The organism is Marivirga aurantiaca (assembly GCF_016679925.1).
Classification (GTDB): Bacteria; Bacteroidota; Bacteroidia; order Cytophagales; family Cyclobacteriaceae; genus Marivirga; species Marivirga aurantiaca.
The window spans coordinates 115,344-346,029 of the sequence record NZ_JAEQBW010000003.1 but is presented as its reverse complement, the minus strand read 5'-3'; the positions used below and the strand labels follow the sequence as shown (position 1 = coordinate 346,029).

Genomic DNA, 230,686 nt, shown 5'->3' with positions numbered 1-230,686 from the left:
TGCCACAGAAAGTACGTGAATTGCTAGGCTTCCGGAGAATTTCCCTTCTAAACCCTTTGATTGGGCTTTATAAACTGAGTCGAAGCATGAAGATTGATTGGCTGTTGAAAGGGCTGATCCTGCCATCCCGGTATAAAAATGAAATTAAGGAACTAGACAGAGCATGATCAATTCTTAAGACTGATTCATAACTATAAAGTTGACAAAGGAATATTAAAGAAATTTGGTTGAGAAGCGGCCAAAACCCTTTTCCCTATTATGTCACCAGCAGTTTAGCTCAGGGCAGGCCCCTGAAGTTTAGCAATCCAGGCTTCTGACGGTTCGAAACCGTCTGATGCCTATCTGCCACCGCAGGCATCAGAAGGCTATAAGCCGTCAGATGCCTTGTCCCTAAACATAGCAATTCCAAACTGTAAACTCTCAATCTTGCAAGTTACTTTCAAAAACCTCAAGCAGTAAAAACTTTTAAAATGAAATAAAGAAATAGTAAATTGTATATCTAATTCTACCACATGTTCAGGTTGTTTGCGAAAATCAGAAATACAAATCTTAATAAGCAGGGGCTGCGAAAATATTTTTTATATGCAGCAGGGGAAATATTTTTAATTGTTATCAGTGTATTAATAGCTATTCAACTGAATAATTTAAACGAAAGCCGAAAAGACAATAAACTAACCATCAATTATAAGAATCTGCTCATTGCTGATTTTCAAAAAGATATTACTCAATTAAAGAAAGCTAAAGTACGGTTTTCCCGTGAATTGGAATTGATTAAATCATATGAGGAACGTTTGAATAGTCCTCTTACAACTTTTGATACTCTTCTGCACATAGCAAAAACAGAGTTTAATCCGAATATCCCTCCCTTTGTACGGTATAACGCCACTACTTTGGAAACCATGAAAGCCACCGGAGATATTGGTTTGCTGAACAAAGATTTACTGAATAAAATCAATGAATTGCAGGATTTGCAGAATGAAGAACAATACTATCAGGAAATTACTTTGCAATCCCATGCGAATTTATTGGAAGCTTATTTACTACACTACCCTATTCATGCAGGCTTGATTAAACAAGGGGTGCTATTCGAACAATCCTGGGAAAAGGTAGATTTCATCGACTTGAGCTTACGGTTCAATGCATTACTAACCATTAAAATGGCCGCTTTGGAAAATGCACTAGTCTATTACTCAAAAATTGAAGTTAAAACAGAGCTATTAATTGATCATTTGCAATAAATGATATCAGGTGGTTCCAAACCGTCTGACGCCTTTCTGCCCCGGCAGACTTCGGAAGGCTATAGCACCATCATAGTTGAAGATAGTAAGAAAGCTTATCGTAAATTTTAATCATTTTTACATGATGAATCATTGAGAACAATCTAAAAGTTTTTCAATTCATTGAATTCACTAAAATTCACCTGCGTGATTATTAACTCCTGATATATTTGAATAATTAAGCCCTTTAGTTATTAACCATATCCCTAATATTAGTTCAATTAATGCAGTTGGAGCATTCAGAATTAAATATTCCAGGGTAATAACTTCTACTACCTGGAATAACAGTAAAATACTGGCAAAAATCGATAAGAAAGTAGCAATAAAGCCCCCTATAGACATCCAATTGGGAATTAGTTTTGATTTGAAGAGGAGATAATAAAGAATTACATTACTTACTCCCAAAACTAAAACCATGAATACATGATTAAAGTAATCACGGGTATATTTGAGCATATTACCAATAATTTCTAGTGTAGCTGTATTATGGTTTAATGTACTTGAATGCCCTTGGCTTAGCGATAAAATAGATAATAAGAATACTGTACCAACTACCATCAATGTAGAAGCAATTATTCTAAAACTAAGAAAACCAATGGCTAAATTTTTATCCACATACGTAATAACCGGATAAAGTAGTAAAGCTATTGCTACATATATTAATGCCAAAACAAACTGATAAACTGCAGCTAAAATCACTTGATTTGAATTTGCTGCTGCTTCTGTTAAATAGGCCGCTGAATCAATAGCAGGTGAGACACTAAAAATCCCAACTAACATACTAAGTAGCATAAGTATCCCTACCAGTCTGATTTTCATTCTTTTCATTTAGGCTATTACTTAAATTGATTATCTCAATACTTTGATACAAATCAACTAAATTCGCCTGAATGAAAATTGTATAAAAGAGACATTCAGCTCTTCTGCGATGCGTTTATGCATTAAGGTTATATAGCACCGGCATCTGTCCTTTCCATTTATTCCATAATTTTTCTTCGACAATAAGAGAGCCCATAAAATGCCCCACATTGATACGGCTTGTTTTTCCCGGATTAAAAATGGCACTTCTTGTAGGGGAAGCGTGCAGTGAATATTCAGAGACCTTATCTTCATCGATCAGGGTGTCAGGCCGCACTACTGCCCACTGAATAGATGGATGGTTTTGGCCAATCATTAACCGTAAATAATCAGAAGCTTCTTCGTTGTCACGATGGGGCGGTAAAAGGGTTCTGATTAATGCGAGCATCATCTTTTGGCTCGATGATACGGGCTCGTTTAAATCTCTGTTGCTGTTACCTGCTGTGTTCATTAAAACAATTTTCAGCGGCATTAGGGGCGTACTTTTTAAATACGCTTCACAAACTAAGCGAACAGCATCTTTAACTAACTTTTTTGGCTCGCCATACATTCCCTTCAAACTGAGGTTGTGCCCCAGACAAGAAGCCACTGCGCTACCGTCTTTCAGGTGATTGGCCATTTCACCGACTGTCATTTCGTGAATGTTTGACTGTATAATCTCAACCTGCTCGTTGTTACCCCACGATTGGGGAATGGAGGAGGAAGCGCGCACAATTACCTTAACATCCCGGCCTAATTCAAGCAGTTGATCAACTAACAGCTTTCCTGTGGCTCCACTGGCTCCTAATACTAATATTTTCATGTTATCGATTTATTTTCTAAACCAAGAGTAGCTATTTGAATTTATATTTAATTAAAAAACTATCAATAGCTTCCAAATATCCTGTCCCAAATGGTTTCTCCGGCCATTCTTGAAATCCCCTTAAATGATTGCCTTCATATTCAACTATATGGCATTTTTCTCCCATTTTCTCTTTAAGTTTATATGCATCAGAGGTGGTAGTAATGGTATCATTTGAAGCTGAAAAAATTAAAATCGGCAGATCATATTTATTAATTAGCTGAGAATATGGCACAGCTGATTCAGGCAGTATAATATCCTTACCTTTTTGCTCTTTGATTCGTTCAACAACCATAGCTGTATTTGTTACGAACCCTTCTCCAATTATAAAATCAATCTGGTTTTCAATGCTGGGATAGGTTAAAGTAGTTATTGTGGTTCCCATGGAAAGTGCCCAAATCCCAATATCAAAGTCCTTAAAGTTTTGTGAGACCTTATTAACTACCGCTTCCAAATCATTGGAAAATTCCGTATAGTATAAGAAGTCTTTATTAATGCTAAAATCTGAACTTTTACCAAACCCTCTGTAATCAAATGTTACAACAGTAAAGCCTGCCTTAGCTAATGTGTAGGAATGGTAAACCAAATACGACATATTACCAGCATCAGGACCAGCTAATATTAATACTGTTTTATTATCTCTGGATTTATCGGGTGAATATATCCAGGTGTTAATTTCAATATTATCTTTGGTTAAGATGGATAACTCCTCATACTCCCAGTTAAGGGAATCGGGTGTAAGAATGTATTCCTTATCCGGATCAATTGCAAAAGATAAATGAGTATTAATTACCAAAATGATAACTACCAATAAACTATTCCTCCATTTAATAACAGGAAGAGCATGAGTACTAATTCTTAAATTCTTCATAGGCAAAGTAAATTAGAGATTTTTAGATTGTATTTCATTTAAGTGATTAGAAAATTAATCTAATTAGTTAAGATTTTCAGGGACAGCCTGTACTATAGGAAGCTGCAGCAGGCTTTGACCAGGTGCTTGGAGGGTTAAAGTCAGGATCAATTTGGATACAGTACAAATTATCATTGTAATGAGCTTTCATTTGAGTTAATATACTATTATTACCATTTGACAGGGTGAGATAATTTAACTGATTGGAATGACACCAAAGAGTTTTAAGGTTAGAATTTTCAATAGCATATAAATTTGTCAACTGATTATTGTCACAATACAAATATTCCAATTCCTTATTTTGCAAAAGATCTATTTTTTTCAACTTATTGAAGCTACAGACGAGAGTTTTTAGTTTAGTATTTTGAGTAATATTTAAAACTGACAACTGATTACTACTGCAATCTACAAAATCTAAATTCACATTTTCTGAAATATCTAAGCTGTTCAATTGATTTAGCTGACATCTTAAGTTGATCAGGTTAATATTTTGATAGACCTCTAAAAGAGTTAATTGATTGGCCTGGCAATACAAATGCTCAAGACCTACGTTTTGCTGAATATTAAGGTGAGTTAGCTTATTATTATTGCAATATAGTCCCTTAAGAGATACGTTTTGCGTAAGATCCAAACTAATTAATTCATTGTTAGAACAGTATATAGTCTCAAGAGCTGTATTGTTAGAAACATCTAAACTAGTTAATTGATTGGCACTACAATTTAGGAATACTAAAGCTGTATTATGGGATATATCAAAACTTGTTAAATTATTGCCCAGAACACTTAGTCGTGTTATATTTTTAAAAGCCTCAATGCCGGATAAACTGCTTATTCCTGCGTCATGACACTTGATAGTTCCATTATAAGACTCCGCTTCACTTAATTGTATCTCTCCATCATTATTTGTATCAATTTTACTTATACCTTCACCACTTATGCTTAGTCCGTGCTCTAAAAGACTTGCTTTGAAGGCTGCATCCGAAAAATTGACTACTGGTTCTGGAAAAACTGCATTACCCTGTAAATCAATATTGTAACTTCCAATATTAGTAACTATTGAAATTTTAGCTGACTTATCTCCACTTGTTTCAGGAGCAAATGTTACTTCAAAATCATAAGATTCTTCAGGTGCTAAACTTTGAATATCTGGGTTCATTTGAAAATCTGATATATCCCCTTCATTTAAAACTATTTCTGAAATAGATAAATTTGCATTTCCAACATTGCTAAGGTTGAAAACCGCTGTTGATGTAGAATTAATTTCAACTTCCCCAAAATCCTTCATCTCCGAATCAATGACCAGAATTCCTACTGGTTCAGGAATAGCAATGCCTGTAAGTTCCATTTCATAATCACCAATATTGGTTTTAATCATAACTGATGCATTTTTGGAGCCCACTATTTCAGGAGCAAATGTCACTTCAACATTATAAGATTCTTCAGGTGCTAAACTTTGAACATCTGGATTTATTTGATAACTATCCATATCATTCCCTTGCAAAACTATTTCTGCAACCGTTATCTGGGCATTACCTGTGTTGGTTAGAGTGAAAACCGCTGTTGATGTAGAATTAATTTCAACTTCCCCAAAATCCTTTACCTCCGGATCAATGACCAGAATTCCCACTGGTTCGGGGAGGGCAACACCTTTAAGTTCAACCTCATAATCACCAATATTGGTGAAAATTGTTAATAACGCAGCTTTCTGACCTTCCTGATCAGGTCTAAAAATTATAGAAAATTCATAAGTGGTATTAGCTTTTACACTTTCCTCTATATCCTCAACTTCTAAGTCAAATTGATTAGCATTAGCACCGGAAATATTAAAGCTTTCCAAAATCAAATCAGCTCCGCCAGTGTTAGTAACACTTAAATTTAATTCCAGCTGTTTCGAAATTTCAATCTCTCCAAAATTAACTTCCTCTGAACTAATAGAAAACTCAGCAACAGGCTCTTCCGATTCTTCCTTACAGGATACAATTGATAATAAAATAAACAGAAGTAGTAATGTACCAATACCTATCTTTATTCTCATATTTCTAGTTTTATGTAAATGTTGTTTAATAATCATTGTTTTCCTTGTTAAAAATATATAATAGAATTTGAGCAAATCCTCAACTACAAAATTGTCTCTTCTGGCTTATTTAAACTTGTATAAAATGGACATTCTGGAATTATACTTCGCTTAATTTCCAGAAGTTCCTTGGACTAAAACCTGTTAATTCTTTAAATTCACGAATAAAATGTGCTTGATCATAATACCCGGTATAATGTGCTACCTCTGTTAAACTTGAGAATTGAGGAAAATTTTTAATAGCAGATTCAAGTCTTATAATCCTTGCGTACATCTTGGGGTTAAAACCTGAAAACTCTTTGAAGCGTCTATTAAATTGTTTATGTGAAAGAAAGGAATTACTGGCCAGATCAATTATTTTTGGATTGCCATTGAACTTTTTAATCTCTTGGACGGCTGTTATCATCCTTTTATCATGTGAATTCTGATTCTTTAGAAGAGATATGAAGTAATCCGAAAGGATCTCAATACGCTCTTCAGTGGTTGAAGCCTGTGCTATTTTCTCATTGAGCATATGTCCATCTTTTCCTAGGAAGGTGGTTAAAGAAATAAACTCCTCATTTAATTCAAAGGCGGAAAGGTTGAACAGTGTTGGGACAGCATATGAATAAAGTGACACACCAATCACATGATAAAATCCATTTACATGCAATTGTAAAGGAGTTTGCGTATGTCCTTGTACAATTGAAAAAAGCAATTCGTCATTCTTTTCGGTCCCACTAAAGGCGAATGTAATCTCTGTTAAAGTATTTGCAATAATGTAGTACAAATCACTGGGTGATTGAGTTTCTACATTCAACGTACCTACCCAAAAATAGCTGATTATCTCTTTCAGTTCATCGCGAGGGGGTATTACTTTATAATTCACAAGTTCGTTTTTAAGATCTATTTTTTTGAATATTCTTCACCAAATAGTTAGGTCTCCACTTATTATGTAGCTAGTTGTTCCGGTATTTCTCATCAGAAGCACATGAGATGAAAGTCATGCAATTGTGTTCATATGTTATTTATTATAGTTTATACGTATTGAATTCAATCAAAATGAATAACTCAAGATTGGAATCTCCAAAGCTGCCATCTTTAAAAATCCTAAGCAAATGCATTCATTTCAAAGCGTTAACAAAACGTTAACTCAGTCAAAAATTCTTTTAACTTTACTATCATTTTCTCTATTTTGTGGTATATCCTCATATAAAAACCAGCCTAAAATTTCGAAATGAAAGAGCTATTACACAATAAAACTACCTTTAATGTGCTTTTTAATAAGATTGAGAATCCCATTCTTTTGGTGAGTACAGATAATAAGGTAATCAAAATGAATAAGGCGGCAGGATTATTATTTATGAATCGCTTCGATCCGGAAAATATTAGTGAAGAAGTTATTTTGCAGAATACGATAGAAGCAGGCATGGCAAATTGGAAAAAGAACCCATCCGAAAATGTGTTTGAAATAGCAATAAAAGATAGCGTTGAAACAACTTTTGAAGTTTTAGAAATTGCAGGATTTAACCATCTTATACTTTTAGGCACGAAAATAAAAAACCAAACCTCACAGGGGGAAACGGAAAAACTGCTTAAGCTCCTTGAAAAAGACACTGACCTGGACGGAGATACATTAGCACGCTTGCTAAATGAGGAGGAAATCGACAAACTAAAATTGATTTCCGAAAACATCAATGATGTAATTTGTTTACATCATCCTTCCAATGGCAGGTATCTTTATGCCAGCCCCTCAGTTGAAAAAATTATGGGTTATACTTCAAAAGATCTTGAAGGTAAGGTGCCGTATGACTTTATACATCCTGATCATTTTTCAATCCTTTCAAATAATTTAGTGAATACCCAACACGGTGAAAATACATTTCCTGAGAAACTTGAACTTTTGTTTAGGAAAAAAGACAATTCATATCAATGGTTTGAAGGCTATAGCACTCCAATTCTCAACAGGAAAGGAGAGGTAATCCTGATGCTAAGTTGTACAAGAAATATTCAGGAACGGAAAATGGCTGAAATGGAAAGGAAGGAACGAGAATTAATACAGCAAAATCTTTTAAGCTCCTCTATTTTATTAGAAAAGAAAAAGGTCCTGATGAAAAAAGTGAAAGATAAGGTTTTAGAGGTGGAACCCATCGCCAGAGAGGAACTAAGAAGTGTATTGAACTATATTAAAGAAACTTTAAAATTTGTAGATGAAATAGAAGATTTTCTTATCAGGTTTGAAAAAATACATCCTGAGTTTTATAATCAAATAACTACCAGGTTTCCTCACTTAACCTGCAATGAGTTACAACACCTGGCATTTATAAAATTAGGAATGGCATCTTCCGAGATTTCAAGGATCAAATCGATAAAAATGGAAAGCCTTAGGGTTAACAGAAACCGGCTTAAGAAAAAATTAGGGCTGGAAAACACTGTTAATTTAACAGAATTCATACAAAGTTTTTGAACTTTATAACTCTTGTTGTTGGGTCTCCTCATGAAAAATAAAGTGACCAGGGGTCAGAAGGCTCCAAGCCATCAGACACCTTTTGAGAAAAATGAACTTTAGAAAGCTTGAGGAAGTCAGGGACTTTTATGAATCTAAATGGGAATAAAATTTTGAGGTTGCTTTAGCTATCAGGCTTCTGACGGTTCCAAACCGTCTGACGCCTTTCTGCCCCGACAAACTTCAGAAGGCTATAAACTATCCTGACCGGCTTTCTGTATATTACAAACTCAAATTGTCATAAATGCTGTCGAGGATGCGCTTGAATTCTTTAAAATCGGATTCAGAAAGGTTTTCCCAGGCTTTCATTCTAATACTCTGCACTTCAGGCAGGCATTCTTCCACTAATTGTTGACCACTTTGGGTGAGGGCAATTTTAAAGCTGCGCCTGTCATCAGGATGGGCTTTGCGGATGATCAGCTCTTTAGTGGAAAGTAGATCAATAATACGTGTCATGGTGGGATGATCTTTGAAAGTAAGATCAGCCAATTCCCGCTGGTTCAACTCTCCCCTATCAAATAATTGCTTGAGCACTGTCCACTGATCTACCGTGATGCTCCAGCCCAATTCACGAAACCGCTGCTTCGCATATTGCTTTACCCGCCTTGCCGTGCGATCCAGCAAAAAGGAATATCTGCTATATTTTTGTGCTTCTTGCATTTAAAATAATTAGTATAACAACAAATGTAAGGGAAATATATGAAATAACCATCCCGAGCACTCGGAACCAACCGAGGATGAATATTTGGACACAAAACGTTCATTCCACAAGAGAATTCTGTTCAGGTTATTCCATGTGGCAACTTAAAATGAACATATACACATGAAATCGGCATTAAAAATTCCGAGCGAATTTTCAACTAAGCGTCTGATAGCTTACCTGCTTCTCAATGCTATTAAGTTAAGGCGAACTTCCTTCTCCCTATGGAGAAGGACGCAAGGTTGAGGTATAAATTAAAACTTAACTTAATAGCATTGACCTGCTTCTGGCAAAAATCTTTATTATGAATTCTCCCGAAAGAATCTCTTTAAGATATAACCTGCAGCGATAAATCAGTATGATTTGATTTCTCCCCTACTCCAGTAGAAATGTTATTCAGCTAAAGCATCTTTTTTTATTTTTACCAATACTCCATGATGCGAGATATCTTACCTTCTTTAAATTCGAAAAGAGTCATTTGAACTTCCCCTTCATTCATTTCATCCCCTGTTTTCTTCACAAATCTTCTTTCGACCACTATAGCATTCAGTCCGACAATTTTATTCTCTATTTTTATATCTGCTATTTTGCCGTTGTACCTACCATTGGACTGGTTGTTTTTATAACCGTTATATAAATCTTCGCGACTGTAATTTCCACCATATTTCGGATGTACATAAATGAAATCCTCTGTAAATAAGCTGAACAAATCATCAATATCTTCAACCTTAGAGCCTGTCTGGAAAATTTTCAGATTAAGATCATAATACTCTTTAAGAATTGCGTTTAAGGAATCTTTATGTGTTAATATCTTTTCCTGTGCATTACTTCTATTGGTCAGAAACAAAAACAGTAAAATTGAAATGAAGGGAATCAGTGTTTTTTTCATTGGGTAGTTAGTTTGTAAAGTTATATTGAAGGTTTGGTATTCTCTTTTTGTAGTTCTATAGCTAATTCAATTGCACTATCTTTTTTATAAGCTTTCTAAGCTTAAATTATTGCTAATTCCATGCTATTAGTAGTTAAACGTAATTTTACATGATTATTTTCAGTTGCCAACTAAAGTTAATTAAGTCCAAAATGGGTTGTTCCAATGATTAAGTTAAACTTTATTTTAATACTGTTCAGAATTGGTAGCTAGTTTATTTCTATTTGTTTTGCTTTTAGTTCTATTAATTCTTTATACCCATGAATAGTTGAAACCGGTAAAAAACTTTTATCAATATAAGCGAACCATGTAGGGATTAGTTTTTGGAATTTTTGGAAAATATTATCGATTACTTTTGGAGCTATTCCGGAGCCTTATACCTCTTCGGGTATGATTATCGAATAAATATTACCTAATATACCTGTAAGGGTATAGATGAATGAAGCGGTATTTTCGCTAACCGAAGTGAGCTTGCAGGTATTTTTCAAGTGGGTAATGTAACTCTCAACGGTGTTGGTCAAATAATATCACATTCCCATCCGGATCGGTTACCATCATACTGGCTGGCCCTGTAGTTGCAGGATCAATTTCATTGTCAATCTTAATTCCTTTGCTTTTTAACTGACTTTGAATTTCCCTAATATCATTAAAGGGCTCAATATTATTTCCATTTTCATCCCAACCTGGATTAAAAGTCAGTATGTTATTTTCAAACATGCCTTCAAATAATCCGATTAAGGAATTTTCGTTTTTCATAATGAGATACTTTTTCTCAATATCTCCTGCCAGAATGGTAAACCCAAGGTTTTCATAGAACTGCTTTGAAGTCTCTATATTTTTGACGCTAAGACTTACTGAAAATGCTCCTAATTTCATGTTTTCTCCTTTACTGGTTAATATTTCACTTGCTGCTATTACATTATTTTCTCTTTGCTCTTTGGAAATATTATTAGGATAAAATCCGAATAATAAAGCGCTTCCAAAACCTAAGGTAATTAATAAAATATTTTTCATCCCGAATTATTTTTGTTTGTCTTTTTTCGCACTTGCAGGCAATGCTTAAGTATCTTTTCAAAGCCATCCTGATTAATAAATTTACAAAAAATGTCTTAAAAGTAGATAATGTAGATTTCTTTTGATGCGGGCAAGCAAAGCATTTAGGTAAGTCGCACCGGATTTTGCTTTGGGTACAATAACCACCGTTCTGACGGTTTGGAACCGTCCTGACCGGTCTCGTCCATGAGTAAGTGATCTATCTCAGGTTGTTATTGATAATTATGATTTATACTGCTTGTTTTACAAAATAGGCTATTTCTTTACTCAACACATCTTCTCTTTTCATTACTTTTAAGTGTCTGCGGTATTTTCCTTTACCTTCAAGATGGCCGTTAGGATCTTTCATAAGATATCCGTTAGAAAACTCAATAGTGATATGGTTTTTGTTGAGAAAGATCCCGCTAAACAATTCATTGTTCAGAGAAAATACTATGCCACCGTACATTATTTTTTCCTTTGCTTCAGGGTAGGTCTCTAAAATAATTTCACGGATGTCAATCAGGGGTTGAGCTTTTTCACTGTCCATTAGATTGATGCCGTTTAGAAAATTTTGAACTTGTTCCTCTTGAGATTTTCTCATCATCTATTTTGTTTGGGTCTTTTAATGCCTAACAATTTACAAAAAATCAAGCATTGTTATATCCACATTGGGGAAAATCCCTGCTGTTGCCGGACAGGCAAGACAAAAAGCCTGAACGACATCTTCCGTTCAGGCTTTTTTTTGAGGGCATTTCACTTTTTAGACTTAGTGCTAGTGGCGTGCTATTTATCCACAACAACTTGAAACTTCACTATTTGAAGTCGCTCCGCAACAAGAAGTTTTTTCTGCTGCTTTGTCAGTTTTTTCGATTTCACTTCCGCAACATTCATTGTCTGTCGTATCGCAACAAGAACCTTCCTCTAATTTGTCAGCATAAAGTGTGATGCTATAAATTCCTGAATCCGATTTTTTAAAATCTTCCAAATCTTCTGTGCTTATATATTTCAAAAGCAAGTCGTCTGGTAATTCAATCAGTCGTTCTTTTTTTATTTGAATGTTTTTGAAACCCACCGACTTTATTATTCCTAAATATGCTCCTTTTTCACTTGCTCCTGCAACGCAGCCTGCATACATTTCCGCAGCTTCCAAAATTCCGTTTGGTAAGGTTCCACTATACACTATGTCGGAAATACTAAAATGTCCACCCACTTTTAACACTCTATTTACTTCTTTAAATGCTTTTTCTTTATCGGGCACAAGGTTCATCACACAATTGCTAATTACAACATCTGCTGTATTTGTGGGAATGCTTTGCATATTTTCAATTTCGCCTAATTGAAATTCTACATTTTTGTAGCCTAATTTTTGAGTGTTTTGTAAGGAACGAATTACCATTTCCGGTGTCATATCAATACCAATTACTTTCCCGCTTTCCCCAACAATTCTACGGGCAATAAACGCATCATTTCCTGCACCTGAACCGAGGTCAATAACGGTATCGCCTTCTTGAATATTGGCTATTTCAGTGGGGAGCCCACAACCCAGTAAAAGGTCTGCCTCCTTTTGATAACCTTCAACATTAGTGTAATCTTCTGTCATAGAAGTGCTCAACTCATCCGTTGTGCAACAACCTGTGTCTGTTGAACAACAGCCTGCCTGAATATTTCCTTTTGCAATGTCTCCGTAGGATTTTTTGATTTCCGATTTAATTTTTTCTGCATTCATTTTTTTACTTTTTTATAAATGGCAACATCGCCATTTGATAGTAACACTTGAACACTTGAAAAAAGACGCAAATTTATGCACACCCACAATTTTCATCTTCGGTATCCATCAGATTTCCATATTTGTCGCTTTGATAGGCACAACAATCTAATATAAGTTCTTTTAATTTTTCCTTTCCACGCTGCACCCTTGATTTTGCACCTGAATAGGAAATGTTTAATTTTTCAGCTAAATCCTTTTGTGAAATGTCCTGAAATTCTGTGAGCAACAACGCATCTCTATAATTTTCGGGCAACTTATTGATCAATGGCTTTATACAACATTCGGCAATTGTTGTGTTTAAAGATTGGGTGTCTTCTTCTGTTAATTTTTCTACTATTTCAGAGTCGTTTACTGTTTGTTTTCTGTTTCGGAAATAGTCGTTGATTGCATTTCTAACTATTCCATACAAATAATGCCTTACATTTTCAGCCTGGTTTATTTTGTCTATGTTGCGAATGATTTTAATAAAGACGTCCTGTAAAATATCGTCTCTGTCAGCCGAATTTCGTGTTTTGTTGAGAATAAACGCTTTCAATTCTTTGTGAAAATCAGTCCATATTGTGGTTACTTCGCTTGTCATATTTTATTCAGATTTACTTTGTCCAATTGCATGACGGTGAGATTTTCAAAAGGACGCAAATGCTTCTGTGGTGTTACTATTAGTATTAATTTGCCAAATTAAACCAATAAAATATCCAATTACTGGTGAGATTCCATATCCCATAAGCATAACAGGGAAATGTCCAATGAATGTGGCAAGTAATAAAATGAAGAAATAGATGCCCAGAGAAATGGATAAGTCATCTTTCTTAGAATAAGAATATATAAATGGAAACATTAATAAAAGCAATGAAATCATTGATGAGAAAAATAAAGCCAATGAAATTTCTTTTGTTAAATTAATGATGTTTTCTACATATCCAACTGGTTCCAGATTATCTAAGTTGTACCAGGAATAGCCAATCATACACAAGCTGAAAAACAAGAATGATATGTTAATAAGTGTGGCTTTATATTTTCTGAACAAGAAAACACAAATTGAAATAGAAAATGCTGACACCAGGGAGGCATCTGGTTGTAATAAAAAAATAATTGTTGTTATAGCGCTAAATGTAATAGCTATGGTACGGTTGGTAATCCTTGAAATTTGTATCAATATTAAAGGTGAAACTATTAAGCCTATGTTTATTTGCAATGAATTGAAATTTATCCAACGATGCACATTCATAATTCCACTGTCGTAAAAAGTACCTAACAGTAAAATTATTGAAACAGCTAAAACAATAAACGGATTAATGTTATTTAGCAGGATTGGCTTCTTTAAAAATAATAGTGCAATGAAAACGCCAAGGCAAACAAAAGTTAAGTTTAATAGCCAAATATTAGTGGGCACATCAAAATATATCATTGTATAAACTCCCAAAATTGTTGCTGGTAAGGGAACAAAAGGAATAAAACGATTAAATGATATTATTCTATCTGCGTTTTTCATTGAATATGTTATTTCCGATTTTATACTAATTCTTATTTGAAATTTTGCAAATTTATGAAAAGTGTATGAGTAAGAACTTTGATGTCGTCAGTTTTCAGTGCTTCTAAAAGTAGGCTTTCACATTCATTTATTTCGCTTGTCTTGTGTCATTTTTTACATCAATTAATTTTAAGGCAGCTTGTGTCGTCTGTTGCATTTACTTTTTATTACCAGCTGTATTTATTCAATTACCGCCTTTGATACATTTATTACACTTATAGAAAAGTGTTTATCTATTTCTAAGGTGTCAAACATATTATTAATTTTATTTTCTAATTCCTCTCGAGTTTTGACTTTTGTTAAAGTGTCAGTTATAAGATTGCTTTCAACCGCATCATTATATAATCGATTTAACATATTTCTTTTAAATATATTGATGCTTTTATAACTTATATTAAGTAAATATTGATGACTCTCATTCTCGATTTGGATTGTATCTACTTTTGGATAAACTTCATCTAGGGTAGAAACTTCCACAATATGCTTTCCCTTAGGTAGCCTATAAATCAACGTATCGTAGTATGATGGGCGTGATAAATCAATTTATCATTTAGCAATATTTTTATAGAAGGAGATTCTTCACCTAAAGAATAGTTATTCAATGAAATTTTTATAGTTATCGTTTGCAAGATAAGTATGAGTTAAAAAGCCATAAGTCAATACACAAAGAACCCAAGTAAGAAGTATCAGGGTTAGATACCCTTTATATTTCTTACTTTTTGATACCTGAAGTTTTCTTTTAAATTTCATTTATCTATAGCGGTTGAATAATCCCCCGCTATAATGATATTTATTTGATGTTTTAGGCTGTTTTCTTTGTGGATTTTTATGTTCTAATCAATTAATAGAGTTACTTCCAGAATTTATTCAGTGGCTGGCACTACTTTTAACTATATCCTCAATTTAGAATTAGAATATCAGTTAACCATATTTAGAAGTCTAAGTACCACCAACACCATTCTCTTGATTTTCTTCAAGCCATTCCTTGTATTCAGCATTAAATTCATTTTGAGAGATTAGCGAATAATCAGGTGTTATATCGTCTTTTTTGTTAATGTCATCAACATGTTTTTGTCCAACCTTCCAAACCCCTTTAAGATGTTTGTAGGTATTAGCAATTTGATTCATATGGTCTGATCTTTTTTCTGCAACTTCATCAAAGCTCAGATTTTCTGAAATAGTTTTTAATTGCTGAATAATAAATCTAGAAATTCGAGAAATATCTTGTAGTCCACGTTGCTTTTCTTCTTCAGTTGTATCTGAATTATCTGCAAAATGCTTGAGACGATTTTTCAGTTCTTTAGCAAATGGAATCATTATTGTCTTTGTCTTTAGGTAAGCATGGCCTATGCTAATTTTTTCCTCTCCAGAAAGGATTGGATAAAATTTTAGACTGTGATCCTTCATAAGGACGAGACTTTTCTCAAGAAGTATTACACCGTCTTCAATAAATTTAGAGACTGCTTGTTGTTCCCCTTTATTTTTAATTTCATTATTGAAAATAATGAAGGCAGGCTCGAAGTTTCCTAATGTATTCGATGAAGTACCAAGCAAGAGTAAAAATGGGTTGTCACCAAACTTTCCTTGTTCAGGTTTGAAGTCGTGTTCTTCCCAATATTCACCGCCAGTTTTACTTTTAGAAAAGCTTATTTCCAGGTCTCTTCGTTCCTTGGATTCGTCATGGTTTTCGCCAACTACATTAAGTTTATCATTGGCTAACTTTTTTAGTTGTACTACCTCTGGATTATTGTTAGCCATGTCCTGAAAAGCTTTAAACTGTATTGCTTTAGGACTATTATTAACCATCTCTTGTAGCTTTCGTTGAGCAATAGCCTCAGGTCGATTATCTACAAATTGAAAAGTAGACTCACTACCACTCTGTATCTGAAAACTAGATGCAGAAACCGATTGGCTTTTATTATCTTGTGCTTTGTCAGCGTGAGTATACATAATTCTTTCTTTTCGGGTTTTGGTAACACCTGCTATGATGAGCGGGGATTATGCCAAAGGCACCCCTATGGGAGAAAGCACCAAGCTTCCATCCGTTCACAGCCACAGCATTCCGATAGCTATCGTAATAAATTTACACATTGTAGCTGACTTTCCAACCACCAGTACACTTCCCTAACTGATGAAACCCCATTCATTCATAGCCCCTATGTAAAAGCATAAGTCCCTAACAGCTAAATTCTTAAATTAGGATTTGCAAGCAAAAATAAAAAGAAAGGAGCAAGGACTTATGAAAACTAAAATTAATAATTTTTCAGGAATGAATATCTATGCCGGACTTTAAAAGAACCGGAACCTAAGAATTATTCTGTTGTTCCAGCCATTTTAAGATCGTTTCGTTCGTTTCCTCTGGAAGTTCCTGCTGAATCCAATGGCCACAATCCAGATTGACTACTTCCACATTGGGTACGAATTCCGGTAATCTTTCAAACTTCGGGATCATGTCTCGGTCGCCATAGATCATGAGCGCAGGCTGGTGGATGATGGGATTTGCATCCGCTAATAAGTGCCAATTGCGGTCAAGATTCCTGTACCAATTTATGCTAGCTGTAAAGCCTGTTGCTTCGAAAGCCGAGACGAAAACAGCTAATTCGCTGTCGCTCATTACAGGCTCACCAAGTGGTTCTTCTGCTTTGGCAAGATTGATCATTAGCATACCAGGCTCTGGTGCTTTTTGGGGAACATTCTTACGGAAAATGTTGCGAAGAAACCGGGCTGTATTCTCATCCAATATTACGTCTGCAACGCCTGGTTGTCGATTGAAGTGGACAAAATAGTGATCGCTGCCAAAAAATTCTTCCATGAACTCAATCCAGGGTTTTTCTCCGCGCAATTGATAAGGTAAGGCCAGAGCGACAACTCCATTTACACGACCCGGATGCAATAAGGTTAATCCCCACACGACATTTGCTCCCCAGTCGTGACCTACAAAAGTGGCATCCTTGTATCCATAATGATCGAGCAGTGCAATAAGATCGCCCGACAAATGTTCAATGTCATAGGCTGTTACTTCTGCCGGACATGATGAGTTACCATAGCCTCGCTGGTTGGGAACTATGACGTGGTAGCCCGCTTCGACAAGTGCGGGTACTTGATAACGCCAGGAAAATGCATTCTCAGGCCAACCATGACAGAGAACAATAGGTTTTCCTGCATTTTGTCGACCTGCTTCAAAGACTTCGAGTGCTACACCATTGACTGAAATCAAAGTAGGCTTTGGAAATTCCGCTTCATTAAGAGTTGACTTAGTTACGTTTGTCATTTTTACGTGTTTTAAAGATTAATTGTGACAAACATATATCCGACAAGTGACAACCTTATGTCAAGAGTCATTAAAAATTAGTTAGTGGTTTTTTCAAATTCTGACTAACGTTTTATTAAAGTGTTAAGATTAAGCCATTTGTACTTAGGCTCCTCATGAAAAATAAATTTCACCTATAAACTGGGTATCCTTGCTTTTATTAGTGTTTCTTTAAATTTAAATCAAAGTACTAAACCTCAGAAAACAGGAATTTCATTTAATATTAAGGTTTAACTTAAATTTCATGCATTTTTAAACCAAATTTTATTCTTCATCTTTTGTCTACTATATAACAAGAAATTACCTGTTTCTTTTGAGCCTTGGTTATCTAAGCTCCAAAAGCCAGCCCTCCGGTCGGTGGCGCACCGACCGGAAGCAGAAAGGTAGCTATTTGAGTGAGATGGTCGGTGCGCCACCGACCATGGAATCATTGTGCTTTAGCCACTTTTAATAATTGCTACTATGTAACAACCTTTTATCTATTTTGAAGTCAGCCCAAAGATTGCGATGACTTTCCCGATGAAAATTCGGGACAGGAATACAAAAGATTGAATTCCGATAGCTATCTGAACAAGACAAAAAGAACACGCAAGTGGGAGTTTTAGCACTGAACTTCATTAAAAGTACAAAGCTTGGATTTAGCACTTCACTTTCATAGAAGCACTTAAGCCCTGCTTGCGTATAGGTACTGTTATGCGTTCGCAATTTTACCATGGTCCATTCTTAGTTACATTAATAAATATACCGTTTTCTAATCTAAAAGCACCACCAAATCCAACGAACCAAAGCCTATTGTCCTGGTCTTTAAAGATTTGAAAAACTCCCGGGCCTTTATTATATTCTGATTTTTGGAATTTGATGAGTTCATTTCCATCATAAGAATATAAATGGTGTTGATTGGAAACAAACCATATATTACCGTCTTTGTCTTCTGCTATGCTTCCTATCCCTTTTCCTGTTTCAATTTTCCCTTTTGTAATATTTTCTCCCTTATTATTGATTAAATGATAGAGTCCATTTTTTGTTGATACCCATAATTCACCATTTTTATCTTCGAATATTTCATTGACAAAATTCGTTTGAATTCCTGCTTTTTTAGAAACATTTATAAGTGAATTATTGGCGTATGAAAACAGACCAGCATTAGAACTAAACCATAGTGTGCCCTTACTATCTTCGAATATACTATGAACCATTTTTGTACTTGAAACACCCAAGGTAGAATCTACTTGTCCTTCCGGAAGCACAAATTCCGTGAACCCCTGACCATTAAAAACACAAACACCGGCTATAGTTCCAATCCATATCCTGCCATTTTTATCAGCAGCAATAGACCAAACATCATTGCTAATTAATCCATCAGATTCATAATAATTTGTCACAGTATTTCCATCAATACTGCTTATTCCATCTGAATGTCCTAACCATATTTTACCATCCTTGCTTTCTGTAATTTTTTTTATTGTTACACCTTTTCCCGACTCACCAATGATTTTATCAATATGAGTTAATGATTTATCTGTAAGTCTAAATGCTCCGTTTTGTGTTCCAAACCAAAAATTCCCTTTGCTGTCTTGAAAAATTGTCCTTACAACCTGGCTTATTTGGTCGTTTACATTTGTGCCTGGAAAAACATTAAAATCACTTTGAGTTAAAGTGTTGTTTTTTTCAATTTCCTTTTGTGAGGCTTTATTTCGTAAATCACCTTTGTTGGTCTGTCCACTGCAGGATTGTAAAAGAATGGGCAGGATAATAATAGATAGGAATACCTTTTTCATCATTGATTTTTTTATACGAGGCATAACGCCTACATAAAACCCGTTTGTTTTACTAGGCTATGAAATACTGAAAGTAGTGATTTATGCTTTCTCCGCAAATAGATACACTTCATTAATTGCAAAAGCGTAGAATAATTAAACACTATACTTGACCAAAGCACAATCTGTGGTTGCCAGCTATGAAAAGCAAGCATAAATTACGGGCTATTTAGCAGTCAATTTGCTACAAGGTGATGAGCAAATGGGTTTTATTATATGTTAGCATTATTTATATTCTTTGAAGCTAGGATAATCATACTCTTCTGCTCTTTTCGTTATTTTTTCATCTAATTTACCTCCTTTGTCGTAGTCGTAAACCGAATATATTTCTTCATCATAACGATGGAAATAAATACTATCTTCTTTTACAATAAAAGTCTTGTATATCAGACTGTAATCCATCTTTGTTCCAATCCTACTTTCGAATGTGAAATAGTTTTTGGTTACAACTATTTTTTGAAAACCATCACATATAATATGGTCATTCCTTTCTATATAGTCATAGTCTCCTTCAGAATTTCCATAGAAAATAACAACTGGTCTGGTTGAATTTAAAGAATCTTTTCTTGAGCAAACAACGATAGCATCCGTATAGCCATCAAGGTTTATATCTGCTTTTTTAACATACTCAAGGTTTAATTCACGGGGAAGAATCTCATAAACTTGTACTTTAGAATTGATCTTGTCGGAAGAGTTCTTGGGAACCTCTGGGACTAAAGTTTTTGGATTTTTAGATAATGGAGGCTTTTCGTTCTGTGTTGTCTGTCCACAGCTAGAAATAATAGCTAAAAACAAATGAAAAACTAATATGATTGCTCTCATTGTACTCTATATTAATGCTAACGCCACTGTATGAAGCTTGGCTATTTTAAATGTACAAAAATTTCAGTTTAATACTATGGCAATTCGCAGGATTGATGGGCTTTCTACAACGGGCAAAGTGTCGTTAAACACTGATCAGCTATGATTTCATACTGAATGTCATCTTCTTTTTTTTCTCTTCGACTTATCTTCATTAATTGATTTAAAATATTCAGCGAATGCATTTCTATAATCTGTAAAATGAAATTTGTTCTGTATTAGTGTGTAGCAGAAGGTTGCTTTATATAATTCAGGAACATACCACGTTTGATCAGATTGATGGAGCTTACTCATCATTTCGATAGGGGCGTAGTGCATAATTGTTCTGATGCCTAATTTACTATAAAATTCAGATACATAATTTGACATATCAGTAGCTCCCATCATTTGGTACTTTTCAAAAGGTAGTTCAACGTACTTCCCGTCTTTAGTTACTATATAAGTGATCTCATCCTCTGTTTTTAAATTTAAGAATTCTACATTGATCAATTCCTTCCATAGTTTATCTACATTAACAGGCGGATCGATGGGTGGGAGTTCAATTCGCTTACTATCAATGTTACTGATAACAGTACGGCTATAGCTCCAAGTGCTATCTTGATTATAAGTAAGCTCAAGGTATGAAGAAAAGTGCCAAGCACTAGCCACTATAAATTTGTATTGAAATATAGCTGAAGTATCTTGCGGAGTATCGAATATTGTTGTGTCAGAATTGGGTTCAAAACTAAACTGTGCTCTTCCTAATAAAGGGACTATAAAAAGTAAGGCAATGAGAATAGTTTTCATAGGTTATTGAATATAACGGTTTGCAGCTACCCGAAGGTACCGATTTCGAAGCACTTCACTGTCAGCCAAGCAGAAACTTTGATAGAAGCATAAAGCTTGATTTAACCACTGAACCGCCACTTTGGAGTCGCTGCTGTCATATGCTAGTTTTTTTATTTCTGTCAATTAGTCGTTGGTCTATTTTTTTTATTAGTTCAAATACGTAGTCGAAATAGTTCGCAGCATTTTCTTTTGCGAAATTCTCAATATGTACTGCCTGCATAAACGGAATTATTTTCTGGTTTACCGTCACAGGTTTAATTTCTGTCGGGTTTGAAAAACTGCCTTGAAACATTGTCGTTTCGTCAGGTATTCCATTTAAAATTTTACTTGAGTCTGCGTGAGAGAAACCGTTTCTCATTAATTCTCGAATTGTGTCGAAAAGAAATGCTTTCTCCTTTTCTGTTACTAAGTCAAGTTTCTTACATTTTTCAATCGAGTTTCCTAATGAAATTGAACTGTATTTTTTATTCGGTCCCGCAAAAGTAGCACCCCAGTCTTCAACAGGTTTTGGTCCAATCCCAGCTTCGTCATAAATTAATGATAGTTTTAAAAGTCTTTCAAGCAAATTATTCGTCAAAGTGATTGAAGCTCTGTGAAATTCGAGAATTAAGCATTTGTTGATTTCAAATACAATTCCTCCTAATTCACTAAATACATAAAATTCAAAATCAAAATATTTGGAACGGCTTTGAAAATTCTTATTCAAATTGCCCATAAATATCTTTTCAAAAAGTCCTTTTTCCATACTTCGATTTCTGTTTATGTATCGGCTTCAAATAGCATATAGCGATCTGGGCTATGGCAAGTACGGGATTTTGAAACTCGTAACTGTCAGCCCGCAATAACTTTAATTAAATACGAGAAACTATGAATTTAAGACATAAACCCGCATTTGCAATACCCGTTGTTGGCACGTATTTTTTGTTTTTTCTTCGGTCATTGAATTTCAGATAATCGAACCTGTCAAAGGTGTAAATCTGAATTTGGTGTTCCGAGAATGCAAAATCCGCCAAGCCCGCCTTAGTCTTTTTTCTTTGGTGGAGGTGGTGGTGGATTTCTCATTGAAGGGACTTGCCCTTTTGGTTTTGGTTCTCCGCCTCCTGGATTATTTCTCGGTATTCCTTGAGGTTTGCTTGGTCTCTCTTGTTTAGCCATTGATATGATATTTATTTAAATAATGATTTGTTTCAATTTCTGTATGTTCAATCAGTTTTTTATATCGCTTGATACTCAATTTGCAATCAAGTTCTTCGATATTCTCCCAATCGGACTGTCGAAGCTCGAAATATTTATCCATTGCCTTATTGTCTTTTATTTGGTCGTAGTGATATTTAGTCCAAAGGCGTTCAAGTTTATTGAAATATCTTGTGTACATCATTCTCAAATTAGAAATCTCCTCAATTTCTTTATCGGAACGGATTATTTGATTCTCAATAAGCAACAAAAGCTGAACAATAGCTATAAGAATAAAAGCAATCCAAACATAATCCTCAAAATATTTCCATCCGAGTATTCCACTCAAAGAGACGATAAGTGTCAAAATTTGAAATACTTTTTTCAAAGTACGTTGAAGTCCGAGATATTTAGTCAGATAAATTTCTCCGTACTTTATGTTAGTCATTTCATACCAAATCTTATTCGTCATCTTTTTTTATATGTGCCACAACGATATGGCTAAAAAACTTTGGCGGATTAATAGCACTTCACTTTCCGCCCTTGATAAAGGTAGCAAAAAGCTATAATATTTCCATTAACTGCATAACCGCCATTGTTTTTAACCTCGTGTTGGCATCTGTTATTTTTTCATTTCTTCAATACATTTATCTAATGTTTTCATGTATTTATCAATCTCATCTATGTACTGCATAATGTCGGAGAAGGAAATGTCTGACGCATCATCATTGTGATGAAGTATCTTATTCCGTTTTACAACTATCATATTTATTCTTTCCTTGCAGCTGTTAAAGTCAGCATTAGTTTCAAGATTTATTCCAATATTTCTAAATAACTTTATAGTTCTAAAAGGGCTTCCCGAAATATGTTCATCTAAATCTTTTTTCTTGATACGGACCTTCAAATTACTGAAGCTGTAGGACTTTTCTTTAATCTCCTTGTCATAGTTCAAATCCCATAGAATGAGGTTATGAGGAATTTTACTTGATTCAATTCTTGTGTTTATATTTTCTATGCAGGAAAATGTTACATCCTTGATAAAGGACTCCAAATAGGCACAGATATTTACTAAAAATGATTTTGTGAAAAAATTTATGTTATCCCCAAAATAGGGATCAGGACTTTCAATAACACTTTTAGTGCTGGTTTTGTCAACTATATCTTTTAGCTTCTCAAGTTGACTACTATAGTCAGAATATATACTTGATTCAGCCATCAATTTCATCCAATTTATTTTCCCACAATTCTCTTCTTTTCAAAATTGATGATTTATTCTGTAATCCACCAGATAAGGTTCTTTGAAGTTCTTCATTAGCACATAATTCTTTAAATTTCTCTCTAATTTCAGATTTATTCAATTCAATAAACTTATCTGATTTTTCAGAGAAACTCCACATCAAAAGGTCATAGTAAACCATACTCTGTCTTTTTCTGTCCTTATTGACATCTATGAAAGCTTCATCTCCAAATACAGTAAGTACCCGTTGAAGTGATGAGTTAAACAACTCCCTTAGCTCAGATATTCTTTCTTCTGATGGGTTTTGATTTTGTTCCATGTATTTATCAAGAAACTTATTTAGCTTGTCTTGATACTCACTTAAGTCTTCTTGAAGAGCAAAAAACCTTAACACCTGTTCTTCTCCTTCCAAACTGTTTTTTTCTCTTTGGCTGTTTTGACCAATTCCAAACTCCTTGATTAAATTTGTTTTAGCTAACTCTGAAAGCAAATCATCTAACTTACCTTGGTATATTGCATGTCTAATTTCTTGATTAGAAAGACTTACAGCACCTTGATTAAGTCTAGAGAAAATTTCCTGAATAAGGAATTTAGGATTTTCTTTCCTAAGAATAATGCACCTTATTGTTGTGCTTTCTAATTCATTTTGATAGTCTCCAATCTCGGAAAACTTTTTCCCTTCGAGTTCTTTGAATGTTGATAGCCCTTCCAATGCAAATTCATCATTGAAAAATTTACTGATTGTTGTAATCCTCTGCACTCCATCAATTACAAGTTGTTTCCCATCATCAGTTTCAGCAAAATAACAGGCAGGAAGCGGTATTCGCATTAAGCAAGATTCAATGAAGCGTGAGGCGCGCTCCCAACCTTCTTTATCCCATTTGTATTTTCTTTGAAAATCAGGATTCAAGATTAACTTCGGAGGTTTAGAGTTGACCCTTCCAACCAATGTTTCAAAAGGGTAATCTATAGGATAGAGGTTTAAGACTTTTGTATCGTTATTTTCCATTTATGCTTGTGGTTTTATAATTCAGGCCAACATCCGGCTAAGTGTACCTCCCGGTACACATATTTGCCTTATATTTTTAATTAACCAACATCCAACGAGTGTAAACGCTTACCAACATTTACACACAGCTTTATGCCGGTTACTGTAATCAAAGTGTTGAACATAAGTGATTCCTGCATCAAACCCTAAATATTCATCGAATAGCATGGCAAAATACCTATATGTAGGTAGTACTTCTTGCACTAAAATGAGGGAAAGTGTCAAAAAAGCAATTTCCCCTGACATCCAAGGGCATCTTACTTTTCAATTAATCTTCTGAAAATGAGGGGGCACTGCAAAGCTATTTCAGGATTAAAAACCCTCCCGGGTAAATTGTTAAGCCTCCCGGCTCAATGTTACCCTTCCCGGGAGAGTTAGCAGGCTTCCCGGGTAAGTTGGAACCTTTCCCGGGTGAATATATACCCGTCCCGGGTGAATTTACAGTACTCCCGGCTCCCGGGAAGCACCAAAGGTGCCCCGGGAAGCCTGAATTTCGCCCGGGAGAGAGTTATAACTAGCATCTAAATGTCTGACATTGTTAACAAACCACCAGAGGCATGCTTTGGTGGTTTTTTGGTGGTTGGAAATATTTAAACCACGGGTTTAAATGAAAAAATTCCCTTCTGTAAGGGAATAGCCCGCACTCAGCTTCAACCGATGTCGGAACGTTGAAAACGTCAGACATCTCAGATTACCACAAAGCCAGTTTAATTCCTTAGCCAACCTTTTTAGTACTTAAATATGTCTGACCTCTTTGAGGTGCCGACATGGAGGATGCATTATTTTTGAAGACATTTGAATAGTCTAATCCCTTGCAATTTGGAAAGTTTTACCCCATCCCTGTAGAAAATAGTGTTTTATAGCCCATTTCCGGTCTGACTACCGTCTGACCTAAGTATCTACTGGCTTTATGTTCAACCGATGTCGGAACGTTGAAAACGTCAGACATCTCAGGTTAGCACAAAGCCAGTTTAATTCCTTAGCCAAACCTCTTTTAGTACTTAAATATGTCTGACCTCTTTGAGGTGCCGACATGATAAATAAACTTAATATTCATATCCTTATTCAATCGGTAAATTGTGGAGTTTTAAAAATGAGAGTTTATCCCAATAGCCACGTTGAAATACAATCTTATCGTTTTTTATCTGAAAAAATCCGCACCCACGTAGTCCGTTTGGGTCTTTCCATTCTAAAATTGCCCATTCACCATCTTCAAATATGTTTTCAGGAATACACGTCATTTCGGCTGTCTCAAATTCTCCTTTAAACATTTCCATGATTGCAGGTTTGCCAACAACGGGGTCGTTTGCTACTTGATGGTTGACTGCATTATCAGCATACAAATCTGAAATTGTTTCTAAATCCGCCTTGTTAAATGCGTCAATCCATTTTAGTAAAACATCTTTTGGTGTCATATCAATTCCATTATATCGTTTTTAGCCTGACCGTTAACGATTGGTATAAACGGTCGTTTTAATGCCGTACATACATTGTTATAGGCTCTTGTTGTTTGTATAGCCATATTCACTCTCGCTACCTTTTAGAATCTAATCTTGGCTTTATTTGCCGCATAATTATAAGACAGACCATTACATGAAAGGAACCGTCTTCATGATGCTTCCATGCCCTGTAGCTTCAAACCCATGACGTCCATACCAATTAGAAAGATTAGCTTGATTTAAGCCACCATGTGATTGAGCATCAAGCCATATTGTTGTTGCAAAACCAATCACTCCAATTGTATGCTCTAAGATTTGAGTGCTATAACCACTACCTCTATAATTCTGATCAACAAATACTTCTGATAGTTCGATGCCCGTCTCTCCATTCCCTCCTGGAATAGCGGTTGCTCCCCTACTATAATTAGCGCGACCTACAACTACTCCCCCAGCTGTAGCGGTAATTTGAGAATAGCCGCCCTCGATGTTGACGGGAGCATTAAAAACAAGAGCTGCCTGAACTGGCGCTTGAGCAACTGCCGCAAGAGCAGGAGCTGCTACTTCTTGTTCTTCTTCGGGTGCGACAACTGGTACAGCTGGAACAGCTGGAACAACATCAGGCACCTCCTGTCTGTACTCTTCAGGAGCATCGCCCATTTGATCTTGCCACCATTGCCAATAGACTTGATCAGTGTACCAACGAGTAAAATCGAATTCAATTTGTTCTCCAGTTCTATGAACGGCATAACCAACTGGTTCTTGTTCATCTTCAAATGCACCCCAATGATTTATCCTTGGATCCCAATAGAACTTCACCTCGCGTTGTACAATTGGAATATTAAAGCTGTTGGGTTTATATGGTGACATCAATTGCTGAACTCCTTCATTTTCGAGATATTTATCGCTTATTTTGGACGAGGTATTAGAATTTTCCTGAAGTGCCTTGGCTCCCATCACATCCGCCTCTTTTTCTAATCCAGCATCATCATTTACATTCACTTTCCCTTTCAATTGCATGGTAGGTTTCACTCGTCCTTGCTTTTGTTGCACCACATGCCAGGCTTCATGAGGTAAATGTTTTTCTTGCCCCGGACTTAAATGAATATCAGTGCCTTGTGCATAGGCATGAGCTTGCAACTGCGCAGGTTTATCAGAATTACGGTGCACCTTTACGTCATCCATTGAATAACCAGAAAGGTTTTCAATCCCAGATTTTAGGTTGTCAGGTAAGCCTGTATTGTTTACTTTCTTTTGGATGGCTTGTCTTTGTTGCAAAGAAGAGTTATCAGCCATTGCCTGCAATTGAGCTGCTTGTTTGGCTTGAGGGCTATTGTTAGCCATTTCTTGTAGCTTTCTTTGAGCAACTGCTTCAGGTCTATTATCTACAAACTGAAAAGTAGACTCACTGCTGCTCTGTATCTGAGAACTAGATGCAGCAACCGATTGGCTTTTATTCTCTTGTGCTTTGTCAGCGTGAGTATTCATAATTCTTTCTTTTCAGGTTTTGGTAACGCTTGCTATGATGAGCACCAAGCTTCCATCCGTTCACAGCCACAGCATTCCGACAGCTATCGGAATAAATTTACACATTGTAGCTGACTTTGCAAATGCCACCAAACTTTCCTAACTGATGAAATTCCATTCATTCATAGCATACAGTGTTATAGGCATTTCTAATTTTAATTTCCTCTGTATTGTGGCTTATTTCATGTGGTCGGGTTGAACTCTGACACCTTCTCCACTTTTGGCGCGATTCCACCATGCTCTAAGTTCATTACTTGACATGGTGTTAGTCCAATCATCATCAACATGATTACCAGGAAAACTAGAGGCCCCTCCAGGATGAAACTTAACCATGGCAGATTTATAAGGAACATCTCGGCTATCTTCTTCGTCCCCTTTGAATCGTTCCATTAAAACTTTAGCATTCTGAGTCATTTTATAATCTATGGTGCCCGCTGGCCCACTCATGACACCTTGATGGTGTGGTCGTAATTGTAGGAAGCTTTCTCTTACTCTTTGAAGAAATGAACTTCCGCCAACTGGTGTAACCGCTGCATCGCATGACCTTAGTATGAATTCACCATGCCAAGTATCAGGAACAATAGTATTTAACATCCTAGCAATTTCATCTGGTTTATAACTTAAACTACCTTCTTGATCTTCTTCATCACCAACTTCATTAGTGTTTCCATGCGCAACCAGGATTATGGTCTCATCATCTTTAATAGTTGGATCACGTTTTGTATAATTTACTATCTGGGTAGCCCCAAATTTCTTAAGACCTTGTTTAAACAGTTTCTTGTCTTCTTCATCAGGGATTTTTTGTACTTGGAGCATACGAGTTAATTGAGTTACTCTACTTGAATTATTTTCGATATTGGGCTTCATCAAAGTTTGTAACTTCCGAAGTTGAGCAGCTTCAGGTCTATTATCTACAAACTGAAAAGTAGACTCACTGCTGCTCTGAATCTGCGAGTTCACGGCAGAAACCGATTGACTTTTATTCTCTTTCGTTTTGTCAGCGTAAGTATTCATAGTTCTTTCTTTTTAGGTTTTGGTAACGCTTGCTATGATGAGCACCAAGCTTCCATCCGTTCACAGCCACAGCATTCCGACAGCCTATCGGAATAAATTTACACATTGTAGCTGACTTTGCAAATGCCACCAAACTTTCCTAACTGATGAAGCCCCATTCATAGCTGATGTTACCTGTAATCATTATTATGAACCTAATACTTTTGATTCTATCTCTTTTCTATAAACCTCAAATAACTTCTTTGCTAAATTAAGACCGAATGGAGGTCTACCTAGTTTTCCATTATATCCGATACAATTATTTCGAGCGTTAAATAATATCTTGTTTTTAGAATATATGATTGTAATGATTTGTGAAAAGGGAGAGGATTTGTTATGAACGCCAATAAAAAAATCTCTATTATTCTTATATATTTCAATACCAAGTTCCTCCGAAATACTTAAAATTTTCTGCCTATTAATTTCTTTTGGAGACTTTGTCTCAATGGATTTGAGCTCCCAAATTTTTGAAAGATTTCTATATAATGATATTAAACCAATAAATAATAATAGCAATGCTACTATATGAATCAAAATTTCATTATTTACTAATCCTGTTCTTTCATAAAGAACTTTTGAGAACCAAATAATTGGGGAAATTAGGATGAGAATAGGAATATTTAAATCGTCTAACCAATCATGTTTTTTGTATACAAGTCGTTCTTTCTGCTTGCTCTCTTTAATGCTAATTTTATCAAGGTAAAGTTCGTACATTGTTTATAGCCTAGTATTACCTGTTAATTTTCCAGTCCAAGCATTCTTTACACTGTCAAACTGGTCTATTGATAGTGTATCACTAAATATTGTTATCCTGTCTTTACTTGCTGTTATTTGATAGCCTACTGAGTCATTCAAATAGTAATAATTTCTTATTAGGACAGTGTCAATTGGTGTTTCATCAATTGGGTCGTAAAAGTCTTTCTCCAATGTAATTTTGCCTTTTTCTGTCCAATATAGCTTACTGAAGTGTATATACCTACCTTTTAATGAGTCTGGTGTCAGCCATACTTTTCTTACGTCCCAACTTGGAGTTTTATCATAGAAATAATCCTCGATGATTGGTTGTCCTAATGTAAGCCGTTTTTCGTTAAATGAAGTTCCGTAATCATAATTTTGAAACGGTAGATAGCCCCAGTTCAGAATCGAATAAAATGCTCCAATTATGCAAATTAAGAAAACGGTACTTATCAAAAGAGCTTTTTTTTTCGGAGTCATGTCTTAAATTACAGGTAACGATTGGGTCAAAAACTGTGGCGGACTAAAAGCCCTATATGTCGGCCATAAATAAAGGTAACAAAATGCGAAAATATCTCACTACCTGCAAAATCGCCATTGTTTTTAACCTCGTGTTGTAAATAGTATTAATCTAAACTTTGCTCTTTGACATCCCATATATATTTCAAATCTTCTTCTGAAAGACTTTCTGAGAAAGTAAATATCGGATTTATATGTTTATCATTTACTCTTATCTCATAGTGAAGGCCTGTAGCGGTTGTACTTCCTGAGCTTCCTACAGTCCCAATGACTTCTCCTATTTTAATTTTATGACCTTCTTTTAAATAAATCGAGTCTAAATGAGCATAAAGAATTTCTATGTCCTGTGAATTTTTAATAATAATATGTTTTCCAAATCCACCAAAATCGTTTTTAATAGCTTCTACTTCTCCATTAATTGTTGATTTAATTTGAATTCCTTTGGGAGAAGGTATGTCTATTCCCGTGTGAAACCGTGTGCTTATTAGAATTGGATGAATCTTTTCACCATAACCAATTATTTGTCTCATATCAGAAATATCGACTGGTATTGAGGAAGGAAAGTTTCCATTCTTGATGTAATTTTGGTATTTCTGAATAAACAAGGTATATGCAGCCTTGTACTCTGAATAATTAAAATCTGGATTGATTTTATTAACTCTAGTTTCTTTGCGTCTTATCAAGTTGTAAATAGAATCATCCTTTCTTGAAAGTTCCATAAGGATTCTTTCAATATTATCTATTTCATGAGATAATTTGTTATACTCCTTAATAAGTGAGTCATTTTCATTTGTCTGACCATTGCAGGAAAGTGAAATGATTAAAAATAATATTATAAAGTATATTCGCATACTTATGCCGTGTAACGCTTGGCTATAAAGCATTACTTTTATTCCTAAAAAATAATTAATCAAAAGTAATGCGTTGTTAGCGGTTCGGGCTTTTAGGAGTATCATAGTATTTTGATTGTCTCTTCTGTTATGTTTAATTAGCAACAGTGGATGTTATACTTGTCATTAACCAATTACCGTTTACCTTCTGAAAAGTTGATGTCCAGGCAAAAGTTGTTAATTCTTCAGTCTGGTCTTTAGTTCTTAACTTAACTCTTTTGCTTACATACATATGCGCCATGGAAACATCGTCAGAAATTTTAATAATGGGTGGGTTTATATCATCCCACTCGATGAATGTAACTGCATCAAAATAATTTTCAAATCTCTTTATAAGATCCTCCTTTTTAGGTGAATTGATTTTTCCATTACTGATTTCTGTGAAATTTTCTACCATGATGGAAACCAATAATTTGGCATCGCGATTGAAATGTGCCGTGCGTTGCAATTCGTGTATTTCAAGCAATTTTTGAATTGCAATAATTTTATCGGGAATATCAAAAACACGTGGGTCAGTCTGATTGATTTTTATGGTATGAAAGTTTAAAATGTACTCACCATTTTTATCCCTGAAAGTTACATTAGTTGGCAGCATAAGCTTGTCAACCTTTTCCCATGTGTTTATAACCATCTGGATAAGCTCAGGATTTTTACTAACTGGATTTGAAATGGTGAAGCCTTGAAACAGATAGGAGTTACTGTCAAAGTATAGATATGCTGTTTTGCTTAGTTCATCAACAACCGAAAGTTTAATAGCCTGCTTCCCCGCAAATTCTTCAATTCCTTCAAACTTATATTCCCGAAATCTTTCCGTCAGATGAGTTGCAAGCCATTGAAGTTCGTGTGAACGCCACATTGATGCTGTGTTTTTGTCAGAAATGGCAACATCTGCTCCTTTTGTCCAATAGATTTTTCCATTAACGATGCCAATATAATCTGGTCTGTTTTCTCGTATCTGTCTGAAAAAAGTTTTGAATCCTTTGGCTGAAAATACTTCAGTTTGGTATTTTCCGTTTGGTCCGGAACAATCGGCAAATGAATAAATGTTATCAATCTTGCTGATATTATTTTGTCCACCAATAGCACTATAATATTTCTCCAGAACGACAAGAGCATTTTCTTGTGCAAACAGAGTTGGAGTCAAAAATGTTATAATAATAAATGTTAATGATTTCATTTAAGTATTTAGATTATCGATGTTGCCTGACCGCTAACAAGCGAACAATAACACAAAAGTTGTCATTATATCCGCTATATTTTTAATTAACCGACATCAAACGCCTGTAAACGCTTACAAACATTTATACACAGCTTTATGCCGGTTACTGTATTCAAATGTTGAACATAAAAGGTTGCCTTATCTAATCCTAATATTTCATCGAATAGCATGGCAAAATACCTATATGTAGGTAGTACTTCTTGCACTAAAATGAGGGAAAGGGGTCTAAAAAGATCAAAAACTTAATTTTATTGCTTTTTATATACGCCAAAAAACACCTCCTGCCAGCTTTTGCCTTTGTCCCGGCTTTGTTCCCACAACTGAGTCACGCTGCCGTCCTCCAATAGCTTCCAGCTGATGCGGCTTTGATCTTGCTTTTCCGGATCGGATTGCATTTGCATCTGCCCGTTTTCGTAGCTTCCATTGAGTTGTAAGCTGCCTCCCTGGTTATCTACCCAACTCTGGTGCCATTGGCCGGCTGTTGCATTATAAAAATTATAACTTGTTCCTTTGTAAGCACCATTTGCCGACTGCCAGTTTTCCTGTAAGCCACAGCCATTTTGTATCAGCCCCACACGGTTATGCCCCAGATATCGGCCATCCCGGCTGTAAACCTCCCACTCTCCCAGCCAAAAATCAAATGCCCGGTAAGATGATCCGCTGCATCTACCCTCCACGCTTACCAGCTCTTCACTGCTTATGTAAGTCTTTACTATTTCCATTTTTACATTTTTTCGGAAATCATTCGGTTTAAGCTCATTCAAGAAATCTCCTCCCGATTGTTTCCTCCATTTTTGAAAGACTTCTTCAATCTGGCTGTACTGTAAGGAATCTTTATAAACAGTTTCTAAAATCAAATCGTATTCAGGATGAGCTGTGAGGCGCATTATTTTGTAGTTTTCAATATCCCCATGTTGCATGGCATATTTTCTGAAGGACGCCCAATTATTTTCATAGAAATACAGTGCCTCCTTTTCACGACCATCTAGTATTTTCACATAATCCAGCACCGCCATTTGTGTAGTGGCAGGAATAGGCTCCGGTAAAGGCAGGCGAAGAATAAGCGGTTTGATTTTTTCAGGATTATTGATCTGTCCTTTATCATTCAAACCCCAAAAGCTATTGGCTACATAGTACAAATGCTGATTGGCAATAAACCCCAAGGTGGGCTCACCCATGGCAGGATGGTTCTTTTCAAGATATTGAAAGCGCTCCACCTGGTCATATTGCGGATTGAACTGTAAATAAGTAATGCGGTGAGGAGTCACTCCATTTTGAATGGTGACTAATCCATTCTTGTAGGTATAGAGTCCATCAATCCCTTTTAAGGAAAGATCTGCCGGTGCAATAATTTCTTGGGTAGTTTGATTAGATAGGTCATAACTAAACAAGCCACCGGCATAATCAGCCAAAAACACTTTTTGCCCCATTTGGGCTATTCCCTGCAAGGACAAAATGCTTTCTGTTGTAATCCATGCTATTAACTTCTTGTTTTCCAGCCGGTAAACTGTGTTTGTTTTACTATCAGAAATCAGCAACTTGTTCTCCGGGGAAAGGATCACATCACCGAAAATATGAGCCTGCTGATCGGCAACGGTAAAGCTATCCAGAAGTATGGCATTTTTTAAATCTGCTTTGTAAAGTTTTGAGCTTTCATACTCCGGATCATCTTCAGCCAGGCCTGCTTCTGCAAAACCTGCTCCCGTAAACCAAAGTATGCTGTCCTGCACTGCCATTCCCGTGATACCCAGAGGAAATTTCTTTTTGAAAAGTGGTTTCAGCATGCCTTCCTCCACTGAAAAAATATTCTTTTGATTAATACTGCTGAACAAAATCCTTCTTTTGAAAGGATCAAAAGCCACACCCTCAATATGAAGCTCTGTGTCAGGAATGACCAGTGCTGTATCGGAGCGCACTTTAGCTTCCGTCATGAATATTTGATAATCTTTGATTCTTTTGAAGTCTTCCGAAGCCAGTAAATTTTCAAAATCAGGCTTATCAATGTCATAATTTTTGGAATCAATGCTTACGACTTTCCTCAACCAATAATTTGCTGAATCGACATGGTTATTGAGTGAATGCGCAATAGCCAAATAATAAATGAGCGTTTGATGCTGCGGTCGTAGCGCATGCGCTTTTTTGATTTCTACCAGCATTTGCGGATAGTCTTCCGCCTTATAAGCTGAGGAAGCTTCCTTGAAATGCGATTGGAAAGTTTGTGCCTGAAGAGATAGGAAACTGAAGATGAATAGTAAAGAAAGAATGCTGCGCATAAGATATTTTTTTTGTTAAAAATGCGAAAAAGAAATCAATAAGCGCTCCCCTATTTTGGGGGAACTTGATTGTGGCTTGCTTAGGGAAATTATGAGAAATGATAGTTTGCCCCGGTCGGTGGCTCAAGAATGCTATTAAGTCAAGCTTTTATTCAAACCTCAACCTTGCATCCTTCTCCAAAGAGAGAAGGAAAATTGTCTTAACTTAATAGCATTGGGTGGCTCACCGACCGAAAGCAGAAAAGATAGCTATTTGAATGAGATGGTCGGTGCGCCACCGACCATGGAATCAGATACTCTTAATCTTTTGTCAACTATATAACTAGCGCTGATGGCCAGTTGCTAAGCCGCCTTTTAGACTCACCCCTGATTCGTCTTCGACAAATCTTCTCCTCTCTCCCAAGGAAAGAGGGGAGAAATCTCGTATGTAGTTAGCCCTCGGTCGGTGGCTCACCGATCGAAAGCAGAAAAGATAGCTATTTGAGAGAGATGGTCGGTGCGCCACCGATTAAACCAAATTTTATTCTTCATCTTTTGTCCCGAGTCCTCGGGACAAAAAGATGCTTCCACGCTGCAATTCCACGCGCTCCCCGCCTTTTTGTCCTCCCGCCCGCTTTCTCGAGCAAACCTTGTCCCGGTGCATCGGGATATTATTTGGTTTTCGAACATTGGAGTATTTATCAAGAGTACCCTATTTAGAGAGTCCCAGGTAGTTAAAAATAATTTTAGCGACTGACTTACTTCCTTTAAGTGATGGATGAAAGCCATCTTCACTTAAAAATGAGAAATCACCGGTTCGGTCAAAGTGTGTTTTCCATTCTTTACCAACCGGGCAGATAATGGCATCCGTTTGTTCCGCAGCAAACTCATAATTACTGATCACTCCCGGAAAGCTGGAATAATATTGTCTGGAAGGCCACACCATAAAAAAGGCAAGCTTACAGTCATTCAGCTCACATAATTCCTTTATTTTTTTACCATAGTTTAGTAACATATCCTTGCCATCCTGCCGGGAAGAGGGTCCTTGCTGAAGGATGATATAGTCATATTTTCCTTTTGCAATTTCCAATTGCAATGTTCCGTCCAGCCAATGATCCTCCAATGCATAATTAGGTTTGGCTAAAGTTTTCACCTTCACTTTAATTTTATTCTCCCTCGCCTCCTGTTTAAAAAGCGCGGGCAAGTCGTTGGCGTAGGTAAGGCTGTTTCCTACAAAAAGAATGTGGATTGGCTGTTCCTTTTCCGGATGATGGAAATCCCCGCCTAACAGTGCAGACAAAAGGATAAATGAAAATCTAAAGAAAATTACCGCCATATTTAACATTGATGTAAAAGAGTGAAATTAAAGAACAATTAGAATCACTCATTTAGGGGGATTTTAATAAAATTATAAAACTTATCTTTACCTATATTACCTGAGTTCGATTTTAAATTTGCGTAAAAACTCATTAGAACGTCATTTCGGAAATTTTCTTTTTACATTTTTTATAAAAAAGAAAATTATCCGTAATCTCAGTGTATATAGTATGAGATACCGCATAAATTAAGACTTTTTAAAAAAGTAAGTCTTAATTTTGCGGCATGACGCTATCATTAATAGTCGAACTCAGGTTAATTTTATAAAAAAATAATTCTGATGATACGTATACTTAAACACCTATCAATCTGCATTTTGCTTTTTATTTCAGCCGTACAGGGCAAAGCCCAGGAAGGACCTGATTCCACCTTACCTTATTCAGAAGTGCCTGAATATGCTGAAAATTATAATGCAGGAACAGTTGCTGCAAGAATGTTGGATGGACTTGGCTTTCGCTTTTATTGGGCAACAGAAGGTTTGCAAAAAGAAGATTTTGATTTTAGAGCCGGGGAAGATTCCCGCTCTGTTGCAGAAACTATAGATCATATTTATATCATGACCATCATGATTTCAAACGCTGTAAATCAGCTTTCTGATGGGCCAGAAGAAGGAATTAGCGTGGAAGAGAAAAGGGCGAGTGTGCTGAAAAATATTCACAAAATCAACAAGAAACTCAAAAACAGTAGTGATGAAGACTTTGAAAGCTTCAATTTGAAATTTGCCAATGGTAACGAACTACCTTTTTGGAACCTCATCAATGGCCCTATTGCAGATTGTATATGGCATTGCGGTCAAATCGTCACTTTAAGACGTATGTCCGGCAATCCTTTTAACCCTGATGTGAGTTTGCTGAATGGTAAATTGAGAAAATAAGTGAAGAATTAAATAGGCTCCTCATGAAAAATAAATTTTACCTATAAACTGGAAATCCTTGCTTTTATTAGTGTTTCTTTAAATTTAAAACTAAGTATAAAACCTCAAAAAACAGTAATTTCGTTTAATAGTGAAGTTTAATCTTAACTTCAAATATTTTTAAATCAAATTTTATTCTTCATCTTTTGTCTTGATACAAAAGATTGAAAAAATCAAGACAAAAAGATGCTTCCACACCACAGTCCCACGCGCTCCCCGCCTTTTTGTCCACCCACGCGCATACTCCGAGCAAACCTTGTCCCGGTGCATCGGGATTTTATTTGGTTCTCGAACATTGAAGCATTTATCAAGAACTCCCTAAATAAAAACAGAAAATGAGATACCTGATATTAGTACTTTGTATTTGTTCATGCTATACAGCGCATAGCCAAAAATACGTAGGTGACAAGGATGAGATAGAAGCTATCCTTCTTAAAAGTAAAGCCTTTTCACAATTCTACGTAGCAGGTGATTTTGAGAGCCTGGCCAATAGCTATACTGTCGATGGAAAAATCATGCCTCCAGGCACTGATATCATTGAAGGACGCGAAGCCATCAAACAGCGATGGTTGCTACCTGAAAATGTAAAAATCCTGCATCACAAAGCTGTTCCGGTTGAAATTGTCATCATGGATGATACCGCCTACGATGCGGGCTATTATGAAGGAACCACACAAAAAGCCGATGGATCAACAGTATCATGGAGTGGTAAATACCTTATCATCTGGAAAAAGGAAGCGGGAGAATGGAAAATGTATTATGATATCTGGAACAACAGAAAACAGTGATTTTTATATTTAGCAAGAGCTTTTTTATAAGACTAATAGAGGTGCCCAAAAACATTCAATAAAGGAATATGTACTCCATAAAAACACTTATCATGGCCTTCCTCCTGCTATTGGCAGTGAAAGAAAGCAATCGGAAAGACCCCATACAACAAGCGAGTTGGTTACTAGGATGCTGGGAAAATAAAACAAGCATAGGCAGTACCTATGAAAGCTGGACTGAAGTAAATGAACTGGAGTTTTCCGGCAAAAGCTATGCTGTAAAAGGAAAGGATACCATGGTATTTGAAACCATTCAGTTGATCCAAAAAGAGGAGGAATTATTTTACATCCCCAGTGTCAAAAAACAAAATGAAGGATTGCCTGTAGCTTTTAAAATGGTGGAAATTTCCGAAAGCTTTATGAAGTTTGAAAACAAGGCGCATGATTTTCCTCAAGCTATTTCTTATACCAGGATTTCCTCTGATTCACTCGTAGCAGAAATTTCCGGTGAAAGAGAGGGTCAGATAAAGAAAGTGTTGTTCCCTATGAAAAGAATCAATTGAACTTTTTCCTCCGGGCAATTCCGGATTATTTCAAATCCTGCTTAGGAGCAATCCGGTAAAAGTCCGATACAATTTTATAATTTCCATCAGCTTGCTTTTCCCACACTACTGAAAAGGTGGAGTGATAAGTAATTTTCCTTTCTCCATATTGAAGTGTTAGCAATGAAAGACCTGTCTGGGTCACATAATCCTCCACACCGGAGTATTCCAGCTTTTCCCAATGCCAATCAACCCCTTCTCCTCTCAGGTTTTCCCAGTAATTTTTTATTTCATCCATACCTGAAAGGGAACCATCCGAGCCATTTACAATGGCATCTTGAGTGTAAAATTCCGCCACTTTATAAAGTTCATTTTTCCTCGCCAGTTCTTGCATAGCCATTCGGACGCTGTCAATTTTGGCAATGGCAGATTTGGATTGCGCTTTGACCGGGGAGCTTGCTAAACTGAGCAAGCCTATTATCATTAGTATATATTTTATTTGTATGCTCGGTTTCATACCTTTTTTCGATTTATACTGTTCAATTGAATCTTCCCTTAAACCAAACTAGTGAAAATAACACTCCGTTCCAAAGCTATAGGTTTCCACCATTGTCGAATGTCGGCACATTGCAAATGTCAGGCATCTTATCATCAAAATTCTCTAAAAATGACTAGCCTCTTTGAGGTAGGAGTAAAAAAATAAGCAGTCTACTAAGGCGTAGACTGCTATAGGCTTTATACTGTTACCAACTTATCAACCCGCAGGAGTAAGTGTAACAGTACCGCCATCACCCCATGTATTACTCCATTCCAAATCAATGGTTCCGTCAGCATTAACAGTACCATTCATTGTAAAAGGATCCCCATATTGATCAGTATCCCCTAAATCATTTAAATCATTGCAAATATCCCTAATCCTTCCTGAAGGTGCTGTGTCGCCATAGCCTTGCGGATAAAGTCCGAAAGACATATCATCAATTGAATAAACACCATCTGTAGCAGTTTGTGTTAATTCAACTGTCGCGTTCAAACCAGCATAAGCCCCGGCAGATCCTCCTGCTCCATCCCCAAATGAACCTGAAGCCACGGAGTTATAAATTCCTGCAAGTACGGAAGGACAGGAGAAATTGATTGCCCAATCAGCATTTTGCAATGGAATCAGGCTTCTTCCATCTTCCATCAGTATTGTAAATGAAAACACCCACCTGTCTCCAGGTGATAAATCAGATTCACTTAATATAACTCCATTGACCGGAACATCTGCCAACAACTCCTGGGTGGTAAAGTTCAATTCTCCCGATTCGTTTACAGGATCAAGTGAAACAACATCAGAGTTTCCCTGGGCTGTAACCAACTGCTTTGTCACCTGTACTTCTTTTATTTGTGCATTATCCGATTCCTGAAAATCCAGCTCTAAAGTCACTTCTGTAGTCTCACCATTCAGATAAGTTGAAGTTCCTGATACGGCAACATTTGCACCTTCCTTAAGCTGGTCGGTTAACACTTCTTCTTCGAAGCAGGAAGTAAGGTTTACCAATCCTACTATTATGAAAATCTTATATATAATATTTCTCATGATTATTCTATTTTAGTTTACATCCCATTTAACCGGATCATTAAAAATATTGACTGCAGGTGCATTACCGGGATTATTGGTTAATTCTGCATTCACATAAGGGAACCTTAAAGGTATCTGACCTCCTGAGATATTATTAATTGCAGGTGTAATATCAGGTATTCCCGTTCTTCTCCACTCGTTATATGCCTCAACACCTCTTGCAAATAATGAGATATAACGCTGTGTCATTAGCTGGTCAAAAGCATTTGCTCCATCATATTCCGCAGGCTGCCCTGCATCAAGATAGTTGCCAACGTTAACTCCATAATAATCAAAAACAGCAGTAACAGCCTCGTTATACAGCTGCTCAGCATTGGCCTGATTCACCCAGCCCCTGATGGCTGCCTCTGCTTCTATAAATTTCACATCATAGTGGGTCATTAACGGCACCGGTGAAGTTTCCTGAACGAATGTGCTGCCTATTCTTGAAACAATTATAGCCCCTGTTCCATCAGTTGGTAAATCATTAGGATTTCCATTGGGAACACCAGAATAATTTCCATTCACATTTGGTCTTAAAAAGGTGGCAATTCTGGGATCGTTCAAATCATTTAAAAGGCTAACAAATGTTTCAGACACCCCATAATCCGTAGATCTGTTAAACTCCTGCTGAAATAGCGGATTGGCATTGGTTTCCAGTCTGCTACCAAACACCAATTCAATATTTTCACCAGCTTCCAACAATGGCGCGTTTCCTGTAAAAATCTCCGAAACACCTTCCTGTGCTGTAGCCTCATCTATTTCAGAAAGACGCATATAGACCCTTAATTTTATTGAATTGGCAAATTTTTCCCATAACAGCATGTCACCACCGGCCAATAAATCTTCGCTTGCAATTACAGCTCCCTCTTCATCTATTTCACTTATGGCCAAATCCAGTTCTTCAATTAAGTCAGTATATATAGCCATCTGATCATCATAGCCTGGTGTAATATTACCTTCTACTCCTTTCAAAGCTTCGGAATAAGGTACATCCCCCCAAAGATCAGCCACCATCTGAAAGTAATAGGCTTTCATAATCCTTGCCTGCGCCCTGTAATTCGGTAATTCAGGGGATTCATCAATAATAATTTGTAAATCATTAATTGCGCCTGCATATAGCTGTCCCCATGCTGTATTAAAAGTGGCATCAGTTACATCATAACGGTCCAATCTTTGATACTGCCCACCGGTTGTTGCCCAATGCTGTATCCAGAAAGAAGTTGCCCTGTTAAGTTCTCCTCCCATATAATAAGTGCCTTGCACTTGCGCAGAAGGCAGCAAGAAGTTGGCAGGTACCTCTGTAGGATTATTCGGATTTTCATTTAAATCAGTGATATCCTCAATACAGGCAGTCAATAAAAGAAACATAGTTCCCATCATGAAAAGCCTCTTTATATTTTTAAATATTGTTGTCATGTTTTCTGTATTTTAAAGTTAAAAAGTGAACTTGAGATTAAAGCCCCAGCTTTTTGTACTTGGAATGGTGGCATATTCATATCCCTGGTTATCAGCAGCCCCAAACATACTTACTTCGGGGTCTATATAAGGATTAGGAGTATTCAGCCACAAATTACGACCTACTACTGATGCATAGACACTACCAAATGGTGTTCTTTCCAGAATAGATTTAGGAAGTGCATAACCCAATGAAACTTCTCTTAATTTGATAAATGAAGCATCCACCAGGCCTAGTTCAGTATCTCCGAAAAGGCTGAAACTACTCCAGAAGGATTCATTGTCTACCACAAAATTATTATTTACATAGGAAGTATCCCCTTCATTACCAATCACTTCATTAACACCATTAAAGACTAATCCAGACTCTCTTCCTAACTCTGTTTCTTTAGCAAATCCATTCACTCTCCAATGTGCGGTAGATGAAGAATAAATAGAACCTCCTTTTCTCATTTCAAATAAAATTGACAAATCTATTCCTTTGAAAGAAAAGTTATTTCTAATGCCTCCTGTCCAGTCCGGAATTACCTTTGCTACGGGATTTTGCTCGGAAGTAAGCTCTGGCAAGCCTGTTTGCGCACTTACAATAATATCACCGGCATCATTCCTTCTCCATGACCTACCGTAAATAACCGGGTAAGGCTGGCCTAAATAAGCTACTGAGGAAACACTGACAAAACCTGCGCGACCTACATTCAATTGCTCTAAATCAGCAAAGAGCTCTTCTACTTTATTGTCAATCTTGGTCCAGTTTGCCTGAATATCCCAACGGAACCCACTATTGGTTCTTACTGGTGTTCCTGTCAATAATAATTCCACTCCTTTGTTAGTCATTAAACCAGCATTTCTGGTTACTGCTGTATAACCTGATGAAGGAGCAATGTTTACATTGAAAATCTGATTGGTGGATTTAGAATCGAAATAGGTAGCATCCAAAGTAAGTCTGTCATCCCAAAAGCCAATTTCAGCTCCTAATTCCCATGAAGTGGTGATTTCAGGTTGTAAATCAGGAGTACCGATTCTATTACCTGCTGTAAAGCCTGTTACTCCATTAAATGGAAAGTTAATACCATTGAAAAGGCCATCAAAAGCAGCTCCTTGTCCGTAAACGGAATTCAGTACATAAGGATTAGCATCATTTCCTACCTGTCCCCAGTTACCTCTTAACTTTAAATAAGTCATGTAATCATTCTCTAAAGCCGGTACTGCTTCTGTAAGAATAACCGAACCCGAGACTGAAGGGTAGAAAAACGAATTATTTCCTTCCGGCAAAGTAGAGGACCAATCATTTCTCGCAGTAAAATCGAGGAAAGCCCAATCTTTATATCCTAAATTGATATTACCATATGCACCAAACAGCCTTCTTTCGGTTAAGTTATTTTGTGCAGTAGGTTGTCCATCAATATTAGAGTAATTGTATAAATCCGGCACTACTATAGCTCCGGCTGATGAAAAAACATTTTTAACGCTTCTTCTATTATCATTTATTCCTAATATCCCTGAAATATTGAAATCCTCACTTACATTTTTGTTTACATTCAAGAAAACATCAGTGTTCAATTGATTATATACGAATTGATCCTCATAGAATCCGCCATCTACATTCCCCACTGTATTAATTGCTATTCTGCCTTTCCTGGCATCAACATACACATCAGTACCCACTCGTGCTATTAATTCAATTCCTTCTGCAAATTCATATCCCAATAAAGCTTTTCCATTTACACGATCCCTCCTTTGAGAAGTCCTGTTTTTATTAACTACCCAATAGGGGTTGTTCCAAAATCCTGACCCGTATTCCAATTGAGAACCATCCGGTGCTTCGTATGTTGTCCATGGACTGATATCCAAATCCACACCTGTATATAGTGCCTGCCACATGAAAGAAGCTTGCGTTTGACCAGCCGGTGGAAGGTTTCCTGATTCTGTTAAAGTATAAGTAGCAGAAACTTCAGATCTAAAATTATTGGCCAATTTTGTACTGGCTTTTATAGATGCTGTTGTTCTGGTTAAATCCGTGCTTGGTACAATCCCTTCTGAAGTTGCATTGGAGAATGACATCCTGTAATGTGTATCCTCTTTACCTCCACTAACAGATATACTATTACTTATAGTAGTACCTGTTTTCAGAAACTGCTCGAGAAATTGATCCTTGGCTGTTAAACTAACTGAATCAGGCTGTCCGTCCCATTCATTATTAGGGTTTCTCACAGTTTGACCATCAAATTCAGGTCCCCATCCTGTAAAGCCTTCAGGATTATACACTCCCCCTGAACCTGATGCATAAGTCCTTTGGAAATCCGGATAACGCAGTACATTGTCGAATGTCACACTTGAATTGATTGAAATGGCCATTTTACCATCCGTTCCTTTTCCTGATTTGGTGGTAATTAAAATTACTCCATTGGCTGCTCTTGAACCATAAAGTGCCGCTGCTGAAGGCCCCTTCAATACAGTCATTGATGCGATATCATCAGGATTAATATCAACTCCGGAATTAGAAAATGATGGACCGGATCTTAAATCGGTTGACTGCCTTTGAGTGTTATCTATTGGCACACCATCAATCACAAATAGGGGTTGGTTCCCATTTGTAAATGATGCCGGGCCTCTTACTACAATCCTGGTGGCACCACCTAATGCTCCTGTTGACTGGCTAATCTGGACTCCCGCAACTTTCCCTTGCAGACTATTCAACAAATTTGTGTTAGCAGCTTTTGTGATTTCTTCAGCATCTAAGTTTTGAGTGGAATAACCTAAAGACTTAGCCTGCCTCTCTACACCAATACCCGTCACAATAACTTCACTCAACTGTTGCACATCAGTTACCATCTGGATATCCACAACGGATCTTGCACCCACATTAACTTCCTGCTTTGTCATTCCGATGAAAGAAAAAACCAATGTACCTCCATCAGAAGGAACTGAGATTTTGTAATTCCCATCTAAATCCGTATTCACACCAGTGCCAGTTCCTTTCAGCAGTACATTTACCCCCGGTAAACCTTCGCCTGTATTGGCATCAGTCACTTTCCCGCTCACTGTGCGATCTTGAGCCCATGCATATAGCACGAACACCAACATAAAACATGTTAGTAGAATCTTTTTCATACTTTCTTTTCTTTAAGTTAAAATTTGATTTACAGAATATTATTCTGCCGCAATTAACTGCACAGAAGAATTATTCAATTCTCAAATGTGGGGATTACTGAAAGCATTTCTACCACGCAATATTTGGTGTATTAATTCCTCAATTATCACCTATTTTGGGGGATTAAATAAAATGGCAGCTATAAGCCATCCGTAGTTGGCCCATTAAGAAAGTGGGAAATTATAGGACTAATGAAACGAAAATCTAATGGGAGTTTTTGATTTTCAGCGCTAAAGGACAAGTAATTGGGGAAATTCTATATCGGGATTTATAGTAGTTACTCATTTTGTGGGATTGGAAAGAAAAAATCCTGTTTAATCTTCCACCCTTCATTTGTCTTCTGCCAAATAAGTGAGAACTTAGTAATAGATTTCGCCACATTTCCATCCGGCCGGGTATACTCTATTGTAGATATTCCAATTTGAGAAGCAAAAGTCAAACTTAAGGGCTGGATTTCTATATTCTCTAATTCCCAGTTATTTGCATTTGAGAATTTTGGCCAGTAAGTTTTCATTTGATCTCCGCTTACATTTGTTCTCGGGCCTATCATTTTAGAATCGGAAGTATAAAATTGAGCTATTTGATCCAGTTGTTTGCTGTTAAACAGCATAGTCATTTCTTTTGTGCGCTTAAGAATCTCTTGTTGAATATGTAAAGAGTCATTTGAGTTTACTTGTGCTTTTAAAGAAAAAGACCCGATAAATATCATCCATAAAAGCATAAAACTACCTTGTTTCATCCTGTATTTAGATATCGTGTATGGCATTTTCTATTAATTTATATGAGACATGAATGTATCAATCAACTTATAATAAACATCCGGCCTGTCCAGCCAACCATAATGCGCACATCGATCTAAAAGCTCTAATTGGGAATTCGGCAAAATCTGATGAGCCGTCTCAGCTACTGCTTCATCCAGTAAATCATTCCTGCCATGGATAATTAACACAGGCTTTTCAAAGGAAGAAAGTGTTTCTTTGGTATCAAAATTAATCTTTCTTAAATCGGCCCACACCCATCCATTTAGTTGGGAATCCCCCTGAGTTAGCCGTTCTGCCAAAACAGGAATATGTTTTCTGTTATACAAGTAAGCCGGAGCCATAAATTCCCCTCTTTTTAATTGGGTAGCGTAAGAAGTGTCTCCCTCATTTAATTGTGATTGATAATGTTGTAGTGAGTCCCATTCCATTTCTGAAAGTTTATCTCTTAAATTTATTAAGGACAACAATGCTAAGTCCATTCCACCAGATGAAGATTGGATCATAGCCTTTACTCTTTCGGGGTGTTTGGTAGCATAGTAGTAGGCCAACATGCCACCAAAAGAATGTCCCAACAAAGTCCATTCCTCCAGTTTTAAATATTTTCTTAAGGCTTCCATATCCTTGACCATCCAATCCATTGTAACGGCTGTATGATCCCTGTTGGATAGGATAGATTGGCCTGTTCCCCTTTGATCGTAAATGATGGTTTGGTAATTTTCTGCCAAATTTTTGGCCATCTCGGCAAAACCATTGCTGTTCATGCCCGGGCCTCCGTTGATAATTAACAAGGGCTCGCCTTTTCCAAAAATTTTGTAATGGAGTTTTGCTCCATTCGCCTCAATAGTGTAGCCTTGAGCAAAACCTAAAGGAATTGAAGCGACTGACAGGATAAGAATATAGATAAATGTTTTTTTGGCCATGGGTAATAAATAATTCTGCAAAGTACTTCCCTTAAGGTTTTTAACTATCCCCCAAATTAGGTGAAATAGGACTACTTAAAAAGTCAGGCTCAATAAAAATTGCACTAAATCAAATGGTCTTTTCTGGCCTTGGAAATAGCTTCAGATTTAGAATTAACATTCAATTTTACATAAATATTTTTGATATGTGATCGTGCCGTTTCCTTACTGATAAAAAGCTCCTCTGAGATTTGCGTATAACTCTTTCCTTCTGCTATTAATTTCAGCACATCCGTTTCTCTAGGTGATAAAGGTGAGTTGGGATTCACATGAAAATTCTGAATCACCATACGGGCAATTTGGGAACTCATGGGAGCCCCGCCTTTACTAATTTCCTCAAGGGCCCGGATGATTTCCAGGTAATTGGCATTCTTAATAATGTAGCCTCCAGCTCCTGCTTTTAGTCCTTCAAACACCAGGTTAGAATCCTCATATACAGTCACTATTACACATTCCGTTTTGGGACTTTTCTCTTTAATTTGACGAATGGCCTCTATTCCATTCATTCCCGGTAATTCCAAATCTACCATGGCAATATCGGGTTTTGTTTTAGAGATTTCCTTTATGGCTTCTTCAGCGTCAGGATAAGTTTGATGCACAAAGAACTGATCTGATCCGTTAATGATGAGTTCAAAGCTGTAGCGCAAATCTTCCTGATCTTCTATGATGATAATTTTCTTCTTGAACATTGGCTTGCCTGATTAAATGTTATTTAATGATAATATTGATGTTAAAGCCTTCTGCGGGTTTGGCTTGAAAATTAAAAATAAAGCCTGAACGCGTAGCTCTTTGCTTCATGTTCTTCAAACCATTCCCTTTGCTTTGCCCTTCATTTATACAACCGTTCCCATCGTCTGAAACAGAAATTTTAGCCTCATTCCCAGGCAAGACTTCTATTTTTAAATCAACATTTTTAGCTTTCGCATGTTTGTATACATTCGTTAAGGCTTCTTTCATAATCAGACTCAAGTCTCTCCCGGCTTTGGCATTCATCACTATATGTTTTGCAGGCGCATTTTTATATGTCCTCAAATTCACATCGCTATTATCGAATAATTGCTCTGCAAAATCCCTTACATTGAAATATACCTCTTCCAGGTTATTATTTTCCTTCTTGAGTGACCAAATCATATCTTTAGTGGAAACAAACAAAGCACTGGCCGCTTTTTCAATTTTATCCACCACTTTGTTCTGTTCCTCTGCCAATCCCCACATCTTTAACACTCCGGATAAGTTAATGATTTTAGCCAGATGATTGCCCATTTCATCATGAAAATCAATGGCCATTTCTTTTCGTAAATCATTTTGGGCCTCTTCCCTCACCTTTGCCCACTGAAGTGTTTTTTGAGTTTTCACATGGGTTCTATAAGCAAAGTAAATAATGATCAACCCTATAAAAATAATGACTGCTACCAAGCGAAACCACGCAGTTCTGTAAAAAGGTGTAGTAACAATAAAACTGAGTTGCGCAGGTTCTCCAATTCTTTCTCCTGAGATGGATCTCCATACTTTAAAATGATATTCTCCCGCAGGCAGCTGTTTGTAAACAGCAAATTTCTCATTAACAGGTTTGCTTAATTCCGGATCATAACCATCCATCTGGTAAACAAAACTTAAGGACTGAGTGCCAAAATGAGCTGTGTTAAAGTGAATTTTCAAGCTGCCATGGCCATACGGAATGGCAATTTCTCCCTTATCATTTACTAACTTCTGAAAATCATCTGTAGAAGAAAAAGACAAAGGCTCCAGACGTTCTATATAAACAGGATAAAATTCTTTGGAATTTTGAGGCGATAAAATATCATAAGGGATGACAATAGCCCCTGCAATTGTACTCACCCAGGCCTCATTAGTCAACGCAATTATGCCATTAGAAAAAGTTTCTGCACCAGCCAACTGAGCAAATTCCCTCAATTGAAAACTTTTAAAATCATTTTCTGTGTTCACAATGTCAACCCCCAGACTACCTCCTACCCAAAGCCTGCCATTTATCTTTCTCAAAAAGTAAATAAAATTACTAGACAACCCATTTTGGTCGGTAAAATGATGGATTATTTTACTCTTAGTGAAATCATACAATACAACACCTCCTGGCGCATAGCCAATGGCGATTGTTTGGTTGTCAATATTCTCAATGGCTGTAATCGGCAAATCATCCACCTTTTTATTGATCTTCAACGCTTTAATTGAATCACCTTCCATTAAATAGAGTCCTCTTTCCGTACCAATCCATAAAGAGTCTCCGGATACAGCCATTGACCAAATAGTGGCATTATCTAATCCCTGTGTGGTATTGAAATTCCTGAAATTATTTCCATCAAATAAATAAAGTCCATTTCTTGAAGTACCAATGGCTAATTCATTTTTGTAATAAACAAGACTGAGAACAGGGGAAGACATATTTGGGTATGTGTCATATTCCCTGGAAAATGGATCCATTTTTACTAATCCCCGACCACTCCCGACCCACACCGAATCCCCATCAGGTAAAAAGCACCTGACAGCATTCCTGTATCGTTCCCCAAAATCTATTGAATCTATTTTCGCTCTTCTATTCCTATTGAATATATGGATTCCTTTATTAGTGCCACCTGCCCAAATTTCATCTCCAACAGTGGCATAACCAAAATAGCTACTCATCGCTCCATCTTCTTCAGATAAATTGATTTTAGATATCAATGGTTTGGAAAAATGATACAATCCATTTAATGCTCCAATCCACAGTCCATCCTTGGTTTTTAATACATCATAAATGGAAAAAGCCAGGTTTTGAGTGATGAGTTTAAATTCTTTATTTTCTTTTACGGTCTGGAAAAGTCCATTAATTGTGGCAAACCAAAAATAGCCTTCCCATTCCTCCAGATCAGTAACCCTGCTACTAAATGGTAAATGATAGGTTGAAATAATTTTAAAGTCATCATCTAACAACAACAGTTTATTCTCATTCTGAATCCACCAGCCCTCACTGGCAAGGTGGATGAAGGAAGGGCTGGTTTGGAAGCCTATATTTTGCATTAATGCTGAAAATGGCATCTGATGAATAACATGCAGCCTATTTTCAATAATTTTCAGTGAAACATAAAGATCCATGTTGAAAAGATGTAGAACATCTCCTTTTTGAATGACTTTAAAGCCAGGTTCCCGGCTGGGTAAGTTTAAGTTATCAAGAATTTCTCCCTTATTATTAATAAGGTTTAAGCTTCCCTTAAAGGAGATTGTCAAAACACCCGCATTCATGGGATACATGTGCTGGATTTGATCGCCCGCATAAGGATGATAATTGGACAAAGGTAATTGCTCAAACACATGCTGTGGGTTAATTTTGAATAATTTTCCGTTTGAAGCTCCCCAAAAAAAGCCTTCAACAGAAGGGGCAATATCTCTTATGATATCATATTTTACACTATCTGATAATGGTTGTAAGTCTTTTCCATCCCATCTGAAAACGCCTCCTCCTTCAGTTCCTACCCAGATGTAACCCCAATCATCTTGCTTTATAGTAGTGATTTGGCTATTTGACAAGCCATCCTCATAATTGATATGCTTTTTTATAAATTCCTGTGAGTAAACCGGTCTCCAGTAGAATAAGCCAAAGGCAAGGAATAGAACAATCAAAAGCTTATTTTTCGGCATCTCTCTTCTCCATTTTTTATTGAATATCGTACAAAACTCTTATAATTCACAACATTCTATATCCCTCATTCTGCGTGATATTAAGAAATAATATCCTCTACTATAATCCTTTTCAATTTTAAATACTCCTCCGTTCTCCTCTTCTCTCTTACAGTTTTAGTGAAGGTAGGTATAAAAAATTTCCCCGACTAAGGGGGATTTCAGCCATAAAAATAGCTTGTATGTTTGTAATGTTTAGGAAACATAAAAGCCCCGTTTAAAAAGTAGAATCTTCTTCAAAACTGTTCACTTCTTTGGGGCTTTTTTATTTTTTCATCTTTCTTTTTTTTAAACAGCATTCATAAACCATTAAATTGTTTCTTCCATATTCCATTGAACAGAATATACAAAATTATTTCTGTAAACTAAATATAAATTCGGTACCTCTCCCTGGTTCAGAGTGTACATTAAATGTTTCTCCCATTAGCTGCAAAGCATTCTTTACAGCGTATAAGCCCACACCATGTCCATTAGCAGAATGTTCTCCTTTTTGAAAAGGAAACATTAAACGCTCTATACTATCTTCATCCATACCAGGCCCATTATCTGAAAAAGAAATCATGTACTTATGGGCAAATTCCTTGATCACAATTTGCACCTTACAAATTCCTTTATCGGAATGGGAAATAGCATTGGTCAGTAAATTCCTGAAAATGGTTTGAAGCAAGGCTTTAGGAGCAGTCACCACAGGCCAAATTTCAGGCAACTGCAACATTAATTTCTTCTCCAATTGATCTGCCTCAACAATTTCCCGTACTAATTGTCCCAGGTAGATTTCGGAGGTAGGTGTCAATACATTGCCTACCGAAGCTTGAGCCAGCATGTCCTCCACAAAATCTTTCATATGATGTACAGTAAACCTTAATTTATCAAGAGTATGATTTTCATGATTTGGAAAATCAAAGTGCAACAGCTCAATAAGTCCCTCAATGGCATTCAGGGGAGATTTAAGATCATGTGCCGTCAGATAAGAAGCTTCCTTTAACATTTTGTTTTCATTTTTGAGTTGTGCCAATTGCCGCACACAATGTCCCTCTTTCTCAGGGCTTTCTCTTAATATATTTTTGTTCAATGGAAAATTTTCTATTTTCATTCTTTCATTTTTTTAAATAAGATTATCAATTTAACTTCTGACTCCATACTCAATTTTATTTTATCACTACAAGATTCAAGTCTACTAATAGATGCAAACTGAAGGTATTCGTTGCAATTAAGGGGTAGACAAAAAGTAGACATCCAAAAAATTCTGCAACCATGGTAAAATTCTCATGGAAACAAGCTTTTTTTAATTACAGAAAAACCGCCTTTTGCCTTAGCTAAAGTGGATAATTAGGTTTGTCTGCTACTCTCCCAACTCAAGTAGAAATATTAATTTCCCTGCTTTAGAACTTTTTTATCATTGGTTGCATCCTAGATTTAATTAAGTTTTTATATTGAATAGGTGAATATGTACGCGGTGCAAAAAGAAACATCATTGGATTTAATAGAATTGGCCCAAAGCGGTGATGGCCATGCGCAAGGTCAATTGGTAAAACTATGGTACCCGCGCATTTACAACTACGCCTATAAATATTTTGGAGATGGAGATTTGGCAAAGGAAGCCGCTCAGCAAACTTTTATTGCAATGCATGGCAATATTCAGAAGCTGAAGGACTGTTCCAAGTTTAAGTGGTGGATATATACTATTGTTGCCAATACTTGCAGACAAGAAAGCAGAAGGGGAAAAAGACATAAATGGCTGAGCTTTGATCAACTGTTACCTAAAAAGGAAGATGAGAACAGTCCGGCATGGGAGATCTCAACACCTCATCTTTCCAATCCTGAAAAAACTTATATGCAAACTGAGTTGGGGGCAATCCTGAAGAAGTGCATCAAAAAGCTGAATTACGATCAGCGTGAGGTACTCATTATGAAAGAATATGAGGGACTTAAGTTCAGGGAGATTGCCGAAATTTTAAAAGTGTCTGAAAACACGGTAAAATCCCGCTTGTATTATGCATTTGCGCAAATGAAAAAATTATTGGAAAAAGAAAATATCACTGAAAAGACTGTTAGCTATGAAGACTGAAGAATGGAAAGGGCAATTGATGGATTATCTCTATGATGAGATGGAAATCGAGGAAAGAAAAATCTTTGAAGCAGAATTGGCAAAGAATCCGGCTTTACGAAAGGAATTGGAAGCACTCCAACACGGACAGGCCATACTGAGCCAATTGAAAGATGAGGATGTAAGTGCACCTCCCTTTTTCAACGTCCATAAAAACGAAATAAAGTTACAACAATCCACTGGTTTAAAGTGGTTTATGGCAGTGGCTGCATCCCTTTTACTTTTGATGGTGGCCGGAAAATTCACCGGGCTGGAAATCAGCAATGCAGATGGCAAATTTCGTATGGCATTTGACCAGGAAAAACAGCTTGATGAAACCATTAGGGAACAGGAAGTGAAGGAATTGATTTCCAATGCACTGGTAAGTTACGAGGAAAAATTGGAGACCAAACGCACTGAAGAAATGGATAGTTTTATAGCCACCAACAGAGCTGAAAACAAGAAGTTGATCAACAACTACCTGAAGGCAATGGAAAATAGCAATGCAGAAATGATGCAAGCTTATTGGGAAGAAAGCAACCAACACCAAAAAGTCTACATGGAAAACCTGCTCACAGATTTTGCAGGCTATATGCAAAAACAACGCAAAGACGACATGGATTACCTGTTTGCTAAAATGGAACTGATGGAATCTGATAAAGATCTGTTTAAGCTGGAAACAGGACAAATTTTAAACACTTTGGCCAGCAACAATGGTCAGGAAACTGCTTATTAAAAATATTAAAAAACACTTAAATACTACAAAAATGAAAAAGTACATCATCATAATAGGCTTACTGTTTACTGCCAATATCTTATTGGCGCAGCAAGTGGATCAGCAAAAAATGGAAAAGGATCTGAAAGTAGCTCAAACCGTATTAAAAAGTCTGGTCAATGAAAACCAAAGAAGCCATTGGAACAATCATACGAATGGAGATGAAGCACAATACATAGAAGGTTTTGGGGTGATCTTAAACTTACCAGCCAACAACATGGTTTTCTACGAATTCAGTCCCGAATTACCTCCAATGCCTGATTTTTCTGAAGCTATTGTAAAAGGAATGGAAGCAGTAGAGAGATTGGAATTAATTATAGAAGAAGAAGAGGAGGAAGAAATAGATAATCAAGAACGGGAAGCAGAAAGGCAAGAGAGAAGAAAGGAATTACAAGAGCGTCAGCAGGAACTTGAGCAAAGAGCACATACTATTGCTAAACGTGCCAGGGCAAAAGTGATGAACACAGACAGCATTAGAGAAGTAAGACAGGAGCAAAAAATTGAAAGTATTAAAAGTTTTTTATTGGATTACGGCCACCTAATAAGCCAGGTAAAAGACGAGGAAAAAATATTGGTAATGGAGAAAGGCAACCATCATAGATTTTATTACAATTCGCAAGGAGTGGACGCCAGGAAGAGAGGGAAACTCTCAGCTGAAATAACTATGAAGGATATCAAAGCCTATCAGTCCGGTAAAATCGACAGAAAAGAAGCGGAAAGCCGAATTACCATAAATTTAGGAAATGAAGACAGTCCATTGGCCAAAGATTTAGCCTTATTGCAAAGCATTCTTCAAAGACTTTACCAATCGGATTTATCGGAAACCTATTATGTACAGTCCCCTATTTTTCATGAGCAAATAGAGGGGATGGGGGTCATCTTTTATATGGATATGGTTTCTTCTATACAAGCCGGAAAAGATTTATGGAGGGTTCCTACTCAACAAAAAGAAAGCCTGAACCAGCAGCAACGGGATGATCTGGTAAAAAAATTGTACCCACAATTTGAGGCTGAGCTGAAAGCCAACATCCTTGAATATGGTAAAAACATCACCAGCTTAAAAGACAATGAACAATTAATCTTCAAAGTGGCCATTACAAAATGTACCGATTGTGGTATTCCTGAAAACCTTGAGCTCCAAATCAATGGTAAGGTCCTAAAAGAGCTGAAATCAGGAAAGTTGGATGAAAAACAAGCTTTACAACAACTGAAAATAACCCAAGGGGAAATGCAATAAGCCATTTACTATAAACCCGCAAGGTTTCGGATAACCTTGCGGGTTTTAAACTAACAGTTGAATCTGACACTTCTGAAAGAATTTCATTTCTTAATTTATGACATTAAACCTTTCTTTCTTCTTTCATATTCTTCTTTATCAATCTCTCCTGATGCATATCTTTCCTTTAGAACATTTAAAGGAGTTTCTCCTTGGGTACGGCTACGTTTCTTTTTTTTATTGATCGCTTTCAAGACAAACCATACGATTAAAATAATGATTATAACGCCTAAAACCACTCCCCAGGTCATCCCCATTCCATTTCGTTCAAAGTTTTCCATAATGATAAAATTAGGTTCAAATAAAAAAGTCAAATCTGTTTAATTCTTATGATGATCACTGTCCATTTTTTGCGGATTCCTCATTTGATGGTCAATCGAATCCTCATCCTGCTTACTCTTCATCATTTGCATCATTTGCTGGCGCATTTCAGGATCCTCATACATCATATTGTGCATTTGATGGTGCATAACTGAATCCCTTTTCATCATATTTCTCATGTTACGCATCATCTGCTGCTTCATTTCAGGGTTATGCTCCATCATCATCTGCATTTGCTCCTGATTATACACATGGCTCATCATTTGCATATTGGACTTCATCCAATCCATTGACTGCTCATTCTGGCTCATCTCATTCATAAAGTCATTAAATAGCCCTCTGTCATTCAAAATTTGCTGGTATACGTTTTTCTTGAGCTGTTCATTTTGCTTCAAATCCACTTGCTGAGCTGAGGCAAAGGTTATATTGCCTATAAGAATAATAGCTATTAAGAGGATTCCTCGAAAAACGGTAAGTGATTGTTGGTGATAACGCTGCATGATAACAATTAGGATTTACATATGTACTTAATCTCCTTTCTTATTATCACGCTGATAAAGAAATTTTGGTTAGCATTTAGGGAAGTATTTTAGGCAAGGCCCAAGCAATCAAAGTCGAGCTATTCATATCCAAACCAGTTCATAACAACACATAAAATCGAGCAAGGGTTAACTTTAGATGATTAGCTTTCGTTCGATAAGGAATTAATTCCTTAGTAAACTGATCTAAAAACTTATGCAAGTAGAACAAGTAAGCTTCCAATTGAAGCCCTATCCAAGAGGTTTTCATCTTATTGAGCAGGAAATTGAAAAGCATATGCCTCAACTAAGGCATTTTAGTGCCGGAATTGTACATATTTTCATCCACCACACTTCTGCGGGTTTAACATTAAACGAAAATGCTGACCCTACTGTAAGAGGTGATTTTGAGCGCCATTTCAATAAAATGGTGCCTGAAAATGCCGCTTATTTTGAGCATACACAGGAAGGGCCGGATGATATGCCCGCACATATAAAGTCATCATTATTAGGAAGTTCAGTAAGTGTGCCGCTTGCCAAAGGCAAGCTACTTACCGGCACCTGGCAGGGCGTTTATCTTTGTGAGCACCGAAATAATGCCTCGGGAAGGAAACTGACCATTACTGTAATGGGGGGATAAGGTTGGGTTACTAAATACAACTGTGAATATACTAATTTTTATAGCAGAAATTAGTAGTATTTCCTGCTAATTCCGGCCCCGGGCTTCAAAATAAAAAAATCAGCAAGCCAGGCGATAATTATCCCGAAGAAGTATCGTAACAAATCTACCCATAAAAACCCTTTCCCTAAAACCAGCCCTCCCAGGGTGGTGTGTCTTAGGCTTATTATCCAATCTGCTTGGTAGAGCTGACTCAATTCAATGAAAAAACTGAAGGCTAAGCCAGCAACAAAAGCCCATGCCAAGCTTTTGTTAATAAAAAAGCAGCGAAAACCGAAATATACCATGGCTGCCCAGAGGAAATCCCCACTGTTATCTGCTATAAAGAACGGAAGCTGATTGGAGAATTTTCTGGAGCAAATGCCCAGAATTATAATTACCAATACTATAACAGCATATTTGATTCTATTCTTCCTTATCATTAAAATCAATTAGTGAGTTCATTAGTATTCTCTCAAACTGAATACTTATATATATATGACAAATATAACATGAAAGCCGCTTACACAAAGTTCCTAATAAAGGATGCAAAGTGGATAATTTTGAATCCGGGATTTTACGAGAGAAAATAAGTTTACATCCTCTCCTTACCCCATGCAAGTACTTTTACTCCTTCTGAATAATGCATTTTATCCGGAGTATTGTTTAACAAGCTTCCAAAGCGGGAATAGTTAATATCACTATTCTCCAATGCTAAACTTTTTAGCGGCCATTCCAAATGATGAATCTCAAATTGATTGATCGCACTGGTCGAATCCTGAAAAAGGGCATATCTTTCAGTCAGCCAATTATCCAATAAACTTTTCTCAGCTATTTCTTCCCCTACCGTAAATTTTACATTCAAGCTGTCATTAAATTCCCGATTGGCAGATTGACAGCGATTGTCACCTCTTTCTATCCTGGAAAAACGATAGGGCAATTCTGAAAATAGTTTGGCTATTTTACAGGACAAACGCTTTCCACCTTCTATACTTAAAAAGTAAACTCCTGTTTTTACACCTGATTTTATATAGGTTCTAATGTTGATTTCCTCAAAATTTGAAATGGGAGCAAAGGCTGGCAAATTTCTAGGACGTATTTTCTCCATTCTGAAAGCCACTATAGAAACCCATGGCTTCCCCTCAAAAAGATCAATTTCTAAATCTCCGGGTACAAATTCTCTTAATTCTTCGTAGTCAACCTGCCAATGAAGAAATATTGCATTGTTCCATTCCTGATAATATTTCCAGCTCCCTTTTGGCAGATTCCATGGCCGGTGTGCCGTAGTATTTAATAAATTGCGAATTTTCATTTCTTTAAATAGAAGGTTTATACTACCCCAAATTTTTGGCTAACCTAAATCCCAGGTCATCAATTTTAAACGAAGTTGGATGGCTACGCCTCCTGTTTGTTGCCATACAACCTCTGGCCTCATCGCACCAGCCTCCACCTCGGAAAATACGGTAGGAACCATACACTGTCTCATCATAAATATCAGAACACCACTCCCACACATTGCCCAACATATCAAATAATCCCCATTCATTGGGTTCTTTTGTTCCTACTTCATGAGTCCTTCCGTCTGAATTTTCTTTATACCAGGCAATCTCATCAATCTCACCATATCTAATTCCTGTTGTACCGGCCTTACAAGCATATTCCCATTCTGCTTCAGTAGGTAAGCGATATCCATTCGCTTTTGGATCAAAGGAAATGTTTTCGTCTTCAGTATTAAAATGATAACAAACTTCTAAACCAGCCTTTTCAGAAAGCAGGTTGCAAAAGCTTATGGCGTCTTTCCAGGATACATTTTCTACAGGATTTTGTTCTCCTTTAATAGAAGCCGGGGACTCTTTGGTAATTTCAAAATACAGCTCCTGACTTACAGGAAATTTAGCCATTAAAAATGGTTTGAGAGCTACTTTCCACTTGTGCTTAATCCGATCATCCCTTAGCTCAATTTCCCCGCCCGGTATTTCTACCATTTGGTCATTTATTGCTTTAAGGAAGGCTATTGGTAAGTCTTTATTCATTAACTGTAGTTTATTGGCTGCTTTATTTGGGTGATTTAATTCAGTTGTACCAGTACTTGTCCAATTGTTTCCATCTCGATCCCTTACTCTATTTGCATTAGTTTATTCATTTCTGCAAACACAAGTTCAATGTCTTTTGAATTTGTTCTCCAATTAACAAAAGAAGCTCTTATTCCATTTTTTCCTTTATAAATAGTGGGAGTCATAAATACTTTTCCTGTTTCATTTAACCCTTTCAAAAAATCAAATACTTTATCCTGGTTTTCGTCCCCCGCTAATGTAAAACAAATATTATTGAGTCGTACAGGTGCCAACAATTCAAATGATTTATGCGCTTCAATATATCCTCCTAACAGCTGTGCCATTTCCACTGAATTTTCCACGATCTCCTGGTAACCTTTTCTCCCGTAGGCTTTCAGCGAAAACCAGGTCGGCAAAGCTTTTAAACGTCTTGAGTTTTCCGGCAAAAAGTTAAGATAATTAAAATTGTCAAATGGGTCACCCAAATAAGGTGCATTGGAATTCTGAAAGGTTTCTACCTGTAAAAGCTTATATTGGTCTTTCACAAGAAAAACCGCACTTTCATAAGGCACATTTAACCATTTATGACAATCTACAGTAATGCTATCTGCATTTTCCCATCCCTTCATTAGGTGTTTATATTTGGGAGAACAAGCGGCAAATGCACCAAATGCTCCATCAATATGCCACCAAAAATTATGTTTTTCCTTAAGTTTTGAGATCGCTTCAAAATCATCAAAATCCACTGTATTGACTGTTCCTCCACTACTGATAAGGATAAATGGCTGCCCATTGAGCTCGTTGATTTGTCTTTCCAAATCCTCAATATCAGTACTTTCACGGTTCCCCTCCATTACCTTTAGCTTATTAATATTATTACTCCCAATCCCCAACATTGAAAGCGATTTTACAGCAGACGAATGAGGTAAAGCACTAAGGATTTTGATATCCCCGGACACACCCTCTTTCGCAAAATCTTTCCCCATTTCCTTCCCTATCCATTGCCTTGCTACAGCAAGACAAGTGAAATTAGACATTGTAGCGCCTGTGACAAACCCACCAAAGAAATCATTTGGCAAGTTGAAAAGATCTAAAAGCAATTTTATCGTTTCAACCTCAATAGTTGCTGAAACATCTCCTTGTCCTTTGGTTGTTTGAGTGTTTTGGTCATACACTGAAGTGAGCCAATCGCCTGCTATGGAAGCCGGAGTTGAACCACCTGTTACAAATCCCCAGTACCTTGGGCCACTGGAGCCCACTATTAGAGATTCAAATTTTTCGTTAAACAATTGTAAGGTGTCAGTTCCGCCTAAACCAACCTCATTAAGACTTTCCTCTTCCTTGATTAGCGATTTTGTTGAAGTGGGGCGGTCACCAATTTGTGCCAGAAATTCAAGTCCCTGAAGTTTTACTGCGTCCAAAAGTTCGGCAAGCTTTGTTAGATCGTCTTGTAATTGTTTGTTCATCTATTCTTAATTTTTGTAGGCCTTATTAACGTAAGTATTTTCGTTTTGTGGTAAGCCTTAAATGTTAAATCCTCTAATAGTCAAATTTTAATCTTTAACAGACTAAATTTAATCCTTCTACAATCAGAAGCAAAACACAGCTTCTTACCTCTATTTCCTCAAGAGCTATAGCTTGAATCATAAGTTCAATATTCACTCCCCTTTTCACCATTCTTCCACTCTTTTTTTTCCGAACAATAACACCCAAAGCATCGTATTTTTAATGAAGAGACATAGGTTTTAAATTCCTTCAATCTATTTTTAACAGACACCTTAAATTCAGCATTTAAAAAGTTGGTGTTGGGCATTTAATTTTTACATAAGGAATTAAAATTCCTCGCACATAAAATCATCTATCATGAAATGAGCATAAATTTTAGAATCCTTAACATACCAACCGAGGATGAATAAAATTTATTGAATTACATAGCCTGCCCCGACTTATCGGGGTGATCACTGACAATAAACTTATACACATGAAAGCTGTTTATATCAAGCGTTATGGATCTGCAGACGAATTAAAAATTGGTGACTTCACTCAACCTAAGGTGAATGAAAAAGATGTACTAGTGAAAATACATGCCTCCGCTGTAAACCCGGTGGACTGGAAATTGCGGCAAGGCAATCTCAAATTTGTTACAAGTTTTAAGTTTCCGATGAAATTAGGGAAAGATTTTGCGGGGGAAGTAGTTGAGACAGGTACAGCAGTCACCCTATTTAAAGCAGGGGATCGGGTATGGGGACAGTTAGGCGGTACAAACGGAGGAGCTTATGCAGAATTTGTAGCAGCACCCGAGAAAAGCATGGGCATAATGCCCAGAAATCTTAGCTATAAAGAGGCTGCTTCCATTCCTTTAGCTGGACTTACGGCATTTCAATCGTTATACAACAAAGCCTCTGTAAAAAAAGGTGATAAAGTGTTAATTAATGGTGCCTCCGGTGGTGTAGGCACTTTAGCTGTGCAAATTGCCGCAGCCCTGGGAGCAGAAGTAACAGGGGTTTGTAGTGGTAAAAATACCGAATTTGTTAAAACCCTGGGTGCTACCCATACCATTAATTATAAGGAGGAAGATTTCAGTAAGAGTGACAAAAAATATGATGTTATTCTGGAATTCGTGGGCAATGTCAGTTTTGGAGAATGCAAGAAAGTGCTTGCTGCCCATGGGACTTACGTTACTGCCAATCCTAAACCTCTAGGTTTCTTGCCCGGATATGTATCCTCCTTTTTTTCTAAAAAGCAACAGAAACTAATTGTGGTGAAACCTTCCATTGAAGAGCTTAACTTCTTAAAAGCATTGGTAGAAGATGGTCAGCTTAAGCCCGTTATCGACAGCACCTACAGTTTAGCTGATATTGCCGAAGCACATCGCTATAGTGAAAAAGGGCACAGTCGAGGGAAAATAGTTATTGAGGTTGTTAAGGAAGGATAATTCAAAAAGAAATTAAACTATTTTACGACTATACAGGATGCTAAAAAAACTTCCACATCTACAGAATCCTTTTCTGCTTCTCTGCTTGGGCTATGTTCTTATTGTTTGATTAGCTTTCTTTGTTCTGTTTCTCCTGATTCAAACTGAATATCCAAATAATACATTCCACTGGATAGGTGATCCACTTTAATAATTTTATTTGTGCCGGTAAAAACAAGCTTTCCAGTGCTGCTGCTTATTTTTATTTGTCTGATTTGATCCTCTGAATCAATTTTAATTATATCCTTTACTGGATTCGGATAAATAAAAGTTGTCATTACTATTTCATTATGGCCAGTTATTGTATTTCCCCTTTCAAGAAACCATGGGTCAGCATCAAAACGATCATATATTGAATTCATATCGGGATCAGCATAAACTACAACAAAAGAGATATCCCCGTTTTCTGTCAATGTAGGTTCTCCAACTCCTGCTGAATTTCCTGCACTTAATACCAATTGTGGGTCTCCCCAACTGTACCAGTCATTATCAATCAATTGCTCTGCCCTAAAAATAGCTAATTTACCATCAGTATGAAATGAGGAATAATAGAGAAACCAATTGTCTGTATGTAAATCCTTATGTAAAAATGGCTGATGTTCTTTTTGAATTGTATTTATGGAGTTTAGGTTTGATGGGGAATTCCATGTAGCTCCATTATCATTACTTTCTGAAAACCAAATATCAATATCTCCTTTCCCCCCTGGCAAATTATCGCTATCAAAAAATAAAATGAGATTGTTATTATCTATCCTTACCAAATGAGGGTTGTCTTCATTGTTCAAAGTGTTGATCGGAAAAGGCATTGGTGCACCAGTACCTGAAGGGTTTTTGGAAGTGTTTTTAATAAGCCAAATATCAGTATTGTTTGTGGCGTTATCATTACTTGTAAAAACCATAAACTCCACCAAAGTGGAGTTAGCCGTAAAAGATGGAGATGGGGCACCTTCACTATAAAATACTCTTGCCATATCTGATAAAGTCCATGAGCTAAATGGATCCATGACTGTATTTCTCTGAGCGTATAGGATATCAGAGTGTAACCATTCAGTGGCACCAATTGGATTGGTTAGTAAATCCATTCCAAAGGTAGGAGCCCCTCTTAAATATTGTGCGCTAAAATCATTAGGCAAATCTCCATTTAATACAAAAGAAAGAAGGTCGATTGGTACATAAGTACAATATAAATTTAAACCATCTTCTGAAATGTGCACCCCGTCTTCCCAGCCTCTAGTGGAAAGTGCTTGCCTGTAAACAGTATCATATTCATGAGGTAGTTCTATCACCGGAGATATTTCTGCTTTTATAGATTCCCAGTTTTGCCCGTAAGAAAACCCATATGAGAGAAGAGTTGTTAATAGTAAGATTATCTTTCGCATTATATTTAATGTTTAGTAATATCAGACTCCCATGGCTCTGACCCTGACATTTCTATGATGGTGCAAAACGGTAGATGACAGTGGACTTCAAATAATCTCCCTTAGAAATCAAACTGCTTATTTATAGTTTCTCCAACAATAACAGATTGTTGATTATCTAAAAGATTAAAATCAATTTTGAAAGAAATAAGAGCAGGTTGCTGGCAGTTCACCTTACTTACTTGTGGCCCTAAGATTTGAAAGCCATTGCTTGGAGACAAATCAGCCATTCTATAAAGTGGCTGAACATCTACAACTGAATTAGTAGCATCCAAAATGCTAACTTCCGCTATTTCTATTTTAAATGACTTTGAGCCGTTATATCCTGTGTTATCATCGAATAATTGATCAAACCCAAACTCATCTTCAAAATATGACCCATATGTAAGGTTCTTGACCCTGTATGTGAACTGACTTCCAAAATCGCAAACACTGGAATTAGAACCACTCTGTTCCCCTACAGAATACAACTCATAGTCACAAACCGGAGGGAAAACACTTATTTCAGCAAAATTTTCCAGCATTTGGTCATCAGCTCCCTGAACAGAAGCCGTAATCTTTACTTTGATTTCAGACCCACATATCTGAATCACATTGATTCTTTCCCCTTGTTCCTTTCTGTTGATATCCGGAGTATAAGTATTTCCCTGCCCACGGCCACTACTGCTGCCTTGGAAACCATAGTTTTCCTCATATTGAAAAGTAACATCATTGGGATCAATTATCTCGCCATTTCCATCAAGCACTTCCCATTGTATTGTATAATGAAATTGATCAACATCAATTGCCTCCAGGTTTCTAATCGTTATTGGACCCTCATACTCGCTTGGCTCATCCTCGAAAAGCTCATCGCATGACGTTACCATAAAACAACAAAGTATTATCGGAATAAATAGCAATTTTTTCATTGAGAGTCAAGTATAAGAACCCATGAAAAATAAGCATAAATAATGAAAAAAAAGCATCTTACAGATTGTAATATTCTAATCTTAAAGTCTCTCGATTTAAATTCAAGTTCCCACCACCTGTAAATTATTCAATTATCAGTTCCATCTGGATATTGCAACGTTCATAAGGAGTTATCTTTCCAACTACCTTTTGAAATCCTAATTTGTGATAAAGATTGATAGCAGGTTTTAACACCGTATTGCTTTCTAAATAGATTTTAGAAGCATTTAACACTTTCGCCTTGTTAATAATGGCTTGACCTATTAGAAACCCTATATTTTTACCTTGTGCTTTCGGTGAAACTGCCATTTTAGCTAATTCAAAATCATATTCACTGTTTTCCATTTTGATTAATGCACATACGCCCACCGGCTCTCCTTTGTATAAAGCAACTAATATATGGCCTCCTCTCTCAAGAATATAACTATCAGGATTATCAAGTGCTTTATAGTCAGATTCTTCCATTTTAAAATAAGCAGAGATCCATTCCTCATTTAAGGATTTAAAGACGGAGCGATATTGGGGCTCATAATCAATAATTTTAACGTCTGCGGATTCTCTTTCTTTTTTGCGCTCTGTTACCCTTTTCAGTAAATTCTTTTGGTTTAAGAGATATTCCCACTCTTCAATTGCATTCCACAAGTCAGAATGAGTTTGTGACAATACTTCTTCAATCACAACATTTACATCTTTATACTGATCTTCTATTTTAGCAGTCATCTCTTTACCTTTATCAGATAATGCAATGATATTTCTCCGCTTATCTGTCTGGTCTTTCTTTTCAACAACGATGCCTTTCCTGATCATTTCTCTCACTATTTTACTCACGGAAGGTTGAGAATGGCCTATTTCTGTTGCAATGGTTGTAATGGTTTTTTCTTCCCCGTGCGAGAGCATATAAAAAACCGGGAACCATTTCGGCTGCAAATCAATACCATAAAGTCTGTAGACATGAAAAGCTTCTTCTGCTATTTGATCACTAAGTCTGCGGAGGCGGCTTCCTAAAGCCACTTTTCCAATTTGATTGTATATATTCATCACTAATTACATAATTGATTATGTAATATAGCTAAAAAATATGAAATGGTACTCTTTACTAAAAAAATCTTCGTGAAATAGTAATCTTACATTTTCTTAAAACTGTAAGATCAAGCCCACTACTGCGTAGTCAATCCAGGTAAAATTGTACACTTCGTCAATATTGGCTCCTCCCTCCAACAAGCGATAACCCGCCTTGGCAGAAATTTCCTCAGTCAATAATATTCTGCCTCCGAGAAATAAATCAAAAGCCCTGCCCGGTCCGCCAGCCAAACCATCTCCTTCAAAATATATACTATAATCAGAAAACTGATATTCTGCAAAAGCATGTAATAATGGAACAAAACCCAGGTCATCTTTACGATCAGAAAGTCCTGCATCATTTTCAAGACTGACGCTGGCATCCCTTATTTTAGCAGTAAAACCTAATCCTACTATCCAATTCTCATTTCTTATAAAGTCTCTGCGGTAGGTAAGCCTGTAGCTGTTAAATTTATAAAATCCATCAATATTTTGTCCTTCCCCAAAAGTTGATTCCTGAAAATTGATATCATAAGGAGCCTTTCCTGTATAATTAAGAGACAGGGGAGCGTAAAGCAGTATCAGGTGGTTTTTATCATAAAAAGTAAATCCTACCCTTGCCCGAAAGGGTATAACAGGTCCTTCCAGTTCAAAATCATCGGTAAAATTAAACAATGTCCCCTGTTCGTTGGGTATGCGTACTTTATTATAATTTTCGAAAGCTAAGCCAGATTCTACATCAATAGTCCATTGAGCTATCGAAGGATATGAAAACACGATTAAAAGAAGTAGAGCAAAACAAGATAGTTTATAATTCATAGGTTCTGTATAAGTGTTTAATTTGATAACGCTTATACAAACTCTTAGGTTAAGCTAAATTGCCAGGAAATGACGCAAATGATATCCTCAGCCACTGCAAAAAAAAGCCGGCTTTCACCGGCTTCTCAATTTCAACATTATCCTCTAATAATTCAGCTATACTTAGCTCACCCATACTTTCACCTCATCGGGTGTTACAGTAGGTAGATCAAGTTTCATTTTTTTCTTTAAGCCACTGATTTCATGATGTAGCTTGGTATGCTTGCTAGCTTTCAGTTGCTCAATAGTTTGAATACCTGCTTCCATAATAACCGGCACCCATTCCTGCGGTACACCAGCTGCTACAAAGTCGGCCGCTGTGGTTACCTTGGCCATTTTCTCAGCCTTCATCTGCGGGAAGAACAACACATCCTGAATAGAATTGCTGTTGGTCATAATCATGGCTAACCTGTCAATCCCTATTCCTAAACCTGCTGTTGGCGGCATACCATATTCCAAAGCACGCAGGAAGTCTTCATCCAATACCATAGCTTCATCATCTCCTCTTTTGCCTAATTCCAACTGTTCTTCAAAACGCTGACGCTGGTCAATAGGATCGTTGAGCTCAGAGAATGCATTACAAATCTCTTTACCATTACAAATGGCTTCAAATCGCTCTACCAGACCTTCTTTAGTCGGATGCTTTTTAGCCAACGGAGACATTTCAATTGGATAATCAGTGATAAAGGTTGGCTGAATCAGCTGGCCTTCACATTTCTCTCCAAAAATTTCATCTATCAATTTGCCTTTACCCATTGATTCATCTACAGGCACATGCAATTGCTTGGCCGTTGCCCTCAACTCCTCTTCATTCATTTCTGAAATATCAACACCTGTAAAATGCTCAATGGCTTCATACATAGTATAACGTTTCCATGGTCTCTGGAAATTGATCATATTTTTACCTACCTGCACTTCTGTGGTTCCGTGAATATCCATGGCTACTTTCTCTACCATTTCCTCCACTAAATCCATCATCCACTGGTAGTCTTTGTAAGCTACATATAATTCAACTTGCGTAAATTCCGGATTATGAAAGCGGGACATTCCTTCATTCCTGAAATCTTTGGCAAATTCAAAAACGCCATCAAAACCACCTACTATTAATCTTTTCAGGTACAATTCATTGGCAATACGCAGATACAAAGTCATGTCCAGCGTATTATGGTGCGTTTTAAAAGGCCTTGCAGCTGCTCCACCATATAATGGTTGTAGAATAGGCGTTTCAACCTCAAGGTAACCTCTGCCGTCAAGAAACTGCCGCATAGAATTCACTAGCTTCGATCGTTTTTTGAAAGTCTCACGCACTTCCGGATTAACTATCAAATCCACATAACGCTGACGATAACGCTGCTCAGCATCTGTAAAAGCATCATATCTTTTAATATTCCCCGCATCATCTTTTACCTCCTTGGTAATAGGCAACGGACGCAAAGATTTAGACAATACAGTCAGCTCTGTTACATGAATAGAAATTTCACCCACCTGTGTAGTGAATACATAACCTTTAACGCCTATGATGTCTCCGATATCAAGGTGCTTTTTAAATACCGTATTGTATAAGTCTTTATTTTCATCAGGGCAGATTTCATCTCTGCTCACATACAACTGGACACGGCCTGTGCTATCCTGAATTTCAGCAAATGAGGCTTTCCCCATGATCCTCTTACTCATTAAGCGACCGGCAATGCTGATGTTTTTATAATCAATTTTATTGGTTTCGTAATTCTTTTTAATGTCTTTGGCACTTACATTGATTTCAAATGTCTCTGCCGGGTAGGGATTGATCCCCATATTTTGTAATTCTTCCCTGCTTTTCCTTCTCTCTAATTCCTGTTCGCTTAATTGCATCTTACTGTGATTTTTATTTTATAGAACCCTTGCTGGAATTCATATTGTTTTGGAAACTGCAAATTTAATATTTTATTATCAATATTCAGGCATGTACACCTCTTCACTATCCACCAAATGCTATTAAGTTAAGTTTTAATTTAAACCTCAACCTTGCATCCTTCTCCGGAGGGAGAAGGAAATTTATCCTAACTTAATAGCATTGACTATACACCTTACTTCTGTTTTCGGGCTTCTTTTCTTCGCTGCAATTCTTCTTTGATCATCAAAAACTCCCTGCTGCTTTGCCCGGCCATGGCAGTGTTTTCCTCTGCTCTTCTAAATAAATAAGGCATTACTGCTTTTACAGGACCATAGGGCACATATTTGGCCACATTATATCCTTTGTCAGCCAGGTTAAAGGAAATATTATCGCTCATACCATATAACTGAGCTGAATAAACCCGCTCATCATTAGGTGCCAATCCGGCTTTTTCCATTTGCACAGTTAAAAAGTAGTTACTGTATTGATTATGGGAACCGGAGCATAAAGCAATATTCTCAATATTTTCTATACAATATTCCAATGCCGTATTATAATCCAGATCAGTTGCTGTTTTAGATGGCTGAATAGGATTGGGATAGCCTTTTCTCTCAGCTCTTTCTGCTTCTTTTTCCATATAAGCACCTCTTACTAATTTCACGCCAAGGTGGTATCCTTCTTTTGTAGCATTTTTATGAGCTTCTTTTAAATTATCCATCATATCCCATCGGTACATTTGAAAGGTATTATAGACAATGACTTTCTCTTTATTGTACTTGCTCATCATGTCATAGACGATTTCATCTACGGTTTTCTGAATCCAGCTTTCTTCTGCATCCACAAATAACCTTACATTTTTTTTGTAAGCAAATTCGCATATGGCTTCAATTCTTTGTTTGCTAGCCTCAAAACTAATGTGCTCCTTATCAGTAAGTTTAACTTTGTTTTGCACTTTTTCAAACACATTGGTCATGGCAATTCCTGTGATTTTAAAAACACAAAAAGGAATATTGGAATCTCCTGCCGACCTTTCTATTGTTCGCAGGATTTCCTGTGTAGTCTCCTCAAACCCTCTGTCTGTATCTGCCCCTTCAATCGAATAATCCAAAATAGAGCCGATATTATATTTAGCCAATTCATCAATCGTGCCCTGGCTGTCATCAATATCCACACCTCCGCAAAACTGATCGTAAATGGTATTACGTATTAATCCCGAAATGGGCAACCTTAAAGCAAAACCCAGTTTGACTGATAACTTACCCAAATTCACCAACCATCTTCTGTTCATAACAGAAAACAACAAATAGGCTTTTCTTAATTGCTTGTCTGATTTTGAAGAGAAAGCAATGGATACATTTTCAAATATGGGATTAGTAGTAACTTCCATGGTAACAGCGGTTAAAAATGCAAATATAGGTAATGAAAAATTAGATTTTTACCATATTTGGCACAGATTTTACAAATACTTTTATAACAAGTTTCAAACTCTATCTTCCTCTAATTTCACAGATAAATTGCTTCAGAAAACTGATAAAAGTAAGTTTAAATAGTAAGAGAAATCATCCTTTTCATCCATTCCAGCTTGATCCTTGTCATTTCTCCCAAGTAACATTAAGCTGCATATTTTATTAAACAGCCTGCTAAGCATTTTGTTAAATCTGTCTAAATTGCAGCGAATTAAAAAATTGATATGGAAATCAAACAGTGGTACGAGGGTGAAAAGCCGTGGATCATAGCAGGTCCATGCAGTGCAGAAACTGAAGAACAAATGATGGAAACAGTGGAAGGGCTGGTGAATCAGGGCATTACCACCATCAGGGCAGGAATATGGAAACCCAGAACCCGCCCCAACAGTTTTGAAGGTGTAGGCAAAAAAGCTTTTCCATGGATTAAGAAAGCCAAAGAAATCTTTAAGGTTCAATTTGCTATTGAAGTAGCTTCCGCTCAGCATGTGGAAATGGCGCTGGAAAATGATATTGATATCTTATGGGTTGGCGCCCGCACCACTGTAAATCCATTCAATGTACAGGAAATAGCCGATGCCCTGAAAAATGCAACCGATAAAACTGTATTTGTAAAAAACCCCATTAATCCCGATTTAAACTTATGGATTGGAGCTTTGGAAAGATTTCATCAGGCCGGCATCACAAAATTAGGAGCCATTCACAGAGGTTTTTCTACTTATCAGGAAAGTATTTACCGCAATATTCCGCTATGGCAAATCCCCATCGACCTGAAATCCAGGTACCCGGAATTGTTATTGATTTGTGACCCAAGCCATATTGCAGGCAAAAGAGACCTTCTATTTGAAATTGCCCAAAAAGCGATGAACCTGAGGTACGATGGCTTGATCATAGAATCCCACAGAGATCCGGCTGCAGCCTGGAGTGATGCTGCTCAACAGCTGACTCCTGCCAACCTGAGAGTGTTGTTGGATAAATTGCAAATTAGGGATTTGACCTTTCCCAGTGAAAAATTTCAAAATGAACTGGATCATTTCAGAGATGAGATTGATGAAACCGATAAGGAATTACTGGAAGTACTGGCAAGAAGATTGGAATTAGTAAAAAAAGTAGGTACTTATAAAAAAGATAAAAACGTGGCTATTTTCCAGTTAGAGCGCTGGAACACTATTTTGCAGAACCGACCTGAGTGGGGCAATCAACTTAACCTAAATCCTGAATTTGTGAAAACCTTATACCAGGCAATACACGATGAGTCTATCAGGATTCAAACGGATATTTACCATGAGGGTGAATAATGGCAGCTATTATAGGCGATTCTCTTAGGTCATTTCCTCTGCTATCCCAAACCTCTCATTTCTATGTCGAAAGAATGATAGGCTGCAAAAGTTTGGAAAGCTAAGGAAAACCATGCAATCTCAATAGCGCAATTAAAAAAACAAGAATTTTATTTTGTTTTAAAAAACTAGTGATTACATTTAAGGCATGTTAAATCTACAAGGACGATTTTATTTTTACTTTTATTTTATCCCGCTTCTGCGAGTCGGCCCTTGTATTACTATGTAATTAAATAATTTAAATCATACACAAGCCCGATTCGAAAGAGTCGGGCTTTTTTTTTGTATTCTCCGAAGCCCAAAAAGCGAAGGAGGATGCCTCTTTTAAAATTGAAACAGAACTTAAAACATCAAAAAATGAAAACGCTAAAAATGAAAGATTGGGGCCTGGGCCTGGGGAAACATGTGGTAATAGCCGGTCCCTGTAGTGTGGAAACAGAAAAACAACTGGACGACCTCTGCAACAGCTTTGAAAGGGAGCCACAAATAGGCATGTTCCGTGGTGGGGTCTGGAAACCTCGTACCCGGCCGGGTAATTTCGAAGGACTTGGTGATACCGCTTTGCCATGGCTACAAGAGGTCAGGAATCGATTGAAAATCCCTGTTTGCATTGAAGTCGCCAATGCGGCCCATGTGGAAGCTGCCCTGAAACATCAGATTGATGTACTATGGATTGGTGCCCGAACAACTGTTAATCCATTCTCTGTACAGGAAATAGCGGACTCCCTCAGAGGTGTTGACATCCCCGTCATGGTTAAAAACCCAATCAATCCGGATTTGGCACTTTGGGTAGGCGCACTGGAAAGAATGCATGATGCCGGCCTCAACAAACTAGCAGCCATCCACAGGGGCTTTGCCGATCCCTATGATAAGATCTACAGAAACAAGCCCAACTGGAACCTGGCCATGCAGTTAAAACTGGAATTACCTGATATTGAGATTATTAATGACCCCAGCCATATCGGTGGCAAATGGGAAATGATCAAGGATATTTCCCAGCGTGCTTTGAACTTCGGGATGGACGGATTGATGATTGAAACACACCCCAATCCTAAGGAAGCATGGAGTGATGCCAGACAGCAGGTAACCCCTGAACAACTCCTGACCATTTTAAAAGAAATCTCATTTAAGGAGAAAATTGATCTGGAAGCTGAAATCCCATCAAACTTAAAAGAAATGCGAAATGCCATAGATCATATTGACCAAAAATTAATAGATTTATTGTCTGATAGGTTTCATGTGATCGACCAGGTGGGAGCTTACAAAAAAGCCCATCAGTTAGCTGTTTACCAGGGTGACCGCTGGAAAAATGTTTTGCAAAACAGAATTGACTTGGGCAAACAAAAAGACATGAGCGAAAAATTTATGAAAAGTTTTTTGGTGGCCATACATGATGAATCCATCAAACGACAGGAAAAACAAATGGCCTTGGAAAAAGAAGTAGCAAAAACTATATGAGTGAACTATATTTTAGCGAGATTAAAGAGATTAAAGCGGTTTTATCAAAAATCAAGCATACACAATTATTCGTATTGGTTGATAACGAAACTGAAAAACATTGCTATTCTTTACTAAAGCCTTATTTAGGGACTCATGTATTAATAAGTGTACCAAATGGGGAAACAAATAAGACTTTGGCAACTTGTACACTTATTTGGGAAATACTTACAAAACATGAAGCGGATAGAAATGCTTTATTAATCAATCTGGGTGGTGGAGTGATTACTGATATGGGTGGGTTTTGTGCCGGAACCTATAAACGCGGGATCAATTTCATCAATATCCCCACAACCTTGCTTTCACAAGTGGATGCCAGCGTTGGTGGGAAAACAGGTGTGGATTTTGAAGGGTACAAAAATCATATTGGCTTATTCTATGAACCTCTATGTGTGATGATAGATACGGTGTTCCATCATACACTGCCCGATAATCAATTGCTTTCAGGCTTTGCAGAAATGCTTAAGCATGGGCTGATCGCTGATATGGATCACTGGAAGGCTCTGAAAGAAGCGGGGTATAGTAACATCAATGTAGAATTGATAAAGCATTCCGTGACGATCAAAGAAAAGGTGGTGAAAGCAGATCCTACAGAAAAGGGATTGAGAAAAATACTTAATTTTGGACATACTATTGGCCATGCCATCGAATCTTATTGTTTAACAAACCAGCAAGAACTATTGCATGGGGAAGCAGTCGCATGGGGAATGGTTGCAGAAGCCTACTTATCCAACAAAAAGGGAATGCTTGGGAAATCGGATCAGGAGGAAATTGAAGAATATATTAGGGCAGCCTATAAAATTCCGGAAATCGAGAAAACCTCATATCCTAAGATTTTGAGGCTTTGCAAACAAGATAAGAAGAATCAAAGTGGTGAGGTATTTATGAGCTTATTGGAGAAGCCGGGAAAAGCAACTTTTAATATTTCAGTGGATGAAGTACTAATCCTGAAAGCCCTTGACCATACCTTAAAACTTAAGTTTTGATTTAAATTTTCTGGCAATGTCCATTTCAGAATCACCTAATTCATTAATCCAATCTATACCGGCACTTGAATTGGATTTAGTTTTAAGGTTTTTTAAAGTGTTTGCCAAAGATTGACAAACTTTTCTGCCATTTTCAGTTTTAAAAAAAACACTTGCTGCGGCTGTTGTGGCAACACCAGCCAGAAACGAGAATAAAGATTTGCTTGAGGTGCTCATAATATATTAGATTGAATTATTTGTAAAATAACGCAATCATTAGAGAATTCGTTTAAACTTAAATAGATTATTTTGAACTATTTTATTAATCAATATAAAAGCTCTGCGAACCATAAGTTTCAGACGATCAATTTACCCAGCTCCAAAAGTGAATCGAACAGGCTTTTGATACTAAGTGCTTTATGTGAGGAGGATTTTGAGATCCATAACTTATCCGAAGCAAGAGACACCCAAACTTTGACGCGCCTTTTACTCCAGCAACAAACCAACAAAACATTTGATGTACTGGATGCCGGAACTGCCATGCGTTTTTTAACTGCTTATTTGGCTGTATCCACTCATCGGCCAGTCATATTAACGGGTACTGAGCGGATGCAACAAAGACCCATAGGCACCTTGGTAAATGCTTTGCGATTAATTGGAGCCGAAATCAATTACCTCAAAAAAGAAGACTATCCTCCCATGGAAATCAAGCCTTTCCAGGTACAAAAATCCGGGCAGATAACAGTTCCGGGTAACATAAGCAGTCAATACATTTCAGCATTATTAATGATAGCCCCCACATTGCCCTCCGGATTGAAAATTGACATTCAACCACCTGTTTACAGTATCCCTTACATTGAAATGACAATCCAACTGATGGAGAAAGCAGGAATTAAGGTAGAAAGAAATGGGTATGCACTCACAATTGTTCCTCAAAAATACAACGCTATTATTCATGAAGTGGAATCAGATTGGTCAGCTGCCAGTTATTGGTTTTCTTTCATTGCCCTATCCCAATTGCAATCAGAAATAAGCCTGAAAGGTTTATTGAAAGATAGTTTTCAGGGTGATCAGGCCATTGTTGATATAATGAAACAACTAGGTGTGACCACACAATTCACTCATGAAGGTGCGCTCGTTAAAAAAGCGAGTAAGCCTTTAAGCAATCATTTAACCCTAGATTTCAAGAAGTGCCCGGATCTTGCACAAACAGTGTTAACTTGTTGTGCGGCATTAAAGGTTGATTTGGAAATTACCGGTCTTGAAAGCCTACGCATTAAAGAAACTGACAGGATTGCCGCTTTACAAATTGAATTAAGAAAATTCAACTGTGATTTAATAGAAACGAATGAAGCACAATGGTCATTAAAAAGCGCAGGATTTCAGACAAAAGACAAAATAGAAATTAATACTTATGAAGATCACAGAATGGCGATGAGTTTTGCCCCTCTGGCATTAATGACCAATCTTGCCATTCAGGATATTGAAGTAGTCAATAAATCTTACCCCGGCTTCTGGAAGGATTTAGAAAGTGTGGGAATGCAGCTCTCTAAGAAATGATTGAAAATAAGGTGCTGCTTTCATTAATCGGCTACCATACCAACTGAACATTTCCCCATCTACCAGGCTAATGGTAGTTTCCGGCAGTTTTTCCATAATAGATTTGATGTGTTTCTCCTTGAAGGGATATGGTTCGGAAGACAACAATAGTAAATCCGGCTGCAAATTGCGGATTTCCTCAATTGTAATTGAGGGATACCTTGCTTTATCTACAACATTAACAAAGCCGCATTTTTGTAGCAAATGATCAATAAAAGTGTCATAGCCCACCCACATCCATGGGTCTTTCCAGATACAATAAGCTACTCTGAAAGGTTTCTCCATCTTCTCCAGCCCATCAAAAGAAGCCTGAATTTTTCCGACAATCTTTTCAGCCTCTTCTTTCTTATCAGTTAGTGCACCAACATCCATCATCATTTGAAAGGAACCAGGCAGATCAGCAATATCAGAAACATATACAGGACATAATTTGTACAATTTCTCAATGATTGTTTTAGTGTTTTCTTCCTTATTGGCAATAATTAAATCCGGCTTAAGCGCTTTGATTTTATCTATGTGGTGGTTCTTGGTACCACCCACTATTGTTTTTCTTTTTCTCCACTCCTGAGGATGTACACAAAATTTTGTTATCCCTACTACTTGCTCATCAAGCCCCAGCTCATATAACAATTCTGTTTGGGAAGGCACCAAACTAATGATTCTTGTAGCGGGGCTGTCAAGATTAATTACATTACCTATTTGATCGATGAGTGGCATTTCAGACATAAAAAAGGCTCCGCCTATAATGACGCAGCCCTATTTAAAATGTTATTGTTAAATTCTTAAATCATAATTCCCATGGTCACCAATTGATTGGATATTTTCAATTGATTGCTATCGAAGGAAGCCTGGTTAATTTCAAATTTCAGCTTACCTCCAACTTCTCTAAAATTGATACAGGAACCTTTTTTGCCAAGTCCGGATTTGTCAGTAATCAACAAAGTAGGCTTACCGGAGAATTTGGTTTGTAAAGATTCAAAATCTCTGCTTTTGCTACCAGAAAGGTAGATTACGTGAGCACTGCTTAATTCCTCCACACTACTTACATTAATAATCTGTGCGCTTTGTCCTTTAATAGGCCTGTTGGAATAAAATTTATTTAATTGCTCATATACATCATCATCACCATATACGGCAATGATAAAATCACCGGATTTAGCAGCATCAGGCCAGTCGATATACTTAATAAAATTAAAAATAAGCATCGAATGAATTTCGTGCATGGGTCTTTGCGCCTTAAGTTCAGGTGTAATCACCAGAACATTCATCGCAATAAAAATTATAACGAGTTGATATATCTTTTTCATAATTATCGCTTTATAAATCCCACAACCATTATATAAACTTAATACAAATTTAAGTATTTAAATACCTTGTTAATGAATTTCCGTCAAACTAGCTCATTCAGCTTATGAATAGGGATTTTGATACTTTAAACGCTCTCTTTATTAAACAAAAACCCCGGCAATTCATACATAGTATAACCTGCCAGGGTAAAAAACTAAACTAAACCAATTATTTCTAAAGTAAAATACCCATACTGGCTAATTGACTTGATACCTTCAAATTATTCCTTTGTATTGATTCTTGATTAATTTCAAATTTCAGTTTACCATTTACTTCCTGAAAATTAATACAACTTCCTTTCTTTCCCAAGCCCGATTTATCAGTGATAATAAGAGTAGGCTTTCCTGCAAATTTTTGATGAATAGCATCAAACTCCTTGCTCGAATTATCTGACAAATAAATAACATGTGCATTGCTAATGGAATTAAAATCTGAAGTACCTATTACTTTTACATCCTGCCCTTTAATTGGTCTCTTCAAATAAAAATTAGTGATTGTGTTGTAAACATCTTCATCACCTACTACTGCGATAACAAATTCGCCTGTTTTTGATTGCTCCGGCCACTCCACATATTTAATAAAATTAAACATTAGCATTGAATGAATTTCGTGTATAGGTCTGTCTGCAGAATTGAGGGTGAACCCAAAAGCCATCAGGACAACTACAATCAAAACTTTACTAATTTTCTTCATCTTTTTATTTTTTTATTACTTTGTACATTACAAAGATAATTGGCTGCAAGGGAACTATTCATCAATTATCAAAGAATTGCTGTCAGAAGTAAGATTTTAGAGCATTAAGAAAGATCGTATTTAAAATTGTGTTTATTCTTAAGATTAATGACGAAATAATACAATAAATTAATTACGTTTTGTACATCTTCGGAATGTACCATTTCCACTGTAGTGTGCATATACTTAAGAGGAAGTGATACTAGTGCAGAAGGAACTCCATCATTAGAGTAGGCAAAAGCATCCGTATCAGTTCCTGTAGCACGACTTGCTGCAGATCTTTGAAATTTAATCTGATTTTTTTCAGCAACTTTAATCAGCATTTTCAATAAATTATTTTGAACTGCCGGCCCGTAAGTAAGAACAGGCCCATTTCCAGCCTTTTGATCACCACTTTCTATTTTATTGTATAAGGGAGAGTGAGTATCATGACACACATCGGTAATAACAGCCACATCAGGTTGAATCCTCTCGGAGATCATTTGTGCCCCTCTCAGGCCAACTTCTTCCTGCACTGCATTCACTATATACAAAGCAAAAGGAAGTTCTTTTTTATTCTCACTGATCATTCTGGCCACTTCAGCAATCATAAAGCCTCCTATCCTATTATCCAACGCCCTGCCAACAATGTATTTTTTATCTTTGAGATACATTAGCTCATCGTCAAAGGTAAGTACACATCCTACATGTACACCCATTTCTTCCACTTCGGCTTTACTGGAGGCTCCGATGTCTACAAAGATGTTTTTTAGTTCTGGCTTTATATCATTTTCTTTATTGCGTACGTGAATGGCCGGCCAACCAAAGATCCCTTTCACAATTCCTTTATCAGTATAGATATTTACTCTTTTGGAAGGGGCAATCTGGTGATCTGACCCACCATTTCTTATGACATAGATATAACCATCATCTGAAATATAATTCACAAACCAGGAAATCTCATCTGCATGTGCTTCGATTACCACTTTATACGGTGCGTCAGGATTGATAATTGCCGCTACAGTACCATAATTATCCTGTATAAATTCATCAGTATAAGGTTTAATATATTCTAACCATAACTTTTGACCTGAGGTCTCAAATCCTGTAGGTGATGCATTGTTCAGATATTTGAAAAGGAAATCTTCTGCTATTTTATCCATTTTTTGTGCTTTTTTAATTGATTCTACTGCGGAATTAATAGAATATACGTTCTTGATATCCCATATATTGCTTTAAATAAAAAGGGGGATATCCGGGTCACAAAAGTACTATTATATTTTAGAAAACCACAGCTTTGCACCTAAGTATGAGGGCTAACAAAAAGGAATAGTCGTTCAGTATCAGATAAGGTTTATACACATTGTATTTACATAGCAGGCACATCATATTTTCTACCCCACATCATTGAAGACTCCAACAACAGCCACTAAAATCTTATAAATTGTTTTTATAGACCTTGCCTTCTTTCATTACAAACTTGACATCTTCCATTGTCTTAATATTTTCAATTGGATTATCATGCACAGCGATTATATCAGCAATTTTACCTCCTTTGATAGAACCCAACTGATCATCCACCTTCAGTAGCCTGGCAGGAGTAATAGTAGCAGATTGTATAGCCTCCATAGGAGGCATACCCACTTCTACCATATAAGCGAATTCCCTACCGTTTTCTCCGTGTTTGTAAACCCCGGCATCGGTACCAAAAGCTATCTTCACACCTTTTTTATAGGCCCTGGCAAAAGTACTCTGGATCTTTGGTCCTATTTCCTTCGCTTTAGGAACTACAAGCTCAGGATAATAATTAGGGATTTCTGCCAATTCGGCAACCGTTTTTCCGGCTGTTATAGTGGGTACATAATAAGTATCATACTGCTTCATAAGCTCCATTGTCTCATCAGACATCAAAGTGCCATGTTCAATGGTTTTAATACCTGCCCTGACAGCCCGTTGCATTCCCTCATCTCCATGGGCATGCGCTGCTGTCAGCATGCCATAATCGTTGGCTGTTTCCACGATTGCTCTAATTTCATCCTCGAAAAATTGTGGGTTTTGGCCACTTTTAGCTACACTTAACACTCCTCCTGTAGCAGTGATTTTTATTACATCAGCACCATTTTTATATCTTTGGCGTACTGCTTTTCTCGCTTCCTCCACGCCATTAATTACTCCTTCATCAGCACCAGGATCACCCATCAAATCTGCTTTATAACCATTGGTAGGATCCGCATGACCGCCAGTAGTAGCAATTGATTTACCAGCAGAAAAGATTCGGGGTCCCTCTACATAACCTTTTCTGATTGCATCCCTTAAGCTGGTATTCACCCCACTTCCTCCCAAATCCCTTACTGTTGTAAAGCCAGCCAATAAAGTCTTTTTTGCATAAACTGTTGATTCAAAAGCTATATCAGCTTCATTTTTAATGAAGTCGTCCATATAATTATCTTTGGAAGTTTCACTTTCCAAATGAACATGCATATCAAACAGACCGGGCATTACAGTCATTTCGGATAAGTCAATCAAGGTTGCAGTATCAGGTACCTTAGAAAATCCTTTTTCCACACTTTGAATAATATCACCTTCTACTACAATGGTCATTTTTTCATTGATTTTACCGCTTTCTACATCAATCAGGTTACCACAATGAATATAGGTATTTTGCGCAGTCAGGGAAAAACCAGAAAGACATAGACATAGTAATAGACAGGAACATAAAAACAATTTGTACATCTTTTGCATAGTGTTTATTTTGATCAATTAAATTTCAGGATTACTTATATAAATTTCCAGTTCTTCATCAGTAAGGACAGGGTCGGCATCATCGTCTTTGGCAGAAACAATTGAATTGGTAATGCTACCCACCAGAGCTTTCTTAAAACCCATTTTTTCGGCTATTAACATACACATTTTAGCCTCTCTTTCATCCAATTTATTATCCACCAACATCATTTTAATATATTCATAAACAAAAATGATACGTTCTTTCTTGCTTACGGGAAGTAAAAATGGATGGTCCTCGGACTCCCTGATAATCTTATCTACTAATTTTTCTGAAATCCCATTTTTTCTTCCCAGTTCATAGAGGTACCTCTTCTCTTCCCTTACGATTTGATTATCAATTTTGGCCAATTGATGTAAATGCACTAAATGTGATTTAATATTTTCAAAACTCAAATCTTTGTGAAAAATGATCATTTCTTATTCTTAATAGAATGGTACAAAAACTATAATAGAGCAATATACAAAGGATTGATAAATAAAGCATAAACCGATTTCAAATTACCTACAACCTATGAGGCAATTACATACCAAAGAAAGGTAATTATTTGATTTTCAATAACTATCAAAAAGTTTTTATGAAATCCGACATCAGACTTTATCTAAACACCCTACTGCTTTCATAACCTTTAGAAGAAGACATGCAATATTGTAATAGGCTAACAAAAAAGAATTTCTCTTTCGAAGTATAGTGGATTTGTTTTTTTTGTTTTTATATTCAATTTGAATGAATTTTCTAGCTCACTTATATCTTTCAGGCAACGATCCGGAATTAGCAATTGGTAATTTTATTGCTGACTTCATTAAAGGTGCCGGCTTCGAAAATTTCCCTCCTAAAATACAACAAGGAATTTTATTACATAGGGCTATTGATGAATTTACTGATAACCACCCTATCGTACTACAAAGCAAGAAAAGATTACAACCTATTTACAGGCATTATTCCGGTGTAATCGTTGATATTTATTATGATCATTTTCTTGCACTGGACTGGGAGAAATTTCATACGAAAAGTCTCAGGGTATATGTGAATGAACAGTACAGTCTATTACAGTCCAATTTCGACAAACTACCCCTTCCAACTCAAAAAATGTTGCCTTTTATGATCCAACATGATTGGTTATACAACTATCAGTATTTGGATGGTATTCAGCGTGTAATGAAAGGAATGGCTTCCCGCACTAAATTCAATTCCAAAATGGAGCAATCGGTGAAGGAACTAAAGTTTTACCATGAAGAATTCAGAGCAGAATTTCATTTATTTTTCCCTGAATTGATCGAATTCTCAAATCAGACTATCAAAAGTTTCAGGGCATAAAAAAAGTGCTACCTTCTTATAAGATAGCACTCTTCATATTTTATTAATTCTTATTTTACTAGGCAGCGCCTATCACCTTTAAGTGACGCGTATGCGATTTCATTGCATCCAACATGCTCGGGAATTCGTTGTAAGCAACATTAAATTGAGCACATGTCTCTCTTACTAATTTATTGATAGCCGGGTAATGCACATGACTTACACGTGGGAAAAGGTGGTGTTCCACTTGAAAATTCAATCCTCCAGTATACCAGTTTAGCACTTTACTTTTAGTGCCGAAATTAGCTGTAGTCCTGATTTGATGAATAGCCCATTCTGTCGGTATAATTTTTTCACCCTGAATGGGTCTGTCATGAAAATCCGTTTCCTGTACAACGTGAGCTAGCTGAAACACTACCCCAATAGTATAACCGGTTACTGCCGTTACTATCAAATAACCCAAAAGAGTAGCTAAGAAGCCATGGATTAAAATAGGTATCACAAAGAATGTGCCTAGATAAGCAATTTTAGTCAACCAGAAAATAGCATGTTCTTTGAAGCTCATATGAGCCAATTCTGTCTCAGCTACTTTACGAGTGAAATATTTTTTAAAATCTTGCCAAAACACCCAAAACGTGTAAGATGTAGCATACAAAGGATAAGCATAGATATGCTGAAACTTATGATACCATCTTCTTTCCTGGTGAGTGGAAACCCTGATAAATGGGCCAATATTAATGTCATCATCCATTCCCTCAATATTGGTAAAAGAGTGGTGATTTTTATTGTGTTTATTTTTCCAGATGAACACTACGCCTCCCATTAGATTGAGGGTAAGTCCCATCATGTAATTCACATGTTTATTATTTGAAAAACTTCCGTGTGCTCCATCGTGCATCACATTGAAGCCGATGGCTGCCAAATTAAGACCAAAAACACCACATAATACGAGAGTTAGCCAAACCGGCATAGACACAAAAACTATTAACGCATAAAGCGATATAAAAGACACTAATAAAATGGTGGCTTTTGTATAGAGTTTGTGGTTTCCCCAGGTGTTGAGGTTATTCGTTTTGAAATAATCATCAACTCGCTTCTTCAATGTGGGGAAGAAGTTGTTATCAGTTACTTTATCTTTTACTAATTGCATATTTTTTTATTGATGTACTTTTACAACGATGCTATTATTATTTAAGTTCTTTTCGACTCTGGTAAAAATAATTAATCTGCAATAATTTCTCAAGAAATACAGTTATAATATTTAATAATTATCGCACAATATTAGGAAGAAAATCCCAATAATCTTTTTAATTAATCAAATACTCTTACATCGCTTATCCCCATATAAATTAAGCCGTGACAATGTCTCATTATAAAACCAACTGCCAACAGGTATAAAAGTATTAATTTTACCTCAAAACCTACAAAACGTCATTTGCCAAATTAGCCAATTCAGACCTTTCTCCTTTCTCCAGGGTTATATGTGCATATAGTTCATGTCCTTTTACTTTGTCAATTAAATAAGATAAACCGTTAGACTGTGAATCCAGATAAGGGGTATCAATTTGATTTACATCCCCTGTAAAAACAATTTTAGTGTTCTCCCCAGCCCTGGTAATAATTGTTTTCACCTCATGCGGGGTGAGGTTTTGAGCTTCATCTACTATAAAGAATATATTCGATAAACTTCTTCCCCTAATGTAGGCCAATGGCTGGATCATCAGCTTTTCCTTATTTACCATATCAGTAATATTAAGGAATTCCCTTTCATGCTCCTGGAATTGATGTTGAATAAATTTTAAATTATCCCACAATGGCTCCATATAAGGATTCAGCTTGGATTTAATGTCTCCCGGTAAAAAACCGATGTCTTTATTGGACAATGGCACTATGGGTCGGGCCAGGTATATTTGTTTAAATTCTTTGCGCAACTCCAAAGCGGATGCAAGGGCAATTAAAGTTTTACCCGTTCCGGCCACTCCTTGCAAAGTAATTAATTTAATATCCGGATTAAGCAAAGCATGTATGGCAAATGCTTGTTCTGCATTTCTGGGTTTCACTCCGTATACAGCTTTCTTCTCTACCTTATCCAACTTACCGGAAAGCGGATTGTAAAAACCAAGAGCTGAGTTCTTATCGCTTTTCAGAATAAAAAAAGTATTGTTCTGAGGTTTTTTATCTCCAAACACTTCCTTCACTTCACAGCTATATTCATCATATAACTTATTGATCACATCGGAAGCGACATTGTCCATCTGTTGTTTGCCCGAATGCAGATCACTTACATTTTTGATCTTCCCCGTTTCATAATCCTCGGCCCGAAGCCCACAACTCTTGGCTTTAAGTCTTAGATTAATATCTTTAGTAACCAAAATCACTGATTTATCAGGAAGTTGCTGCTGAAGTTGCAAAGCACTTCCCAGTATCTTATGATCGGGAATATCTTCCAAAAAGATATCGTCTGACTCTACTTTCTTGCCATTAGGCATGAGCACTTTAAAGTTGCCTTTGCTTTTGCCATTAAGGGAATTCCATTCATTCAATGATTGTCCGTTAGCCAATTTGTCTATCATCCTGATAAACTCTCTCGCCTCAAAATTTTTGGTGTCATTTCCTTTCTTAAACTGGTCAAGCTCTTCCAAAACTGTAATCGGAATTGCTACATCATGTTCTGCGAAATTCATGATCGAATCGTGGGAATAAATAATCACAGAAGTGTCAAGCACAAACACCTTTTTCTCTTTCTTAGCCTTTGCCATAAAATATCACCTTTAGTATCTACACAAATTTTGTAAAAATCAATTTATAAAATTATTTACTCTGTTATACGGAAATTAGTGGTTAAAAAAGGAAAAAATACATAATTCCCAGTAAATCAAAAGGATAAGCATTTAAGATGAAATACTGATTGTAATCACTGAATCAATAGGAAACAAGCATAAAAGTCGCTTACAAAAATTTGCCAACTATAATCATTAAATCCTCCAGATATATCTGATCAATGCTGTCAAAAGTATTAAGTTCGCTACTGTCAATATCCAACACCAAAGCCACTTCACCATTTTTAAAAGCAGGCAAAACTATTTCTGATCTTGAAGCAGAACTACAGGCTATGTGTCCGGGAAAAGCATCCACATCAGGTACTACAATAGTTTTTCCCTCAGCCCATACTGTGCCACAAACCCCTTTCCCTTTTTTAATCCGTGTGCAAGCAATTGGCCCTTGAAACGGACCCAGTACCAATTCATCACCTTTCACCATATAAAAGCCCACCCAAAAGAAATTCATAGCCTCTTTTAAAGCTGCTGAAATATTCGCCAAATTGGCAATTGTATCTTCTTCTCCCTCAACCAATGCCTTGATTTGAGGAATTAAAGCATTGTATTTTTCTTCTTTGCTTGCTGAGTGATCAATTAATAATGATTCGGACATCTTGATTTAGAATTTAAGATTTTAGATAATAGATAAGTATTCAGGTTGTTTTGCAGAATATTAAAAACATCCTCTTCAATAATTTTTTGTTTTACGAGGGAAGCATTTTTTAGTTCCGGCACTTTAATTCCCTCACCGAATTTATTGGGAGAGATGAAAACCCTGGCTTCATCCCACAATTGAGCATCAATGAATTGTTGTAGCGTATTTGCTCCCCCCTCAATCAGTATAGATTGAATTTTAAGTGTTTGCAGAAAATTTAGCATCTCCTGAATAAAGTTTTGCTCATTCAGTTTAACCCATCGGGTATTTGTTTTTTCTTTTTCCTCCTTCATATTAAAAATGAAAGTAGGTACTGAGCCATCAAATACATGTAAATTATTTGGCAATTGGCAATGATGATCAATCACCAAACGGATAGGATCTTTGCCGCCCCATTCGCGTGTATTGAGTTGGGGATTGTCATATTTTACAGTATTCTTTCCCACTAAAATCGCATCGCATTCACTGCGCCATTTATGCACCAACTGCCTGGAGAGCACACTACTTATCCATTTGGCATCAAAGTTGGCCCTGGCTATATATCCATCTGCTGTTTGCGCCCATTTTAATATGATGTAGGGCCTGCCTTTCCCGATAGCAGTAAAAAATGTATGGTTCAGTTGAATACATTCCTTCTCCAATACATCCTGTACTACTTCAATTCCCTCATTTTTTAATATCCTTATACCTTTCCCTGACACTAATGGATTAGGATCCGTGCATCCTATAACAACTTTTTTCACCTTCTTATCTACCAGTAAATGGGCACAAGGAGGCGTTTTACCAAAGTGAGCACAGGGCTCTAAAGTTACATAAACAGTAGATTGAGATAATAAAGCAGGATCTTTTACAGATTGAATAGCCAAAACCTCTGCATGCGGCTCACCAGCTTTCTGATGCCAACCCTCACCTATAATCTTCCCCTCATGCACAATTACACAACCCACCATAGGGTTCGGACTAACAGTTGCCTTGCCATTTTGCGCCAGTTGAAGAGCCCGGCCCATAAATTGTTCATCTTCTTGCCACATAATGGCAAAAGTAACCAAAAAATGAAGAACTTTGTGTAGAACCTGAATGAGATGAACAGTAAAATACGCTTTAAAGAAATAGCCGAGCGGTTAAAGAAATTTGAAAACGAGCAGGAAGCTGAATCACTTAGTTATTGGCTTTTAGAGGATATTGGAAAAATCTCCAAAATGGATGTATTGGTGGAAAAAGAGGTAATCCTCTCAGCTGTGGAAGAAGAACTTTTAAATGAGGCCATTGAAAGACTAAAGAAGCATGAACCTATTCAGCACATTTTAGGCAAGGTAGAATTTTACAATCGACAGTTCCTGGTGAATAAGAATGTATTAATCCCCAGGCAGGAAACAGAAGAATTGGTTGACCTAATATTAAAAGACCATCCTGATTTAGCAGATGAGGTGGTGGTGGATATAGGAACGGGGAGTGGAATAATTCCTATTACTATTGCCAAAGAAAGGCCGGGAGTCAAAATCTATGGGCTGGATATTAGCATAGCAGCACTGGCAACGGCCAAAAGAAATGCAGAACTTAACAGGGCTAAAGTTAATTTCCTCAATATTGATATTTTAGAAGAAAGCCCTGAATTACCTCCTGCAGAAATTTGGGTAAGCAACCCTCCCTATGTACTGGAAAGTGAAAAGATGGCGATGGAGGAAAAAGTCAAAGAGTATGATCCTGCCCAGGCACTTTTTGTGCATGACAATGATCCTCTGGTTTTTTATAAAAGAATTGCTTATTTAGCGAAACAAAACCTGAAATATGGTGCTTATCTATATTTTGAAATAAATGAAAAATTTGGAGAGGAAGTAAAACTTGTAATGGAACTTCATGGTTTTAAAGAACTTGCAGTTATAAAAGATATGCAAGGAAAAAACCGATTTGTAGTCGGGATAAATCAATAAAGAATTTAAAGATAAGAAAAAATGAAAATCCTTCACTCTCCTGTTTAAAGTATACAATCTATTATCAATGTCGTTTAGTTAAGCATTAAACTAAAACCTCAACCTTCCATCCTTCTCCAAAGGAGAAGGAAGTTTGTCTTAACTTAACGACATTGAATCTAACATTTAAAATTAAAAACATGTCAAAAACAGCATTTATCACGGGCGCTACATCAGGTATAGGCCACGCAACAGCCATCCTTCTGGCCAAAAACGGTTTCAAAATAATTGCTACCGGCAGAAGGCAGGAAAGGCTGGATCAGTTAAAGACAGATTTAAAAAATGTCACTGAAGTTCATACCCTTAACTTTGATGTACGTGATCAATCTGCAGTTCTGGATGCTATCAATAATTTACCTAAAGAATGGCGAAAAATAGATGTTTTAATAAATAATGCAGGAAATGCACATGGCCTAGCTTCCATAGAAGATGGAAATCTGGATGACTGGAATGCAATGATTGACATTAATGTGAAGGGCCTGCTTTATGTTTCCCAGCCTATTATCAAAAAAATGATTGAAAATAAAACCGGACATATCATTAATATTGGATCTGTTGCCGGTAAAGAAGCTTATCAGAATGGAAATGTTTATTGTGCTTCAAAACATGCAGTAGACGCCATCAACAACTCAATGCGGATTGATTTGAACAAGTATGGCATCAAAGTTTCGCAAGTAGCTCCCGGTTTGGTAGAAACTGAATTTTCACTTGTCAGGTTCAAAGGAGATCAAGATCGCTCCAAAAAAGTTTACGAAAATTTTGATGCGCTCAAACCTGAAGACATTGCAGATTTGATTCTTTTTATGGTGACTCGACCTGCCCATGTCAATTTAGCTGATGTATTGATTTTCCCTACTGCTCAGGCAACCTCCACGATGGTAAATAAAGGAGGATAAAATTTTAATCAAACCTAATGGCTTTAATGGGTTTCATTCGGCTGGTAAGCCATGTAGGCAAAGTGAGTGTAAGGGAAATAACAACCAATACCAGTAAATTAAGTCCAATAATTACCGGGAAATTCCATTCTATTGGCACATAGCTCATGTAGTAATTTTCCTGATCCAAAGGGATGAATTTGAAATAATCCTGAAGTGCGCAGAAAGACAAACCTATAAAATTACCCCAGAACAACCCTCTTATTGTAAGCCTTAGACCACTATAAAAGAAAATATTCCTGATGAGGCTATTCTTTGCACCAACAGCCTTGAGTATTCCTATCATGGGTACACGTTCCATGATCAATATAAAAATAACTGCTATCATGTTGAATGACGCCACGAATAATATCAAGCCGAGAAACAGTCTCACATTTTGATTGAGCAATTCCAGCCATTCGAAATATTGTCTGTACTTATTGCTAACCCTGGTAACATACTGATCGCTTTCCACCAGGCCAAAAATAGCTTCTTCGGCCATTTCTTCATCATCAGCATCATGCAAAAAAACTTCATAGCCTCCCACCTGATCTTCCTCCCAGTTGTTTAATTTTTGAAGCATCCTGATATCCCCAATAATCAGACGTTCGTCAAACTCTTCCATTCCGGTTTGATAGATGCCCACAATCTCCAATTGTCTAAAGCGTGGTGGGTTTTGCACAAAGTACATCAATACTTTCTCGCCTACCTCAAGCAAAAGCAAATCTGCAATTTTACTACTCACTATTACCTCGGTAGAATATTCCTCCCCATTAAGTTTAGGAAACCTGCCTTTAACCAGGTTTGAAGCAAAAAGGGTGGTATCATAATCCTCACCTATTCCCTTTATTAAAACACCCTCAACAGCTTCATTTGTTTTTAACAACCCTGCCTTAAAAGCAAAAGATTGAACATGACGAACATATGGGTATTGTTCAAAATTATTATAAAAATCAGTATCCGTTGAAGTGGGGGACTCTTCAAAGGAATTGCTTAAAGTATATTTTGTCACTTGCAGATGTCCTGCAAAGCTGTAAACTTTCTCCTTGATGGTATTTTGAAAGCCTCCCATTATCAATAAAGCTATGAGCATAATAGCCAAACCAATTGATATACTGGCAACAGCTATCCGGTGTATGCTACTCGAAAATTGACCTGTTTTCGAATTAATGGTACGTTTTGCTATAAAGTCAGGAAGATTCAAGAATATCCGTTATTTTTGATGTATGATTAAAGCTGCAAATTACAATATCATTGGTAAAGTCATTATGATCTCTTGCCTTATTTTTACACAAGCTTTGTATGGTTGCCATGCACAAACTACTGAAGCCACAAAATCCATTATTCCTGCTGCTCACCAAATCAATGATTACCTGCCCTTGCTAAAGGATAAAAGGGTGGGCCTGGTGGTGAACCAAACTTCCATTGTTGGATCTGTTCATCTGGTAGACACATTAAAAAGCCTGGGCGTAGCAATTAAAACAGTATTTGCTCCAGAGCATGGTTTCCGGGGAGATGCCGATGCCGGAGCCAGCGTTGAATCAGGTTTTGACACCAAAACCAAGCTACCTATCATTTCATTATACGGTACCAATAAAAAAATGCTCCCTCAACAGTTGGAAAATATTGATGTGGTTATTTTTGATATCCAGGATGTAGGCACCAGATTTTATACCTACATCAGTACCATGCACTATGTAATGGAGGCTTGTGCAGAAAACAGTAAAAGATTAATCATATTGGACAGACCCAACCCAAATGGCATGTATGTTGATGGCCCAATACTGGAAATGAAACACCAGTCATTTGTAGGCATGCACCCCATCCCCATTCTACATGGACTTACTGTGGGGGAATTAGCACTGATGATCAATGGTGAAAAATGGTTAAAAAATGAACTGACTTGTGAAGTAACTGTCATTCCTGTAAAAAATTATCAGCATCAAATGCCGTATTCTTTACCTGTTCAGCCTTCCCCTAATTTGCCTAATGATTTAAGTATTGCCCTCTATCCCAGCCTCTGTTTATTTGAAGGGACAGTCATAAGTGTTGGACGTGGAACCGAGTTTCCTTTTCAGCAAATTGGTCACCCTGAATTAAAAAAGTATCCTCATACTTTTACCCCCGTTTCCATGCCGGGAAGTAGTACTCACCCTCCTTACAAAGATGAGAAATGTTATGGGCTATTGTTGGAATCGAAAACTTATGAAAGTGGATTAAGTTTGGTGTACCTTATCGAATTTTATGAAGCCTTTCCAGACAAAACAGCTTTTTTCAATAATTTCTTCGTCAAGTTAGCTGGAACTATGCAGTTACAAAAACAGATAGAATCAGGTTTTACTGAGGAAGAAATTAAGCTCTCATGGCAAAATGAATTGGAAAGTTATAAAGCAATCAGAGAAAAGTACTTGCTTTATGAATAGAGAATCCCAGTTAAGCTATCATCTTTAGAATTCACTATTAGGGAACCGCCTAAAGTCAGCCATTGGCATATTGCAGAACAGCGGCTACTTCAGAATTTGATCTTGGCTCCTCACCTATCCGCAGAGCCCCCAGAACTCTACGGATTTTCAATAATTGAACCTTTGACTCGGGCTTTCTGTATAGTAGAGCTTGCCAAGCTTCAAATATTATTGCTTGATCCGGAATCAACTCAAGTGAATTAATAAAATTAGGGCATAAAAAAAGCCGGACAAGTCCGGCTTTTGTAATGTATATAATAATGGATTAATTCAATACGAATCTGATAGGTATTACCCTTTGAGAACGAACTGCCCGGCCTCTTTGCTTACCAGGAGACCATTTAGGTGAGTTTTTAACAACCTCAACTGCTACTTCGTCACAACCTCCGCCAATACCTTTAACGGCCTGAACGTCAGTTAATGATCCATCTCTCTCAATTACGAACTGAACGTATACCACTCCTTCAATACCCATTCTTTGAGCCTGACGAGGATATTTATCAGATAATTCCCTTCCTACATAGTCGTAGAAAGCCTGGATACCACCTTTAGGCTCAGCTTGTTGTTCAACAATGGTAAATACCTTGTCCACTTCCTCTTCACCCGGATCTTCTTCAAAAATCATCTCTTCAATTTCTGAATCTTCTGTCATTTCCAAATCAAGATCGATATCGATTTCCTCTTCTATCTCTTCTTCATCAGGAATTTCCACGATTTCAGGAAGTTGTTTTTTTGGTGGTGGTGGTGGTGGTTGTTCCGTTGGAGGAATTTCCATAATATCTTCCATGGTGTCATCCAACTGACCTAAATCCATTGCAGGACCATCATCATAAGATTTGTATTCAAAAGCAGCAAAAACCAAAGAAAGTGAAACTACTAATCCCATCATCAGGAAAAGTGTCGATTTCTTGTTTATATCTGCTTTAGGATTCTTTTTTAGTTCCATAATTTACAAATGTTTACAATAGTAAAACTATTACTTCTATAAATAAATTCCAATTTAATAAAAAGCTTTTATTCTTAAAGCATAATTATGCTTTATATATCAAATAAAATATTAACCAACCTGATAAAGCACCTAAAGAGTTAGCGAAAACATCGGCATACTCCACTCCTCTGCCTGGAATGAACGATTGAGCCACCTCAATAGCAATGCCATATATCACGCTAAAAACTATGGCCAATATTTCTGCTTTATATCTAACGAATCTGAAAGTATACTGTTTGGTAAAGCCAATAATTAGTAAAAAAGCAAGGATAGCAAAGACGGAAAAATGAGCTACTTTATCAAAACTAAGAAAGTCCCAAATATTAGTAGCAGGCATGGATTCTCCCGGTGCCAGTCCCAACAGCAAGATTAACAAAATCCAAAGGATCGCAAACAGGTTATACCTGAGAAACATATTTATTCGCCAACAAGCTCTTTATAGTCCTGAGCAGAAAGCAGGGTATCAACAGAACCTTTATCTGACAACTTAATTTTTATCATCCATCCTTTTTCATAAGGATCTTCATTTACAGATTCAGGGCTGTCTTCCAAAGCTTCGTTAAATTCCAATACTGTACCTGAAACAGGCATAAATAAATCTGAAACTGTTTTTACTGCTTCAACAGTTCCAAATACATCTCCTTCTTCAATGGTTTCGTCAATGGTTTCCACTTCCACGTAGACAATGTCCCCTAATTCACGCTGTGCGAAATCTGTAATGCCAATAAAGGCATTATCTCCTTCTACTCTCACCCATTCGTGATCCTTAGTATACTTCAAATTTTCAGGAATATTCATAAATAATTACGTTTTTTGATTACTTGACTGCTTAATTTTTTTCAAAAATACACTCTTTTTTTGGATGCAAAAACTATTATTGCAATCCAAATCTAACTTGTACACCAAAGGAAGTATTTGTGGTTGGAAATGAGTTTTGAACACGTGGTTCATTAAAGCTTCTCTGATAATAAAAATTGAGGTTTAACTTTTCGCTCACAGTATAGTTTACTGTAGGCCTTAGCTGATAATTAATATTTCCATCTACCAATACATTTCTATCATCATCCACTGAGCGTTGTACAACCTCTGTATCTCGAACAGTAACACTCAATTGCATGGTCAAGTCATTCTTTAAGGCCACTGTTCTCCCTTTAATTTTAAATGGAAATTTAAATGAAGGATCTGTAAAACCAATATCTATTACAAAATCATTACTTTTTTGGTCAGTTAACTGAGATGTTTCGGTGCTTAGTGCCAGGTTCCTCTCTTTTTTATATTCTAGTTTCGCTGTAAACCTACCTTTAGTACGTAAATTCACTCCAATCAACGGTGAAAATCGTTCAGAAATCAACACCTGGCCAATATTATAGACGGGTATGAAATTCCCGCTATCTGACTGAATACTTGGAAATGGATAATTCTCAATATTGCTATTTAACGTAAGATTTTGATTTTGCGAATCGTACCTTCCATTACTTATAAAATTACTCACATTGAAGCTCGCATTGTAGGCATGGCTTATCGTTACAGAAGGAAAAATCTTTTTGATTGCTTTTATATTTGACAATCCTTTATAATCGATACGCCAATTGGGCAAAGGGAATTTAGGGAATGGATTTAATGAAACCTGTGATGCATCTGTCTCAGTATAAGCCGCTAAAAAGGCAGGAATCAATACATCCTGTTGATTTAAAAGGTATTCTCCTTTGTTAGGATTTGCCTCAGATAACCTTTTGTGTACTTCCTCCCTGTTTTCCCTAAACTGATCAAATAAAGGTGAATTGTCCTGAGAGGTTTTTACAAAAGAAGTTTTGATCATATTATAACTCACACTATAATTCCCACTTCTGGTAGGCGTAAAACTCGCAAACTCATCCAGTTCCTGGCTATACCTAAATGTTTCTGAATAGTTCTCATTGATTACTCTATTAAAATCAATCTGGACTGTTAAATCATTCATTGGTTCCAACATGGCTTTTACGTCCAACGTTCTTACAATTGATTGTGTAAACAGAGTAGATTGAGATTCTGACTTTGCCAGCCAATTTTTATCTGCTGCAGTTGTCCGAATAGAAGGATCCTGGCTTCCTAGAATGAATGGTAATCCGGGTGCAGTCATAGAAGAATCAAGACCGAACAAATAAGCCCTGTTTCGAAATCCCGGCAATAATGTCCCGCTTCTTTCCGAGTAATTAGCTGTAACATTTTTTAGAGACATCAAAAGGTTTAGGAATCCTTTCACTACACCAGCCCCTGGCTGTGCCCAGGTGCTGTCCACCTCGTTGGCGCGTAATCGCGGAGGATTATTAATACTATTCAAGATTCTTACTTTATTGTAAAGTTTGGTCATATCCAGCCTGGAATTAAGCCCCCATTCACTACTATTTTGGATTATATGGCCTAAAGTATCTATCTGGTTAAGTGATCCTGAGGTCCAGTTAAAATCAACTTTATACCGCGCATCAGCAGTTACCCAATCAGTAAATGGAATTTTGTCCAAAGGAATACTGTAACCTGCCACTATACTTTGATCAAAATTTTTCATTCTGCCCAGGTTACTTAAATTGGTTAAAATGGAATCCCGTTTGGCTTCTGTATTTATTTCGCCCTCCTCTTCATCCACAATGGCAAAAGCACGTGCAGTATAATTTAAATTAATATTTTGTGTCAGATTCCAATTAAGGTTATAAGCCCTCGCCAGAGTAAAGCTCTTTTCAAATTGGGCATCAATTCCTTGTGTGGTCAGCATATCATTTCGTAGCTGCGTTTTAACAAAACTTCTGTCAAGGTCTCCCCTAAAGCTAAATGTACTCGGTAGCGGGTTAATGTTGATATCTCTAATTAATTTCAGATAAGGAGATTTCAGGAATGCTACTGTTTCCAGGGGAGCAATACTGGCATTAGGAAAACCATAATTATATCCGATGGCACCCTTATAATTTCGGGTTTCATAGGTAGCTGTCTGAAGGTTGGATCGGGTTATGTCATTGTACGCATAGGTGAAATCAAAATTAGATATGGCAATAGGCCACACAATTTTTTCAGTATCCTTTCTTTCCTTTCTTACATTGGTAAAATTAATGCTTCTTCTTTCCTCCTGATCAATGACAATTTGCCTATACTCCTCTCTTTCCTCAGCATCATCAAACCCTTCCAATGAAGCAGAAAGCGGGATGTCAGGATCTCGTGGATCATAAAATGGAGTGGCAGTAAAAGTTTGATATCCCAGGTACATCGGGATTTTTATTCCTGACTCTTCTTTGAAGAATTTCCCCAGGCTCACATTACCTGACACATCAAATCCCAATGAACTTTCTCTTGTTCTTTGTGAAATATTTTCTTCAATTCCTCCAAAACCTACTGAAGTATAACGTGTGCTGGCAGTAATATTAGCAAAATCAGCAAGCTTGGTATTAACGGAAGCATTGGCCGCCCAACCTGATGTTTGATCGAATTCTGTTACGCGCATTTCATTCGCCCACATGCATACATCCTTAGGCAAACCACCTCCACCTGCCGGATTCCTCATGCCTATCATGATAGTTTGGAGAGAACTCATATCCGGCCTTCCTCTAACAGTCAATGTGTATTTCCCGAATTCCTCTGTATAGGGCAACAAAACATTTTGGCTTCCCAAAAATCTATTTCTTCTTGATTTAAGTTTATAGAGTTCATCAAATGCCAGGGCAATTTCATTTTCTTCAGGCCAAATTTCACGGGGATCTGTAGCTTGATAAGGCGTTACTTTAAGAGGAAGTTCAATTTCATAGTAGTTATCGTCAAAGTCGGTTCCAAACCTTACAAAAGCAGTAATTTCATCATCATTGGCGTTAGGGCTTTGCGCATGTAAAAACATTTTTAACTTCCCATAATTTACCAGATCAAAATTAACATTCTTAAATGCTGCAACCGCTTTACCATCCTCAAAGTCATCTACGCAAAGTTGAATTGATTGCTCATTTTGTCTTACCTGGTTCGCGACAGATGCTACGTCCTGGTCTCTTTGAATTCCGGGGGGCAAGGTATAAGGAACTTTACCCGGACCATTCTCGGAATTGGATTCAATATTTACTACTGACACTACCAAATTGCTTCTTTTATCTTCAGGTGTTTCAGAAATCCCACTTCTGGCCAAAGAACCATCGTATTTTCTCCATTGGGAACCTACTAACCTAAAATCGGCCATTCTTAGCACAACGGGTTGTTCGAAGTCTGTTAAGATAGTCCTGATAAACCTAATAGTTTTAAATCCTTGAATATCTCCCTGGGTGCGGGTTGGGTTTCTGATGGGTATTCTAAATAAGTACCACTTTATTCCATCTTCATCGGATACTGCCTCATCAACAATCAACGGATTAGAAGACACACTCAGCTGATCCTTCGTCAGGTTTACTTCATATTCATAGAATTCTTCCAGTGTGGAAATGGTTTTGTCATCATTTAAATCCTCAGAATCCGGATAGCGACTACCTGAAGGGTTAAAATCTAAATTTGCAGCGGGTCCCGGTGTATTGCCTTCAGGATTGTTGAAGTTTTTATATCTTTCCAAAAGTGGGGCTTGCCTGGCATCAAAATCATCTCCTAAGAAATACTTGAAGTTATCGGCAGATGGATCGTCCAATATTCTTTGTTTGGCTTCGGCTGACAAGGAGGCATTGCTATTAACTTCGTCAACAAATTCAGAATAAAATGAAGCTTCCTGATCATTCCTTACGCCATCCAAACCGACATCCTGATTTCCCCTGGCACCGGTTTCATTAGAAAAAACATCCGTGATAGGAGCATTTTCCGGCACCCTTGCATATTCAGTAATTTCTATCTCACTTAAATCATCATAATCTGCAGGCAAACCATTTTCATATGATAATTGACCATCTCCCAGTACATCCTCAGAAACGCTTCCCAGGTTAAAGTAAAGTTTACCGCCAGTGGTATTGGGAGCGGCATCCTGGGAACCATCATCCACTACACCCCGAGGGGAATCGATGAAAGGATCCATTAACCAAAATTCTATATATTCTATATTGTTCTTGTCAAAATCCACCTCTGATGTGATGGCCCTGCTAATACCTGCCCAGTTGGATTTTGGGTTTTTCAATTTTCCCTCGGCTGTTAAATCGGAGTTATAATTATAAACTCCCCTTTCTTCCGGAAAGTAAGCCAGGTCGAAAGTTGGCAATAGGTTAACCCCTATATTTCTATCCCTATTTTTATAAATTTCCTGAATCACCACACTTCTGGCATAGTGATTTTCTAGTGCTTCATCAGTTAATTCAGGTACATTGGCACCATTCTTCCTATAAAAAATATTATCCACAGAATACCATGCCAATTTTGCCCTTTTTTTATTTTCTGCAAATTTTCCCGTCCCTACAAATTTCTTGTCCGGTGTAGCGGGGGTAGAAGAGATTTTCCATCCATTAATATCACTTCCTAAATTATTAACAGTGATAGACTGTTCGAAATCATCAATATAAGAAGTACCTTCTCCATCCACTTGGTTGGAAGTACCTGGAACCATTTGTGCAAATTCTCCTCTAAAAGTTAAAATGGAGGGTTCTTTGGTATCTATAAAAGGAATAAAATCAACCATTTTAGTTAAAAATGGCATTTCATCACTATAATTAATATCTATTCCCCATTTGGTATTATTGGTTGGTTCGGAACCTATGCTATACCTGGATACCCCAAGAGGCCGTTGAGTGTGCCGCAAAACAGTAGCTCCAAAATTTATCTTATCACTTAACACATAATCAAAACGAGTACCTACCAGAGTCCTTGATTGGAAATTAAATAAATCTGCTTTTTCAAAAGTAATAGCCAAATCCCTTCCGGAGCTAAGAATCCCCTCATTGAGAATAATCACTCTTCCTAAATTATAATCTACACGATAATCCAGCCCTTCCTGTAGTTGTGTACCACCGGAACTTACCCGTACTGAATTAGGTGATATATTGATACCGGGCAATGCTATCTCGGAAGAAGATCCACTTTGATACTGCCCTTTGATAAAGAATTTATCTTTAGAAGTGAGCTGTTGTGCATCATTTTTTGTAGACTCATACAATGTATTGAAAACATATTTCCCTCTAAAGGTTTGCTCATCAGGACGGAATAATTCACTTAATCTCTGACCGAAAGGCTCTAAAACAGGGAAGATTATTTTACCATCTACCTCATTGATTGTTACACCACTTACATAATCAAAATTTCCATCTGGCTGCGGATCCCCATTTTGGTTCAAACTATCCAAATTAAATAATCTTAAGAGAGGGGTATCACGTAGAGAGCTTTCATGCAAACTTGGATTATCCTGACCTGTTCTGTCATCACGGTAAATGATTCTTAATTCAAAACCTTCCTGTGAAATTTGATTCCCGTTAAGGTTATAAATGTTTTTCATCATTAAATCCCAGCTCGGCACATCAGTATTAATTTTGGAAGGTCTTAAAAGTTTCAAAATTACCACTTCATCATCTGGCCTGTTGCCATAGTTTTCTGCCAATTCTCCCACCTGATACCTGGCTCCATTATAGCTATACTCATAAGCTACTGCAAGCATTTCATCATTTTGCAATTGCCTCCTTAAGGAAATATAGCCCAGTTGCTTATCAATGGTATATTCTGTGGCCTCCAGTTTACGAGCAACATTAATAGCTTCATAATCCACTGTGCGGGAAAGAGAAGGGCTTAAACTTTCAACAGAAGAAAGAAAATTATTATAGTCTTTATTAAAGGGTTGAAGTTGATCCCATAACCTATTCGCATCATTATTTGTAGGAGTACCAGCAGAAACGGATGGGAGCAACAATTCATTTTTATTGACATTATTAGGATTGGCTTCCCCTAAATCCATAAAAGCTGCCACACTTCGCAGGCTATTTGTGTTTTGAGTTCTGTTAATAACAAACACTTCCACTCTTCTGACATCAAGACCTGAAGTAATACGAGGCATTGAACTCAGCCAGTTTTCATAATTATCCCTGAAAAAATGTCCCAAAAAGAAATGTCGGTTTTCATCGTAATCAGACGCTCTTACATCAAATTCCTGTCGTTGAGCACCACCTTCTACGCGAATGGTTTCAGATGTACCTCTTTGGGTAGAGGCCACACTGGTAACAAATAAATGACCAAACTGCAATTGTGTTTTAATACCAAACAAATTCTGTGCACCTGTTATCAAGCTGTTATTAACAGGCATGCTCACGTTTCCAATTTCAATCTTTTTAATAATTTCTTCCTCAAAACCGGTGTATTCCACTTTAAGGTCATTCTGAAAATCAAATGAATTATTGTTGGCAAAATTAGCTGTAACAGCTAGCTTTTCGCCCACTTTACCCACAGCATTCATGTTAATTTGCTGGTCAAATTCAAAACTGGAATAGCGTTGCTGTTGTACCGGAATGTTAGGATTTTCATTTTTGGTGAACCTGCCCCCAAAATCTAGAGTAATAAAACCATTGGGAATAATTTCAACAAAACTACCGCCAAACAGACGATCGAAAGCCGGGCTTACATAAAGTGGCGGAATCAGCTGACGACCACTTACAGCACTTTCGCCATCCAATCCCAGTGATCTTTCTTTCCAATAATCATTTAAAATTTTCTCGTCCTGATACCTGGAGAACTCCTCAAAACTCATAGAGCTGGTAGGCCGGAAATTTACATCTCCTATTTTTTCATAAATGGTGTAATTAAGGCCGGTATCTATTTCAACATCCAGGCTTAAAGCAGCAGGATCGCCTAATTGGAGGGGGCTTTGTCCCTGGTTGCTTGAAAATGGATCACCATATCTATCCTGAAACTGAAATGTGGGCCTTTTGCTTGGCTCGTAATTCTTTACACTATCAGCTTCCGTACTGTCTTTAGGAATGGTGTCTTGTTGCTGTTGGGTGCTTTGTTGAGTCTCCTGAAACAAAAAAGCATTAAAATCGTAATTATTTGCATATAGGGAATTTCCACCGAGATAAAGCCCGACAGGAAGGATAAAAGAACATAAAAAAAGAAGAACAGGAACCCTTTTACTTAACAAAATTTTAACAGATTTAGGCTGACTTTAAGGCTTGCTTGATTAATTCCTCTAATGTAATATTTTCGCCATTTTTCTCCAAAATGTTGTTAATTACTTTTTCGGCAGAAGTTTTAGCAAAGCCCAAATTTAATAATGCAGATAACGCTTCATTGCGCTTGCTATTGTTCGATCGGAAAGATGAGTTGGAAGAATCTGCCACTAATCCCTCTTTTTTATATTTATCTTTTAATTCCAGGATGACACGTTGGGCTGTTTTTGCACCTATTCCTTTAATAGCCTGAATTTGCTTTACATTTTCTGCTACAATGGCCGATTTTATTTCAGCCGGAGCCATAGAAGAAAGCATTCCCAAAGCAATAGAAGGTCCTATTCCTGAGATGCTAATTAAATCAAGAAACATCGATTTTTCCATTTCCTGATGAAAGCCATACAATGTATGCGAATCCTCTTTCACATGGTAATGAGTAAGTACCAAGGCTTGTTTTTGATTTTTAAATGCATCAAAAGCAGAAAGAGGAATATTGACATGATATCCCACGCCACCTACCTCAATAACAAGGTAGGTAGCTTCCAAGGTGATAATTTCGCCTTTAAGAAATGAGATCATAAGTTATTATCAGTATATTGATTTTGTGCATCTGCCACAGAAATAGCCACCATATTCACAATTTCCCTTACTGAACTTCCCAATTGCAATATATGAACAGGTTTATTCATGCCCAATAAAATAGGGCCTATGGCCTCAGCATTCCCCAGTTCCATTAAAAGCTTATAGGCAATATTTCCTGAAGCCAATGTAGGGAATATAAATGTATTTGCCCCTTTTTCGGCCAATTCACTAAATGGATAAGTTTCCTGAAGCAAGTCCGTATTAACCGCTATGTTGGCTTGTATATCACCGTCAATAATCAAATCCGGCCATCTTTTTTTAGCTATTTCCCTTGCTTTTGATGCTTTTTCAGGTATTTCACCTTTGCTAGAACCAAAGTTGGAATAAGAAAGCATTGCCATTCGAGGTTCAATTCCGAAGAACTTGGCCCCTCTGGCTGTCAATCCAATTATTTCCACTAATTCATCAACAGTAGGATTGGTATTTACCGTAGTGTCAGAGAAAATATAAGTACCTTTTTTAGTAGACAAAATGTACATGCCTGCCACTCTTTTACCAGGTTCCGCCCCAATTATTTCCAATGCAGGCCTAATGGTTCTGGGATAATCTTTTGTCAATCCTGAAATCATGGCATCAGCTTCTCCGACTTCTACCATCATACTACCAAAATAATTACGATCCCTCATTAGCTTTTCAGCTTCATAAAGTGTTACTCCCTTTCTTTTCCTCTTTTCGTAAAGCTTTAAGCCATAGTCTTTTCTTTTTTCGGTATTCTCAAAGATGTCTATGATTGGGCTATCACCTATATCCAAATGATGTGTGGCAATTAAATCCAGAATTTTCTCCCTGTTACCCAATAAAATTGGATGGGCAATTCCTTCATCTATTACCATTTGTGCGGCTTTAAGAATCTTGGCATTATCAGCTTCAGCAAAAACCACACGTTTAGGATCCTTTTTGGCTTTGCTCAATATCCTGTTCATCAATTTTTGATCAACACCAATTCTTTTTTGAAGGTCAATTTCATATTGAGCCCAATCAGTGATGTGCGTTTTGGCAACTCCTGATTCCATTGCAGCCCGCGCTACAGCCGGTGAAATAGTGGTAATTAAACGGGGATCCAATGGTTTGGGGATAAGGTAGTCCCTTCCGAAAACAATACTCTGATCGTCATAAGCTTTATTGATCAATTCAGGAACAGGTTGTTTGGCCAGGCTGGCAATTGCGTATGCTGCTGCCAACTTCATTTCTTCATTGATGGCCGTTGCCCTTACATCCAAAGCACCTCTGAAAATATAGGGGAAACCAATTACATTATTTACCTGATTAGGATGGTCGGATCGGCCTGTAGCCATAATAATATCTTCCCTTGCATCCATAGCTTCCTGGTAAGGAATTTCCGGGTCAGGGTTGGCCAAGGCAAATACAATAGGATTGGGTGCCATTGCCAAAATATGTTCTTTGCTTATTACATTTCCGGCCGAAAGCCCTAAAAACACATCTGCACCTTTCATGGCATCCTTAATATCATTCACTCCTTTTCGGTCAGAAGCAAACAAAGCCCTGTTTTCATCCAGGTCGGTTCTATCAGAAGAAATCAACCCTTGCCTGTCAAACATTAAGATGTTTTCTTTTCTCAGACCCAATGACTGATAAAGCTTGGTACATGAAATAGCAGCAGCACCTGCCCCGCTCACTACTAATTGAACATCCTCAATATTTTTACCTACCAATTCCAAAGCATTGATCAAGGCTGCACTAGATATAATGGCTGTTCCGTGCTGATCATCATGCATCACAGGAATATTCATTTTCTTCTTTAATTCCTGCTCTATCACAAAGCATTCAGGTGCTTTAATATCTTCAAGATTGATACCTCCAAATGTGGGTTCAAGTGATTGAATAATATGGATTAACTTTTCCGGATCCGACTCCTGAATTTCAATATCAAAAACATCAATTCCCGCAAACTTCTTAAAAAGAACACCCTTCCCCTCCATCACAGGTTTGGAAGCATCAGGCCCTATATCCCCCAGGCCTAAAACGGCTGTTCCATTGGATATAACACCCACCAAATTACCTTTGGCTGTATATTTATAAGCATTTTCTTTGTCCTTTTCTATTTCTTTACAAGGCTCGGCCACTCCAGGGGAATAGGCAAGGGCCAGGTCGTTTTGTGAACTTAATAATTTGGTTGGAACTACTTCTATTTTTCCGGGTGATCCCTGGCTATGATAATTGAGGGCATCTTCTCTTCGAATTTTTTTCGACATAATATATTTCGTTCAATAATATTTAAATTAAATGATGTTGAGGGGAGTTTCTAAATGAGTTTTGATTTCTTGGATACCCCTCCCAATCATACAAAAGAAATGGAAAGTACAGAATATTAGGAACAAAAATAACAAATCATTCCATATCCCAAGGTATCTTATGAATCAAATTATGTTTTTAAAAGAAGGAGGGCATTCAAAATCTTCTGTTAAACCTTCCAGGAATCGCTTTTACTCAAATTGTCAGATTTATTAATCATTGATGGTATCAGGGATATCAGCAGTGGAAAGTATTGCTTCCAGCTTACGCATAGGTTCCCTTTTATCTTTACCAGGATTATCTAAATATCCTTCTACATAATATAAATCCCCGGATTGCTCATTGGCAAATAAATAGCTGACAAAGGCTCCGCCCCGTGAATTATCAGAGTATTTCCAAAGGCCTTTCGTTTGTAATGCGAAATTTCCATTGAGGTTAACAGTATCAATCACCAAATTCATTTGATCCTGAGTGGTTATATAAAGTGAATCATTGTCTTTATCTGTAATATACTTTCTGCCAAGCTCATTACGCAGGCTTTTCAGGTTGGCAGGATCAAATACCGATTCGTCATTGAATGGCATTTTAACCACCCATATATTCAGTTCTTCCCTTTGATCCAATTTTCTTATCCACGCATGATTTTCATCCTTTACTGCTAAATCAAAACCATACGGAATCACCATATCTAAACCAAGATTGCTAGAAAGGTAGTTCATTACTCCTTTGGAAGTGCTTTTTTTAATCTTCTCCACCATTCGCTCTTCTTCCACTTTATTAAAAAACTGTTGAATCTTTTCTTTATTTTCTTCGATGTTTTTCATCAATTCCTCTTCTGTTCTGCCAAACAAGTAAAGTACTTCCTGTCCCTTAGCATAAACATCCTCTTGATTAAAAGAAAAAATGTCCGGATTATTCTTAATTTGTTCAATAGAATTATCAGTAAAATACTTTTTCAGCCGCTTGCCTTCTGCAGAATTATTGTCCAGCGTAGCTACAAACATTAAATTTTTAGAAGCTTTTAATACACTATTGAACTTACTCGGATCAGTCCTTTTGATATCATACAAAGGCTCATCCTGAGGAATTGCTTCCACATTAGCTCTAAACAAATCCTTTACTTGCTGCCCCAAAGCACCATTCCACTGATCAGGAGCCATTACCAAAATAATTTCTCCGTCTTCACCCCTGGCATTTTGCATAGTGGCTGAACTGTTTGATTCTCCATTGGAATCGCAGGACATTATAGAAACAAGCAATAGTAATGAAATGAATAAACCTTGTATATTATTTGTTAGCTGCACGATATGTTTTTTTTATGATGTAAAAGATTTAAAAATTCATTAACCCACTTTTAGTATTTGACCGGGTTTAATTGAATTTCCTTCCAAATTATTAAGTTTTTTTAACTTTTCAATTGTTAAGTTATCAAACTTTCTGGAGATATCCCATAATGTATCTCCTGGCTGTACCCGATAGGTACCACCCTGAGAGGCTATTTGTTTCTGCTGCAATTTATTCTGATTGGCACCGGCCAGGTTTTTACTAGTCTTATTAGCATAATCATCCCCTACCCAGATAGTCAATGGCTGGCCAATCCTAATCACTGAACCTGACATTTTATTCCAATGGCGGATATCAGACACTTTCACATTATATCTATTCGCTATAGTCCCCAGCACATCTCCGGATTGTACCCGGTAGACTAATTTCTGCCGTCCATAGGTACTGCCAGATTCATTCGTAGCAAATTTTTCAAACTGTTCCTCACCTTTGGAGGCTAAATTCAATATCTCCAATTTATTGGCACTGAGTCTTTCCTTTTCATGCTTAGGGACACGCAAGTGATAAATTTGTTGTTTAGCAGCAATAGCATTTCGCTTTAACTCAGGATTTAAATCTTCCAGGGTTTCTAAACATATATTTGTATGCTCTGCAAAAAGAGGCAAATTCACGAAGCCAGAGATATGGAGAGTATCATATTCAGGAAGATAATGTTTGTCCTCAATGAACATGTTATGCTCTTCCATATAGTTCATACTATACATTACAGCAATGAATTGAGGTACATAGGATCGTGTTTCCCTCAATAAGTAAGGGTAGATTTCCCAAAATGTTTTTTTATAGCCACTTTGCCTGATGGCTTTGCGGATATTGCCCGGTCCTGAATTGTAAGCAGCCAATGCTAAATGCCAATCCTGATTAAAATATTTGTATAAAAAAGTAAGGTACCTGCAAGCCGCTATGGTAGCTTTTTCCATGTCCATTTTTTCATCATAGTACCAGTTTTCAGACAGGCCGTAGTCCACCCTGCCGGTAAGGGGCATAAATTGCCATAGGCCTACTGCTCCTGCACGGGATCTTGCTTTGGGGTTAAGACCTGATTCTACAATGGAAAGATATTTCAATTCATCCGGCAGACCGTAGGCTTTCAGATAATACTCAATCATAGGAAAGTATTTAGTCTGAAGAGCCGCCACTCCTTTGGTATATTCCCTGTTCCTGACAGTGAAATAATCCACAAATGATTTTACTGTATTATTGAAAGTAAGGGGGATTTCGTTTTCAATATGTTTTAATCTCTCCTCAATCAGTACGTAGGGAACATCCGGGACATACTCATATTTGAAGTGGGGCATTTCCGCTTCTACAGTAGTGGAATCGATTCTTTCAAGCAGGATATCAGCCTGAAAAGCAAATGAATAACTATTTGCAAAACATACCAATGCCAGTAATCCCATGATATGTTTTGCCAATGTCTTCATATTTAATTATTTCATCAGGTAATTAGAAAATGCAAACAATTCGTCTTCTTTGAAAACGTCAGTCATAATCTGTAATCCAATGGGTAGGTTATTTTTATCTACTCCATTAGGAATTGAGATAGCCGGAATACCACTTACATTAGCCTGAACGGTAAAAACGTCTGCCAGGTACATTTCAGCCGGATTTTCTGTTTGGGAATTTAGCGGAAATGCTGTAGTTGGTGTAGTGGGCAAAATGATAAAATCATAGTCAGATAAAATTTTGCGCGTTTCATCCCTGATCAACCTTCTTACCTTTTGAGCCTTTGTATAGTAAGCATCATAGTAGCTGGCACTTAATACAAAAGTACCCAGCATGATACGCCTTTTCACTTCATTACCAAAACCCCTGGTACGGGAAAGTTTGTACATGCTTTCCATACTATCTGCTTCAGGAGCCCGGTAACCATATCTCACGCCATCAAAACGTGACAAATTAGAACTGGCCTCAGCGGTAGTCAATATGTAATACGTAGCCAAAAGGTATTCCAAATAAGGAAAAGTTACTTCCGTTACTTCGTGTCCCTCCTCTTTCAGAAAATCTAATTTCTGAATAGTATGTTGCTTAATTTCTTGCTGTAAATCAGTACTCTCTATCGTTTCTTTGATATAGGCTACTTTAACCTTCTTGTCGAATTTCAGTAATTGATCATAATCAGGCACTTCTTTTCTGGAAACTGTACTGTCATTGTCATCAGCACCGGCTATTACTGAGAGTATACTGGCATTATCTTGTATATTATTGGTAAAGATGCCAATACAATCAAAAGAAGAGGCATAAGCTATCAATCCATAGCGGGAAATTCTTGAGTAGGTAGGTTTTAAACCCACTACACCGCAAAAAGCCGCAGGTTGCCGTACAGATCCCCCGGTATCGGTGCCTAAAGCAGCCATACAAAGACCCGCCTGCACTGAAACAGCCGATGCCCCGGATGAACCTCCCGGAACACGGGAGTTGTCGGCAGCATTTAATGTAGGGCCATACGCAGAATTTTCGTTGGAAGATCCCATTGCAAATTCATCGCAGTTTTGCCTCCCAATGATAATAGCATCTTCATCAATTAATCGTTGGACTGCCGTGCCGGTAAATTGAGATTCAAATCCTTCAAGAATTTTACTACCTGAGCTTACCTTTTGATCTTTCAGCACTAAAACATCTTTAATACCCACTACTAGTCCGAATAGCTTGCCCAAAGGTTCGTTATTCCGGATTTTTCGGTCAATCTGCTCTGCCTTTGCCTGAGCCTCCTTATCATAAACATCAAGGAAAACATTCAGGTGATGATTTTCATCAATACGTTTCAGGTAATCAGATACTACCGATTGAAGGGTACTATTTTTTTGCTTCAGATCTTCCTGAAGGGATTTTAAATTCTTATACGGCTCCAATAGTATATTACTCTTTGTGATCTACCTTAGCGCTTTTTCCAGTTTCCTGAATTTCGTCTTTTATTTCTGTGGTAGCATCTTTGAATTCGCGGATACCTTTTCCAAGCCCTCTTGCCAATTCAGGAATTTTTTTCGCGCCAAAAAATATTAAAATTACCAACATGATAAGCAGGATTTCCCATCCGCCTAATCCACCTAAAAATGCAAATACTGTGTTCATTGCTTTAAATTTAATAATGTAAGTGTAAAGTTAATTAATAATCCAATGCTTAACCAATTGCTACAAAAAAAAGCACAAGATTGTTTTCCAGTTTAATACTTATTTAGAAAAATAAGTTCATTCCCTACTTTTTAAAAAGCCAGGCTTCAGGGTTTAATTTCTGGTTATTCTTCCATACTTGAAATTGAATTTCGGACGTTCCCTCATTGTTGGTGTATACTGTCCCGAGAGATTGCTTTGCCACAATTTTGTCCCCTTTTTTCACATTCACGCTTTTCAATTTGGCATATACCGTAAAATATTCTCCATGTTGGACCATTACCACATTATTCATACTTGGCACAAATGCCACATACTTCACTTCTCCATCAAAAACAGCTCTCACTTCCTCATTCTCATTGGTTTGGATATCTATTCCATCATTATTAATAGAAATGTTTTTATAAACAGAGTGCGGATGTGTGCCAAACTTTTGAGAGATAAAACCCGCAGCCACGGGCCAGAAAAGTTTGCTCTGATTACCTGCAAATGAGCTGGAAAGTTCTTTTGCTTCAGGTGTCAAAGCAAATTTTGTGGAAGAAGCGCCCTTAGAACTTTTCTCTATTTCTTTTTTAATCAATTCGGCAATTACCTTTTCCAGGTTCTTGACTGCACTTTTCCTCTCTTCAATTTCTTCTTTTACTTCCTTTTCGCGCTTACTCAACTGAGCCACTACATTACTCTGTTCTGCTTTTAGCCTGTTAAGTTCCCTGTTTCTATTAATTTGCTCCTGTAACAATACGCTTTTATCCAGGCGGATTTGCTCAACAGATTCTTGCTGATCAGTTAATAAAACTTTGATGGCCTCAATTTGCTCCGCCTGATTCCGCCTCACCTTTGCATAATACTCCATATGCTTTAGCCGCATAAACATTTGATAAAAGGAGGCTGAAGCAAATATATAAGAAAGCTTGCTTAATGACTGATTACTTTTTTGTGTGGCATACAACATGGAGGCATATTCCTTTTTCATTTTTTCCAGGTCCTGCTCCAGGGAACTTATAATTCCTCCAATTTCATTCACCTGCTGGTCCAGCAAGCCAATTTCATTGGAAATAGAATTAGTAATGGATTGTTGTGCCTCAATTTTAAAATTCAGGGCGTTAAGCTGACCCAATGTAGCCTTCTTTTTGGAAGTAGTTTGGTTGAGTATTTTCTCAGCCTGCTCAATTTTTTGGATATTTTCTTTTTTTTCCTTTTCCAGTTCGGCACGAGATTTTTGTGCATTGACTTGTTGAGTAGCCAATAAAGCAAAAAAAATAAGTAATAAATATTTTATGTCAATCATATTTACTGGAAACACTAAAAGGGAAAGAGATAGGGTTCGCTCCTATATCCACTTTTGAATGGTTAATCTCAATTGTAGTGGTTGCCGTGCCATTTTTAGCTTTGCTCAAAACAGTTACCAGACTTTTGAAAGGAAAAGCCTGATTGGAAATTTGATTAAAGTTATCAAAAACCATACTCATATCATTGCCATCAGGGAGTTCCTTTACCATTACATTCTTTACTTTACGGATATCTTTATTGGCTATAGTCTGAATAAGAAACCTGTCTCTTCGTTGGTCTATTTTTAATAGATTCCCTTTTTTATCGTATTCATCATCTTTTGTAAATTCAAATACCTGATTGCCCAACAAAATGGATTGTACCATTTGAAAGTCTACCTCGAAATTAAGCATATTGCTTAAGGACTCATAATTATAACGATAAACTTCTTTATTTACCCTATCCAGGAAAACTATAGTATCCTGGTTGATAAAACCTCTTGCTGCTTCTATGCCAAGGATTGGAGAAAGGGACACCCAAATGATGCTGTCTTTCTTCATACGAATTGTTGCACTGGAACTCAGGCTTTTGTCTTCAGAGGCAAACTTAATTTTGGATTTTGTTTGCAAGTATTCAAAGTCAAATCTTTCCAGTCCATACTCTTTCTCAATACTTGAAGTAGGTAATAATTTTTTCCCACATGAAGAAACCAATACTAATATTACTATCGCTACAATTCCACTTATTCTACTCATAATATTTCCTTTCAGCTATTTTTTGATCAATCTGGCTTGAAGTACCACCTATTTCCCTGGCTTTCTCCCACTGATTAATCGCTTTTTCAATTTCACCCGTTTTATAAAGGGCATCTCCGTAATGTTCAATAATCGTACCTGAACCATTTAAACCGGCTGCCTTTTCTAAATATTTTAAGGCGTCAGTATAATTGCCCATTTGAAACAATACCCATCCGTGTGTATCCAGGAATGTAGCATTCTCAGGATTCTCCTTTACCATCCGCTCAGAGAGTTTTTTGGCCAAATCCAACTTTTCCTTTCTTAGAGATAAATAATAAGTGTAATTATTAATAGCAAAATAGTTTTGCGGATTGGCTTCAATAGCTTCTTCATAAGCTTTAAAAGATTTCTCGAAGTCTTTGTTGGCATGATAAGCATCGGCAAGCTGTGCAGCAAAAGTGCTTTTCAGTTTATTGTTACCATACACAATGGCCTTACCTTGCTCCCACATCATAATGGCCCTGGAGTACTGTTTTAATGAAAAGTATGCCGATCCCGAAAATAAATAAATAACCGGCTGGTTAGGAAAGTACTCCATGGCTTCGTTGGCATGCTTGGCAACGCCCTCATAATCTTTCATTTCCATCTGCAATGACAAGACATTTTGCCAAAGCTGAAAGTTATTGCCAGCATTTTTAATGGCCTTTTTATAAAGCAACAGGGCACTATCTTTATCATTTAAAGCAAAATACATATCCGCTGATGCAGCCAAAGCATTAGACTCGTTGGGATGTATATTTAAAAGATAGCCACTTAATTCTTTCAAAAAAGGAGTCATAGACTCATCGGGTAAGCGCCTGATCATAGGCACAAAGTTATTCAGTTTGTTTTTGAGAGAGATTTCCTCAGATTGAAAAGCTTTGGCAAAATAAGGTTTGGCTTTTTCAGGCGTATTGGTTTGCATATAAAGCTGTGCGAGCTCCAACTGAGCCACTGCCTGGTTTTTATTCTCAGATAAGTAAGTATTTAAATAATCAATGGCTTCCTCATTTTTGCCATTGGAAACTAATATTTGAGCAACGGAAACAGCATATTCACCTCTTCTGGGGTATGCTTCCACTAATTTCTTCCCTTCATCTATAGCCTCTTTGAGTTTATTTTGTTTGAGCAGTATTTTTTGCTTTTGGGTGCTTATCTCTTCTAATATCCCTAAACGTCTTTCAATTCTGTCGTAGGTTTTCAAAGCCTTATCAGGTTGCTCATTATAAAGGTAAATAGCAGCTAACTCTATCAGGTAATCATCAGGCACATCATCAGACTGTCGGTACATCTCTTCATAAGTGGCAATGGAGCCAGCGAGGTTTCCCTGATCAGTTTGTATTTCCGCCAACAATTTGGCATAAATATACTGACTCTTATCAGCCATAAGTGCTTTATTGGCATAGAGAGAAGCTTCATCCAATTGACCTGCTTCATGGTATAATTCTGCTATCTTATAATTCACCGCGGCATTGTCAGGCATGATTTGATTTGCCTTGATGAAGCTTTCCAATGCTTTGGCGTTATTGTCGATGGCTATAAAATGCATGCCTTCAGCAATTAAAAATTCCACATTAAAGCGGTCCGTTTTGAGCGGATCTCCTTCAGGCAAAATCACCTCTTCCTCCTGCACAGGGTCAGGTTGCTGCGCCCGGACAGGAGTGAAAGAAAGAAAGAACACGCTAATGAAAAGCATGCTATATAAAAAAAATACTTGTTGTAATATTTTCACTTTTATTCAATCAGCTTATTAAAATCACCAATACTTAAATCCTTTGGGGTTCCCTGGTAAACAACATGGTTCCCCAGCATACTGTTTTTTATTTGTGCTTGTCTTATTTCAGAATTAGTTTGAACAATAGAATTTTCAATTCTGCTATCAGAAACAATGGTACCATCCCCAATAGAAACATGCGGACCAATAATAGAGTTTTTAATCATCACCTTTTTTCCCAAATAAACAGGAGGGATAATCACACTATTTTCCATTTGTGCTGAACCAGCTATTAATTCTTCATTTCTAATAAACTCCAAATACCTTTGATTGGTATAAACAGTTGCATCTTTATTGCCGCAATCCAACCATTCTGTTACTGTACCAGGCTTGAGTTTCACTCCTTTCTCCTTCATATTCTCCAGTGCTACAGTAATCTGGTATTCCCCACCTGCATCCCTGATTTCATTGTCCAACAAATATTGAAGCTCTTTCTTTAAGTCTTCCCCTTTTTTAAAGTAATAAATTCCTATGATAGCCAAATTGGAAACGGGAGTTTGGGGCTTCTCAATAAAATCGGTTATTAAATTATTTTCGTTCACTTTCACCACACCAAAAGCTGAGGGATCATCTACTTTCTGTGTCCAAATAATACCTTCCTCTTCAGTATCCAGTTTAAAATCAGCTTTAAAAAGCGTATCTGCAAAAGCTACTACTGTATTTCCTTCAAGCAAATCTTTGGCACACATGATGGCATGCGCAGTTCCCAAAGCTTCCTCCTGGTAATGAATAGATCCTTTTGCTCCTACTGAAGCAGCAATAGCCAAAAGTTTTTCTTCAATTTCCTGTCCAAAGGAAGATTTAATAATAAATCCTATTTTGTCTACCTGGCTTTCACATACCTTCGCAATATCCTCAACAAGGCGTTGCACAATGGGTTTTCCTGCAATCGGAATCAAAGGTTTTGGAATAGTTAATGTATGTGGCCGCATGCGTTTGCCCATTCCGGCCATTGGGATAATAATGTTCATGATTTAAAATTTTTATATATAGATATAAGATTTTAGAAAAGAGATCTCAGAGGTTAGGTTAAAGACAAGTGAGTTGGATTTATTTCTTAAGATCATAATGCTTTATTTTTTTAATAAAAGGTAAAACGAGTATGTCTACTAATTATCCATCAGAATGTCTAAAACTGTTTAACCTTTTCCTGTACTGCCAAATCCACCCGCACTTCTTTCAGAGTCTTCCAGTACTTCTACTGCTTTCCACGTGATTTGTTCATGTCTGGAAATAACCATTTGGGCTATTCTTTCCCCATTTTCTATGGTAAAAGCCTCTTCAGATAAATTAATCAGTAAAATCTTAATCTCTCCACGATAATCAGAGTCAATAGTTCCCGGGCTGTTCAACACAGTGATGCCATGCTTATAGGCCAAACCGCTTCTCGGACGAATTTGTGCTTCAAAACCCACTGGTAATTCCATGAACAAAGCTGTTGGCAATAACTTGCGTTCCATAGGCCTAAGCACAACAGGCTCTTCCAAATTCGCTCTTAAATCCAAACCGGCTGCACTGATTGTTTGATAGGCCGGTAATTCATGTTTCGATTTATTAATTACTCTTACTTCCATTCTTTTTATTTATACTACTCCAAAAGTATGATTTATAATTTGTCAGAAAAAATCCTTTTTCTTTCATAAAGGAATAACACTCCTATATAGGTTAGGCTCAAAACCAATCCAAGTCCATAGTTCCACCAAATATCTGTTGGCTTAAGCAGAAAATAGAGCGCAATAAATATCCCGGTAAAAACTATATTCCTAACAATTTTTACCATTGGGTATGGGATGTGAAAATACTTTTGCCCACTAATATAACAATAGACCAGCATTACAAAATATGCCAGCACTCCCGCTAAAGCTGATCCTGTATACCCTAATAAAGGCACCAACACCACATTACCAATTACAGTAACGGCAGCTCCCGCCAGACTTATATATATACCATAATAAGTTCTATCGGTTAATTTGAACCAGATACTCATATTTACATACATTCCAAAGAACAACTTTCCCAGTAAAAGAATAGGTACTAAAAACAATGCCTCCCTAAAAGCAGGGCTACTAAGGAATATTTTTCCAATTAATTCAGCATTAAGACTTACCCCCACCCAGATAACGAGGGAGAGTGCCACAAAATAATAAAGAATCTTGGCAAATAGTTCCGGGGCATCTTTATCATCGGCCCGGCTGAAGAAAAAAGGTTCACCTGCATAACGAAATGCCTGAATAGCCAAAGCCATAAAAATGCTAAGTTTAAAAGTGGCGCTGTAAATACCTAAAGCTTCCTTGGCTGTTTTATCTTCATAGAAACCTATAGGAAGTAAATCTTCAAAAATGATTTTATCCAATTGCTCCACCGCTATTCCTGCCATACCCATGAGGAAAATTGGGAACGCATAAACCAGGATAGGTTTCAGTTTTTCCCAGCTCCACATCAACTTGGCCTGCCATAGCTCCTTATAAAGAATAATTACCATGGAAAGGTTGGCCAATAGATTGGCCAAAAACACATAAGAAATATCAAAAGGTTTTTCCGAAGTCCAGCTTACCAAGCCATTTTCTGCCAGGAGTGGCAAGAACCATAAGAATAAGAGATTGAACAATATGTTTAGCACAATACTGCTCATCCTGGTGAATGCAAACTTTTTGGCTTTGGAGGCCAAACGCAGTTTTGCCAAGGGAATCGCCACTATGGCATCTATAAAAAGGATAGCAGCCAAGTATTGAACAATGTAAGGTTCTACAGAAATCTGTGAAAGCCAAATGATTTCAGCGGCAAATAAATATATAAGAATACTGAATACCAAAGAAGTACCCAAAACGGCTGTAAAAGTGATGTTATAGTAGCTTTCCAGCTTATCCCGTGCAGTAAAACGGAAATAAGCCGTTTCCATTCCGTAGGTGTACACTATATTAAGGAAGGCCATATAAGCGTATATTTTCGCTATATCACCAAACTGTGCAGGGAAAAAGACCCCTGTATGCAGGGGTACCAGCAAATAATTCAGTAACCTCCCAAGGATACTGGGCAATCCATACAATCCGGCTTCTCCTGCTAGTTTTTTAAGTGGGTTCATAAAAAAAAGTGCTTCAAAGGATTTAGCCTCTGAAGCACAAATATATTAATTATTGACTCTATCTGTTTTATATGCCAATGTTGTTAATCCTACCAACACAAAATTACTCACCCTTGAATTCTGCAGCCCTTTTTTCCAAAAAGGCTTTGGTCCCTTCTTTGAAATCTTCGGATTTGCAGCAAGAAGCAAAACTGTTGGCTTCTGTTTGATAACCATTTTCACCATCTGCATAATAGGCATTTACACTTTCAATGACCATTCCTATGGCCAAAGGAGCTTTGCTATTGATTTTTTGCAAAATACCCTTTGCTTTGTTGATCAATTCTTCATGATTATCAGCCAGGTGATTGACCAGACCTAAAGACTTGGCTTCCTCTGCAGAAATAAAATCAGCTGTCATCATAAGTTCCAAAGCTTTTGCTTTGCCTATTAACTGGGTCAACCTTTGTGTACCCCCATATCCGGGGATAATACCAAGGTTTACTTCCGGCTGGCCGAACTTGGCATTGGGAGTAGCAATCCGGATATGACATGCCATTGCAAGCTCACATCCTCCACCCAAAGCAAACCCATTGACCGCAGCAATGACAGGTTTATGACATTTTTCGATCATCGAAAAAACTTCCTGACCACTTTCGGCAAATTTTCTGCCATTCATTTCATTGAGCTCAGCAATTTCAGAAATGTCCGCACCGGCTACAAAAGCTTTTTCCCCCTGCCCTGTAATAATCACTGATTTAACCTGATCATTATCATACACTTCCTGAAAAGCTTCGCGCAATTCATCAATAGTGTCTAAATTTAAGGCATTTAGTTTTTCTGCTCTATTAATGGTAATGGTTAAAATACCATTATCATGGTTTAGTTGTAGGTTATTGAAATCTACCATAGATGAATCTTCGTTTCTATTAAGTAACAAATATAGCGCATGCCATCTCAAGTACAAAAGGGAATGATGCTTATTCACTTTTATTAAGTAGAACAAAATAAAATTTGGCAGTATCATCGGGAAAATCACTGCATTCATCTAAGGAATTGTACTTTTTAGATGGAAATAAGCCCTAATCATCGTAAAACAGGCCTATGATGTAAGAATTATATGGTTTTAGAAAGCCGAAAAAATCTATTTGAAATATTAAGCCTGTATATTTGAGACATGGAAAAGTTATACATTTTTATTTTCGTTTTATTCTTAGGGATTGGAAATGCTTTCGGTCAATGTTCAGATAATGGCACGCTAAAAAACAGTGGTGCCGGAGAAATTTTCATCTTCTCTGATTTAATCAATTGCCCAAATGGCGATGTGGTTATTGACGAAGCAGGTGGTGAAGGAATTTTAAGGTTTGCTTCAGACGTGACTTTGAATAGTTTAACCATTAACTTCCAAAACGGAAATAAACCCATAAAAATTGAGATCCCTGTAGGTGTAACTGTGACAATTATTGATGGAGTTACTTTTGGCGGGCAACCAAACAAAGATAAGTTTTTAATTGTTGAAGGAACGCTTGATGTTGGCGGAACTTTGGATTTAGGGGAAATTGAATTTGAAATAGATGGTACTGGAACAATAAATGCTGAGCGAATAGTAGGTGCTTCTGATACTTCATGTACAGATGGTGAAAATGGAGGAACAGGTACTTGCCCAACTATTAATGCCGAGTCCTGTGATGGCAGTGGGTTATGTAATGATTCTGCACTTCCCATAGAACTTAAAACCTTTACTGCTTCAATGTCCAATCACAATGTTCAATTAGATTGGATAACAGCCAAAGAAGAAAACTTTTCCCATTTTGAATTAGAACGCTCTACCGATCAAAAGAATTTTGAGGCATTTGGAATTGTTCAGGGCTTAGGCGAAAGCATGTCAGATGTTTCCTATGCCTTTACAGATAGTGATGCGCCTTATGGTATAGTTTACTACAGATTAAAGGCTGTGGATATTGATGATACATTCGAATACTCCCCTGTAATTAGTATTGAGAACGGGTTCAACGGCCAGTTGAGTGTTTTTCCTAATCCAATTGAAAGTGTGGCTAATATAAAAATCAGAGTGCCTGAGGCCTTTAAAGAGAATTTATCATACCTGGCTTTGTACGACCTGCAAGGAAGTATGGTACAGGAATTCATTGGGTTTGACCCAAGCAAAGACCTGGAAATTAAGCAAGCTTTAAAATCCGGAATGTATTTATTAAAAGTACAGCATAATGGATTGGAAGAAAACATTCGGGTGGTAGTGAAGTAAACTAATTTAGCTGTTATTAAAATGAAAGGCTCTGAAAATTCAGGGCCTTTTTTTGTGCACATTTTGTTCAAAACTTCTAGTGTGGTATATAAATGTCAGTCTTTGTGTTGCAGGTAAAAAACCAATAGCTGGTCCCGACCATAGTTTATTAGGGTGAGGAGAAGTCTATTCATTAATAGATAAAATCATCGAAACGTAACACATCCGGTCGGCCAATTTGCAGCTCATTAAAATTAGTAGGATAATTATTGAACAGACGAAGCTGGGTGGTATCAGGGTAAGTCCCAGGGCTTTTGTAGTAAGTAAAATTCAATTCAATCGTAGGGAAAACAAAACTTTCATTCAGTATACGTACCCCTATTCCGAAAGAGGAAAAAAACTTTTTATGATCAAAAAGCTCATCATAGCTCAACCAATGAAAGTTATTTCTATTGTACAGACTGAATCTACACCCATAAAAATACCAGGAAGTGAAGTAAACAGACTCAAAGGACATAGTAAAACGCTTCTCCCCCAGCGGCCTTCTTTCGCCATCAGTCTGGAACTTGTTATCAATCACCAATGCATTATCCGATCTTCTGTGGATGCCATTTAAATAATTCACATTAATAAATTGTCGGAAAAAAGATTTGCCCGTCATTATCAATGGACTAAAATAATTCAAAGAAGTATTAAATATTCCATCTTCCCATTTATCTCCATTTTTAAAAGCCCCTAAAGCTGTAGTGAAACTTGCATAGCCGATATCTTGAAAATATTCTGCATAGCCTGCTTTTAACTGCCAATAATGCCTGTTATAAAATTCATTATTATCATACCCATAAGTAAATGAAAGTAATTTTCCCTTGGGAATATCCTCCGTACGGCCAAAACCCTTGATCAACCAGCTTTTGGAATAAGTACGGGTGATCAAGGCAGCACTTGCATAATAAATATCGCTATTCATGAAAAAGCGGTTACTATCCTCAGTTACAAAAGGTCTTTCCACATAGGTGGTGCTACTTGCCCTTGTTTGAAGAATCAAATTTGTCCTTTTCCTAAGTTGAAAGGATCTGCCTATCCATAAAGATCCTTCATTTTTTGTGTAAGGAATTTCCAAAAGAGGTATTGATAAAGGCCTGTAAAATTCGGAAACGTGTTGAAGAGAAGCCCCTCCACCATATTTTATTTCAGGAGTAAAGAAGTCCCTCATCAAACTCATCCCTATTTGTTCTCTAAAATAAGTGTTCTCATAAATAAAGGTGCCTCTAATAAAACTGCCCCAAAAGTTGGGTACCCTGTATTGAAAACCATAGCCGTGCTTCGGGTTCTCGTGCTCATCAAAATAATAACTCAGCTGGAAATCACGGGCATAACCCAGAATATTCCGATCATAAATATCAAAATTAAAATCATTCATGGAGGAATAGTTGAGGGCTGCGCCTATGGACACCACATCCTGCGTCACAATTTCTACATCTACAATATCCGGAGTATCCAGCCTGGGGATGAGATAGATTTTGGCATCTCTTATAGTCCTGAGTCGCCTCAAAATACGCTCATTGTCGGCCAATTGGAACGGATCAACCTTTTCTCCGCTTTTAAACAAAGTGTTCTGTTTTATAATACTTTTTCGTGTGGGTACATGTATGTTATTGATGGTTTTAGCATACCAGGAAGTAGCCTTTTTAGTAGTATCCTGAACTGACCCTTCCAATATTGGGATTCCTTTGACTGAAATCTCCCCGATGATTTTCCCTTCGAAAGGTTTAAAAACTTCTTCCCCATTTGAAATAAGTTTTTTATCCGAGATGTCCTGACTGGAACTTTTAAATAGTAAATCAAAAAGCATCCTCGTTACTTCTGTATTTCCTGCCTTGCTTTCTAAAGAATCATAGAATTTATCAGATCTAAAATAAGGGATTGCTTTAATTTGATAGCTTTTTTCTTCCGATAGGAGGATTATTGTGTCTTTTTCCGGCAGGTAAAATGTGTCCTCAAGAATCAATACAAAACCTGATTGCAACCTGACAGAATCTGTGAGTATTTTCTTCTTTACCTTTTGCGCCTCCACTGAGTAATTGAAGCATAGCAATAAAGGAGCTACCAAAAACAACCAGAAAAAATTAGTTAGTTTTAAATTAAAGTCCATTAAAAAGTAAAATTATCAAATATTTATCACAAAATGCTCCTAACCGAGATTTAACGCAGGTTTCTCAAATATGACCAGTGTAAAACGCGTAAACTTAGCGAGATTCGGTTTAGTAAATGGACAAAACATGAGTGACACAATTTAAAATAGTAAATTTTCAAAAATCAAAAATTATTCTCTCAAACAATCGGTAAAATGTTCTGGTTATTTTCACGGAAATCATCAAATTAATGTCATTTCGTCTTTAATTAATTACAAAACACTCTAAAACAAGTCATTTAGTCAGCTTTAAAGGTTTGGTTATCGTTTTGTTATAATAGAAGCAACACCCTAAAATAACAAAGCAATGAATTTAAATGAATACACCATAAAATCTCAGGAAGCGATCCAAAAGGCCGCTGAAATGGCGCAGTCCAACGGGCAGCAAGCTGTTGAGACAGGTCATTTGCTAAAGGCCATCCAACAAACGGATGAAAACGTACTTTCTTTTATTTATAAAAAGTTAAACATTAACAAAGGCTTATTGGAAAACAGGCTGAACGACCTCCTTGAGGGATACCCAAAAGTGAGTGGTTCACAGCCCTATCTTTCCAATGATACACATAAAGCTTTAACGGAATCTAAAAAGTTCTTAAAGGAATTTAAAGATGAATATGTGGCCATTGAGCACCTTTTACTGGGTTTGCTTAAGGCTGGTGACCAACTAAGTTCTATTTTGAAGGATTCCGGCTTTAATGAAAAGGATTTAATCAAAGCAATAAAAGAATTACGTGGAGGAGATACTGTAAAAGACCAAAACGCGGAATCAAAATACCGTTCTCTGGAGCGCTATTCCATTAACCTGAACGAACAGGCCAAGAATGGCAAAATAGATCCTGTTATCGGAAGAGATGAGGAAATCAGGCGTGTATTGCAGATTCTTTCCCGCAGAACAAAAAACAATCCTATTTTATTAGGTGAGCCAGGGGTTGGTAAAACAGCCATCGTGGAAGGGATGGCCCAAAGAATTGTGGATGGCGATGTACCAGAAAACCTGAAAGATAAAATATTAATCTCCCTTGATATGGGACTTTTAGTGGCAGGAGCCAAATACAAAGGTGAATTTGAAGAAAGATTAAAAGCAGTCATCAAAGAAGTAACTGATTCCGAAGGGCAGATTATACTCTTCATAGATGAGTTGCACACGTTGATTGGTGCCGGAGGTGGTGAAGGAGCCATGGATGCAGCTAATCTGTTAAAACCTGCTTTGGCCAGAGGTGAGTTGCATGCAATTGGCGCTACCACCTTGAAAGAATATCAGAAATATATAGAAAAAGATAAGGCGCTTGAAAGAAGATTCCAGGCAGTTATAGTGGATGAGCCATCACAGGATGATGCCATTTCCATATTGCGCGGTATTAAAGATAAATATGAGGTACACCACGGGGTGCGCATTAAAGATGATGCGGTAATTGCTGCAGTGGAACTTTCCAGCAGGTATATATCAGATCGATTTTTACCTGATAAAGCCATTGATTTAATGGATGAGGCTGCTGCCAAAATGAGGATCGAAATTGATTCCTTACCGGAAGAATTGGATGAACTCAACCGTAGAATTATGCAGCTGGAAATTGAGCGTGAAGCCATGAGGCGGGAGAAAAATAAAGACAAGGAATCTGTGATTAACAGAGAATTAGCTGATCTGGATGATAAAAGAAAAGATTTACGCGCCAAATGGGAAAGTGAGAAAGAAGTGATTCAGGGGATTCAGCACCAGAAAGAGCATATTGATAAATTGAAATTTGAAGCAGAACAAGCTGAACGTGCAGGCGATTTTGGCAAAGTAGCTGAAATCCGATACGGAAAACTCACAGAAGCCGAAGCTAAACTCAATGAGTTCCAAATCCAAATGAAAGAGATGCAGTCTTCCAGCCACCCGCTTTTAAAAGAGGAAGTAGGTTCTGAAGAAATTGCAGAAGTAGTGGCTCGCTGGACTGGTATTCCTGTAACTAAAATGCTGCAAAGCGACAGGGATAAACTATTGCAACTGGAAAAGGAATTAGGAAAACGAGTAGCTGGTCAGAGGGAAGCCATCACCGCTTTATCCGATGCGGTACGAAGAAGTCGTGCAGGATTGCAGGATCCAAGAAAACCAATAGGTTCTTTCATATTTATGGGAACCACAGGTGTTGGTAAAACTGAGTTGGCCAAAGCGCTGGCTGAGTATCTGTTTAATGATGAAAATTCCATGGTACGGATAGATATGTCGGAATACCAGGAAAGGCATTCTGTCAGCAGATTGGTAGGAGCGCCTCCGGGCTATGTGGGCTATGATGAAGGCGGACAGTTGACCGAAGCTGTAAGAAGAAAGCCTTACTCGGTCATTCTTTTGGATGAAATAGAAAAAGCACATCCGGACACCTTCAATATTTTATTGCAGGTATTGGATGACGGTAGGCTGACTGACAATAAAGGTAGACTGGCTAATTTCAAGAATACGATTATCATCATGACTACCAATATTGGTTCAACCTTAATTCAGGAACGTTTGAACCCGGCTAATTTTGAAGGAGATGAGTGGAAAAAGGATCAGATTTTATCAGATACCAAAAATGAGGTGTTTGAATTGCTGAAAAAGTCGGTGAAACCCGAATTCCTGAACAGGATTGATGAGATCATCATGTTTGAGCCATTGAATGAAGAAATTTTGAGAGAAATTGTCAGCATCCAATGGAAAGATATTCAGAGGCGATTGAAAGAAAATGGCATTCAGGTTGATGCAACTCCGGATGTACTCGATTATCTGGGAAGAATAGGTTACGATCCGCAATTTGGAGCGAGACCATTAAAAAGGCTGATTCAGAAAACTATACTGAATACGCTTTCCAAGCAGATTCTTTCAGGTGAAATCAGTAATGATAGCACAGTGCTGGTGGAAATGGAAGATGGAGAAATAGCCTTTAAGAATGTTGAAGATATCGAGATAGAGGAATAAGTAAAGCTCTGTGATACACTGTCTCACAGAAAATTTTAAAAGCCGTAGTGAAAGATTTCGCTGCGGCTTTTTGTATTTTTAACTTAATTCTAAGGATTAAGAAATATTGCTAGTGTAAGATGGGATTAGATGCTTTAAAAACAACGGACATAATTGAGGTAATGGAAAACTTTCTTGAAAAAAGAAGACCACCAGAAGAAATAAGAGATAAACTGGACATCTCCTATAAAATAATTGATCAAAGCATCTTTATTTTTGAGATTCGACCACGCTGGAATAAACCGGAAGAACAAATGCATATTGAAATTGCAAAGGCAACTTATGTGAAAAATAAGGATATTTGGAAAGTCTACTGGAAAAGAGCTGACCTAAAATGGCACCCATACGATCCGCCCACCGTAAAAACGCTTCATGAATTTACTGAAACAGTTAATAATGATGAATACGGCTGTTTTTGGGGATAAAAATATATTAAGTTTTTATTGTATCTAATTTTCAACTGAGGTGAATGACGGTTCTTTACTACTATTGTCAAGATGTTTGTCTTAAGTAATTTTCAGGATCAAAAATCGAGATAATAATGATTCGTGAGACACGAACCATGGGAGAGATCAATCATAGAAGAGATTGCTGGAAAAACTACTTAATTAACTTCTTCAACTCCTCCTCAGAAACATTCAACAATCCAACTTTAGGTAAACGTTTAGTAAGCTCTCTCCAGTTTTCGTCTTGCTTATAAATGCTTTGCAACATATCAGATGCTTTATCAATTTTATGATCATTGGCTAATGTGATAGCTGTCCAATACTGCATCTCCAGGTTAGCCGGAAACATTTCCATGGCTTTATTATATTCTTCCATGGCCTGCTTCATCTCATTCTTTTCTACATGTAAATCCCCTTGGTTCATGTGTTCATATGCACGGTAAACCTTCAATAAACGATCCAATTCCTGCACCGGGTCTGCATGATCATCTACTCTTAAATCGAGCAACCTGTCGTTCCAGGGCTCATCTGTAGCTTCCGGTGCTACAATCAATAAGGCAGCAGACTGTTTCCCGCGTATATCTCCTTTTTCATTTTGTGCGGCTTTTAATACCTCCACCATTCTTTCAGCTAAAGGTAAACCTCCATTCTCTTTCCATGCTTTCTCCATGGCAGGCACTACCTTATCATTCAGCATCATATTGGCCTGAACAGAGAAATTTTCTCCATTGGCATGCCCCGCCTCATCAATACAGCTTTTTCCGGTATGAGTGGCTACTCGTCCTTTTGTATCTAAGATAGCCACTTGCCTGAATTCCCTGCCTTCATCATCACTCAATAATATATCCAATGCTTCCTGAGGTGATTTACCTTCTTTCAACAAAGCAAGCCCACGCAATCCAAATGATTTGTTGGTGAAGGATTGTGTAGCCACCACGCCCACCCCGGCTTCTCCCCAGGAAACAGCTGTCCCTACACTAAACCAATGGCTTTGTACAGCAACGGCCATTTCCCCTGTATTGGCATCCCGCGCCACAATGGAATAAGTATGCGCCAATGGATCAGACGGTTTTTGGTTTTGGGCTAAGATCTGTAGAGGTAATATAATTATTAAGAGTAGGATTGTGATGCGAAGCATAGCTGTTCAATTAATGTAAAGTGATCTAAATATAAAGATATTCAGGAGGAAGTCCATGAATGTTTGATCAGTATTTTTTAATATTTATGATGCTGGAATTACGAATAATTTATCCGGAAACCTACTTTCACTTATGACTTAGAATTCGATTTACTTCATTTTTCAGTACCGGCAGCACTTCAGCTTTAAACCATCGATTTTTGGCTTGCCAGATATTGTTCCTTGGAGATGGATGTGGCAGAGGGAAGAATTTTGGAAGGTATTCTTCAAAATTTTGAACTGTTGCAGTCAAGTTACCTTTAGCACTTTTATTCAGGTAGTGCTTTTGTGCATATTGGCCTGCTAAAATAATCAATTCCACTTGACCCATCTCATTCAATAACTTTTGGTGCCACATAGGTGCACATTCCTTTCGGGGTGGTAAATCTCCGTTCTTTCCTGTGCCGGGATAACAAAAGCCTGCAGGAATAAGAGAAATCATGTGAGTGTTATAAAAAATTGATTTACCAACTCCCATCCAGCTTCTTAAATTATCCCCACTTTTGTCGTTCCAGGGGATGCCGGTTTCATGTACTGCACGACCGGGAGCTTGTCCAACTACCACAATTCTTGAAGAAACTCCTGCGGTAAGTACGGGATTTGCTCCGTGAGGCAGGTGATTTTTACAAACATTACAGCCTTTGATTTCCTGCAAAAGCTTATTTATATTATTAGCCATTCAAAAGCAACAGATTCAGATTTCCAGATAAACACATGGGTAGTTAATTCTCTTTGGGTTCGAAAAGTTCAGAAAATGAAAGCTAAGAAATAGCTATCACTTCTCTACCTCCTGCAAGAATTGGTGTATGGCTTGATTATATTGACTGCTGTTATCTTTCATAGTAGCATGACCTGCTCCTTCAATTACCTTAAATTCTGAATTAGGCACTAAGCTTTGGAAGTGTTTTACAGTTTGCGGTCTGGCTTCATCATATTCACCGGTTACAAATAGTACAGGAACTTTAACCTCTTTCAATGCTTCCTTATTATCATAGCTTTTCAAAATGCCTGTCGCAGTAAATTCACTTGGCCCCCACATATTGTTGTAAATAAATTTATTGGAAGGCGCTGGTATGGTATCCCATTCATGTCCGCCATAATCAGTCCTTAAGCCGAAGTTAGCCCAGTAAATAGAATCAGCATATTTGTATTCCTTTGTGTTATAATTACCACTTTCCTCTGCCTGAGCAATCAGGCTTTGAACGGAATCAGGCAAGGAACTGATGAGTGTATCGGCATCGGCTGCCCAAACAGGGGTGCTTACATACGGACTGCTAAAGATAATGCCTTTAACTCCTTCAGGATATTTCTGGTAATATTCCAACTCCAGCGCAGCTCCCCAGGAGTGGCCGAGTAAATAATATTCCTTCAAATTTAAATGTGACTTCAATTCACGCACTTGCTCTACAAATTTATCTACCTTGAGCAAGGCAGTATCTGTATGGTGATCTGACCGGCCACTTCCCAACTGATCGAAAAGGATAATCGGTCGATTTTCACTTAATGGTGTAAGCTCGTAAAAATAACAATGCGTACCTCCAGGGCCACCATGCATTAGAAGTAGCGGTACCTGGTCGCCTTCACCAATAACTTTATACCAGATCTTTCCACCCTCTACCTCCACATATCCCTCTTCGGCTTGAAGCGAAGGATTGGATTGGCAGCTAATGCATAACAGAAAAACAGAAAGTAGTGTGAGGTTTTTAAGGTGATTCATCATTAATTAGAAATTTAAGTTTCAATTTAAAGAGAAAAAATTTAATTGAATGAATTGATGACACTTAGTAAGTTATTATTCTCCACAGATCTTGAGAATAGAGTCGTTAATCTCTGCATGTTTCTCTAGTCGCTGATTTAATGACGGATTATTCTATTTAGGCCAATCATGAAAATATAGTTCCGTTATTAAATATACTCTTAATAAACATATAGTACATTTTCTTTTAAAAATTCTGGCAATATAAAAAACCTCGGAGTTTTATGTTTGCGCATTAAATTGAGGTTAGCTATTGATCTCAACTTTCTCACCAAATTTTATTCTTAATCTTTTGTCTTGATACAAAAGATAGAAAAAATCCCCGCTGTGGCGGGACAGGCAAGACAAAAAGATGCTTCAGCCCTACAGCCAACGCGCTCCCCGCCTTTTTGTCCTCCAGCCCGCTTTCTCGAGCAAAGTTTATGTGGTTTTCGAACATTCGAGTATTTACCAAAAGTAACCTACTTAAAATAAGGATGTATATTCGTTCGGAAGAGATGTCAATTCTCTGATTTTGATATCCTTATAATACACTTCAGCAGCTTCACTTTGCAGTTGAATTTTACCTTTAGTGAGAGGAATAGCTTTTCCATCTTCTACATAGCGGGAATTTTGCAAAACCATGACGACTTCTCCATTTACGATATGGATACTTTTGTCTTCAAAGCAGATCAGGTCTAAAGTGTTCCATTCACCTTCCGGTTTTTCATAATTAGCACTACGCAAGACAAGCCCTGCAATTTCTTCCCCCTCACCCACTGGAATAAAATTTTGACTTACATCAGCCACCGGGTTCATAATATACTCCGGAATGTAAGCTCTAATATCAATTGCAGAATTGGCCTGGCTCCAATAGTCGCCCATGTGGCCTTCCATTATCTGGAATTCCTGGGAAAGCATCCAGCTTCTCCAATATTCTGCCCCCATTGGCCCAACGGAATGGTAGAGAATGCCTGAATCTTTCAATAGCTTTTCTCTAGGCACCCACTTTTTATCCCCCCATTTCACTTTAAGTTGCAAATGATAATTGGCATATTCTTCTTTGCTGATCACGCAACCATAAATCTCTCCGCTTACTTCCAAAACCGGTTCCTCTTCTTCCTTCACGATTGTAAAAACATCATAACCGTCCGGATTTAAGCCAATGGGCTCAATGAGATTTCCTTTTTTATCCTTCGGCTGCTCGCCCTTATACCCGAGTTGGTGTTTATAACTCAAATATTGATCCCACTGTGACAGTTCCGGATCGAGGAGATAAGTCCACACCTTTTCTTCTTTATCCTGGCAGGAGCTTAAAACAGCAAGAGTTAGCGTGATAAATAATAGATTTTTCATGAGGTTGAAGATAGGATATTTTTGGTTCTATGCCCCCTTTAAAAAGGTTAAACCCGCAAGGTTTCCAAAACTTTGCGGGTTTATAAAAATAAAAAATGCTCTCATTACTCCATAATCACCAGCTTCTTGCTCATCATTTTATCTTTGGTAAAGACTTTCACAATGTAAAGTGAATTAGGTTCAAGTAATACCGAAAGTTCTGTAACAGGAGATTGATCTGCTTCGCTTGTATATTCAATTAATTTACGTCCTGAAGCATCAAAAACAACCACATTTACCGGATCGGTGATACCATGTTCTACTGTCAGTTGTTCCTGCTCATAACTTGTGGTGAAGGATGTTTCATTTAATGTTCTTGCAGATGAACCACTTCCCCAGATGCTTGATACATACTCCGGATGATCCACAAAAGGATTTCTGTTTCCCTGATGAGCAAATGCGGCTTCATTTCTTGCAATTTCCTTGGCACTCACCGGATCATTATTATGCCATGAAATCAATAAATCCAATGTCCAGTTTTCAAATACTTTATTGCTTGAGCCATCCAATATAGCATCGCTGTAACTACTATTATTTTCCCATCCTGCTATCACATTTTGATAGCGCGTGGCCATATAAAAAGCTGCCCGGGCAAGGTCTCCTTTAAATTCATCAATAGGTTCAAATACTGTTCCATTGTATCCTGAAACAGAACTTCCCAGTTTACTTCCATTGGATGACACATAACTTGCTGAGGATACTTCACCATACGGATAGCTTGCTCTTTTACTGTTAACATAGCCATCGGTAGCAAAAATATGGTGCACATCAGAATTCATTGGTTCCACGGTACCGCCAAACCAACTTCTCGGAAAGGAGTGTTCCCTATTGTAGCAACTGCCTTCTCCGGAATAATTACCACATTGATCAGAAGATTTTGTATAAGAATAGGAATCACTTCCGCCAGGTTTTTCAGAATATATATCGAGAATAGTACCGTCATTCTCATAGTAGTAATCTAATTCATTGGCCGAATAGAATGTCCAAATAGCATTATAACCTTGTGAATTATGCCCTTTAATGATGTTATGCAATTCTGTTTTCAATGCATAGCCCGAGAGTCCTGAGGCACTATTGTAATAATCACCTCCTCCACCATTGCCCGGATCAGATGAGCCTATAGTGAAATTTACTGTTTCCGAAGAACTAAATGCCCCTCCGGAACCTAATGTATTTCCTTCCGAAGTAAGTGAGTAGGATCCGTTCCCATAAGAACAGCAAATACCATCTCCATAAGAATCATTAATCACAAAACTGTAGTTTCCATCATCAAGGCAAAAAATTTCATTATACGTTGTATTATTACTGTAATTACTTCCGGAATGCAGGGTAGTGCCATTGGCATCTTTAATTACCCAGCTGGTTTCCGAGGCATAATTATCTGCAGTGAGAGTAAGTGCGACATCAGTACAGCCACCTCCGGTATCACCACCTCCTCCACCTGATGAGGTAGCAGGTTCAAAATTGTCGATATAAACTACTTCCGAGCCATCAAAACCTGAGACGTCATAAAATCTAAAACCCACTTCGATGTTTGATGAGGAAGGGGTATATTCAAAAGTCAGCTGTTGCCATTGATTAAGTTGCGAAGGATTTGAATAATTACGGTAGCCATCCACATATAACCTGGCTCGAACACCACCCTCAGTATGATAGACCCATGCAGAAAAAGTGTAAGTCTGCCCCGGGTTAACAGTAATGGTCTGAAGAAAATCCGTATTACTTTGTGTGGGGGTGTTGACAGTAATTCTCGCTGAATAGCTGCCATCTTTCTTAAGAGCACCTTCTTGGTTTAGTGATATACCGGAATCTATAGTGGTCCAGGCTGTCGGATTATTCCCGCTCCAATCCTCAAAAGAGGCATTCAATACCTGGGCATTGGTTGGTAAGAGATAAATAAAATTTAGAAACAGGAAAACAGTTAGGCTGTATAATATTTTCATACGATAAATGGTTTATAGTTAATCGCTTACAAGGTAGAAAAATATTTGGTATTTCTAAATTAGAGAATGATTAAGAAAAGATTAAGCTTCTTTTACCGAATAATTAAATAGGAGAAACTTAATAATACGAAATTAAATTACTTTTTAAGCCTCTATCAACTCAAAGACCCCTGCTTTGATAAGTACAAATTCAGGACATACAACTGTCTTTATTAGGCAGGTTCTAAAATAGTTTATCATCAAGCGTTAAAATCACTTGAAGATAATCCCGGTATAAGATTAGTTAGGATTTAAACTTCCACTGTTTTCCATTTTCCACGTGTAAACAACCACAAAGTAAATAGGCCTACCATAGTTTCAGAAGCAAACACTGCCCAGAAAACTCCTGAATGGTCCCACTTTAAATGAATTGCAAGAAAGTAGGCCAATGGTATTTGAATCAACCAGAAAAACACCACATTGATCTTAGTAGGTGTTTTGGTATCTCCCGCCCCATTAAAAGCCGAGGTAGAAACCATCCACCAGCCGTATACAAAGTAAGAGTAGGAAAGAATCTGCAACCATTCTCCACCAATGGCAATCACTCTCGGGTCTGCCGTAAAAATCCGCATGAGGGATTCATTATAGAAAAAGTAAATGAGGGAAACCCCCACCAGGAAAATCATGTTATAAAAACCTATTTTCCATACAGATGACTCTGCCCTATCAGGGTTTTTTGCTCCCAGATTTTGCCCAACCAAAGTGGCTGCTGCATTGGCCAGTCCAAATGCCGGCATCATGGTAAACATCATTATTCGCAAGGCAATAGTAGCTCCTGCCACGGCTTCGCTCCCTACATCAGCCAAAATACGCATCAGAAAAATCCAGGAAGTCATAGCCACAATCATTTGGCCCACTCCCCCCAAAGAAGTACGGAAAATATTCAGCAAAGCTTTTACATTCAAATATACTTGCGAACGCTTAATCCGGATATGTTTACTCCCTTTAAAAAGTACCCAACACTGAAGCAAAACACCTACTCCTCTACCAATATTAGTGGCAATAGCGGCTCCTTCTATACCCATGGAAGGAAAAGGGCCCCAACCAAATATCAACAGTGGATCTAATATAATGTTAATTCCATTGGAGATAAAAAGTACACGCATAGCAATGGCGGCATCTCCTGCCCCACGGAAAATGGCATTGATCACAAAAAGCAACATAATAACTGCATTGCCCCCCAGCATCCATTGAGTATAGCGGTATCCATTCTGAATTGCCCACTCGTCAGCACCCATCAATGCCAATAATTCTTTGGCAAAGAATATTCCACCTATAGCAAATGGAGCGGATGCCAACAGCGCAAGAAAAATCGATTGGACAGCCGAACTACCTGCATCCTCTGTGCTTTTCTCCCCAATCCTGCGGGCAATAATCGCTGTTACAGCCATAGACAATCCCATGCCTATGGAGTACAACAGGAATAGATAAGTTTCTGTAAGACCTACCGTGGCTACAGCTGAAGCTCCCAATTGCCCCACAAAATAGATGTCCACCACTGCAAAAGTAGACTCCATCACCAGCTCCAGAATCATGGGAATAGCCAATAAAAAGATTGCTCTCCTAAGTCCAATAGTAGTATAATCTGCCTCGGTACCACGAATGGCATTCTTTAGTTCCTGCCAAATGGAGGGACGATAATTAGGGGAGAGTGTATTTGAAATCTTATTTTGCTTCATATAGGCTTTTAAAATAAATTTTAAACTTTTGACACGATTATATCAGGAAGTACTTCCGATTGAACTCCGGAAATTGCCAATAAACGGATGACTTCATCAGCATCTATAAACACCTGATCCGTTTCCACTCTGAGGATTTTATCACAATCCTCCATATCAAAATTGACTTTGTAGTGAGGAAATAAGTTGCAGATTTCACGAATAACTAAATCTGCTTGTTCCGGATCTATCACATTGGTTTTAAATACCTCAACCATATGAGTATTTAAGTTAAATTACTTTTTCGGATGATAAATAAGCAAAATATTTCCGCATTTAAAAGACTGACAGTCAATAAGTTTTAGACCTAACTTTTTTCTTATATTTTTGAATAAAGGTGTGCCCTCCCTCAGAACTATTGGGTTTACAATTAAGCGGTACTCATCAATCAAATCTTCCTTAATAAATGTGGATGCTATATCTGCTCCTGCAAAACTGAAAGCACATTACCTGCTGGGTCTTCAAACCATGCTATATCTGGCCCTCTGCCTTCACTCAAACCTCGGAGCACTCCTTTCTCATCTTGCGGCAAATCTTCCCTATTATATTTAAGAAATGAGATACCTTTAGTTTTTAAGTTTTCAATGGCTGCATCAATATCTTTCACCACAAAATTAAGCACAGTGAATGTAGCCGGCTGATGATCGGGTTTTGGATAAATGAAGGGATGATTCCCTCCCGAAAGCTGCAGGGCAAAGCCCATATCTTCCTCTTCCAGAATTGAAATTCCCAGCATGTCCCTGTAGAAAGTTTTTGCCTTTTGCAGATCGTCTACTGAAAACCCGCTGAATGTTGATTGAAAATTAAACATATCTTTTTCTTTTTGTTTCTGCATATAAAATAAAAGCTATTTGGCATTTTCATCTACTTCAAATAGACCGAATGTATTTCCTTCCGTATCTAAAAAGTAGCCTTGCCAACATTTACCGGGCACTGCAAATTTCGGCAGCGCTATTTCGCCATCCAGTTCCAATATCTTTTTAGTCATGGCATCAAAATCATCCACCTGAATGGAATTTACAAAAGCATTGGTACCACATTCAGGTGGTGGAGTTTTTGTCGGCCTTTGAAGCAATCCTCCAAACATACCTCCTGTATGAATGTTCCAATATTCAATAGGAAGGCCTTTTACTTCTGTAAACTCCCATCCGAACAGTTCTTTATAAAAATGTGCTGTACGTTGGGTATCATCTGCCTGTATTTCAAAATAAAAATGTGTTTCCATGATCATTTCGTTTTAATTATCCCTTTATAATAGGAAGATACTTGTCTTTATTATCGATAATTATCCAAATAAGAATTCCCCAAATTACTAAAGCAACGGGTAAGCCCATTGGATCAACAAAAATATGGGTCAATAAAACACCGACCATCACTGGAAATAATATCAAGACACCTAAGGCCCTGGTTTTAGGGAAAAGAAGTAAAATACCTCCCAATAATTCTGCAAAAGCAATCAGTGGCATTAACCATGCTATCTCCATTAAAGCTTCGTTATCCTTTAGCACATTCTCCGGCAAATCCTCCGGAACAGGTATATAATTAAAAAATTTATTTAACCCGCCATTTATAAACAGCAGTCCTATAAGCAAGGACAACACAAACAATATTTTCTTTTTCATTTTTCTTATTTTGTTGATGACGATACTTGTTCCAATCCATCCAAAGCGGACATGAAACCTTCTTTGAAGACCATTTCAATTATTGTCTACTATTATATAACAAGATTTGATTTTTTCAGCTGATACCACTATTATTTCCTCAAATAACACCCCTGTAGTCCCCTCAAAAGGGACAGTCTCACAGATTTATACCAGCAGAAAATAATAAGCTTATCACAATTTTCTACTATTGCAAATGCCCTGTTATCTCTTTTGAGGTTCAGTTGCAAGACTGCGAATACTTCAGGTCACTTAGCTTTTCATGCTTAACTTTAACTTTCACAGTAGCTTTTTAACCGATGCAGAAACATAGCCCAATTATAGCTGCACCATCTGTAGAAATCTGTGATTTTATTCCAGCCGGAATGCTTAAGTACAACAGTAGTAATACCCTCATTTTCATACAATTCAAAAGAAACAATCGTACCTACCCATTCCGGATCAGATTCCACACACTCCCAAACTACTTTTTCATCTTCTTTAAGCTCGTTCACTTTGACTTTGGTGATATAGCCTTCATCAAAATCAAATTCATTCACAAAGCCCACTTCAGGTTTCACCTTCAGCTTTTGGGTCCATACCTTACTCAGTCCCTCTTCCGAAATGAGTGAATTGTAAACCACTGATGCAGGTGACTTGATATAATTTATTTGTTCAATAGCTACCATATTTCCACTTAAGATTCAAAATTACTTATCAAGGCTGAGCATCCATCTCACACCAAATCGATCAATCACCATAGCGAACAAGGCTCCCCAAAATTGTTCATTTAACTCATCCACCACTTTTCCTCCTTCAGGTAATTTTTTATACAGTTCATTAATTTCTTCTTCAGAACTACAATTCAGATTGATTTGTACAGAATTACCCTGCTTGAGCTCCCCCATTCCACACATATCGGAAGCCATTATTCTAAAATCCCCATTTTCAAGACTGCCATGTAAAATCTGTTCCTGAATATCTTTCGGAAACTGATCTTTCATAGGAGATTCATTAATCGCCATCAACTGAAGGTCTCCTCCAAAAAGCTGTTGGTAAAAAGTCATTGCCTCACGACATGTCCCGTCAAAATGGAAATAAGGTTGCGTTGGATTTTTCATCTTTCTCTATTTATATGTTTAAGACTTAAGTGCTATACCGTAGGAAATCATTTCCTTTATTTTTGCTGTTTTACTATTATTGTTGAACACATACATATCACAAAAACCATATCTGTCCCCTGAATGCATCTGAAAACTGCCATTACACGCTGCTGTTTTGCCATGCGTGACAATGTGGTCGATATTGAGTTCCACGGCAGTATACTCTTTCATGGACTCCAACTCCTTAGCTACCTCTTCTTTTCCTTGCATTACTTTATCACCTACCATTTCCCAAATGATATCATCGGTCAATTGGGAAAGAATGCTTTCCACATTACCTTTTCCAAAAGCAATATTAAGTTCTTTTAACAAGAGCTTTTTTGGGGCATTTTCGCAATCTTCTTTACAAGTTATTTTCATTATCAATAGATTTTAATTATTGAGGACCATCGATTATTAAAAATTTTGTTACTATGACCTCATTTACAAATGTATAAGAGTATATTAAATTTTACGCTGTGCAAATACGTCAATCTATAGGGTGAAATGCGCCAAGTATATGAAAGACAAAACCCAAACCACCAGTGTGGCCGTAAAACCGCATATTCCAATAGGATAAGCATCAAAAGAAGCTATAACCTCATACATAAGTAAAATGGGTAAAAGCTTGATTACGAGTGTAAGAAAATCTATTTTTAAGACATGAAGCATGTATCAATACTTTTGTTAAATGATGTTAATCTCGGCAGTATGGAAAATGCGCGACAGGGATTTCTGGAGGCCAATGAATACTTAAAAGCGCATGGTAAACCTGAGGCTTTCCAGGTGGAACTAGTAGGTCTCACTACTGCTGTAAAGCTTAGTAAAGGTTTATATGCTGTTCGCCCGGATAAATTGATAAGTGAGGTAATACATACTGATATGCTCATTATTCCTCCTGTACAGCATGATGTTGCCCAAGCATTGCAAGAAAACGCAGCATTTATTCCCTGGATAATCTCAAAATATCGAGCGGGTGCGGAAGTGGTGAGCCTTTGTTTAGGAGCTTTCATTTTAGGCAGTACCGGTTTGTTGAATGGCAAAGATTGCGTTACCCACTGGAAAGCTGCTCATCAATTCCAAAAGCTTTTTCCGCAAACCCGATTAATGGCAGATAAATTACTGACTGATGAAGATGGTATTTATACAGGAGGCGGGGCCTTTTCTTCTGCCAACCTGATTTTATACCTTATTGAAAAAAATATAGGACGTGAGGCTGCAGTATTCTGCTCCAAAATATTTCAAGTGGATTTAGGCAGGGATTCCCAATCTCCCTTTATCATTTTTACCGGGCAGAAAGATCATCCTGATGAGGGAGTAAAAACACTTCAAACTTATATTGAGCGCAATTATCAGGAAAAAATTTCCGTTAGCAATCTTTGTAAGCACCATGGAATAGGCCGCAGAACACTGGAGCGCAGATTTAAAAAAGCGACAGGCAATACCGTGGTAGAATATTTGCAAAGAGTAAAGGTTGAGGCTGCTAAAAGAGAGTTGGAAAAGGGTTTCAAAACTGTGGGCGAGGTGATGTTTGATGTGGGTTACTCGGACGACAAATCTTTTAGGAATGTGTTCAGGAAATATTCAGGAATGTCTCCTGTAGATTACAGAATGAGATACGTTAAAGAAGAAATTGAGGTGGTTTGAGGGAACATTAAGGTATTAAGATTAAATTATTTGCTAAAGCAAATTGAACATTAAGAAGTTAAGGAAATTAAGGGATTAAGTCTTTTTGAATTAATCTTTACACTTTATTAATTAAATGAATAAAGATAGTGGTCATTATTCCGGTAGGTTTTTGAAGATTTCGTTGACTAAGGGCCTGAGTGATTTAGTAATGTTATCTGTGTAGAAATTGATCAACAGTCCTTGAGGCTTCTTTAGTAATTTCATATACGTGTATAATTGTGCTTCGTGAACAGGCAAAATATACTCTACTGTTTTGAGTTCCACAACTATAGTGTCTTCTACTAAAAGGTCGAGCCGAAGCTGAGCATCTATGGTCATTCCATCATAATATACCGGCACTATTAATTGTTGGTTTACCCTATAGCCTCTTCTTTCCAGTTCATATTTCATACATTTTTGATATACACTTTCTAATAATCCAGGACCTAGTTCTGTGTGGACTTTAATAGCACAACCAGTAATTTCATACGATAATTGAGTTACATCTTTTTTAGTCACAACTTTAGATGTTGGTTAAGTACTAAAGTAAAATAATTATCATAAACATTAAGGGATTAAGTGAATTAAGTTACTCATTTACATCACTCTAAGCTTATAAAAGTCAAAACACTCTCCTTTCTTAATTACCTTAACTTCTTAATGGTTTACACTGAATGCTCAACTCAAAAAACCTAACAATTCTTGTTTATTCAGAGATTTCAAAAACGAAGCATCTTCCACAATCAATTCACCAGCTAATTGCTTCTTACCAGCTTGCAGCCTCATAATTTTTTCCTCGACCGTATCAGGGCAGATCATTCTGATGACAGTAACATTTTTAACTTGCCCGATGCGATGAACTCTGTCAATCGCTTGATTTTCTACAGCCGGATTCCACCAGGGATCGACCAAATATACGTAATTAGCCTGCTCTAAATTTAAACCTGTACCACCTGCTTTCAAACTGATCAGGAATACTCGAATATTATGCTGCTTTTGAAATTGCTCCACTACCACTTCTCTATTTTTTGTACTGCCAGTTAATTTTACATAGCCAATCCCCTTTTCCTGTAATTCCACTTGAATTAAACTAAGCATGGAAACAAACTGAGAAAAAACTAACATTTTGTGGTGGGGTGCATTATCTTCAATCTGTTCCATTAAAGCCTCTATTTTGGCACTCGGATGCTCCTCTGCAAAAGTACCATCGCTCAGGAGTTTAGTGGAGTTACAAATCTGCCTTAGCTTCGTTAATCCCCGAAGTACATTCATCCTGTTTTTATCCAGTTCTTCTTCATTTTTTGCAGAAATGTACTCTCTGAACTCCTTCTCATATGCATCATAAATGGCTCGTTGCTGCTCCTGCATCTCGCAATATAATATGGTTTCTGTTTTCTCCGGGAGTTCTTTTGCTACCTCCCGCTTGGTTCTTCTTAACAAGAATGGGCGGATTTTTTGCTGGAGATCTTGTGCTCTTTTACTGTCTTTGAATTGATCGATGGGTGCTGAATAAATCTCCTTAAAGTATCTTTTGCTCCCTAATAGGCCGGGGCAGGCAAAAGAAAACTGACTATACAAATCAAAAGTATTATTCTCCACAGGAGTGCCCGTAATGGCAATTTTATTCCTCGATTGGAGCAACTTTACTGCCTTATAACGCTGCGATTCAGGGTTTTTGATCTGTTGAGATTCATCCAAAAAGATATAATTGAAAATATAGCTTTTCAGGAAATTTACGTCCGTCAGCAATGTGGTGTAAGAGGTCAGAATGATGTCAAAATTAGCATAATGGGTTGTTTCCCTGCTTCTTTCCGGTCCCCGAAGAATGAGCACTTTTAGATCAGGAGCAAACTTCTCAATTTCAGCTTTCCAATTGAAAATAAGAGTAGTAGGCACTACCAGTAAGTTAGTATTTTGCCCTCTTTTTTGCTTTTGTAACAGCACAAAAGCAATGATCTGCACGGATTTACCAAGTCCCATATCATCTGCAAGACAACCACCAAAATTAAAATCATCCAGGAAATTTAACCAGTTTAGCCCTTCCTTTTGGTATCCTCTGAGCTTGCCATTTAGCCCGGCAGGTACTTTTACTTTTTGAATTTTTGTAAAATCCTCTGCCTTCTCACGGTATAATGCCAGCTCTCTTTTTACAGAATTATCCAGCATTTCTTCTTCGAAAAGTTCTTCAATCTGGCTAAAGTTCACCTTTTGTAGTGTCAAATGATCATCATCTGAGATATCGGCAGCAATAAAATATTGTTTAAATTTCTCTATCCATTCTTTAGGAATAATGCCCTGCGTGCCATCATCTAACAGCACATAATTGCGCTTGTTCTTAACAGCAAGATGTATCTTTTTCAAACTAGCCTTTTGTTTTCCAAATTTCACATCTACCTCAGCATTAAACCAGTTGATCCCACTTAAAACTTTAATATCAACCTTAATTTTATTAGGATTAAACTTATTATTTCTGATTTCATTAAATCCTAAAACGCGAATTTGATGATTACCCCACTCCTCAAAAGTATTGAGAAACCACTCTTCATCCAGAAAATATCTTTTATGCAAATAGAAATATTCCAAAGGATAATCCAATTGCCCTTCAAAATCAGGATGCTGTTTAATCAGTAAAGAAATTAACTTATCCTCCTCAGCAGCATCTCGCTTTACCAGGAAAATTTTACCCTTCTGATCTGTTCCATAGACCTGGCGTTTGCTACGAACCGAAATTTCCATGTCGCTGTAGCGCATCACGGGAATGATCATTACATGACTACCAAAATCAGACAAGTAAATGATGCGTTCTCTGTCCGTATCAAAACTTCCCCACGCTAGTTGCTGCGGTGTTGCCTGCGGGATGTATTGGTAGTCAATTTTAATTTTGTCCTCAAGTTGATTGAGCAATCCTTCCTTAAAAGCATTAAATTTAGAGGGGTAAACCAGCAAGCTTCCCTTTTGCTCAAACAATTGTTGAAGGGTTCGAATCAATTGCAGGTTCTCTATCAGGCACAATACTTCTTCAATTTTTAAAAAGTAATTATACTGAACAGCTATTTCATTCAAGGAATAAGTGCTTTCTCCAACTTTAACAGAAGCAGAAATTTCATAGGCTGCTTCTGATTTTGAAACCGTAATCACTGGTTCTTCAGGAAGCATGGCTATTTTAACTGGCTGAAGGGCTGATGCTATCACATTTTCAGATTTTTCCGGCTGATGGAAATAAAAAGGATATTGCAGGGGGTTTTCTACGATTGCCTTGAGTGCCGCAAGATCTTCCTCAGCCAGTAAACCTTCAGAACGATTTTGAAACCTACTCAATGCCATGAAAAATTTCATCTTAACAGGATCTGAGCTCTTCCAAAGATATTTTTGAGCATCGAGCAATACCAACGGATTTTTAAGCTTCCCTTTTTCAGTTTTTTGTCCGTGATACAATTCTATGATTAAATGATGGTAGAATTTATGCTGCCTTAGCACGATGAACCGACTTTCAGGATCCTGATTGCTTTCTACAATACTTTCCTGGGGCTGAATCTGTTGCTGCAGTCTGTAAATACTTTCTTTGGTGACAGAAATAATCTCCGGCTTAATCGGCTCAATAAAAAGCCTGCCGGTTTTCAATTCTATCTTAAAGTGCTGATCAAGATTGACCTCTGCTTCCAAGCCAAAATCTAAAGCCGCTGTTCTGAGTTTATTGTCTCTTACTGTTTTGTTAAAGAAAACCTGCAACTCCTTTTGTTTACACAAGGCGTTTAAAACCTGGATTTGATAAGAACACGCTTTACTTCCCTCCGCCCCACAATCACATAAAAGCATCAGTTGATTTGCCTCCAGAAGTACTGAGACAATAATACATAATTCACGGGTAATTTCCAGATCAAAAACAGCCTCGTTCAATTTAATCTCTGCTGGGAAAATTCTTCCCGATTCTACGAAATCAGCACCTTTAATTTCCGGTGGTAACTTTTTCCAGGACAAACTTTCCGGTTCATCCAATTGAATGATCAGTCGGTGCTGAGGGGTGGTGGAATTAGAAGCAGGATCCGTTAATGTCATTTAATGGAAATATAGAGATGGTTTTTAGTGGAATAAAAATAGCTAAGTATTGGCGGAAAGCGAAAAATTGATAGTTTTTTTAGATCATGACTATCATCACAAATAATTAACCACAAGCCAATCATGAATATTAAAATGGCATTCTTCAATAGAAAAAGGCAATAATTAAATTTTACTTCTTTTATTCACTACCATAATTTAAATACAATCGAGGGCGGTTATTTGTGTCATAAAAATAGTTGTTTATTTTCCGGCAGGGTTAAAGCTATTGTATGATGACCACGTTACCCGTTTTCTCCCCGGTTTCTACATACCTAAATGCGTCTGCAATTTCATCCAATGGATATTTTCTATCTATTACGGCTTTAAACCTATTTTCCTCCATCAATTTTTTCATCAATAACACACTACCCTTGATATCTGTTGGCAATGGAAATTTTACTTTTTTACCTCCAAACCATGGAGTAACCAATGCAAGAAAAAGATTCTGAACCCTACCCCCCAGCTCTGAGGATATATATACCCCAAGAGGCTTCAGCAATGGTTTGCATTTTTTGAAAGAGCTTTTGCCCACTGCATCAAACACAAAATCATACTTTTCAGCTGATTGTGTGAAATCCTGTTCCGTGTAATCAACTACTTTATCAGCTCCGATTGATTTTAATAAATCCAGGTTTTTCGTATTGCCCACAGCAGTTATGCTAGCTTCAAAATACTTAAGAAGCTGAACCATTGCAGAGCCAATAGCTCCGGTTGCACCATTTACTAATACTTCACTCCCTTTAGCTATCTTCACTTTATTAATGAAATTATAAGCATAATGAGCACCCTCCAAACTTGCTGCGGCTTGCTCATATGAGGTGTTTTCAGGTATTGTGGCCAATGCCTTGTTTTCAGGAAATACCATGTATTGAGCATGTGACATTACCCCGGTATCATCAAAACCAAAAACCTTATCCCCCGGTGTAAAGGATACCACATTTTTCCCAACAGCCTCAACCATTCCTGCAAAATCAGTTCCGGGAATGGTTTTTTTAGGGTTGAACAAGCCTGTGAAGAAACGCATGATAAATGGCCTTGCCCTCAACATCGCACAATCTGTCCTGTTAACTGTTGATGCAAATACCCTTATCAGTACCTCATTGTCATTAGGATCAGGCTTTTCCACTTCAGTGATATTGAGGACATCCGGTGATCCATACTTTTTATAGACTGCAGCTTTCATGTGTATATGTTTATTTCCATTAGTCACATGGAATTCAATAAATTTTATTCATCCTAGGTTGGTATGTTAAGGATTTTAAAATTTATGCTCATTTCATGTGTAGATAATTTTTTTTTTTAACGGTCACCCCGATTAGTCGGGGCAGGCTATGCCCCAAAGGGATCCCTTCGGGAGAATTCGTAAAATTGATATTCATCCTCGATTGGTCCCGAGTACTCGGGATACTCATTTCATTTTATCTAATCAATATGATAATCCAAAATTTTCAATACCACTGCTTCCTGTATTTCTATTTGTTGACACATCAGTTCCGTAAAAAGACTCTCTCAACTATTTGCAATCTTTCAAATTCTCCCGGCTTGGGGGAGTGCATTGATAATTAATTGAAGTAAGCATTTCCCACTGACAAGCACAGTGCTTTTTCAGGGAATCACAGAACCCTTCGAATAAAACTGCATGTTCATTATTAATACTATCCATATGAACATCAATGGTATTCCATTCCTTACTCCAAAAGTTCAGGACTTTCTGTATTTGTGAAATCTTTGATTTTAACCCTTTCTTACATAAAGAATCCCTTTCTATCATTATTTCTGCAAAATGAAGAAATTCTCTCATTGAGGAGTTAGAAGTTTTATTTAACCTTCTTGCCTCCCTACGGAGTTGATCGATATGGGCAGAATCCATATCTTGCAATGCATCAATATATATTACCTTTAAAGAATCTAAATCCTGAATAAACCCGAGTTTTTTAGATTCTGCTTCAGTTAATTTATGGGCTTTTTCTACATGCATTTTCTCATTGTAGGCCCAACCAGCCAAAGAAAGTGAAATAATACTGGCTATTATCAGGACAATTCTGAATTGTTTATCCCGTTTTTTCTTTTGTTCCTGTCTTAATCTCTCCTGCCTAAGTGCATCCTGATAATTTTGCTGGCTCAGCAATAAGTATTCAATGGCATTTTCAAAATTTCCCGGATAGCGCTTCGCCCATGCTTTCCCCGGCTTTTCCCGCTGGTACCAGTCCAATGCTACCTGGAGTTCAGGGTTCATGAAGTAGCCTTTCTTGTCTTGTCTGAACAAAGCAGCCGAATTGGCTAACCGGATATAAATACCGGCATATTTTTGTTCCTCCTCTACCCAATGCTTTAGGCGTGGCCAGCTTTCCATCAATTCTACATTGCGAAGGGTAATTTTAGAATATTTGTTTACCTGAGAAAAAGGATTGTCGAGCAGGTCATCCAGTGAATCAAGTCGCTCTTCTATATCGTATGTCTCAATTATTTCAATAAGCTCCAGTCCTTCTAAAGTAAAGAGGTCAATCACTTCTATTAGCTGATTGATGGAACATCCGGCCACCTTACTCACATCCTCTACAGCCACTGCCCTTGTCCTTTCGTTTTCTCCCACTTGTGCAATGCTCTTAAAGAGGCACGTACATATTCTTTTCTGAACTTTATTTAGTACAGAATAAAGCTGCTCAGCATCTTTATTAATAGCCCCTTCAAGACCTCCGGCTTTTTTATAGAATTCAATAGTCAATAGTTCATCGGAGGTTTTTACACTACTTAACCACAGATCTACCATGGATTTGAGTAAATATTGCAACTGGTAATTATTGGCCTGATGCTCTTTAAAATCCTGCAATATTGTTTCAATTAAGGCTGATTCAACCCTGATACCGGCACTTTTAAAGGCATGGACAATTATTTTACCAAGGTGGGATGCGTCCATTTTGGGAATCATGTATTGGCTATCATTAATCACCTCAGGAAGGCCGGAGTATTGAGAGGATTCGCTCAGGAAATCTGAAGAAAGTGCCATCACCAGATACACCGGATGGTTGCTACGCCTGATAAATTTTAAAATCAGATTGATAAAAAGGAGTTTATCTTCTTCACTTTCGTAAAGCTCTTCGTAAGCAAATATATCTTCGAAATCATCAATGAAAATAAGCAGGTTATGCTCCTCTTCTAATTTATACTTATCAAAAACATTTAATAGTCCCTGTACATTCTCACGAAGTATTTCATTTAGCTGATCAGCAAAATTAGGCTCTATTTTACCTCCTTTTAGAAAAATCTTTGAATTGGCAAGTGCAATGGCCATGTTTTTCAAAGGGTTGGTACCCGGTCGAAAAACCACATATTTCCATTTATCACCACCCTTTCCTGCAAAACCATCCAGAAGGGTGGGTATAATGGCACAATTGACCAAAGAGGCTTTACCACTACCCGCATCTCCTACAAGGGTGATAAACCTGTTTTCACGCAATCTGGAAAGGATATCATCCGTACGGTATCCATAAGAATAGTAGAAATGGCTGTCCTCCACTTCATAGGGTTTTAAACCTGGAAACGGATTTACATTTGATCCATGGCCCTTACGGTTGCTATTCTCCATTTTTCGGTATGGTTAAGATATTGATTAATTTGGCAGAAAGTATATTCAGCTTTTTCCAGTCAAAATTAGGTTGTCTTCTCAATTCAAGCCACTGCTTCTGCAATACTTCAAAATTTCGCATCCCTTCCATATCAAGCCAGATAAACTTTACAGACAGGTGTGCGGGGATACTTTGCCTCAAACTATTGTTAAGCAATACCCTAAACTCCTCATTTTGAAACCTGGGAATCCATTCAGGAAGAACAAGACTCATCTTGGCATTATAAAAATCCTTACTTACTTTACGCTCCTCAATTTTGACCGGAGTCATAATAATCTTCTTCTGAAAAGCAGTATTATCTTTTTCAAGCTCACGGAAGTATTTAATGAGGTCGTCAATTTTCATTGCCGCACCCTCTTCAGAAACTACCTCATCCTCTAAGCGAGCCAATTCACGGTGATGCTTATCTTTCAGAATAATTACATGTTTGCCGGATTTAACCTGAACCCTTTTATAATTGGCTTTATCACAGCCAGCCAATAAAGCATCCTCAGCTACTAATTTCTGCTCATCATAACCATGTGAAATTATACTCTTAAATAAAACATCATCCTCTCTGCCAAGGATTTGAAAATGGAATTCATCCACTCCGTAGGGTCTCAAAAGTATATGTTCCATCACATGGAAGCCTTCAGTTTTAACATTGGTTTCATTAAACCATTCTACCAGTTTCCCTATTGTTTTTTGTGCGGCTTCAACCGTTTCTACTTCAAATAGCTTTACCGGGAAATCTTTCTTATCCCTATAAAACAATACTATATATTTTGAGTCAGTTTCAGGCATTATATGATAATTGGCCCTATTAGCCCCATTTAAAAACAGGTGTTCCAAAGTTTTTCTTTCCCTGATGAGAAATGTTACTTTACCTTCTATTTCTTCTGTCTGGCGGTAATGGATTTCCTGACCCTTATCCGTTTCTGTCTTGGCATCTGTCACTAATTTACTTCCCGGCTCATGAATATTGATTTTCATGTCGGAGTAGTGACTAATCAAGGATCGTTGACGGTGGTCCCTGATATTCAAAAGAAAACTGATACGCCTTTTAAAGGTCGGTATATTTTCCTGGTCTATGGAATCCTTTAGATAGTCAAATGCCCGGGCCCTTTCCCTGCTTATTTGAATATAGTTTCTTAGAAAACCTGATTTGAGTCGTATTACCTCCTGCTCTACCTCTTCTTTGGGCAAATCTCCAAACAAATTTTTCACCTTTATGCTCAAATCGTCTGAAAAACGTTCCCCAAACCTAGCTAAAAGATGATCAAGTATCCTGTTTTTTCTATCCAGGTGATCATCAAATCCTACTACTAATTGCTGAATTTTCTCATTTGATGGATTTTCCAGGAGTTCTTCCAAATCCGGGAATTCCATTGGCAGTTTTCCATAATAGGTATGAAGGCCATCATCTTCAATAGAGAACAAGTCCTTAATCTTTTGTAGCTGAATCAAATGATTGGCCAGTACCTGGTCAAACATAAGCAGGTAAGCTTTCAGCTGCTTTGCCTTAGCTATTCTTTCTTCACCTGCATCTTCCGGCAAACCATACCGCCCTACTCCGTAAAGACCCGGCAAGGTATTTTGAATAGAAGGGAAATCGGAGATTTGGTTAAAGGCAAACGGCTTCACAACTTTGTCAAATTGCCATTTGAACTTCATATTATTGGCACTTTTATGTTTATCCAGCTTCACTTCAAACAAATGTTGAGCTGTGGATTTTTCATAGTCATAAGAAATGCCTCCTTTGGTGATTTCTATCCCCTCGCTATGGCTGATGTCCAGCTGGGCGAAATAGCCAGGGTCAATTTTAAGAGAGTTACCATAGGTTTTAATCCCATTTTTCTTGATTATCAATTCCTCTACATTTCGAATACCGGGAATTGAGGAAATAATTTCTGCAATTTTAGTCACATAAAACTCATCATTTTTAAGGTACAGCTCAGACGGTATAATAAAGCCATGATCAAAGGAAGGGGTTTCAAAAATCTTCTCCAGGTGCATCCCTTTTTCAGTAAGCTCTTCATAAGTATGAAACTGCACTGCAGGGTTGAAATAATTATTAAGACGGTAGAAGAGTTCGGATAAAACCTCTTCCCCCACAGCATCGGATTTTATATCGATTTTGGCACCAATATTTATTGGTGTTGGAAGTAATATTTGTACATCATCAATATCCTCACACAAATTTCGATTGGCTGAGAAAAGCTTCCTTACCTTTTCCTTTATAATTCCGTAATCTGCTTCTGAAGTTTCATTTGAAACCTGTACTATTACCTTGTATAAACCAGACAAGCCGAGCTTGTTTTCCTCCACTGGCTCAAGCCATGCATTGTTAATCGCACTAATCTTGTCAATCACCAAAATCCTGTAGTCTGTTAAGGTCAGTGGTCCACAGGGAAAAATTTCATTCGGGCCGAAGAGGGCATTTGAATCGGAAACAGATTTGTATTCATCGTTGTAGAACAACAATTTCTCAATACTGATATTAGTACGGTAAGCAACATCAGTGAGTGCATAACAAATTTGCTCCAACAATGTAACTCCAGGATCATGTTCATTAAAATCCGTCCAGATTTTACCGGAAAGCTCTTGCAAGTATTTAATGCCCTCTTTTCGAAGTGCCTTATAATCCAGGCTTGTCAATAGTTCAGGGTCTCTCCTTATAGATTTTGGCTCTAACATGAATAGAAATTAATGATATTTTAAAAAGATGAGATTCATTTCCTGTTAAAAAGCTGGTCATCCCACAAACTGCAGGCATGAAATTGAATATAATAAGGTTTATCCTTCACATTGCTCATTCCATAATGGCTTCGCGTTTTCATTTCGAGTCTATAATTAGATGGCTCTCCCCTCCATCTAAACTTTATCCTGTTCCAATAATTCCCATACCAGGATTGAGTAACTTTTACTTTACTGGAAGAGCTTCCGTAAGCACTAATAGCCATGGCATGGGCCATAGCATATTTACCTCTCCCTTTTCCGGCAGCGGCTTTTGCCACAATTTCAAAAGCATGACAGCCTGTAAGGTTTTCAATAATGGGATGCCATTGTCCGTCAGCAGGAACTCCTCCCCCAGAATAGGCACCTACCCTTGCCTGAGAACGGCTTGTTCCCTTCACATCCAGTCGGGTCCTGGGAAATAAGGTGCCCACACCAATATTCCCGTTTTTTCTAAAAAACAACCTATGCTTATCTTCACCCTCTGTGACACTTAATCCCTTCACTTCTTCTTTCGGATTGATAACAAATTGCCAATCCGGCTTTTTATCTCCTATATTTTCATAGAAACTCATCAAGCGGTTGGAGCTCCCCAAAGGAGACAACTGCAGGCCTTCATCAATGCTCTTGGCAAAACCATCATCAATTTTATTGATGGAAGAATCTATCAGATCCGAAAAATGAACCTCTGTTGGGTTCTTTCCATTTTTGAAGAAATTTTTTAAGGTGGTACGGTTATATATCGGCATAAATAGTCAATTTATCATATGTCAATTTCAACAACAAAGTAATCTTTATCCTCACCTTTTTTATAGGGAGGAAAATCTTCCAATTCCATCTGAGATTCTTCAGTGACTACAAAATCACCTCCCAAACGCATTCTTTCTATGGCTGCCCTTTCCGGGCTTTCATGTATTGTTTTTTCTATAATCTCAATAGCATGTTGTTCCATAGGTGCTAAAATACTCCATGGTGTACTTGCCTGCAATATTTTACCTTCGTCCATGGAATCAGAAAGAGAGTATTCCTCATTATTATAATGTACTATCACTACTGACAGCTTTGTAATAAAGGTGATATAATCCAATGATTCCAAGAAAGTAAGTACCTCTTCATGCTTGATATACCCTCCAAAATTCATTCGGGCAGAGGAGGAGTAAAACCATGGGCAGATGAGTTTTCTCAAGTCTTCGTGCAACTTCTGAATATACTCTCCTTTTTTGTTATTATCAATAAACCTGACTTTACAATTCACTTTTACTTGCTCATATACCGGGTTTACCACTCTGATATTCACAAAAGGAGAACTTATTGAGGTGACATGCTTTTGAATATCACCTAAAGTATTGTAGTCAATTTTAGGCAGGTAAAAATCATTCTGACGTTCAATGGAAGGCACTACCACAACAATAAAATCACCGCCTTTTACTCTTCCTCCACCATCCATGGGCGTAATACATTTCACTCTGTCAATGAAGGGGTACTTCTCCATGATGAGATGTTCATAGTCCCAAGGGGTAACAGCCCTGTTCTTATGCCTTAATCGTTCGCTGACCCTGGCGTAAAACCTGTCGGAATTTTCCTGTGGGATACCTGAAAATGATGCGGTTGGCTGAAAGATACCTGCTATTTCTGATCTAGGATGAACAAACCTCTGAATGGTGCCCGGTAAAATATTCCGGCTCCACTGACTACCGGGCCTGTGGGGCACCCAGGATGCCGACAGCGCCTGTGTATGGATAGATTTCGTTCGTGACAACAAGCCTACATCCCCTGCCACCTTTGCGGAAATCCAGTACTTATCTTCAGGAAGGATACTATTGCCAATAGTAATACCTTCAGGTATGGAAAGTTTGACAATACCTGAAACAGTAAAATTATTAGTACTATCAAAAATCACTTCACTTTTGTTAAAATCCATCCATTGATTGTTGGATAAATACTGCCATTGTACAGTCGGGATTTCTACATCAAAGTTATTCCCCATCCGTTGCTCCAACTGGAAATATAATGTAAGTAGCGTGGGTGGTTTGAGTTCACTTAGACCAATAAAAAGATAGCCATTACTCTCAAATTGTGGTAACAGGGAATGATCATAGGGAATACTGTTTTTAAAAATTGTCCTGGTTCCAAAAGGGTGCAAATGATAAAACTTTTCATCGGCTTCCGGATTACTCCTTCTTGTAGCTGTTTTATCAAATAATATTGTTGATGATGCCTTATAACCCATTTGCATACCACTTAGTTGAGGTGCAAAAGGAGGGTTAGGCAAATCCAGTGCTTTCTTGTTGGACGGCTTAGCCTTTTCAATTACTTCATTGGCAAATAAAGTAGGATACATCTCATGGCCAAATCCTAACCCGGGCTCCACTAACTCTAATTTCAGATAGCCGGACCTGGTAGTATTGTCAAATTCCGGCAATACATCCATTTTGTAATCCGATTTGATTTGTAATGCATCAATATCTACTTGGTCCAGCCTGCTATGCCTGTCCAGAAGATTTAAAGAAGCTTCTCCTTTTCCGGTTTTCCTGGTGCCAAACAAATTGAACGTCTGGAGTTTTCCCTCAGATCGAGGCAAAAACTGATGCCCTGACAAAGCTCTCAAAGAAATTTTAAAGGAGTCATTGTCAATATTTTTATTGTATTTTCTATAATATTCCTTGAATCCATTTTCATTCCTGGGCAGGTTTTGCCACTCCAGGTCCAGAGTGATATCATTTATTTCCTTTTTGAAGAGTTCATCATACCCTATAAGCAAATAAGATCCCTGATTAGGTATGGTACCAAAAGGATAAAACGGGCTGCTTACATCAAGTTTCCCGAGGTTGTTAAAAACCTGTAGTCCTTTAATCTGATCAACCTCCACATTGATTGTGCATTCTTCTATGATCAAATCCCTCATATAAGAATAAGCATACATAGCTTTGTCCGTACTAAGGGTGATTTTCATAAAAGGCCATCCGGAACCAAATTTTTCATAGTCCTCATGTTCTTCATTCAGAGGCAAAATAGCAGGTGCTGCCAAATCCAGTTCAAAAAAGATACTGAGAATCCCATCCGTCCAGGCCTTCTTTGGTGCAATTTTATAATTTTCAATAGGGTGCCAACCATCAGAGGATGAGAGGTGAACATTAAATGAGTTGGAGAATACTTTATGAAAAGCCCCATCAGCACTTAGTTTCTCCTCAATAGAAAAATCTTCAAGAAAAGAAACCAGTGAAGACATTGATTTTAAGTTGAACCTCAGATCCATCCTCACTTTTCTGTTACCTTCCTTGAGCAACAATACCGGAGAAGAAATGGCAAATCCTATTTCGGACATCTGCATGCTTCTCTTGCCCTCTCCCAATGCATATTGCTCTTCCCCAAAGGTTGCGAATGATAAGGGGGAATTATTAACATTACCGGTTGTTATACCTACTTCTTTGTGGTATATATTGGAAGTAAGTTGGTATTTATCTCCTTCTGCTATCATAGGATTTTTCGATAAATACAGCACTTTAATATCTGTTACAGATGCTTTATTTAGAATAAGTTCATGATCAGCGCTGTAGAGATATTCATAACCATCTTCATCCACACCGGCCACAAATAAAGTATTCCTTTCTATCACATGTTTACTGACATGGTCTGCCAACAAAAAATGGAGATGTACTCTATCAGGGATAGCGTCATGAAATTTCTGTTGTAACTTATGATAGTAATAGTAGTCGAGGTGTTTACGCGTAATCTGGTTCAGGTCTCCCTTTACATGTTCAAAAAGCTTCACAAATGTGATAAGCAACGCATTCTGAGGGGCATGAATTCCGCTCTTAAGTGACTTCAGGAGAAGTTGGGGTGCTGCATTTACAACGGAGGTAACGCCTCTTAGGAAATCCTTAAAAAGAAATGTCAATTGCTTTACACTATGGCTGATTTTCTCCCTGATGGTTTCCCCCACCATCTCATAAGCTTCTTCAGGAGATTCATCCGCTTCCCAAATTTTATCCAGCCTGGCGGATGAGTTGAGTTCAGACACCAGTCCCAATTCATTGTAGGCTGCCCTCAGTACCTCAAGTCGTTTATATTTCTTGCTCAGCCTGTATTCAATGGCATTTTGAACCATTGCACCCAATTCATTCTCCTTTCCGGAGGAATATTCAAATGCAATGTTATACCATTCATCAAAGAGTTGGATAAGATTAAAAACCTCATGGTACAACTGATGGAAAAGATTAATGAGTTTACTTTCATCAATTTCATTCTCAAACTCGAAGAGCAGGTCCTTAAACCTCATATCCAGTTTTTCAGGATCAATAATTGCAATTCGGGACAATAACACACTGATGTCACTTCCGGTAAATTGTTGCCAGTTGCCAGCAGGCTTATTTTTTAAATTATAAAATTTTATTGACTCAGAATACTTATAGAGAAATGCGAGGTATTCCGCAAGTCCTCGTTCATCTATTTTCACATAGTCCTGATGCAGAATAGTATTAGTTCTGTCCGACTGTGAAGACCCTTGTGTTCTTTTCAATATTTTTTTCGTTGCCCCACTTTTCATTCCACTACATGCCAGTTACGTTGGTACCTTCTTTCAAATAGAAGGGGTAAACAATATTGGTCCTTACATTAATTTTTCTGATAGTATACTCCATGGTAATATGAACCACTCCCTCAAAAGACTGACTGGTGTCAATTATTACTTCATGAAGCGTTATCCTTGGCTCATAATTTAAGATGGCTGTCCTTATCAGGTCTTTCATCCTGTTTACTGCCAAGCTATCTATATTGTCAAATACAGATGAGATAAGATCGCATCCGAATTTTGGGTTCATGATCCTTTCCCCTGGTGTAGTTGAAATAATGATAAAAAGACTCTGCCGAATATCTTCCTCCTCCTCAGCCATGACACTTTTTTTTGATTTGGCATCAAATGCCGGGGGAAATGCCCAACCGCGACCTAAAAATGAGTTTTCTTCTTCCATATGATTATCCTCCTATCATTACTGTAGGGCATCCAAGTACTATTTGGCCTCCATGAGCTGTGGTATCACCCATTCTTGCTGCAGGTTTGCCTCCTATCATTACTGTTGCCGAACCTTTTACGATGGTATCCGGAGGGCCTACACAAACACAACTATCTCCCATTACGGCTGCAGGCATTTTTCCTATCAAAACTGTTGGCGCTCCCGGCCCCACTACGGGCCCTCCCACATGTGGTATTGGTGGCACTCCCGGTGTTTGCATGGGACACTGGTGCATATCTGTCAATCTTGCTGCTAGTGGCATATTATTAGTTATTTGAAGTCTGAAGACCGAAGTACCATGAAATCGGATCCATTAAAAAACAATTTAGAAGTTTATATTTCATACTTGATTTTATCATTACTAAGATATTACTATTGTAATCGTCTCCTGCTTTTTACTAGTTGATCATCACCATAGCTCCTTTTACTTCCACCTGACCAGAAGCCTTAAGAGCCGCTGATGCCGCTCCTTCTGCCGTTAAGGCTATATTAGCTTTCAGATTTACGTTATTGCCTGTCAGCGATGCATCACCGGTAGATTTAACCGTAACACCGGAAGTGGCTTCTACTGTAAAATTACCTGATGCCTTAAGTTTGATATCTTTCGGGCTATCCAAAAGAATCCCGCTGTCAGACATTTCAATTTTGTTGCTATTTTGATCCTCCATTTTTATCGACTTGGCATCATCGCTCAAAGTCACCTTGTTTCCTCCCGGAGTCTCTATGGTGATTACTTTCTTATCTTCATCAAAAATTAGCTTCATTTTACTTTTGGTCACCATTCCCTTAGTTTTATTCTCGCTATCAGGTGTATAAGCTGGTTTTAGTTTTTTGCCATATACTGAACCTAAAATTACCGGAAACCGCGGATCCTCATTAAGGAATCCCAGTACCACTTCATCTCCCACTTCAGGGTAAAAATAGTTACCGATTCCATTGGATGCATAAAAGTTCGATAACCTGGCCCATATACCCGTACCTGATTCCTCAATCACCGGTACATCCACCAACACTCTGTATTCCCCATCAGGATCCTCATCAATTTGCTTAACAATCCCAATCTGAAGCCCCTGGATGCCCGGAAGCAAACCGGAAGCTGCAGGAGATTCTATTCGGTGGATTTCGGAGAACCATCTTTCATCAAGCCCAAAGCCAATATTTGTAGTCCACACACCTCGTTCAACTGTATGGGATACACTGGAAATATAAGCATCTCCGTTAAAGCGGGCACCAAATCCATTCAATTCCAATAGTGTTCCTAATTCTGCCAATGTACTGCCCGGGATACTTACATATCCTTTAATTTTTGCCAATCTTGATTTTTGAAGTTTGGCATTGGCCCATTCCTTTAGCACGGAGGCGTCTTCCGGAACTGAGGTGCCCATTTTGAAAGTGCTGAGGCCAATAACAGATGCCAATGTTTTTCCTGTGATGTTACTTTGTTCATTTACTGTTGGTTCCACAGACTGCCCGCTTTGAAGTTTTTGCTCTGCGCTGTCCCATGAATTGCATTCCACTGCAGTTAGTTGTGAGCTGGATTCCAGTTCCGCCTGGAAATCGATAATATCCACACCGTAGGTTAATCCCAACGCAGCCTGCCCTGACACTTCAGGTGCAGCAATATTTAATTTCCCGTCCTGGCAAATAACCACAAAGCCGTTGATCTCGGCACGGGAAAGTATGAAATCCCAGTCTGTGCAATCGTATTGAATAATTTTTTTATGAGTAAAAGTGGTAGCAGCAACAGTTTTGTCAATACCTGCTGTTTCCCCTATAATAGAAGTGATGACTTCACTGTCTTTCTTATCTTTAAAATTGCGACTTTTTCTGCCCACCGTCAATTTTACCGCCTCATCAGAGCATTTAATGGTAAGCATTGAACGAACACCATTGGCAGAACTCCTGACTTTGATGCTTTGGGACATAATAATGCCTTTAAAAGCCATAGATTCGGTGGAATGATAGCCCAAATCAATTTGCACCTTACTGCCGGGCACAAAATCCTCTGATTCGCTAATTTCAAAATTCTGATCTGCAGGATTTCCATCTATGATAACAACCTCCGCAGTATTGACACGATTAATTCCTTTCTCTACCTGAATGCTTTGAACCTCATAATAGTCCTTTATGGCTTGTCCCTCGACAAGCACTTTAAAAGTAGGGAGATCTATTTGACTATTTAGTGGTGATGTTGCCATAACCTAACGGGGGAAAAATGATTTTTTGACCTGGTGTTAAATGACCTAAATTGATGATATTATTATACTCGGCCACTTGAATATAATATTTGCAGTCACCATATATCCGGTAGCACAATAATGGAAGGTTGTCCCCAGCCACCACAGTGCGCACGTGGGTCAGGTCCGGAGAACTGGTATTATTGATTTTTGCCTGGGTTTCGGCATCAATGAACTGCTCGAATTCTGCCACTAATTTAGCACGGACAGGTTGTCCGTCAGGCTTAAATAGAAGGTAGTCTACTTTAAGGGATTTCATTACACATGGAAAAACCAGTACTGAATCCCATCTTACTTTCAGGTAGTTTTTGCGATGGATATTTCCATTCACATCAAGGCCCAGCTTCCTTAACTCCCCTACGCTCTCATGCACATCCTCGCAACCGGGAACCAGTCCTGTAGCATCAAGGTAAAATTCAAGTACAAGCTTTTCAAGTCCCTCAGGATCGTTGCCAGGTGCCACTTCTCCATTACTGAGTACTTTGGTTTTAACCGAATTTTGCTTGGGAACATCGATGTCGTATTTCTCAGGGTTCATTTGCAAAGAAAACTCCCCCACCTTACTGGTAAAATCAGGTTTCTCATAGGCTTCGATCACCATCTTTATTCTTTTCCCGTTGGAAGCCATACTTTTATCTTGTTTCTTTTTTCTTCAAATATTCTTCCACTCTCTCCATGCACTCTTTCAGGATTTCCTCCCGATACAATTCCATATCAATTGATCCTGCAATATTGGGCGCATTGGATGCTGCTTCCTCATTGTCGAACCGGGCTTGAATGACAAGCTCATTAACTTTTAAAGGCATAATCTGAGTTTATAAAATTGTAAAAGTTTCATATTTTAAAGTAATGGTTTCCACCACAATACCTGCATCTCCCGAGCCCGTGGAGTTAAATCCACTAATCTCCATTTTTAAAGGTTGAGCACTTTTAAATAACCAGGTAAACATAGGCTCCCCCCTATCATTCAATAATTTTACAGAGATGTCTTTTTTCTTTAATGGTACTGCAAAGTCATTTTTAAAAAAGCTCATACACCAATCTGTCAATTCTGTGTTGGGCTTTAGCAAACCGCGCTTTAATACAAGATCCGAATACTTGGTGCGTCCGGGCAACTCGTGTACTGCTTCGTTTTCTCCACCTTCTTTCACTGAGAGACCACTTTCCAATTCCATAGTGACTCCGGAAACTTCTTTGAATTTTGAGTCGATACTATTATCAATACCATCAATATGCACCGAAAAATAAAAGCCCACCATTGGGTAATACGGCTCAGTACCTGACTGACCTCTGTTTGAACTACTTGGTGCCAATTATAAAAATGGTTTGAGTGAAAAATAAATATGTTCACCAGGTAAATACCTGATGAACAGAATTTTAATTTACTGATTTAGTTGATGAGCTGAAAAAACGGAAGAGAGGTTATACTCTCTTCCATTATCAGTATCTCCTAATTATGGTGTGCTCACCGTTAGCCCTTCATGAGCCAGAACGAGCGTTTCAACAGCTGCATCGCTGCTGGTAGAATTAAGATCAGTACCCTGTACCTGCTTAGGAAATGCATTGGTAAGTGTCCATACAATCTCTGAATCGCCAGCTTCGTTTAATAGCATGATGGTTACGGTTTTACGTTCGATGGTATTCAGCTTTATATCACTGAACCACTCGAAGAATTTCACATCAGTAGTGAAGATGCCCTTTTTCAAGGTCACATCACTTGACTTGATCAATCCCGGCATCTTAATCGTTGAGAAAACGGGGCTGTCACCATGTCTGTATTCAAATACATCGGTTTCAATATCCAACCCTGATACTTCCTGAAACGAGGCCACCATTCCACCATCTACTTCTACTTTAAAGTAGAATTTCGGTAAAGGCCATATATTATCTTGAGCTTCTCCTGCCATTTTATTTCTATTTAAATTCTATTAATGTTTTAACTAATGTGATTATTATGATTTCTGCATTTGCTGCTGAATAGTAATTACAATAAATTCAGCAGGTCTTACCACTGCCAGTTTCACTGAAATATGCATAATACCATCCAATATATCAGTAGGTGTCATGGTTACTCCAAGTCCTACATCCACACTGAAAGCATCTTCTGGCGATGATCCTGCCAAAGCACCTTTTTTCCACTGATCGGTCAGGAAGTTGGTCATCATACCTTTTACTGTAACCCAGGTATTCACAACGTTGGGCTTAAACACATAAGCCTCAGTAGCTGCTTTCAGGGATTGCTCAATCATAATCACTGTCCTTCTCACACTGAGATATCTCCAGTCCATGCTATTGCCATCAAGGGTTCTTGCTCCCCAAACCAATACACCTTTTCCAGGGAAGCTTCTGATAGCATTCACTGCTTTACCATTTAAAGGAAGGTTAAGATCTTCCTGGATGGTATTGGTAATATTTACAGAAGGCTTTACAACAGAGCCTACCGAAACATTGGCAGGAGATTGAAATACACCTACTGAATTATCGACCATAGATATTACACCTGCCATTCCCACACTTGGAGGAAGTACATTTAAGCTGTTTCTGATATCGCCCATAATAGCTTTGTACAATGGACTTACAGCTGAAAGCGTTTGATGTAAAGTCACTACATCTGCATCTGCATTGGACAAAAGGGCTATTTCTGCTTTTATAAGCTCTGCTCTTTTTTCCTTGATCTCTTCATTTTTAAGCATCTCGTCTACTTCCTTAGTCAAAAGACCAGCAAGTCCATCCGCATTGCTCACATTCGTGAAGTTCACATCATCAGCAGAAACAATTGTGGTGTTAAGCCATGGATAATAAGCAGCACCCCACTGTAGGAAATTATTTCCCACACCTTCCCTAAACTGGTTAATGACATCATCTTCAGCCATGGTACGAGGCTTGTCACCATCATATACATCAAGTATAGCTACCCGGCTCCTCATGTCCAGTCCGCAGTGCTGAAGCATCGCTTGCTGTAGAGAATAACAATCAGCCTTTTCCAGAAGTACTGCATCAGGAATCACCAACATGGTTGGTTCAGGCTCCTTAAGAAGTGTTTTAATCCCTCCTTCGTTTTCTTCATCGTTTAATTCTCCGGCTTTGACACCCCCGGTATAATTTCCTACGGAAACGATATAGCAGGTAGAGCCTCCGTTGGCAAAGAAGAGCCTAAGATTGTTGTAGAGGTTGTACTTTGTGGCGCTGTTTACAGTAAGACTGAATTGTTCTTTTTCATCTTCTGCCACTTCAAATGTGACTTTGGGAGCGCCCCCAAAATACTGGTGATATTCACCTAATGAAGTAATCCTAGTGGGTACATTTATAATGGATTTGTTGCCTCTCAAAGCCTTTTCAGTATACCCTACAAAGGCGGGTACAGCAGTTGCAACTGCTACAACTGAGCTTGGGAAAGCACTCTTCTCCTCAATATAAACACCCGGTGTTGCCAATACTTGAGCCATAATTTATGAGTTTGGTTTAGTTAAAAATATATATACATTTCAGAATACGCCCGATACACATCAGCGTCCTTTGCCATCCTTACTTTATTGATGTCCGGCACAGGAAGGTTAATTCTTTTCCTGACATTCCTGTCCGACTCCACTTTTATCATCTCCAGCTCAAGGTAACTACTATACCGCTCCTTTAGCTGTATGGGAGCAGTAGTTTCTATGTAATAAGCCTTATCTCCATTCACCATCATCTTTTCCTCCACAGCTGTTGTTGGCACTATATCCTTGCCTGAGTAAATTTTAAAATCTGAATACTTATAATTATCCCGGTTAATAAGATTGTATCGCCAGGTAGTAGCCCTGGAATTGATGTTCACTTTATATTGGGAGTTAAGAATAGCATTGAAATTATGATTTTCATCTCCGGAAGGATTTATGACTATATCAATCATTCCAATGATTTGTTTGATCCCGCGAGGCTTATAATAATATTCATAAACCTCACCACCGGCAGTTGCTTTCAAATAGCCCGGCTCATCAGAATAATCTTCCCCTATTCCTTCATTCAGTTCTGAACTTTGCCCTTCAAAGAGCACTGTTCCGAACATGTTCTCAATCAGGACAGAAGTATCATCCGCTATCTGCGATTGAATATCAGCAAGGGAAGAAATAAATTGAACACGATCACTTTGACCAAGAAATTCTTCTTTGTGCAGAAGGGTGGGGTCATTAGGGTTATCATTCATATTGGTTAACCAATAGCCGTAGTCATTCAAATCACCAGGAATGTCAGAGTAATTCATCCACATTCTATCCCGGGAAACTATGAAAAAGCGAAACTGTAACCTTTGTTTTAAATTCCTCAGAAGTGACTGACCTACCTTTTCTTCTTTGAAAAGTGCGGTAAAGCCTGTTTCAGATTCTTTTATTATTACTCCGTAAGATTTTAAAATACGTTCTGTAGAATGGCTTGCCAACATACCAAAGCCTCTAAACCTTGTAGACTTATAATATTCATGATGGTAACTTACCGCAAATAATTCTTCGTATTTCAAGGTTTGGGTTTTTGGTTGTTTAATAATTAATCATCAATACCAGTCTCTATTTACTGATCTGGCTTATTTTGCTTCAATATAATTAAAATTATTAAAAAGAATGATATTTTTATATAAAGCTTTTATTTATTTATGGGATTTTTGAAAATAATATAAACTTATCTATATATAAAATATTGATTTTCAAATCATTTGGCAGCTAATAGCCACTATTTGTGCCAACACATGATTTTAAAAGATTAAGAAAATCTAACATTAACCCTCTCGGATCAATCAATTTCACCGTTCACATTCAATCCTTTAATTGCAGGAATTTCATCCTGGATGTTATTCTGACTAAAGGTGAGCATTTTCATTTTATAGACCACAGAAGGAATATATTTGGCTCCCATCATAGAAAAAAGGTTCATTAATTCCTGAGGAGATAAAGACAGTAAATCGAAATGGATTTTTTCAACATTCTGGCTTAGTTCCGGGGTATTTTGAGCTGTAAATAATGGTTTTGCCTGAAAAAAATAGATCACCCCTGAAATAAACCTGAGAGACTCCACATAGTTTTTCGGACTGAAATAGGCGGATATCATCAAAGTCAAATTTACACTTATGGAAGGAGCAAAATCCACGAAAGTACTTCCCATATAATGCTGATTGGCATTGGCTTTCAGTGTAGTCTCTTCTGCTATATTAATGAGTGTGATTACTATTTTGTTGTTACCTTCAATGGCCACAGCACCTCCCTGATCAACAATATTGGAGAGAATCACTTTATCTTCCACTGAATTGAACCGTGACTTGAGATAGTCATTAAGCTCACTGGCAATTACAGGTAGTACGTTATGGATCATAGTTAGCTTTTAAATAAAAAAAGAAGTTGAAACAAGCTTCAAAACCAGACTAATTAGAAATTAATAATTGTTTAACTCCCCAAACCGTAAGGCGAGCCAGATACACACCTACAAATCCTAGCAGGCCTCCAATAAACAAGAGGTCCATTTCCAGTACTTTCTCATCAGCAGACATACTTGCACCAGCAGGCTCCACATGCAGCATGTAGAGAAATAAAAAGCCCACAGGCAAAGCCACAATGAGTGCCACAAAAAAGAATAGGAATTCCCTGGCAATTAAATCTTTCATATGTATATATATTTTTTTAAGTTGTCATATGCCCCAAAGGGATCCCTTCGGGAGAATTCAATAAATTTATTCATCCTCGGTTAGTATGTTAAGGATTCTAAAATTTATGCTCATTCATATTTTTGTTTTTAAGGTAATTTGTCCCTGTAGGAAATATAGTGGGTAGTAATCAAATAAACAACCAGGGCCCCAATCAACAGACCAATAAGAAGTGGAAAAAGAGAGGCCGAGCCACCACTAATCAAAAAAACTGCCATGGCGCCAAGGAAAATAATCACACCGGCAAAAACAGCCCTGTATGTTAAATTCTGAAAGAAAATTTCCCGTACCCTCCAGTCTAAGAGAGAAACAAACAAGCCTATAATAAAAAAGTAAAGAATAATGACCACACCTATACCAATAGACCTTCTATGATTTTGAAAGGAAGCCATGATTGAATAAAGCTGGCCGTTATCATAGCCAATAGGAAAAATTTCCTGTAGCGGATCCACACCAAAATTGGTAGCCACGGCATTCCATATTCCTGACTGCCGGCCATCATATCCCAAAGCCCAAATGGCTGCGCCTTTCATGTCATGGTCCAAGGCCCATTGAAATTTGCTGTCCAGGCTCTGCTGGCTTTCAAACCACACCAGCCTGGTGCTATTCCCCTGGTCTACCAAAAAGTAAGTACTTCCACTTACTGCATCATAAAAAGGCTGATAGTTAATATTATATTCGGACATGACATCATCATAAGTAATATACCTTTCAAACCTTGCTTTGGCATTCCAGCTATTTCCGGCCAATGTCCATTCGGTACCGTAGGAAGGCATCCCCAAAATGGATTTCGCAGGATTCATCCCGTTTCTTATACAATAATCATAGGTATTGACAATACTGGGGCAATCTGTATTGATGGAATGCAAAGGCGAAACAGGGGATGGTGTACCGTTGCACTCCACATAACTGTAATCATATCCCTGAACAATGAAATAATTAATATAGGGATCGAGGGCCTTGAAATCAATCGCATTGTTATTATTGAAGGCAGGCACCTGTAGGGTAATTATGTAGGAATCCCCCATTTTAGATCGCAATTTTTTCACAAAATCGGTATAGTCATTTCTGTTTGCTGCAGGTATTTGCTCGAAATTAAGGTCCAAACCATCTCCGTTTCTTGCTGTAACCAAGACCTTCAGGCTGTCAATCAAGCTATTCCACACATCTTTATCAGAGAAAAACTGCCTGTTTTGTTCTTTTCCGTAGTTGGTGACAGTAAGCAGTACTTTTACTCCGTGATTCTTCGCTGAATCGATCATGGCTGTACTACGCCAATCTTTTATGGCCTCAGGATCATTATAACCGCCATTTAAAGGATTTACATCATAGGAAAAATAAGCAATCATTGATAATAGATTGTACTTATAATCCTTAAACTCATTTTTCATCCAGTAAGGATGCCAGCCAAGCACTACATGGTTTTCATCTATGGCATTAATTTTATCCAGTCGATTATAGTATTTGTTAGCAGCGGAATCCCACACAATTTTGTTAAGATCCTTTGTATTCTTAAACTTCACTTGTTGCTGAGCACCATGAATCGAACGAAATAAATAGGCATAATCATTCACCAACCCACTTTTTGGAATATATCTCTTCTTTTCCCAAATAATGGTATCGGACAAACTTTCTTCCTCGGTAATCTCCTTTTTCTGGGAACTGAACATGCTCCCAACTTTATCGAAATCACGCTTTGACCTTTTTATTTCGCGCTCAACTTTTCTGGTCTTGTTTCTTGCCTGGTTGAGCAGGCTTTTTTGTGCATACACTGACAGGCAGGGAAGCATCAGCAGAAGGATAATTATTAATTTCTTTAACATTGTCTATTTCATTTTCTTCAATTCAGATTCGGGTACTTTCATTTCTGATTTTTTCACCAGATCAAATGCCACCACCCTAAGATATACATATTCCCCTACTACCTCATCTTTATTAACAACTGACAATTTGTAAACACCTCTTTTTCCGGTGTTTAAATCATAAGCCGTGGTATTAAAATCTTTATTCACTTTAGGGCCTGAGAGGTTCATTCTGGCCCGTTTGCTCTGAGAATAGGGGAAGCCACTGAACTGTTTCATAAAGTAGGCCACCAGGGGATCTCCAATTGGTTGTTGTGTTTTTAGATCTATTAAGGTTTCAATTTCGCTTTGATATTCTTTACCAAAACCTACCAAATAGGCCCAATAAGCCGGCACAGAATCACTTACAAACTCAAATTCTATTACCTTCTTACTTTCCATTCTGATGTTTTTTTTCGCACCAATATAATAGGTTCCCTCTATAACCACCCTTGGGATCGTATCATTGATTACCACCCATACTGAGTCTTCCGCAGGTGGATTTACTTTCACCTTTTCCGTCCGTTTCCAGCCCTTCACTTTTTTCAGGTCAATCACTACATTATTCCTCCTAAAGCTCCGGTTCCTCAATTGAAGGATGTAATTACCGGCTCCGGCTTCTGTATCGAGCCTGCTATTTTTCACATCTTCATCTAGGCGATATTCCTTTTCCTCAGCATTAGGCTTTATCAGCCTGTACTTCATTCGCCTGTTATTTTCTTTTTGGAGTGAATAAAGAATAGTATCGCCCTGACCGGCTTCAAAGCTGAAATCCCTCTTTGAAAACAGTCTTACTTTTAGCTTAGTATGAATAAGATTGATAGTGTCCAGGCCCGTAATGACAGTATCCTTGTAGACATAGGTTTCATTTCCTTGTTGCCCGAGGCAATCATAAATAAGCAAGTAAAATACGATGGGGAGTATGGCCTTAATCATGGAGGATTTTATTTGGGGATATAAATTTCGTCTTCTTTTGACTCTTCACGCAATTTCCTCTTTTCCTTTTCCACCCATATGGCCAACTGTTCTTTCACCAACTCTTCATGGGCCTCTTCTATCAAATGCAATGTTCTCTTGTTGTTGATTATCTGCTGCTCTATTTTTTCCTGTTCAACACTGGCCAAAAGTGTAAGTTGATTATTTAATTTCTGATTTCTTAAATTAATGGTCGCTATTTCATCAATTTCATAATCATACTCCACTGTTTTCAGCAAATGATCATACGGACCATAAGGTGAAAGAAGTTTGGTGAGAATGGGTGCAATTTCAATGCAGATCAGCAACATTACCACTGCCCATGACGGACCGGGTGGCAATTCACCAAGCGCCTGCAATTTAGCCATCAGGCCGGAGGCAAATGAAGTCTGAAGTTCTTCTTTATAACTTTCCCTTTCCGCGTTAAGATCAGCAACTATAAGCTGTAATGCCGCAATTTCCTGGTCATTCTCAGCTTTTGCCAATTTATATTCTTCATCGGCTTTTAAATATTTCTTCTCCTTTCGCAGGCATTCCGATCCTACACCTTTTGCCCCGGTTCCACAGCTGCCTTCACACTCACATTTGTACTCTTCGTAATATTTTTCCCTCAGCTCAAATTTCTGTTCTGTGGAAGCCTTTAAATTTTGGATGGCCAGCCTCTGCTTATCAATTTTTTGCTCGTAGAGGGCATCTACATTTTCTAATTTTTGAACCCCGGTATAATGAAGCCTTTCATTGATTTCCTGTTCAAAAATTTTAATCTCAAGCGGTTTCGCTATGATTACAGCCAGAAATACAGCCAGTAGCAAACGGGGGATAACCTGTTTCCACTGGTCGGCTTTGCAATCATTTTTTTTGATGGTGGAGACAATAAAGCGATCCAGGTTAAAAATCAATAACCCCCAGAATATCCCCAGGGCAACAGCTATCCAGATGCTGTTAAAAACAGTAAAAATAGCATAGCCACCTGAAAGGGCCGCCAGCAAGCCTGTAAAGAATACAGTGGCTCCCACTCCTGCATATTTATGACGTTCAGAGGAAGGACATCTTTTTAAAATCTGTTGGTTGGCAGCCGCACAAAACAGGAAAAACCGCATTGACAGCGTGAATTCCCTGATTGGTTCATTTTCCGGCTTATGCTTTTCCATAGTACGATTTTATTGATTCAATTAAGCCTGCCATGCCTGCTTTGCCTGCTTTGCCCGCATAGAAGTTTTTTAACTTCCTGAAAACATTTGCGTTAATTTGTTCCAAATTAAATTTATTATTGGATTTATCAAAGGTAATTTCTTGAATCTGTTCTACTAATAAATTATATTGCTTCAATTCAGCTTCTCTTATTTTGGTAAGATTTTGACTATAAGACACTTGCTTTTCTTTTACCTGCTCAATAATTTCACTGGCGTCCGGAACTCGCTTTAATTCCTGATGCAGTCCAGCTGACAACTTCACCAGTTTGTCGGTAAATAATTTGATAGGAAAAACCAGCAGTTGAATCTTCCTGCTAAATGTTCTGTGAAGTATTTTGGCCCGGATTTCGATCATCATGTTTTCCTGTGGCAGAAATTCATGCTCACCTACCGACTTAGTAATGCCAAAAGGCTTAATGGTCACTTCATTGGAATCTTTTACCTGCCAATTGATTTTTACTTTATTTCCCAAAGCTACTCCATATACATGGGGATAGTTATCTTCTTTCACCAAAGAAGAATATTGCCCGGTCCTTCTATTGGCAAAGCTCAGGTCGTAATCAATTCCGATATTGTCATACACTTTTACCGCAAAAGTCTTGAGTGCAGATTGGCTGGCATTATAGGCTCCTATTTTAAAAATGGTATCGGCTCCGGGTTTGATTTTACGGCTACCTGCTGATGCTACTTCTCCAATTCCTTCAATAATGATCGTTTGTGCATGCTCTACTTCCCAATTCAGGCTTATTTCATCACCTTTTAAAATGATATCATCATTGGCGGAAAAACGGATGCGGATATCATCTTTGTTCTCAAGAAAAGGTTCAGCAACTGCGTCAAGCTTCTTAAATTCCTGCACAAAGTGGTGAGTTAGTGAGGAATCCTCCTCTTTTTCAGGATGTTGATCTAAATCAGCCGTTATTTGCAAAGATTGTTCATAATCTTTTATAGCAAGGTTGGCTTTAAGGGAAGGGTGGCAGGCTATTGAGCCTCCTTTTTTAAGTAAAATCAGGCATTTATTAAAGAGAAAAAGATCGTCCCGTAATCTGGCTTCGTTATCAGCCTCCATGATGAGTGTGACAGCTACGCCCCTTTCCAGCAGGCCTGCCAGTTCCAACAGAAGTGTTTCATCTACAATTCCTTTCAAGGCAAGTTTGATGTCGTGGCGGGCACCGGATAGAAATTGTGTGATCTTCCTCATATTATCTTCAATGAATGTAAATATTTAATAGCTTTATTCATCCAAAACTTCAGTAAAACTATTGGTCAAATTGTTACGCCCTCTTTATGATATTCTTTGTTGATTCCTTTAAGGATATCCTCAGTATATAGTTGATTGCCATTGCGCCTTTTTGCAGCTATAGAACAATATCTTAATACATTTATAATGCTTCCACCTGTGATCTCATGGTCCATGGCAATCTTCTCCAGGTCAACATCCACCAGTTCAAATGTGTCCTCAAAATATTTCTGCCATAGCAATAAACGTTGTTCCAGCCTGGGTTTTGGAAAGTAAACCACTGATTGAAACCTTCTGAGGAAAGCACTATCGAGATTGTCCTTGAAATTGGTAGCCAGTATCACAATGCCATTAAAATCTTCTATCCTCTGTAGCAAATAAGCTACCTGCTGATTAGCAAACTGATCATTGCTGCTTTGAACCTGTGTACGTTTTCCAAAAAGAGAGTCTGCTTCATCAAAAAACAAGATCCAGTTTTTATTCTCCGCCAGGTCAAAAACATTGGCCAGGTTTTTCTCTGTTTCCCCAATGTACTTGGAGACTACAGCCGACAAGTCTATTTGGTAAACATCCATTTGTGATTCCTGCCCCAGCAAAGAAGCCGTCATTGTTTTCCCTGTGCCCGGTGGGCCATGAAACAAGATACGATAGCCTTTTTTCAGGTGTTTGTTCAGCAGATCATGCTGCATGATTTCCTCTCCATGGCTCATCCAAACTTTGGCTTCCTCCAATTCACTTAAAGTATATTCATCAAAAACCGCATCTTCCCAGCTTAATTTGGTTTCCAGTAAACGGGCTGGAAATGCAGATGAATATTGGGGCCGGTAAGCCCTCCCCTGGGACAAGAGGCTCAGGTATTCTTTGCTAATCCCCAGCACACCATTAAATACAGGTTCATTGTCTTTTACACCGGTGAGGCCAAGGATATTATGTGTTTTGAATGGATGGGAATCAGAGAAAAGGTCTAATAATTTAAACCTTTTTTCCAGATCGCCCTCTCCTACAATAAAGGAAACAGTTTCCCCTGTGGGAATAAAGCCATTGCCTTCACTGGTGACTCCACCGAAGACCGTATATCCACGGTCTATATTGGGGTTTTTGACAAAAAAGATGTCATAAATATCCGGAGATACATGGACAGCCAGTGCCATTAACAAAATGATCCTTTCAGTGGTATTGAAATTATTTTCCGCTATGATTTTGGCATAAACAGAATCATCTCCGCTGAGATCAGGAGGTGTAAGCTTTTCAATATCTCCCATTTCAGAGGATTTGAAATAGCTGTTGAGCCGTAAGTCAATCACTTGCCGCAGCCATTCTAGTTCCGTCCGGATCACAGGAATGCTGGATTTATTTTCCTTTTGCAATAATTCTTTTATCATATTGCCCACATTTTTACTTTCTCCACTGTACGTTTAAGCTTTTCTGCATCCAAGATAACTTGATCGTGTTAAATGACCAAGGCAGATAGTCCAATAAAATATCACGGCCACTTTTCTCTACCTGCAATTCCCAATTATGGGGTGTTTCATTCAGGTAACCCTTACGTATGAGGAATCCATCCCGGAGTGCTTCAATGGAGGTACTTTTTAGTTTGTCCCAATTCTGCAAAACCCCTTTCAACAGGCTTTCTGAAATCTCTATTTCTTTCTCGGTTAGTTCAATGGAAAGCGGAATGGGATAGGATAGATCGACTCCACACAGCACTTTCATAAAGGCCAGCTCATGTTCTGGTGTTTCACTTTTTCCACTCACCAGGTATTGCAGCAAATGCACGGCACGAACTGCTGTTTCCTGATCATGAAATACTTTTTTAGAAATCATTCCCAACATATCAAAATACCTTGGCAGGAAAGTGGCTAATATTACAGCACCTGCATTATATACCTCCAGGCGGCCTTCCAGTGGCTCATTAGCTTCCAGTTCAGGAGTTTTCGCTTTCTGTTGGACACTTTTTATTGCACCTGACTCCACTATCTTTTCCAATACTTTTATAAACACTTTTGAAATTCCGGCTGCCGGCCTATAGTTGGTGAAATCAGCTGGCAACTTGCTCATTAATTGCGGCACCAATTCCGCTGAAGCTTTGGTGAAAAATAATTTTGTAAGGGTAAGCTGATCAAAATTTCCCGGACCGGGAGATGAAAATGATTTTACCAATACCTGTACTGCAAGTGCTTCAAATTTTGACTTTGCTATTTTGGGATATCCGGAATGCATAAAATCAATCACTCCTTTTAGCCATGCTTCAATCTGCTCTTCCTGTGTATGATAAATAAATGCAGCCATGCGAAAAATCAAGCCGGTGCCATGATGCAGCATACGTTCAACAGCTATTTTTTCAGTAAGGGCTGTTGTAAGCACAGCTTTCAACTCCAGGGGATTTGATTTTACATGCTCTTCAAATTTCTGCAAAAGCTCATTATAACTCTTAATTTTACTCCTGAATGGCATAGAGCCATGTAACAGATAATAGGCAAGCGACTGGGGAAAATCTTCTTCTGAAGCCAGGCTTTCCTCATGTAATACCAAAAGTTTATCCCCGGATGAATCCGCAGGCTTCATCTGTTGAACAGTCTGCAATACCTCTCTGAAGGTTTTGAATTTAGGCTCCCCTTTAGCAATCATTGTTTCTGCCACTTCCGAAAAATGTGCCATCAATTCCTGGAAATCAATCTTTAAATAATCCGCTATCTGCCTGGAAACTTCCTGGGTAAAAGCAGAGGCGGTAAAGCCTGAGCTTTTGGCTCTAATATATTGGTAGATATGGACATATATTTGAGTGTCTGCTTTAAAAGCAAGACGTGGGAATTTCTCTACCGACAATATTTCCAGCACCCGCGTGTACATCAGCACAAAGCCGGAAACTCCCGGTACAACTGCACTCACAATTCTATTGAACTCGTTTAAGGTGATGTGGCCGAAGATCTCCGTCAGGTAAAAAATCTCCCGTCCGGAATTTTGTACCGCTGCAATAAGCTCATTGAAATGCTCCTTGAGCAAAAACTTGTACAATCTTTGGATTTCTACCTTAAGCGAACTAGGCTTTTGTCTAGTCTTCAGATACCACCAGGGAATACTTTTTTCGGCCAGCATGTATAGAAATGCATCAATATCAGCTGACAAGGAGGATACTGTTTCCTTTTCTTCTTTTAGTGTATGCTTAGGAGACCGCTGATCATGAATGGCCTTTCGTAAAGGCCTGCTTTTAATTACATCTATTTTTTCTTCCAAAATCTGATAGATCAGGTCAGGGCCCAATGCGAATTTTCCTGCAATCTGCGCTATCATAAAAGCAGCAAATTTTTCAGCAGGGTAATGTGATTCCGAACCGGAAACCTCATGAAGCAGCAGGAAATTCATATAGGTTTTCAAATCGCTCTTTTCAAGGGATAATCGCTCTGCCAGCCCTACTGTTTTCAGAAAGTCATCCGCTATTGCTTTAAAGCTGCGGAACTTCTGCTGGTCCATCATCTTCAAAACAGCGTGCAAGGTTTTATCATCCAGCAGGCCTGTAAATGTTGTCCCTGCAAAATCATCTCCCTGTATTTTCCTGACCAACTCCATTAACTCCGGAACGGCTACTTTCATGCCTTTTGTAATCAACGCCCTTAATGCAGCCGTACTTTTAAGTGTACTCCATGCAGGAAATGTGCGGGTTTTGAGGTAATAAAGAATGAGGTCAACAGTGGTATATTCAGAATGGAAGCTTTCCAATATCCCCTCAATATGCCATTGCGCTTTTGTCTCCTTTGTTTTTTTATCTACCGAATAAGACCGAATAAAAGCCTTCAGGATTTCACTTTCCATTGAAGGATAATGAACAATGAGGTTTTGATATACATGTCTTGGCTGCAGCTGATATTGAGCAGAAAGAGCCTCCAATAAAATATACAGGAGTTTATGTCCCGGGTGAAATCCTTTATTTTCTGCCAATAAAGCCAAAAATGTGAGCGTGTATAGTTCACTCTTAAAGGAGGTTTCGCTGCCTTTGAATAAAAGACTTCGTTGTTGAAATTGAACCAGGTCTTCCAGAATAGTTTCCCAAAGTGGCCATTGGGTTTCGTCCAATAGCCGGAGTACCCTCTTCATTTGTGCAATTTTCAATAAAGCGGCCAAACGAAGTAGCGGCTGTTCCTGACCGGACAGCTGAAAAACCACTTCCATGAACTCTGCAGGAGCATGCTTTAATCCGGCACCCAACAGTTGCTTCATTTCATTTTCATTTCTGACTGTGCTCCATCCCGGGAATGTGCCTTCGGTCAGGTAATATAAAATCACCTCAGTAGCTGAATAGTTATCGGATTTTGAGGGTTTCAATCCGGATTTTCGCCACTCAATGACTTGCCGGAGGTTGACAATTGCATATTCTTTTCCTATAAATCTTTTTAAAAATTCACTTTTGAATACATGAGCTTCCTTTTGAAGCAATCCTATTAACTGATGATAGGGAAATTTATAAAGACGGGAAATATTCCTCAAGAGATTATTAACATCCGCTTCAGCTACATGAGAACTTCCCATGAAGATGATTTTCATGATGTATAATTGCAGAAATGCCTCAATTTTTCCAGGTGAATCCTGCAGCACTTTTGTTTGAGTAGCCCATTTTAAAAGATCTTCCATCAACAGCATCCATAGCTCATACTGCCGGGAATCGATCTGTTTTAAAAGCCACTTCAATGTGGCCGGTTTTATCAGAGAAAATAGTCTCCTGGCAATCACCTCATCGAAAACTAAAGGTCGTATTTTTGCAAGGAATTCCGGTTCAAAAGCCAGAATAGTCTCCTCCATAAGGGACTTCACCTCTGCCTCGCTTTTTAAGGAAGACCAGTCCGGCAAATCATCTTTTTCAAGATAAAACAGGAGCAAGTCCGTTGTGGTGTATTGGTCCTGATAAGTTTCCTTAATAGGGGAAGAAGAAGCTTTTGGAATTTTGCTTTGCGCTGCCCATTTCAGGACATCCTTTTGCGTCAGCTTAGCAGATTGGTTGAACCCGATAAGCTGGCTTATGATTTCAGCATTCAGCAAACTGAGCAGTCGCTCTGCCACTTTTTTATCCGACAGGATGAAACGCAACTGCTCCTTAAAAGCCGGTGTAGCCTGAAAAATGGCCTGCTCAAAAACCGGCTTCACATCTGCCTCGCTTTTCAAGGAAGACCAGTCCGGCAAATCATCTTTTTCAAGATAAAACAGGAGCAAGTCCGTGGTTGTGTACTGGTTCTTATAAGCTTCCTTTATTGGGGAAGAAGAAGCTTTTGGAATTTTGGCTTGCCCGGCCCATTTCAGGATATCCTTTTGTGTCAGCTTAGCAGGCTGTTGGAAACCAATAAGCTGGCTTATGATGTCAGCTTTCAGCAAATTGAGCAGTCTCTCTACCACTTTTTTATCCGAGAGAATAACACGCAACTGCTCTTTAAAAGCCGGTGTAGCCTGAAGAATGATCTGCTCTAAAACCGGCTTCAGATCCGCCTCGCTTTTCAAGGAAGACCAGTCCGGCAATCGCTCTTTTTCTAAATAAAACAAGAGCAAGTCCGTTGTCGTATATTGATCCTGCCAGACTTTTTTTATTCCGATTTTCTTTCCTTCAGCATGTGTCAGAATACTTTGGCCGGAAATCCTTCTGTCATCATTCTTTTTAAGCCAGCTTACTATTTTCGGATGTTTCTCCTGAAAAAACGGGCTACTGGATTTGATAGAAAGGCTCTGCATCAGGTTTTCATACACTACAGCTGTACGCTCCTTTTTCAAGCGGGAAAAAACTTCTGCATACATGAGGTCGGTCAGCTGAGTAGAGCTCATGGAGAAATTGCTTTTGGCCAGGGCTTTGAGGAGCACTACATAAATATCTTTAGCCAACGGGTAAAAAGCAGCAGCTGCCCCGGTTTCCATTTCCTTTTCCAACAATTGTAATTCATCAAGCACCTGAAGCACACTGGCTTTTTGAAAAGTAGCCACCTGTACGGTCATCTTTTCAAGATGCTTATTTTCAAATGATGGAAGCAATTCCGACCAGAAGGTAGGATGGATCTGGCTTTGTAAAAAGAGCTGTACTGAGAACTCATTTTTGTTAATAGCCTCCTCTATAAAATACAATAAAATCTCCTGATTCGGGAACTGCTCCTTATAAGCAAGGGAAGTGGTTCCCTCACTGATCAGCTCACTTAAAAGTGCTTTTATCCCTTTCTTCTTTTCAATGCCGGTTTCTTCTTTCCCCAATATCCCTATAATGTGCGCGCCCAACTCGGCATAAGCCTTGTTGTCCAGGCTCTTAAGCAACTCCTGAGGATCCAGTGCAGGTACAGCATTGGCCAAGCTAGCCGCATAAAGTTCATAGAATTGCCCTTTTTCAATTTCCTCTCCTCCAGATTCGGCAATTACTTCAAAAAAGGCAAAATAGAGGTCTCTTCTGATTTTATCGGACAGCTCGGAATCGATTAGCTGGCCATCAGCCCCTGTATCAAACATTTCCTCAAGCCATGCCAGGTAGTTGGTTTCACCAAACAATAGCTGAACCAGCCGGATCAAATGATCGGGCCGGGTTTGGTAGGCTAGCCGGTACCTGACCGTATACAGATTCCATTTATTTCTCAACATTTTTGCCAGCAAAACAGAATGGGTGCTTAGCAAGCCGGATAAAATCTGGTGAAGGTCTTTGGCTGCGGGCAGCAAGCCGGTTTCCAGGAAATGTAAAAACAGGTTCATTGAACTACCGACTGCAGCGGACTGCTGATTAGTCAGTTCCTTTCCAGCGGCTTCCCTTTTTTTAAGTTCTGCCAAAAGCGGGGCAGCATCTTTGATTTGACCGATTCTTTTTATCAGACTTTCATTCTTTAAAAAGCCCGGAATTTGATGATCCAGCAAATCCATCAGGAGCTTTGCCCTGCCTTTAACTTGTCTGTATTCCGACAGGTATTCAAGCCAAAAGGAACGGAAACCGGCAGCATTTAAGAACTGAGCAGTGGCCTCATTGGTACGCAATTCCCTCTCCACCGCTTCTAGTTCCGACAGACTTTGCCTAAGCATTTGAAGCGTGGAGAAAGCTGTTTTCAGGGATTGAAGAGATAAGGCCCCGGCCATTCTGCTGCGAGCAGCCTTTTGGCTGACAAGTTTGAAAAGCTCCGGCACCAGCTTTTTCCTTTCCTTATCCTTCAATTGGCTAAAGATCAGATCCTGCTTCAACAATGAATAGCCCTTGTAGCCTTCGGGCCAGCTTCCGCTTTTGAAATACTGACTTAGCATGATCATTCCTGCGGAGGTGAGAGGCGTGCCCTCCACAGCTGTTTCAGTTTGCATTAATGCGAAGAATTTTTGATAAAGTGCGGGCTGCAACTGATGTTGGATTCTTTTTTGGCCGATAGCGGAGTTCCAGGCCGGTAACATCTGCTTTGCGAAAGCTTGTTGATCAGAAGACATCAACTCCTCTACCAAACGGTTGACTTCAAAGCCCGGCTCATTTTGCAGGGCAGGTGCATAGCCTTTCAGGAAATAGCTGGCAAGCAGGCTGAAACGATCCGAGATATGCAATGGCGCTTTGCTCACATGCGCTTTAAACTCCGGGCTTTTGGTCAGCTTTTTCAGCTCGGCCTCTAAAAGGGAAATGAGCCTACGCTGGTATTCCTTTTTAAAATTTGTATGCTTTAGGGAGCCCAGGTCAAGGTGGATGCTGTTGATTTCTATGAGCTTATCTTCCGGAATATATTTATCGAATAGTTTTTCAATGAATTGAAGGCTTTCCTCATTGCTTTCCTGTATTTCCTTGTTGATAGGGCTTAGGTTCTCCCCTTTTTTGGCGGAGATGATAATGCGCTGTTTTTCAATATGGTGGTTCCGGGACAAGGGTTTTTGGCTGTTTTTATCAGGAAATTTATAATGGGTTTCAAGATAGGCAAAACTGATGAATTTATTGGAGGGGTGTTAGAGGGTTGGTGGGGATGATTAGATTTATTTGACAGAATGCTTGGTCTCCTTTTCAATACAACAATATCCTGCTACATGTTTAACTAAAGAGTCACCATATTTATTAATAACTTTTGAGTTATAAGCAAATGTATTAGAGTCCAATTCACTTCCATCTTCCGAAACAATATCACCACACCATTCACATCTGTATACTGTTCTTTCTTCAATAATATGCTTTAATCTTTGGTCTCTGCTATTTCTCCTTTGCTCAGCTTGAAACCGATTTACTAGGGAACTTTCTTTTCTGTCCTTTAGGTATTTGACATTTCTCTCAATGTATTTCCTGAATTCATCAGTTGTCATTTTATTATGTCTTCCATCATAAGTTGATGACGTCAAATTATAAGTCGAACGTTTACAAAACATTACAAAACTCCCCTTAAACCATCTTGTAACATGTCTAGCATGGTCAGTTATTAAATAATCATCCTTGTAATAGTATCTGTTCTCTAGTATGTGGTATGGATAATATTCACCGGGGGATAGCTCACTTACCTCTTCGCAATTACGTTCGTTGTCTAATGGCTCACCATCTTCACTTTCTTCCTCTTTTTCATAAGCACTAGATGGTTCAAGGTTTCCTGTCTCAAGACGAAAATAATTCCACTCATAGTCATAACCAAAAGATTCAAAAAGTAACCGTTTTGGTTTTACAATATCAATTAGTTGAAAATCTAATTCTATGCAGCCGTCTTCATGAGATAATCTGACATCTTCTAGGTCAAGGCCACCACTTCTTGGAAAGAAGACATGATTTAAGTTATCGAAAGAGCATACCACTTTTAAAACCTTCACTATATCATTAATATCTTCCCAGATTACTCTTTGTGGAATAGAAGTCGGGAAAAGCTTTGTCTGAATTTCGAACCATTGCATTTGGTTTTGCTCATGAAAATCTTCAATAAGTTTTTTCCATTCACGAAGGCTTGAAATAAACTCATCAACTGAAGGACGTTTTTGAGGGTCATTGTCAGTTGATAAAATTAATAAATTGTCTATTGGTGATGTATAGCTTTCAGGGTAAAACTTTTTTAAATCTATAATTGATTCTGTTGAATACTGACCATCAAAACCCTTTTTCCTTTCTGTTAAGAAAATCCAGAACGTTTTAGCTAATGAATAAATGTCGGCCTTTGCGCCATCGGCAATTGATGATTCTCTTCTCATTTCAGGAGCCATTGTCCATTTAGGGCCAATCTCTTCATTGTTTACAGATACTTCTTTCTTGTCTGGATAATGTACTAGTCCGAAATCTACAAGAGAAAATCGCGAATTATAATACAGAATATTCTCAGGTTTTATGTCTCTATGGTATATCTTTCTTTCATGCAACTTTGAAAGTGTTTCAGCAACGTCAAGAATTGCTTTTACCTTGTCTTCTATTGAACCACCTCTAATTTTCTTTTCTATACTTTCCGCTAGTGGCATAATATAAAACGGAATTTCTTGATTTAACTTGTCAGGAAGATGTTTTTCTACAATTGGAATAATCCCTTGAATGGCTGAATTTTTATCAATTACAGTTATCTCGTCAATAAACCGGGTATAGGCTTTTGGCTTAATCTTCTTCAGTAACTTGATTGCATTAATAACACCCTTTGAATTCTGACAAGCCCATACTTCACCATTCCCACCTCCTCCCACATATTGGGTAAGAGTCCAGTCATTAAATTTCTGTCCCTTTCTAAATATTCTTTTCTTACTCATGAAGCGGTTTTATTTAGACTTGAATAGTAGTATTAAATGCTTCTGACAACGTTTCAATAAAGCATGGAAAAACAAGTAATTTATAATTATTTCTTCTACTCTCCAGTTGGCTTATGAAATCAATGGCTTGGTGGAGGAATACATAACATTAAGCATGTGGCTTGGTAGCAGTTTTGGAAATGCTTTCTCGTCTGACTGCACCAAACTTACTTAAATGTACAAAATTTGCTTTTACTGCTTTAGCCGCCATAAGCTATATGCAGTGTTGGGTAGCGTGTATTTCTAATTCTATATTTTTTAATTGTAATCTAAATAAAGATAGGCGGTAAAGCATTTCTGTCACACTATTGTCTCTGATATTTTCAGTTAAAATATATTGATAGATCCTATTTATCTTGTCTTTAGCTTCTTTGTTGTCTATCGAAATCCATAGCTTGTTGAATGTCATTTCCAAGTCTCTCAACCGGCCAGATTGGATGACTATTGAATTTGGACGTCTGTAATCGTTTCCATTGACTAAATGACCTTCAGTATTTAATCCTCCACTTTGTTCAATAAGTTTATTTTCTATTTCCTCTATATGCTTGTAAGTTTTGATAAATAGTGAGTCTCTATTTTCTTGTATTATATTTCCTAAATAAATGTCTGCATACCTCCTTAAATTACCGACTCTGTCTATACTTTCCTTAGAAACAGAATTTTTAAAATGAAACAGTTCTAAGAGAAAAAACAATATTAAGGGAGTTAATAATAATATTGCGTCAGAGGAATTGTAAAAACTAAGTCCTTTGTTTTTATAGGTTGAGATTGTTAAAACAACAACAAATGTCAGAAATAGAACTACTGATGTGTAAAACAGATAATTAGACAATTCCCAAAAACCTGTCCAATAGTTCATTAACACTATTCTGCTAAAAACTAACAAAAATACACCTACTGCCGAAAGAAAAACAAGCCACCGTCTATTGTGATAGTTATCTTCTGATTTTGGCTTTAACATTCCATAAATAGATGTTCCAAGAATGAGAAGAAAAAATAAAAGTACGCCTAGAATTGCGTATTCAGTCGTATTTAAATAAGCGATGGTTGTTAATGCTATTGCTGAAATTATTACAAATAATCCTCTGTATTTCATGGTTGTATTATTATGCCTAACGGTAAATTGTATGAGTAGTGGCAGATTGCGTGGTAGTTTCCAGTTAAACCCCTATGCAGTTTGAGCGGGCTACAAACCTTAAATATAAGCACTTTCCCTGCCATTACTTATACAAAATGTTGTAGCCAGTACTTATTCCTCCGTATTATTTAATTCGTTTATCATCTTAAAATGTATTCCATCAAAAAATTCTATAATTGATAAGCAGTCTTTTGAAATAGAGTCTAATGACTGATTGGTTATAAAGTTTGTATTTTCAAGTTGCTGCATATTTCCGTGTGAAAAATTATCACACACATTGCTTATCATTTGTAGTTTATCCTTTATATTTTCATTGTTTATAGAATCCACAGACATTATTGGTAATGAGCTAAAGTCAATGTAATCTTTAATAAAATCGTCCAAACCTGGAGATTGGCTTCCGTTTCGTGCTCTGGTTAATTTAGCATACTTGAAACTGAAAAATGTTTCTAAAACTCTGCGAATATAATTTGGTAAAAACTTCCTTGCTTCATCATAGTTTTTATCATTAGCATCAATAAAAGAACTTATGCTTTCAATCATATAGTAATAAGGAGTTTGGAAGTTTTGCAAACTCTTAGGTAGACTATCAATATTGCCATTAGAAATGAGATAGCAACTTTTTTCTTTTCTAAATAATGGAAAAATGTATTTCAGAAAGAAGAAATTATGGCTTAGAATGAATAATTGCTTATAATCACAAAATGTATCATAAATTATTGATGCTGTATTATAAATTCTGTTATCATCAAGGCTTGAAATCGGGTCGTCAATAACAATAATCGTTTGGCTGGGATTCTTAGTTTCAATTGTAACTTTGCTCAAAAAATAAGAAAAAGCTAACGCTGTTTTTTCTCCCTCACTTAATGTATTCCTTAATCGTGATTTAATCTGAGATTGAGATTTATATTTTACAAGTATATTATCTTCTTCACTTTCTTCATTTAAATCTATTGTAAAATGATTAATTCCAAGCCTTTTTAAAAATTCTCCGACTTTTTTAGCTTCTATTTTTAACCCCTTAAGTCTTTGAACTTTTTCTTCTTGTAATACTTCAATTTCCTTAACTGTTTTTTTCTTTAAACCACAATTTGAATGATATTTTTCAACTCCATTTAATTTAGTGTCAAGGTTCTTGTATACAATTGATTTATAAATATTCCTAATGCTTGATTCTATAGTATTGGGAGATTTGATCCTTGATAAGAGATTTTCTTTTAATGATTCAACGTAAGCACTCAACTCTTCCATAACTTGGTTATGCACCTTTAAAATATCATCCAATTCACTAAAATCAAGTTTCTGCTGCTTATTGGAATTACTTTTTTTATTAATCAATTCCTCTTTTATTTCATTCAGTAATGTTTCAAGTTCTCCTGTAGAAAATTCGCTTGGACTATGATTGATGAAATCTGTGTATTTGATGTATAGCTTAAAAAGCTTTTCATAATTTGAATTGGTTTCTTTAATTGTATTGATTTGCGCCTCAATTAATGTAATCTGTTCATCAATTTTATCGATGAAAACCTCATACTCCTTATCAAAATATGCAGAAAAAGATTTAACCAAATCATTAAAAGATTCACTTATGTTTGAATCACAAAGAGGACAATTTTTGTTTTGATTTTGACTTATCTTTTTGAATAATTCATTACCGAATTTATACCAAGGTTCTACTTTTCTAATATCATCTTCTTCAACAATTTCTTGAAAATCAGAAATTTTTTGAGTCAATGAGTCTGTTGCTATTTTAGATACGGAATCTTGAAGTACTTTATTGATATCTACCTGAAGAATTTTAATCTCCGAAAATTTTAATTGAGAAAACCTTTGGACATCTTCTTCAAGGCTTTTTTGATTTTTTGATAAATTATGCTCCTTTATTTTTAGAGTTAATTTCTGTTTCAATTGTTCTATTGAATCATTAGGTATCTGGTCTACTGTTGGTATTGTTTTGTCTACGGATAATGTTTTATTCGCAAAATTTTTCCTAAAATCTGAGTTATAATCCTTTTTTACCTGAGCTAACTCATCTTCAGCCTTTTTTGTCTTTTTATTCAGTTCTTTTATAGTTTCTTCCTTTGCCTCAATTTTATCTGTAATTTTCTTTATGTCAGGGTCATTAAGCTCTGTAGAAGATACATTAAACTTTTTAAAATTTCCTTTTGTACCATCGTAAACATGGTCAGAGATGAAGTTTGAGTTAAAAACAAATACATTTCTATTATTTTGGTTATCAGTCGATGGATATGTTAACTTTTGATTATTTCCAGTATTTACTCTAATCTTCCCTGCATCACTATTTTTTAAATCTTGAAACAACTCTTTTTTCTTGTCTTCAGAAAAGTTTGTTTTTGTGGTAATTAAGTTGAAAATATTAGATAATGAAGTCTTTCCAGAACCATTAAAGCCAAATAAGAAGTTGTATTTAGTAAAATCAGGAATATCCGTCCATACGAACGAGTCAAAGCAACTTATTTTCTCAATTTGTTCTATATTCTTAATCATACTTTCAAATTAGTAGGATGTTTCTTTGTATTGGCTACAATAATCGGATATGCGCACCCAACGTTTATTTCCTTTATCTCCATCCCTACAGCCATTTCTAAACGCTTACAATCATTTACAAATGTTTAAAGAAATTCCAGCAAAGAAAATTTGCAGGCATGCTAATGATTGAATTTATTAAACCTTCAAGGTAGGAGTTTATCTTTAAAATAAATCTATATAATTTAATTATTCATCGAAAAAGATGTGCTAATTGAAGTTCTCGGGAGAGGAACCCACCTTTTAGGGTTAGCTGGCATTCTTATGGCTTTTCATAGCAACATAATGTTGGCAGTTCGAATTTTAATAAAATTCGTATGTAGTTATGAAGTTCACAGTTTCATCACTTCTACTGCTTTTCCATAATTCTCCTTTTATTAATCCATTTTCATAGAACGTAAAGGTTGTTTCATCATCTCCAAGTATCGGATTGCCATTTTCATCAAAAGAGAAGGCTTTAGTTACTTCCCAGCTATCATCATTTTGAGAGAATCTAAGAATTGTGATTATTCTCCCATTGCTATCATATTCATACTTCAAATGTTTGTTGTTGCTTGGTAATCCAGAATCCTCAGTCTTTTCTTCAATTAACTTCCCTTTGTTGTTATATGAATAGGTTGTTGTTCTAGAATATTCTGTTGGAGAGGTGGTAAAGATCCTAGTCTCCTTGATTTTGTTTCCGTTTTTATCATAGTCATAAGTTGCCTCATAATTTCGATAAATTATTCGACCGTTAGGTGCTTTCCCTATCTCCTTTATCAACTGGCCCTTTTGGTTATAAGTGTATTCTACAGTGTTGCTAGGGGTATCTTTTTTATCGAATCCTTCTTTGCCAAAAGTATAGTTTACTTCCTTTAAAAGTCTATTTGATTCATCGTATGTATAAAATGATTTTTCATTAATTGGGTCATCTCCAAGAGCTTCTATGTATCCAGCATCTCTTTTACCTAGATTAAGAATCTTCTGAATTTTTGTTTTCTCTATAAGGTTTCCCTTGGAATCATATTTATATTTAGTAGTGTGATCATAGGATACTACATCCCAAAATGTGTAAACATATTTCCTAGCTAACACTCCCTCCTCATCAAATTCCTTTTTAAATAATAGCCTCCCCTCAGATTTTGTAGTATCCTCACTTCTATAATACATCGTTTTAATTCTTTTCAAATTTTCATTTACCAGAACTTGTTCATAATTCTGGGTCGGTTCGGATTGTGAAAAGCAATGAAGTCCGAAAAAAGATAAGATTCCAATTATTAAAATTTTCTTCATTTGTTTCTGTTTATGACTACCAACATTTCGCTGTGTACACCTAAACTTTTAAAAATAATTAAAAACATTGATTACCGATAGATAAATCAGTATTGGGTATATTTTCAGGCATACTATTGGTTGAATTTATTGAACCTTCAAGATAGGAGTTTATCTTTAAAACTGGTCTTTATGATTTAACTATTCATCGAAAAACATGTGCTAATTGAAGTTTTCCAGGAGAAAATTCATTTGAATAGCGGGGTTTATCGGGTGCATACGATAATGTTATTTGGCATTTCTTTTCTAATGGCAGTCAAGGATTCTGTTCTTGGAGTCCAAGTAGTAAATCTTTAAGTAGGCCCCTCATGAAAAATAAATTTCATCTATAAACTAGGTATCCTTGCCTTTATTAGTGTTTATAAAATTTACATCTAAGTACAAAACCTCAAAATAATAGTTTTACTTAATTTCACCTCTTAAAACCATATTTTCTTCTCCTTTCTTTTGTTTTGATACAAAAGAAACAATTCCGATAGCTATCGGAACAAGACAAAAAGATGTCAGCCAGAGGCTGACCAGCCTTTGGCTGGCTTCCACGCTACAATTCAATGCGCACCCCGCCTTTTTGTCGACCCACCCGCTCTGTACGAGCAAAACTTGTCCCGGTAAGTCGGGATTTTATTTGGTTTTCTAACATAGTATTTACCAAGAGTACCCTAAGGTTTTATTAAAGTGTTAAAAATAAGCAATCTGTAATTATTAATTCTGTATTAATCCCTTCAATTTTCCTACCTCCAGCTAGCTCAATGTCGTTTAGTTAAGTTTTATACTAAAACCTCAACCTTTAATCCTTCTCCAAAGTGAGAAGGAAGATTGTCTTAACTTAACGACATTGTCCGTTAGCTTGCGAAGTCAATGGCTTAGATTATTGTACAGTATTTTTTATTCAATCGGTATACAAAAGTCAACAATTGCTTTTTTCTCTGGGTGTTCATTGAAATTATTATGATAAATTTCGAACACATCTCTATCGGCTTTTTTATAACCATGCTCATTCATCCATAAGTATAAGCTTGTCCACGATTTTTCGAATTCTTCAAGTTTAATTTCAAAATTCCCAATGATGTACCTTCCCGCATTAATTTCTGATAATTCAATTTCACCGCCAGTTTCAATTGATTTATCCAAAATAAAACAGGCACTTAACCTAGCTTTTTCTTCTTCCGTAACCTTTAAACTATCATGATAAATAGTCATTAACTTTGCTCGTTCATTCATTAATCCTCTTGGTACAGCCCAGGAGATGAGTTTTTGAAAAGCACCAGCTAGCTCTTGAGATCCAAGACAAGAAATGTACATGAAATTCGCCTTTGACATTTCTTTAATTTCAATTTTTGCATTCATTTTTATCCATTTTTTAAGGTTATCAATGATGCAAATGTATTTATCAAAATCAGGGTATTCTTGTCCATTCTTGCTCTTTAATTGTCGAATTTTGGTAAACCTGTTTGGATTTTGTCTTTTGAATTCTGTAGGACTAATTCCGTAAAATTTTTTGAATGCCTTTGTAAAGGCTGAGTTATCACTGAATCCATAAATGTGGGATATTTCTGATATGCTACATTTCTTATGTAATATATCTAGAGCAGCTTTTTCAATCTTTCTCCTAGTTATAAATCCATTTAGAGTTTCACCTGTTATTGTTTTAAATACTCTGTGGAAATGAAATGGCGAAAAATAAGCAATTTCTGCTACTTTGCTTAAAGATATGTCTGAATCCAAATTCTCATCGATAAATTGGAAAACACGATTTATTCTATTTTTATAATCTACCTGTATTTCATTTTTTAGTACGGTCATTTTAATTCTAACTAATTTTTACTAAAGTGCGAAAAATAAGCAATTTGTCATTATTGTTTTTCATTAATTACTTGAATTTTCTCGCTCTCCCGTTAGCTTGTGAAGTCAATGCTTAGCGATATGGGAGATTGCCTATAACCTTATTGTTTCTTACTAAATTTCCCACCTGCCACTTTCCCATTGAGTCTCTATGCTATGCCTAGAGTCTGCATGCAACCTATCAAGCTCATGCCTGACGGTATCGGGATCTTCTTGACCAATTAAGCCGTTTAAATATCTAGAGCGCGGGGTGAGGACAACATTATCGTCATCATCCCTCTTGAAATTAGGATCGAATCCTGATTTTGGGTCATCGTTACGTTGATCGGGTAAAGGTCCTATGGTATAGTTCGCAGGATGATTCGCTAAAAATTTAAAGTTTGGGCCCCAGCCCTTTATGGTGCTTCTAGCTACCTTGTGGTGAAGTGCAGTTGTTCCTGCACGTTTACCTTTAGTTTGACCAGTCTGTTGTTTCAAGCGCCTTGTTGCTGCGTTCTGCCAGCTTCCACCTCCACCTACTCCAGGCTGTTGGAAACCCGAGCGGTATTCTAATTCAGCTACCCTGTCAAAAACCTGATCTAATCAACATGTCCCTTATCCGTTTTTTAGATATGAGGCACAATGGCTTGGATAAAAAGCGTTTTAATCATTTTTAGGCTTTGTTATAGGTTTTTTTTTAATTATCGTGAAGACGATTTAATATCTGTTGGTTCTGCCATTGAAAACCCGAAATATTATTTTCTACGTGTTATAAGTTGCTAATGGTTCCCTGTTTTGAATAGAGTAATGTTTCCATCTACAAAGGCAGGATCAGGCATTTCTTCTAGACTGACTCCTTATTGCTTTTGCATTTATAGGTTTTTATTTCTTTTTCAAATGCTTCTCTGAATTGAGAAAAGCAAAGGCTTTGGAGAACTATTAGACATGAGATAATACGTCATTTCATTTTAGACCAGACCTTACTTTTATATTTAAATTTAATTATTTTATCTTTAATATTTTGTTGATGATGGATGCTGCATTTTCTATGATTTCTAGTGCTTTTACTTCAGCATCTTCTTGTTGATTTGTCATTTCCCTTACATTGGAAGCTGACAACTCCGACTGAATAATATTATCAAACATTTCCTGTACATCTTCGGCTGTAACATCTTTATGTTTTTTAAAACTACCAATTAAAGTGTATACCCCATCTAAGTACATTTTTTTACCAATTGGCTTTTTGGCTGGCTTGGTAACCCTTGCATGCTTGTTGTATTTTTCATTTATACCTTGTTTTCGTATTACCTCTGACTCTTTAGCTTGTTGGCCACTAAGCTTTTCACCATCGAAATTTTCAATCGCTGTTTCCACTCCGGCCCGATTAAAAAACAAATTAGGTTCTGGAAAATAGGAAGAAAGTCCATTTTGTATTTTCCAATTCCTGAATTCCTCTTCAGCAGAATTCACAACTAGAATAATGGACTGAAGTAAAGCATCATCCGTGTCATCTTCCCTCCAATCATAAGGGCCCGCAACCAAGGTTGGGGTTTTGCTATTTAGTTGATTGTCAATTCGTTCCGCTGCAATATGCTCAGGATCAATTCCTGTTGAATCTCTAGCATCCCGATCTGTCATGGCATAAATTGTTCCTTCGGTTAAGTCTCCTATGGGCAATGCTGCTTTCATGAGCAAACTTCTCGCCTCAAAATAGGGAAATTCATACATGCTATCTCTCGCGTTTCCTGCCGACCAGGTAAATGGAATTACAACCAATCCCATATCCTTTCCAGTTGCGAATACTTTTTCGGCTTCACCTTCGGCATCAGCCATGGTAGGTGCCTGTGGTCCCTTTTTGGAAGTTTTTATATCTGTTGGACCAACATTTACACCGATTACATATTTAGGATTTAGTTTTGTTTCTGCCAACTCTTTATTTTCCATTATCAATTCACTCAGTTGTTGAGCATTGTTTCCAAATGACATTACCACACGAGGTGCTGCAGTTGTTGTTTCTTCTAATTCTAATGGATTCTCAAAAGCTTTTTCCGTATAAAGTGCCCCTCCCACTTCCGTCCTCTTGAGCTGAATTGCTCCTTTCGATTTGGTTTGAAAAGCTAAAGGCTTTTCAGGGGTCTTATTGAAAGAGCTTGCTGATGCTAACTGTATTGCTCTTTCTCCCATCACATCCGCTTCTTTTTCCAAGCCTGCATCATCATTAATATTCACCTTTCCTTTGAGCTGAGTAGTCGGCTTTACACGACCTTGCTTTTGTTGCACTACATGCCAGGCTTCATGGGGTAAATGTTTTTCCTGCCCGGATGCCAAGTGGATATCTGTTCCCTGAGCATAGGCGTGGGCATTTAGCTGGGCCGGTTTATCGGAATTCCGGTGGACTTTTACATCGTCCATGGAATAGCCTGATAGGTTTTCAATGCCTGTTTTTAACTGATCGGGCAAGCCAGTTTTGTTTTCCTTTTTTTGGACAAGTTCCTCCTCTTCTTTTTTCAGCTGAACACTTTGGATTTCGGCCATAGCCTTTAGCTGCGCAATTTTAACAGCCTGCGGACTTTTATCTACAATTTCTCGAAGCTTTTTTTGAGCCACAGCCTCGGGTCTATTGTCCTCAAATTGAAAAGCAGGTTCGCTGACACTATTTTTTTGAGCAATGCTATTTGCTACTGATTGGCTTTTATTCTCCTGTGATTTGTCAGCGTGGGTATTCATTCTTTGGTATTTATGTTTGGTTGATTGGCACTAGTATTTTTTAGTTAGAACAATCATTATTTATCATGTCCTCGATAGTGGGATTGTAGTTATTATGCCTGGCTATAAAATAAACAGATTCACTATTTTCTTTTACAAAATTCGCTAATGCACAAAAATCTGCTAACTGATCATTGGAATCAATTCTTATGTCAGAGGAAGAATTAACACCTACTAAGGCATTAATATCTGTTAAATTAATATTATTAGTGATTAGAAGTTGAGGAACTTCTTCTAAATTTTCTAATCCATTTAAACTGGTTAATGATAGATTATCGAAAAGAAAAAATTGAACACCTACTTTCGTTAATCCATTTAGGGCGTTTAAAGTTTCTAATCCATCGTTGTTGTCAATACTGAAGATCTCTGAAATTTTGGTTAAGTTTTCAAGTCCCGTTAATGAAGAAAGCTGTGGGTTGGCTTCAATTTCTAAAAACTCTACTTCCTGAATATTTTCTAACCCATTTAACGACTTCAAATTCTGGTTGTTCTTAATTATAATCCCATTCACCTGTTCTAAGTTTTGTAAGGAATTTAAATTCTCAACTTCGTATGTATAATTTATTATCAAATTGCCATTAATTGATTTGTATGCCTGAACTATTGGGTCTTCTAAATCTTCCATTGACCTGATTTCTAAGTTCCCTTCCAGATGAGTGACTACTGGTTCCGTTGTATCATCGTTGTTACAAGAAATTAAACTAAAGAAGGATACGAATAAGATAAGTAAGACGAGTTTTTTCATTGTTATTTAAATATACAAAAATTAAATTTTAGTTTTTTTACCATTAATGATAGCTAGCTATAATGAGCGAGATTTTGCTATAGTATCACTTTGAGAGAAAGAACTAAGCTTGCCATCTGCTCAAAACCACTCAGATTTAAATTTACGAATTGCTACGGAATTTCCAACCACTGCCACAGTTTCGCACCTTTAGTAAAACCGCATTCATGTCCTTTGTTTAGACAATAATGGTAAGTCCTCCCAAGGTCTATTTCTAGGTGTTGGCGGTAGTGATTTTTTAACTCCTTACGTCTTGAATTTCTTCAGTTGTATCAAATACCTTCTTGGCAAAAGGGCAAAGCGGTATGATTTTCAAATTGTTTTCCCGAGCATATTCAACTGATCTCATCACTAACTTCTTCCCTAGTCCTTTTCCTGCAAATTTTTCTTCTACCCCTGTATGGTCAATAATAAACTGCGTTTTTCCTGCCCAGGTAAAGGTCATTTCTCCTGCAAATTCATCATGGTAGTAAATCACATAACGTCCTTTTTTACCATTGTCTTCACGTTCTATTTTTATGCTATCAAGCGTTCCTTTGATGCTCAATGCACCTGAAGGACATTTTGCTACTTGATCAATTATTTCCTGAGAAGTGGCATTTTCAGCTGTAATCCAAGGTTTCTCTTTAGGATGGTAAACTTTAGGCAAGGTTTTAACACATATACCAGCATGGATACACTTCTCTGGTTTCCATAAAATAGTGGTTTCTCCGTTTGAATATTCTTTGGTTATCATAGTTATTGTTTTAAAGTTTTTTCAATTTTTGGGTCAGGTACTATCCACATGAGGGCTACAATTAAATAGATCACCAGACTGACTACTGGCTGAAAAAATGATAGGGCGATACCAAATAAATATAGTATAAGTGAAATATTCAATTTTTTATCATTGTCATACACCTTGCCCACCTTAGAATTTTTCCCTTCGTTTTTTACTATAAAATAGACCATAAATTTAAATGCCAGGGCTGCCATAAACAATACCACCCCATACAATATGATTGGGTTTGCTTCAAAATGGTTTTCTCCCATCCAACCAGTAACAAACGGAAAAAGGGAGAGCCAAAACAATAAATTCAAGTTCGCCCATAATATTTTTCCGTTTATTTGATTAACCGCTTGAAGCAAATGATGGTGGTTGTTCCAATAAATCCCTAAATAAACAAAGCTCAATACATAGGTCAGAAAAACAGGGAAAATTGGTTTCAGGGCTTCAAAATCAGCACCTTCTGGCACTTTCATCTCTAAAACCATAATAGTGATGACAATAGCGAGGACCCCGTCACTAAACGCTTCTAATCTTCCTGTTTTCATAATGTAATTAATTTAAAACTTTTTTACAGATTATCCAATGCCGGCACTTTTAGTTTTTCAAGATCCCAATTGGCTCTTTTGGCTCCTGCCTGATAGGCTGTTTCCATAAAATCCAGCAATGCCTTTCTTGGATTTTCTTCTGCTAACAGGCTATTATATTTCAAAATTGCCATAGGACTTCCGTTACTGAGCACCCACTCCGCTGAAGAAGGAGATAAAATTTCCTGATCTAAGCCTTCCGGAGAGGGATAAGTATAGGAATAAAATGCCGGTTCGGTTACATTTTCATCACCCGCCCAGAAACCAAAACTTATGCATTCATGCGAATAAGCATCTTTGTCTGACAGCCGTGCATCATCTCCCATAGGAGGCGCTTCATTGCCGGAGAAACGTGTTACCGCCAAATCCATTGAATGCCAATAGAGGTGTACGGGACAGGTTTTGCCATAAAAACGGCCGCTGAATTCTGTAAAAACATCATCTATCCAAACTAAACTCCGCCATAAATTTTGGGTATACTCCTTATCATAATGGTGGTATTCGGTAATCTCTCCGAAAGACTTATCGATACCCAAATCATAAGGGACATCCACAATAGAAACCGGAATAATCAGCTTCTGCATTATAGCTATCAACTTTTTATAAAAATCTGCCACCGTAAGGCTTTTGTGCAAAGGGAAACTTTCCAGTTCCCCTTTACTTGTATTTACTTCCAATTTATGCTGAATGACATTTAAAGTAATGCTGAATTTATCGAGACCTGAATTGTAGGGAATAGAACCTGTTGTTAGCCCTTGAGTACTCACGTATTCGGTCACGTACCACCAGTGATTTTTTCTTGGTGTCATTTTCAAACGAATTTTACCCATCACCTGCAGGAACAAATGAAGGGTCATTTTCTTATCTTCATTTCCTTTATAATTCAGCTTGGGTAAGTTTAATAATTTATCCATGATTATAATTTTAAAATTGTGATTCCATGTCGTTTAGTCAAGACAACCATCCTTCTCCAATCGGAAAAGGATTAAGGCCTAAAATAAAGCTTAACTAAACGACATTATATTGTGATTACGCTATTCCTCTAAATATCCGAATTTTCCATTATTGAAGTCGTTAAACGCTTCCATCAATTCTTCCCTGGTATTCATTACGAATGGGCCGTGTGCTGCAATAGGTTCGTTAATGGGTTCTCCACTCAAAACCAAAACCACTGCCTTATCACTTGCCTCAATCTCAAATTTTTCGCCATCATTGGCCATCAATGCCATATGGTTTGTGGGTGCTTCCTCTTTACCATTGATTACAATGCTTCCTTCCAAAACAAGCAAGGTGGTATTGTAATGGGCAGGAAACTCAAAAACAGCCTTTCCGCCTTTATTCAATTTAGCATTCAGCATATGGATAGGCGTAAAAGTTGAAGCGGGACCTTTGATGCCCTTATATTCGCCAGCAATCACTTCTATATTCCCTGCATTCTTCTCCAATTCATAGCGTTTGATATCCTCATATTTGATAGCCTGATATTTCGGTGCGCTCATTTTATCCTTTTTGGGCAAGTTGACCCAAAGCTGCACCATTTGAAAATCACCTCCTTTTTTGCTCCATTCTTCTTCGTGGTATTCTTTGTGAAGGACACCGCTGGCAGCCGTCATCCATTGAACATCACCTTCGCCAATAACTCCACCGCCTCCACTGCTGTCGTGATGTTGGACCTTGCCTTTGTAAGCAATAGTCACCGTTTCGAATCCTCTATGCGGATGCACTCCTACTCCTTTTGGCTTGTCAGCTGGCGGAAAATTATGGGTTGAATTATAATCCAACATGATAAATGGATTCATGCGTTGCATATCCATTCTATACCCACTTGGGATAAAATTGTGCACCCGAAAACCATCTCCAACAAGGTGTGGTTCTCTGGGACTTGCTATAATTTCTACTGTTCTTGTTTTCATAATATTGTGTATTTATCATGAAATTAGTCACAATGCATCTTCCATGCATTGATGTATGATAAGAACTTAAGTTTTGAAGTTTTTTTGTGCCAACTCTTTACGTACACGGCTTAAAGTTTCCGGGGTAATGCCCAAATAGGAAGCAATCATCGTCTGTGGCACTCGTAATAAAAGGTCCGGATACATTTTAATGAATTGTAGGTATCTGTCCTCAGCAGCTGCACTCAACAAGAGGTTAATCCTATTTTGTAAATGTCTGATGTGATTATGAAGTAATCGATTATTGAAATCTGTAAATGCTGGAATTTTTTCTGAGAGCAGGCGAATGAAATCTTCATCTATCATGACCACCTTACTGTCCTCCAACGCCTGAATGTAATAAACGGAGGGTTGATTGAAAACAGAACTTTCCCTATCCGTAGCAAACCAATTTTCAGGTGCAAATGAAAGAATGTGTTCCTTTCCTTTTTCATTAATCGAATATTGCCTTAAGAGTCCCTCTTCAACAAAAAAGGCATGCTTACAGTATTCGTTTTTACGAAGTAGAAATTGACCCTTTTTAAAAATTTTAGTGACACAGTTCTCAAGCAAAGACGAAATTTCTTCTTCGGCTACTTCAAGGTTTGAAGTCAGATAGGTTTTAAAGTTGGAGCCGTTCATATTTGTTCAGAATGTTGTTTTTCCATTACCCTCAACATTGGACAATGTCATATTTGATACTATTTGTAAACTATCACTATCAGATGGTCGATATTCCAACGCTTCACAAATAGCTTCTAATGTAGTGAATAGAATTGCTTTAGCTTTTCTGTCCTTTAACTTCCGAAACCATTTGCCTTTTTAGGTTATTAATTAGGCTTCTCATGAAAAATAAATTTTCATTTAAAAACCATATTAGATTATTTCAATCAGTAGATACAGGAACTAGATTCGCCTATGAAACCTTGAAAAATTAAAAGTTTTACTGAATATTGAGGTTTTCAATTAAATTTCACACCTCTTAAAACCATATTTTCTTCTCCTTTCTTTTGTTTTGATACAAAAGAAACAAAAAATTAAGACAAAAAGATGCTTCCACGCTGCAATTCAACGCGCTCCCCGCCTTTTTGTCGGCCAGCCCGCCCGATTACAGCGAAGATCATTTGGTTTTTGAACATCGAGATATTTAACAAGACAACCCTAATTACTTTCGTTTTTTTTTATTGATAAGCATTTTTCACCATCCGTTTTACCACCACTCGATGAAAAGGTTTTATAACGCTCATATAAATCTTCCCCATTAAGTTATTGTACTGCACTAAGGTGATAACTTGAATATTATACAAGGGTGCATTGGTGTTTACAACAATTGCTTTAAAGTTTAAATGTGAATCGTCAGCACCCAACACTATTTCATGATCGGCAATAGAAAATATTCTGAAAGAACCGATATATCCACCGACAGAAAACCGCTCATTATAATCGGCAGGCATTTCAGTCTTTAGCCCAAACAATTTCACTATTTTGTTTCTTAAATTAAATAGCCATTTTATCCAATTAGGCGGATTGTTAAAAATAAGGTGCGCGATTTCTTTCAGATTATTCTCTTGGTTTGTAGTGGAAAATGTGTCAAAAAAATCAATTTGATCAAGCAATCTTCTTTCCAGATACTCATTGGGTGTAGCTTCTTCCTTTACTTTACTCATCCTATAATTTTTTCTAATTGAAACAATTTTTCTAACTGGACTTGATTGAGTTTCTGAGGAATTAATTTTAACAATTTATTTCTGATAGCTATTGCAACAGGATTTTCCCAATGCGAGATTTTACCTATCTGCCAACTTTGCTTCACAACCTGGTGAGCCTTGGGCATTCTTATTTTTTGATATGTTTTAAAGGCATCTAAAACATTTTGTTTTGATAAACAATCCGCTAAGATGTAGGCATCTTCTATAGATTGACAAGCCCCCTGCCCCATATTGGGAGTAGTAGCATGTGCCGCATCGCCAATCAGGCAAGAAAATTCATCATGCCAATTGCTTATTGGTTTTAAATCCTGCATTATCGTGGTATGTAATGTATGGGCAGGTGTGGCTTTAATAATTTCCTGAACAATAGGCGGATATTTTTGAAAATAGGAGCTCAAGTGATCTTCTGAAAACTCCTTTTCGCTTTGTTTAAACGATTTCACCGCGTACCAATAAATTTGATCGTGGCTAAACTGAACAAAAGCAAATCTATCTCCCCTGCCCCATGCTTCATTCAGTTCATTTTTATAAATCGATGGCAATTCAAATTGAGTAACTCCTCTCCAGCAAATCTGACGCATGCTCCTGATTTTACCAGTTGGAAACAAGTTTGCCCGTACTTTGGAATGAATGCCATCTGCACCAATTAACAAAGTAGAGTTTACTGATTTTCCATTTTCGAAATCCAGTTGGTAAGCCTCATTTTGTTGGGTAATATTTTTTAATTGGTGATCAAGGCAAATCTCTGTGTGCTTCAAATTGTCCAATAAAACCTGCTGTAGCTTGCCTCTGTGTATGGCCAGGCTTTGTAGATTGTATTTGTTTTTAAAATAATTCAGGTCGACTTTCGAAATAAGCTGTAACTTTTGATTTGTAATGTTCAATGCATTTAACGGAATCCCCTGGGACTTCAGTTGTTCGTCCAATCCCAAACGTTTATAAACCTGCATAGCATTACTGGCTAAAATAATTCCGGCTCCCACTGCCTTTAAATTTTTTGCCTGTTCGTAAATCTTAGGTTGAAATCCTCTTTTCTCAAGAGCTATAGCTGCGGTTAAGCCAGCTATTCCGGCTCCAATAATTTCTACTTTCATTTTTTATCAGATTTATAGTACAAACGTACTACTTTCAACTGAATAGTACAAGTGTACTACAAAATAATTAGTACATTTGTGCTAATAAAACATCTAACAGTTTTAGCGATGAGTAAAAGAAAAGAAGAAATATTACAATGTGCTTTACGCTTGTTTAATGAAATGGGCGTTTCACAAGTCTCTTTAAGGACTATATCTGCGGATTTGGGAATAAGCTTAGGTAATCTGACTTATCATTTCAAAAAGCGAGAAGAAATTATTGAAGCTCTTTACCTGGAATTAGTAAGTAAATTGGACGAAGCTATTGGTGAAAAACTGGATTTAAAAAGTCAATTTGAGTTGCTATTTGAAATTCCCAATGCAACTATTTCACGCTTTTATGAATACCGGTTTCTTATGCTTGATTTTGTTTTTATCACTCGAAACCATGCTATGATTAACAATCATTATCAAAAACTGTTAGAAGAGCGTGAAAAGCAATTTGAGAGGCTATTGAATAATTTGATTGGCGCCAAACTTATAAGAGAAGAAATTATGGAGAATGAATATAAATATTTGTTCAAAAATTTACGAATTGTCGGTGACTTTTGGCTTTCGGCCACTTCCATTGACAAGAATGGCGCGATAGGAAAAAAAGATATTCCTGAAGGTTCCCGATTGTTGGAATATATGATATTTCCCTATTTATCAGATGAAGGACGCTCCATATATTTAGAATGGAACAGATAGAGGTTTTGGAGGGGAGGATCTTAAATTTTGATCTTGCATGTTTTGGCTTATGGGCTCCGTGGTGGTTGAATAAGCACTGGCTTATGGGGTCTTTATTTGTTTTGGTATTGGCTTCTCTGTTCCGCCTGATCATTCTCGTTCTGCATTAGCAACACTTAATTTACTTTGTTGCATTTCCATTTCTCCCCGCCACATATCTAAAAAGGATTGTCCTTTTGAAGCAGGTCCGTACATCTTGAAATGCTTTGTGTCTACCTGGCTTCTTCTACTATCCCTCATTATTGTGAGCCATTGTTGTTGAAGAACCACTAAATCTGCTATTGCACCATTGAGCCTTATTTTTTCTGCTTTTTCCCAGAACCATTTTTCCTTTAACTCCTTTCTTAACTGACTTAATTCATCATCTATTTGTTGTCCGTTTTTCCCAAGTTTTTGAGTTGCCACCACGACAGCTTGTTCACCGAACTCACCATCCCTATTATAATTTTCAAGAGTTACTTGATCAGCACCATCAACAGCAACTATTCCAGCATAATGCTCATTCCATCCAAATCCTGGGCTTTTAGCACCAAAGGCTTTAATTTCAAAAGCGTCCCCGGCCGTTAGCCTCATGTTGGCTAAAGCTTGATCGAGCTGTTGATGGCGCTCTGCACTAATTTCTCCTTGGTCATTTTCAGCTAATGACGTACTGAATATTTCCACAAAACCAGCATGGGCTTTAGTAATATTCTTATAGTACAGGTCACATCTAGTCTCCAAATCTCTAGCCCAATGGACTCCTTTATCTTCAACTGGTGTCGCCTCTACTTGCAGTAATCTACTTCTGCTTCCTTGTTGAGGGTGATTATTGACTACAACGACTATTCCAGTCGGAGTCAGTCTAAAGTCTCCATTTGCAGCCTCCAAATCAGTATTGGATTGATCAAGAGTACCTGCTGCAAGAAAAAACACAGTATGCTGGGAACCGCCATCAGCATTAATTGCCAGGTTTCCTGCTTCAGAAACATTTAGCTTACTAGATAAAGGAGGTCCTTCGACATATTTCATTACGAAATGTTCTTGCCCAAGATCTCCTTCTTCAATAAACCGAGGTTTTATAGCTTTAAATGCTTCCCTTACATCCTCCCAGTTTTGAGACTCGTCCAAATCAATTGCCTTATATAATTGGGCAACTGAAGATGGTATAGATGATTTAAAATGATCTTTTTCAACTTGTTTAAATTGCAATGCCTTCGCCCCCATCACATCTGCTTCTTTCTCCAAACCCTCATCATCATTAATATTTACCTTTCCTTTGAGCTGAGTGGTCGGCTTTACCCTTCCTTGTTTTTGCTGCACTACATGCCAGGCTTCGTGGGGCAAGTGTTTCTCCTGGCCGGAAGCCAGATGGATATCTGTTCCCTGTGCGTAAGCATGGGCATTTAGCTGAGCCGGTTTATCGGAATTGCGGTGGACTTTCACATCATCCATAGAATAATCTGAAAGGTTCTCAATTCCTGTTTTTAACTGATCGGGTAATCCGGTTTTGTTTTCCTTCTTTTGTACAAGCTCCTCTTCTTCCTTCTTCAGCTGAATATCTTCGGAACCAACCTTACCCAAAAGTTGCGCAGTTTGCCTGGCTTGTGGACTGTTATTGGCTATTTGTTGAAGCTTTCTTTGTGCCACAGCTTCAGGTCTTTTGTCTACAAATTGAAAAGCAGGCTCACCTCCACCCTTTTTTTGAGCAATGGTATTTACTACTGATTGATTTTTATTCTGTTGCTTTTTGTTAGCGTGGGTATTCATGTTTTGGTCTACAGGTTTATTTTTTACTAAATTTCATCCTCTTTAACATACTGCAAGTTTTCTTAGCCTTTAGTATGAGCTTTCTTTTTTCTGTTCATTAGTTTTACTATGAATGGTCTCAAAAATACCGGTGGATACTTATATCCTTTTTTTGCTAGTCTTTTACCCATGTCAGGATATTCATCCGAAGCTGCAGGTGTTGTTCCCAAACCATCCACATATCTGTTATACATGCAAAATGCAGCAGCAATCAAGATGGCATCATGTATATCTTCATCGCTGGCTCCCATTGTTTTTGCCGTTTCTATATCTTGTTCTGTTACCGCTTTTCCACTTTGTTGAACTTTTGCGGCTATCCTTAACAGTGCTTTTAATTTTTCAGTTACCGGGGCACTCTCTATATCATCAATTAAACAACTTACTGTTTTACCTTCATCTCCTAAATGTGCATTTGCGGAAGCCGAATGAGATTGGTGGCAAAATTCACAATCATTTAATTTTGATACATAAGAGGCTATGAGCTCCCTTTCAGCTGGTGTCAGTCCGGAAGGACCATGAAGTAAAGTATGTGCTAAGTTTGACAATGCTTTCCCGGTCGATCCCTTATAGAACAACAATTCAACAATTCCCGGTTGGTTTACTCCTGTTTTAATATAAGCCATATCTTTTTCTTTTAAGTAATGCTAAAAGTCCAGTCTAGCCGTTGATGGGCGCTAAAGACCTAACAGAAAGATAATAAAATTTCAATTAACAGCTAACTGCTTGCTGATAACCTATGTGGTGGATAGTCACTTTTCAATACCTCTACATTCAGGAATAAAAATATTCCCAGACGCACAAAATGCAGAGTAATAATTTTATTGAAAAATCTTCAGCGTTTAATACACCACTTATTAGCTTAGACAGACTTTTTGCTGCTGTTAGACAAGACCTTCCACATTATTCCAATTATTCCAACAGTGATAACGTCAATCTTTTTAATTTTGTCATTCTTCTTTTGTTCATCCTGTGCTTAGAGAACTTGTTGTGACTCTTGCTCCTTCTGAAACCATATAATCATCATGTATACTATACAGTTGAACAGGCTTTATGTGGGACTCTGAAAACATAGGGTTTGGTGCAAATTTGGTAGCACTTTCTGTCTTCAACTGCGTTATACCAGAACTCAATGAACAAAACTATATTCTCATTCCTAAAACCAAGGAATACACTATCTGTGGTTGAATACTACAGGTCTATTTATGCTTTTTATGCTTTCATACTTAGAAGAAATTTCTCAAGTTCAGCAAGTTTTATTCGATCAAAGCCGTATTTCATATCATATTTCCGCGTAGATTCATTTCTCCTCCAGTTATTTAAATTCTTTGCTGCCTTGGAATTTTTAAGTACTTCCGTCAATATGACATCATCCGTTATATTTTGCTTCTCGATACTTGCGGGGCTTTTTTTAAGCATATCATAGAGCTTCTCTATATTTTCTATTGCATCCCATGGAGCATCCTTATTTACTGCTTCTAGTTTGGGAATAGGTTTTGTAAGATCTTCCCAAACCATGAGAAAGTTGATACTAATCTTTGGATAACCAGCAGATACAACTTGCTTGTTGGCTTCTTCTATTAGCGGAATGACACTAGAAAGGCCTGAATAAATCCCACTGGCAATCCGCTTTTCTTGAGCTTCTGCTGCATACTTATCTTCTAATTCTGGTTCCCCTGTCAATTTTTTTGCCTTTACAACAAAGGAATCCATTTCTTTCATTAAAGTGCCAAGAATGGATTTCAACAAATCGATTTCCTCATTTCTACGCTCTAGCTGTCCTTTTTCTCTTCGCTTCTCGTCCGTGTCATCTTCTTTAGTTTGTTTTTTTTCAAATTCCTTTACTTCTAATTCCAGACTCGATAATTGAGCCTCTTCTTTCTCAGCCTTCTCTTTTTTGGTAACATAATCTTGCGCTCTTTCCCAATCCTTGCTTTTGAGGATGGCCTCGGCTACTACTTTTTCTTTCACTCTTGTTTTGATAGCATGAATTACAGCATCTGCCTCTGCACCTTCATAGTATACTTGACCAATCAAGCTTGTTAGATCGTCAATAAGTTCTTTTCTAATATCCTCATCTTGCTGAGCGAGAACAGCACTTGACTTAACATTTTCTTTGCCGGGAGTTGTGAGATAAAGTTTCAAATAACTCTGAAAATCCCTTTCAGTGGTAAGTTCATACTCCCGATCTTCCAATTTCGACATGTCTTTGGCATGACTATCTCCTACTTTCCACAAGCCTGATTTGCTGGCAGCTTCTTTGTTAGCAGCATTGTGCATTGCCAGTGAACGCTCGCAAGAAACACCTTTATCACTTTCTAATTTATCAGCTTTTATGCCTCTATTTTCCGCCACAAAAGGAGCCAGCTGCGGCAATAGTTGATCTATTTCTTTTATCACAATATCATCCTCCTTTTTCTTCCAACTGTCAAAGGTTTTAGCAAGAACATTTGTATAGTACTTCTTTCTTTCTTTGTCAAGTTCATTTCCATCAGAGCCTTCTTTTAAATTACTGCAATAGATGGTGAGCTGATTTTTCCATTCTACAGCTGTCATGTAGGTGTCATCCTTTTGAATTTGACTCTTTAAGAAATTCAAAGAGTGTAGAATTCTTAGTTCAAATGGATCGGCTATTTCTCTACTATCTGTAAAAAAAGATATCATCGGCTCTTTCCCCATCCTAAACTGGGCCTCTGTCCAATAGTTTTTACTTCCTAAAACATCCTTTCCGAAATTTTGCTCATCTTTCCGGAGCTTATCCGATTCTGTATGGTTTTCTCCAACTACATTTAGTTTGTTTGGTATAAGCTTGGTTTGAATAGGCGCACTGGCAACAGCTCCTGAAACTTCATTTTGAAACTTTAATTGCGTAGGTAAACTCGCTTGTTGTAAAGCCTTCGCCCCCATCACATCAGCTTCTTTCTCCAAACCTTCATCATCATTGATATTCACCTTTCCTTTGAGCTGAGTGGTCGGCTTTACACGACCTTGCTTTTGCTGCACTACATGCCAGGCTTCATGAGGCAAATGTTTTTCCTGGCCAGACGCCAAGTGGATATCTGTTCCCTGTGCGTAGGCATGGGCATTTAGCTGGGCAGGTTTATCGGAATTGCGGTGGACTTTTACATCGTCCATGGAATAACCTGAAAGATTTTCAATTCCTGTTTTTAAGTTGTCCGGTAATCCGGTTTTGTTTTCCTTTTTTTGGACAAGTTCCTCCTCTTCTTTCTTCTTTAGCTGAATATTCTTGGAACCTGCTAAAACCTGAAGGTGTGCAGTTTGTCTGGCTTGAGAGCTATTATTAGCCACCTCTTGCAGCTTTCTTTGTGCCACAGCTTCGGGTCTATTGTCCTCAAATTGAAAAGCGGGTTCATGTTTGCCCTGTTTTTGTGCGACTGCGTGAGGCACCCGGGTTTGTCTGTTGGCAGATAAGTTGTTATCAGAGGTTGGCTCAGCCTGGGCTTTCATAGGGGATTTTGTTTGGTTTTATCTTACAGTGACTAAGATCAAGTAAAATACAATAAATTCAACGAAACAACATACTTTTATTTTCCTTTTATTACGCCTTTGCTATTTGAAGTTAAATGAATCCTCCCAAAATTGAGCTGACAGGCATCATTTTATAGAACTCTCAGATCATCATTCTCACCTAATTGAGCGGACTAAATTCAGAAAATATGTGCTTGCTTTCAGTCAGTTCAGCAATGGGTACATATTCACAAACTTCAGCATATTTTTCCCAAATCTTCAAAACTGTTTCGTTGGAGTGGGCCAAATCCATGGCCTCTTTTGATTTCCAGCCAAATACTTCTATCACTGTTCCGTCCAAAGATTTCATCAGTACCGGCTTTCGTGCCGAAACCAGGTTTTCCTTGTCAAGGGTTTGCCAATGGATATTCATCAGCTCCATTAATTGAGATTCTTTTCCGGGGAAGGGTCTGTAGCCCACAATTACTATCTTTTCCATACTTATTAAAATTTACAGGCCAATGGACATAATCAAAATGTTCATTGGTAAATCATTCCCTCTACGCAACCCGTAGAATCTTTTCCATCTTACGACCTTTTGCCAATTCATCCACTAACTTATCCAGATACCTTACCTTTTGCGTTAACGGGTTCTCAATTTCTTCTACACGATAGCCACATATCACTCCTGTAATGAGCTGAGCATTTGGATTTAATTTTGCTTTTTGAAAGAATGTTTCAAAGGTTACTTTCTCATTAATGAGTTCTTGTAATTTCCTTTCATCAAAACCGGTCAGCCACTCTATCACCTGATGCAATTCTTCTTTCGTTCTGCCTTTTTTCTCCACTTTTGTGACATAATGCGGATATACAGAAGAGAATGTCATTTTTGCCATTCGTTCATCGTGTTCGGGTGTTGTTTGCATACCTTAGGTTTTAATACTAATTTCTCAAATTATTTTGTTATTTCTAAACGTCCTTTTTATTAATGAAATTTTTGTGGCCTCTTTGTATTTTTTTCTAGTATATAACAAGCTTTCATTTCCCCAACTGACACCCCTGTAGTCCCCTCGAGCGCCAAAGGCATCCCTATGGGAGGGACAGTCTCACAGATTTATTCCAGTAGGGAATAATAAGTTTATCACTATTTTCTTCTGTAGCAAAATCTAGTTATCTCCTTTGAAGTTCAGCCCAAAGACTACGAAAACTTGATTTTAATAGTCCTCTTTTTAGGTTCTTTTAATTGATTTTTTTAACCTGAGAGTAGAATCACAGACTATAACTTATTACATAATCCGTAGTTCGCTACGCTAAAACTACGGATAGGCTTAGGCTTTTAATCAACGTAAACAGAAATGCTTAATTCAACTTCTTTATCTATTAATGTTTTGTCCGCCCAACTTCCTTCGTAAGCAATATTCCAGTCAAGTCGGTTAAAAGTAAATTGGGCGGTGAAATGCTTTTCATTTTGCCGGGCTACAAATTCAATGTTCCTGGTAATTTCCCTTATGCTCAGGTTCCCTGAAATTTTCAGGCTATCTGTTTCTAAGCTTTCAACACTGGTGATTTCCAAAATCGATACGGGATAAAAGGCTACATTGAAAAAATCATCGCTCTTTAAATGGTTAATCAGGTTTTTGAGGGCTATTTTTTCATGGACAGGCATATCAGTAACGTCCATAGTTTCCATATCTACAATAAATTTCCCTCCTGCTATTTCATTGTTCGTTGTCAGAAAATAGCCATCTATGAGCGAAATTTTTCCGGTTCGACTTTTTGCACCCCGCATTTCGGTGGCTATCCAATCGATTTTTGATTTAGTAGTATTTATGCTCAATGTATCTGCTCCAAAACCTCTGGTAAGTTCAGCTGCAGGCTGGGCCACCACTTTTTGGGCATCTGATTGATGTTTGCCCATACACGATATAGTCAATATTGACCAAAGAACCATGCAAAATACCCTATTCATAATTAGGGATGTTTTTGCCTAAGATGATGTTCCGCTCAATTGTCAGGATTCCGTTTTCCTCTTTTGGCTTCATAATTCCGGAACCGCCCCGACCTCTTGATTTTTCCCGATTTTCCCTGCTCAATATCGGATCATCATCAAAAAGATAGTCGTCAAGATAATACTCGTTTTTACCGGGCTCTTTTACGATGATGTGAATGTGCTCAGGTTCGCTTCCACCCGGGTAAGCCGCAGGTCTGAAAGTGTAAAATGTATACTTTCCGTCTTTTTCTGTTTTGACCCATCCACGGATAAATCCATGCCGTTTTGCCCAGCCTTTTTCATTGCCTTTTTTCTCATAAATCCCTTCTCTATTGGTGTGGTAGATGTAGAGAACAACATTTTCAGCAGCTGTTTCACCATCTTTTTCAAAAACTGTTCCGGTAATCTTCAGTTTCGGTTCGTTGTTTTTAAATTCAGGCAGCGTGTCAGTAGCTGTGAGTTTTTTATCACCATACTCATCAATTGCTTCGCAACCTTCACAAGGTCCGCCTACAATCTTTGAACTTTGAGCATTACAAGCTGTCAGTCCCAATACAAACAGAAGACAGCATACTTGAAAAGTTTTAATGATAGATTTCATCTTATTTATTGTTTTGATGTTGAGGACAAATTTACAGAGGGCAAAATCTCTATGAAAAATCAATTAGCTGAGCCGATGAGTTTATATGGTATCCTGATGAGTTATTTTAGGCTTTTCGTAAAAATGATCTTGTAATAAACTTCTTTATTGGTTTTGATAAACAGTTAATGAAATTTTATAACAACTCCCCCAGCCTTCGGCTGGCAGGCTCCTGATTCGTCTTAGTCAAATCAGTCCCTCATTCTTAAAACAAGTTTTTTTGAAATTTTTATTTCAATCTACACCCTCTCTTAATCCACCTTTCAAAAAGTGGGAGAGATCTCGTATTGATTAATGTTTTTCTTTGGAATTATATGGCGATGTTTTAAAGTGCTTTTTGAAATTTGCAGCATACGTTCTGCTTAACCTCACGGTATCACCATTTTTTAAGAGCAAATCGTAATCACCATTGAGGCGGGACTTGAATGATTGTACTTTGGCCACGTTAACCATTGTGGATTTATGCACCCGAATGAAGATGTTGCTGTCCAATTGCTGACAAATAGATTTTAAGGTTTCAGAATGCAAGTGTTTTTTATTTTCCAGATGAATAAAAACATAGGGGCTTGCCGAAGTGATTTGCAGGATATCTTCCACACAGACGATAGTATTGTCTTTTCCATTGTTAATGATCATCTTATTCAATACAGCGTTTTCCTGCACACTTGCTGATATTGTTGAATCCTTTTGAAAAAATTTATAGCTCAATACAAAACCGGCATAAATGATTACCAATTTATAGAAGTCGTGAGCAAGCGTATAGGAAAAGAATTTATACAGGCCGTATCTCCCTTCAAAAAATAAACCTGAGAACCCAAAAGCAATGAACGGGACAAGGAGAAAATGAATAACAATTGGCGCTGCAATGTAAAGTGTGATCTTCCGCAAGCTCTCTAAATTTTCGCGTTCGAGCCTGTGATGCAGAATAGTCAGTATAGGGATAAACAGCAACCAAATGGTTTTAAACAATAGCGACTCACTGAAGTAAAAGGCATAACCACTTCTGTAGGATTCTGCCAAATCCTGTAAAATCGTAAGTCCGCCTATAAAAAGAAATGCCACCGAAAGACCAATCAACATTTTATTGGTGTTAGCCTTTATTTCCGGTACAGAGCCTTGAACGATTGAGTGTGCCATGATTATTCCTCCTTTCTGACTATCCATTTGTTTTTTAAAACTCTACTAGACTTAATATATAACTTTCTTCAAGACCTTTAACAATCTTATCCCTTTCTTCTTTTAATTTCCAACTAGAGATTTCGCTTAAGGCTGTTCTAATTTCCAGTACTTATGTTAATTGTAGTTCAATATTATCGTGTTCTTTTATAATTTCTATAATTCGGTCAAAATCTTTTAGCTCCGTTTTACTCTTTTTACTATTGTGCCACTTTAAAATGCACTTTTCGTCTACATCGTGAACTCCAAATCCACCAAATAAAACATCATTGAATGCATTAAGATTCTTTCCTATCTTCCAATTCAACCCAAAGGTCATTTCCCGTTCCACTTCTCTGTAGAAACCAGTTAGATTTGAAAATTTACTCCCATTTATCTCAATAACTCGCATTTTAGTAAAATCTAATGAATGTTTTCAATTTTCAAATTTTAGTAGTTCAAGATACGGATTTCCAGTTAAACAAAGCATAACTCCAAATGCAACTTCAGTTTTATAACCTTGTAGTTTCAAATCAACGATTTTTTGTCGAAACGTTTCACCTCGCTCACAAAGTAATTTGTATTCAATCATCATGTGTCGAAAAGCATATTGCTGTCGTGTTGGTATATTCTGTCCAAAAAGCTCAATTTCGAAATCATCAATTCTAAACTTTGCAATCACTGCATTAAATTCATGGTGATCTGATTCATTTATCTTAAAGTCCTTATACACATGAAATCTCTCCTTGATTTTTTCCGTAAATTCATTGCTGTTCCGGTAATAACAGATTATATCAAGGTCACTATTTTCGATGTCAATATTAATCGGGATGGTGCCTACCAGCAAGGGGCCAAATTCTTGAAGATTTGCCAATATTTCATTTTCTGTCAATGTATTAAAAGCACGTTTTTGCTTATCATTGCCATTTTTTAAATAATCAATCTTTGTGAAATCTATATCCATTCTTGTTTCTCTCTGCAAGTACGAAGTAGCCCTATACAAAGATAGTAAAAAGGGACTAAGCTGCCATTTAACATATTAGCCCCCATTAATTAGGCTCCTCATGAAAAATAAATTTCACCTATAAATTGGCTATCCTTGTTTTTATTAGTGTTTCTTTAAATTTTAAGCCTAAGTGGAAAACCTCATAAAACAGTAATTTTATTTAATATTGAGGTTTGCTTGCTCTTTGGCTAGTATATATTTATTTGAAACGTAAAAAGGTTCGGGCTTGTACTCGGACCGCCATTACGCTGAAACATTGTATGGTCGTTCTTTTTTTAATTTGGGGAATGAATACCGATTTTATTCCCTTCCGAATCAAGAAATATAGCAAAATATCCACTTTCATCTGCGTGAGGTGTTTTGGGAATCATGATTTTTCCACCGTTTTTCTCCACTTTATCAAGTATTACCTGAAGGTTATCTCCGCCATTTAGATAAAGGGTTACACCATCAGCCGAAGGTTTATAACCATCCGCCTGGATTATCACTCCTGTTACTATTTGTCCTTCATATGGCAATACTCCCATTTGCATTTCCGGAAAATCCATTTTTTCAATTTTAATGTCCAAAATTATCTGATAAAAATCGATAGCCCTGGAAATTTCGGTTGCCGGAATTTCAAATATTGAAACATAACTTTTCATATTATTTACTTTTTGAGTTGGGTTTGAATTGCTTTGTTTAGTTGTAGTGTTATTGCAAGACCAGCACCCAATTGCAAAAATCACTATCATACCGATTATTGTTCTTTTCATTTTTACATCTTGTATGTTTAAGGTGTAAAGTTATTCTCTCCGTAAACACATAAATAGTAAAAATGCGACAACTTAGTCTTTCCCATAGAAAAGGGAAGAAAGGGCCAAAGTATCATCCGCTAAGAAATATTTAGGCGTAGTCCCTGTAAATTCCTTAAAGTCTTTGATAAAGTGGTTTTGGTCGTAGTACTCGCTTTCGTAAGCAATTTGGGTAAATGTTTCTGTCTTCTGGTTTAGCAATAGTTTTAAGGCGGTTTGTAGCCGGATCACTTTGCCCAATTGTTTCGGACTAATGCCGATATGCTTCAGAAAATTCCTTTCAAGTTGCCTGCGTTTTGACAAATTTTCTTTCAGGATCGTATGGATTGGCATACTCCCATTTGTTGAAAGTAGTGTGTCAATGGTTGATTTTACGATATTATCTATTGTAGCCTTATCCCTGAGTTTGTTTAGCAGAAATTTTTCAATCACTTTAATTCGTTCTTGTGTGCCAGTTTCGTGAATGATTGCTTGCTCCAATTCATTGGCTGTTGACTGCCCAAAAAGCTCAGCTATGGGTGTTTCTTTGTTTGCCAAATTTTTGATTGGTGTATTAACAAAATTTGCGAAACCATAAGGATAAAACCGAATAGCAAAAGTGTTGACATACCCCACTGGCTGAATGTAAAATGGTTCAATAGTTTGGCCGAGAACCATTGCACGAGGTTGTATTATAAAATCTGTTTCCGAAGTAAAGCGCTTGATGTTATCCCCCAATATAAACGCCATTTCAATACAGCCATCAGGAACAATTCGTTGCTTTTCTGAATTGCTTTCGGCCGGCACTTCCAGGGTCCAAAAGCATTTGACCAATGATTGTAAGTCGAAATGCGGTATATATGTTTGATAGTTCATTTGTGATGGTTTTCAGTGCTGCTGTATAATGGTCAAGGCCATGATGAATTGGCTATACAGGGGATTCATGGCAACGCTTGGTTTAAAAACTTTGTCTGCTGCAAAACATCTCACTTTCATCCTTTTATAAAAGTAATAAAAAACATGAATGTTTCAATTACCTGTAGAACCGCCACTCATTGAGTGTTGTCAGTTTCCTTTCTCCGCCATTTTCTTTTTCAATTGGTTGATCCTGGCTTGGTAGCTATCTGATTCTTCCATACTCCGTTCTGATGGTATTTCACCGGCCCTCGCCAATGCTGAAATAGCTTTGGTAAATTCATTATTACTTTCATATGCTTTGGAGAGTTCACTTAACGCTAAAGTTGATTTTGGACGATATTCAACCCAACGTTCAATGACTTCAATTGCTTCTATGGTTTTGCCTTCTCTTAGTAAAGAGGGTCCTATTCTGCTTAAACTATTTCCGCTATTCCAGCGCTCTGCCTTTGGCAATATTTCAAATCCATATTCCATTGAAAGTTTTTGAAAATAATTGTCTATATTTTTCATTGCATTTCCTGACTCTTCAATGATTTCAGCATATTTGGCAAACCATTTTACTTTAGGGAATATTAGCCCAAGTGCTTCTTCCAAAGCAGGAAGGGCAACATCATAGTGCCCTTCATCGGGAAATATTTTCGAGATAAAGTAAAAATCATCAGAACGATAGGGAGAGAGTCGTCTTTCTAATTCTTCCAAATTTTCTTTTATCATTGGTGAATTGCCATTACCATCTGAGTCAGCAGATGTAACATATAGCCATCCTATTTTTTTCTGATTATTCTCAAAATCTTTAATAATAACATCAACCAGACTTTCTCCTTCACTATATCCCATGCCCAGGATGTCACCGGAGGCGATAGCAATATGCGCATCAAATAAGCCTGGTTCCTTAGCAAAGGCGTGTAAAGCGTAAATTGATGTTCCGGAAAGTCCCATTACAATTTTAAAATCGTTTGCTCTAAATTTATTTTTCAAATAGGGAAAAAGTTCTTGATTTAAGTGCGTGGTGAATGGGTCGGTATTTCCTCCAAATGGCAGTTGTTTCCAATCTTTTGGCCAGAAGTCGCTACCATTGGTATAAAGTTTTGGGACTTTTGGTCCATCAACTAAACTTACCACGATGGTTTCAGGCATTCTCTCAACTGAACTTAAATGCTTAATGACTCCCGAAACCATCAGAAAAAACTCATCTTCCAAGAGTAGGAGCACCGGGTAAGTATGGTGGATTGACGTTTCGTGAAAGCTTTCAGGAAGGAATATATTGATGGTTCTATCTTCATTCAGAATTTTCGAGTGAATTACGTCTTGTCTGGCAAAAGTTAATGGAGTTGATTCAACTTTATTGGCATCCTGCTGCGCTTGAGCAAGGTTATAATTGAAAAGTAATATTACAATGTAAAGGATAGGGTTTGTTTTCATGGTTTTTGTGATGAATGTCAACAGATAGCAAGTATATTTTAGTGGCATAGCCATTTAATATACTATTGTACAACGATTATTGAATTTTAAAATATTCTATTTGATACTCTTTTTCATTTACCCAAAGACTTAGAATTATCGAATTCTTATTATTATCGATTATTTTGTATTCATATTTATCTCCTGATTTGCTTAGGGAGCTTTTGAAGGGATCATTACTTTCTATAAAAGTTAATTCAAATCGACAGTCATCCAGCCAGTTCAATTCTAATTTAGAATAGGTTCTTCCTAATTTCATTCTTTCAAGATATTCGTTCTCAGTAAATGTCACAAATGTTGTATCTCTCTTATTAATTTCTTGATCAGGGGTTAAATAATAAAAATCTCCTGTATGAACTTCGCTGCAATTTAGTTGACTTTCTGGAAGATGTTCTTTTAGCACAGGTTGTTTTGGCTGATCTTTAATCATTAATTCATATGCATATTTACAATTTTTAACTAGTCTTCCTTGAATCCGTTGTCCCATTTCATTAGCGTCAATCTCAGAAATTGATTTAACATGATGGTCTTCTAATATTAATTCTAAGTTTTTAGCGATTAATATTTCAAAGCAGTGGCTAATGTTGTCCATAGATTCAATTTTTTCATTTTCCATGCATTTACATAATTGTGTAGATATCTTGTCGTAGACGTCCTGACCCATGCAAACTTGACTGAAAAAATAGAATAGGATAAAAATTAATGTTCGGTTCATTATTTCTGAATGTTAAAACGGTTTCGGCTATGCGCAGTGCGGTATTTCAAAGCGCTTTCCTCTCTGCCCACACCAAACTTACTTAAAAGTACTGAATTTTCACTTACCGCTTTATTCGCCATAAGCTATATGCAATGTTAGTGTGCTATTACTTATCTCCTACTAGTCCAATTGTCTTGTCCACGTTCCTTGATATTCCATTTCAAGGTGCTCATAGGTTTTTTGCTTATCTTTTAAAGCGTCAGTTACAAATTTCTTTTTAATTTGGTTTTGTCTTAGGTTGTATTCGTACACCGTGTCAACTCTTATCATTGATATTGCCGGGTCTGAATTAAAGTCAATTACTTGCTCTTCCTGAATATAGAAGTATGAATTATTTTCAGGATTAAGAATAGACTCAGATTTTTGTATGAATACAGATTGAACAAAGTCCGTTTGGCTTAATAGATAGTATGTATATGTGAATCCATATTCTCCACAGCTCATCGAGTCAATTGCAAGTCCAACATTTGCTAACGAATATCTTTTAATTTTTCCCCAACAGTCGCCTGCACCATATTCATTGGTGCTATCAATTTCCGCACTTCCCAATTCAAATGTCCCTATTACTGGAAGCTCTATTGTCTCTGAATTATTCTTTTGAAATGACGATAGTTCAAGAGATTTATCTATCGATTTATTTTCTATTGTTTGATTAGAACTCTTACCACCCTTATTCTTACTTTCATTTTGAAAGTTGCAGAAAGCAAACAGAAAAAATATGGATATAAAACAGATACTCTTCATATTATGATTTTTAAATGCACTCTAAGATTAAGCAAAAAAACAGCAGTTCCAAATAACCTTGGTGGCTACCAGCTGGCGATCGAATGTAAGCATACATTACGGGTTCACTTTGCACTGACTTGGCTGCAAGGTGCGAAGTAAATGGGTTTTATATGAGGTTGTAGCCAGTTTATTTTATTTACAGTTTTCAATTATCAATTTTTCTACCTCGTCTCCATATTGCTGGCTAAATCCTAATTCCACGGCTTTCTTTAAGTCTTCGCATCCTTTTATATTATTTTCCATATCAAAGTAAACTATTGCACGATTTTTATAAGCATATGAATTTGACGAGAGTAATTTCAGAGAATGATTTATGTCTTTTAATGCTTGTTTATTATTACCAGCCTTGTGGTAAGCGAAGCCTCGATTATTATAGTTATAGGCCTCCACAGGGTCCAGTTCTTTATTTTTTTGAATTAGTTGAATTACTTTATTAAACTCTTTAATTGCTTGTTCATATTTTTCTTGTTCAATGAATAAGAATCCTCTTTGCTCGTAAGCGAAAGATTGAATCGAGTCAATTTCGATAGCTTTATTGTATCCCTTTAAAGCTAATTCTTGTTTTCCAAGTTTGCTATTTGTAGTGGAATGAAGCACTATGATTGAATAGTCGTTTGGGTAAAATTTGAGAAGTCCATCGTATTCATTTAGAGCCTTTTCATATTGTCCCGTCATATATAAGAAACCAGCTTTAGATTTAAGGAGTTTAAAGTTTTCTTGGTCATGTAAAGTTGCAATTTCGAAATCATCAAGTACTTGTTTCGCATTGTAGTCTCCTGTCAGCTTTGACATTATTGCCCTGTAACCATATGCTTCATAATAGTCTGGATTGATTTCAATTGCTTTGTTAACAGCTTTTATTCCTTCTTCTTGTCTACCGCTATTAAATAGCGCTCGACCTTTCATAGTCCAAGTAACATAATCTAAGCTGTCTTTAGCTATTAATTTATCAGTGTAAGTCAATGCTTTATTATATTCTTTATTGTTAAAGTATTCCACAACTTTATCAATTTCATTTTCTGTCTCTCTATCAAGTTGTCCACATGCTTGCTGGAAAATTGCAAGTAGTAATAAAAGTGTATAGAATTTTCTTGTCATTTTGTTCTAAATTGGCCACAATGCTTACTGTATAAATCGTGGCTATTTTAAAGTTACTAAATTTCGGTTTACCACCGAGTCAATCCACAGGATTGATTGGCTTTCAACAAAGAGCTAAGTAACAAAAAAACTTACTGACCAGCCATTGTTTCACAGAATGTTCAATGCGTATTATGGTCCACAGCATCTCATGAAGAAATTACCTTTAGAGGTTTGAGGAAAACGATAAGATTGTTTTCAGGCTTCCCATCACAATTCTCCGCATCATCATAATCTGTCCAAACATAAGCGGAAGGCTCATCTTTGCTATTAATGCTTAAAGCTATTTTCGGTTCGATTTGTCCTTTTGTAGCAGGCTTTATTTGTTCACTTAAGTCAATGACTGCAAAACCAAGCAGATCCTGTAATTCATAATTGACAATATAATCACCTAATATTTGCCTGTTATCTACTTTTAAATGAGCTGATGGACGATACTGGGTTCCCCCGTCATTTTCGCACCAAAATTCCATTTTAAATTCAAAATTCGCAGTAGTATCTAATAACAGGTAACTTCTTGACACATCAAATATTTTAATATTTACATTCTGTTGAAAAGTCTTGCCATGGAGAGTCCTGTTGTCATTTATCAAGTAATCTTGTGGTATCGATATGTCAATCAGGGCATTATAACCATCACCCGTTTCTTCATAGCCAGCTATGTAAGCTAGTCCTATTGAGTTAGGCTCCAGATTAACTTGTCCAAAACAAGCATGGGATAGTAATATTAAGAGAACTAGATATTTCATTTTATTTCTGGTTTTTCAATCAAATTACTGCTTAAAAAGTGTAAACCATGTCCCTTTAACTTTGTAAACGATGTCTCTTTATCGTGCCTAATTCGCTCTAACTATTCACAGTGTCCCGAAGGGCATTGCGTATAGGCTTTGTGTCGTTATTTTCTAATTGAGGTATTAAAGATATAACTGCTATCGTCACCCTATAAGTTGCACTTAAACAGATGTACCTTACTCCTTAATACCTGTTAAAGTAATCCGCTTAATCCACTCAGGAGGTAGTCATAAGTAATAGGAAACCTATAAATGTTATTGTCATTGCTTGACTGTGAATTGAGATTTTGCATTTTAGATAAATCAACTGAATTCAATTCTCCCCTTCGTCCACAGACTTGAAGATATACAATCTTTGGTCGGTAATTATCTCCCCCGATCGGGTTTGGAAATTCAATTGGAGCATTAAATCCATTGGTTTGTGCGAGTTTGGTTCGAAGTACTTCATAGTCGTACACTTGGGATATTTTATCCCAATCAGCGTCAAGTTCTTCCCAGTTTACATTTTTGACATCGATATCATAAAACTTGGTAAGGAAAATGTAATGTGGAGCTTGGGATTGTTCGTTGTAATGGTAAAATAACACTAAGTCAATTGTTTCCCCATTGAGACTGAGGTTGTATGTATAGGTTAAAGACTCGTAAACAGTTTTAGATTTTAGAAAATTTGGTAAAATATTTTTATCGTTGTTAAGTTGAACCATTAGTTCTTTTTTCGTATCAGCGTCCTTGATTAGGTCGAAAAAGGCCTGTGTATACTCAATTTCTCTCTTTGAAGTATCCGATTCTGTTATTCCCGTTCCCGTTAAAACATGTTGTAAATCCAATGGTATTTTGAAGAAAACTGATGTAGTCAACAGTACACAGATTATAATAAAAAGAACCACAATGGCCCACATCAAGAGTTTAACAGGTATTAGAAAAGCGGCTGGGGCCACTTTAGTTAGTTGAGCAAAGACAAGCAGTAGGATCATCATTGCTATTAGAATGAAAAAACCCCAAAGAGCGATTCTCCAATCAATTCCAATAGAAACTATTAAAGCTACAACTGCAATAATCCCTGCTACGCCTAAAGCATACTTAGTAGCGGGTACTGCTTTGGTTCCTTCTCTAATTATCTTAAATAAGTCGAAATCCATATGTTATTATAATTTATTTTTACTTACTAGTCTCATAAACTCTGTCGAACGTGTGACTAAGTGCACCTCCTGGAGCACATACTTCCTTTCTATTTTCCAGACCCGACAACACACGCTTGTAAATGCTTACAAGCATTTCCTCTGTCATCAAGCTTATTTAAGCCCTTCAACATACTTCCTTTCCATAATATATCCTAACTTTTGATCGAAAGCCACAGCAAAATACTTATAAGTAGGTAGTGGTTCTGAAATAAGCCAACATCAAATTTGGAAAGTTGAAGCAGCTCAAGGCTGCCTCTGAGTTGTTTCTCACAAATAGTAATATTGTATTTTCTAAGGATAAAACCTGTCTCATTCCGGAAAGCATCTTCAATAAACCCTTCTGTTTTACGTTAAAATATTGCCCGCTTTCCATGCTATCCTATTGAACTCATGTGAGCTATATAAGTGACTTTTCGGAAGGCTCAAATATGCCATTTCCGCTGTAGGAAGGCACTATTTTGTTTCTGAAAAAAAGATGCTGTGGTTTTAGGAAAAAGATGCCGTGGTTTTTACCTTTCCCAAAGCAAGATGCCTGGGAAAGGTAATTTGAGGATAAAAAATTTATACTTTTTTTTTAATAGGTGAGGGGTTGTTTTTTATATGGGAGTTAAAAGGTTTGAACAAACGCTCGTTTTAATGTCGCTTATCTGTTGGCATAGGCTTTTTTTAATCACTTGAATAGTTAGTGTTATATTTCAAATTTACATCTGCTCATACCAATGAATTTCTAGTGGCTCCAAGACCCGTGTGGAGTGCTTGATCATCAGGAAAACCGTGATAGCTGATTCCTCCGCTGTTCAGGTCTGCTTGCAATTGGATTTGAAAGCGTTGAATTCTGTTGTTCCTAATGGAATTGCCTATGGGGCCGTTCGAATCCGCAATGAGTAATAGTGCCACTTGTCCATTTTGAGATGCTCTAGCTGCTCGTACAATGTCTTGCATACGATTTGTTATTTCTGTATTCATCAGTGCCAGCGCATTTACTTTGGGAATAGTCCATGCTGATTTATTGGCAGTTGGGTTGGCAATGAAATGTAAATCACCGTGCGCAGCACCATAGGTAATGGCTAAATTGATTATCGGTGGTGTTTGCTGCGCCACTATGAATTGTTTAACTTGGTCAAATAAGTTATGTACCTCCTTGATCCGCTCAGAAGTGGGTGGATTCATGGCGTTTATCATCTGAGTGGCATTAGTTAGTATTTGAAGTTGAGCAGCAATTTGCCAACCTTGTAGTAAACCTTGATTTGCAATACCATTTACCTCCGATTGCAAGTATGAATTGTATCGAGTCAGGGATTGTTGGGGAGTGGATATTCTTCCAGGAGGCACTACTTCAGAAATTGATTTGACCATTTGAACAAGGGATACATTGTTTGAAGAAATTGATTTCGATTCTTCAGAATTAGTTGTTGCCCCGTTAAAAGATAGTGCTTTCGCCCCCATCACATCAGCTTCTTTCTCCAACCCAGCATCATCATTAACATTTACCTTTCCTTTGAGCTGAGTGGTCGGCTTAACACGTCCCTGCTTTTGCTGCACAACATGCCAGGCTTCATGAGGCAAGTGTTTTTCTTGCCCAGAAGCTAAATGAATATCCGTTCCTTTGGCATAAGCATGAGCATTCAACTGAGCAGGCTTATCAGAATTGTAATGCACTTTGACATCATCCATGGAGTAGCCCGAAAGACTTTCGACACCAGACTTTAAATTATCAGGTAAACCAGTGTTGTTTTCTTTTTTCTGAATGGGATGCTGTTGTTGTGCAGAATAATGATCCGCCATTGCCTGTAAAGCTCTCAACTGCATGGTTTGAGGACTATTATCCGCTACCTCCTGCAGTTTCCTTTGCGCAATTGCTTCAGGTCGATTGTCCACAAACTGAAAGGTAGACTCACTACTGCCCTGCATCTGAGAAACCGAAGCAGATACCGGTTGGCTTTTATTCTCTTGTATTTTGTCAGCGTGAGTATTCATAATCTTTTCTTTTCAGGTTTTGGAATATTGCATAGAACGCTGTGCGTAGGCTCATCGAAGTGAATCACTGTCCCCGTAGCAAAATAGCTAGAACCACTGAAATAACCTAACCCACAAAGCCCCTATTGAGGTATACATTGTTGTGTGTAGGTTATTTATTAATTTTAGTTACCCATTCTAAAGCAAAGTCATTGACTTCATCCAAGTGGTCAATCCATTCTTTTTTACCTGATTCATCGGTCTTGGTCTCCATAAAAAAATGGTCGCAGTTTGGAAATACTTTATAGGTCAAATTGTCTTTTCCTTTCCTCAAGAACTCGAGTTTTGCGTAGTCCATATTCAAAATACTATGGTGGTCATTTCCTCCAGCGATGTAAAGAATCGGGAGGTCAAGCTTCAGCATATTTTCAAGTGGGGAGGTCAAGGAGAAACTACTCCACTTGTAATAAGTTTCTCCAAACCATTCTTTTGTTGTGGATTTTGGATCATTGTATATTTTTTCAAATTCGACATATAAAGAATCGATGTTCGACTGTGCTTCTTCATTTGATTTTTCACCATTTAAGGCGGACAGCCTTTCCATAAGGATAAAGTCATACAAATGATTGAGTGAATTGCCCATCATAGAGATGACATGGGTAACGTTCTTGTTCTTTACTGCTACGGCCGGTGCCACTTGCGAACCTTCTGAATGTCCCCAAACAATGACTGTAGAGCTATCTACATTCAGTTTTTTTAATGCATCGTTCATGACCTTGTCAGCGGAATTTGCTCTCCAATCCAGACTGTACTTCTCACGATATCCTTCCTTCATAGGATATTGCTTTCTGCCTGATGGCGCTATTCTGATACTGTCAACAAGAGGCGTATTAGGTTTGCTAATAAGAACAATATGATAATCATTACTCATTGAATTAACATTCAAAGTGATGCTACTAGAATATCTCCCATTTGGGTTTAGCCAATACAAGGGGAAATTCCTGGAACCTTCTAGATAGACAATTAAAGGCTTATGGTCACTAATTTTATTTTTGTAAATGTGGTATTTAATTTCGCCAAGACTACTGTCATAGATGCTTTCGGTTTCCCAATTATTAGTGACGCTCTCATGTTGCCCATAGGCAGTTTTTGAGAGAACTAACACTAGAATAAGAAAATAAAAAGTTCTTTTCATAAATGTTGATTTTGGTTCAACTTACACACAACGGCCCTGGCTATGGCAAGTGCAGGATTTCGAAGCCGCTTTCTTGTTCGCCTTACGTAAATTTATTCAGTTGCAATATCTTCATTTTTAAGCATTCAGCCCGCATTTGCTATAGGCTTTGTTGTAAAGCGTTTCTTATTCAGTTTTAGATTTCTTAATTATTTCTTTCAGAGTTTTAATCCTCTTTTTGATCTTCATTTCGTGATATTCTATCTTTTTCGATTTTCTAATCAGTCTATAATTGTATATTAAATTCCGGGTTATTTTTATAATCAGAGTGGTAGAAGCTCCAAGGAAACCATAAAAGAATAAGTCGTTACTTACTTTGTCAATAAACAAAAGTGAGACTGCAAATATTAATCCGAAGAAGAAATAATTAAACGTGTCTTCAATTAACTTTAAAAGTTCTCCCTTGTCATTTTCCGAAATCTTTTTCAGAGATTTCAATTCATCTTTATGATGGTTGATTAAAAATTCTATATTTCTCAAAGACCATCGTTTCGTTTTTGTGATACTATATTTTAATCCGGAAAAAAAGAGCTTTTTTAGTAAGTCATAAAGAATATTTAGGACTAACGAGACTAAAAGAACTGAAGTCAATGAGTTTTCTCTTATGAAACTATTAAGCCAACTTAAAATGTTTTCCAAAGTCTAATTAGTTTTGTTATTAAGTTCTGCATAAATGTCCTACAACGTTAAGTATCTTTATTGGCGGTTTTCGAAGTACTTTCCTCTCTGCTCGCACCAATGTTATTTAAATGTACTGAATTTTCTTTAACCACTTCGCCAGCCATAGCTACATGTAGTGTTAGCTATATTTTATTATTTGCTATTCTCTGCAATTCTTTGGCTTTATCAATGATTTTTAATCCTTCAGTTAGGTTTAGGTCAATATGTGGTTGCGATAATATGCCTTTAGATACATCATCCTCCCCTTGATATTCCTTAATGATTGCTCTTATTGGTGATTCATTTCTGAAATAAAATCTCTCCTGTTTTAAAGTTTTTATATTTCCAATACTCGGATGTGCTTGTCGCCATGACTCAACAAATGCAAAGATTAACTTATCATCCCAGAAGTAGTATTCTATTTTTTCATAATCAAAATCATACGAATATTCGTATTCAATTAATCTAAGGTTTCCATTTTCAAAATAGAACTTAGTTGGTGCTTCAGGATAATGAAATAATGTATCTGTTTTATAAATAAGTTCTTCATAACCTTCTGGCCCAGAAGATTCGATTAAAATTGATTTTAAGCTTTTTAATGGGGCTATGATTTGAGGATTATTTTCAGGATAAGAACTGTATTCATTTCGTGAGATGTTTTTAATAAAAAATTTATAGTACAAGTCTAAATTTTCCTTCTGAGAAGTAATGTATGAATACTTTGATCTAATAAATTGAATCTGTCCATCAACTTCTTTTTCATTTTGAGATACATAGTAATTCAGTGAGAGCTCTTGGCAGTAACCTTCAAAACTGATTAAAGAAATAAGTATTAAAAATATTCTTACCATGATTGCTTTATCATAGCTAACCGACTATCGCTATTGTTGATATATATTATTATCAAACTACTCATTTGATATTTTCTATCTTTACTAACCGACAATAAACAACTGTAAACATTTACACACTGTTTTCGTCCGGCTTTTGTAATCAAAGTGCTGAACATAAACCATTCCCTCAACAAATCCTAAGTATTTATCGAAAGCCACAGCAAAATACCTATAAGTAGGTAGTAATTCCGAAATGAGGTGTTAGCGGGTTTTTGGCGCAAATTAAAAACCGAGACTGTGGTTGTTTACTAAATCCTTATCGTACCCTTTCTATACAGATCCAAGGCTTGATTTAAAATGAATTGAATGGTGGCTAGGGGTAAATCTTGGTGCGGGTTTACTCTGAAAATTTTCATCCTTGAGCGTGTGCCTGTTTCCAATTCCAGGTGGTCAAGGTGTTTCCCCTCCACCATTAACAGATAAGGTTCATTGGTTTTTTTATCGATCCATAAATAACAAAACATCTTTTTCTTATAACAGAAGCAGGGCATCCCCCACTTCCGTGTTTCTGTAACTTGGCTATCCTGCTCAAGAATAATAGTGCGTAATGCCAGCAGGCATGCCCTGTTGGGTTCTTCTTTGTTGAGGTAATAACTATCGAGGTCGTTATGCATATTTCCCAATTTACTTAACTGCTATAAAAAAGTCAATTTCAGCATCTTTCGGATTCCGGGCCTTTTCACCAAAAGCTTCAAAGTCTGCCGTATACACTCTTTCTAAATTTAGCTCAAATATTTTAGACCATTCATTCACTATCAACCCTTTTGTGAGATCACCCTTAGCTGTTATTTTAACATAATTACCTCCGCTAAACGACTTTCCTACCATTCCATCGGGAATAATATCCAACTGACTTACCCGGCAAGCCAGCATGGCTGTGTAAGGCTGCGTATGGTCTCCCTCATAATCTGTATATAAGGAATATACAGTATTATCAATTTTATTTGGAATAGCATCCAAAATATTTTCACTCATAAACCTGTCCCACAATTGAGCAATATCTTTTGCTGCCTGCTCATTCTCATTAGTGGTTCTTACCGCAATTCCAATGACCTGAAAGGGTTCAATTTTTACATTTTCCATTTTACTATATTTTTTGATTCATAGCAAAGGTAAAATGGTCTTATGTCAGAGGTATGTCAGGGGTGTTTTAATAATTGCTTACTTTCTTTAAAAAAAAAATCCCCCTTAATCCCCCTTTCCAATGCTATTAAGTTAAGTTTTACTTTAAACCTCAACCTTTATCCTTCTCCGAAGAGAGAAGGAAATTTGTCTTAACTTAATAGCATTGAGTCCTCCTTTGAAGGAAAGGGGAGAAATCTCGTGAGAATCTATGTAACCCTCAAAACAAGTACAAAGATTATTTGAAATTGATTACTCCTAATATTCCCTTCTCTTTTGTGAAGAGAAGGGTGGTCCCGAGTACTCGGGATCGGGATGAGTCAAAAAAACTGAGGCTTCAGACAAACACATAAGTTTCAAGTTATTTCTTTTGAAGTTCAGCTCAAAGACTGCTAAGGCCTGATTAAAAAGATATTAGCCTTTGGTTGAAATTTCCTCAATGCTATTAAGTTAAGCTTTAATTTAAACCTCAACCTTTATCCTTCTCCAAAGAGAGAAGGAAATTTGTCTTAACTTAATAGCATTGAGTCCCCCTTTGAAGGAAAGGGGGAGAGATCTCGTGCCAATTTTAATTTCTCTTTCAAATTAAATGGTAAAGAATTAAATATTTAAATTGATTGTCTTGAGTAATAGGAAAAATTCCCGCTGTTGTAGCACAGGCAAGACAAAAAATTACTCCAACACCTCTAAAACAGGTTCGCCTGTGGCTCCATTGGGCAATTTGGTTTCCAAAAGAAATGAGAGTGTAACAGCTATATCATCAATGCTTTGTCTTTTGTAGGATTCACCACTTTTAATACCTGCCCCAAACCAGATCAAAGGCACGTGGCTGTCATAAGCATAGCCGCTACCATGGGTGGTGGCTATACTTGTTTGATGAAACCAACCCGGTTCCAGCACCAACAATACATCTCCTGATCTTTTAAAATGGTAGCCCATCTGCAATGCGGAGGCTATGCCCTCAGTAAATTCAATTTGTTGCATATCGGAAGCGGAATAAGCTTTGGCCACACCTTCCAATTTCAATGATTGATCTACCACAAACTGGCGAATTTCATCCAGTTTGATTTTCTTTTTTGCTATTAAATCATGGTCGAGAAAAAATTGCTCATTGCTATAATATTCCAGCCAATCTCCATTTCCATATTTTTCAGTCAAAGCCGTTTGAATGGATTCCTTATAGTTTTTACTGCTATAGTATCCTGCCGGCATTTTTTTGGAGGTCATATAGGAAGGCACTTCCGCACAGCCGTGGTCAGAGGTGACAAATATCAAATATTCATCTTTCCCAACAGTTTCATCCAGGTAATTCAACAGACGGGCTATATCCTGGTCCAGCTTTAGGTAGGTATCCTGCACCTCTACCGATCTGGGGCCAAAGCCATGCCCGATATAATCGGTGGAAGAATAGCTCAAAGCCAGGAAGTCAGTAATACTATCTTGCCCCATTTGCTCCCCTTCAATGGCTGCAATGGCTAAATCTGTACTGATAGTATTTCCGAAAGGGGTGCTGGGCAATAATTTAAAATTTCCGTTTTTCTCCCTTAACTCTTTCAAATCATAAGGGAATACAGCTTTTTCTTTCCCTTTTACTACAGTTTCGTATGCTTTATCATCTGCTGTCGACTGGGTATATTTTTCAGCCTCCATGGATAGCGTCCAGGCACTATCCAGGTATTTATCGCTTAGTTTGCGCGCATTGAAATCCTGAACCCATTGTGGCAATGCTGCAATATCATAATAAGAGCTGCTGATAAAATCGCCTGTACTGCTATCATACCAGAAAGCTCCTGTAGGATTATGACCTGCTGGCAAAATTGATCCACGATCCTTTATCGCTACTCCTACCACTTTGGATCGGAAGTTAGTGGCAAAGCTCAATTCATCTGTAATAGTACTGCTCAACATCCTGTGAGGAGACATTAAGCCCTGACGTGATTCGGAGCCAACCGTTTGAACAGCCGTATCCCCAGCGCAATAAACTGTTTTTTTCAATTCTCTATCATACCAGTCGTTACCAATAATACCATGCGTGGCAGGCGTGGTACCTGTATAAACAGAGGCATGTCCCGGGCCTGTATAAGTGGGAATATAATTGAAGTGAGTGTTTTTATTGTAGAATCCATCAGCTACCAATCTTTTGAATCCATCTTCTGAGAAATGTTCGGCATAGCGTGTCAGGTAATCCGGACGGAACTGATCAATGACAATTCCTACTACTAGTTTGGGTTTGTTTCCGTTTCTTTTTAGGGGGGTATTTTCATTGGAATTTTGAACACATGCAAAAGGAATGCATATTATTACTAATAAAAATTTCGCTAATTTCTTCATGTTTTCAATGCTTGGTTAATGGTACTATAGACTGTAATCCTGATGCAATTTAATGGAATCTAAATACATTGGTCAAAAAGAGGTGTTAATTCAGTGTGAAATAATATTGTAAAGCTGATCGGATTTTCAAATTTGAGTAAAAATCAACTGGAATGTTCCCGAAATTGCTGCATCAGGGAACCCTATATCGATAAAAATTATGTCGGTTGGTCGCTATAGGCTATTCCTGATTAATAAATTTTACTTAAAATTAAGGTTTAACTTAAATCTCAAGCACTTTAAAACCAAATTTTTATTCTTCTTTTTGTCCCGATACTCGGGAACAAAACAATGCTTCTACGCTTATCCCAACGCTGGCCCGCTGTTTTGTCCTCCCTCCCGCTCTCTCCGAGCAAAACTTATCCCGGTGTATCGGGATTTTATTAGTTCTCAAACTTTGAAGTATTTATCGAGAGCCCGCTAAAGTAATTCCAAGCCCTTCCCCTACTTCCCCTTTTGCGGAACTGCAATGCTTTTAATCACAAACAGTTTTCAGGTACTCTTCATTCGTCAATCCTTCCCTGAATAATAAGGTGCCATTTTGGTCAAAATAAGCCAATACCTGGTAATCAATTTCGGATATACTGCGCTCGGCCATCCATATGATTTCTTCTTTTGTGAAATAAGCTTCCAGTGAATTGAAAATAAAAGGAATCAATGTTTCCCCCAGCTGATCTATCAAGCCATAACCGGAATTTATCCTGAGGATATAGTAGCTTTTTAATTTAAAAACCACTTTTTCAATATCTACTATCCCGTTAATGATCACCTCTTTTGTATAAATATTGATAAGCTTCAAATCGTCATCCTTGCTTACAATAGCCATGGAATCATTTACATATTCTATGGTATTAAATTCATTCGTTAAAATTTCCTTTCCTTCTGCATTGATCAATCCACTAAGCCCATCTTTCCTGTATATAAAAATGGAATCTTTCAGAAAAGGCTGAATTTTGGCCACGGAAATATAAGGGATCAACTTCTGATTGGAGACAATAAGAGCACCAAATTTCTTGTTCTTCAGTAGAGGAATAAGTCCCTCTTGCAGATTACCTATCGCATCCAAATTTTCCACTAGCTTTACCCCTGCGCTATCCAATAAAAGCCTCTTATTATCCCTGGTAATTTGCAGCAGGCCTGATGTAAGCACACCAATATTGAGTTGGGAACCTTCGTGGATCAGCTTGCCATAGCCATTATATATTTTATGGTATCCTTTGTCATTTATAATGTCCACAAAACGAATTTGCTCTATATCTTCCTCTAGTGCCTCATTGTGGGAATTGAGTAATTTGAAGATTTCATTATCGGCAAGTTTTGTATTTTTCCCCTCATGAAAAATTAGTTCCTTCTCATCAGCTGTTGTTCCAAAAGTAATCCAGCTATTGAATAGCCTCACAGAATCAAACCGGAAATCCGGGAAAATCAGATTTCCCATATCTGAAACAGCCCATTTTCCCTCTGCTTTCAGGGCTATGATGTTGTTACGGGAATGTACTTTATCGAATTTCCGGTTGTAAAGGGGAGCGAAATTGTTATCCAAAAATTCATATTGGCCATTCTTGAAAATAGTCCATCCCTGTGCCACCCTATCTATTTCAGCTTCCTGAAGAGGAATAACAGGTTTTAAGCTGGCATCAAGCACTGTCTGATAGTTGTTGGAAGTCAGCCAAAGCATTCCATCCTCTAGTATTTCATAATCAGTATAGAGCAAAGCCAAGCTTTTCAAATCATTCCTTCCTTCTTTTCTCAAGTCAGAAATGGTAGTCACAGCCATTTTTTTATCTTGCCGAAAGAAATAGACATCATTGATTTTCCAGATGGAGTCTACCGTATTTTTCAAAATCTCTTCTCCTAATAGCGAAATCAGTTGCCAGCCATTATTTTCCTTTTTAGCAAAAGAGTAATCATCTATCGCTATAAAATCCAGTGCTGACTGAGACAGTTGTTTGTCTTGTGAAATATGTAAAAGCTGCTTTTTATATTGATCCGGATATTTGGCTTTAAAGAAGCCGGACCCCAGGTAAACAATATCATTGACAGGTCCTTCCATAAAGACCTCTCCATTCTTTAAATACCATGTATCTCCTTTTTTGCCTGATGTCCTGATCAGCACCTCCTTAATCCATCTGCAGGAATCTGTGATTACACCCGGCAATTCAAAGCCTAATAATTTCTTATTGCTGATGTCATAAAAGTGATAGGTATTATTCTTCACATGCACCATCAACTCCGGATTAAAAGCTTTGTCAGACATATGGTTGAGCAAGGTGGTGGCAATTTTGGCTGCTTCCGTTTTAGGATATTGTTCTTTAAATGCCTCAAAGATGGATTGATTAGCCCCTGCACTTGTTATTTTTAGCAGTTCCCATGCAGCCTCATCGGCATAAACCGACTGCGGTCTTTCCCGTAGGTAATCCTTAAACCTTTCTACTGTTTTGCTTTGCGTTTTTTGCTCGTAATACAAGGTTTCAAAGGCATCCTTTGCCTCTTTGGCTTGTTTAGCCTCCGGATATTTTCTGAAAAATTCCTGCATCGCAACGGGCGTTTTTTCCGCAAGGGCATTCTGGTAGGCCACTTCATTTCTCAATTCTATGGCCTCTTCTATTTGAATACTTCCTGGATATTTCTCAATAAAATCATTATAACCAACTTCTGAGTTCAATTCCAGGGAAGCAAGAAAAGCCAGGCTATCGATTTTATCCGAGAGCTGTTCAATTTTCAAGCTGTCCATTCCTTTTCGATGATACTTTTTCAATTTTTTCTCATCTATTAATTGATAACCTTCACGCGCTCGCTTAATATGGAAATGTGCAGAATCTATAGCTTCATAGGATAGTTGCGGATGAATATAATAATGAGCCAAAATGAAATTATTGGCCGGATCAGCGGGATCTTTGGAAGTGGTTCTTTCCAGTACCTTTATTACTTTTCCCAATTGACCTTTTTCCAGATGTTTCATGGTGCGCAAAGCAGATTGGGCATGGCAAAAAGAGCCTCCACACACAAGGAGAAAAAACAATAAAACTACTCTTCTTTGCATAATTGATGAATGGAAAGCCTAAAGTTATAAAACTTTTAATGTTTAAAGAATAGAAAGAATCTTTCTGCTGAATAATAGAAAAATCATTGCTCATTTTTTTTTAAGTTTGAAATATGATTGAAGATAATTACAAGCATCAGGGAATGCGCAGGGGGCTGGTACGAAAGCTAAGGGAAAAGGGAATATATGATGAGCGAGTTCTGGATGCTATTGGAAAAATTCCCAGACATGTTTTCTTCGATCAGGCTTTTCTTGAACATGCCTACCAGGACAAGGCATTTCCTATTGGGCATGGACAAACTATTTCCCAGCCATACACTGTCGCATTTCAAACGCAATTGCTGGAATTGAAACCCACCGACAGAGTGTTGGAAATTGGCACCGGCTCAGGCTATCAGGCATGTGTGCTTTTAGCATTGGGAGCAAAAGTTTACACTATAGAATACCAGAAAATGCTTTACGAGCGTACAAGGGTTTTCTTACCGGATTTGGGCTATAAACCCCATTTTTTCTATGGAGATGGCTCCAAAGGATTGCCTGCCCATGGCCCCTACAACAAGATCATAGTAACAGCAGGCGCACCAACGGTTCCCACCGAATTGTTAAATCAATTAACCGAAGGAGGAATTTTAGTAATACCCGTGGGAGATAACAAAGTACAGAAAATGATGCGTTTGCGAAAAACAGCAGAAAAAAAGATTGAAAAGGAGGTATTTGATAATTTTAGCTTTGTGCCTTTACTGGGCGAGCAGGGGTGGAAGTAATGACTTAAACCATATCAAGTCATAAAAATATTAAGAAATTTAAAAGTGTAAAAATCTGAAAATCAAATAACTGAAAATAATATTTAAAAAACTCACAATTAATTTCCCTTCTTAGTTTGCAAGATTAAAAATCTGTACTACATTTGCATTCCCAAACAACGAAAGAGTTGTAAAGGAAAAACAAATAACATAATGGGGATATAGCTCAGTTGGTTTAGAGCACCTGCCTTACAAGCAGGGGGTCGTAGGTTCGAATCCTACTATCCCCACCACAGACAAAGCCTTTCGATTGATTTCGGGAGGCTTTTTTAGTTATAGCTCTTTACTCTCATCAGTTAATCTTCATAAGATTGCTCACAGTAAGCCTATTAGAACATGCTTATCAAATTCACTAACCAGGAGATATAGTTGATGTCCGAACTCAAACTGAATTAATTTTCCCTGAAAATTTCTATCTTGAAAGCTCATACCATAAGTATATGTGAGAATGCAGCAATCAGAAATAGAGAACGCAATAACAAATATTAGTGCAATCTACTGCCCTCTTTCCAGGGAATGCCAAATTGACCTTGGATCTTGTTCTACTGTTTTTTCCCTTGATAAAAATGCCCATCTATTAAAAGAGGGACAATATTCTGAAAAAATTTACTACCTGATCAGGGGTACTGCCAGAGCCTATTACCTGAAGGACGGAAAGGATATTTCAGATTGGTTCGCTTTTGAAAACGAGTTTTTATGTTCTATTAATAGCTTTTTTCTCAACAGCCCGAGCCCACATTACATCGAACTACTTGAACCCACTACGTCTATAGAACTCTCCAAAAAAGATTTCTTATGGCTATGCGATAAACACCATGATTTTGAAAGGCTTGCAAGAATTGTAGTCACCAAAACTATGTTACAACTTCAGCAACGAATTGTAGCGATGCAATTTGAAACTGCCCGGCAGAAGTATGAGAATTTACTTATCGCCCGGCCTGACATTACTCAAAGGGTGCCTCTAAGCCATATTGCCTCCTACTTAGGAATAGCTCTCGAAACATTAAGCAGGATTCGCAAACCAAAAAACCGAATTTGACTTAGGTCAAATGGATTCCCGAATTGATAGCAGACATTTGAAAAAAAATTAAATGAGAAAAATACACTATCTCTCCGGCCTTACCTTCTCCGTATTTATTTTATTGCATTTGTTCAATCACTTATTTGGCTTTTTAGGAGCCGATAAACACATAGAGTTGATGAATACCTTAAGGCTCTTCTATAGAAATCCAATTGCAGAAATTATTTTCTTAGCAGCTAGTTTATCCCTGATAGTTACAGGGATAAAATTATTCAGGAAGAGACGAAAACTAGCCGTCTCTTTTTTTGAAAAATTACACCTTTGGTCAGGCTTATATTTGGCTTTTTTCCTGCTCAATCATATAGGAGCTGTGTTGGGTGCCAGGTTTTTTCTACAGCTCGATACCAACTTCTATTTTGGTGCTGCAGGACTCAACACTTTTCCTTTCAATATTTTTTTCATCCCTTACTATTCACTCGCTATAATTTCCTTTTTTGCACACATATCTTCCATACACCAAAGTAAAATGAAGCAAAATGTTTTTGGGATAACTCCTGTAAACCAATCCAGAACGATTCTTATTTTTGGCATTGTTTTAAGCGGCATCATTTTACTAAGCCTTACCAATAATTTCAAAGGAATTCACATACCTGAAGAATACGATTTATTCAAACTATTATCAATAAAATGGTAATTCCAATGGCAGTAAATTGTGCAGCGGATTACTTTCACTGAAATGAAGCTCAATAAATTATAAACCTTTAATTCTCAAACCAAACTATTCCTCAAACTTGTATATTTACTGCTGTTTATTCAATAAATCTGAGTTCGATTGTTACAGAATGCCGTCATACTAAATATTAATGAGATGACGTCCTAGTGTAGTTTTACAAACTCAGATTATAAATTAAATTATCCTTTGCTTTTATACCGCTTATTTACATAAATTCGTTTTCAGCATAAACACCAGGCAACTTTGAAGCGCATTAAGAAATTTTTCATCTATACTTTTTTCATCTTTATTACTGTTTTTGCGTCAGTTTCCACTTATTTATATTTTAATCAGGATAAACTGGTCAATCAAATTATTGTGACCATTAACAAGAACCTGCAGACACCCATTGAAGTCACTAAAATTGATTTGAACTGGTGGACCGATTTCCCCAATATTTCATTGCGCTTCCAGAATGTAACCATTCAGGAATCTATTAAAGGAAGTAAATTTCCTTTGGCTAAACTGGAACAACTCTCTCTATCATTTGATCTTATCTCCCTTTACAAGCAAAATTATCAATTCGATAAAATAATTTTAAAAAATGGCGAAGTAACCATTAGAACCACTAAAGAAGGAATCACCAACTATCAAATACTCAAAGAGAGTTCGGATTCATCGGAAGAAAACCAACAATTTAACTTCAACATTAAGGACATCAACATTGATAACGTGGCTATTAACTATGTTGATCATTCCATCAATCAGTCTTATTTGTTAGTGGGGCATAAAGTAAGTGCGCAACTGGTGAAGAAAAAAGATGTTTACAAAATAACGGCAAAAGGTGATCTCACTTCAAAGGCCATCAAGATTGATGAATTCAGTTATTTTGAAAACAAAAAACTAAAACTGGATGCCTCTCTGGATTATAATGAAGCTGAAAAGAAAGTAATCATTAAGCCTTCCAAAGTATTGGTAGCCTCCAATAATTTTGAAATATCCGGTGTTTATCAATTGGAAGATAGCTATATGAACCTCAACATAGCAGGAATAGACACCGATTTTAACACATTGCTTTCCCTGTTACCTGAGCAATACAGTAAACCCCTATCAGCCTATCAAAGCACCGGAGAAGCTGATTTTAAAGGAACCATTATTGGTAAGCTAACACGAAAGGAGAACCCAGCCGTCAACCTGGAATTCAATGTGCAAGAAGCTTCACTCTTCCATCCGGAATACAAGACGAGGATTAGCCACCTAAATTTGAATGGCCAATTTAGTAACGGAAAATACCAATCTTTCGAAACCAGTAGGCTGGCACTTAATAATATGGCAGGGGTAATCCAGGATAAACCTTTCACGGCCGATCTTACCTTAAGCAATTTCAACAATTATTTTCTTACTCTCTCCACCGAAGGAGTATTGAGCACCCAGGATTTATTCACTTTCCTCCCCAACAAAGACAAAATGAAAGACCTGGCAGGTGAAATTGAATTCAACATCAAGCTTTCCGGCTATATTGATGACTTTAAGAAAGCCTCCACAGCTCATAAAATCAGTAATTCCGGTGAAATACTGCTTAAAAATGTAGGGGGCATTTATTTGGATTATCCTTTACCTCTCAAAAACATCTCAGGCAGGCTTTTATTCAATAAGAATGACATCGCCATAAACTCTCTAAGCGGAATTATTGGCGAATCGGACATTACAATGAATGGTTTCTTCCTCAATATTTTCCCCTACCTGTTACAAGAGAATCAATCGCTGCTTGTAGAAGCAAGTACCAAAAGCAGAAATATTAATTTAAATGAATTACTTTCCGGCCTCTCAAATGAAGAAAACACATTGGAGAAACAAGAGAAGTCGTTCAAGTTTTCCATTAGCCCTTATTTAAGATTTGACCTGGAAACAAAGGTGAGTCAATTGACTTTTAAAAGATTCTCTGCCAGAAATATAAGCGGTAAAATAAATGTGCTGCATCAGGAATTAAAAGCTCAAAATCTGAACTTGAAAAGTAGCGGAGGGGAAATGGTTCTTAATGGAACTATTAATACTGTGGCGGAAGATCAAGTCAAAATTAACACTGTTGCCTCTTTTAAAAAGATCAATATTGATAGTATTTTCTATTCATTCGACAACTTTAACCAGGATTTTTTGGCAGACAGGCATCTGAAAGGAAAAATTGATGCAAAAGTGAGTGCCTTTATTTTACTGGACAAATCCCTCAATTTTAAACCGGAAGATTTCACCGCAGACATTAATGCCACCATCATTAATGGACAACTCAACAATTTCGCTCCAATGCTTAGCCTTTCGGATTATGTGAATGAAAAAGAGCTTTCCAACCTAAGTTTTGGTGAATTGACCAATACCATCCGGATTGAAAACAAAACAATTTATTTACCGGAAATGGTCATAAAATCCAATATATCGGAAATTGTGCTGCAAGGAACCCACACATTTGACCAACAAATCAACTACCGATTGCTCGTGCCACTCAAAAATTTCAAAAAGCAAGACAAAGATGAAGCATTCGGTGCCATTGAAAAAACAGATGATTATACTAAATTACACCTTAAGATTGTGGGTACCACTGATGATTTTAAAGTCAACTGGGATGGACAACGCTCGCTCAAATCAGTAGCGGAACGTATTCAGGAGGAAGGCAAAACCATTAAAAAGATAATTAGCGGGGAAAAACCACAGGAAAAAAAGAAAAAAGAAGTTGAACTTAATGAAGATGAATATTTTGATTGGTAATAGAAAAAGCACTTCCCTCCTATTTATAGCTCATTTACTATTTTTCATGAGCAGTTGTGGCCCTGAGAAAATCAACCATAGCCTCAAGGAAATATCCTCAGGAACTGACGCCCTTCTGATAGGGCTTCAACCATTGAACGATAGCATTGTGTGGGCAAGTGGCACCAATGCCACCATTCTTAGAAGTAATGACAGCGGGGAGAGCTGGGAGAAATTCCAGTATGAAGAAGCTGACACTTTGCAGTTTAGGGATATCCATCCTTTGAGTGCCAAAGAAGCCATTGTTCTCAGTTCGGGTGAAGGGAAAGCCAGTCAGATCTTCTACTTTCATGAAGATATGGGTTGGCAAAAAACATTTCAGATGGATGCTTCTGAAGGTTTTCTGGATGCTATTCAGTTATGGGAAAACGGGCAGGGATTGGCTTATGGAGACGCTATTGATTCCCTGGCTTACATTCTTAAAACCACTGATTTCGGCAAAAGCTGGATAAGAATACCTACAGCACCAAAATCCGGATCAGGTGAAGGAGGATTTGCTTCCAGTGGCAGTAACATTGCATTGGGAGAAAATGGAAAAGCATGGATTGGCACAGGTGCCGGAGGGAGTGCCAGGGTTTTTCATAGCACCGACTATGGCAGAAGTTGGGAAGTATTTGAAACACCAATGATCAAAGGAGATGCAGCCGGAATTACCTCTATAAAACATCACAATGACAAAATCTGGATAGCAGGAGGAGATTTGGCCATTTCGGATGAGCTATTGGAAAATATCTATTTCTCAGAAGACAACGGCCAAAACTGGCAAGCAATGAATGAACACCAAATCAAAGGTTCTTTTTATGGTTTGGCAGTCAGCAATTTCAAAGGCAATGATTTAATCATTGCATGTGGCCCCAATGGAGTAGAACTTTGGAACGGTGCTGAAAACAAATGGCTAATTATTAGTGACAAAAACATCTGGACTGCTACTTTTCTTGATAATCAAACAGCCCTCATGGCAGGTAAAAATGGAACAATCATCAAGGTGAAATTTGAATAAGCTCAGGAAAGGTGTGGCAAAAGTTCTTCTAAGGCATTTTTCCTCGATCCCTTAATTAAAATTGTACTTCCGGGTTTTAAAGGGTGCTCTTTTAAATAGGCTATTAAATCCGCTTTATTCTCGAAAAACTGGCCAAAAGTGTCCGTTTTTTTAGCCGCCTGTATCATTTTGCCAATATAAAACCTTTTACTTATTCCCAGGTCAACTGCTATCTCACCAATTTTTTCATGTTCCAATTGTGTTGACTCCCCCAACTCCATCATATCGCCCAAAATCACTACAGATTCTGTATTTTCAGCTGAAGAAAGGCTTTTAATAGCCAATTCCATGGAATCCGGGTTGGCATTATAAGCATCGAGAATAATATTGTACTTATCGTTTTTAATTAACTGTGAACGCATATCCTTAGGCTGAAAATCTGAAACTGCTTTTTCAGCTGCTTTTTTTGGCACCTCAAAGAAATGCGCCACACATAAGGCTGCAGCTACATTGACAAAGTTATACTGCCCCACTAATTGCGTGCTTATTTTATCATGGAAATTCGTTTCCATTTCCAGAAATATACTCCCAGGCAAAGGTTTGGCCGCATAGAAATCATCTTCATTAGGATAGGTAACTGCGTTGTCAAAACGCTTCAGCATATTCTTGAGTACTGCATCTTCCGTATTGATAAAAGGAATCCCATTGTTCTTCTTCAGGAAATCAAAAAGCTCACTTTTGGCCAAAACAATATTTTCAAACCCACCAAATTCGCCTATATGTGCTTTACCAATATTGGTAATTAGTCCGTGAGTTGGCCTGGCTATTTCACAATAAGAGGCTATTTCTCCCACATGATTCGCTCCCATTTCTATGATAGCCATTTCGTAGGAGCTATCAATTGATAACAAGCTAAGAGGAACCCCTATATGGTTGTTCAAATTACCAAGAGTAGCAAAAGTTTTGTATTTGGCAGAAAGAGCTACCTGCATTAATTCCTTGGTAGTGGTTTTCCCATTAGAGCCTGTAATACCAATAATAGGGATTTTTAGTTGGTCTCTATGGTAGGAAGCCAGTTCCTGTAAACTTGTCAAGGCATCCCTCACCAGTATAAAACTCTTATCTTCCTGATAATACGCTGACTCGTCAAGGACTACTGCAATGGCTCCTTCTTCAATAGCCTTTTCAGCAAATAAGTTACCATTGAAATGAGGGCCTTTTAAAGCGAAAAACAAATTTCCCTTTTGCAATTTACGCGTGTCAGTGCAAATGCCGGTGCTTTCAAGGTATAATTGATATAATTGATCAATATTGGCCATAGCAAAACGTTTACACAAATCTAAAAAATAGTTAAAGCTTCCAATTGTTTTGGTCATAAAAATTCCAATGATAATTGTCAGCTATTCATCCCGCCATAAAATACGCAGGATTAAAAGTGGAAGTTAACAACATGAGCATTTTCAATTTGCATGAAAATGAAAGGTCGGTAAATCCAATGAAACACGTTCCCGTCCAGTATACATTTCTTAATTAATAACGCTTGAGTGATTGGCCACTTGTATCTAAAAAAAAGCAAAGTCATAAGAAATTTTAACTTCCTATATGATTTTTTATCCTCTCCCGTTAAATAAAGGTTTAAAGAAATGTAAATTTGAAACATGCGAATTCTACTTACCTCATTATTCTTGATTTCCTTCCTTCATTACACTTTTTCTCAATGGGAATTTCAGGATTTCAACAACACGTCCCTAAACGATATCAATAATGAGGAAAAGTTATTCCCATGGGCTGGCGGGCTAAATGGGGTACAATACAGCCAAATGGATTTGGATAATGATGGCACAGTGGACATCATAGCTTTTGACCGTTCCAGCGGTAGAATAATGTGCTTTCTTAAGAAAAACAACACCTACCAATATGCTCCTGAATATGAGCCATTTTTCCCTAATGAAATATCCAATTTCCTCATTATAAAAGATTACGATCAGGATGGTAAATCAGACATCTTTACAGCCGGTAACCTGGGCATTACTGTATTTAGAAATATTAGCACAGGAAAAATCCCATCATGGGAAAAAGCCACTGACTTTATCACCTATGAAAGTTTAAGTGGCAATAATGTAAACCTCCAGGTGAACTTTAATGATTACCCACATATAGCCGATATTGATGAAGATGGGGATTTAGATATCTTTAATTTTAATTTTTCAGGACTTGAGAGTAAAATTATCTTTTACAAAAATGAAAGTGTGGAACAAAGTGGAAAAGCCAGCATTGACAATTTCCGAGCAGTAGATAATTTTTGGGGCGAAGTGGAAGATTGCGATTGCGGGGTATTTGCCTTTGGTGAAGAGGAATGCAATAGCACCCTGGGAAAAACGGAAGCACACGAGGCTGCCAGACATGCCGGAGGGAAAAGCATTCTCATCTATGATTTTAATGAAGATGGCACTTTCGAACTTATCACCAGCCATGAGGAATGTAAAGAACTTTATGCGTTTACAGATAGTCCCCAAGCAGGAATATTCCCCACCTATAGTAGCTTTCATAGTGATTTTCCTAATGATCAAAATCCTGCTACTTTTAATTTTTATCCCAACGCAATGCTGTTAGACCTTAATGGAGATGACCAAAAAGAAATTATTGTTAGTCCCAATATTGAATCTAATTTTGGTAGTCCGGTGAATTTCTCCCATTCCAACTGGCTCTATGAATCATCGACTAATGGCTATACGCTAACCACAAAATCTTTCTTGCAGGAAGATATGATAGATTGGGGGTTTCAGGCCAGTCCGGCCTTTTATGATATTGATGCAGACGGTGATTTGGATTTATTCGTAGCATACACAAATTTGGATGAAACTGAAACACTTTTTAGTGCCATTGCTCACTATGAAAACATAGGAGATTCACATAACCCGGAATTTGAATTTATAACGGACAACTTCCTGAACATTAAATCATTGGGAATGGCCAATATACTAATGCAATGGAAAGATATTGATGGGGACGGACTAAAAGACCTTTCTTTACAAGGCACCATCAGCAATAGCAATCAACTTTTCTTTGTTTACAACAATAATGGCGATTTTAACCTTGGGCAGAGGCAGCAAATCACCGATATCTCCATTGGCTTTGGTTTTTCTGTCCATCTGGCAGATGTTGTGGGTTCCGGATCAGTAGATTTGCTACTTGGAAAATCCTCCGGTGGCTTAAGGTTGTTTGAAAATATCGGTTCAGGTAGAAATCCTGTCTTTACGCAAATCGAAAATGAATATCTTGGCATAGGAGATGATTTCTTCCAGTCATCCTTAAAAGTATATGTGGAAGATCTTGACAATGATGGCGAAGATGATTTAATCGCTTCTGATTTGAGTGGCGACATCAGGATTTTCCCTAATGTGAGAAATAATGAAGGCAGCTTTGATTCCCTAACCCTTTATAATAAGCTGGACCAATCCTATAAATCTGTAAACTTGGGAAAGCGTAACAATCTCACAATAGCTAAATTATTCAATGATGATTTCCCCTCTATTATTCTGGGTAGTGTATCCGGGGGTTTGCGTATCATCAGGAATGTAGAAGAGTTCCCTGTTACTCCTCCTGAAGGCAATAAGGTTTTTATAGTTTACCCAAACCCTAATAGTTCAGGTATCTTCCAAATCAACACCAACGAAAATGTGACCATTTCCATTAGCACAATAAGTGGCCAGCGAATTTTACAGGAATTTTTGTTTGAAGTCAATGCAGGAAATGTTATCAATCTCTCCAATTTGGCAAGCGGCATGTATGTGGTAAATGCCCACTTTGCTGATGGCACTAAAGTAGTCCGTAAAGTGGTGATGGAATAACCTATAAAGCATAAGCCAAAAAAAGACCCTGCGGAGTAACACAGGGTCTTTTAAAAATAAAATGATACTATTTGATTAATTTCTGCCACCAAAAATAAATGCTCCAATTCGGATGCCCATATAGCTATTTTTGATATCAAAAGTTGTTTCATTACCATTATTATCAACACCTTGCGCTTCAGAAGAAGGAATGATGTTATAATCCAGGTTGATGTTAAAATGACCTAAATCAAAACCAAGGCGTGGATAAAACCCAATTTTGGATTCAGCTGAAGCACCTGCTGCGTTACCATTTGCTGCAACGGATGCCAGGGAAAACAAGCCTACACCAACACCTGCATAAGGTCTGAATTTTCCATTAGAGAAATAATATTTTCCATTAACCGTATAAGAAGTTGTTCCTGAAATACTCGCCTCAGTATCGCCAACTACACGACCCATTAAAGCAGCTTCCATTCTTAACCCAACGGCAATTTCATCACTTATTCTATAGGCTGGTTCAAAATCAAAAAGGATTCCACCCCCGCCAGTAGGTATAGTATAACCAAGTCCAAGATATAATTGGAAAGGTTTAAATTCTTGAGCTTTCACAGTACTTACTGCTGCTACAAATACTAAAATTAATAGGACTTTCTTCATAGTTTTTTTATTTAATTAATAATAAGACAAAACTATTATAAATATTCAAAGAGCGAGATGAATGATAATTTATTTTCACATTATGTAAGAAAAAGTAAAAATATGAATTTTTATAGATTTGTAAAAACCTATTCAGGGAGGTAAAAGACTTGAATAACAACTAATTAGCACTTCAATGTTTTTATTTTATATGGTGAAATCACATCAAACAGCATTAAAAGGTACATAGTAAATAAAAATAAAACTTTATACCTACGTATTTAAACTCGATCAATCCATAGACATTACATATGAATATTACAATATTCTCTTTAATCAAGGGGAACCAACAAAACAGGAATAGTTGATTTTTGAACAATTTCGTCCGATACACTCCCAATAAATACCTTATAAAGAAAATTATGCTCTTGATGACCGATTATAATCATGTCAATTTCTAATTTTTCAGACTCTTCAATAACCATTTCTATAGTGGGCCCTTGTATCAGCAATCCCTCCGCCTCAACTCCTCTTGCATTGAGCTCATTGGCATATTTCTGAAGGAGTTGATGTTCTTTCCTTAAATCCTCGGCCCGGCTGTCTCTTATGTACTGAGGACCGGGTTCGTAACCTACAAAATCCGGATCAGGGGCAGCAACATGCAATAACCATATTTTAGCATCAAAAGAATTAGCAAAAAGAAAGGCTTGCTCTATTAAAAGATGTTCATTGCCATTAAAATCAATAGATAGAAGTATATTTTTCATATCTTTTTCTTTAACCCTTAGTTAGCATACGCAAAATATCAAAACTATTACCGGAATCACTAAAATTTATGTACTCACCAGTTTCATGAATGAGGCAGTTTAAATGCAGAAAGGCTACAGTACTCAATTTGATTGAGAAGCTTAATTCACGCTGAAATCATCAGCATCTAAGTAAGCCGGAAACTTCTCCCTGAAATGTATTAGTTCAGCCTTAGACAAGGATACCGTTTCCACTTCCTCCTTATCATTTGCGAAAAAGAGGGACTCTCCTTTAGGATTATAGATAGCAGAGTGCCCATTATATAAAACCCCATTCCCATCTTCTCCAATCCTGTTCACTCCGGCACAATAACTTAAATTCTCTATGGCGCGGGCCTGCAATAGAATGTCCCATGCATTTACCCTTGCTGCAGGCCAATTGGCTACAAAAAGCATTAAATCATATTCCATTTCGCCATGATGTGCTTTGTTACGGCTCCAAACAGGAAAACGTAAATCATAACAGACCAAAGGCTTAATCTTCCAACCTTTCCATTTAACTATTAAAGGAGATGATCCGGGAGAATAATGAGCGTCTTCATTGGCCATCCTGAACAAATGTTTTTTATCATAAGAGTAATAATGTCCATCCGGTTGCATCCAAATCAATCTGTTGAAATACTTACCTCCCTCATTTATAATGTATGATCCTGTTACCACTGACTTCCTTTGTTCGGCCATTTGTCTCATCCACTTAAAAGTATGCAGGTTCATGGGTTCTCCCATTTTTTCCGCTTGCATACTGAAGCCTGTGTTAAACATTTCCGGCAAAATAATCACATCTGTTGCTTCATCTATTTGCCAGATTTTTTCTTCCAACATGGCCAGGTTAGCTTGTTTATCCTGCCAATGTAGCGGGGTTTGTACCAAACTGATTTTTAAATCCTGCATAATATATCTGCTGCTTTTTGTAAGGTTTCTTCTCCCTTTGCAAAGCAAAAGCGAAGTAAATGATCATCTTTTCTTTCTGAGTAAAATGCTGACACGGGAATAGAAGCCACTCCATGTTCCTTAATTAATTTTTCAGCAAATTCCATATCCGGAATGTCAGAGATAGCGCTATAATCCAATAATTGAAAATAGGTACCATATGAGGGCACTATTTTAAAACGGGAATTACTGACTGCCTTCGCGAAGAAATCCCGCTTTTTTTCATACATATCATTAATCCCCAGATAGTTCTTCTCATATTGCAAAAATTCAGCCATGGCATGCTGGCTTGGAGTGTGCACTGTAAAACAATTGTACTGATGCACTTTCCTTATTTCTTTCATGATCATTTCAGGAGCCACCACATAACCTATTTTCCAGCCGGTGGCATGAAAAGTTTTACCAAAAGAATAAACCACAATGCTTCGTGAAGCCAAAAAGGCATCATTCAATACACTAAAATGTTCTCTCCCATCAAAAATAATATGCTCATATACTTCATCACTTAAAAGCATCAATTGCGGATTTGCTTTTAGAATCTCTTTCAACTCTTCCATATCCTGCTTGTTCAATACAGCACCTGAAGGATTATGAGGAGAGTTAATCATTAATATTTTGGTGTTTTTGCTAATTTGCTGCTTAATCAATTCCCAGTCCGGTGAAAAATCCGGTTGTTGAAGAGCTATGGGAACAGGGCTTGCACCCGCCAATTCAATGGCAGGGATATAGCAATCATACGCAGGCTCTAATACAATTACCTCATCCCCTTTTCCAACAAGAGCCATTATGCTTGAGAAAATGGCTTCTGTAGCACCTACTGTCACGGTGATTTCTGCATCAAAGTCAAGGGCAACACCCCCTGTCTTTTCAATTTTTTGGGCAATTGCTTTTCTCAATACAGGCAAACCCGGCATAGGTGCATATTGGTTATGACCGATTTGCATATTCTGGTAAACCAGATCTATTAATTCCTGCGACACAGGAAACTCCGGAAAACCTTGAGAGAGATTAATGGCATCATTTTCTGTAGCCATTTGAGACATTACAGAAAAAATAGTGGTGCCTACTTTGGGCAATTTGGATTCTAATTGCATGGAGCTAAGGGTTAAAAAGTATTATAAACAAAAAAGGCCGACAAAATTGCCAGCCTTTCTAATGAATTTAGGTTTGGTGATTAAGCCTTGTTCTTTTTTTCTTGAACTTCAATTCTGATTTCTTGCGCCAGGTTTTTCAACTCTTGCATTCCTTTTCTAACTCTAGTACCAGCTGCTTGGTTTTCTTTGTCGTAGAATTTTTCAAAATCACCTTCTAGTCCCATTACTAGATCTCTTACTTGTTCGAATCTTTTCATTCTTATTTTAGTTTACGGTTGACTAAATAATTAATTTAATTGGAAGCAATATAGGCAAAAACATTAAAAAACAACAATTAGAGCTGTTTTTTTGGTGAATTTTTACTCATTAAAGGCTTTTGCCAGCTCATTCTCCCTATAATGACCACTTGAGAGCTTCTCTTTTATGGCCTCAAATGCTTTAATAGTACGGTTTACATCCTCAATACTGTGCGATGCAGTAGGAATTAATCTTAGGATAATAGTGTCTTTTGGCACTACCGGATAAATCACTACTGAACAGAAAATATTGAAATTTTCACGTAAATCGTAAGCCAAAGAAGCGGCTTCCCCTACCGTACCGTTTAATACAACAGGTGTTACAGGTGATTGAGTAAATCCAATACTAAAGCCTTTTTCCTTTAACCCTCCTTGCAATGCATTCACCACTTT

At 37.4% G+C, this 230,686-nt stretch carries 197 protein-coding genes and 1 tRNA gene (2 of these 198 only partly in view); 31 read left to right on the top strand and 167 right to left on the bottom strand.

From position 1 onward, the window contains the following. A protein-coding gene (locus JKA74_RS09475; protein WP_201430941.1) for an oxygenase MpaB family protein crosses the window boundary here: on the top strand, window positions 1–167 show its 3' portion. It extends 592 nt beyond the left edge of the window; the window shows 167 of its 759 coding nt (coding positions 593–759); the start codon falls outside the window, past its left edge; it ends in the stop codon at window positions 165–167. Window positions 168–512: 345 nt separating this feature from the next. Beyond that, on the top strand, window positions 513–1,238 hold the full coding sequence (locus tag JKA74_RS09470; RefSeq protein WP_201430940.1) for a hypothetical protein: 726 nt from the start codon (window positions 513–515) through the stop codon (window positions 1,236–1,238). Between the two features lie 171 nt (window positions 1,239–1,409). On the opposite strand, the gene JKA74_RS09465 is transcribed toward JKA74_RS09470, so the two are convergent. The 5 genes from JKA74_RS09465 to JKA74_RS09445 form a co-directional block, all read right to left on the bottom strand. Then, entirely contained in the window at window positions 1,410–2,096 is a 687-nt protein-coding gene (locus JKA74_RS09465; RefSeq protein WP_236587651.1) for a DUF4386 domain-containing protein, read from the bottom strand. A gap of 115 nt (window positions 2,097–2,211) precedes the next feature. After that, complete coding sequence (locus JKA74_RS09460; protein ID WP_201430938.1) at window positions 2,212–2,937, bottom strand: NAD(P)-dependent oxidoreductase; 726 nt, start codon at window positions 2,935–2,937, stop codon at window positions 2,212–2,214. Between the two features lie 31 nt (window positions 2,938–2,968). Then, a complete protein-coding gene (locus tag JKA74_RS09455) occupies window positions 2,969–3,847 on the bottom strand; it encodes an alpha/beta hydrolase (protein ID WP_201430937.1) in 879 nt (292 codons plus the stop codon). 76 nt (window positions 3,848–3,923) lie between these two features. Continuing rightward, window positions 3,924–5,957 (bottom strand): choice-of-anchor D domain-containing protein, encoded by a 2,034-nt coding sequence (locus tag JKA74_RS09450; protein ID WP_201430936.1) that lies wholly within the window; start codon window positions 5,955–5,957, stop codon window positions 3,924–3,926. A 103-nt stretch (window positions 5,958–6,060) separates the two neighbouring features. Further along, entirely contained in the window at window positions 6,061–6,828 is a 768-nt protein-coding gene (locus JKA74_RS09445) for a helix-turn-helix domain-containing protein (RefSeq protein ID WP_201430935.1), read from the bottom strand. 348 nt (window positions 6,829–7,176) lie between these two features. Between JKA74_RS09445 and JKA74_RS09440 the strand changes: the two genes are divergently transcribed. After that, the gene (locus JKA74_RS09440; protein WP_201430934.1) at window positions 7,177–8,406 is read left to right on the top strand and encodes a PAS domain S-box protein; all 1,230 of its coding nucleotides are present in this window, start codon (window positions 7,177–7,179) and stop codon (window positions 8,404–8,406) included. A gap of 261 nt (window positions 8,407–8,667) precedes the next feature. On the opposite strand, the gene JKA74_RS09435 is transcribed toward JKA74_RS09440, so the two are convergent. The 26 genes from JKA74_RS09435 to JKA74_RS09315 form a co-directional block, all read right to left on the bottom strand. After that, entirely contained in the window at window positions 8,668–9,105 is a 438-nt protein-coding gene (locus JKA74_RS09435) for a MarR family winged helix-turn-helix transcriptional regulator (protein WP_201430933.1), read from the bottom strand. A gap of 461 nt (window positions 9,106–9,566) precedes the next feature. Then, complete coding sequence (locus JKA74_RS09430; RefSeq protein WP_201430932.1) at window positions 9,567–10,034, bottom strand: nuclear transport factor 2 family protein; 468 nt, start codon at window positions 10,032–10,034, stop codon at window positions 9,567–9,569. Between the two features lie 543 nt (window positions 10,035–10,577). Then, entirely contained in the window at window positions 10,578–11,087 is a 510-nt protein-coding gene (locus JKA74_RS09425; protein WP_317193580.1) for a VOC family protein, read from the bottom strand. A gap of 268 nt (window positions 11,088–11,355) precedes the next feature. Next, window positions 11,356–11,712, bottom strand: coding sequence for a DUF1801 domain-containing protein (locus JKA74_RS09420; RefSeq protein WP_236587649.1), 357 nt, complete (start codon window positions 11,710–11,712; stop codon window positions 11,356–11,358). A gap of 183 nt (window positions 11,713–11,895) precedes the next feature. Further along, window positions 11,896–12,834 carry an arsenite methyltransferase gene (gene arsM / locus JKA74_RS09415; protein WP_201430931.1) on the bottom strand — a complete coding sequence of 313 codons (939 nt, stop codon included), beginning with the start codon at window positions 12,832–12,834 and terminating at the stop codon, window positions 11,896–11,898. A gap of 73 nt (window positions 12,835–12,907) precedes the next feature. Beyond that, on the bottom strand, window positions 12,908–13,456 hold the full coding sequence (gene sigZ / locus JKA74_RS09410) for an RNA polymerase sigma factor SigZ (RefSeq protein ID WP_201430930.1): 549 nt from the start codon (window positions 13,454–13,456) through the stop codon (window positions 12,908–12,910). A gap of 45 nt (window positions 13,457–13,501) precedes the next feature. Beyond that, a complete protein-coding gene (locus JKA74_RS09405) occupies window positions 13,502–14,368 on the bottom strand; it encodes a hypothetical protein (RefSeq protein WP_201430929.1) in 867 nt (288 codons plus the stop codon). A 219-nt stretch (window positions 14,369–14,587) separates the two neighbouring features. Beyond that, complete coding sequence (locus tag JKA74_RS20730; RefSeq protein ID WP_236587647.1) at window positions 14,588–14,884, bottom strand: hypothetical protein; 297 nt, start codon at window positions 14,882–14,884, stop codon at window positions 14,588–14,590. A gap of 462 nt (window positions 14,885–15,346) precedes the next feature. Beyond that, entirely contained in the window at window positions 15,347–16,357 is a 1,011-nt protein-coding gene (locus tag JKA74_RS09400) for a hypothetical protein (RefSeq protein ID WP_201430928.1), read from the bottom strand. 355 nt (window positions 16,358–16,712) lie between these two features. Next, a complete protein-coding gene (locus JKA74_RS09395; RefSeq protein ID WP_201430927.1) occupies window positions 16,713–17,678 on the bottom strand; it encodes an alpha/beta fold hydrolase in 966 nt (321 codons plus the stop codon). Window positions 17,679–18,424: 746 nt separating this feature from the next. After that, window positions 18,425–19,495 (bottom strand): ligand-binding sensor domain-containing protein, encoded by a 1,071-nt coding sequence (locus JKA74_RS09390; RefSeq protein ID WP_201430926.1) that lies wholly within the window; start codon window positions 19,493–19,495, stop codon window positions 18,425–18,427. A gap of 264 nt (window positions 19,496–19,759) precedes the next feature. Further along, entirely contained in the window at window positions 19,760–20,356 is a 597-nt protein-coding gene (locus JKA74_RS09385) for a hypothetical protein (protein WP_201430925.1), read from the bottom strand. Window positions 20,357–20,515: 159 nt separating this feature from the next. Next, window positions 20,516–21,181: a hypothetical protein gene (locus JKA74_RS09380; RefSeq protein WP_201430924.1), complete on the bottom strand. Its 666-nt coding sequence runs from the start codon at window positions 21,179–21,181 to the stop codon at window positions 20,516–20,518. 136 nt (window positions 21,182–21,317) lie between these two features. Further along, window positions 21,318–21,968 carry a hypothetical protein gene (locus JKA74_RS09375; protein WP_201430923.1) on the bottom strand — a complete coding sequence of 217 codons (651 nt, stop codon included), beginning with the start codon at window positions 21,966–21,968 and terminating at the stop codon, window positions 21,318–21,320. A gap of 402 nt (window positions 21,969–22,370) precedes the next feature. Beyond that, window positions 22,371–22,868 (bottom strand): hypothetical protein, encoded by a 498-nt coding sequence (locus JKA74_RS09370; RefSeq protein WP_201430922.1) that lies wholly within the window; start codon window positions 22,866–22,868, stop codon window positions 22,371–22,373. Window positions 22,869–23,018: 150 nt separating this feature from the next. Continuing rightward, window positions 23,019–23,612: a HEPN domain-containing protein gene (locus JKA74_RS09365; RefSeq protein WP_201430921.1), complete on the bottom strand. Its 594-nt coding sequence runs from the start codon at window positions 23,610–23,612 to the stop codon at window positions 23,019–23,021. Beyond that, the gene (locus tag JKA74_RS09360; protein ID WP_201430920.1) at window positions 23,605–24,642 is read right to left on the bottom strand and encodes a DUF262 domain-containing protein; all 1,038 of its coding nucleotides are present in this window, start codon (window positions 24,640–24,642) and stop codon (window positions 23,605–23,607) included. The genes JKA74_RS09365 and JKA74_RS09360 overlap by 8 nt, the downstream gene beginning before the upstream one ends. A gap of 1,100 nt (window positions 24,643–25,742) precedes the next feature. After that, window positions 25,743–26,096 (bottom strand): nuclear transport factor 2 family protein, encoded by a 354-nt coding sequence (locus JKA74_RS09355; protein WP_201430919.1) that lies wholly within the window; start codon window positions 26,094–26,096, stop codon window positions 25,743–25,745. A gap of 174 nt (window positions 26,097–26,270) precedes the next feature. Beyond that, complete coding sequence (locus JKA74_RS09350) at window positions 26,271–27,605, bottom strand: eCIS core domain-containing protein (protein ID WP_201430918.1); 1,335 nt, start codon at window positions 27,603–27,605, stop codon at window positions 26,271–26,273. A 216-nt stretch (window positions 27,606–27,821) separates the two neighbouring features. Beyond that, a complete protein-coding gene (locus tag JKA74_RS09345) occupies window positions 27,822–28,658 on the bottom strand; it encodes a hypothetical protein (RefSeq protein WP_201430917.1) in 837 nt (278 codons plus the stop codon). Window positions 28,659–28,844: 186 nt separating this feature from the next. Next, window positions 28,845–29,411 carry a hypothetical protein gene (locus JKA74_RS09340; RefSeq protein WP_201430916.1) on the bottom strand — a complete coding sequence of 189 codons (567 nt, stop codon included), beginning with the start codon at window positions 29,409–29,411 and terminating at the stop codon, window positions 28,845–28,847. Window positions 29,412–29,414: 3 nt separating this feature from the next. Then, window positions 29,415–29,912 carry a hypothetical protein gene (locus JKA74_RS09335; RefSeq protein WP_201430915.1) on the bottom strand — a complete coding sequence of 166 codons (498 nt, stop codon included), beginning with the start codon at window positions 29,910–29,912 and terminating at the stop codon, window positions 29,415–29,417. Window positions 29,913–30,058: 146 nt separating this feature from the next. Then, window positions 30,059–30,907 carry a M23 family metallopeptidase gene (locus JKA74_RS09330; protein WP_201430914.1) on the bottom strand — a complete coding sequence of 283 codons (849 nt, stop codon included), beginning with the start codon at window positions 30,905–30,907 and terminating at the stop codon, window positions 30,059–30,061. Window positions 30,908–30,935: 28 nt separating this feature from the next. Then, window positions 30,936–32,018, bottom strand: a complete 1,083-nt coding sequence (locus JKA74_RS09325; RefSeq protein WP_201430912.1) for a nuclear transport factor 2 family protein — start codon at window positions 32,016–32,018, stop codon at window positions 30,936–30,938. A 290-nt stretch (window positions 32,019–32,308) separates the two neighbouring features. Beyond that, entirely contained in the window at window positions 32,309–34,333 is a 2,025-nt protein-coding gene (locus JKA74_RS09320) for a hypothetical protein (protein WP_201430910.1), read from the bottom strand. Between the two features lie 691 nt (window positions 34,334–35,024). Beyond that, the gene (locus tag JKA74_RS09315; protein WP_201430909.1) at window positions 35,025–35,648 is read right to left on the bottom strand and encodes an SGNH/GDSL hydrolase family protein; all 624 of its coding nucleotides are present in this window, start codon (window positions 35,646–35,648) and stop codon (window positions 35,025–35,027) included. A 321-nt stretch (window positions 35,649–35,969) separates the two neighbouring features. Here JKA74_RS09315 and JKA74_RS09310 point away from each other — a divergent pair, with 321 nt between their 5' ends. The 3 genes from JKA74_RS09310 (at window position 35,970) to JKA74_RS09300 (ending at window position 37,932) form a co-directional block, all read left to right on the top strand. After that, entirely contained in the window at window positions 35,970–36,563 is a 594-nt protein-coding gene (locus JKA74_RS09310; protein WP_201430907.1) for a DinB family protein, read from the top strand. A gap of 374 nt (window positions 36,564–36,937) precedes the next feature. Beyond that, window positions 36,938–37,390: a YybH family protein gene (locus JKA74_RS09305; protein ID WP_201430906.1), complete on the top strand. Its 453-nt coding sequence runs from the start codon at window positions 36,938–36,940 to the stop codon at window positions 37,388–37,390. Between the two features lie 92 nt (window positions 37,391–37,482). After that, a complete protein-coding gene (locus JKA74_RS09300) occupies window positions 37,483–37,932 on the top strand; it encodes a DUF6265 family protein (protein ID WP_201430905.1) in 450 nt (149 codons plus the stop codon). A 25-nt stretch (window positions 37,933–37,957) separates the two neighbouring features. Here the strand turns inward: JKA74_RS09300 and JKA74_RS09295 are convergent, their stop codons facing one another. From JKA74_RS09295 to JKA74_RS09255, 9 genes are all read right to left on the bottom strand, one after another. Then, entirely contained in the window at window positions 37,958–38,428 is a 471-nt protein-coding gene (locus JKA74_RS09295; protein ID WP_201430904.1) for a YybH family protein, read from the bottom strand. Between the two features lie 237 nt (window positions 38,429–38,665). Next, window positions 38,666–39,487 (bottom strand): hypothetical protein, encoded by an 822-nt coding sequence (locus JKA74_RS09290; protein ID WP_201430903.1) that lies wholly within the window; start codon window positions 39,485–39,487, stop codon window positions 38,666–38,668. Between the two features lie 12 nt (window positions 39,488–39,499). Then, window positions 39,500–40,927 (bottom strand): SusD/RagB family nutrient-binding outer membrane lipoprotein, encoded by a 1,428-nt coding sequence (locus JKA74_RS09285; protein WP_201430902.1) that lies wholly within the window; start codon window positions 40,925–40,927, stop codon window positions 39,500–39,502. A gap of 18 nt (window positions 40,928–40,945) precedes the next feature. Then, window positions 40,946–44,077, bottom strand: coding sequence for a SusC/RagA family TonB-linked outer membrane protein (locus JKA74_RS09280; RefSeq protein WP_201430901.1), 3,132 nt, complete (start codon window positions 44,075–44,077; stop codon window positions 40,946–40,948). Window positions 44,078–44,394: 317 nt separating this feature from the next. Further along, the gene (locus tag JKA74_RS09275; protein WP_201430900.1) at window positions 44,395–44,883 is read right to left on the bottom strand and encodes a nuclear transport factor 2 family protein; all 489 of its coding nucleotides are present in this window, start codon (window positions 44,881–44,883) and stop codon (window positions 44,395–44,397) included. Between the two features lie 6 nt (window positions 44,884–44,889). Then, on the bottom strand, window positions 44,890–45,819 hold the full coding sequence (locus JKA74_RS09270) for an alpha/beta fold hydrolase (RefSeq protein WP_236587645.1): 930 nt from the start codon (window positions 45,817–45,819) through the stop codon (window positions 44,890–44,892). 83 nt (window positions 45,820–45,902) lie between these two features. Further along, a complete protein-coding gene (locus JKA74_RS09265) occupies window positions 45,903–46,526 on the bottom strand; it encodes a response regulator transcription factor (protein ID WP_201430898.1) in 624 nt (207 codons plus the stop codon). A gap of 19 nt (window positions 46,527–46,545) precedes the next feature. Then, complete coding sequence (locus JKA74_RS09260; RefSeq protein ID WP_201430897.1) at window positions 46,546–49,470, bottom strand: ligand-binding sensor domain-containing protein; 2,925 nt, start codon at window positions 49,468–49,470, stop codon at window positions 46,546–46,548. A 391-nt stretch (window positions 49,471–49,861) separates the two neighbouring features. After that, window positions 49,862–50,602, bottom strand: coding sequence for a sensor histidine kinase (locus JKA74_RS09255; protein WP_201430896.1), 741 nt, complete (start codon window positions 50,600–50,602; stop codon window positions 49,862–49,864). Window positions 50,603–50,956: 354 nt separating this feature from the next. On the opposite strand from JKA74_RS09255, the gene JKA74_RS09250 reads away from it, so the two are divergent. Genes JKA74_RS09250 through JKA74_RS09240 form a run of 3 tightly spaced genes read left to right on the top strand, consistent with a single transcriptional unit; the run spans window position 50,957 to window position 53,607 of the window. Further along, the gene (locus JKA74_RS09250) at window positions 50,957–51,577 is read left to right on the top strand and encodes an RNA polymerase sigma factor (RefSeq protein ID WP_201430895.1); all 621 of its coding nucleotides are present in this window, start codon (window positions 50,957–50,959) and stop codon (window positions 51,575–51,577) included. Further along, the gene (locus JKA74_RS09245; RefSeq protein ID WP_201430894.1) at window positions 51,567–52,331 is read left to right on the top strand and encodes an anti-sigma factor family protein; all 765 of its coding nucleotides are present in this window, start codon (window positions 51,567–51,569) and stop codon (window positions 52,329–52,331) included. The genes JKA74_RS09250 and JKA74_RS09245 overlap by 11 nt, the downstream gene beginning before the upstream one ends. Before the next feature lie 31 nt (window positions 52,332–52,362). Beyond that, window positions 52,363–53,607, top strand: a complete 1,245-nt coding sequence (locus tag JKA74_RS09240) for a hypothetical protein (RefSeq protein WP_201430893.1) — start codon at window positions 52,363–52,365, stop codon at window positions 53,605–53,607. Window positions 53,608–53,702: 95 nt separating this feature from the next. Here JKA74_RS09240 and JKA74_RS09235 read toward each other — a convergent pair whose 3' ends face one another. Both JKA74_RS09235 and JKA74_RS09230 read right to left on the bottom strand, forming a co-directional pair. Next, window positions 53,703–53,927 (bottom strand): SHOCT domain-containing protein, encoded by a 225-nt coding sequence (locus JKA74_RS09235; RefSeq protein WP_236587642.1) that lies wholly within the window; start codon window positions 53,925–53,927, stop codon window positions 53,703–53,705. Between the two features lie 39 nt (window positions 53,928–53,966). After that, window positions 53,967–54,467 (bottom strand): hypothetical protein, encoded by a 501-nt coding sequence (locus JKA74_RS09230; RefSeq protein ID WP_201430892.1) that lies wholly within the window; start codon window positions 54,465–54,467, stop codon window positions 53,967–53,969. A 235-nt stretch (window positions 54,468–54,702) separates the two neighbouring features. Between JKA74_RS09230 and JKA74_RS09225 the strand changes: the two genes are divergently transcribed. Next, window positions 54,703–55,125, top strand: a complete 423-nt coding sequence (locus JKA74_RS09225; RefSeq protein ID WP_201430891.1) for a secondary thiamine-phosphate synthase enzyme YjbQ — start codon at window positions 54,703–54,705, stop codon at window positions 55,123–55,125. A gap of 50 nt (window positions 55,126–55,175) precedes the next feature. Here JKA74_RS09225 and JKA74_RS09220 read toward each other — a convergent pair whose 3' ends face one another. From JKA74_RS09220 to JKA74_RS09205, 4 genes are all read right to left on the bottom strand, one after another. Then, window positions 55,176–55,586, bottom strand: coding sequence for a ribosomal maturation YjgA family protein (locus tag JKA74_RS09220; RefSeq protein ID WP_201430890.1), 411 nt, complete (start codon window positions 55,584–55,586; stop codon window positions 55,176–55,178). 152 nt (window positions 55,587–55,738) lie between these two features. Continuing rightward, window positions 55,739–56,455: a YqjF family protein gene (locus tag JKA74_RS09215; protein ID WP_201430889.1), complete on the bottom strand. Its 717-nt coding sequence runs from the start codon at window positions 56,453–56,455 to the stop codon at window positions 55,739–55,741. Between the two features lie 22 nt (window positions 56,456–56,477). Beyond that, window positions 56,478–57,176 (bottom strand): formylglycine-generating enzyme family protein, encoded by a 699-nt coding sequence (locus JKA74_RS09210; protein ID WP_201430888.1) that lies wholly within the window; start codon window positions 57,174–57,176, stop codon window positions 56,478–56,480. Between the two features lie 83 nt (window positions 57,177–57,259). Further along, window positions 57,260–58,663, bottom strand: a complete 1,404-nt coding sequence (locus JKA74_RS09205) for a pyridoxal phosphate-dependent decarboxylase family protein (RefSeq protein WP_201430887.1) — start codon at window positions 58,661–58,663, stop codon at window positions 57,260–57,262. Between the two features lie 515 nt (window positions 58,664–59,178). Between JKA74_RS09205 and JKA74_RS09200 the strand changes: the two genes are divergently transcribed. After that, complete coding sequence (locus tag JKA74_RS09200) at window positions 59,179–60,132, top strand: NAD(P)-dependent alcohol dehydrogenase (protein WP_201430886.1); 954 nt, start codon at window positions 59,179–59,181, stop codon at window positions 60,130–60,132. Between the two features lie 98 nt (window positions 60,133–60,230). On the opposite strand, the gene JKA74_RS09195 is transcribed toward JKA74_RS09200, so the two are convergent. The 6 genes from JKA74_RS09195 to JKA74_RS09170 all read right to left on the bottom strand — a co-directional run bounded on the left by JKA74_RS09195 (window position 60,231) and on the right by JKA74_RS09170 (window position 67,714). Continuing rightward, complete coding sequence (locus JKA74_RS09195; RefSeq protein WP_201430885.1) at window positions 60,231–61,550, bottom strand: T9SS type A sorting domain-containing protein; 1,320 nt, start codon at window positions 61,548–61,550, stop codon at window positions 60,231–60,233. A 101-nt stretch (window positions 61,551–61,651) separates the two neighbouring features. After that, on the bottom strand, window positions 61,652–62,497 hold the full coding sequence (locus tag JKA74_RS09190; RefSeq protein ID WP_201430884.1) for a hypothetical protein: 846 nt from the start codon (window positions 62,495–62,497) through the stop codon (window positions 61,652–61,654). A 124-nt stretch (window positions 62,498–62,621) separates the two neighbouring features. Continuing rightward, window positions 62,622–63,575, bottom strand: coding sequence for a bifunctional helix-turn-helix transcriptional regulator/GNAT family N-acetyltransferase (locus JKA74_RS09185; RefSeq protein ID WP_201431098.1), 954 nt, complete (start codon window positions 63,573–63,575; stop codon window positions 62,622–62,624). 96 nt (window positions 63,576–63,671) lie between these two features. Next, window positions 63,672–64,415 carry a hypothetical protein gene (locus JKA74_RS09180; RefSeq protein ID WP_201430883.1) on the bottom strand — a complete coding sequence of 248 codons (744 nt, stop codon included), beginning with the start codon at window positions 64,413–64,415 and terminating at the stop codon, window positions 63,672–63,674. Between the two features lie 162 nt (window positions 64,416–64,577). Continuing rightward, the gene (gene lysS, locus JKA74_RS09175) at window positions 64,578–66,305 is read right to left on the bottom strand and encodes a lysine--tRNA ligase (RefSeq protein WP_201430882.1); all 1,728 of its coding nucleotides are present in this window, start codon (window positions 66,303–66,305) and stop codon (window positions 64,578–64,580) included. Between the two features lie 215 nt (window positions 66,306–66,520). Then, window positions 66,521–67,714 (bottom strand): proline dehydrogenase family protein, encoded by a 1,194-nt coding sequence (locus JKA74_RS09170; protein WP_201430881.1) that lies wholly within the window; start codon window positions 67,712–67,714, stop codon window positions 66,521–66,523. A gap of 303 nt (window positions 67,715–68,017) precedes the next feature. Here JKA74_RS09170 and JKA74_RS09165 point away from each other — a divergent pair, with 303 nt between their 5' ends. The 3 genes from JKA74_RS09165 (at window position 68,018) to aroB (ending at window position 71,610) form a co-directional block, all read left to right on the top strand. Then, entirely contained in the window at window positions 68,018–69,088 is a 1,071-nt protein-coding gene (locus JKA74_RS09165; RefSeq protein ID WP_201430880.1) for a bifunctional 3-deoxy-7-phosphoheptulonate synthase/chorismate mutase type II, read from the top strand. A 396-nt stretch (window positions 69,089–69,484) separates the two neighbouring features. Then, entirely contained in the window at window positions 69,485–70,585 is a 1,101-nt protein-coding gene (locus JKA74_RS09160; protein WP_201430879.1) for a chorismate mutase, read from the top strand. Beyond that, a complete protein-coding gene (gene aroB, locus JKA74_RS09155; protein ID WP_201430878.1) occupies window positions 70,582–71,610 on the top strand; it encodes a 3-dehydroquinate synthase in 1,029 nt (342 codons plus the stop codon). Before JKA74_RS09160 ends, aroB begins: the two co-directional genes overlap by 4 nt. Here aroB and JKA74_RS09150 read toward each other — a convergent pair. Then, window positions 71,593–71,826, bottom strand: a complete 234-nt coding sequence (locus tag JKA74_RS09150; RefSeq protein WP_201430877.1) for a hypothetical protein — start codon at window positions 71,824–71,826, stop codon at window positions 71,593–71,595. The two genes, aroB and JKA74_RS09150, sit on opposite strands and share 18 nt — an antisense overlap. Window positions 71,827–71,898: 72 nt before the next feature. On the opposite strand from JKA74_RS09150, the gene JKA74_RS09145 reads away from it, so the two are divergent. After that, on the top strand, window positions 71,899–73,149 hold the full coding sequence (locus JKA74_RS09145) for a 3-phosphoshikimate 1-carboxyvinyltransferase (protein WP_236587640.1): 1,251 nt from the start codon (window positions 71,899–71,901) through the stop codon (window positions 73,147–73,149). On the opposite strand, the gene JKA74_RS09140 is transcribed toward JKA74_RS09145, so the two are convergent. The 6 genes from JKA74_RS09140 to JKA74_RS09115 form a co-directional block, all read right to left on the bottom strand. After that, complete coding sequence (locus JKA74_RS09140) at window positions 73,114–73,914, bottom strand: helical backbone metal receptor (RefSeq protein WP_317193579.1); 801 nt, start codon at window positions 73,912–73,914, stop codon at window positions 73,114–73,116. The genes JKA74_RS09145 and JKA74_RS09140 overlap by 36 nt on opposite strands. Window positions 73,915–73,970: 56 nt before the next feature. Then, on the bottom strand, window positions 73,971–74,495 hold the full coding sequence (locus JKA74_RS09135; protein ID WP_201430876.1) for a YfiR family protein: 525 nt from the start codon (window positions 74,493–74,495) through the stop codon (window positions 73,971–73,973). Between the two features lie 214 nt (window positions 74,496–74,709). Next, entirely contained in the window at window positions 74,710–75,228 is a 519-nt protein-coding gene (locus JKA74_RS09130; RefSeq protein WP_201430875.1) for a YfiR family protein, read from the bottom strand. Window positions 75,229–75,332: 104 nt separating this feature from the next. After that, the gene (locus JKA74_RS09125; protein WP_201430874.1) at window positions 75,333–76,409 is read right to left on the bottom strand and encodes a M42 family metallopeptidase; all 1,077 of its coding nucleotides are present in this window, start codon (window positions 76,407–76,409) and stop codon (window positions 75,333–75,335) included. 274 nt (window positions 76,410–76,683) lie between these two features. Beyond that, window positions 76,684–77,988: a metal-dependent hydrolase family protein gene (locus JKA74_RS09120; protein WP_407659050.1), complete on the bottom strand. Its 1,305-nt coding sequence runs from the start codon at window positions 77,986–77,988 to the stop codon at window positions 76,684–76,686. Window positions 77,989–78,006: 18 nt separating this feature from the next. Continuing rightward, window positions 78,007–78,444: a hypothetical protein gene (locus JKA74_RS09115; RefSeq protein WP_201430873.1), complete on the bottom strand. Its 438-nt coding sequence runs from the start codon at window positions 78,442–78,444 to the stop codon at window positions 78,007–78,009. A gap of 310 nt (window positions 78,445–78,754) precedes the next feature. Here JKA74_RS09115 and JKA74_RS09110 point away from each other — a divergent pair, with 310 nt between their 5' ends. Next, a complete protein-coding gene (locus tag JKA74_RS09110) occupies window positions 78,755–79,345 on the top strand; it encodes an acyl carrier protein phosphodiesterase (RefSeq protein ID WP_201430872.1) in 591 nt (196 codons plus the stop codon). A gap of 58 nt (window positions 79,346–79,403) precedes the next feature. On the opposite strand, the gene JKA74_RS09105 is transcribed toward JKA74_RS09110, so the two are convergent. The 4 genes from JKA74_RS09105 to ribD form a co-directional block, all read right to left on the bottom strand. Further along, window positions 79,404–80,474 carry a fatty acid desaturase family protein gene (locus JKA74_RS09105; RefSeq protein WP_201430871.1) on the bottom strand — a complete coding sequence of 357 codons (1,071 nt, stop codon included), beginning with the start codon at window positions 80,472–80,474 and terminating at the stop codon, window positions 79,404–79,406. A 271-nt stretch (window positions 80,475–80,745) separates the two neighbouring features. Then, window positions 80,746–82,083 (bottom strand): PhoH family protein, encoded by a 1,338-nt coding sequence (locus JKA74_RS09100; protein ID WP_201430870.1) that lies wholly within the window; start codon window positions 82,081–82,083, stop codon window positions 80,746–80,748. A 190-nt stretch (window positions 82,084–82,273) separates the two neighbouring features. After that, on the bottom strand, window positions 82,274–82,756 hold the full coding sequence (locus JKA74_RS09095; RefSeq protein WP_201430869.1) for a GAF domain-containing protein: 483 nt from the start codon (window positions 82,754–82,756) through the stop codon (window positions 82,274–82,276). After that, entirely contained in the window at window positions 82,738–83,829 is a 1,092-nt protein-coding gene (gene ribD, locus JKA74_RS09090) for a bifunctional diaminohydroxyphosphoribosylaminopyrimidine deaminase/5-amino-6-(5-phosphoribosylamino)uracil reductase RibD (protein WP_201430868.1), read from the bottom strand. The genes JKA74_RS09095 and ribD overlap by 19 nt, the downstream gene beginning before the upstream one ends. A gap of 51 nt (window positions 83,830–83,880) precedes the next feature. Here ribD and prmC point away from each other — a divergent pair, with 51 nt between their 5' ends. Then, on the top strand, window positions 83,881–84,729 hold the full coding sequence (gene prmC / locus JKA74_RS09085) for a peptide chain release factor N(5)-glutamine methyltransferase (protein WP_201430867.1): 849 nt from the start codon (window positions 83,881–83,883) through the stop codon (window positions 84,727–84,729). 179 nt (window positions 84,730–84,908) lie between these two features. Next, the gene (locus JKA74_RS09080) at window positions 84,909–85,664 is read left to right on the top strand and encodes an SDR family NAD(P)-dependent oxidoreductase (RefSeq protein WP_201430866.1); all 756 of its coding nucleotides are present in this window, start codon (window positions 84,909–84,911) and stop codon (window positions 85,662–85,664) included. Between the two features lie 4 nt (window positions 85,665–85,668). Here the strand turns inward: JKA74_RS09080 and JKA74_RS09075 are convergent, their stop codons facing one another. Continuing rightward, on the bottom strand, window positions 85,669–86,886 hold the full coding sequence (locus JKA74_RS09075; protein WP_201430865.1) for an ABC transporter permease: 1,218 nt from the start codon (window positions 86,884–86,886) through the stop codon (window positions 85,669–85,671). Between the two features lie 22 nt (window positions 86,887–86,908). On the opposite strand from JKA74_RS09075, the gene JKA74_RS09070 reads away from it, so the two are divergent. Continuing rightward, a complete protein-coding gene (locus JKA74_RS09070; RefSeq protein WP_201430864.1) occupies window positions 86,909–88,105 on the top strand; it encodes an exo-beta-N-acetylmuramidase NamZ family protein in 1,197 nt (398 codons plus the stop codon). 304 nt (window positions 88,106–88,409) lie between these two features. On the opposite strand, the gene JKA74_RS09065 is transcribed toward JKA74_RS09070, so the two are convergent. From JKA74_RS09065 to JKA74_RS08985, 17 genes are all read right to left on the bottom strand, one after another. Next, a complete protein-coding gene (locus JKA74_RS09065; protein ID WP_201430863.1) occupies window positions 88,410–89,090 on the bottom strand; it encodes an energy transducer TonB in 681 nt (226 codons plus the stop codon). 85 nt (window positions 89,091–89,175) lie between these two features. Continuing rightward, on the bottom strand, window positions 89,176–89,547 hold the full coding sequence (locus tag JKA74_RS09060; protein ID WP_201430862.1) for a VanZ family protein: 372 nt from the start codon (window positions 89,545–89,547) through the stop codon (window positions 89,176–89,178). 2 nt (window positions 89,548–89,549) lie between these two features. Next, window positions 89,550–89,930: a glycine cleavage system protein GcvH gene (gene gcvH, locus JKA74_RS09055; RefSeq protein WP_201430861.1), complete on the bottom strand. Its 381-nt coding sequence runs from the start codon at window positions 89,928–89,930 to the stop codon at window positions 89,550–89,552. A 76-nt stretch (window positions 89,931–90,006) separates the two neighbouring features. Then, the gene (sov, locus tag JKA74_RS09050) at window positions 90,007–97,164 is read right to left on the bottom strand and encodes a T9SS outer membrane translocon Sov/SprA (protein ID WP_201430860.1); all 7,158 of its coding nucleotides are present in this window, start codon (window positions 97,162–97,164) and stop codon (window positions 90,007–90,009) included. Between the two features lie 13 nt (window positions 97,165–97,177). Then, a complete protein-coding gene (gene ruvA / locus JKA74_RS09045; RefSeq protein WP_201430859.1) occupies window positions 97,178–97,771 on the bottom strand; it encodes a Holliday junction branch migration protein RuvA in 594 nt (197 codons plus the stop codon). Next, window positions 97,768–100,047 carry an NADP-dependent malic enzyme gene (locus tag JKA74_RS09040; RefSeq protein ID WP_201430858.1) on the bottom strand — a complete coding sequence of 760 codons (2,280 nt, stop codon included), beginning with the start codon at window positions 100,045–100,047 and terminating at the stop codon, window positions 97,768–97,770. The genes ruvA and JKA74_RS09040 overlap by 4 nt, the downstream gene beginning before the upstream one ends. A gap of 252 nt (window positions 100,048–100,299) precedes the next feature. Beyond that, window positions 100,300–101,391 carry a DUF4837 family protein gene (locus JKA74_RS09035; protein ID WP_201430857.1) on the bottom strand — a complete coding sequence of 364 codons (1,092 nt, stop codon included), beginning with the start codon at window positions 101,389–101,391 and terminating at the stop codon, window positions 100,300–100,302. Window positions 101,392–101,430: 39 nt separating this feature from the next. Further along, entirely contained in the window at window positions 101,431–102,852 is a 1,422-nt protein-coding gene (locus tag JKA74_RS09030) for a lytic transglycosylase domain-containing protein (protein WP_201430856.1), read from the bottom strand. Window positions 102,853–102,858: 6 nt separating this feature from the next. Continuing rightward, window positions 102,859–104,280 carry an Asp-tRNA(Asn)/Glu-tRNA(Gln) amidotransferase subunit GatA gene (gene gatA, locus JKA74_RS09025; RefSeq protein ID WP_201430855.1) on the bottom strand — a complete coding sequence of 474 codons (1,422 nt, stop codon included), beginning with the start codon at window positions 104,278–104,280 and terminating at the stop codon, window positions 102,859–102,861. 7 nt (window positions 104,281–104,287) lie between these two features. After that, window positions 104,288–104,500, bottom strand: a complete 213-nt coding sequence (locus JKA74_RS09020; RefSeq protein WP_201430854.1) for a Sec-independent protein translocase subunit TatA/TatB — start codon at window positions 104,498–104,500, stop codon at window positions 104,288–104,290. A gap of 124 nt (window positions 104,501–104,624) precedes the next feature. Beyond that, the gene (locus JKA74_RS09015; protein WP_201430853.1) at window positions 104,625–105,827 is read right to left on the bottom strand and encodes a murein hydrolase activator EnvC family protein; all 1,203 of its coding nucleotides are present in this window, start codon (window positions 105,825–105,827) and stop codon (window positions 104,625–104,627) included. Continuing rightward, entirely contained in the window at window positions 105,820–106,563 is a 744-nt protein-coding gene (locus JKA74_RS09010) for a DUF4292 domain-containing protein (RefSeq protein WP_201430852.1), read from the bottom strand. Before JKA74_RS09010 ends, JKA74_RS09015 begins: the two co-directional genes overlap by 8 nt. Beyond that, window positions 106,556–108,280, bottom strand: a complete 1,725-nt coding sequence (locus JKA74_RS09005; protein WP_201430851.1) for a tetratricopeptide repeat protein — start codon at window positions 108,278–108,280, stop codon at window positions 106,556–106,558. The genes JKA74_RS09010 and JKA74_RS09005 overlap by 8 nt, the downstream gene beginning before the upstream one ends. A gap of 38 nt (window positions 108,281–108,318) precedes the next feature. Then, on the bottom strand, window positions 108,319–109,329 hold the full coding sequence (locus JKA74_RS09000) for a sugar phosphate nucleotidyltransferase (protein ID WP_201430850.1): 1,011 nt from the start codon (window positions 109,327–109,329) through the stop codon (window positions 108,319–108,321). Between the two features lie 168 nt (window positions 109,330–109,497). Continuing rightward, on the bottom strand, window positions 109,498–109,932 hold the full coding sequence (gene dut / locus JKA74_RS08995; RefSeq protein ID WP_201430849.1) for a dUTP diphosphatase: 435 nt from the start codon (window positions 109,930–109,932) through the stop codon (window positions 109,498–109,500). A gap of 32 nt (window positions 109,933–109,964) precedes the next feature. Continuing rightward, entirely contained in the window at window positions 109,965–111,440 is a 1,476-nt protein-coding gene (locus JKA74_RS08990; RefSeq protein WP_201430848.1) for a lipopolysaccharide biosynthesis protein, read from the bottom strand. Between the two features lie 103 nt (window positions 111,441–111,543). Further along, the gene (locus JKA74_RS08985; RefSeq protein ID WP_201430847.1) at window positions 111,544–112,329 is read right to left on the bottom strand and encodes an enoyl-CoA hydratase/isomerase family protein; all 786 of its coding nucleotides are present in this window, start codon (window positions 112,327–112,329) and stop codon (window positions 111,544–111,546) included. 267 nt (window positions 112,330–112,596) lie between these two features. Here JKA74_RS08985 and JKA74_RS08980 point away from each other — a divergent pair, with 267 nt between their 5' ends. After that, window positions 112,597–113,682: a T9SS type A sorting domain-containing protein gene (locus JKA74_RS08980; protein WP_201430846.1), complete on the top strand. Its 1,086-nt coding sequence runs from the start codon at window positions 112,597–112,599 to the stop codon at window positions 113,680–113,682. A gap of 172 nt (window positions 113,683–113,854) precedes the next feature. Here the strand turns inward: JKA74_RS08980 and JKA74_RS08975 are convergent, their stop codons facing one another. Beyond that, window positions 113,855–115,813 carry a hypothetical protein gene (locus tag JKA74_RS08975; RefSeq protein WP_201430845.1) on the bottom strand — a complete coding sequence of 653 codons (1,959 nt, stop codon included), beginning with the start codon at window positions 115,811–115,813 and terminating at the stop codon, window positions 113,855–113,857. A gap of 346 nt (window positions 115,814–116,159) precedes the next feature. On the opposite strand from JKA74_RS08975, the gene clpB reads away from it, so the two are divergent. Both clpB and JKA74_RS08965 read left to right on the top strand, forming a co-directional pair. Next, the gene (gene clpB, locus JKA74_RS08970) at window positions 116,160–118,787 is read left to right on the top strand and encodes an ATP-dependent chaperone ClpB (RefSeq protein ID WP_201430844.1); all 2,628 of its coding nucleotides are present in this window, start codon (window positions 116,160–116,162) and stop codon (window positions 118,785–118,787) included. A gap of 119 nt (window positions 118,788–118,906) precedes the next feature. Next, window positions 118,907–119,251 (top strand): DUF3024 domain-containing protein, encoded by a 345-nt coding sequence (locus tag JKA74_RS08965; protein ID WP_201430843.1) that lies wholly within the window; start codon window positions 118,907–118,909, stop codon window positions 119,249–119,251. A 175-nt stretch (window positions 119,252–119,426) separates the two neighbouring features. Here the strand turns inward: JKA74_RS08965 and JKA74_RS08960 are convergent, their stop codons facing one another. The 14 genes from JKA74_RS08960 to JKA74_RS08895 form a co-directional block, all read right to left on the bottom strand. Further along, window positions 119,427–120,410: a DUF1028 domain-containing protein gene (locus JKA74_RS08960; RefSeq protein WP_201430842.1), complete on the bottom strand. Its 984-nt coding sequence runs from the start codon at window positions 120,408–120,410 to the stop codon at window positions 119,427–119,429. A 127-nt stretch (window positions 120,411–120,537) separates the two neighbouring features. Further along, a complete protein-coding gene (locus JKA74_RS08955) occupies window positions 120,538–121,128 on the bottom strand; it encodes a uracil-DNA glycosylase family protein (protein ID WP_201430841.1) in 591 nt (196 codons plus the stop codon). 96 nt (window positions 121,129–121,224) lie between these two features. After that, entirely contained in the window at window positions 121,225–122,169 is a 945-nt protein-coding gene (locus JKA74_RS08950; RefSeq protein WP_236587636.1) for a proline iminopeptidase-family hydrolase, read from the bottom strand. 501 nt (window positions 122,170–122,670) lie between these two features. Next, complete coding sequence (locus tag JKA74_RS08945) at window positions 122,671–123,540, bottom strand: 3-keto-disaccharide hydrolase (protein ID WP_201430840.1); 870 nt, start codon at window positions 123,538–123,540, stop codon at window positions 122,671–122,673. Window positions 123,541–123,644: 104 nt separating this feature from the next. Then, window positions 123,645–125,522, bottom strand: coding sequence for an endonuclease (locus tag JKA74_RS08940; RefSeq protein WP_201430839.1), 1,878 nt, complete (start codon window positions 125,520–125,522; stop codon window positions 123,645–123,647). 290 nt (window positions 125,523–125,812) lie between these two features. Further along, a complete protein-coding gene (locus JKA74_RS08935; protein WP_201430838.1) occupies window positions 125,813–127,240 on the bottom strand; it encodes an MATE family efflux transporter in 1,428 nt (475 codons plus the stop codon). Window positions 127,241–127,260: 20 nt separating this feature from the next. Next, on the bottom strand, window positions 127,261–127,497 hold the full coding sequence (locus JKA74_RS08930; RefSeq protein ID WP_201430837.1) for a hypothetical protein: 237 nt from the start codon (window positions 127,495–127,497) through the stop codon (window positions 127,261–127,263). 18 nt (window positions 127,498–127,515) lie between these two features. Then, a complete protein-coding gene (locus JKA74_RS21005) occupies window positions 127,516–127,671 on the bottom strand; it encodes a hypothetical protein (protein WP_201430836.1) in 156 nt (51 codons plus the stop codon). Between the two features lie 23 nt (window positions 127,672–127,694). After that, window positions 127,695–128,114: a VOC family protein gene (locus JKA74_RS08920; RefSeq protein WP_236587634.1), complete on the bottom strand. Its 420-nt coding sequence runs from the start codon at window positions 128,112–128,114 to the stop codon at window positions 127,695–127,697. 12 nt (window positions 128,115–128,126) lie between these two features. Beyond that, window positions 128,127–128,504 carry a VOC family protein gene (locus JKA74_RS08915; RefSeq protein ID WP_201430835.1) on the bottom strand — a complete coding sequence of 126 codons (378 nt, stop codon included), beginning with the start codon at window positions 128,502–128,504 and terminating at the stop codon, window positions 128,127–128,129. A 16-nt stretch (window positions 128,505–128,520) separates the two neighbouring features. Continuing rightward, complete coding sequence (locus tag JKA74_RS08910; RefSeq protein WP_201430834.1) at window positions 128,521–128,901, bottom strand: DoxX family membrane protein; 381 nt, start codon at window positions 128,899–128,901, stop codon at window positions 128,521–128,523. A gap of 311 nt (window positions 128,902–129,212) precedes the next feature. Beyond that, window positions 129,213–129,608, bottom strand: a complete 396-nt coding sequence (locus tag JKA74_RS08905) for an SRPBCC family protein (protein ID WP_201430833.1) — start codon at window positions 129,606–129,608, stop codon at window positions 129,213–129,215. A gap of 21 nt (window positions 129,609–129,629) precedes the next feature. Beyond that, entirely contained in the window at window positions 129,630–130,040 is a 411-nt protein-coding gene (locus tag JKA74_RS08900) for a VOC family protein (RefSeq protein WP_201430832.1), read from the bottom strand. 18 nt (window positions 130,041–130,058) lie between these two features. Beyond that, complete coding sequence (locus JKA74_RS08895) at window positions 130,059–130,442, bottom strand: nuclear transport factor 2 family protein (RefSeq protein WP_201430831.1); 384 nt, start codon at window positions 130,440–130,442, stop codon at window positions 130,059–130,061. A gap of 282 nt (window positions 130,443–130,724) precedes the next feature. Between JKA74_RS08895 and JKA74_RS08890 the strand changes: the two genes are divergently transcribed. Further along, window positions 130,725–131,708, top strand: coding sequence for a GlxA family transcriptional regulator (locus tag JKA74_RS08890; protein ID WP_201430830.1), 984 nt, complete (start codon window positions 130,725–130,727; stop codon window positions 131,706–131,708). A gap of 135 nt (window positions 131,709–131,843) precedes the next feature. On the opposite strand, the gene JKA74_RS08885 is transcribed toward JKA74_RS08890, so the two are convergent. The 38 genes from JKA74_RS08885 to JKA74_RS08695 all read right to left on the bottom strand — a co-directional run bounded on the left by JKA74_RS08885 (window position 131,844) and on the right by JKA74_RS08695 (window position 186,493). Then, window positions 131,844–132,248, bottom strand: coding sequence for a GxxExxY protein (locus JKA74_RS08885; RefSeq protein ID WP_201430829.1), 405 nt, complete (start codon window positions 132,246–132,248; stop codon window positions 131,844–131,846). 159 nt (window positions 132,249–132,407) lie between these two features. Then, window positions 132,408–135,785, bottom strand: coding sequence for a DEAD/DEAH box helicase (locus tag JKA74_RS08880; RefSeq protein ID WP_201430828.1), 3,378 nt, complete (start codon window positions 135,783–135,785; stop codon window positions 132,408–132,410). A 265-nt stretch (window positions 135,786–136,050) separates the two neighbouring features. Continuing rightward, a complete protein-coding gene (locus tag JKA74_RS08875) occupies window positions 136,051–137,010 on the bottom strand; it encodes an NAD(P)-dependent alcohol dehydrogenase (protein ID WP_201430827.1) in 960 nt (319 codons plus the stop codon). Between the two features lie 330 nt (window positions 137,011–137,340). Continuing rightward, window positions 137,341–139,413: an nSTAND1 domain-containing NTPase gene (locus tag JKA74_RS08870; RefSeq protein ID WP_201430826.1), complete on the bottom strand. Its 2,073-nt coding sequence runs from the start codon at window positions 139,411–139,413 to the stop codon at window positions 137,341–137,343. Beyond that, window positions 139,403–142,129, bottom strand: coding sequence for a hypothetical protein (locus JKA74_RS08865; protein WP_201430825.1), 2,727 nt, complete (start codon window positions 142,127–142,129; stop codon window positions 139,403–139,405). The genes JKA74_RS08870 and JKA74_RS08865 overlap by 11 nt, the downstream gene beginning before the upstream one ends. A 35-nt stretch (window positions 142,130–142,164) precedes the next feature. Next, window positions 142,165–142,917 carry an adhesin gene (locus JKA74_RS08860; protein ID WP_201430824.1) on the bottom strand — a complete coding sequence of 251 codons (753 nt, stop codon included), beginning with the start codon at window positions 142,915–142,917 and terminating at the stop codon, window positions 142,165–142,167. A gap of 14 nt (window positions 142,918–142,931) precedes the next feature. After that, window positions 142,932–146,687 (bottom strand): hypothetical protein, encoded by a 3,756-nt coding sequence (locus JKA74_RS08855; RefSeq protein WP_201430823.1) that lies wholly within the window; start codon window positions 146,685–146,687, stop codon window positions 142,932–142,934. 31 nt (window positions 146,688–146,718) lie between these two features. Further along, window positions 146,719–147,138, bottom strand: a complete 420-nt coding sequence (locus JKA74_RS08850; protein WP_201430822.1) for a GPW/gp25 family protein — start codon at window positions 147,136–147,138, stop codon at window positions 146,719–146,721. A 4-nt stretch (window positions 147,139–147,142) separates the two neighbouring features. Next, complete coding sequence (locus JKA74_RS08845) at window positions 147,143–147,442, bottom strand: PAAR domain-containing protein (protein ID WP_201430821.1); 300 nt, start codon at window positions 147,440–147,442, stop codon at window positions 147,143–147,145. A gap of 136 nt (window positions 147,443–147,578) precedes the next feature. Then, complete coding sequence (vgrG, locus tag JKA74_RS08840) at window positions 147,579–149,378, bottom strand: type VI secretion system tip protein VgrG (protein ID WP_201430820.1); 1,800 nt, start codon at window positions 149,376–149,378, stop codon at window positions 147,579–147,581. Next, complete coding sequence (locus JKA74_RS08835; RefSeq protein ID WP_201430819.1) at window positions 149,356–150,045, bottom strand: CIS tube protein; 690 nt, start codon at window positions 150,043–150,045, stop codon at window positions 149,356–149,358. The genes vgrG and JKA74_RS08835 overlap by 23 nt, the downstream gene beginning before the upstream one ends. Window positions 150,046–150,049: 4 nt before the next feature. Next, a complete protein-coding gene (locus JKA74_RS08830; RefSeq protein WP_201430818.1) occupies window positions 150,050–150,223 on the bottom strand; it encodes a DUF5908 family protein in 174 nt (57 codons plus the stop codon). A gap of 9 nt (window positions 150,224–150,232) precedes the next feature. After that, entirely contained in the window at window positions 150,233–150,730 is a 498-nt protein-coding gene (locus JKA74_RS08825) for a phage tail protein (RefSeq protein WP_201430817.1), read from the bottom strand. 141 nt (window positions 150,731–150,871) lie between these two features. After that, window positions 150,872–151,324, bottom strand: a complete 453-nt coding sequence (locus tag JKA74_RS08820) for a phage tail protein (RefSeq protein ID WP_201430816.1) — start codon at window positions 151,322–151,324, stop codon at window positions 150,872–150,874. 45 nt (window positions 151,325–151,369) lie between these two features. After that, window positions 151,370–152,863 (bottom strand): phage tail sheath family protein, encoded by a 1,494-nt coding sequence (locus JKA74_RS08815; RefSeq protein WP_201430815.1) that lies wholly within the window; start codon window positions 152,861–152,863, stop codon window positions 151,370–151,372. Between the two features lie 20 nt (window positions 152,864–152,883). Further along, window positions 152,884–153,909: a hypothetical protein gene (locus JKA74_RS08810; RefSeq protein WP_201430814.1), complete on the bottom strand. Its 1,026-nt coding sequence runs from the start codon at window positions 153,907–153,909 to the stop codon at window positions 152,884–152,886. Between the two features lie 269 nt (window positions 153,910–154,178). Further along, entirely contained in the window at window positions 154,179–154,754 is a 576-nt protein-coding gene (locus JKA74_RS08805; RefSeq protein WP_201430813.1) for a DUF4255 domain-containing protein, read from the bottom strand. A 49-nt stretch (window positions 154,755–154,803) separates the two neighbouring features. After that, the gene (locus JKA74_RS08800) at window positions 154,804–155,043 is read right to left on the bottom strand and encodes a hypothetical protein (protein WP_201430812.1); all 240 of its coding nucleotides are present in this window, start codon (window positions 155,041–155,043) and stop codon (window positions 154,804–154,806) included. A gap of 128 nt (window positions 155,044–155,171) precedes the next feature. Continuing rightward, entirely contained in the window at window positions 155,172–156,905 is a 1,734-nt protein-coding gene (locus JKA74_RS08795; protein ID WP_201430811.1) for a glycosyl hydrolase family 18 protein, read from the bottom strand. A 3-nt stretch (window positions 156,906–156,908) separates the two neighbouring features. Next, window positions 156,909–157,859 (bottom strand): hypothetical protein, encoded by a 951-nt coding sequence (locus JKA74_RS08790; protein WP_201430810.1) that lies wholly within the window; start codon window positions 157,857–157,859, stop codon window positions 156,909–156,911. A gap of 8 nt (window positions 157,860–157,867) precedes the next feature. Then, a complete protein-coding gene (locus JKA74_RS08785; protein WP_201430809.1) occupies window positions 157,868–159,049 on the bottom strand; it encodes a DUF4407 domain-containing protein in 1,182 nt (393 codons plus the stop codon). Further along, window positions 159,036–160,292: a hypothetical protein gene (locus JKA74_RS08780; RefSeq protein ID WP_201430808.1), complete on the bottom strand. Its 1,257-nt coding sequence runs from the start codon at window positions 160,290–160,292 to the stop codon at window positions 159,036–159,038. The genes JKA74_RS08785 and JKA74_RS08780 overlap by 14 nt, the downstream gene beginning before the upstream one ends. Window positions 160,293–160,357: 65 nt before the next feature. Beyond that, complete coding sequence (locus JKA74_RS08775; RefSeq protein WP_236587631.1) at window positions 160,358–161,713, bottom strand: ATP-binding protein; 1,356 nt, start codon at window positions 161,711–161,713, stop codon at window positions 160,358–160,360. A 13-nt stretch (window positions 161,714–161,726) separates the two neighbouring features. Further along, window positions 161,727–168,170 carry a contractile injection system tape measure protein gene (locus JKA74_RS08770; RefSeq protein WP_201430807.1) on the bottom strand — a complete coding sequence of 2,148 codons (6,444 nt, stop codon included), beginning with the start codon at window positions 168,168–168,170 and terminating at the stop codon, window positions 161,727–161,729. A gap of 105 nt (window positions 168,171–168,275) precedes the next feature. Further along, window positions 168,276–170,000 carry a protein kinase domain-containing protein gene (locus JKA74_RS08765; RefSeq protein ID WP_201430806.1) on the bottom strand — a complete coding sequence of 575 codons (1,725 nt, stop codon included), beginning with the start codon at window positions 169,998–170,000 and terminating at the stop codon, window positions 168,276–168,278. Window positions 170,001–170,253: 253 nt separating this feature from the next. Further along, on the bottom strand, window positions 170,254–171,135 hold the full coding sequence (locus JKA74_RS08760) for a hypothetical protein (RefSeq protein WP_201430805.1): 882 nt from the start codon (window positions 171,133–171,135) through the stop codon (window positions 170,254–170,256). A gap of 153 nt (window positions 171,136–171,288) precedes the next feature. Further along, window positions 171,289–173,685, bottom strand: a complete 2,397-nt coding sequence (locus JKA74_RS08755) for an AAA family ATPase (RefSeq protein ID WP_201430804.1) — start codon at window positions 173,683–173,685, stop codon at window positions 171,289–171,291. 342 nt (window positions 173,686–174,027) lie between these two features. Then, entirely contained in the window at window positions 174,028–174,996 is a 969-nt protein-coding gene (locus JKA74_RS08750; RefSeq protein WP_201430803.1) for a hypothetical protein, read from the bottom strand. A 924-nt stretch (window positions 174,997–175,920) separates the two neighbouring features. Beyond that, window positions 175,921–176,838 (bottom strand): AraC family transcriptional regulator, encoded by a 918-nt coding sequence (locus tag JKA74_RS08745; protein ID WP_201430802.1) that lies wholly within the window; start codon window positions 176,836–176,838, stop codon window positions 175,921–175,923. Window positions 176,839–177,858: 1,020 nt separating this feature from the next. Beyond that, the gene (locus tag JKA74_RS08740; RefSeq protein ID WP_201430801.1) at window positions 177,859–179,583 is read right to left on the bottom strand and encodes an eCIS core domain-containing protein; all 1,725 of its coding nucleotides are present in this window, start codon (window positions 179,581–179,583) and stop codon (window positions 177,859–177,861) included. A gap of 40 nt (window positions 179,584–179,623) precedes the next feature. Then, on the bottom strand, window positions 179,624–180,247 hold the full coding sequence (locus JKA74_RS08735; RefSeq protein WP_236587629.1) for a hypothetical protein: 624 nt from the start codon (window positions 180,245–180,247) through the stop codon (window positions 179,624–179,626). Between the two features lie 397 nt (window positions 180,248–180,644). Continuing rightward, window positions 180,645–181,142, bottom strand: coding sequence for a GNAT family N-acetyltransferase (locus JKA74_RS20725; RefSeq protein ID WP_236587628.1), 498 nt, complete (start codon window positions 181,140–181,142; stop codon window positions 180,645–180,647). A 2-nt stretch (window positions 181,143–181,144) separates the two neighbouring features. Beyond that, a complete protein-coding gene (locus JKA74_RS08720) occupies window positions 181,145–181,720 on the bottom strand; it encodes a TMEM175 family protein (protein WP_201430799.1) in 576 nt (191 codons plus the stop codon). 23 nt (window positions 181,721–181,743) lie between these two features. After that, a complete protein-coding gene (locus JKA74_RS08715) occupies window positions 181,744–182,673 on the bottom strand; it encodes a DUF5996 family protein (RefSeq protein WP_201430798.1) in 930 nt (309 codons plus the stop codon). A 120-nt stretch (window positions 182,674–182,793) separates the two neighbouring features. Then, on the bottom strand, window positions 182,794–183,672 hold the full coding sequence (locus JKA74_RS08710) for a pirin family protein (protein ID WP_201430797.1): 879 nt from the start codon (window positions 183,670–183,672) through the stop codon (window positions 182,794–182,796). A 66-nt stretch (window positions 183,673–183,738) separates the two neighbouring features. Then, entirely contained in the window at window positions 183,739–184,332 is a 594-nt protein-coding gene (locus JKA74_RS08705; RefSeq protein WP_201430796.1) for a Crp/Fnr family transcriptional regulator, read from the bottom strand. A gap of 539 nt (window positions 184,333–184,871) precedes the next feature. After that, complete coding sequence (locus JKA74_RS08700; protein WP_201430795.1) at window positions 184,872–185,357, bottom strand: DUF2867 domain-containing protein; 486 nt, start codon at window positions 185,355–185,357, stop codon at window positions 184,872–184,874. After that, window positions 185,354–186,493 carry an FAD-dependent monooxygenase gene (locus tag JKA74_RS08695; protein ID WP_201430794.1) on the bottom strand — a complete coding sequence of 380 codons (1,140 nt, stop codon included), beginning with the start codon at window positions 186,491–186,493 and terminating at the stop codon, window positions 185,354–185,356. Before JKA74_RS08695 ends, JKA74_RS08700 begins: the two co-directional genes overlap by 4 nt. Window positions 186,494–186,601: 108 nt before the next feature. Here JKA74_RS08695 and JKA74_RS08690 point away from each other — a divergent pair, with 108 nt between their 5' ends. Then, entirely contained in the window at window positions 186,602–187,222 is a 621-nt protein-coding gene (locus JKA74_RS08690; RefSeq protein WP_201430793.1) for a TetR/AcrR family transcriptional regulator, read from the top strand. A gap of 129 nt (window positions 187,223–187,351) precedes the next feature. Here the strand turns inward: JKA74_RS08690 and JKA74_RS08685 are convergent, their stop codons facing one another. From JKA74_RS08685 to JKA74_RS08560, 26 genes are all read right to left on the bottom strand, one after another. After that, on the bottom strand, window positions 187,352–189,007 hold the full coding sequence (locus tag JKA74_RS08685) for an eCIS core domain-containing protein (RefSeq protein ID WP_201430792.1): 1,656 nt from the start codon (window positions 189,005–189,007) through the stop codon (window positions 187,352–187,354). 62 nt (window positions 189,008–189,069) lie between these two features. Next, complete coding sequence (locus JKA74_RS08680; protein WP_201430791.1) at window positions 189,070–189,669, bottom strand: carboxymuconolactone decarboxylase family protein; 600 nt, start codon at window positions 189,667–189,669, stop codon at window positions 189,070–189,072. Window positions 189,670–190,255: 586 nt separating this feature from the next. Continuing rightward, on the bottom strand, window positions 190,256–192,511 hold the full coding sequence (locus JKA74_RS08675) for an eCIS core domain-containing protein (protein ID WP_201430790.1): 2,256 nt from the start codon (window positions 192,509–192,511) through the stop codon (window positions 190,256–190,258). 181 nt (window positions 192,512–192,692) lie between these two features. Further along, complete coding sequence (locus JKA74_RS08670) at window positions 192,693–193,010, bottom strand: hypothetical protein (RefSeq protein WP_201430789.1); 318 nt, start codon at window positions 193,008–193,010, stop codon at window positions 192,693–192,695. A gap of 61 nt (window positions 193,011–193,071) precedes the next feature. Further along, complete coding sequence (locus tag JKA74_RS08665) at window positions 193,072–193,437, bottom strand: DUF2200 domain-containing protein (protein ID WP_201430788.1); 366 nt, start codon at window positions 193,435–193,437, stop codon at window positions 193,072–193,074. 410 nt (window positions 193,438–193,847) lie between these two features. Beyond that, the gene (locus tag JKA74_RS08660) at window positions 193,848–194,480 is read right to left on the bottom strand and encodes a YceI family protein (RefSeq protein ID WP_201430787.1); all 633 of its coding nucleotides are present in this window, start codon (window positions 194,478–194,480) and stop codon (window positions 193,848–193,850) included. Then, window positions 194,473–195,102, bottom strand: a complete 630-nt coding sequence (locus tag JKA74_RS08655) for a dioxygenase family protein (protein ID WP_201430786.1) — start codon at window positions 195,100–195,102, stop codon at window positions 194,473–194,475. Before JKA74_RS08655 ends, JKA74_RS08660 begins: the two co-directional genes overlap by 8 nt. Window positions 195,103–195,432: 330 nt before the next feature. Continuing rightward, window positions 195,433–196,305, bottom strand: a complete 873-nt coding sequence (locus JKA74_RS08650; protein WP_201430785.1) for a LytR/AlgR family response regulator transcription factor — start codon at window positions 196,303–196,305, stop codon at window positions 195,433–195,435. Window positions 196,306–196,429: 124 nt separating this feature from the next. Further along, entirely contained in the window at window positions 196,430–196,708 is a 279-nt protein-coding gene (locus tag JKA74_RS08645) for a barstar family protein (protein ID WP_201430784.1), read from the bottom strand. Window positions 196,709–196,732: 24 nt separating this feature from the next. After that, window positions 196,733–197,260, bottom strand: a complete 528-nt coding sequence (locus JKA74_RS08640) for a DUF4269 domain-containing protein (protein ID WP_201430783.1) — start codon at window positions 197,258–197,260, stop codon at window positions 196,733–196,735. A gap of 317 nt (window positions 197,261–197,577) precedes the next feature. Beyond that, window positions 197,578–197,946, bottom strand: a complete 369-nt coding sequence (locus tag JKA74_RS08635; RefSeq protein WP_201430782.1) for a VOC family protein — start codon at window positions 197,944–197,946, stop codon at window positions 197,578–197,580. Window positions 197,947–198,129: 183 nt separating this feature from the next. Beyond that, the gene (locus tag JKA74_RS08630; RefSeq protein WP_201430781.1) at window positions 198,130–198,951 is read right to left on the bottom strand and encodes an AraC family transcriptional regulator; all 822 of its coding nucleotides are present in this window, start codon (window positions 198,949–198,951) and stop codon (window positions 198,130–198,132) included. Between the two features lie 189 nt (window positions 198,952–199,140). Then, the gene (locus tag JKA74_RS08625; protein WP_201430780.1) at window positions 199,141–200,415 is read right to left on the bottom strand and encodes an alpha/beta hydrolase-fold protein; all 1,275 of its coding nucleotides are present in this window, start codon (window positions 200,413–200,415) and stop codon (window positions 199,141–199,143) included. Between the two features lie 76 nt (window positions 200,416–200,491). After that, window positions 200,492–201,070, bottom strand: a complete 579-nt coding sequence (locus tag JKA74_RS08620; RefSeq protein ID WP_201430779.1) for a hypothetical protein — start codon at window positions 201,068–201,070, stop codon at window positions 200,492–200,494. A gap of 261 nt (window positions 201,071–201,331) precedes the next feature. Then, window positions 201,332–201,955 (bottom strand): hypothetical protein, encoded by a 624-nt coding sequence (locus JKA74_RS08615; protein WP_201430778.1) that lies wholly within the window; start codon window positions 201,953–201,955, stop codon window positions 201,332–201,334. A gap of 174 nt (window positions 201,956–202,129) precedes the next feature. After that, window positions 202,130–203,095: a tetratricopeptide repeat protein gene (locus JKA74_RS08610; RefSeq protein WP_201430777.1), complete on the bottom strand. Its 966-nt coding sequence runs from the start codon at window positions 203,093–203,095 to the stop codon at window positions 202,130–202,132. A gap of 188 nt (window positions 203,096–203,283) precedes the next feature. Further along, window positions 203,284–203,883 (bottom strand): hypothetical protein, encoded by a 600-nt coding sequence (locus JKA74_RS08605; RefSeq protein ID WP_201430776.1) that lies wholly within the window; start codon window positions 203,881–203,883, stop codon window positions 203,284–203,286. A gap of 236 nt (window positions 203,884–204,119) precedes the next feature. Continuing rightward, window positions 204,120–205,064, bottom strand: coding sequence for a hypothetical protein (locus JKA74_RS08600; protein WP_201430775.1), 945 nt, complete (start codon window positions 205,062–205,064; stop codon window positions 204,120–204,122). A gap of 753 nt (window positions 205,065–205,817) precedes the next feature. Continuing rightward, window positions 205,818–207,083, bottom strand: coding sequence for an eCIS core domain-containing protein (locus JKA74_RS08595; protein WP_201430774.1), 1,266 nt, complete (start codon window positions 207,081–207,083; stop codon window positions 205,818–205,820). Window positions 207,084–207,234: 151 nt separating this feature from the next. Continuing rightward, window positions 207,235–208,257, bottom strand: a complete 1,023-nt coding sequence (locus tag JKA74_RS08590) for an alpha/beta hydrolase family protein (RefSeq protein WP_201430773.1) — start codon at window positions 208,255–208,257, stop codon at window positions 207,235–207,237. Window positions 208,258–208,422: 165 nt separating this feature from the next. Next, a complete protein-coding gene (locus tag JKA74_RS08585) occupies window positions 208,423–208,776 on the bottom strand; it encodes a hypothetical protein (protein WP_201430772.1) in 354 nt (117 codons plus the stop codon). A gap of 323 nt (window positions 208,777–209,099) precedes the next feature. Next, a complete protein-coding gene (locus tag JKA74_RS08580) occupies window positions 209,100–209,807 on the bottom strand; it encodes a hypothetical protein (protein ID WP_201430771.1) in 708 nt (235 codons plus the stop codon). Window positions 209,808–210,097: 290 nt separating this feature from the next. Then, a complete protein-coding gene (locus tag JKA74_RS08575; RefSeq protein ID WP_201430770.1) occupies window positions 210,098–210,463 on the bottom strand; it encodes a DUF1801 domain-containing protein in 366 nt (121 codons plus the stop codon). 10 nt (window positions 210,464–210,473) lie between these two features. After that, on the bottom strand, window positions 210,474–210,932 hold the full coding sequence (locus tag JKA74_RS08570) for a GyrI-like domain-containing protein (RefSeq protein ID WP_201430769.1): 459 nt from the start codon (window positions 210,930–210,932) through the stop codon (window positions 210,474–210,476). 711 nt (window positions 210,933–211,643) lie between these two features. Further along, window positions 211,644–213,302, bottom strand: a complete 1,659-nt coding sequence (gene pafA / locus JKA74_RS08565; RefSeq protein ID WP_201430768.1) for an alkaline phosphatase PafA — start codon at window positions 213,300–213,302, stop codon at window positions 211,644–211,646. A 514-nt stretch (window positions 213,303–213,816) separates the two neighbouring features. Continuing rightward, a complete protein-coding gene (locus JKA74_RS08560; protein WP_201430767.1) occupies window positions 213,817–216,384 on the bottom strand; it encodes a tetratricopeptide repeat protein in 2,568 nt (855 codons plus the stop codon). Window positions 216,385–216,497: 113 nt separating this feature from the next. Here JKA74_RS08560 and JKA74_RS08555 point away from each other — a divergent pair, with 113 nt between their 5' ends. From JKA74_RS08555 to JKA74_RS08530, 6 genes are all read left to right on the top strand, one after another. Then, window positions 216,498–217,148, top strand: coding sequence for a protein-L-isoaspartate(D-aspartate) O-methyltransferase (locus tag JKA74_RS08555; protein ID WP_201430766.1), 651 nt, complete (start codon window positions 216,498–216,500; stop codon window positions 217,146–217,148). A gap of 194 nt (window positions 217,149–217,342) precedes the next feature. Beyond that, window positions 217,343–217,420 (top strand) — tRNA-Val (locus tag JKA74_RS08550). A gap of 215 nt (window positions 217,421–217,635) precedes the next feature. Next, the gene (locus tag JKA74_RS08545) at window positions 217,636–218,226 is read left to right on the top strand and encodes a Crp/Fnr family transcriptional regulator (RefSeq protein WP_201430765.1); all 591 of its coding nucleotides are present in this window, start codon (window positions 217,636–217,638) and stop codon (window positions 218,224–218,226) included. Window positions 218,227–218,278: 52 nt separating this feature from the next. Beyond that, window positions 218,279–218,902, top strand: a complete 624-nt coding sequence (locus tag JKA74_RS08540; RefSeq protein ID WP_201430764.1) for a hypothetical protein — start codon at window positions 218,279–218,281, stop codon at window positions 218,900–218,902. Window positions 218,903–219,184: 282 nt separating this feature from the next. Then, complete coding sequence (locus tag JKA74_RS08535; protein WP_201430763.1) at window positions 219,185–221,680, top strand: AsmA-like C-terminal region-containing protein; 2,496 nt, start codon at window positions 219,185–219,187, stop codon at window positions 221,678–221,680. Further along, window positions 221,661–222,719 carry a WD40/YVTN/BNR-like repeat-containing protein gene (locus tag JKA74_RS08530; protein WP_201430762.1) on the top strand — a complete coding sequence of 353 codons (1,059 nt, stop codon included), beginning with the start codon at window positions 221,661–221,663 and terminating at the stop codon, window positions 222,717–222,719. Before JKA74_RS08535 ends, JKA74_RS08530 begins: the two co-directional genes overlap by 20 nt. A 2-nt stretch (window positions 222,720–222,721) precedes the next feature. Here JKA74_RS08530 and JKA74_RS08525 read toward each other — a convergent pair whose 3' ends face one another. Then, window positions 222,722–224,074, bottom strand: coding sequence for a UDP-N-acetylmuramoyl-tripeptide--D-alanyl-D-alanine ligase (locus tag JKA74_RS08525; RefSeq protein WP_236587625.1), 1,353 nt, complete (start codon window positions 224,072–224,074; stop codon window positions 222,722–222,724). 282 nt (window positions 224,075–224,356) lie between these two features. Here JKA74_RS08525 and JKA74_RS08520 point away from each other — a divergent pair, with 282 nt between their 5' ends. Continuing rightward, complete coding sequence (locus JKA74_RS08520; RefSeq protein WP_201430761.1) at window positions 224,357–226,549, top strand: T9SS type A sorting domain-containing protein; 2,193 nt, start codon at window positions 224,357–224,359, stop codon at window positions 226,547–226,549. A gap of 75 nt (window positions 226,550–226,624) precedes the next feature. On the opposite strand, the gene JKA74_RS08515 is transcribed toward JKA74_RS08520, so the two are convergent. The 6 genes from JKA74_RS08515 to JKA74_RS08490 all read right to left on the bottom strand — a co-directional run. Next, a complete protein-coding gene (locus JKA74_RS08515; protein WP_201430760.1) occupies window positions 226,625–227,188 on the bottom strand; it encodes an outer membrane beta-barrel protein in 564 nt (187 codons plus the stop codon). Window positions 227,189–227,499: 311 nt separating this feature from the next. Then, window positions 227,500–227,934 carry a universal stress protein gene (locus tag JKA74_RS08510; protein WP_201430759.1) on the bottom strand — a complete coding sequence of 145 codons (435 nt, stop codon included), beginning with the start codon at window positions 227,932–227,934 and terminating at the stop codon, window positions 227,500–227,502. A 141-nt stretch (window positions 227,935–228,075) separates the two neighbouring features. Beyond that, window positions 228,076–228,864, bottom strand: coding sequence for an amidohydrolase (locus tag JKA74_RS08505; RefSeq protein WP_201430758.1), 789 nt, complete (start codon window positions 228,862–228,864; stop codon window positions 228,076–228,078). Then, entirely contained in the window at window positions 228,852–229,997 is a 1,146-nt protein-coding gene (locus JKA74_RS08500; RefSeq protein WP_201430757.1) for a methionine aminotransferase, read from the bottom strand. The genes JKA74_RS08505 and JKA74_RS08500 overlap by 13 nt, the downstream gene beginning before the upstream one ends. An 80-nt stretch (window positions 229,998–230,077) precedes the next feature. Beyond that, the gene (locus JKA74_RS08495; RefSeq protein ID WP_201430756.1) at window positions 230,078–230,254 is read right to left on the bottom strand and encodes a histone H1; all 177 of its coding nucleotides are present in this window, start codon (window positions 230,252–230,254) and stop codon (window positions 230,078–230,080) included. 102 nt (window positions 230,255–230,356) lie between these two features. Continuing rightward, on the bottom strand, window positions 230,357–230,686 hold the 3' end of the coding sequence (locus tag JKA74_RS08490) for an aminotransferase class I/II-fold pyridoxal phosphate-dependent enzyme (RefSeq protein WP_201430755.1). Its footprint extends 921 nt past the window's final position; 330 of the gene's 1,251 nt are visible here — the last part of the coding sequence; its start codon lies off the right edge, out of view; the stop codon is at window positions 230,357–230,359.

Coding starts and splice junctions, on each gene's coding strand:
- JKA74_RS08980 (WP_201430846.1), top strand. CDS start 112,597: ATGGAAAAGTTATACATTTTTATTTTCGTTTTATTCTTAGGGATTGGA.
- JKA74_RS08665 (WP_201430788.1), bottom strand. CDS start 193,437: ATGCAAACAACACCCGAACACGATGAACGAATGGCAAAAATGACATTC.
- gcvH (WP_201430861.1), bottom strand. CDS start 89,930: ATGAATATTCCTGAAAATTTGAAGTATACTAAGGATCACGAATGGGTG.
- JKA74_RS09330 (WP_201430914.1), bottom strand. CDS start 30,907: ATGATACTCCTAAAAGCCCGAACCGCTAACAACGCATTACTTTTGATT.
- JKA74_RS09180 (WP_201430883.1), bottom strand. CDS start 64,415: ATGAATTATAAACTATCTTGTTTTGCTCTACTTCTTTTAATCGTGTTT.
- JKA74_RS08580 (WP_201430771.1), bottom strand. CDS start 209,807: ATGGTAAGAATATTTTTAATACTTATTTCTTTAATCAGTTTTGAAGGT.
- JKA74_RS09290 (WP_201430903.1), bottom strand. CDS start 39,487: ATGAGAAATATTATATATAAGATTTTCATAATAGTAGGATTGGTAAAC.
- JKA74_RS08930 (WP_201430837.1), bottom strand. CDS start 127,497: ATGGTTGAGGTATTTAAAACCAATGTGATAGATCCGGAACAAGCAGAT.
- JKA74_RS08780 (WP_201430808.1), bottom strand. CDS start 160,292: ATGAGGAAGATCACACAATTTCTATCCGGTGCCCGCCACGACATCAAA.
- JKA74_RS08820 (WP_201430816.1), bottom strand. CDS start 151,324: ATGGCAGGAGAAGCTCAAGATAATATATGGCCTTTACCGAAATTCTAC.
- JKA74_RS08755 (WP_201430804.1), bottom strand. CDS start 173,685: ATGATTAAGAATATAGAACAAATTGAGAAAATAAGTTGCTTTGACTCG.
- JKA74_RS09370 (WP_201430922.1), bottom strand. CDS start 22,868: ATGACGAATAAGATTTGGTATGAAATGACTAACATAAAGTACGGAGAA.
- JKA74_RS09190 (WP_201430884.1), bottom strand. CDS start 62,497: ATGAAAAAATTGCTATTTATTCCGATAATACTTTGTTGTTTTATGGTA.
- JKA74_RS09100 (WP_201430870.1), bottom strand. CDS start 82,083: ATGGCAAAGGCTAAGAAAGAGAAAAAGGTGTTTGTGCTTGACACTTCT.
- JKA74_RS09285 (WP_201430902.1), bottom strand. CDS start 40,927: ATGACAACAATATTTAAAAATATAAAGAGGCTTTTCATGATGGGAACT.
- JKA74_RS08870 (WP_201430826.1), bottom strand. CDS start 139,413: ATGGAGAATAGCAACCGTAAGGGCCATGGATCAAATGTAAATCCGTTT.
- JKA74_RS08635 (WP_201430782.1), bottom strand. CDS start 197,946: ATGAAAAGTTATGTTTCAATATTTGAAATTCCGGCAACCGAAATTTCC.
- JKA74_RS08600 (WP_201430775.1), bottom strand. CDS start 205,064: ATGGATTTCGACTTATTTAAGATAATTAGAGAAGGAACCAAAGCAGTA.
- ribD (WP_201430868.1), bottom strand. CDS start 83,829: ATGTGGCAAGAAGATGAACAATTTATGGGCCGGGCTCTTCAACTGGCG.
- JKA74_RS09200 (WP_201430886.1), top strand. CDS start 59,179: ATGAAAGCTGTTTATATCAAGCGTTATGGATCTGCAGACGAATTAAAA.
- JKA74_RS08865 (WP_201430825.1), bottom strand. CDS start 142,129: ATGTTAGAGCCAAAATCTATAAGGAGAGACCCTGAACTATTGACAAGC.
- JKA74_RS09395 (WP_201430927.1), bottom strand. CDS start 17,678: ATGACAAACGTAACTAAGTCAACTCTTAATGAAGCGGAATTTCCAAAG.
- JKA74_RS09020 (WP_201430854.1), bottom strand. CDS start 104,500: ATGAACACAGTATTTGCATTTTTAGGTGGATTAGGCGGATGGGAAATC.
- JKA74_RS08505 (WP_201430758.1), bottom strand. CDS start 228,864: ATGCAGGATTTAAAAATCAGTTTGGTACAAACCCCGCTACATTGGCAG.
- JKA74_RS08920 (WP_236587634.1), bottom strand. CDS start 128,114: ATGCAGAAACAAAAAGAAAAAGATATGTTTAATTTTCAATCAACATTC.
- JKA74_RS08895 (WP_201430831.1), bottom strand. CDS start 130,442: ATGAAAATAACTTGTAAAGAAGATTGCGAAAATGCCCCAAAAAAGCTC.
- JKA74_RS09115 (WP_201430873.1), bottom strand. CDS start 78,444: ATGATCATTTTTCACAAAGATTTGAGTTTTGAAAATATTAAATCACAT.
- JKA74_RS09300 (WP_201430905.1), top strand. CDS start 37,483: ATGGCCTTCCTCCTGCTATTGGCAGTGAAAGAAAGCAATCGGAAAGAC.
- JKA74_RS08575 (WP_201430770.1), bottom strand. CDS start 210,463: ATGCATAACGACCTCGATAGTTATTACCTCAACAAAGAAGAACCCAAC.
- JKA74_RS09160 (WP_201430879.1), top strand. CDS start 69,485: ATGAAAACGCTAAAAATGAAAGATTGGGGCCTGGGCCTGGGGAAACAT.
- JKA74_RS09215 (WP_201430889.1), bottom strand. CDS start 56,455: ATGAAAATTCGCAATTTATTAAATACTACGGCACACCGGCCATGGAAT.
- JKA74_RS08910 (WP_201430834.1), bottom strand. CDS start 128,901: ATGAAAAAGAAAATATTGTTTGTGTTGTCCTTGCTTATAGGACTGCTG.
- JKA74_RS09210 (WP_201430888.1), bottom strand. CDS start 57,176: ATGAATAAAGACTTACCAATAGCCTTCCTTAAAGCAATAAATGACCAA.
- JKA74_RS08615 (WP_201430778.1), bottom strand. CDS start 201,955: ATGAAGAGTATCTGTTTTATATCCATATTTTTTCTGTTTGCTTTCTGC.
- JKA74_RS09000 (WP_201430850.1), bottom strand. CDS start 109,329: ATGAACATTATTATCCCAATGGCCGGAATGGGCAAACGCATGCGGCCA.
- JKA74_RS08915 (WP_201430835.1), bottom strand. CDS start 128,504: ATGGAAACACATTTTTATTTTGAAATACAGGCAGATGATACCCAACGT.
- JKA74_RS09355 (WP_201430919.1), bottom strand. CDS start 26,096: ATGACACCAAAAGATGTTTTACTAAAATGGATTGACGCATTTAACAAG.
- JKA74_RS09185 (WP_201431098.1), bottom strand. CDS start 63,575: ATGAATATATACAATCAAATTGGAAAAGTGGCTTTAGGAAGCCGCCTC.
- JKA74_RS09230 (WP_201430892.1), bottom strand. CDS start 54,467: ATGCAGCGTTATCACCAACAATCACTTACCGTTTTTCGAGGAATCCTC.
- JKA74_RS08690 (WP_201430793.1), top strand. CDS start 186,602: ATGAGTAAAAGAAAAGAAGAAATATTACAATGTGCTTTACGCTTGTTT.
- JKA74_RS08795 (WP_201430811.1), bottom strand. CDS start 156,905: ATGTTAAAGAAATTAATAATTATCCTTCTGCTGATGCTTCCCTGCCTG.
- JKA74_RS08830 (WP_201430818.1), bottom strand. CDS start 150,223: ATGCCTTTAAAAGTTAATGAGCTTGTCATTCAAGCCCGGTTCGACAAT.
- JKA74_RS09120 (WP_407659050.1), bottom strand. CDS start 77,988: ATGCAAAAGATGTACAAATTGTTTTTATGTTCCTGTCTATTACTATGT.
- JKA74_RS09165 (WP_201430880.1), top strand. CDS start 68,018: ATGGAAATCAAACAGTGGTACGAGGGTGAAAAGCCGTGGATCATAGCA.
- JKA74_RS09170 (WP_201430881.1), bottom strand. CDS start 67,714: ATGGAAGTTACTACTAATCCCATATTTGAAAATGTATCCATTGCTTTC.
- JKA74_RS09400 (WP_201430928.1), bottom strand. CDS start 16,357: ATGTATACTCACGCTGACAAAGCACAAGATAATAAAAGCCAATCGGTT.
- JKA74_RS08765 (WP_201430806.1), bottom strand. CDS start 170,000: ATGAGTAAGAAAAGAATATTTAGAAAGGGACAGAAATTTAATGACTGG.
- JKA74_RS09240 (WP_201430893.1), top strand. CDS start 52,363: ATGAAAAAGTACATCATCATAATAGGCTTACTGTTTACTGCCAATATC.
- JKA74_RS08940 (WP_201430839.1), bottom strand. CDS start 125,522: ATGAAAATATTATACAGCCTAACTGTTTTCCTGTTTCTAAATTTTATT.
- JKA74_RS09450 (WP_201430936.1), bottom strand. CDS start 5,957: ATGATTATTAAACAACATTTACATAAAACTAGAAATATGAGAATAAAG.
- JKA74_RS08750 (WP_201430803.1), bottom strand. CDS start 174,996: ATGAAGAAAATTTTAATAATTGGAATCTTATCTTTTTTCGGACTTCAT.
- JKA74_RS08645 (WP_201430784.1), bottom strand. CDS start 196,708: ATGCGAGTTATTGAGATAAATGGGAGTAAATTTTCAAATCTAACTGGT.
- JKA74_RS08500 (WP_201430757.1), bottom strand. CDS start 229,997: ATGCAATTAGAATCCAAATTGCCCAAAGTAGGCACCACTATTTTTTCT.
- JKA74_RS08880 (WP_201430828.1), bottom strand. CDS start 135,785: ATGACATTAACGGATCCTGCTTCTAATTCCACCACCCCTCAGCACCGA.
- JKA74_RS08850 (WP_201430822.1), bottom strand. CDS start 147,138: ATGGAAGAAGAAAACTCATTTTTAGGTCGCGGTTGGGCATTTCCCCCG.
- JKA74_RS09405 (WP_201430929.1), bottom strand. CDS start 14,368: ATGAAAAACGCAGATAGAATAATATCATTTAATCGTTTTATTCCTTTT.
- JKA74_RS09015 (WP_201430853.1), bottom strand. CDS start 105,827: ATGATTGACATAAAATATTTATTACTTATTTTTTTTGCTTTATTGGCT.
- JKA74_RS09080 (WP_201430866.1), top strand. CDS start 84,909: ATGTCAAAAACAGCATTTATCACGGGCGCTACATCAGGTATAGGCCAC.
- JKA74_RS09255 (WP_201430896.1), bottom strand. CDS start 50,602: ATGAAAATAGAAAATTTTCCATTGAACAAAAATATATTAAGAGAAAGC.
- JKA74_RS08670 (WP_201430789.1), bottom strand. CDS start 193,010: ATGGAAAAGATAGTAATTGTGGGCTACAGACCCTTCCCCGGAAAAGAA.
- JKA74_RS09030 (WP_201430856.1), bottom strand. CDS start 102,852: ATGAAGACATTGGCAAAACATATCATGGGATTACTGGCATTGGTATGT.
- JKA74_RS09105 (WP_201430871.1), bottom strand. CDS start 80,474: ATGCAATTAGTAAAAGATAAAGTAACTGATAACAACTTCTTCCCCACA.
- JKA74_RS09460 (WP_201430938.1), bottom strand. CDS start 2,937: ATGAAAATATTAGTATTAGGAGCCAGTGGAGCCACAGGAAAGCTGTTA.
- JKA74_RS08720 (WP_201430799.1), bottom strand. CDS start 181,720: ATGAAAACAGGAAGATTAGAAGCGTTTAGTGACGGGGTCCTCGCTATT.
- JKA74_RS08520 (WP_201430761.1), top strand. CDS start 224,357: ATGCGAATTCTACTTACCTCATTATTCTTGATTTCCTTCCTTCATTAC.
- JKA74_RS08760 (WP_201430805.1), bottom strand. CDS start 171,135: ATGAAATACAGAGGATTATTTGTAATAATTTCAGCAATAGCATTAACA.
- JKA74_RS08815 (WP_201430815.1), bottom strand. CDS start 152,863: ATGGCTCAAGTATTGGCAACACCGGGTGTTTATATTGAGGAGAAGAGT.
- JKA74_RS09420 (WP_236587649.1), bottom strand. CDS start 11,712: ATGATGAGAAAATCTCAAGAGGAACAAGTTCAAAATTTTCTAAACGGC.
- JKA74_RS08985 (WP_201430847.1), bottom strand. CDS start 112,329: ATGGTAGATTTCAATAACCTACAACTAAACCATGATAATGGTATTTTA.
- JKA74_RS08660 (WP_201430787.1), bottom strand. CDS start 194,480: ATGAATAGGGTATTTTGCATGGTTCTTTGGTCAATATTGACTATATCG.
- JKA74_RS09310 (WP_201430907.1), top strand. CDS start 35,970: ATGATACGTATACTTAAACACCTATCAATCTGCATTTTGCTTTTTATT.
- JKA74_RS09205 (WP_201430887.1), bottom strand. CDS start 58,663: ATGAACAAACAATTACAAGACGATCTAACAAAGCTTGCCGAACTTTTG.
- pafA (WP_201430768.1), bottom strand. CDS start 213,302: ATGAAGAAATTAGCGAAATTTTTATTAGTAATAATATGCATTCCTTTT.
- JKA74_RS08630 (WP_201430781.1), bottom strand. CDS start 198,951: ATGAACTATCAAACATATATACCGCATTTCGACTTACAATCATTGGTC.
- sigZ (WP_201430930.1), bottom strand. CDS start 13,456: ATGACAAGCGAAGTAACCACAATATGGACTGATTTTCACAAAGAATTG.
- JKA74_RS08590 (WP_201430773.1), bottom strand. CDS start 208,257: ATGAAAAGAACTTTTTATTTTCTTATTCTAGTGTTAGTTCTCTCAAAA.
- JKA74_RS08530 (WP_201430762.1), top strand. CDS start 221,661: ATGAATATTTTGATTGGTAATAGAAAAAGCACTTCCCTCCTATTTATA.
- JKA74_RS08570 (WP_201430769.1), bottom strand. CDS start 210,932: ATGGAAAATGTAAAAATTGAACCCTTTCAGGTCATTGGAATTGCGGTA.
- JKA74_RS09150 (WP_201430877.1), bottom strand. CDS start 71,826: ATGAGCACCTCAAGCAAATCTTTATTCTCGTTTCTGGCTGGTGTTGCC.
- arsM (WP_201430931.1), bottom strand. CDS start 12,834: ATGAATGCAGAAAAAATTAAATCGGAAATCAAAAAATCCTACGGAGAC.
- JKA74_RS09435 (WP_201430933.1), bottom strand. CDS start 9,105: ATGCAAGAAGCACAAAAATATAGCAGATATTCCTTTTTGCTGGATCGC.
- JKA74_RS08965 (WP_201430843.1), top strand. CDS start 118,907: ATGGGATTAGATGCTTTAAAAACAACGGACATAATTGAGGTAATGGAA.
- JKA74_RS08640 (WP_201430783.1), bottom strand. CDS start 197,260: ATGGATATAGATTTCACAAAGATTGATTATTTAAAAAATGGCAATGAT.
- JKA74_RS08960 (WP_201430842.1), bottom strand. CDS start 120,410: ATGCTTCGCATCACAATCCTACTCTTAATAATTATATTACCTCTACAG.
- JKA74_RS09380 (WP_201430924.1), bottom strand. CDS start 21,181: ATGAAAACTATTCTCATTGCCTTACTTTTTATAGTCCCTTTATTAGGA.
- JKA74_RS08695 (WP_201430794.1), bottom strand. CDS start 186,493: ATGAAAGTAGAAATTATTGGAGCCGGAATAGCTGGCTTAACCGCAGCT.
- JKA74_RS08860 (WP_201430824.1), bottom strand. CDS start 142,917: ATGCCGATATATAACCGTACCACCTTAAAAAATTTCTTCAAAAATGGA.
- JKA74_RS09110 (WP_201430872.1), top strand. CDS start 78,755: ATGAATTTTCTAGCTCACTTATATCTTTCAGGCAACGATCCGGAATTA.
- JKA74_RS08560 (WP_201430767.1), bottom strand. CDS start 216,384: ATGCAAAGAAGAGTAGTTTTATTGTTTTTTCTCCTTGTGTGTGGAGGC.
- JKA74_RS09095 (WP_201430869.1), bottom strand. CDS start 82,756: ATGTCCGAATCATTATTAATTGATCACTCAGCAAGCAAAGAAGAAAAA.
- JKA74_RS09220 (WP_201430890.1), bottom strand. CDS start 55,586: ATGATAAGGAAGAATAGAATCAAATATGCTGTTATAGTATTGGTAATT.
- JKA74_RS08790 (WP_201430810.1), bottom strand. CDS start 157,859: ATGATTAAGGCCATACTCCCCATCGTATTTTACTTGCTTATTTATGAT.
- JKA74_RS08875 (WP_201430827.1), bottom strand. CDS start 137,010: ATGAAAGCTGCAGTCTATAAAAAGTATGGATCACCGGATGTCCTCAAT.
- JKA74_RS08735 (WP_236587629.1), bottom strand. CDS start 180,247: ATGGAAGATTTAGAAGACCCAATAGTTCAGGCATACAAATCAATTAAT.
- lysS (WP_201430882.1), bottom strand. CDS start 66,305: ATGCAATTAAGCGAACAGGAATTAGAGAGAAGGAAAAGCAGGGAAGAA.
- JKA74_RS08935 (WP_201430838.1), bottom strand. CDS start 127,240: ATGAAGCAAAATAAGATTTCAAATACACTCTCCCCTAATTATCGTCCC.
- prmC (WP_201430867.1), top strand. CDS start 83,881: ATGAACAGTAAAATACGCTTTAAAGAAATAGCCGAGCGGTTAAAGAAA.
- JKA74_RS08990 (WP_201430848.1), bottom strand. CDS start 111,440: ATGAACCCACTTAAAAAACTAGCAGGAGAAGCCGGATTGTATGGATTG.
- JKA74_RS08605 (WP_201430776.1), bottom strand. CDS start 203,883: ATGAAATATCTAGTTCTCTTAATATTACTATCCCATGCTTGTTTTGGA.
- JKA74_RS08675 (WP_201430790.1), bottom strand. CDS start 192,511: ATGAAAGCCCAGGCTGAGCCAACCTCTGATAACAACTTATCTGCCAAC.
- JKA74_RS09280 (WP_201430901.1), bottom strand. CDS start 44,077: ATGAAAAAGATTCTACTAACATGTTTTATGTTGGTGTTCGTGCTATAT.
- JKA74_RS09455 (WP_201430937.1), bottom strand. CDS start 3,847: ATGAAGAATTTAAGAATTAGTACTCATGCTCTTCCTGTTATTAAATGG.
- JKA74_RS08975 (WP_201430845.1), bottom strand. CDS start 115,813: ATGGACTTTAATTTAAAACTAACTAATTTTTTCTGGTTGTTTTTGGTA.
- JKA74_RS09040 (WP_201430858.1), bottom strand. CDS start 100,047: ATGTCGAAAAAAATTCGAAGAGAAGATGCCCTCAATTATCATAGCCAG.
- JKA74_RS08785 (WP_201430809.1), bottom strand. CDS start 159,049: ATGGAAAAGCATAAGCCGGAAAATGAACCAATCAGGGAATTCACGCTG.
- JKA74_RS08525 (WP_236587625.1), bottom strand. CDS start 224,074: ATGACCAAAACAATTGGAAGCTTTAACTATTTTTTAGATTTGTGTAAA.
- JKA74_RS08625 (WP_201430780.1), bottom strand. CDS start 200,415: ATGAAAACAAACCCTATCCTTTACATTGTAATATTACTTTTCAATTAT.
- JKA74_RS09340 (WP_201430916.1), bottom strand. CDS start 29,411: ATGTACGAACTTTACCTTGATAAAATTAGCATTAAAGAGAGCAAGCAG.
- JKA74_RS20725 (WP_236587628.1), bottom strand. CDS start 181,142: ATGATAACCAAAGAATATTCAAACGGAGAAACCACTATTTTATGGAAA.
- clpB (WP_201430844.1), top strand. CDS start 116,160: ATGAATTTAAATGAATACACCATAAAATCTCAGGAAGCGATCCAAAAG.
- JKA74_RS08510 (WP_201430759.1), bottom strand. CDS start 227,934: ATGAAAAATATACTTCTATCTATTGATTTTAATGGCAATGAACATCTT.
- aroB (WP_201430878.1), top strand. CDS start 70,582: ATGAGTGAACTATATTTTAGCGAGATTAAAGAGATTAAAGCGGTTTTA.
- JKA74_RS08775 (WP_236587631.1), bottom strand. CDS start 161,713: ATGATAAAAGAATTATTGCAAAAGGAAAATAAATCCAGCATTCCTGTG.
- JKA74_RS08835 (WP_201430819.1), bottom strand. CDS start 150,045: ATGGCTTCCAACGGGAAAAGAATAAAGATGGTGATCGAAGCCTATGAG.
- JKA74_RS08700 (WP_201430795.1), bottom strand. CDS start 185,357: ATGAGTAAAGTAAAGGAAGAAGCTACACCCAATGAGTATCTGGAAAGA.
- JKA74_RS08955 (WP_201430841.1), bottom strand. CDS start 121,128: ATGGCTAATAATATAAATAAGCTTTTGCAGGAAATCAAAGGCTGTAAT.
- JKA74_RS08715 (WP_201430798.1), bottom strand. CDS start 182,673: ATGGATAAATTATTAAACTTACCCAAGCTGAATTATAAAGGAAATGAA.
- JKA74_RS08610 (WP_201430777.1), bottom strand. CDS start 203,095: ATGACAAGAAAATTCTATACACTTTTATTACTACTTGCAATTTTCCAG.
- JKA74_RS09260 (WP_201430897.1), bottom strand. CDS start 49,470: ATGCCGAAAAATAAGCTTTTGATTGTTCTATTCCTTGCCTTTGGCTTA.
- dut (WP_201430849.1), bottom strand. CDS start 109,932: ATGGAAGTAAGAGTAATTAATAAATCGAAACATGAATTACCGGCCTAT.
- JKA74_RS08705 (WP_201430796.1), bottom strand. CDS start 184,332: ATGAACGGCTCCAACTTTAAAACCTATCTGACTTCAAACCTTGAAGTA.
- JKA74_RS09465 (WP_236587651.1), bottom strand. CDS start 2,096: ATGAAAATCAGACTGGTAGGGATACTTATGCTACTTAGTATGTTAGTT.
- JKA74_RS09070 (WP_201430864.1), top strand. CDS start 86,909: ATGATTAAAGCTGCAAATTACAATATCATTGGTAAAGTCATTATGATC.
- JKA74_RS09470 (WP_201430940.1), top strand. CDS start 513: ATGTTCAGGTTGTTTGCGAAAATCAGAAATACAAATCTTAATAAGCAG.
- JKA74_RS09335 (WP_201430915.1), bottom strand. CDS start 29,912: ATGACTCCGAAAAAAAAAGCTCTTTTGATAAGTACCGTTTTCTTAATT.
- JKA74_RS09385 (WP_201430925.1), bottom strand. CDS start 20,356: ATGAGAGCAATCATATTAGTTTTTCATTTGTTTTTAGCTATTATTTCT.
- JKA74_RS08845 (WP_201430821.1), bottom strand. CDS start 147,442: ATGCCACTAGCAGCAAGATTGACAGATATGCACCAGTGTCCCATGCAA.
- vgrG (WP_201430820.1), bottom strand. CDS start 149,378: ATGGCAACATCACCACTAAATAGTCAAATAGATCTCCCTACTTTTAAA.
- JKA74_RS09235 (WP_236587642.1), bottom strand. CDS start 53,927: ATGGAAAACTTTGAACGAAATGGAATGGGGATGACCTGGGGAGTGGTT.
- JKA74_RS08890 (WP_201430830.1), top strand. CDS start 130,725: ATGAAGCATGTATCAATACTTTTGTTAAATGATGTTAATCTCGGCAGT.
- JKA74_RS08950 (WP_236587636.1), bottom strand. CDS start 122,169: ATGATGAATCACCTTAAAAACCTCACACTACTTTCTGTTTTTCTGTTA.
- JKA74_RS09325 (WP_201430912.1), bottom strand. CDS start 32,018: ATGAAATCATTAACATTTATTATTATAACATTTTTGACTCCAACTCTG.
- JKA74_RS08905 (WP_201430833.1), bottom strand. CDS start 129,608: ATGGTAGCTATTGAACAAATAAATTATATCAAGTCACCTGCATCAGTG.
- JKA74_RS08545 (WP_201430765.1), top strand. CDS start 217,636: ATGCAGCAATCAGAAATAGAGAACGCAATAACAAATATTAGTGCAATC.
- JKA74_RS09140 (WP_317193579.1), bottom strand. CDS start 73,914: ATGTCTGAAATGCCACTCATCGATCAAATAGGTAATGTAATTAATCTT.
- JKA74_RS08650 (WP_201430785.1), bottom strand. CDS start 196,305: ATGGATAGTCAGAAAGGAGGAATAATCATGGCACACTCAATCGTTCAA.
- JKA74_RS08710 (WP_201430797.1), bottom strand. CDS start 183,672: ATGAAAACAAGAACAGTAGAAATTATAGCAAGTCCCAGAGAACCACAC.
- JKA74_RS08745 (WP_201430802.1), bottom strand. CDS start 176,838: ATGACCGTACTAAAAAATGAAATACAGGTAGATTATAAAAATAGAATA.
- JKA74_RS09010 (WP_201430852.1), bottom strand. CDS start 106,563: ATGAGTAGAATAAGTGGAATTGTAGCGATAGTAATATTAGTATTGGTT.
- JKA74_RS08595 (WP_201430774.1), bottom strand. CDS start 207,083: ATGAATACTCACGCTGACAAAATACAAGAGAATAAAAGCCAACCGGTA.
- JKA74_RS09375 (WP_201430923.1), bottom strand. CDS start 21,968: ATGGAAAAAGGACTTTTTGAAAAGATATTTATGGGCAATTTGAATAAG.
- ruvA (WP_201430859.1), bottom strand. CDS start 97,771: ATGATCTCATTTCTTAAAGGCGAAATTATCACCTTGGAAGCTACCTAC.
- JKA74_RS09005 (WP_201430851.1), bottom strand. CDS start 108,280: ATGCTTTTCATTAGCGTGTTCTTTCTTTCTTTCACTCCTGTCCGGGCG.
- JKA74_RS09315 (WP_201430909.1), bottom strand. CDS start 35,648: ATGGCGGTAATTTTCTTTAGATTTTCATTTATCCTTTTGTCTGCACTG.
- JKA74_RS09305 (WP_201430906.1), top strand. CDS start 36,938: ATGAGATACCTGATATTAGTACTTTGTATTTGTTCATGCTATACAGCG.
- JKA74_RS09430 (WP_201430932.1), bottom strand. CDS start 10,034: ATGAAAAAAACACTGATTCCCTTCATTTCAATTTTACTGTTTTTGTTT.
- JKA74_RS08515 (WP_201430760.1), bottom strand. CDS start 227,188: ATGAAGAAAGTCCTATTAATTTTAGTATTTGTAGCAGCAGTAAGTACT.
- JKA74_RS08495 (WP_201430756.1), bottom strand. CDS start 230,254: ATGAAAAGATTCGAACAAGTAAGAGATCTAGTAATGGGACTAGAAGGT.
- JKA74_RS09295 (WP_201430904.1), bottom strand. CDS start 38,428: ATGAAACCGAGCATACAAATAAAATATATACTAATGATAATAGGCTTG.
- JKA74_RS08900 (WP_201430832.1), bottom strand. CDS start 130,040: ATGAAAAATCCAACGCAACCTTATTTCCATTTTGACGGGACATGTCGT.
- JKA74_RS09360 (WP_201430920.1), bottom strand. CDS start 24,642: ATGGAAAATAACGATACAAAAGTCTTAAACCTCTATCCTATAGATTAC.
- JKA74_RS09320 (WP_201430910.1), bottom strand. CDS start 34,333: ATGCGCAGCATTCTTTCTTTACTATTCATCTTCAGTTTCCTATCTCTT.
- JKA74_RS09365 (WP_201430921.1), bottom strand. CDS start 23,612: ATGGCTGAATCAAGTATATATTCTGACTATAGTAGTCAACTTGAGAAG.
- JKA74_RS08740 (WP_201430801.1), bottom strand. CDS start 179,583: ATGAATACCCACGCTGACAAATCACAGGAGAATAAAAGCCAATCAGTA.
- JKA74_RS09060 (WP_201430862.1), bottom strand. CDS start 89,547: ATGTTTCTCAGGTATAACCTGTTTGCGATCCTTTGGATTTTGTTAATC.
- JKA74_RS09125 (WP_201430874.1), bottom strand. CDS start 76,409: ATGGATAAAATAGCAGAAGATTTCCTTTTCAAATATCTGAACAATGCA.
- JKA74_RS09195 (WP_201430885.1), bottom strand. CDS start 61,550: ATGCGAAAGATAATCTTACTATTAACAACTCTTCTCTCATATGGGTTT.
- JKA74_RS08685 (WP_201430792.1), bottom strand. CDS start 189,007: ATGAATACCCACGCTAACAAAAAGCAACAGAATAAAAATCAATCAGTA.
- JKA74_RS08805 (WP_201430813.1), bottom strand. CDS start 154,754: ATGATCCATAACGTACTACCTGTAATTGCCAGTGAGCTTAATGACTAT.
- JKA74_RS09065 (WP_201430863.1), bottom strand. CDS start 89,090: ATGGAACTAAAAAAGAATCCTAAAGCAGATATAAACAAGAAATCGACA.
- JKA74_RS09390 (WP_201430926.1), bottom strand. CDS start 19,495: ATGAAAAAGGTATTCCTATCTATTATTATCCTGCCCATTCTTTTACAA.
- JKA74_RS09425 (WP_317193580.1), bottom strand. CDS start 11,087: ATGAAAAATATTTTATTAATTACCTTAGGTTTTGGAAGCGCTTTATTA.
- JKA74_RS09440 (WP_201430934.1), top strand. CDS start 7,177: ATGAAAGAGCTATTACACAATAAAACTACCTTTAATGTGCTTTTTAAT.
- JKA74_RS09250 (WP_201430895.1), top strand. CDS start 50,957: ATGTACGCGGTGCAAAAAGAAACATCATTGGATTTAATAGAATTGGCC.
- JKA74_RS09245 (WP_201430894.1), top strand. CDS start 51,567: ATGAAGACTGAAGAATGGAAAGGGCAATTGATGGATTATCTCTATGAT.
- JKA74_RS09275 (WP_201430900.1), bottom strand. CDS start 44,883: ATGCCATACACGATATCTAAATACAGGATGAAACAAGGTAGTTTTATG.
- JKA74_RS09130 (WP_201430875.1), bottom strand. CDS start 75,228: ATGAAGAAAATTAGTAAAGTTTTGATTGTAGTTGTCCTGATGGCTTTT.
- JKA74_RS09135 (WP_201430876.1), bottom strand. CDS start 74,495: ATGAAAAAGATATATCAACTCGTTATAATTTTTATTGCGATGAATGTT.
- JKA74_RS09265 (WP_201430898.1), bottom strand. CDS start 46,526: ATGTTCAAGAAGAAAATTATCATCATAGAAGATCAGGAAGATTTGCGC.
- JKA74_RS08655 (WP_201430786.1), bottom strand. CDS start 195,102: ATGAAATCTATCATTAAAACTTTTCAAGTATGCTGTCTTCTGTTTGTA.
- JKA74_RS09225 (WP_201430891.1), top strand. CDS start 54,703: ATGCAAGTAGAACAAGTAAGCTTCCAATTGAAGCCCTATCCAAGAGGT.
- JKA74_RS08680 (WP_201430791.1), bottom strand. CDS start 189,669: ATGGCTTATATTAAAACAGGAGTAAACCAACCGGGAATTGTTGAATTG.
- JKA74_RS08540 (WP_201430764.1), top strand. CDS start 218,279: ATGAGAAAAATACACTATCTCTCCGGCCTTACCTTCTCCGTATTTATT.
- JKA74_RS09350 (WP_201430918.1), bottom strand. CDS start 27,605: ATGAATACTCACGCTGACAAAGCACAAGAGAATAAAAGCCAATCGGTT.
- JKA74_RS08945 (WP_201430840.1), bottom strand. CDS start 123,540: ATGAAAAATCTATTATTTATCACGCTAACTCTTGCTGTTTTAAGCTCC.
- JKA74_RS09345 (WP_201430917.1), bottom strand. CDS start 28,658: ATGAATACTTACGCTGACAAAACGAAAGAGAATAAAAGTCAATCGGTT.
- JKA74_RS08620 (WP_201430779.1), bottom strand. CDS start 201,070: ATGGAAAATGAAAAAATTGAATCTATGGACAACATTAGCCACTGCTTT.
- JKA74_RS08800 (WP_201430812.1), bottom strand. CDS start 155,043: ATGAAAGATTTAATTGCCAGGGAATTCCTATTCTTTTTTGTGGCACTC.
- JKA74_RS08555 (WP_201430766.1), top strand. CDS start 216,498: ATGATTGAAGATAATTACAAGCATCAGGGAATGCGCAGGGGGCTGGTA.